Origin of the sequence: Rhodophyticola sp. CCM32 (assembly GCF_004751985.1) — a bacterium.
Taxonomy (GTDB): domain Bacteria; phylum Pseudomonadota; class Alphaproteobacteria; order Rhodobacterales; family Rhodobacteraceae; genus Rhodophyticola.
This window is the reverse complement of sequence record NZ_CP038492.1, coordinates 571,477-802,162: the sequence shown is the minus strand read 5'-3', so window position 1 is coordinate 802,162 and position 230,686 is coordinate 571,477. Positions and strand designations below refer to the sequence as shown.

At 61.7% G+C, this 230,686-nt stretch carries 202 protein-coding genes and 9 pseudogenes (2 of these 211 running past the window's edge); 104 read left to right on the top strand and 107 right to left on the bottom strand.

The features are described from left to right. A protein-coding gene (locus E2K80_RS03870) for a leucyl aminopeptidase (RefSeq protein ID WP_135372952.1) crosses the window boundary here: on the bottom strand, positions 1-351 show its 5' end (the start). The gene continues 1,116 nt to the left of window position 1, outside the view; the window shows 351 of its 1,467 coding nt (coding positions 1-351); the start codon lies at positions 349-351; its stop codon lies off the left edge, out of view. 140 nt (positions 352-491) lie between these two features. On the opposite strand from E2K80_RS03870, the gene lptF reads away from it, so the two are divergent. The 6 genes from lptF to rsmA are packed head-to-tail and all read left to right on the top strand — an operon-like array spanning position 492 to position 7,944. Continuing rightward, positions 492-1,610, top strand: coding sequence for an LPS export ABC transporter permease LptF (gene lptF, locus E2K80_RS03865; RefSeq protein ID WP_135372950.1), 1,119 nt, complete (start codon positions 492-494; stop codon positions 1,608-1,610). Continuing rightward, positions 1,607-2,704 carry an LPS export ABC transporter permease LptG gene (gene lptG, locus E2K80_RS03860; RefSeq protein WP_135372948.1) on the top strand — a complete coding sequence of 366 codons (1,098 nt, stop codon included), beginning with the start codon at positions 1,607-1,609 and terminating at the stop codon, positions 2,702-2,704. Before lptF ends, lptG begins: the two co-directional genes overlap by 4 nt. Continuing rightward, positions 2,701-4,848, top strand: coding sequence for an LPS-assembly protein LptD (locus tag E2K80_RS03855; protein WP_135372946.1), 2,148 nt, complete (start codon positions 2,701-2,703; stop codon positions 4,846-4,848). Before lptG ends, E2K80_RS03855 begins: the two co-directional genes overlap by 4 nt. Before the next feature lie 32 nt (positions 4,849-4,880). After that, positions 4,881-6,128 carry a peptidylprolyl isomerase gene (locus E2K80_RS03850; protein ID WP_238475649.1) on the top strand — a complete coding sequence of 416 codons (1,248 nt, stop codon included), beginning with the start codon at positions 4,881-4,883 and terminating at the stop codon, positions 6,126-6,128. Beyond that, positions 6,125-7,105 (top strand): 4-hydroxythreonine-4-phosphate dehydrogenase PdxA, encoded by a 981-nt coding sequence (pdxA, locus tag E2K80_RS03845; protein ID WP_135372944.1) that lies wholly within the window; start codon positions 6,125-6,127, stop codon positions 7,103-7,105. The genes E2K80_RS03850 and pdxA overlap by 4 nt, the downstream gene beginning before the upstream one ends. Further along, complete coding sequence (gene rsmA, locus E2K80_RS03840; RefSeq protein ID WP_135372942.1) at positions 7,102-7,944, top strand: 16S rRNA (adenine(1518)-N(6)/adenine(1519)-N(6))-dimethyltransferase RsmA; 843 nt, start codon at positions 7,102-7,104, stop codon at positions 7,942-7,944. Before pdxA ends, rsmA begins: the two co-directional genes overlap by 4 nt. A gap of 119 nt (positions 7,945-8,063) precedes the next feature. Here rsmA and E2K80_RS03835 read toward each other — a convergent pair whose 3' ends face one another. The 8 genes from E2K80_RS03835 to E2K80_RS03805 all read right to left on the bottom strand — a co-directional run bounded on the left by E2K80_RS03835 (position 8,064) and on the right by E2K80_RS03805 (position 17,064). Continuing rightward, on the bottom strand, positions 8,064-8,711 hold the full coding sequence (locus tag E2K80_RS03835) for a DUF4167 domain-containing protein (protein ID WP_135372940.1): 648 nt from the start codon (positions 8,709-8,711) through the stop codon (positions 8,064-8,066). A gap of 251 nt (positions 8,712-8,962) precedes the next feature. Next, positions 8,963-9,796 carry a peptide chain release factor N(5)-glutamine methyltransferase gene (prmC, locus tag E2K80_RS03830; protein ID WP_135372938.1) on the bottom strand — a complete coding sequence of 278 codons (834 nt, stop codon included), beginning with the start codon at positions 9,794-9,796 and terminating at the stop codon, positions 8,963-8,965. Further along, positions 9,793-10,848, bottom strand: a complete 1,056-nt coding sequence (gene prfA, locus E2K80_RS03825) for a peptide chain release factor 1 (RefSeq protein WP_135376464.1) — start codon at positions 10,846-10,848, stop codon at positions 9,793-9,795. Before prfA ends, prmC begins: the two co-directional genes overlap by 4 nt. 31 nt (positions 10,849-10,879) lie before the next feature. Then, entirely contained in the window at positions 10,880-11,326 is a 447-nt protein-coding gene (locus E2K80_RS03820) for a DUF1499 domain-containing protein (protein ID WP_135372936.1), read from the bottom strand. Positions 11,327-11,607: 281 nt separating this feature from the next. Then, complete coding sequence (locus E2K80_RS03815; RefSeq protein WP_135372934.1) at positions 11,608-13,377, bottom strand: IlvD/Edd family dehydratase; 1,770 nt, start codon at positions 13,375-13,377, stop codon at positions 11,608-11,610. Between the two features lie 190 nt (positions 13,378-13,567). Then, positions 13,568-13,690: a hypothetical protein gene (locus E2K80_RS19750; protein ID WP_274379247.1), complete on the bottom strand. Its 123-nt coding sequence runs from the start codon at positions 13,688-13,690 to the stop codon at positions 13,568-13,570. An 8-nt stretch (positions 13,691-13,698) separates the two neighbouring features. Then, complete coding sequence (locus tag E2K80_RS03810) at positions 13,699-15,882, bottom strand: PIG-L family deacetylase (protein WP_238475648.1); 2,184 nt, start codon at positions 15,880-15,882, stop codon at positions 13,699-13,701. 9 nt (positions 15,883-15,891) lie between these two features. Next, positions 15,892-17,064: an ROK family transcriptional regulator gene (locus tag E2K80_RS03805; protein WP_135372932.1), complete on the bottom strand. Its 1,173-nt coding sequence runs from the start codon at positions 17,062-17,064 to the stop codon at positions 15,892-15,894. Between the two features lie 141 nt (positions 17,065-17,205). Here E2K80_RS03805 and E2K80_RS03800 point away from each other — a divergent pair, with 141 nt between their 5' ends. The 6 genes from E2K80_RS03800 (at position 17,206) to E2K80_RS03775 (ending at position 23,967) form a co-directional block, all read left to right on the top strand. Then, complete coding sequence (locus E2K80_RS03800; protein ID WP_210405423.1) at positions 17,206-18,468, top strand: extracellular solute-binding protein; 1,263 nt, start codon at positions 17,206-17,208, stop codon at positions 18,466-18,468. Between the two features lie 77 nt (positions 18,469-18,545). Next, positions 18,546-19,493, top strand: a complete 948-nt coding sequence (locus E2K80_RS03795; RefSeq protein WP_135372930.1) for a carbohydrate ABC transporter permease — start codon at positions 18,546-18,548, stop codon at positions 19,491-19,493. Next, positions 19,493-20,377: a carbohydrate ABC transporter permease gene (locus E2K80_RS03790; protein ID WP_135372928.1), complete on the top strand. Its 885-nt coding sequence runs from the start codon at positions 19,493-19,495 to the stop codon at positions 20,375-20,377. Before E2K80_RS03795 ends, E2K80_RS03790 begins: the two co-directional genes overlap by 1 nt. A 153-nt stretch (positions 20,378-20,530) precedes the next feature. Next, entirely contained in the window at positions 20,531-22,021 is a 1,491-nt protein-coding gene (gene argH / locus E2K80_RS03785) for an argininosuccinate lyase (protein WP_135372925.1), read from the top strand. Next, a complete protein-coding gene (locus E2K80_RS03780; RefSeq protein WP_135372923.1) occupies positions 22,022-23,080 on the top strand; it encodes an ABC transporter ATP-binding protein in 1,059 nt (352 codons plus the stop codon). Continuing rightward, positions 23,077-23,967 (top strand): carbohydrate kinase family protein, encoded by an 891-nt coding sequence (locus E2K80_RS03775; RefSeq protein WP_135372921.1) that lies wholly within the window; start codon positions 23,077-23,079, stop codon positions 23,965-23,967. Before E2K80_RS03780 ends, E2K80_RS03775 begins: the two co-directional genes overlap by 4 nt. A gap of 71 nt (positions 23,968-24,038) precedes the next feature. On the opposite strand, the gene E2K80_RS03770 is transcribed toward E2K80_RS03775, so the two are convergent. From E2K80_RS03770 to E2K80_RS03715, 12 genes are all read right to left on the bottom strand, one after another. Continuing rightward, a complete protein-coding gene (locus E2K80_RS03770; RefSeq protein WP_135372919.1) occupies positions 24,039-25,712 on the bottom strand; it encodes a M14 family metallopeptidase in 1,674 nt (557 codons plus the stop codon). Positions 25,713-25,786: 74 nt separating this feature from the next. Then, entirely contained in the window at positions 25,787-26,500 is a 714-nt protein-coding gene (locus E2K80_RS03765) for an SDR family NAD(P)-dependent oxidoreductase (protein ID WP_135372917.1), read from the bottom strand. Continuing rightward, positions 26,500-27,582 (bottom strand): Gfo/Idh/MocA family protein, encoded by a 1,083-nt coding sequence (locus E2K80_RS03760; protein ID WP_135372915.1) that lies wholly within the window; start codon positions 27,580-27,582, stop codon positions 26,500-26,502. Before E2K80_RS03760 ends, E2K80_RS03765 begins: the two co-directional genes overlap by 1 nt. A gap of 54 nt (positions 27,583-27,636) precedes the next feature. Further along, positions 27,637-28,665 (bottom strand): Gfo/Idh/MocA family protein, encoded by a 1,029-nt coding sequence (locus tag E2K80_RS03755; RefSeq protein ID WP_135372913.1) that lies wholly within the window; start codon positions 28,663-28,665, stop codon positions 27,637-27,639. Next, positions 28,662-29,600 (bottom strand): NAD-dependent epimerase/dehydratase family protein, encoded by a 939-nt coding sequence (locus E2K80_RS03750; protein ID WP_135372911.1) that lies wholly within the window; start codon positions 29,598-29,600, stop codon positions 28,662-28,664. Before E2K80_RS03750 ends, E2K80_RS03755 begins: the two co-directional genes overlap by 4 nt. Next, positions 29,597-30,499 carry a dihydrodipicolinate synthase family protein gene (locus E2K80_RS03745; RefSeq protein WP_135372909.1) on the bottom strand — a complete coding sequence of 301 codons (903 nt, stop codon included), beginning with the start codon at positions 30,497-30,499 and terminating at the stop codon, positions 29,597-29,599. Before E2K80_RS03745 ends, E2K80_RS03750 begins: the two co-directional genes overlap by 4 nt. Before the next feature lie 44 nt (positions 30,500-30,543). Further along, entirely contained in the window at positions 30,544-31,029 is a 486-nt protein-coding gene (locus tag E2K80_RS03740) for an ureidoglycolate lyase (RefSeq protein WP_135372907.1), read from the bottom strand. Next, positions 31,026-31,976 carry a polysaccharide deacetylase family protein gene (locus tag E2K80_RS03735; protein WP_238475647.1) on the bottom strand — a complete coding sequence of 317 codons (951 nt, stop codon included), beginning with the start codon at positions 31,974-31,976 and terminating at the stop codon, positions 31,026-31,028. Before E2K80_RS03735 ends, E2K80_RS03740 begins: the two co-directional genes overlap by 4 nt. Beyond that, positions 31,969-32,967 carry a succinylglutamate desuccinylase/aspartoacylase family protein gene (locus tag E2K80_RS03730; RefSeq protein WP_135372905.1) on the bottom strand — a complete coding sequence of 333 codons (999 nt, stop codon included), beginning with the start codon at positions 32,965-32,967 and terminating at the stop codon, positions 31,969-31,971. The genes E2K80_RS03735 and E2K80_RS03730 overlap by 8 nt, the downstream gene beginning before the upstream one ends. After that, entirely contained in the window at positions 32,964-33,455 is a 492-nt protein-coding gene (locus tag E2K80_RS03725) for a VOC family protein (protein WP_135372903.1), read from the bottom strand. The genes E2K80_RS03730 and E2K80_RS03725 overlap by 4 nt, the downstream gene beginning before the upstream one ends. A gap of 23 nt (positions 33,456-33,478) precedes the next feature. After that, on the bottom strand, positions 33,479-34,681 hold the full coding sequence (locus E2K80_RS03720; protein WP_135372901.1) for a pyridoxal phosphate-dependent aminotransferase: 1,203 nt from the start codon (positions 34,679-34,681) through the stop codon (positions 33,479-33,481). Positions 34,682-34,704: 23 nt separating this feature from the next. Beyond that, the gene (locus E2K80_RS03715) at positions 34,705-36,231 is read right to left on the bottom strand and encodes a carboxypeptidase M32 (RefSeq protein ID WP_135372899.1); all 1,527 of its coding nucleotides are present in this window, start codon (positions 36,229-36,231) and stop codon (positions 34,705-34,707) included. A gap of 215 nt (positions 36,232-36,446) precedes the next feature. On the opposite strand from E2K80_RS03715, the gene E2K80_RS03710 reads away from it, so the two are divergent. Genes E2K80_RS03710 through E2K80_RS03665 form a run of 10 tightly spaced genes read left to right on the top strand, consistent with a single transcriptional unit; the run spans position 36,447 to position 49,489 of the window. Continuing rightward, on the top strand, positions 36,447-37,313 hold the full coding sequence (locus E2K80_RS03710; RefSeq protein ID WP_135372897.1) for a DUF4438 domain-containing protein: 867 nt from the start codon (positions 36,447-36,449) through the stop codon (positions 37,311-37,313). A 1-nt stretch (position 37,314) separates the two neighbouring features. Continuing rightward, positions 37,315-38,193, top strand: a complete 879-nt coding sequence (locus E2K80_RS03705; RefSeq protein ID WP_135372895.1) for a DUF4438 domain-containing protein — start codon at positions 37,315-37,317, stop codon at positions 38,191-38,193. Then, positions 38,193-39,281, top strand: coding sequence for an Ldh family oxidoreductase (locus E2K80_RS03700; RefSeq protein ID WP_135372893.1), 1,089 nt, complete (start codon positions 38,193-38,195; stop codon positions 39,279-39,281). Before E2K80_RS03705 ends, E2K80_RS03700 begins: the two co-directional genes overlap by 1 nt. Continuing rightward, on the top strand, positions 39,278-40,444 hold the full coding sequence (locus tag E2K80_RS03695; RefSeq protein WP_238475646.1) for a M24 family metallopeptidase: 1,167 nt from the start codon (positions 39,278-39,280) through the stop codon (positions 40,442-40,444). Before E2K80_RS03700 ends, E2K80_RS03695 begins: the two co-directional genes overlap by 4 nt. 12 nt (positions 40,445-40,456) lie before the next feature. Further along, a complete protein-coding gene (locus E2K80_RS03690) occupies positions 40,457-41,692 on the top strand; it encodes a metal-dependent hydrolase family protein (protein WP_135372891.1) in 1,236 nt (411 codons plus the stop codon). A gap of 3 nt (positions 41,693-41,695) precedes the next feature. Then, complete coding sequence (locus E2K80_RS03685) at positions 41,696-42,883, top strand: pyridoxal phosphate-dependent aminotransferase (RefSeq protein WP_135372889.1); 1,188 nt, start codon at positions 41,696-41,698, stop codon at positions 42,881-42,883. Then, the gene (locus tag E2K80_RS03680) at positions 42,880-44,313 is read left to right on the top strand and encodes a hypothetical protein (protein ID WP_135372887.1); all 1,434 of its coding nucleotides are present in this window, start codon (positions 42,880-42,882) and stop codon (positions 44,311-44,313) included. Before E2K80_RS03685 ends, E2K80_RS03680 begins: the two co-directional genes overlap by 4 nt. Further along, a complete protein-coding gene (locus E2K80_RS03675; protein ID WP_135372885.1) occupies positions 44,310-45,725 on the top strand; it encodes a dihydroorotase in 1,416 nt (471 codons plus the stop codon). The genes E2K80_RS03680 and E2K80_RS03675 overlap by 4 nt, the downstream gene beginning before the upstream one ends. A gap of 45 nt (positions 45,726-45,770) precedes the next feature. Continuing rightward, positions 45,771-47,597 (top strand): ABC transporter ATP-binding protein, encoded by a 1,827-nt coding sequence (locus E2K80_RS03670; RefSeq protein ID WP_135372883.1) that lies wholly within the window; start codon positions 45,771-45,773, stop codon positions 47,595-47,597. Further along, the gene (locus E2K80_RS03665) at positions 47,594-49,489 is read left to right on the top strand and encodes an ABC transporter ATP-binding protein (RefSeq protein ID WP_135372881.1); all 1,896 of its coding nucleotides are present in this window, start codon (positions 47,594-47,596) and stop codon (positions 49,487-49,489) included. The genes E2K80_RS03670 and E2K80_RS03665 overlap by 4 nt, the downstream gene beginning before the upstream one ends. Positions 49,490-49,643: 154 nt before the next feature. On the opposite strand, the gene E2K80_RS03660 is transcribed toward E2K80_RS03665, so the two are convergent. Next, a complete protein-coding gene (locus E2K80_RS03660; protein WP_238475645.1) occupies positions 49,644-50,585 on the bottom strand; it encodes an ABC transporter permease in 942 nt (313 codons plus the stop codon). Between the two features lie 12 nt (positions 50,586-50,597). Then, the gene (locus E2K80_RS03655; protein ID WP_135372879.1) at positions 50,598-51,572 is read right to left on the bottom strand and encodes an ABC transporter permease; all 975 of its coding nucleotides are present in this window, start codon (positions 51,570-51,572) and stop codon (positions 50,598-50,600) included. A gap of 329 nt (positions 51,573-51,901) precedes the next feature. Between E2K80_RS03655 and E2K80_RS03650 the strand changes: the two genes are divergently transcribed. Both E2K80_RS03650 and E2K80_RS03645 read left to right on the top strand, forming a co-directional pair. Next, on the top strand, positions 51,902-52,936 hold the full coding sequence (locus tag E2K80_RS03650; protein WP_135372877.1) for an ABC transporter ATP-binding protein: 1,035 nt from the start codon (positions 51,902-51,904) through the stop codon (positions 52,934-52,936). Beyond that, entirely contained in the window at positions 52,933-53,904 is a 972-nt protein-coding gene (locus E2K80_RS03645; RefSeq protein ID WP_135372875.1) for an ABC transporter ATP-binding protein, read from the top strand. The genes E2K80_RS03650 and E2K80_RS03645 overlap by 4 nt, the downstream gene beginning before the upstream one ends. Positions 53,905-54,141: 237 nt before the next feature. Here E2K80_RS03645 and E2K80_RS03640 read toward each other — a convergent pair whose 3' ends face one another. The 5 genes from E2K80_RS03640 to E2K80_RS03620 are packed head-to-tail and all read right to left on the bottom strand — an operon-like array spanning position 54,142 to position 58,908. Then, complete coding sequence (locus E2K80_RS03640) at positions 54,142-55,695, bottom strand: FGGY family pentulose kinase (RefSeq protein ID WP_135372873.1); 1,554 nt, start codon at positions 55,693-55,695, stop codon at positions 54,142-54,144. A gap of 33 nt (positions 55,696-55,728) precedes the next feature. Next, positions 55,729-56,457 carry an SDR family oxidoreductase gene (locus tag E2K80_RS03635; RefSeq protein WP_135372871.1) on the bottom strand — a complete coding sequence of 243 codons (729 nt, stop codon included), beginning with the start codon at positions 56,455-56,457 and terminating at the stop codon, positions 55,729-55,731. A gap of 38 nt (positions 56,458-56,495) precedes the next feature. Continuing rightward, the gene (locus E2K80_RS03630) at positions 56,496-57,266 is read right to left on the bottom strand and encodes an SDR family NAD(P)-dependent oxidoreductase (protein WP_135372869.1); all 771 of its coding nucleotides are present in this window, start codon (positions 57,264-57,266) and stop codon (positions 56,496-56,498) included. 4 nt (positions 57,267-57,270) lie between these two features. Beyond that, on the bottom strand, positions 57,271-57,828 hold the full coding sequence (locus tag E2K80_RS03625; RefSeq protein ID WP_135372867.1) for an SIS domain-containing protein: 558 nt from the start codon (positions 57,826-57,828) through the stop codon (positions 57,271-57,273). A 30-nt stretch (positions 57,829-57,858) separates the two neighbouring features. After that, a complete protein-coding gene (locus E2K80_RS03620; protein WP_135372865.1) occupies positions 57,859-58,908 on the bottom strand; it encodes an NAD(P)-dependent alcohol dehydrogenase in 1,050 nt (349 codons plus the stop codon). A 153-nt stretch (positions 58,909-59,061) separates the two neighbouring features. On the opposite strand from E2K80_RS03620, the gene xylB reads away from it, so the two are divergent. Beyond that, the gene (xylB, locus tag E2K80_RS03615; protein ID WP_238475644.1) at positions 59,062-60,531 is read left to right on the top strand and encodes a xylulokinase; all 1,470 of its coding nucleotides are present in this window, start codon (positions 59,062-59,064) and stop codon (positions 60,529-60,531) included. Between the two features lie 189 nt (positions 60,532-60,720). Here xylB and E2K80_RS03610 read toward each other — a convergent pair whose 3' ends face one another. The 4 genes from E2K80_RS03610 to E2K80_RS03595 form a co-directional block, all read right to left on the bottom strand. Continuing rightward, entirely contained in the window at positions 60,721-61,683 is a 963-nt protein-coding gene (locus E2K80_RS03610) for a sugar-binding transcriptional regulator (RefSeq protein WP_135372861.1), read from the bottom strand. 152 nt (positions 61,684-61,835) lie between these two features. Continuing rightward, positions 61,836-62,669, bottom strand: a complete 834-nt coding sequence (locus tag E2K80_RS03605; protein ID WP_135372859.1) for a carbohydrate ABC transporter permease — start codon at positions 62,667-62,669, stop codon at positions 61,836-61,838. Further along, positions 62,669-63,544, bottom strand: coding sequence for a carbohydrate ABC transporter permease (locus E2K80_RS03600; protein ID WP_135372857.1), 876 nt, complete (start codon positions 63,542-63,544; stop codon positions 62,669-62,671). Before E2K80_RS03600 ends, E2K80_RS03605 begins: the two co-directional genes overlap by 1 nt. Before the next feature lie 150 nt (positions 63,545-63,694). Then, positions 63,695-65,038, bottom strand: a complete 1,344-nt coding sequence (locus tag E2K80_RS03595; protein WP_135372855.1) for an ABC transporter substrate-binding protein — start codon at positions 65,036-65,038, stop codon at positions 63,695-63,697. A gap of 155 nt (positions 65,039-65,193) precedes the next feature. On the opposite strand from E2K80_RS03595, the gene E2K80_RS03590 reads away from it, so the two are divergent. Continuing rightward, positions 65,194-66,222, top strand: coding sequence for an ABC transporter ATP-binding protein (locus tag E2K80_RS03590; protein ID WP_135372853.1), 1,029 nt, complete (start codon positions 65,194-65,196; stop codon positions 66,220-66,222). A 47-nt stretch (positions 66,223-66,269) separates the two neighbouring features. Further along, complete coding sequence (locus E2K80_RS03585; RefSeq protein WP_135372851.1) at positions 66,270-66,992, top strand: HAD family hydrolase; 723 nt, start codon at positions 66,270-66,272, stop codon at positions 66,990-66,992. A gap of 95 nt (positions 66,993-67,087) precedes the next feature. On the opposite strand, the gene E2K80_RS03580 is transcribed toward E2K80_RS03585, so the two are convergent. From E2K80_RS03580 to E2K80_RS03560, 5 genes are all read right to left on the bottom strand, one after another. After that, positions 67,088-69,400 carry an arylsulfatase gene (locus tag E2K80_RS03580; protein WP_135372849.1) on the bottom strand — a complete coding sequence of 771 codons (2,313 nt, stop codon included), beginning with the start codon at positions 69,398-69,400 and terminating at the stop codon, positions 67,088-67,090. Between the two features lie 91 nt (positions 69,401-69,491). After that, positions 69,492-70,376: an ABC transporter permease gene (locus E2K80_RS03575; RefSeq protein WP_168193089.1), complete on the bottom strand. Its 885-nt coding sequence runs from the start codon at positions 70,374-70,376 to the stop codon at positions 69,492-69,494. Then, positions 70,376-71,287, bottom strand: coding sequence for an ABC transporter permease (locus tag E2K80_RS03570; protein ID WP_210405422.1), 912 nt, complete (start codon positions 71,285-71,287; stop codon positions 70,376-70,378). The genes E2K80_RS03575 and E2K80_RS03570 overlap by 1 nt, the downstream gene beginning before the upstream one ends. Then, positions 71,284-72,105: an ABC transporter ATP-binding protein gene (locus E2K80_RS03565; protein WP_238475643.1), complete on the bottom strand. Its 822-nt coding sequence runs from the start codon at positions 72,103-72,105 to the stop codon at positions 71,284-71,286. Before E2K80_RS03565 ends, E2K80_RS03570 begins: the two co-directional genes overlap by 4 nt. 113 nt (positions 72,106-72,218) lie before the next feature. Next, the gene (locus E2K80_RS03560) at positions 72,219-73,217 is read right to left on the bottom strand and encodes an ABC transporter substrate-binding protein (RefSeq protein WP_135372847.1); all 999 of its coding nucleotides are present in this window, start codon (positions 73,215-73,217) and stop codon (positions 72,219-72,221) included. Positions 73,218-73,379: 162 nt separating this feature from the next. Between E2K80_RS03560 and E2K80_RS03555 the strand changes: the two genes are divergently transcribed. The 7 genes and pseudogenes from E2K80_RS03555 to E2K80_RS03525 all read left to right on the top strand — a co-directional run bounded on the left by E2K80_RS03555 (position 73,380) and on the right by E2K80_RS03525 (position 80,922). Next, entirely contained in the window at positions 73,380-73,853 is a 474-nt protein-coding gene (locus E2K80_RS03555) for an Lrp/AsnC family transcriptional regulator (RefSeq protein WP_135372845.1), read from the top strand. Positions 73,854-74,116: 263 nt separating this feature from the next. Beyond that, positions 74,117-74,911 (top strand): IclR family transcriptional regulator, encoded by a 795-nt coding sequence (locus E2K80_RS03550; RefSeq protein WP_135372843.1) that lies wholly within the window; start codon positions 74,117-74,119, stop codon positions 74,909-74,911. 32 nt (positions 74,912-74,943) lie between these two features. Further along, on the top strand, positions 74,944-76,116 hold the full coding sequence (locus E2K80_RS03545; RefSeq protein ID WP_135372841.1) for an acetyl-CoA acetyltransferase: 1,173 nt from the start codon (positions 74,944-74,946) through the stop codon (positions 76,114-76,116). Next, positions 76,116-77,693, top strand: coding sequence for an acyl-CoA synthetase (locus E2K80_RS03540; RefSeq protein ID WP_135372840.1), 1,578 nt, complete (start codon positions 76,116-76,118; stop codon positions 77,691-77,693). Before E2K80_RS03545 ends, E2K80_RS03540 begins: the two co-directional genes overlap by 1 nt. Continuing rightward, on the top strand, positions 77,690-78,571 hold the full coding sequence (locus tag E2K80_RS03535) for a hypothetical protein (RefSeq protein WP_135372838.1): 882 nt from the start codon (positions 77,690-77,692) through the stop codon (positions 78,569-78,571). The genes E2K80_RS03540 and E2K80_RS03535 overlap by 4 nt, the downstream gene beginning before the upstream one ends. 813 nt (positions 78,572-79,384) lie before the next feature. After that, entirely contained in the window at positions 79,385-80,074 is a 690-nt protein-coding gene (locus E2K80_RS03530) for a UTRA domain-containing protein (RefSeq protein ID WP_238475642.1), read from the top strand. 39 nt (positions 80,075-80,113) lie between these two features. Then, a pseudogene (locus E2K80_RS03525) lies at positions 80,114-80,922 on the top strand (IS5 family transposase). 125 nt (positions 80,923-81,047) lie between these two features. Here E2K80_RS03525 and E2K80_RS03520 read toward each other — a convergent pair. Then, positions 81,048-81,710: a GntR family transcriptional regulator gene (locus E2K80_RS03520; RefSeq protein ID WP_135372834.1), complete on the bottom strand. Its 663-nt coding sequence runs from the start codon at positions 81,708-81,710 to the stop codon at positions 81,048-81,050. Positions 81,711-81,847: 137 nt separating this feature from the next. Between E2K80_RS03520 and dctP the strand changes: the two genes are divergently transcribed. The 8 genes from dctP to E2K80_RS03480 all read left to right on the top strand — a co-directional run bounded on the left by dctP (position 81,848) and on the right by E2K80_RS03480 (position 91,366). After that, a complete protein-coding gene (gene dctP, locus E2K80_RS03515) occupies positions 81,848-82,831 on the top strand; it encodes a TRAP transporter substrate-binding protein DctP (protein WP_135372832.1) in 984 nt (327 codons plus the stop codon). 60 nt (positions 82,832-82,891) lie between these two features. Further along, complete coding sequence (locus E2K80_RS03510) at positions 82,892-83,437, top strand: TRAP transporter small permease (protein ID WP_135372830.1); 546 nt, start codon at positions 82,892-82,894, stop codon at positions 83,435-83,437. 3 nt (positions 83,438-83,440) lie between these two features. Further along, positions 83,441-84,757, top strand: a complete 1,317-nt coding sequence (locus tag E2K80_RS03505) for a TRAP transporter large permease (protein ID WP_135372828.1) — start codon at positions 83,441-83,443, stop codon at positions 84,755-84,757. Continuing rightward, on the top strand, positions 84,754-85,998 hold the full coding sequence (locus tag E2K80_RS03500) for a malonyl-CoA decarboxylase (protein ID WP_135372826.1): 1,245 nt from the start codon (positions 84,754-84,756) through the stop codon (positions 85,996-85,998). The genes E2K80_RS03505 and E2K80_RS03500 overlap by 4 nt, the downstream gene beginning before the upstream one ends. A gap of 2 nt (positions 85,999-86,000) precedes the next feature. Then, the gene (locus E2K80_RS03495; protein ID WP_135372824.1) at positions 86,001-87,515 is read left to right on the top strand and encodes a malonate--CoA ligase; all 1,515 of its coding nucleotides are present in this window, start codon (positions 86,001-86,003) and stop codon (positions 87,513-87,515) included. A gap of 95 nt (positions 87,516-87,610) precedes the next feature. After that, positions 87,611-88,312, top strand: coding sequence for an adenylate kinase (locus tag E2K80_RS03490; RefSeq protein ID WP_135372822.1), 702 nt, complete (start codon positions 87,611-87,613; stop codon positions 88,310-88,312). 219 nt (positions 88,313-88,531) lie between these two features. Next, a complete protein-coding gene (gene xsc, locus E2K80_RS03485) occupies positions 88,532-90,310 on the top strand; it encodes a sulfoacetaldehyde acetyltransferase (protein WP_135372819.1) in 1,779 nt (592 codons plus the stop codon). Between the two features lie 3 nt (positions 90,311-90,313). Continuing rightward, positions 90,314-91,366 carry an acetate/propionate family kinase gene (locus E2K80_RS03480; RefSeq protein WP_135372817.1) on the top strand — a complete coding sequence of 351 codons (1,053 nt, stop codon included), beginning with the start codon at positions 90,314-90,316 and terminating at the stop codon, positions 91,364-91,366. Positions 91,367-91,535: 169 nt separating this feature from the next. Here E2K80_RS03480 and E2K80_RS03475 read toward each other — a convergent pair whose 3' ends face one another. After that, on the bottom strand, positions 91,536-92,177 hold the full coding sequence (locus tag E2K80_RS03475; protein ID WP_135372815.1) for an isochorismatase family cysteine hydrolase: 642 nt from the start codon (positions 92,175-92,177) through the stop codon (positions 91,536-91,538). Positions 92,178-92,325: 148 nt separating this feature from the next. Here E2K80_RS03475 and E2K80_RS03470 point away from each other — a divergent pair, with 148 nt between their 5' ends. The 8 genes from E2K80_RS03470 to E2K80_RS03435 are packed head-to-tail and all read left to right on the top strand — an operon-like array spanning position 92,326 to position 100,957. Then, the gene (locus E2K80_RS03470) at positions 92,326-93,177 is read left to right on the top strand and encodes a MurR/RpiR family transcriptional regulator (RefSeq protein WP_135372813.1); all 852 of its coding nucleotides are present in this window, start codon (positions 92,326-92,328) and stop codon (positions 93,175-93,177) included. Then, complete coding sequence (locus E2K80_RS03465; protein ID WP_135372811.1) at positions 93,174-94,478, top strand: glutamine synthetase family protein; 1,305 nt, start codon at positions 93,174-93,176, stop codon at positions 94,476-94,478. The genes E2K80_RS03470 and E2K80_RS03465 overlap by 4 nt, the downstream gene beginning before the upstream one ends. After that, positions 94,478-95,542 carry an ornithine cyclodeaminase gene (locus E2K80_RS03460; RefSeq protein ID WP_135372809.1) on the top strand — a complete coding sequence of 355 codons (1,065 nt, stop codon included), beginning with the start codon at positions 94,478-94,480 and terminating at the stop codon, positions 95,540-95,542. The genes E2K80_RS03465 and E2K80_RS03460 overlap by 1 nt, the downstream gene beginning before the upstream one ends. Continuing rightward, the gene (locus tag E2K80_RS03455; RefSeq protein ID WP_135372807.1) at positions 95,539-96,309 is read left to right on the top strand and encodes an N-formylglutamate amidohydrolase; all 771 of its coding nucleotides are present in this window, start codon (positions 95,539-95,541) and stop codon (positions 96,307-96,309) included. Before E2K80_RS03460 ends, E2K80_RS03455 begins: the two co-directional genes overlap by 4 nt. Further along, positions 96,306-98,192 carry a branched-chain amino acid ABC transporter ATP-binding protein/permease gene (locus tag E2K80_RS03450; protein WP_135372805.1) on the top strand — a complete coding sequence of 629 codons (1,887 nt, stop codon included), beginning with the start codon at positions 96,306-96,308 and terminating at the stop codon, positions 98,190-98,192. Before E2K80_RS03455 ends, E2K80_RS03450 begins: the two co-directional genes overlap by 4 nt. Continuing rightward, positions 98,189-99,340 (top strand): ABC transporter substrate-binding protein, encoded by a 1,152-nt coding sequence (locus E2K80_RS03445; protein WP_135372803.1) that lies wholly within the window; start codon positions 98,189-98,191, stop codon positions 99,338-99,340. Before E2K80_RS03450 ends, E2K80_RS03445 begins: the two co-directional genes overlap by 4 nt. Positions 99,341-99,352: 12 nt before the next feature. Further along, on the top strand, positions 99,353-100,066 hold the full coding sequence (locus E2K80_RS03440) for an ABC transporter ATP-binding protein (protein ID WP_135372801.1): 714 nt from the start codon (positions 99,353-99,355) through the stop codon (positions 100,064-100,066). A 3-nt stretch (positions 100,067-100,069) separates the two neighbouring features. Next, on the top strand, positions 100,070-100,957 hold the full coding sequence (locus tag E2K80_RS03435; protein WP_135372799.1) for a branched-chain amino acid ABC transporter permease: 888 nt from the start codon (positions 100,070-100,072) through the stop codon (positions 100,955-100,957). A gap of 22 nt (positions 100,958-100,979) precedes the next feature. Here the strand turns inward: E2K80_RS03435 and E2K80_RS03430 are convergent. The 3 genes and pseudogenes from E2K80_RS03430 to E2K80_RS03420 all read right to left on the bottom strand — a co-directional run. Then, positions 100,980-101,705: pseudogene (locus tag E2K80_RS03430) on the bottom strand (ABC transporter permease); the annotation flags it as partial. A gap of 227 nt (positions 101,706-101,932) precedes the next feature. Continuing rightward, complete coding sequence (locus E2K80_RS03425; protein ID WP_135372795.1) at positions 101,933-102,733, bottom strand: taurine ABC transporter ATP-binding protein; 801 nt, start codon at positions 102,731-102,733, stop codon at positions 101,933-101,935. A gap of 63 nt (positions 102,734-102,796) precedes the next feature. After that, positions 102,797-103,768, bottom strand: a complete 972-nt coding sequence (locus E2K80_RS03420) for a taurine ABC transporter substrate-binding protein (RefSeq protein WP_135372793.1) — start codon at positions 103,766-103,768, stop codon at positions 102,797-102,799. A gap of 239 nt (positions 103,769-104,007) precedes the next feature. Here E2K80_RS03420 and E2K80_RS03415 point away from each other — a divergent pair, with 239 nt between their 5' ends. From E2K80_RS03415 to E2K80_RS03405, 3 genes are read left to right on the top strand one after another with little or no spacing between them, the layout of a single operon-like run. Beyond that, positions 104,008-105,333 (top strand): aminotransferase class III-fold pyridoxal phosphate-dependent enzyme, encoded by a 1,326-nt coding sequence (locus E2K80_RS03415; protein WP_135372791.1) that lies wholly within the window; start codon positions 104,008-104,010, stop codon positions 105,331-105,333. A gap of 5 nt (positions 105,334-105,338) precedes the next feature. Further along, positions 105,339-107,711: a GcvT family protein gene (locus tag E2K80_RS03410; RefSeq protein WP_135372789.1), complete on the top strand. Its 2,373-nt coding sequence runs from the start codon at positions 105,339-105,341 to the stop codon at positions 107,709-107,711. Continuing rightward, positions 107,708-110,152, top strand: a complete 2,445-nt coding sequence (locus tag E2K80_RS03405) for a GcvT family protein (RefSeq protein WP_135372787.1) — start codon at positions 107,708-107,710, stop codon at positions 110,150-110,152. The genes E2K80_RS03410 and E2K80_RS03405 overlap by 4 nt, the downstream gene beginning before the upstream one ends. Before the next feature lie 234 nt (positions 110,153-110,386). On the opposite strand, the gene pdxR is transcribed toward E2K80_RS03405, so the two are convergent. The 6 genes from pdxR to chvE form a co-directional block, all read right to left on the bottom strand. Next, on the bottom strand, positions 110,387-111,874 hold the full coding sequence (gene pdxR / locus E2K80_RS03400) for a MocR-like pyridoxine biosynthesis transcription factor PdxR (RefSeq protein WP_238475639.1): 1,488 nt from the start codon (positions 111,872-111,874) through the stop codon (positions 110,387-110,389). A gap of 171 nt (positions 111,875-112,045) precedes the next feature. Then, the gene (araD, locus tag E2K80_RS03395; RefSeq protein ID WP_135372785.1) at positions 112,046-113,788 is read right to left on the bottom strand and encodes an L-arabinonate dehydratase; all 1,743 of its coding nucleotides are present in this window, start codon (positions 113,786-113,788) and stop codon (positions 112,046-112,048) included. Between the two features lie 9 nt (positions 113,789-113,797). Beyond that, complete coding sequence (gene araD1 / locus E2K80_RS03390; protein ID WP_135372783.1) at positions 113,798-114,799, bottom strand: AraD1 family protein; 1,002 nt, start codon at positions 114,797-114,799, stop codon at positions 113,798-113,800. Between the two features lie 10 nt (positions 114,800-114,809). After that, positions 114,810-115,991 carry a multiple monosaccharide ABC transporter permease gene (mmsB, locus tag E2K80_RS03385; protein ID WP_135372781.1) on the bottom strand — a complete coding sequence of 394 codons (1,182 nt, stop codon included), beginning with the start codon at positions 115,989-115,991 and terminating at the stop codon, positions 114,810-114,812. Positions 115,992-115,995: 4 nt separating this feature from the next. After that, positions 115,996-117,522, bottom strand: a complete 1,527-nt coding sequence (gene mmsA / locus E2K80_RS03380; RefSeq protein ID WP_135372779.1) for a multiple monosaccharide ABC transporter ATP-binding protein — start codon at positions 117,520-117,522, stop codon at positions 115,996-115,998. Between the two features lie 143 nt (positions 117,523-117,665). Beyond that, positions 117,666-118,733 carry a multiple monosaccharide ABC transporter substrate-binding protein gene (gene chvE, locus E2K80_RS03375; protein ID WP_135372777.1) on the bottom strand — a complete coding sequence of 356 codons (1,068 nt, stop codon included), beginning with the start codon at positions 118,731-118,733 and terminating at the stop codon, positions 117,666-117,668. A gap of 237 nt (positions 118,734-118,970) precedes the next feature. Here chvE and E2K80_RS03370 point away from each other — a divergent pair, with 237 nt between their 5' ends. Then, positions 118,971-119,990 carry a LysR family transcriptional regulator gene (locus tag E2K80_RS03370; RefSeq protein ID WP_210405421.1) on the top strand — a complete coding sequence of 340 codons (1,020 nt, stop codon included), beginning with the start codon at positions 118,971-118,973 and terminating at the stop codon, positions 119,988-119,990. Positions 119,991-120,000: 10 nt separating this feature from the next. Here E2K80_RS03370 and E2K80_RS03365 read toward each other — a convergent pair whose 3' ends face one another. Then, positions 120,001-121,656, bottom strand: coding sequence for an SMP-30/gluconolactonase/LRE family protein (locus tag E2K80_RS03365; protein ID WP_135372773.1), 1,656 nt, complete (start codon positions 121,654-121,656; stop codon positions 120,001-120,003). 101 nt (positions 121,657-121,757) lie between these two features. On the opposite strand from E2K80_RS03365, the gene E2K80_RS03360 reads away from it, so the two are divergent. The 6 genes from E2K80_RS03360 to E2K80_RS03335 all read left to right on the top strand — a co-directional run bounded on the left by E2K80_RS03360 (position 121,758) and on the right by E2K80_RS03335 (position 127,319). Continuing rightward, positions 121,758-122,489, top strand: coding sequence for an SDR family NAD(P)-dependent oxidoreductase (locus E2K80_RS03360; RefSeq protein WP_135372771.1), 732 nt, complete (start codon positions 121,758-121,760; stop codon positions 122,487-122,489). A 2-nt stretch (positions 122,490-122,491) separates the two neighbouring features. Next, positions 122,492-123,658 carry a mandelate racemase/muconate lactonizing enzyme family protein gene (locus tag E2K80_RS03355; protein ID WP_210405420.1) on the top strand — a complete coding sequence of 389 codons (1,167 nt, stop codon included), beginning with the start codon at positions 122,492-122,494 and terminating at the stop codon, positions 123,656-123,658. Then, entirely contained in the window at positions 123,658-124,419 is a 762-nt protein-coding gene (locus E2K80_RS03350) for an SDR family NAD(P)-dependent oxidoreductase (protein ID WP_135372767.1), read from the top strand. The genes E2K80_RS03355 and E2K80_RS03350 overlap by 1 nt, the downstream gene beginning before the upstream one ends. Positions 124,420-124,446: 27 nt before the next feature. Beyond that, positions 124,447-125,418 carry a TRAP transporter substrate-binding protein gene (locus E2K80_RS03345; RefSeq protein WP_168193088.1) on the top strand — a complete coding sequence of 324 codons (972 nt, stop codon included), beginning with the start codon at positions 124,447-124,449 and terminating at the stop codon, positions 125,416-125,418. Positions 125,419-125,487: 69 nt separating this feature from the next. Further along, complete coding sequence (locus E2K80_RS03340) at positions 125,488-126,030, top strand: TRAP transporter small permease (RefSeq protein ID WP_135372763.1); 543 nt, start codon at positions 125,488-125,490, stop codon at positions 126,028-126,030. Positions 126,031-126,035: 5 nt separating this feature from the next. Then, entirely contained in the window at positions 126,036-127,319 is a 1,284-nt protein-coding gene (locus E2K80_RS03335; protein ID WP_238475638.1) for a TRAP transporter large permease, read from the top strand. Positions 127,320-128,202: 883 nt separating this feature from the next. Here E2K80_RS03335 and E2K80_RS03330 read toward each other — a convergent pair. The 7 genes from E2K80_RS03330 to E2K80_RS03300 form a co-directional block, all read right to left on the bottom strand. After that, entirely contained in the window at positions 128,203-128,427 is a 225-nt protein-coding gene (locus tag E2K80_RS03330; protein ID WP_135372759.1) for a hypothetical protein, read from the bottom strand. Positions 128,428-128,612: 185 nt separating this feature from the next. Then, positions 128,613-129,296: an SMC-Scp complex subunit ScpB gene (scpB, locus tag E2K80_RS03325; RefSeq protein ID WP_135372757.1), complete on the bottom strand. Its 684-nt coding sequence runs from the start codon at positions 129,294-129,296 to the stop codon at positions 128,613-128,615. Further along, entirely contained in the window at positions 129,293-130,105 is an 813-nt protein-coding gene (locus tag E2K80_RS03320) for a segregation and condensation protein A (protein ID WP_135372755.1), read from the bottom strand. The genes scpB and E2K80_RS03320 overlap by 4 nt, the downstream gene beginning before the upstream one ends. Then, positions 130,098-131,111, bottom strand: a complete 1,014-nt coding sequence (locus E2K80_RS03315; RefSeq protein ID WP_135372753.1) for a glycoside hydrolase family 3 N-terminal domain-containing protein — start codon at positions 131,109-131,111, stop codon at positions 130,098-130,100. Before E2K80_RS03315 ends, E2K80_RS03320 begins: the two co-directional genes overlap by 8 nt. Before the next feature lie 5 nt (positions 131,112-131,116). Continuing rightward, positions 131,117-132,079 (bottom strand): SPOR domain-containing protein, encoded by a 963-nt coding sequence (locus E2K80_RS03310; protein ID WP_135372751.1) that lies wholly within the window; start codon positions 132,077-132,079, stop codon positions 131,117-131,119. Between the two features lie 87 nt (positions 132,080-132,166). Then, the gene (gene argS, locus E2K80_RS03305; protein ID WP_135372749.1) at positions 132,167-133,912 is read right to left on the bottom strand and encodes an arginine--tRNA ligase; all 1,746 of its coding nucleotides are present in this window, start codon (positions 133,910-133,912) and stop codon (positions 132,167-132,169) included. Between the two features lie 182 nt (positions 133,913-134,094). Further along, positions 134,095-135,249 carry a deoxyguanosinetriphosphate triphosphohydrolase gene (locus E2K80_RS03300; protein ID WP_135372747.1) on the bottom strand — a complete coding sequence of 385 codons (1,155 nt, stop codon included), beginning with the start codon at positions 135,247-135,249 and terminating at the stop codon, positions 134,095-134,097. A gap of 78 nt (positions 135,250-135,327) precedes the next feature. Here E2K80_RS03300 and E2K80_RS03295 point away from each other — a divergent pair, with 78 nt between their 5' ends. After that, complete coding sequence (locus E2K80_RS03295) at positions 135,328-135,666, top strand: HesB/IscA family protein (protein ID WP_210405419.1); 339 nt, start codon at positions 135,328-135,330, stop codon at positions 135,664-135,666. Positions 135,667-136,135: 469 nt separating this feature from the next. Further along, positions 136,136-136,918: an exodeoxyribonuclease III gene (gene xth, locus E2K80_RS03290; protein WP_135372745.1), complete on the top strand. Its 783-nt coding sequence runs from the start codon at positions 136,136-136,138 to the stop codon at positions 136,916-136,918. 231 nt (positions 136,919-137,149) lie between these two features. Here xth and E2K80_RS03285 read toward each other — a convergent pair whose 3' ends face one another. Beyond that, positions 137,150-138,187: an AbrB family transcriptional regulator gene (locus E2K80_RS03285; protein ID WP_135372743.1), complete on the bottom strand. Its 1,038-nt coding sequence runs from the start codon at positions 138,185-138,187 to the stop codon at positions 137,150-137,152. Between the two features lie 314 nt (positions 138,188-138,501). On the opposite strand from E2K80_RS03285, the gene ugpB reads away from it, so the two are divergent. From ugpB to ugpC, 4 genes are all read left to right on the top strand, one after another. Then, a complete protein-coding gene (gene ugpB, locus E2K80_RS03280; protein ID WP_135372741.1) occupies positions 138,502-139,818 on the top strand; it encodes a sn-glycerol-3-phosphate ABC transporter substrate-binding protein UgpB in 1,317 nt (438 codons plus the stop codon). A gap of 71 nt (positions 139,819-139,889) precedes the next feature. After that, the gene (ugpA, locus tag E2K80_RS03275; RefSeq protein WP_135372739.1) at positions 139,890-140,774 is read left to right on the top strand and encodes a sn-glycerol-3-phosphate ABC transporter permease UgpA; all 885 of its coding nucleotides are present in this window, start codon (positions 139,890-139,892) and stop codon (positions 140,772-140,774) included. After that, on the top strand, positions 140,774-141,622 hold the full coding sequence (gene ugpE, locus E2K80_RS03270) for a sn-glycerol-3-phosphate ABC transporter permease UgpE (protein ID WP_135372737.1): 849 nt from the start codon (positions 140,774-140,776) through the stop codon (positions 141,620-141,622). Before ugpA ends, ugpE begins: the two co-directional genes overlap by 1 nt. 3 nt (positions 141,623-141,625) lie before the next feature. Beyond that, the gene (ugpC, locus tag E2K80_RS03265) at positions 141,626-142,687 is read left to right on the top strand and encodes a sn-glycerol-3-phosphate ABC transporter ATP-binding protein UgpC (RefSeq protein WP_135372735.1); all 1,062 of its coding nucleotides are present in this window, start codon (positions 141,626-141,628) and stop codon (positions 142,685-142,687) included. Between the two features lie 480 nt (positions 142,688-143,167). Here the strand turns inward: ugpC and E2K80_RS19420 are convergent, their stop codons facing one another. Together E2K80_RS19420 and E2K80_RS20005 are read right to left on the bottom strand one after the other, a co-directional pair. Next, on the bottom strand, positions 143,168-143,683 hold the full coding sequence (locus E2K80_RS19420) for a LysR substrate-binding domain-containing protein (RefSeq protein WP_135372733.1): 516 nt from the start codon (positions 143,681-143,683) through the stop codon (positions 143,168-143,170). After that, a pseudogene (locus E2K80_RS20005) lies at positions 143,620-144,093 on the bottom strand (LysR family transcriptional regulator); the annotation flags it as partial. The gene E2K80_RS19420 and the pseudogene E2K80_RS20005, both read right to left, overlap by 64 nt. A 132-nt stretch (positions 144,094-144,225) precedes the next feature. Between E2K80_RS20005 and E2K80_RS03250 the strand changes: the two are divergent. Next, positions 144,226-145,098 carry a DMT family transporter gene (locus tag E2K80_RS03250; protein WP_168193086.1) on the top strand — a complete coding sequence of 291 codons (873 nt, stop codon included), beginning with the start codon at positions 144,226-144,228 and terminating at the stop codon, positions 145,096-145,098. On the opposite strand, the gene E2K80_RS20000 is transcribed toward E2K80_RS03250, so the two are convergent. Beyond that, positions 145,055-145,534 (bottom strand): GNAT family N-acetyltransferase, encoded by a 480-nt coding sequence (locus E2K80_RS20000; RefSeq protein WP_135372727.1) that lies wholly within the window; start codon positions 145,532-145,534, stop codon positions 145,055-145,057. The genes E2K80_RS03250 and E2K80_RS20000 overlap by 44 nt on opposite strands. Positions 145,535-145,884: 350 nt before the next feature. Here E2K80_RS20000 and E2K80_RS03240 point away from each other — a divergent pair, with 350 nt between their 5' ends. The 3 genes from E2K80_RS03240 to E2K80_RS03230 all read left to right on the top strand — a co-directional run bounded on the left by E2K80_RS03240 (position 145,885) and on the right by E2K80_RS03230 (position 148,799). Beyond that, complete coding sequence (locus tag E2K80_RS03240; protein WP_135372725.1) at positions 145,885-146,757, top strand: methylated-DNA--[protein]-cysteine S-methyltransferase; 873 nt, start codon at positions 145,885-145,887, stop codon at positions 146,755-146,757. A gap of 134 nt (positions 146,758-146,891) precedes the next feature. Beyond that, positions 146,892-147,542, top strand: coding sequence for an OmpA family protein (locus E2K80_RS03235; RefSeq protein WP_135372723.1), 651 nt, complete (start codon positions 146,892-146,894; stop codon positions 147,540-147,542). A gap of 489 nt (positions 147,543-148,031) precedes the next feature. Further along, the gene (locus E2K80_RS03230; protein ID WP_135372721.1) at positions 148,032-148,799 is read left to right on the top strand and encodes an FCD domain-containing protein; all 768 of its coding nucleotides are present in this window, start codon (positions 148,032-148,034) and stop codon (positions 148,797-148,799) included. 91 nt (positions 148,800-148,890) lie between these two features. Here E2K80_RS03230 and E2K80_RS19035 read toward each other — a convergent pair. Beyond that, positions 148,891-149,076 (bottom strand): annotated as a pseudogene (locus E2K80_RS19035) (IS110 family transposase); the annotation flags it as partial. Positions 149,077-149,335: 259 nt separating this feature from the next. Between E2K80_RS19035 and E2K80_RS03225 the strand changes: the two are divergent. Next, a complete protein-coding gene (locus tag E2K80_RS03225; protein WP_135372719.1) occupies positions 149,336-150,478 on the top strand; it encodes a type I secretion C-terminal target domain-containing protein in 1,143 nt (380 codons plus the stop codon). Between the two features lie 646 nt (positions 150,479-151,124). Here E2K80_RS03225 and E2K80_RS03220 read toward each other — a convergent pair. Together E2K80_RS03220 and E2K80_RS03215 are read right to left on the bottom strand one after the other, a co-directional pair. Next, positions 151,125-152,348, bottom strand: coding sequence for a mandelate racemase/muconate lactonizing enzyme family protein (locus E2K80_RS03220; protein ID WP_135372717.1), 1,224 nt, complete (start codon positions 152,346-152,348; stop codon positions 151,125-151,127). 108 nt (positions 152,349-152,456) lie between these two features. Then, positions 152,457-153,535: pseudogene (locus tag E2K80_RS03215) on the bottom strand (zinc-binding dehydrogenase). 304 nt (positions 153,536-153,839) lie between these two features. Here E2K80_RS03215 and E2K80_RS03210 point away from each other — a divergent pair. The 4 genes and pseudogenes from E2K80_RS03210 to E2K80_RS03200 form a co-directional block, all read left to right on the top strand. Beyond that, positions 153,840-154,367, top strand: a pseudogene (locus tag E2K80_RS03210) (alpha/beta fold hydrolase); the annotation flags it as partial. Further along, positions 154,346-154,528 (top strand): annotated as a pseudogene (locus E2K80_RS19410) (3-oxoadipate enol-lactonase); the annotation flags it as partial. The pseudogenes E2K80_RS03210 and E2K80_RS19410, both read left to right, overlap by 22 nt. 107 nt (positions 154,529-154,635) lie before the next feature. Beyond that, entirely contained in the window at positions 154,636-155,970 is a 1,335-nt protein-coding gene (locus tag E2K80_RS03205) for a lyase family protein (RefSeq protein WP_135372715.1), read from the top strand. Between the two features lie 117 nt (positions 155,971-156,087). Continuing rightward, the gene (locus E2K80_RS03200) at positions 156,088-157,338 is read left to right on the top strand and encodes a TCR/Tet family MFS transporter (RefSeq protein ID WP_135372713.1); all 1,251 of its coding nucleotides are present in this window, start codon (positions 156,088-156,090) and stop codon (positions 157,336-157,338) included. On the opposite strand, the gene E2K80_RS03195 is transcribed toward E2K80_RS03200, so the two are convergent. From E2K80_RS03195 to fabA, 6 genes and pseudogenes are all read right to left on the bottom strand, one after another. After that, on the bottom strand, positions 157,305-158,285 hold the full coding sequence (locus E2K80_RS03195) for a threonine ammonia-lyase (RefSeq protein ID WP_135372711.1): 981 nt from the start codon (positions 158,283-158,285) through the stop codon (positions 157,305-157,307). The genes E2K80_RS03200 and E2K80_RS03195 overlap by 34 nt on opposite strands. Beyond that, positions 158,282-159,121 carry an alpha/beta fold hydrolase gene (locus E2K80_RS03190; protein ID WP_135372709.1) on the bottom strand — a complete coding sequence of 280 codons (840 nt, stop codon included), beginning with the start codon at positions 159,119-159,121 and terminating at the stop codon, positions 158,282-158,284. The genes E2K80_RS03195 and E2K80_RS03190 overlap by 4 nt, the downstream gene beginning before the upstream one ends. After that, positions 159,118-159,809, bottom strand: a pseudogene (locus tag E2K80_RS03185) (haloacid dehalogenase type II). Before E2K80_RS03185 ends, E2K80_RS03190 begins: the two are co-directional and overlap by 4 nt. Positions 159,810-160,032: 223 nt before the next feature. Next, the gene (locus E2K80_RS03180) at positions 160,033-160,821 is read right to left on the bottom strand and encodes an enoyl-ACP reductase FabI (RefSeq protein WP_135372707.1); all 789 of its coding nucleotides are present in this window, start codon (positions 160,819-160,821) and stop codon (positions 160,033-160,035) included. An 8-nt stretch (positions 160,822-160,829) separates the two neighbouring features. Next, a complete protein-coding gene (locus E2K80_RS03175) occupies positions 160,830-162,059 on the bottom strand; it encodes a beta-ketoacyl synthase N-terminal-like domain-containing protein (RefSeq protein WP_135372705.1) in 1,230 nt (409 codons plus the stop codon). Positions 162,060-162,079: 20 nt separating this feature from the next. Continuing rightward, positions 162,080-162,589 (bottom strand): bifunctional 3-hydroxydecanoyl-ACP dehydratase/trans-2-decenoyl-ACP isomerase, encoded by a 510-nt coding sequence (gene fabA, locus E2K80_RS03170; RefSeq protein WP_135372703.1) that lies wholly within the window; start codon positions 162,587-162,589, stop codon positions 162,080-162,082. A gap of 188 nt (positions 162,590-162,777) precedes the next feature. Between fabA and irr the strand changes: the two genes are divergently transcribed. Beyond that, positions 162,778-163,197, top strand: a complete 420-nt coding sequence (gene irr, locus E2K80_RS03165) for a Fur family transcriptional regulator Irr (RefSeq protein ID WP_135372701.1) — start codon at positions 162,778-162,780, stop codon at positions 163,195-163,197. 109 nt (positions 163,198-163,306) lie between these two features. Here the strand turns inward: irr and E2K80_RS19030 are convergent, their stop codons facing one another. Further along, complete coding sequence (locus E2K80_RS19030; RefSeq protein ID WP_168193084.1) at positions 163,307-163,462, bottom strand: hypothetical protein; 156 nt, start codon at positions 163,460-163,462, stop codon at positions 163,307-163,309. Between E2K80_RS19030 and typA the strand changes: the two genes are divergently transcribed. Both typA and E2K80_RS03155 read left to right on the top strand, forming a co-directional pair. Beyond that, positions 163,463-165,283 (top strand): translational GTPase TypA, encoded by a 1,821-nt coding sequence (typA, locus tag E2K80_RS03160; protein ID WP_135372699.1) that lies wholly within the window; start codon positions 163,463-163,465, stop codon positions 165,281-165,283. It begins immediately after the preceding gene. A 16-nt stretch (positions 165,284-165,299) separates the two neighbouring features. After that, positions 165,300-166,217, top strand: coding sequence for a hypothetical protein (locus tag E2K80_RS03155; protein ID WP_135372697.1), 918 nt, complete (start codon positions 165,300-165,302; stop codon positions 166,215-166,217). A 7-nt stretch (positions 166,218-166,224) separates the two neighbouring features. On the opposite strand, the gene cysE is transcribed toward E2K80_RS03155, so the two are convergent. From cysE to fabD, 24 genes and pseudogenes are all read right to left on the bottom strand, one after another. Beyond that, positions 166,225-167,046 carry a serine O-acetyltransferase gene (gene cysE, locus E2K80_RS03150; RefSeq protein ID WP_135372695.1) on the bottom strand — a complete coding sequence of 274 codons (822 nt, stop codon included), beginning with the start codon at positions 167,044-167,046 and terminating at the stop codon, positions 166,225-166,227. Between the two features lie 208 nt (positions 167,047-167,254). Beyond that, positions 167,255-167,971, bottom strand: a complete 717-nt coding sequence (locus E2K80_RS03145) for a DUF2793 domain-containing protein (RefSeq protein ID WP_135372693.1) — start codon at positions 167,969-167,971, stop codon at positions 167,255-167,257. Further along, positions 167,964-172,433, bottom strand: coding sequence for a baseplate multidomain protein megatron (locus E2K80_RS19405; protein WP_238475637.1), 4,470 nt, complete (start codon positions 172,431-172,433; stop codon positions 167,964-167,966). The genes E2K80_RS03145 and E2K80_RS19405 overlap by 8 nt, the downstream gene beginning before the upstream one ends. A gap of 5 nt (positions 172,434-172,438) precedes the next feature. Next, positions 172,439-172,873, bottom strand: a complete 435-nt coding sequence (locus tag E2K80_RS03135; protein WP_135372691.1) for an NlpC/P60 family protein — start codon at positions 172,871-172,873, stop codon at positions 172,439-172,441. Next, on the bottom strand, positions 172,870-173,754 hold the full coding sequence (locus E2K80_RS03130) for a DUF2163 domain-containing protein (protein ID WP_135372689.1): 885 nt from the start codon (positions 173,752-173,754) through the stop codon (positions 172,870-172,872). The genes E2K80_RS03135 and E2K80_RS03130 overlap by 4 nt, the downstream gene beginning before the upstream one ends. After that, positions 173,751-174,382, bottom strand: a pseudogene (locus E2K80_RS03125) (phage distal tail protein, Rcc01695 family). Before E2K80_RS03125 ends, E2K80_RS03130 begins: the two are co-directional and overlap by 4 nt. 16 nt (positions 174,383-174,398) lie before the next feature. Next, the gene (locus E2K80_RS03120) at positions 174,399-175,061 is read right to left on the bottom strand and encodes a phage tail tape measure protein (RefSeq protein WP_135372687.1); all 663 of its coding nucleotides are present in this window, start codon (positions 175,059-175,061) and stop codon (positions 174,399-174,401) included. Between the two features lie 3 nt (positions 175,062-175,064). Further along, positions 175,065-175,283: a rcc01693 family protein gene (locus tag E2K80_RS03115; RefSeq protein WP_135372685.1), complete on the bottom strand. Its 219-nt coding sequence runs from the start codon at positions 175,281-175,283 to the stop codon at positions 175,065-175,067. Next, on the bottom strand, positions 175,280-175,594 hold the full coding sequence (locus E2K80_RS03110) for a gene transfer agent family protein (RefSeq protein WP_135372683.1): 315 nt from the start codon (positions 175,592-175,594) through the stop codon (positions 175,280-175,282). The genes E2K80_RS03115 and E2K80_RS03110 overlap by 4 nt, the downstream gene beginning before the upstream one ends. 4 nt (positions 175,595-175,598) lie before the next feature. Then, positions 175,599-176,012 carry a phage major tail protein, TP901-1 family gene (locus E2K80_RS03105; protein WP_135372681.1) on the bottom strand — a complete coding sequence of 138 codons (414 nt, stop codon included), beginning with the start codon at positions 176,010-176,012 and terminating at the stop codon, positions 175,599-175,601. A gap of 39 nt (positions 176,013-176,051) precedes the next feature. Beyond that, positions 176,052-176,465, bottom strand: a complete 414-nt coding sequence (locus E2K80_RS03100) for a DUF3168 domain-containing protein (RefSeq protein ID WP_135372679.1) — start codon at positions 176,463-176,465, stop codon at positions 176,052-176,054. Then, a complete protein-coding gene (locus E2K80_RS03095) occupies positions 176,462-176,791 on the bottom strand; it encodes a head-tail adaptor protein (protein WP_135372677.1) in 330 nt (109 codons plus the stop codon). The genes E2K80_RS03100 and E2K80_RS03095 overlap by 4 nt, the downstream gene beginning before the upstream one ends. After that, the gene (locus E2K80_RS03090; RefSeq protein ID WP_135372675.1) at positions 176,788-177,375 is read right to left on the bottom strand and encodes a head-tail connector protein; all 588 of its coding nucleotides are present in this window, start codon (positions 177,373-177,375) and stop codon (positions 176,788-176,790) included. The genes E2K80_RS03095 and E2K80_RS03090 overlap by 4 nt, the downstream gene beginning before the upstream one ends. Positions 177,376-177,548: 173 nt before the next feature. Next, positions 177,549-178,751, bottom strand: a complete 1,203-nt coding sequence (locus E2K80_RS03085; RefSeq protein WP_135372673.1) for a phage major capsid protein — start codon at positions 178,749-178,751, stop codon at positions 177,549-177,551. Between the two features lie 148 nt (positions 178,752-178,899). Next, a complete protein-coding gene (locus E2K80_RS03080; RefSeq protein ID WP_135372671.1) occupies positions 178,900-179,463 on the bottom strand; it encodes an HK97 family phage prohead protease in 564 nt (187 codons plus the stop codon). A gap of 9 nt (positions 179,464-179,472) precedes the next feature. Beyond that, positions 179,473-179,718 carry a GTA head formation protein, RCAP_rcc01685 family gene (locus E2K80_RS03075; RefSeq protein WP_135372669.1) on the bottom strand — a complete coding sequence of 82 codons (246 nt, stop codon included), beginning with the start codon at positions 179,716-179,718 and terminating at the stop codon, positions 179,473-179,475. After that, a complete protein-coding gene (locus E2K80_RS03070; RefSeq protein WP_135372667.1) occupies positions 179,715-180,878 on the bottom strand; it encodes a phage portal protein in 1,164 nt (387 codons plus the stop codon). Before E2K80_RS03070 ends, E2K80_RS03075 begins: the two co-directional genes overlap by 4 nt. Before the next feature lie 107 nt (positions 180,879-180,985). Further along, on the bottom strand, positions 180,986-182,284 hold the full coding sequence (locus E2K80_RS03065) for a DNA-packaging protein (RefSeq protein ID WP_135376453.1): 1,299 nt from the start codon (positions 182,282-182,284) through the stop codon (positions 180,986-180,988). Between the two features lie 153 nt (positions 182,285-182,437). Then, positions 182,438-182,629 (bottom strand): hypothetical protein, encoded by a 192-nt coding sequence (locus E2K80_RS03055; RefSeq protein WP_135372663.1) that lies wholly within the window; start codon positions 182,627-182,629, stop codon positions 182,438-182,440. A gap of 262 nt (positions 182,630-182,891) precedes the next feature. Continuing rightward, positions 182,892-184,058, bottom strand: a complete 1,167-nt coding sequence (mltG, locus tag E2K80_RS03050) for an endolytic transglycosylase MltG (RefSeq protein ID WP_135372661.1) — start codon at positions 184,056-184,058, stop codon at positions 182,892-182,894. A gap of 4 nt (positions 184,059-184,062) precedes the next feature. Beyond that, a complete protein-coding gene (fabF, locus tag E2K80_RS03045) occupies positions 184,063-185,319 on the bottom strand; it encodes a beta-ketoacyl-ACP synthase II (RefSeq protein ID WP_135372659.1) in 1,257 nt (418 codons plus the stop codon). A 226-nt stretch (positions 185,320-185,545) separates the two neighbouring features. Then, on the bottom strand, positions 185,546-185,779 hold the full coding sequence (locus tag E2K80_RS03040; RefSeq protein ID WP_135372657.1) for an acyl carrier protein: 234 nt from the start codon (positions 185,777-185,779) through the stop codon (positions 185,546-185,548). A 497-nt stretch (positions 185,780-186,276) separates the two neighbouring features. Then, positions 186,277-187,014 (bottom strand): 3-oxoacyl-[acyl-carrier-protein] reductase, encoded by a 738-nt coding sequence (gene fabG / locus E2K80_RS03035; protein WP_135372655.1) that lies wholly within the window; start codon positions 187,012-187,014, stop codon positions 186,277-186,279. Positions 187,015-187,106: 92 nt separating this feature from the next. Then, positions 187,107-188,048 carry an ACP S-malonyltransferase gene (gene fabD, locus E2K80_RS03030; protein ID WP_135372653.1) on the bottom strand — a complete coding sequence of 314 codons (942 nt, stop codon included), beginning with the start codon at positions 188,046-188,048 and terminating at the stop codon, positions 187,107-187,109. 295 nt (positions 188,049-188,343) lie between these two features. Here fabD and rpsF point away from each other — a divergent pair, with 295 nt between their 5' ends. The 4 genes from rpsF (at position 188,344) to E2K80_RS03010 (ending at position 190,196) form a co-directional block, all read left to right on the top strand. After that, complete coding sequence (gene rpsF, locus E2K80_RS03025) at positions 188,344-188,697, top strand: 30S ribosomal protein S6 (RefSeq protein ID WP_135372651.1); 354 nt, start codon at positions 188,344-188,346, stop codon at positions 188,695-188,697. Between the two features lie 18 nt (positions 188,698-188,715). Next, positions 188,716-188,943 (top strand): 30S ribosomal protein S18, encoded by a 228-nt coding sequence (rpsR, locus tag E2K80_RS03020; protein WP_135372649.1) that lies wholly within the window; start codon positions 188,716-188,718, stop codon positions 188,941-188,943. A gap of 11 nt (positions 188,944-188,954) precedes the next feature. Further along, on the top strand, positions 188,955-189,611 hold the full coding sequence (rplI, locus tag E2K80_RS03015) for a 50S ribosomal protein L9 (protein ID WP_135372647.1): 657 nt from the start codon (positions 188,955-188,957) through the stop codon (positions 189,609-189,611). Between the two features lie 171 nt (positions 189,612-189,782). Beyond that, positions 189,783-190,196 carry a hypothetical protein gene (locus tag E2K80_RS03010; protein ID WP_135372645.1) on the top strand — a complete coding sequence of 138 codons (414 nt, stop codon included), beginning with the start codon at positions 189,783-189,785 and terminating at the stop codon, positions 190,194-190,196. Positions 190,197-190,325: 129 nt separating this feature from the next. Here the strand turns inward: E2K80_RS03010 and E2K80_RS03005 are convergent, their stop codons facing one another. Then, positions 190,326-190,733, bottom strand: a complete 408-nt coding sequence (locus tag E2K80_RS03005; protein WP_238475636.1) for a DUF6314 family protein — start codon at positions 190,731-190,733, stop codon at positions 190,326-190,328. Then, positions 190,730-191,542, bottom strand: a complete 813-nt coding sequence (locus tag E2K80_RS03000; RefSeq protein WP_135372643.1) for a hypothetical protein — start codon at positions 191,540-191,542, stop codon at positions 190,730-190,732. The genes E2K80_RS03005 and E2K80_RS03000 overlap by 4 nt, the downstream gene beginning before the upstream one ends. 183 nt (positions 191,543-191,725) lie before the next feature. Between E2K80_RS03000 and purB the strand changes: the two genes are divergently transcribed. From purB to E2K80_RS02975, 5 genes are all read left to right on the top strand, one after another. After that, entirely contained in the window at positions 191,726-193,030 is a 1,305-nt protein-coding gene (purB, locus tag E2K80_RS02995) for an adenylosuccinate lyase (protein WP_135372641.1), read from the top strand. A 302-nt stretch (positions 193,031-193,332) separates the two neighbouring features. Beyond that, positions 193,333-194,400, top strand: a complete 1,068-nt coding sequence (locus E2K80_RS02990) for a flagellar motor switch protein FliG (protein WP_168193083.1) — start codon at positions 193,333-193,335, stop codon at positions 194,398-194,400. A 147-nt stretch (positions 194,401-194,547) separates the two neighbouring features. Then, positions 194,548-195,561: a ligase-associated DNA damage response exonuclease gene (locus E2K80_RS02985; protein ID WP_135372637.1), complete on the top strand. Its 1,014-nt coding sequence runs from the start codon at positions 194,548-194,550 to the stop codon at positions 195,559-195,561. 173 nt (positions 195,562-195,734) lie between these two features. Next, positions 195,735-196,187: an NUDIX hydrolase gene (locus E2K80_RS02980; RefSeq protein ID WP_135372635.1), complete on the top strand. Its 453-nt coding sequence runs from the start codon at positions 195,735-195,737 to the stop codon at positions 196,185-196,187. A gap of 310 nt (positions 196,188-196,497) precedes the next feature. Continuing rightward, positions 196,498-198,090 carry an ATP-dependent DNA ligase gene (locus E2K80_RS02975; RefSeq protein ID WP_135372633.1) on the top strand — a complete coding sequence of 531 codons (1,593 nt, stop codon included), beginning with the start codon at positions 196,498-196,500 and terminating at the stop codon, positions 198,088-198,090. A 275-nt stretch (positions 198,091-198,365) separates the two neighbouring features. On the opposite strand, the gene E2K80_RS02970 is transcribed toward E2K80_RS02975, so the two are convergent. The 5 genes from E2K80_RS02970 to E2K80_RS02950 form a co-directional block, all read right to left on the bottom strand. Further along, positions 198,366-198,788, bottom strand: coding sequence for an HIT family protein (locus tag E2K80_RS02970; protein WP_135372631.1), 423 nt, complete (start codon positions 198,786-198,788; stop codon positions 198,366-198,368). A gap of 53 nt (positions 198,789-198,841) precedes the next feature. Next, complete coding sequence (locus tag E2K80_RS02965; protein ID WP_135372629.1) at positions 198,842-199,621, bottom strand: gamma-glutamyl-gamma-aminobutyrate hydrolase family protein; 780 nt, start codon at positions 199,619-199,621, stop codon at positions 198,842-198,844. 112 nt (positions 199,622-199,733) lie between these two features. Next, on the bottom strand, positions 199,734-200,114 hold the full coding sequence (locus E2K80_RS02960) for a RidA family protein (protein ID WP_135372627.1): 381 nt from the start codon (positions 200,112-200,114) through the stop codon (positions 199,734-199,736). Then, positions 200,111-200,536 (bottom strand): GlcG/HbpS family heme-binding protein, encoded by a 426-nt coding sequence (locus E2K80_RS02955; protein WP_135372625.1) that lies wholly within the window; start codon positions 200,534-200,536, stop codon positions 200,111-200,113. Before E2K80_RS02955 ends, E2K80_RS02960 begins: the two co-directional genes overlap by 4 nt. Before the next feature lie 156 nt (positions 200,537-200,692). Continuing rightward, complete coding sequence (locus E2K80_RS02950; protein ID WP_135372623.1) at positions 200,693-202,840, bottom strand: malate synthase G; 2,148 nt, start codon at positions 202,838-202,840, stop codon at positions 200,693-200,695. A gap of 160 nt (positions 202,841-203,000) precedes the next feature. Here E2K80_RS02950 and pepN point away from each other — a divergent pair, with 160 nt between their 5' ends. Continuing rightward, a complete protein-coding gene (gene pepN / locus E2K80_RS02945) occupies positions 203,001-205,604 on the top strand; it encodes an aminopeptidase N (RefSeq protein WP_135372621.1) in 2,604 nt (867 codons plus the stop codon). A gap of 154 nt (positions 205,605-205,758) precedes the next feature. On the opposite strand, the gene E2K80_RS02940 is transcribed toward pepN, so the two are convergent. Continuing rightward, on the bottom strand, positions 205,759-206,361 hold the full coding sequence (locus tag E2K80_RS02940; RefSeq protein WP_135372619.1) for a biotin transporter BioY: 603 nt from the start codon (positions 206,359-206,361) through the stop codon (positions 205,759-205,761). A 129-nt stretch (positions 206,362-206,490) separates the two neighbouring features. On the opposite strand from E2K80_RS02940, the gene E2K80_RS02935 reads away from it, so the two are divergent. Then, complete coding sequence (locus E2K80_RS02935; RefSeq protein WP_135372617.1) at positions 206,491-207,156, top strand: SDR family NAD(P)-dependent oxidoreductase; 666 nt, start codon at positions 206,491-206,493, stop codon at positions 207,154-207,156. Between the two features lie 444 nt (positions 207,157-207,600). Here E2K80_RS02935 and E2K80_RS02930 read toward each other — a convergent pair whose 3' ends face one another. The 3 genes from E2K80_RS02930 to E2K80_RS02920 form a co-directional block, all read right to left on the bottom strand. Beyond that, positions 207,601-208,017 carry a VOC family protein gene (locus E2K80_RS02930; protein WP_135372615.1) on the bottom strand — a complete coding sequence of 139 codons (417 nt, stop codon included), beginning with the start codon at positions 208,015-208,017 and terminating at the stop codon, positions 207,601-207,603. 343 nt (positions 208,018-208,360) lie between these two features. Then, positions 208,361-208,783 (bottom strand): cell division protein ZapA, encoded by a 423-nt coding sequence (locus E2K80_RS02925; protein ID WP_135372608.1) that lies wholly within the window; start codon positions 208,781-208,783, stop codon positions 208,361-208,363. Further along, positions 208,776-209,633, bottom strand: coding sequence for a hypothetical protein (locus E2K80_RS02920; RefSeq protein WP_135372597.1), 858 nt, complete (start codon positions 209,631-209,633; stop codon positions 208,776-208,778). Before E2K80_RS02920 ends, E2K80_RS02925 begins: the two co-directional genes overlap by 8 nt. Positions 209,634-209,892: 259 nt before the next feature. Here E2K80_RS02920 and tkt point away from each other — a divergent pair, with 259 nt between their 5' ends. Further along, positions 209,893-211,920 carry a transketolase gene (gene tkt, locus E2K80_RS02915; protein ID WP_443216546.1) on the top strand — a complete coding sequence of 676 codons (2,028 nt, stop codon included), beginning with the start codon at positions 209,893-209,895 and terminating at the stop codon, positions 211,918-211,920. Positions 211,921-212,061: 141 nt separating this feature from the next. On the opposite strand, the gene E2K80_RS02910 is transcribed toward tkt, so the two are convergent. After that, positions 212,062-213,036, bottom strand: a complete 975-nt coding sequence (locus tag E2K80_RS02910; protein ID WP_135372595.1) for a DUF808 domain-containing protein — start codon at positions 213,034-213,036, stop codon at positions 212,062-212,064. A gap of 222 nt (positions 213,037-213,258) precedes the next feature. Here E2K80_RS02910 and gap (E2K80_RS02905) point away from each other — a divergent pair, with 222 nt between their 5' ends. The 14 genes from gap (E2K80_RS02905) (at position 213,259) to E2K80_RS02850 (ending at position 230,019) form a co-directional block, all read left to right on the top strand. Beyond that, positions 213,259-214,263: a type I glyceraldehyde-3-phosphate dehydrogenase gene (gap, locus tag E2K80_RS02905; protein WP_135372593.1), complete on the top strand. Its 1,005-nt coding sequence runs from the start codon at positions 213,259-213,261 to the stop codon at positions 214,261-214,263. Positions 214,264-214,330: 67 nt separating this feature from the next. Then, entirely contained in the window at positions 214,331-214,474 is a 144-nt protein-coding gene (locus E2K80_RS19025; RefSeq protein ID WP_168193082.1) for a hypothetical protein, read from the top strand. A gap of 191 nt (positions 214,475-214,665) precedes the next feature. Next, positions 214,666-215,670 carry a type I glyceraldehyde-3-phosphate dehydrogenase gene (gene gap / locus E2K80_RS02900; RefSeq protein WP_135372592.1) on the top strand — a complete coding sequence of 335 codons (1,005 nt, stop codon included), beginning with the start codon at positions 214,666-214,668 and terminating at the stop codon, positions 215,668-215,670. A gap of 81 nt (positions 215,671-215,751) precedes the next feature. Next, positions 215,752-216,930 (top strand): phosphoglycerate kinase, encoded by a 1,179-nt coding sequence (locus tag E2K80_RS02895; protein ID WP_135372591.1) that lies wholly within the window; start codon positions 215,752-215,754, stop codon positions 216,928-216,930. 225 nt (positions 216,931-217,155) lie between these two features. Continuing rightward, positions 217,156-218,046, top strand: coding sequence for a fructose bisphosphate aldolase (locus E2K80_RS02890; protein WP_135372590.1), 891 nt, complete (start codon positions 217,156-217,158; stop codon positions 218,044-218,046). Between the two features lie 159 nt (positions 218,047-218,205). Beyond that, positions 218,206-218,499 (top strand): FtsB family cell division protein, encoded by a 294-nt coding sequence (locus E2K80_RS02885; protein WP_135372589.1) that lies wholly within the window; start codon positions 218,206-218,208, stop codon positions 218,497-218,499. Positions 218,500-218,956: 457 nt separating this feature from the next. Next, on the top strand, positions 218,957-219,964 hold the full coding sequence (gene pdhA, locus E2K80_RS02880) for a pyruvate dehydrogenase (acetyl-transferring) E1 component subunit alpha (protein ID WP_135372588.1): 1,008 nt from the start codon (positions 218,957-218,959) through the stop codon (positions 219,962-219,964). 14 nt (positions 219,965-219,978) lie between these two features. Next, on the top strand, positions 219,979-221,358 hold the full coding sequence (locus E2K80_RS02875; protein WP_135372587.1) for a pyruvate dehydrogenase complex E1 component subunit beta: 1,380 nt from the start codon (positions 219,979-219,981) through the stop codon (positions 221,356-221,358). 242 nt (positions 221,359-221,600) lie between these two features. Further along, a complete protein-coding gene (locus E2K80_RS19020; RefSeq protein ID WP_168193081.1) occupies positions 221,601-221,747 on the top strand; it encodes a hypothetical protein in 147 nt (48 codons plus the stop codon). Continuing rightward, positions 221,737-223,050: a pyruvate dehydrogenase complex dihydrolipoamide acetyltransferase gene (locus tag E2K80_RS02870; RefSeq protein WP_135372585.1), complete on the top strand. Its 1,314-nt coding sequence runs from the start codon at positions 221,737-221,739 to the stop codon at positions 223,048-223,050. Before E2K80_RS19020 ends, E2K80_RS02870 begins: the two co-directional genes overlap by 11 nt. A gap of 70 nt (positions 223,051-223,120) precedes the next feature. After that, positions 223,121-224,902: a sensor histidine kinase gene (locus tag E2K80_RS02865; RefSeq protein WP_238475635.1), complete on the top strand. Its 1,782-nt coding sequence runs from the start codon at positions 223,121-223,123 to the stop codon at positions 224,900-224,902. Continuing rightward, positions 224,899-226,236: a sigma-54-dependent transcriptional regulator gene (locus tag E2K80_RS02860; RefSeq protein ID WP_135372583.1), complete on the top strand. Its 1,338-nt coding sequence runs from the start codon at positions 224,899-224,901 to the stop codon at positions 226,234-226,236. The genes E2K80_RS02865 and E2K80_RS02860 overlap by 4 nt, the downstream gene beginning before the upstream one ends. Positions 226,237-226,663: 427 nt before the next feature. Continuing rightward, positions 226,664-227,647 carry a TAXI family TRAP transporter solute-binding subunit gene (locus E2K80_RS02855; protein WP_135372581.1) on the top strand — a complete coding sequence of 328 codons (984 nt, stop codon included), beginning with the start codon at positions 226,664-226,666 and terminating at the stop codon, positions 227,645-227,647. A 125-nt stretch (positions 227,648-227,772) separates the two neighbouring features. Next, positions 227,773-230,019 carry a TRAP transporter permease gene (locus tag E2K80_RS02850; RefSeq protein ID WP_135372579.1) on the top strand — a complete coding sequence of 749 codons (2,247 nt, stop codon included), beginning with the start codon at positions 227,773-227,775 and terminating at the stop codon, positions 230,017-230,019. 106 nt (positions 230,020-230,125) lie between these two features. Here the strand turns inward: E2K80_RS02850 and E2K80_RS02845 are convergent, their stop codons facing one another. Next, positions 230,126-230,686, bottom strand: partial view of a hypothetical protein gene (locus E2K80_RS02845; protein ID WP_135372577.1) — the 3' portion only. It continues 531 nt past the right edge of the window; 561 of the gene's 1,092 nt are visible here — the last part of the coding sequence; its start codon lies beyond the right edge, outside the window; its stop codon occupies positions 230,126-230,128.

Sequence of the window (230,686 nt, the reverse complement as noted above, 5' to 3'; positions counted from 1 at the left end):
GATGTTGCCCGCCGTGACCAGAAGCGGATCATCGCCTTTGAATTTCGCAAGGCTTGCGCCGGCTTTCCGGGCCATCTCGACCGAGGGGCGACGCGGCAGTTTCACAACCAGAAGCGCATTGGCCAGAAGCCCGGCGGGAAAGCCCATGGTAAAGCCTTCGCCCTCTTTCACCTTGCCCCATCTGTCTGACTCCAACAGCCGCGCCACCGCGCCTTTGGTCAACCGGTTGACCCGACGGGTGCCGATGTCAATCTTGCCGTCCCCGGTGGCGAAGACGGCGATCTTGCCTTCGAAATCGCGCGGGGCATCAAGGGCGGTTTCAACAAAGGAAATGGCAATTGGAGTGGTCATGGGCATCCTCATAAAAATCGTGATCTGACCCAGCTTAGGCGCGGGCGCGGGGGATGACCAGATGATGCTGTTATCGCGGCGGTGATTGCAGTAAAACATCATCAAAGAGCATGTAAGAAAGACCAAAAAGGGGACAGGCAGTGGGGCGGTATGACCGGTATATCCTGTCACAGCTTCTGGTGTTGTTCGGGTTTTTCAGCCTGGTTCTGATCTCTGTCGACTGGATCAACCGCGCGGTGGATCTGTTCGACTCACTGATCGCGGATGGCCAGAATCTGGCTGTATTTCTTGAGTTTACCGCGCTCAGCCTGCCTTCAATCATGTTGAGCGTGCTGCCGATCTCGGCTTTTGTGGCCACATTATACATCTTCAACCGGATGATTTCGGAAAGCGAGCTGGTGGTTCTGCAAACCTCTGGAATGGGGGCCATCCGCCTGCTGCGGCCGGTTCTGGCCTTCGGGTTGGTTCTGACGATTCTGATCAGTATCCTGGCCCATGTTCTGGCCCCCGCCGCGCGCAACGAGTTCAATGAGCGCAGCATTGATGTCAGCCAGGACCTGACCGGTCGGTTGCTGCGCGAGGGCGAATTCATTCACCCCACCGCAGGTCTGGTCGTCTATATCCGCGAGATCACCGAACTGGGCGAATTCCGCGATGTCTTCATGCAGGACCGATCCGCCCCCGAAGCCGAAACAACCTATGTGGCCCGCCAGGCGCTTCTGGTGCGGGGCGAGAACGGGCCCCGCCTGGTGATGTTTGACGGGATGGCCCAGACCCTGGCCCTTGCCGATCAACGTCTGTCGATCGTGGAATTCGATGATTTCACCTATGATATTGCGGCTTTGACCGCCGCCCCGGAGGTCCGGCATTTCGCCGCCGCGGAACTGTCGACACCGGTTCTGCTGCGCGCAGAGCCCGGTTTTGCCGCGGAACAGGGGCTGACACGACGTGTCATGCAGGTGGAGGGGCATTCCCGGATCGCACGGGCGCTGTTTGTGCTGCTGGTGCCGGTGATCGCGGCCGCAACACTGATGCTGGGCACATTCTCGCGCTTTGGGGTCTGGCCGCAAATTCTGTTGGCGATCGGCCTGATCATTCCGCTGCAGGTGACATGGAATGCCGCCGAAGCCGCAGCCCTCAGCAGTGACGGGCTGATCCCGCTGATCTATGCACAGCCGGCACTGGCGGTTCTGATCACCGCAGGGCTGGTCTATTGCGACATGCGGGCCCGGCGGCCCCGTCGGCAGGTGGCCGCATGATCCTGCATATCTATATCGCCCGGCGCTTCCTGCGATCCTTTGCCATCGTGATCGGGGTTTTCATTTCGATCCTCCTGCCGATTGATCTGGCCGAGCAACTCAGCAAGATCGGCCGTCCCGAGGCGGGTCTGAGTGCGGCGTTCGAACTGGCGCTGCTGAACCTTCCGGGCACGCTTTACGAGATGCTGCCGCTGTTCATCATGCTGGCCACATTGTTTCTGTTTCTGGGCCTCGCGCGCACCTCGGAACTGGTTGTCGTGCGCGCCGCCGGACGCTCGGCCCTGCGCAGCACCATGTCGCCGGTTCTGGTGGCGGTGTTGCTGGGGATACTGGGGGTTCTGGTGGTCAACCCGATTGTGGCCGCGACCGAACGGCAATATCTGCAAAGCATTTCCCGGTTCCAGACGGGTGAGGCCCGCACCCTGTCGGTCAGCGCCGAAGGCCTGTGGCTGCGTCAGGGCACCGAGGCGCAGCAAACGGTGATCCGTGCGGATCACTCGAACGCCGATGGCACGGCCCTCAGACATGCCAGCTTTTTTGTCTTTGACGATCAGGGCAGCCTGCAACAGCGCATTGATGCAGGCGCAGCCCGGCTGGAACTGGGGGCCTGGGCGCTGGAGGATGTGAAAATCTGGCCATTGGCAGGCAGTCCCAACCCCGAGGCCGAGGCCGAAACCATGGCCAGCCACAGCCTGCCCTCAACCCTGACCCGGGAACAGATTCGCGACAGTTTCGGCAGCCCGACCACGGTGCCGATCTACGAGTTGCCGCAGTTTATCCAACAGTTGAACAGGGCCGGTTTCACAGCGCTGCCGCATCGGGTCTGGATGCAGATGGAGTTGAGCAACCCGCTGATGATGGCGGCAATGGTGCTGATTGCTGCCGGGTTCACCATGCGCCATATACGGTTCGGGAAAACCGGCATTATGGTGCTGTCGGCGATTCTGCTTGGCTTCGGCGTGTTTTTCATTCGCAGTTTTGCGCAGGTTCTGGGCGAAACCGGGCAATTGCCCATTGTGGTCGTCGCCTGGACCCCGCCCCTGGCGGCCATCTTTCTGGCCCTCGGGCTTTTGCTGCATACGGAGGATGGATGACACTGTTTCGCTTCCTTCTCTGCTGCGCATGGGCATTTGTGGCCAGCCTGGGCTGGGGGCCTGCAGGCGCGCAACAGATCGACCCGGCACCGGCCACCCTGATCGCCGATCGTATTGATTTCGAGGGCGGCAGCCAGGTGGTCGAGGCCACAGGCAGCGTCGAAGTCTTCTATCAGAGCCATCGGTTGCGGGCGCAATCCGTGCGCTATGACGGGGTCAGTGACACACTGGTTGTGCAAGGTCCGCTCAGCCTGACAGAGGCCAATGGGCGCACCGTATTTTTCGCTGAGTTCGGAGAACTGTCTGCTGATTTGCAAACCGGGGTCCTGCAATCCGCACGGCTGGTGCTTGACCGGGAATTGCAGATCGCGGCGACCGAAATCAACCGGTCCGGCGGGCGGTATACGCAACTCTACCAGACGGTTGCATCATCCTGTGAGATCTGCGCCGAGAACCCGACCCCGATATGGGAAATCCGCGCCCGGCGTATCGTGCATGACCAGTTGGAACGCCAACTGTATTTCGAGCATGCACAGTTTCGCGCCCTGGGTGTGCCGATTGCCTATCTTCCGCGCCTGCGCATGCCCGACCCGACAGTGGAACGCGCCACCGGGTTTCTGACCCCCACGATCACCAGCAGCAACCTGATCGGCACCGGCATCCGTATGCCCTATTTCATTGTTCTCGGCGATCACGCTGACCTGACCCTGACCCCCTTTCTGACTCTGAATGAAACTCAGACCCTCGGCGCCCGGTATCGGCAGGCTTTCCGCAACGGGTTTATCGAGGTCAATGGCGCCCTAAGCTGGGATGACCTGACCGATGACACGCAACGCGGCTATCTTTTCGCCAACGGCTCGTTTGATCTGCCCCGCGACTTCCAGCTTAGTTTCGCTTTGCAAAGCGTGTCGGACCGGGATTATCTGCTGACCTACGGGTTTCCCGGGGGGGACCGGCTGAAAAGCAACCTGATCTTCAGCCGGGCGCGGCGGGACGAATATATCGAGGGGGGGCTGACATATTTCTCCTCCCTACGGGACGCTGATGACAACCGCACCCTGCCCAATCGCGCTCTGGATGCGGAATATACCCGACGCTACACGCCCCGGGGTATTGGCGGCATCGCCTCGCTCAGCTTTTCCACCCACACCCATTACCGGCTCGACAGCAGCGATATGACCGGACGCGATGTCAGCCGTATCACAGCCAATGCCGACTGGCGCCGTGACTGGGTGTTGCCAGCCGGGGTTCTGCTGGCGGTCGAAACCGAAGTTTATGCCGATTATTACAATATCCAACAGGATAGCAGCTTTCCCGGCACCGAAACCCGCTTTGCGCCTTTTGCAGCCGTGGAACTGCGCTGGCCCTGGGCCATGACAAGCGCACGCGGGGTCACCCATCTGGTTGAACCCACCGTGCAACTGGCCTGGAGCGATGATGGCAATGCCCTGATCCCCAATGAAGACAGCGCCGTGGTCGAATTTGATGAAGCCAACCTGTTTTCGCTCAACCGGTTCCCGGGCAATGATGCACGCGAAAACGGTCGGCGCCTGAATATCGGGGTGACCTATACGCGGACCGATCCGCTTGGCTGGTCACTGGGGGTGACAGTCGGCCGGATCTATCGCTACGATGGTTTTGTGCCATTTACCCAAGGTTCAGGTCTTGATGGCCGCCAGTCAGACTGGTTGCTGGCCACCTATCTGGGCCTAGGCCAGAATCTCAGCGTCATGAACCGGACGCTGTTCGACGATGATCTGGAATTTACCTCGAATGAACTGGCCCTGGCCTGGGCGGGTGAGGCGCATAACGTGAGTTCCAGCTTTATCTGGCTGCGGGCCGACCCGGCCGAAGGACGCCCCCGGGACATGGCGGAATTGACCATGGATGTCAGCTATGATTTTGACAATGCCTGGGCCGCGCAGGCTGACTGGCGTTATGATTTTGTGGCCAATGAATCCACCCGGGCCAATCTGGCGCTGACCTATGCAACGGAATGTGTGGATGTGGAGTTTTCCCTCTCGCGCCGCTTTACCTCCTCGGCTACGTTGGAACCGGCGACCGAATTTGGTCTGTCGGTCGCATTGAACGGATTTGGCGCAACGCGGAACGGGCGCCGCTATGATCGCAGTTGCCGCAGATAGGCCGCGCGCAAAAGGATAACGGATAAGACACGATGAGCATGCGAACAAAACAGATTTCCCGCCATCGCCGGATCGCAAAAGCCGTAACCGGTGCCGTTATGTTGACACTTGGGGTCGGCTTTCTGCCCGCAGCGGCGCAGCAAACCCCGTTCGCCGCCGCGATTACCGTCAACAATCAGGCTGTGACCTATTACGAGATCGAACAGCGCCGCCGGTTTATGGAATTGCTGAACGCACCCGGCAATCTGGATGAGCTGGCCCGCGACGTTCTGGTTGATGAGCGGTTGCAGCTGGAGGCCGGCAGACGGGCGGGCCTTGACGCGTCGCCCGAAGAGATTGAAGCCGGAATGGTGGAATTTGCCGCGCGCGCCAACCTGGAACCTGAACAGTTCATTCAGGCGATCACCAATGAAGGTGTTGATGTCGAAACCTTCCGTGATTTTGTATCTGCCGGTGTGATCTGGCGCGATGTGCTGCGGTCCCGGTTTGGCGCACGCGCGCAGGTCACCGAGGAAGAAATCGACCGCGCGCTGACGCTCAGCGCCAGCGAAGGCGGTGCCCGGATTCTGCTGGCCGAGCTGATCATTCCAGTGACGCCGGAAAACAATGACGAGGTGCGCCAGCGCATTCAGGGGCTTTCGGACTCTCTGGATGGCGATATCGGGGCGTTTTCTGCGGCGGCGCGGCGCCTGTCAGCGGCACAGACCGCCCGCACCGGCGGCTCGCTTGGCTGGCGCCCGCTTTCTGCGCTGCCGCCGCAACTGCGCAGTATCCTGCTGACACTGAACCCCGGGGATGTGACGGAACCTGTGCCGCTTGGCCCCGCCATTGCGATCTTCCAGCTCAGAGGGTTCGAAGAGACCGGGTTTGTCACCCCGGTTGTCACGGCAGTGGAATATGCCACCATAGTGATCCCCGGCGTCCAGAGCGGGACCGCCCGGGCCCGGGCCAGGGCGTTGAGCGACGAACTTGACACATGTGATGATCTTTATGGTGTCCGTCCCGACGGGTTCACCCGGGATACGCTGCTGATCGAGGATGTCCCGGCGGATATCTCGGTAGAGCTGGCACGGCTGGATGAAAACGAAATCTCAATCGGCCTGACCCGCCAGAACGGCGATGTGCTGATGATGCTGATGCTTTGCGGGCGATCCACGGAATTGCCCGAAGGCGGTCGTGAAGAAGTACGGCAGGCGCTGTTTGCACAACGGCTGGAAAGCTATGCCAGCGGCTATCTGGCGGAACTCCGGGCGGATGCGATCATCACGGAAACCGAATGAACACGGCCCCCATCGCGCTGAGCTGTGGGGAACCTGCGGGAATAGGGCCCGAGATTGCGGCCAAGGCCCGGGCCGCGCTTGGCCCCCGCCTGCCCTTCTTCGTGATCGGGGACCCGGCGCATATGGCCGGATATGGCCTGCCCGTTGAACCGATCCAAAGCCCCGGTGACGCGCTTGATATCCCGGGCGATGCGCTGCCGGTTCTGGCCCATGACTTCCCCGCCCCCGCCACACCCGGCAGGCCGGAGCCCGCCAATGCGCAGGCGGTGATCGACGTGATCGCCCGGGGCGTCGATCTGGTGAGGCGGAGCGAAGCATCAGCGCTGTGCACCGGCCCGATCCATAAGAAGGCTCTGAAAGACGGGGCCGGGTTTGCCCATCCGGGCCATACGGAATATCTGGCCCATCTGGCGGGCGTGCCCCGGGTGGTGATGATGCTGGCCTGCGATGCATTGCGGGTTGTGCCCGCCACCATCCATATCCCCCTGGCCGGGGTGCCGGCGGCGCTGGATCAAGCGCTGTTGATGGAGACATTGCGGATCACCGAGGCCGCCCTGCGCCGGGATTTCGGGGTTGCAGCGCCGCGCCTTGCGGTGGCCGGGCTGAACCCCCATGCGGGCGAAGGCGGCGCCATGGGTCACGAAGAGATTGCGCTGATCACACCGGTGATCGCGGCGCTGAAGGCCGAAGGCATGGCCCTCACCGGGCCCCATTCCGCCGATACCATGTTCCATGACGCAGCCCGCGCGCGCTATGACGCCGCGATCTGCATGTATCATGATCAGGCGCTGATCCCGATCAAGACGCTGGATTTCTCGGGCGGGGTGAATGTGACCCTTGGCCTGCCCTTCATCCGCACCTCGCCCGATCATGGCACCGCGTTTGACATCGCGGGCAGTGGCAAGGCCGATCCCACCAGTCTGATAGCGGCCCTGAAAATGGCCGGGCAGATGGTGCGCGCCCGGGGCGCGTCTTGAGCGGGATTGATCCCCTGCCGCCCCTGCGTGAGGTGATTGCCAGCCATGGGTTGAGCGCGCGGAAATCTCTGGGTCAGAACTTTCTGCTGGATCTGAACCTGACCGCCAAGATCGCACGGTCAGCCGGCGCGCTGGACGGCTGCGATGTGCTGGAGGTCGGCCCCGGCCCCGGCGGGCTGACACGCGGATTGCTGGCCCAGGGCGCCAGGCGCGTGGTGGCGGTGGAAAAAGACGCCCGCTGCCTGCCCGCGCTTGCAGAGATCGCAGCGGCCTATCCCGGCAGGCTGGACGTGTTGAATGCAGATGCCCTGACGCTTGACTGGGCCACGCATCTGACACCGCCGGTCAGGATTATCGCCAATCTGCCCTATAATGTGGGCACCGAATTGCTGGTCCGATGGCTGACACCGCCGGTCTGGCCACCGCTTTGGCAAAGCCTGACATTGATGTTCCAGCGCGAGGTGGCCGAGCGGATCGTGGCCCGCCCCGGCGGCAAGGCCTATGGTCGGCTTGCGGTTCTGGCCCAGTGGCGGACCGAGGCGCGGATTGTGATGACCCTGCCACCCGGCGCCTTTACCCCGCCGCCCAAGGTCAGCTCTGCCGTGGTGCATCTGGCCGCCCTGCCCCGACCCCGCTTTGCCGCAGACCCCGATATCCTGCAACGGGTGGTGGCCAAGGCCTTCAACCAGCGCCGCAAAATGCTGCGCGCCGCGTTGAAAGGGTTGATGCCTGATATCGAGGACCGGCTTGTGGCGGCGGGCCTGACCCCCACCGACCGGGCCGAGCAGGTTCCGGTTGAGGGGTTTTGCGCCCTGGCCCGGGAAATCGCAAAGGGCTGAGGCCGCCGGGCAGCGTCTGATCCGCCCCAACGGGGCGCGCGCACTTCTCCCCTCCCCTCGGTTCGGGCAATGCCCCCCGAAGAATGCGTATTTTTGCAGAATTCTGGTCTGGCGCCTTGTTACTCCGCCGCTTCCTGCGGGTTATCCGGCTTGGGATCGTCGGATGATGCCTCAGGCGCGGGGCTTTGCACCTCTTCCTTACGCGGGCGCCGGTTGCGGCTGCGTTTGGGTTTCGGCGCGGTTTCCGGTGTTTCAACCAATCCGCTATCGGCTTCGGGGGCCGGGTCGATCACATCGCCAAAGCTGGTCACGGGCTGCGCGCCATCGCGAGGCGTCCGGTCTTCGGACTGGGGCTGCCGGGCCTCGGCCTGGGGCGCGCGGGCCTCGCCATGCGGCGCGGCGGCATTCTCATCCTGACGCGGCTGGTTCTGCTGTCGCTGATCGCGCTGCTGGTTGTTGTTCTGATTGTTCTGGTTCTGTTGCGCTTGCTGGGCCTCCTGCGCCTCGCGCTTGGCCTCCATCTCGCGCTGCGCTTCGCTGAGCATGCGGGTGTAATGTTCTGCGTGCTGCTGGAAATTTTCCAACGCCACCCGATCATTGCCAAGCTGGGCATCGCGGGCAAGCTGATTGTATTTGTCGATAATCTGCTGCGGCGTGCCGCGCACCTTACCTTCGGGCCCCGAGCTGTCAAATACCCGGTTGACGATATTGCCAACGGAACGATTTCTGTTCCCCTTGGACCGCGAGCGGTTCTTCGATGATCTCATTGGTTGTCTGTTCCAGTGTTCCTGGTGGAGTTTCTGCGGCTCGGCCCCATGCCGATGCCATAAACTGCCTTGGTCGAATAAAGTGACCTGTTTCTGTGGCAAAACCACGGGCGATTGAGAAAGCCAATCTGCGTCCGCTGGGTAGGGAGTAACCATGCAATCGACGCTAAAACAAGGCTAAAATGACGCGAATGTGTAGTTTTTTGCCGGATCGGGGCGATTTTACACGTTTACGCGGGCTGACATCGCCCTCAGCCACGCCGCCCCGACACAACCCGGGGCTTGTCATTGATATCGGCATGAATGGTGATCCCGTCAAGCCCGGCAGCCTGAAAGAGATCCCGAACCGCCGCGCCCTGGGTCCAGCCAATCTCAACCATCAGCCGCCCGCCTTTGGCCAGATAATCCGGTGCGGCGGCCGCAATCGCCCGATAGGCAGACAGACCGTCGCCCTGATCGGTCAGGGCCATCTGCGGCTCATACCGGCGCAGTTCGGGGGCCAGTGCCGCCATCTCGGACGCCGCGATATAAGGCGGGTTGGACACGATCAGGTCAAACCGCCCGTCCACCGCCGCAAGCCAGTCGGACCGGATCAGCGTGACCCGGTCCGTCAGACCAAATGCACCGGCATTCCCTGCCGCCACATCCAGCGCCCTGGCGGACAGATCAGTGCCTGTTCCGGTCACATCAGGGCGTTCGGCCAGCAAGCTCAACACAATGCAGCCCGTTCCGGTGCCCAGGTCCAGCACGTTTGCAAAAGGCCCGGACAGGGCCAGGTCGACCAGGGTTTCGGTTTCCGGCCGCGGGTCCAGCACATCACCTGTGACCTGAAACCAGCGCCCGTAAAACCAGCGCCCGCCAAGGATATGGCTGACCGGTTCCCGGGCCATGCGCCGGGACAGGGCCCTGTCATATCTGGCCCCGGCATCCGCATCCAACGGGTCACGCAGATGCAGGATCACCCGATCGGCCGACACCTTCAAGGCCGCCGCCATCAGCCAGCGGGCATCCTGCGCGGCGCCGTCAATCCCGGCGGCGGCAAGCTGATCGCGGCCTGCGGTCAACGCCTCCTGAACCGTCGTCACCCGTCCATCTCCGCAAGCATGCGGGCCTGATCATCCTCAACCAGCGCGTCGATCACCTCATCCAGATCGCCCTGCATCACCTGATCAAGCTTATAGAGCGTCAGGTTGATCCGGTGATCGGTCATCCGCCCCTGCGGAAAATTATAGGTGCGGATACGTTCGCTGCGATCGCCCGAGCCGACCTGCGCCCTGCGGTCAGCGGCGCGTTCATCCGCGACCCGCTGGCGCTCCTGATCGTAAAGCCGGGCGCGTAGGACCGACATGGCGATCTCGCGGTTGCGATGCTGGGATTTCTCGGAACTCGTCACCACGATGCCCGAAGGAATATGGGTGATCCGCACGGCGGAATCGGTGGTGTTCACATGCTGCCCGCCCGCCCCGCTGGCACGCATCGTATCAATGCGGATGTCGCCTGCGGGAATGTCGATATCGACCTCTTCCGCCTCGGGCAGCACCGCCACGGTTGCCGCAGATGTATGGATACGACCGCCGGATTCGGTACTCGGCACGCGCTGCACCCGATGGACCCCGGATTCGTATTTCAGCCGGGCAAAGACGCCTTCGCCCGAGACATGGCCGATCACCTCCCTGATCCCGCCCAACTCGGTCAGGGATTGTTCGATGATCTCCAGTTTCCAGCCATGGATCTCGGCATAACGTTCATACATGCGCAACAGATCGGCGGCAAAAAGCGCGGCCTCATCCCCGCCGGTGCCCGGGCGGATTTCGATCATCGCAGGCCGGGCATCGGCGGCATCCCGCGGCAAGAGTGCAATCCGCAGGGCCTGTTCCGCATCGGGTAAAGAGGCACGCAATCCCGGCAGTTCCTCCTCGGCCAGCGCCTTCATCTCAGGGTCCGACAGCATCGCTTCGGCCTCGGCCAGCTCAGTTTGCAATTTCTGATAGGCGGCAATCTGTTCCGCCACCGGTTTCAGCTCTGCATATTCACGGCTGATCGCGGCGATCTCACCGGCCTCGGGCCCGGCATTCAGGCGCGCTTCGAGAAACTCGAACCGGTCTTTGATCTGGTGCAGGCGGTCGGTGGGCAGCATCCGCGCGGTGTCGCTTGGACGTGGCGAAACGTCAAGGGGTGAGTGCCGCCAGCCAGCGATTGACGCGTCGCTCATTCACGCCCATATCCGAATACCCAAAGCGCGACCGGCAGAAGATATCCACCGCCACCCGCCCGCCGCCCATATCGCGGACACGGATCGAAATCGCATCAGGATACCCCATCAGCCGGGTCCGCTGCACATAGGTCATATGCCCCTCGGCCACACTGCCGGCGATCAGGCGGGCGCCGTCCCCGCGCGCGATCACATCCAGCATTGCGGCAAGACCATCAACAGTGCCGTCGAATATCGGGGCTTCGTCTCCGCGCATGAGCACGAAATTCGGTGTCTCCGGCGATGTGACCTCTGCCGGGTCCAGATGCCAGATTTCAGGCGGCATCGGCGCCAGACGCATGAAAACTGTCGTCACGACCGCAAGGGTAACAAGAATCGTGAAGCTGATCAGGATATAGCGCATGGAAACTCCGGGAAGCTGGCGGGCAAATGTGATGAAAACCCCGGCCACGTCAAGAGCTTAACCACGCGGGACGGCAGGTATCTAAAGATGGAAACGCCTTACCCTCCCTCCCGAAACCCGGCGCCCGCCGCACTCCAAGGATGCCTCCGGCGGGCGTATTTAAGACAAGAAGAAGCCCATGGGAGCAGACCCTTTCTTCTTGTCTCAAATACGCCGGGGTTTGGGGCCGTGCCCCAATGCCCGAAGGGCCGGATAATCCCCTTGCGCCGCAGGCGCGCCGTTTAATGGTTGTCGCGGGGCAGCACCCGGGCGATCCGCTGATAGGCGGTTGCAAGCTCCAGACAGCCGCCTTGCGCAAGTTGTCCCACATGGGCGCGATACAGCTCCTGCCAGGGGGTCTGGTGTTCCAAATCCGGCGGGGTCCAGGCGTCACGACGGGCCTGCCAGTCCGCCTCCGGGATCGTGCAGTTGAGCGTGCCCGCCTGCAGATCCAGGCGCACCGGATCGCCGGTCTGCAGCAGCGCCAGACCGCCGCCCACCACCGCCTCGGGCGAGGCATTGAGGATCGAGGGGGATTCAGACGTGCCCGACTGGCGGCCATCGCCAACCGTGGGCAGATGGCGGATACCGGCCTGTATCAACGTATCAGGGGGCTGCATATTCACCACCTCCGCCGAGCCGGGATAGCCGACACAGCCCACATTGCGGATGAAGAGCATACAGGTCTCATCAATCTCCAGCGCGCTGTCATTCAGCCGGTCATGGTAATCTTCCGGCCCTTCAAACACCACGGCGCGGGCCTCGAACACCCCGTCTTTCAGGAACCGCGCCTGAAAATCCTCCGAGATGACGGATGTCTTCATCAGGGCGCTGTCGAACAGATTGCCCGAAAGCACAAGAAACCCGGCCTTTTCCCGCAGCGGGTCACCGACCGGGCGGATCACATCGCGGTCAAGACTGCGCGCACCGGCCAGCGCGTCCCCCACCGGCTTGCCACTGGCGGTCATGGCATCGCCATGCAGATGCCCCTCGGCCAGAAGCTCCCCCATCACGGCGGGCACACCGCCCGCGCGATAGAAACTTTCGCCCAGATAGATGCCCGAAGGCTGCATATTGACCAGCAAGGGCAAGGCGTGGCCGATCGCCTCCCAATCCGTCACATCAAGGGGCACACCCGCATGGCGGGCGATGGCCTGCAAATGCGGCGGCGCATTGGTCGACCCGCCAATCGCCGTATTCACCCGGATCGCGTTTTCAAACGCGGCACGGGTCAGAATATCGGATGGTTTCAGGTCTTCCCTGACCATCTCAACCGCCCGGCGCCCGGTGGCAAAGGCCATCTCCATCCGCTCCCGGAACGGGGCCGGAATGGCGGAAGACCCGGGCAGGGTCATTCCAAGCGCCTCGGCCAGCGCGTTCATGGTTGAAGCCGTGCCCATGGTGTTGCAATGGCCAAGCGAGGGCGCCGAGGCACAGGCCCGGTCCATGAATTCATCATAATCTATCCTGCCCTCGGCCAGCAGGCGCCGGGATTCCCAGATGATCGTGCCGGACCCGGCCCGTTCGCCCTGCCACCAGCCATCCAGCATCGGGCCGCCATTCAGCACAATCGCCGGCAGATCAACCGTGGCCGCCCCCATCAGTTGCGCCGGTGTGGTCTTGTCGCAGCCTGTGGTCAGCACCACACCGTCAATCGGATAGCCATGCAGAACCTCCACCAGGCTCAGATAGGCGAGATTCCGGTCCAGCGCAGCGGTGGGGCGTTTGCCGGTTTCCTGTATCGGATGGACGGGAAATTCCATCGGGATGCCGCCGCCGTCGCGAATGCCCGCCTTGATCCGGTCCATCAGGAACACATGGATCTTGTTGCAGGGGGCGAGGTCAGACCCGGTATTCGCGATCCCGATGATCGGCCGGCCCGATTGCAACTCCTCCCGCGTGAAGGCCTGGTTCTGATAGCGTTCAAGATAAAGCGCCGTCATTCCCGGATTGTTGGGATTGTCGAACCACTCCTGGCTGCGATAGCGGCGGTTTGCGCGGGTGTCAGACATCAGTATGTTCCATATATTGAAACCAAGGACCGTATTTTGAGACTCTTGGTTCTATCCTCCCGATCCGGCCAGCAACAGCGGTTTTTCATCTATGGCTCTGCGGCTTTGCTCTGATGGGTATTTTGCCTGTCTCAGGCCCCCATCGCCTTGACGATGCTGAGCGCCCGGATATTCAGCGGCATATCCGGGATCAGCCGGGATGCAGGATATTGGCCATCAGCCGGAAGGCGCCGGGCACCAGATGGGCCATCTGATGGTGCAGGATCAGCGCCACATGGGCATGGCGGCCCTGCCCGATCTCTGCCGACAGCAACCCGCCTTTCAGGGGGGGTCGCCCGGGTCGGACATGGCCAGAAGCGGGGTATAGGCCGGGTCCCAGGATTTGGCGAAATACAGCCCGCGCTCTTTATGCCAGCCCTGCCAATCCCCGGGGCCGATCGGGTTCGGCCCGGTCAGGATCGGGTGGTCGGGGGCCAGATGGGTCACCTCTGCCGTCTCATCGGTCACCCGCCAGCGCAGCGAGGGCTGGCCGATCTCAAGCCGCGCGGGCGGTGTGGTCTCCGGGCTCCAGTTGTCCCATGGCCGGTGATAAAGCGTGACCAGATTGCCCCCTGCCCTGACCCAGCCCTGCAGCGCTGGTATCAGCGGCAACAGCGCCGGGCGGAACCGCATCGCAAAGACACCGATCAGAACCGTATCGAAACCGGCAAACGGATCGACCGAGGACAGAGCTGCATCATCCAGCACGGTCACGTCACATCCGATTGCGGCCAGCCATGTCGCCGCCTGATCATTGCCCGCCCCGATATAGGCGATCCTGGCCTGTGGCAGGGCAATTGTGGTGACCCGCAAGGTCAGCATGGCAGGGGTGCTGCGCAATCTTGGCGCGATATGATCCCTGGTGAAGACCCGCAGGTTTTGCGCCGCTGTCCCATCCAGCAGAAGCGGCAGATGGTACAGCCCTTCGGCCACATCGCCCGGCGGGGTCAAGGTGACATGGGCGCCGGACCAGTCCTGTTGCCAGCCCCCGGGCAGGTCGAAACCGGCTGTGCCGCCCGATATGTCCGAGACCGTCAGCGCGATCTCGCGGCCCGGCCCGGCCAGATTGAGGATGGCATCGCTTTGCGACAGGCGCGCACGGGTGGCAGGCGCAATCAAGGGCGGTGTTTCAAACGGGATATGAGAGGTCGCGGCCACCCCTTCGGCGGTGATGGTCACCGCCAGCGCGGGCGCACGCGGGGCAAGCGGGTCATACATGTCGGGATAAGGGTCCGAGGCCGGGGCGGTTTCGGCCACGCGCAGGGTTCCGGCGGAAACCGCCATCTCATCTGGCAGCGTGAACCCGATCCGGGCAGTGCCGAAATCGGGTATGCGCTGCTCGACCGTCAGCGCGGTTTCCTCCCCCGGGATCAGCAGGGTCTTTGCTGCCCGGGCGCGGGCATCGGGATGGGCACAAAACCGGATCACCCGGGCCAGTTGCGCCTGTTTCCGCGTGATCCGGTGGGCATGATCCGGGTCGACATGCACCGCTGGCAGGGCGGCGAAGGCCCGTGTTGCGGCATTCAGCATTCCGGCCCGATCCGGGAAAGCCGCGATCGCCTCTGCAATCGCCGCCTGCGCCGGGCCAAGCGCCGGGTCGATATCCTGCAGATCACCGGGCAGATTGTCGGTGACAGCCCCCCTGTCCGCCCCCACACGGGACCGCGCCAGATGCAGCGGCCAGTCGGTTTCGGTGCCGGATTGCACCCAATGGCCCATGCCCTGCGTGCGGTGAAAGGCGCGCGATTGCTGCCCGATCCGCGCATGGCTGACCCCGAGAACCGGGTCGCTGCCCCGGCCCGCCACCACAACCGTTGCGGGGGGTGGCGGTACTTCGTCATCATAGGCGCCGCCCGCCCCGGACCAGGCCGGAAGATACAGTTTCGCCACCTGCCAGACCGGCAGATCACAGCCGTCAAACCCGGGATCGGCGGCCAGCTCCATCACCTCATGGGCCGCCGCGGTCATCGCCCGGTGATGGCCGTGCTGCCCCGGAATATCCAGAAATGTGGGGCACAGGATATCGGGCCGTTCCATCCGCACGATCCCGACAAAGCGCTGTAGGGTCCGGTCACGGCCCCAGTGGCCCATGGTCTCCTCACCGGATTTCGAGAACCCGAAATCGGTGATCGTATCCTCGGGGCTTTGGCCCAGCCAGTAAAGCCGCATGTCCAGCATATCGGCGGCACGCTCCATCTCGGCGGTGCGGATTGTGCCGAGGTCAAACCCGGCCTCTGTGCCGATGTCATTCTGCCCGCCCTCGCCCCGGTTGGCGCAGGCATAGGACAGGTTCACCCCGTCGCGCAGGCCAAGCGTGGCCAGCATCCCCGATATCTCATCATCGGGATGGGCGCCGGTATTCATGAACCCCACGACCGAGCGCAAAGGCTGCAACGCGCGCCAGATGCGGGCGATCAGGGGGGTTGCGGCCTCGGCCGTGATGCGGATTTGGTCTGATGTCGGCATGAGTGGCCTTTACGAGGTCAGCGCGAGACTGGGGGTGAGGGTCTGGTTGATCACAAGGGCGGCGGCGCCAAGCGTGGCGGTCATCCGGCCTGCCGTCCCTGCCAGCAGGCGCGGGCGCAGGCGGTCCGCCCGGTTCGCAACCGAGGCGGCGGGCAGATCAATCGTATCGGTCAGATGTTCCAGCAATGCTGCGGGAAGGGCCCCGCCCAGGATCACCGCTTCGGGATCGCAAAGGTTTTCCACAATCTGCACCGCATGGGCCAGGGCCGGGCGCGCCTCTTCGACCCAGGCCATCAGGGCGGGGTGACGCGCGGCAAACAGCCGGTCCAGATCGGCCACGGTTTCGGCGGCCTCGCCCGATCCGCGCAGGGCAGCGGTCAGGGCCATACGGCTGGCGATTTCTTCCAGCGGTTTCAGGCCATCCTTGCAAGGCGCCGGGATATGGCCGATCTCGCCCGCATTTCCGAAGGCGCCGCGAAACAGGGTGCCTCCCGAAACAAGGCCAAGGCCGATCCCGGTGCCGAAATAAAAGAACGCGTAAGACGACAGACCGGCGGCCACGCCTGACACCCGTTCGGCCATCGCCGCCGCATTGGCATCATTTTCGACGGTCACCGGCAAATCCAGCATCTCGGCAAACAGCGCCTGTGCGTTGATCCCGTCCCAGCCCGGCAATTCGGTCAGATATCCCGACAATCCGGTTGCACCGAATGGCCCCGGCATCACAACCCCGGCCCCCAACACCCGCGCCCGGGCGGTGCCGCTTTCGCTTAAGGCTTTGCCCAGCAACCGGGCCACAAGCGGTTTCACATGGGCCGGATCGGTCCGCGACATCGCCACGCGATCCGTATAAAGCGCACGCCCGTCCAGGTCGATCAGGGCGCACAGCACCGCATCGGGCCGCAATTCGATGCCGAAAGCGGCGGCCGCAGTCCCCTCAATCGCATAGGTCACCGCCGGAAGCCCGCGCCCGCCTGAGCGGTGCCCCGCCTTATAGAGCCAACCCTCGGCCACCAGTTCGGCGATGATATTGCTGACCGCCTGGGTGCTGAGACCCGAAGCGCGCGCAATCTCGGCCCGGCCCGAAGCCCCGGCACGGCGCACATGGCCCAGAACCAGCCCGCGATTATAGGCGCGGCTGCGTTCGGCATTGGACCCGGGAGGCAGAAGAGAGAGACTCATAGCACAGGGGATTAACTCAACTTGCTTGATAGCTCAATTGGTTTGACTTAATTCTGATTTCACCCCGCATCCGAATCGCGGGTTCGGTGCAGGCCCGGTTCAGGCCCTGTGCACGCCGACAACAACAGGGAGTTTCCAGAGATGTTTTCCGACCTTCGGACCACACTTGCAGCAACCGCCATATCCGGTGCCACACTATGCGCCACGGTCCCCGCCATGGCAGATGTCGAAATTGAATACTGGCAGTATTTCTTCGACGCGCGGGTCACCGCGATGGAGCAGCTGATCGAGAATTTCGAAGCCGCCCATCCCGATATCACCGTCACCATGACCCATTTCCCCTATGCCAATTACCGCACCCAGGTCGCCGCCGCGATCCCGGCGGGCGAAGGCCCGGATGTGGTGCAGCTGTTTTACGGCTGGCTGAATGATTACGTCGAGGCCGAGCTGATCCAGCCGCTGCCGACAGATGTGTTCCCCGCCGCAGAGATTGAGGCAGAATTTTTCCCGATGGTTTCGGCGATGGAGCAGGATGGCCAGTATTGGGCCCTGCCCACCGCCGTCCGCTCGCTTGCGCTGTTTTACAACCAGCGCCTGTTTGATGCCGCCGGGATCGAGGCGCCGCCCGAAACCCTTGACGAGCTGGTCGAGATTGCCGCCACCCTCACCGAACGGGACGGGGCGGGCAATATCACCCAGGAAGGTCTGACCAGCGGGATGACCGCGCAGGATCATCACTGGTTCCGCGAGGTTCTGGTGCGTCAGTTCGGTGGTGCGCCCTATAGCGATGACAACCGGACGGTGACCTATGATGACGATGCGGGCCGTGCCGCCCTGGCGTTCTATACCGGGCTTGAGCAGGAGCATGGGGTCACCCAGACCGGGTTCATGGATGAGCCGCAGGCCGCGTTCCGCGCCGGACGTGCGGGCATGCATATCGACGGGTCGTTCCGCATTGGTGCGCTGAACGATACGCGCGGGCTGAACTGGGGCGTGGCCGAACTGCCCGCCGGGCCTGATGGCACACGGTCGAACTATTCCTCCTACTGGGTGAACGCGATCACCAGCCATTCGGAGGGAGAGAAATACGACGCGGCGGTTCTGTTCATGGATTACATCACCTCGCCCGAGGCGATGCAGATCTGGCTGGAAGTTGTGGGCGAGCTGCCCGCACGTCAGGCCGTGGGCATGACCGATGAAAATGCCAATGACCCGATCTATGGCCCGTTCATCCGTGGCCTTGCCTATGCCCATACGACACAATTCGCCGATGAAAGTGCGCAACGGCAATTGATGGTGGAAATGGTCGAAAGGGTTCAGCTGGAAGGCGCATCTGTCGCCGACAGCCTGGCCACGGCAACCCAAGCCGAACAGACGCTGCTTGACGATTATTACGGCGACTGAGCACATTTTCGGGCAGGCCGGTCCGGTTCCGGCCTGCCCTTTGCCTTTTCTTCTGATGATGCGGAGGCCGCAAACCCGTGGCAGATCTTTCCCGATCCGATGACACCCCCCCGGAACGCGGCTGGTTTTCCGCCCGATGGCACCGGCTGAGCATCCGCCAGAAACAGGTGGTCTGGGCCTGGGCGTTTCTGGCGATCCCCATCGTGTTTTACGTGGTCGTCCGGTTTTACCCCACGGCCAATGCCTTTGTGCTGAGCTTTCAGGAATGGAATTTGCTGGGCGCCCGCACCTGGGTCGGGTTCGAGAATTATATCGACCTGTGGAATGATCCGGTGTTCTGGACCGTCTTTGCCAACACCTTTGAGTATCTGATTATCGGCACGCCGATCAGCCTGGTGATCTCGTTCATCATTGCCTATCATCTGGACAAGGTCCGGTTCATGCATGGCACGATCCGGGCGCTGTATTTCCTGCCTTTCATGACATCCGCCGTTGCCATGGCCTGGGTCTGGCGCTGGTTCTATCAGCCGGTTCCGATCGGGGTTTTCAACAATATGCTGGCGCAGATAGGCATCCCGCAGATTGCCTTTCTGCAATCCACGGCCATCGCCCTGCCTGCGGTTCTGGCCCCGGCGGTCTGGGCCGGGCTTGGCTTTCAGATCATCATCTTCATGGCCGGGCTGCGTGCGATCCCGCCCACTTATTACGAGGCCGCCCGGGTCGATGGCGTGTCCAACTGGACGATGCTTTGGGAAATCACCCTGCCGCTTCTGAAACCCACCATCGTGTTTCTGGTGGTGTTTTCCTCGATCGGGTTTCTGCGGATTTTCGACCATGTGTTCAACATGACCACAAACAATCCCGGCGGGCCGCTGAACTCCACCAAACCGCTGGTGCTGATGATCTATGAAACAGCCTTCGGCGGGCGCAGCCAGATGGGGGCGGCGGCGGCGCAGACGGTTGTGCTTTTCGTCATCCTGCTGATCGTCAGTCTGGTGCAGCTTCGTATTCTGAGGGATCGCTGATGGCCGTCGCAGAAGATATTCAGGTCAAACCCTCGTCAGAGACGCTGCTGCGCACGGGCCAGCCGAAGCCGCCCCGTGATTTCGGCCAGATCATCCGCTGGACACTGTTGTTCCTTGGCGGTCTGCTGATGGTGATGCCGCTGGCCTATATGATCTCGACCTCGCTGAAATATTCCTTCGAGATCTATGATCTGAACCTGATCCCGCAGGAACCGACGATCGAGAACTACACCTATGTTCTGGAAGACGGGCGGTTCTATAACTGGTTTTTCAACTCGCTGATCATCGCCACGCTGACCACGATTTCGACGCTGATCTTTGACAGTCTGGTGGGCTATGTCCTGTGCAAGTTCAAATTCCGCGGGCGCTATCTGGTGTTTATCGCGATCCTGTCGACCCTGATGATCCCCACCGAAATGCTGGTGATCCCCTGGTATCTGATGAGCCAGAGCCTCGGCTGGCTTGACACCTATTGGGGCATCATGTTCCCCGGGCTGATGACCGCCTTTGGCGTGTTCCTGATGAAGCAGTTCTTTGAAACCGTGCCCGATGATTTTCTGGAGGCCGCCCGGATCGACGGGCTGAACGAGCTGCAAATCTGGTGGTCGGTGGCGATGCCGCTGGTCAAACCGGCACTGGCGGCCTTGGCAATTTTCGTGTTCCTGGGCAACTGGACGGCCTTTATCTGGCCGCTGATCGTCACCACGGACACAGCGCTTTATACCCTGCCCGTCGGCCTGTCCTCGTTCGGGGATGAGGTGGATGTGGCCTGGGAGCTGATCATGACCGGGGCGGCGATTTCCACCCTGCCGACACTGGTGGTGTTCCTGATCTTCCAGCGTTTCATCATTCGCGGCGTGGTCATGGCAGGGCTGAAGGGGTGAGCGGCGGTTCGGCAAAGCCGATGAAAGGTCCAGCGGACCTTTCAAGCCGCGAACGGGCGGAGCCCCGGGGATGGCATCTCTCGGGCCGCGAACGGGGATGGCACCCCGCGCCTTTGGCCTGTTCCCTAAAGCTGCAAAACCAAGGGGCCGGGGATGACTGACACCTCCACCTTCCCCGATCCGGTCTATCGCGACACGGTTCTGGCGCCGCTTTTCGAGGGGGTCAAAACCCATTACGCGGCGTATATGGCGGTGATCAACCGGGCGCATCTGGTGATGCTGGTGGAAACCGGCATTCTGGAACAGGAGACCGGCACCGAAATCGCCGCTGCGCTAAGCGCCATCGCGGCGGAAACGGATCTGGAGGGTCTCACCTATACCGGCGCGCATGAGGATTATTTCTTCTATGTCGAGGATCAACTGAAACAGCGCCTTGGCCCTGATCTGGCGGGCGGGTTGCACACGGCCCGGTCGCGCAACGACATGGATCATACGGTGTTCAAGATGGCCCTGCGCGGCCGGACCGACGCGATGCTGCGCGCGCTTCTGACCCTGGCCGAGGCGCTGATCGCAAAGGCCCGGGCCGAACGGGACACCCCGATTGTCGCCTATACCCATGGGCAACCGGCGCAGCCCTCGACCTTCGGCCATTACCTTGGCGCGGTGATCGAGGTGCTTTTATCTGACATCAGCCGTCTGGCCCAGGCCCGCGCGGCGCTGGATCTCTGCCCGATGGGGGCTGCGGCCATCACCACCTCGGGCTTTCCGATTGACCGGTCCCGCGTCGCGGACCTGCTTGGCTTTACAGCGCCGAAGCAGAATTCCTATGGCTGTATCGCCAGTGTCGATTACATCACCGGGCTCTATTCGGCGCTGAAACTGCCGTTTCTGCATCTGGGCCGGGTGGTGCAGGATATGGGGTTCTGGTCGGCTTTCGAGGTCGGGCAGCTTTATGTGCCCAATGCGCTGGTCCAGATCAGCTCGATCATGCCGCAAAAACGCAACCCGGTGCCGATTGAACATCTGCGCCACCTGTCCAGTGTCACGGTCGGACGCTGCGATACAATGCTGGCCACGATGCATAACACCCCCTTCACCGATATGAATGACAGCGAAGGCGAGGTGCAATCAGCCGGCTATGGCGCGTTTGAAACCGGCGGCCGGGTTGTGGCGCTGATGACCGCCCTGCTTCCGGCCTGTTCGATCCGCGCCGACCGGGTGCGCGCCAATGCGGATGCGGCCTGCGTCACCATCACCGAACTGGCCGATACGCTGGTGCGCAGGGAAAACCTGTCCTTCCGTCAGGCCCATGAGATCGCGGCGGCCACCGCACAGGCCGTGATCGCCCGCACCGCACCGCTGGCCCGTGGCTATGACGCCTTTGTCACCGCGTTTAAGGCACAGACATCGCGCCCGCCCGCGTTGACCCCCGAGGCCTTTGCCCAGGCTGTTTCAATTGAGACCTTCATCCGGCGACGCACGGTCTTTGGCGGCCCCGCCCCCGATGCCCTGGACGCCGCCCTTGACGGGTATGCCGCCACCGCAGGCGATCTGCGCCGCGCGCAGGACATATCCGACACCCGCCTGGCCCGGGCCGGCGCCACCCTGACCGATGCTTTCCAGACCCTGACGGAGCTTTCATAAATGGCCAATCTCGCCCTGCGCGATCTCGTGAAATCCTATGATCAGACCGAGGTGCTGCATTCGATCAATCTGGACGTGGCCGATGGCGAATTTGTCGTCTTTGTCGGCCCTTCCGGCTGTGGCAAATCCACGACCCTGCGGATGATCGCCGGGCTGGAAGAGGTCACATCGGGCACGGTGGAAATCGGTGGCCGGGTGGTCAACACGCTGGAACCCAAGGACCGGGACATCGCGATGGTGTTCCAGAATTACGCGATTTATCCGCATATGACCGTGCGCAGGAATATCGCCTTCGGACTGCGCACTGCCAAGATGACACGGGCCCGGAAAGACGCCCGGATCGAAGAGGTCGCAGACCTGCTTGGCATGACGGAATATCTGGACCGGAAACCCAACCAGCTGTCCGGCGGTCAGCGGCAGCGCGTGGCCATCGGCCGGGCCATGGTGCGCGACCCGGCGGTGTTCCTGTTTGACGAACCGCTCAGCAATCTTGATGCGCAACTGCGCACCCAGATGCGGCTGGAAATCAAGAAACTGCATCGCCGGGTGCGCAGCACGATTGTGTTTGTCACCCATGATCAGGTCGAGGCGATGACCATGGCCGACCGGATCGTGATCATGAAAGACGGGTATATTCAACAGATCGGCAGCCCGGCCGAGGTGTATCACAGCCCCGCCAACACCTTCGTTGCGCAATTCATCGGCGCGCCGTCGATGAACCTGATGGATGGGCAGGGCAGCGCATCGGGCGTCACCTTATGGAACGGGGTTGATCTGAAAACCGGCAAAGGTGCCGGGGCCGAGGGCAAGGCGGTCAGCGTCGGCATCAGACCGGAAGACCTGCATGTGACCGAAACCGGCGGGATGCTGAGCGGTACGGTCTCGGTTGCCGAACCGCTTGGCGCGGAAACCCTTGTCTATGTGGATGTGGACGGGCAGGAAATGATCGCCTCGGCCTCGGGGCGGACACCGCCCAAAGCGGGCGACCGGATCTCGCTGAACCTTGAGGCGGAAAACCTGCATCTGTTCGATGCCGCCAGTGGCCAGGCCCTTGCATGACCCTGTCTGACCGGATTCTGACCGCAGGCCGGATTTATTGCGATCTGGTCTTCACAGAGCTTGACGCGCGCCCCGCCCCGGGGCGGGAGGTCTTTGCCGAGGGGCTGGCGCTGCGGGCCGGGGGCGGTGCCTATATCACCGCCGCCTATCTGTCTGCGCTTGGGCATCAGGCCGCGCTGATCGGCACCCTGCCCGTTGCACCGTTTGATGCCGTCATTCGCGCCGAAATGGCCGAAACCGGGGTTGACCCGATCTGCACCCCCGCGCCGCCGGGCAGCGACCCGCAGATCACGGCGGCCTTCATGCATGGCAATGACCGCGCCTTTGTCACCCGCAGACCGGGACCCGCACTGACCGTGACCGGCCCCCTGCCCGCCGCGCGGCATCTGCATCTGGGGGAGATCACCACCGCGCGCGATCACCCGGAACTGATCCCCATGGCGCGGGCTGCGGGCATGAGCCTGTCGCTGGATTGTTCCTGGGACGGGCAGGCGCTGGCAGGCTGTGATCTCTCCGGGATCATTGCGGCGGTCGATCTGTTCTTTCCCAATGAGGCAGAGGCCGCGGAACTGCACCGCCACGGGGTTGATGCCAGCCCGAAGGTTGCAACAATCATCAAACTGGGTGCCCAGGGGGCCGAGATCCGCCCGGCGCGGGGGCCGGTGCAGCACTGCGCCGCGAAACAGGTGAGGCTGAAAGACACAACCGGCGCGGGCGATGCGTTCAATGCCGGGTTTCTGAGCGCCTGGCTGAAAGGGCAGACCGCTGCGGAGTGCCTTGATCTGGGCACCTATTGCGGCGCGATTGCCGTGGGCCGGGTGGGCGGTGCCGGCGCCCTGCCGCCTCTGGACAGCCTTGCCATGCCGCTGCACGAGGCCGGGCAATAAGCGTGTTACTACAGGCCTGCAGCGCGCTGCCGCCACCCATGAACAGATAGCGGCAGATTTCTCAACAGACCCTACAGCCCCGCAGTTTCGCGATGCGTCCCGCCCTTTTCCGAGGCTGCTGTCACCGTCACCGCCGCCCCCGGTCGGGTCGCCCTGACCAGCCATTCGACCTTTTTCGTCACCGGCGACCATTGCTGGCCCCAGTTCGAATAGGCATAGCGCCGTTCGTTGCGCCCGGCCAGATTGCCAAGCGCGACCGTATCGGGGGTCATCAGCAGATCGGCCCCGTCACAGTCAAGCGTGACCGAGACCGGCTTTGCCACCCCGTTCTGCACCGCCACATCCGACAGGTTTGTCGGCAGATAGCCATGGTTTGACACCACCGCCGTGACCTTGTGCAGATCTGCCCCCAGGGCCTCCACATCAAGACTGTCCACCGCGATGCGCGGCGCGGCGGCGGCATGGCGCAGGTTGAACAGCACATTGTTATGGCAGATCTCTTCCAGAAGTGTGCCGGGCGGGTTTCGATAGCTCCAGATATAGACCATGCCGCCAATCTCGACCGGGCCAAGCTGCGGATGGTCGAACGGCTCCCAGTCGCGAAAGCCATGCGCGCCCAGATGTTCGACCACCCAGTCGAAAACCTGCCGCGTCGTGGCCGCGTCGCGGGGCCCCAGATTGTAATAGCCCTCTTTCGGCACGCCTGCCGTGCGCTCCAGATCCCAAAGCTCGGTCGAGAAACAGATGATCCCCATCTCTTCATAGACCCAGTCTTTCAGGCTGCCATGGCGGGCCTTGGATTTGTCCGGCGTGAACTCCTCATAGGTGGATATCGTCGGATAACCGGTCAGTCGTTCGCCCACCGCGCCCAGATCCTTGTAAAGCGCCAGATCGGGCGGGCTCATCTCGGCATCGAATTTCATCATCGAGGGGCGCAGGATGATGCCGCCATGGGTGTGATAGGCGCACATGCCCGCGATATTGGGATGGTTCAGGATCACCTGGCCCATCCCCATCGCCTCGGGTTCGGAAAACGGATAGGCCCCCGCGCCATATTCCTGCGGCGACCAGTTGATCGGGAAATTGCGGTTCATATTGCCGTCTTCCTGCGGGTCGATCTGCACATGAACACCGTCGTAATTCTCGATCAGCCCTTCGGGGTAAAGCCGATAGTATTCCCCGCCCTCCTCGCCCGGTTCGCGCTGCACCAGAATGCGCGGTTCATCCGGGTCTTTCTTCCATTCGCCCCTGGGGTCGGGCACACGCATCTGCACGATATAGCCATCGCCGTTGATATCCTGCGGGATCAACCCGTCAATCCGATCTTCGCCGGGCAGGAACCTGCCATTGCCGCACCAGGGATGATAGGGCGCGGTCAGGGCGTATTCGGCCCCGTCCGGGTTGATGCGCGGGATGATGTAGAACACCTGCTGATCCACCAGCCGCGTCACTTCGGCATCGTGTCCATAGCGGGTCAGCAGATACCAGCAGGCATAAAGCGCGGTGGCGCTGGTTGCATGTTCTTCCGCATGGATCTGCGCGTCGATATAAAACCCCGGCTTTTCCAGCGCCGGGCCGGTTTCGGGGTTGGTGATGGTCATGAACCACACCTCGCGCCCGCGAAAGCTTTTGGCGATGGATGTCAGCGTGCAAAGCCCGGGATATTTCGCCGCCAGCGCCTTGAGATGGGCGGTCATCGCGTCATAGTCGTGATAGGTGTCAAAGGCGATATCGACCTTGGGCATCGGTTTGTCCTTTCAGAGTGGCGCGCTTGAGGCGCGGCCGAACGGGTGTGTGATATTGGCGGTCTTCCGGGGCATCAGCGCGCCTTTGCCTGTGACAGGTCCCAGGCGTTCAGACGCTGCCCCGACAGGGCGGCATCGCGGCTGCTGGCGATATGGGCAAAGGCGGGCGCCAGACCCTCGGGCGCGATCCAGTCTGCTTTCAGCTCGGGCGGGTAGTTCCGCTCCGACATCGGTGTGTGCATCGCCTTGCCCGGGGTGATGGTGCAGGACAGGATGCCATGCGCCGCGCCCTCCATCGCCAGACATTTCGAGAAACCTTCCAGCGCGTGTTTGGCCGCGCAATAGGCGGTTTCATCCACGAAGCCCTTGATACCGGATTGCGAGGACACAAAGATCAGCGCCCCGCCGCCGCCCGCCTTCATCCCGGGCCAGACGGCCTGCGTCAGTTGGAAGGCGGCCTGAATGCCCACATCCATCGTGGCCCGGAATGTGGCCAGGCTGACCTGCTCCACCGGTTCGGGATGCAGGATCGCCGCATTATGGATCAATGTGTCCACCGGGCCGGGCAGCTCGGCGATGGCCTGTGCCGTGGCCTCTGCATCCGCCAGATCGACGGGGATGCCCTGCGCCTGACGGCCGATCCCGGCACATACCGCTGCCAGCCCGCCCGCATCCACATCCATCAGCACCAGATCGGTCCCATGGCCCGCAAAGACCCGGGCAAGCGCCGCCCCAAGCCCGGCCCCCGCGCCTGTGATCAGAACCCGCTGATCTGACAGGGCGGGCATCAGGCCGCGCCTGACATATCAAGCGCTTCCCATCTGCGGCTGGCGGTCGAGGCGATGACCGCATCCAGCACCATCTGATTGCGCAACCCGTCCACGAAACTGGCGCCGCGCTGCAGCTCCCGGTCTTCCTTGATCGCCGCGACCAGTTCCTGAAGGGCGGCGAGAACCGAGACATTCCAGATGCCCTTGTTCAGCCCCTCCAGCCCGGCATTCGGATCATCAACGCTGATATCGGCAAAGCTGTCACCGGCGCGCGCGAAATAGAGTTTTTCATCGCTGTTCGACAGGGTCAGCGTGCCCTTCGCGCCGAAGACCTGCGTTTCATTGCCCATATTGGCGGCGGCCACCCCGCTCATGAACACCTGGGCCAGCGCGCCGGACTGCATCTCAAGCGTAAAATATGACAGGTCATCGGCGGTTGCTGTCCAGGCCTCCCCGGTTTTGGCATCCACCCGGTCCGGCACAATTGTCAGGGCCTGCCCGATCACCGCCGCAGGCTCCCCCAGCCACCAGCGCAGCATATCCACCTGATGCGATCCGTTCGCCCCCAGCCGACCGCCGCCCATGGATGCATCCGACCACCAGTCGCCCCGGGGACGCGAGGCCGGATCAGCCCAAGAAGCGCCGATATTGCTGATATTCACATGGCGGATTTCGCCCAGATCGCCGCCCCGGATCATCTCGGCCATGCGCGCGCGGGTCGGGTTGAAGCGCAATTCATGGTCGATCATATGCAGCCGTTTCGCGGCCCGCGCGGCGTCCAGCATATGGCGCGCCTCGCCCGCATTCATCGCGGTGGGTTTCTCGCACAATACATGGGCGCCACCGGCCAGCGCCGCGCAGGTCATCGGCGCATGCATCACCGTGGGCGTGGCGATGCAGACCAGATCAAGCGCGTGACCCTCCAGCATCTTCTGCCAGTCGTCATAGACATGGGCGATGCCATAAGGTGCCGCCGCCGCTTTGGCGCTGTCGATCCGGCCAGAGGCAAGCGCCACCACCGTCGCGCCCTCAATATGTTCGAAGGCCGGCAGATAGGCGTTGCGGGCGAAACTGGCCCCGATGATCCCGACATTTAACATGATCGCTCCTCCAATATTCCTGCGCGATCCCGGGCCGGGCGCGCATCTGTTCGCTCAGGCGGCCAGACCCGCCCTGATCTCTTCCATATCAACGCTCTCCCGGCGGGCAGAGGCACGAATGCATCCCTCCAGCATCATCAGCGATTGCAGATGATCCCGACCGGTGCAGTCCGGCGCCGCGCCCCGGCAGGTGGCGACAAACCCGTTGAGCAACGCACGCGCATCGCTGATCCAGGGCGTGTGATCCGGCAGCGGCACAGGCGTCATCTCAGGGTCCATCCGCCGCGCAAAAGCCAGATCGCCGAACATGTCGCGCTGCATCACGATCCCGCCATCGCAATCCGTGCGCCAGTTGAAATTCATCGGTTCATGCCCGGCCTGCCAGGTGCCCTGATAATTGACTGTCAGCCCGCTGTCGAAATGGATCAGGGCAGACACGTTGGTATCGCCTGCATACATCGTCCAATCCGGGTTGAACGTGTGGGCCTGGATCGACACAGGCTCCACCCCGTAGACATAGCGCATCAGATCAAAATGATGGATCGACTGTTCCCAGAGCATCGGGTGATCCATGGTCAGGGGGTAGGAGTTCAGCCAGGACTGGGTGCCATCGCGCCAGCGTTCATAGGTGAAGCGGCCAAATCCAGGGCTGCCGACAGGGCCATCGGTCAGCAGGTGGCGCATCGCCTGGGTGACGGCCAGATAGCGGAAATTCAGACCGACGATCAAAGGCACGCCCGCCGCCTCGGCCATGGCCACGAAGCGCGCGGCGGTCGCGACATCATCCGATAGCGGTTTTTCCGCAAGAATGGCCAGCCCATGGTCGCAACAGACGGTGATCTGCGCCAGACGCCCGGCAGGCGGTGTGCAGAGCAGCACCGCCTCGACCCCGACAGTGCCGATGATATCCTCCAGCGCCGCCGCAACGGGACGGCCCGGATATGCCTCGCGCGCCCGGTCGCGGGCCGCCGGGTCGGGGTCACACAGGCCCACAATTTCCACATCCGGGCTGTCAGAGGCCACCTGCAACCAGGTCCGCGCCCGGGCGCCAAGGCCAGTGATGATCAGGCGCAGCGGGGTCATGGCATGGCCACCTGCGGGATCAGACTGTCCAGCGCGGCCGCCATCGGGGTCCAATGGGCGCGGTTGAACAGGGTTGGATGATTGCTGCCCATGGGCTGGCGCAAGGCGGGATGCGGTGGCGGCGCCAGACGGATCAGCGTGCCCGGCACCCGCGCGGCAATCGCCCGCGCCGTCTCAAGATCGCTTTGGACGGGCGGCGTGCCCGCATGCAGAACCGGGGGGCCATCTTTTGGGAAATCCCCCATCAGACCGGCAATCGCCTCGGCCAGATCGGGCAGCCAGGACCATTCGCGCAGGGCCTCGGGTGTCTGTGTGGTGATCACCCGGCTGCCGCGCGCCTCGGCCAGCATGCGCGCCACAAGGCAAAGCGTCTGACGGGTTTCGCGCACCACCTCATGAGGTCCGAATATATTGCCAAGCCGCAGGCTGAGCGTGGCAAACCCCGTTTCGGCGGCGGCCGCGGTGAGGTCTTCACCGGCGCGTTTGGCCGTCGCATAGGCGCATGAGGCGCTTGGGCATGTTACTTCTGTGAACCGACCGTCCGGCACCGGCCTGTCACCGGGGCCGAAGACCCCCATGGAACTGAGGAACAGGAAATCTGTGGCCCCGGCCCCGCGCGCGAAATCCAGCGCCCCGGTCAGCAATTCCACATTCTGCCGGATATGGGCCGCCCTGCTGATCAACAGGCGCGCAGGCGGCGCGGTGATCGCCGCGCCATGGATGACCGCAGAAAACGCCGCGCCTTTCAGACCGGCCAGCACCTCTGGCAGCGGTGCTTCGATCCGGCGCAGGGGCCCCAGACGCGCCCGGGTGGGGGCATCGAACCATTGATCCACCGCCAGCACATTCCGGCCCGCATGATGCAGGGCCAGAGCAATTTCGGAACAGACAAACCCGCCAGCGCCGGTGACAAGAACAGGTTTATCCCTCATCATGGCGGGGTCTGGTCGCCGGCGATGCGCACGGCCTTGGCAATGGCATCCGCATGGTCCGGCCCGGAGGCCGTGAAGGGCGGGCGCACACGGGCCAGGCCGGGATCGCCCGCCTGAAGCGCCACCGCCGCCTTGATCGACGGGATCAGCGGCAGGCCTTCGAATATCCCGCGAACCTGACTGACCTGATCATGGCAGGCGGCTTGATCCGGGCCGTCCAGCGCGTCGATCAACGCGCGGATGCCCCTTGGGTTCACATTCGAGCTGGCACTGATGCAGCCCGCACCGCCCGCGGCCACGTTTTCCGGGATCAGGGATTCCGAGGCGGAATAGGTGTCAATCTGCGGGAAGGCCGCGATCACCGACGCCGTATTGTCCCAATCGCCCGAACTGTCTTTCAGACCGGCAATGGCACCCGGATAGGCGGCGATCAACCGCTCGATCAGTGGCAGGGTGATCGGCACGCCGGACATTTGCGGGATATGGTACAGATAGATGCGCAGATCGGGGCCGACCGCCTCGATCACCTGCGCATAGGCGTCAAACACGCCCGCATCGCCGACACCCTTATAGAAGAATGGCGGCAACATCAGAACCCCCCGGCACCCCAGCCTGGTCGCATGGGCCGAGAGGGTGATTGTATCGCCCGCCGCGCAGCATCCGGTTCCGGGGATCAGTTGAGACGGAGAGATCCCGCCCGCGATCAGCGCCTCAAGCGCGGCTGTCCGTTCCGCCACAGACAGGGAATTCGCCTCGCTGGTGGTGCCGAATGGCGCCAGCCCATGGGCTCCGCCTGCGATCAGGGCGCGGGCATGGGCCACGAACCGCTTCGTATCGACAGACAGATCAGCGGCGAACGGTGTGATGGTGGGAACAAACAGCTCAGTCTTGCGGGGGGTCATGACAGGTCTTTCAGGCGCGGCGCGGGCAAGGCGCCTTGGGGTTATTAGGTGGGCGCGATCAGGGTCAGTGGCGCAATGGTGCGGAACTCATCATCCTGCACCGGACCGCCACGCCACATCAGCACGGTGAAATGGCCCGGGCGATCCAGAACCGTGGCCCCAAGATGCCAGACACCGGGGTTGAAGATCACCCCCATTGTGCCGGGCATCAGAAAGGCCAGAGCCTTGTCGGCGCAGGGCCCGCCCTTTGCATCCGATGGCATCACCATCACCGCATACCGCGAGACATCAAGCGGGAAAAAGCATTGGGACGCATAAGGGTGACGTTCGATCCGCGACACAACAAGCGGCAGGCTCTGCGGGGGCACATTATTGACATGCAGCACAGGGGCGCTTGTGTCATGTCGTGAATGCAGCGTGTCGCTGTAAAACCGGCGCGTGCCCGGCGCATCCGGCGGCATGACCAGTTCCCCGAACGGCGCGAAGGCCGCGGCATCCGGCGGTCTGAGCGGCAGGATCGGCCCGCTCATCCGCCCTGCCCCGGCGGCACGGCCTGACGCCAGAAATCCGCGATCTGATCGCGCCCGCAGACCCAGACATCCGCCCGCCCGGCGATATGATCCATGAACCGGATCAGCCCCGCCAGCCGCCCCGGATGGCCGATGATCCGCGGATGCAACCCCACTGACATCATTCGCGGCATGTTTTCCGCCTCGGCCAGCAGAATGTCGAAACTGTCGATCAGAAACCGGGCATAGGCATCGGCGGAAAACACATCGCCCGACAGAAACCTGGTGTCATTGGTGACCATGGAATAGGGCACCACCAGATGCGGGGCACCTGCGACATCGGTCCAATAGGGCAGATCATCATTATAGGCGTCGCTGTCATACTCATACCCGCCATGGGCCACCACCAGACCGCGCGTGGCGGTGGAGGCGGAATAGCGGCAATACCAGCCCCGTGGCGAACGGCCCAGGGTCCGGGTCAGGCTGGCATGGGCCTTTGCGATATGTTCAGCCTCGGTGTCGGGATCCAGATGGTAATGTTCGATCCAGCGCCAGCCATGGGCGCAGATATCCCAGTCGGTGGCGGCAATCGCGGCGGCGATCCCGGGCGCGCGTTCAAGCGCCAATGCGCAGGCAAACACCGTCAGCGGAAGGCCCCGCGACCGGAACAGGCGATAAAGCCGCCAGAACCCCACGCGGGAGCCGTATTCATACATGCTTTCCGCCGCCAGATCCCGATCCCCCACCGGCACCCGGCTGGCGCGCACCTCGCTGAGCGCGGTTTCAGACCGGCCATCGCCGTCGCCGATGGAATATTCCGATCCTTCCTCGACATTCAGCACGAAGTTCACTGCAAGCCCGGCCCCGTTCGGCCAGCGGATATCGGGCGGGTTGGCCCCGTACCCGGTCAGATCGCGCGACCGGATCACCGGCGCGTCTCGCAGCGTTCCCTTGGCGGGCTCAGTCACGCGGCCCCTCCACCTTGTTGAAGAAACAGCACCAGTCACCCCGGTTCACATTGGGCAGCGCGCGCAGGCCAAAGAACATCCCATCGGCGGGGGCATGCAATTCCCCCACCGGATCACCGAAGATATTGACGATCGTGGCAATCCTGTCGCCCTTCTTCATCATGGTCAGGAAATCCACGCCCTCTTCGGGCAGGAAGATGCCCGAGGCAGGCGCCAGAAGCGCCTCCTGGCTGCCCTTGGTGCAGGGGTCGGGATAACTCGCCTGCCCATCCAGCATGTCGTAATGGTAACAGATGTTCAGAATGGATTTGGCCAGTTCCGTCCCCACATAACGAAACCGCTCGGGCGAGGTATGGGACCGCCCGCCAAGTTCCACGGTGATCCCCACCTTGCCGGCGGTGTTCATCGCCGCCATCGGGCTGCCGGTTTTGGTGAAATTCGACATGATGCAGCCCCAGCCCGCGCCCATGGCTTTCGCCAGTTCGACACTTTCGGGCCGTTCATCCACAAAGATCGCCTTGTCGAGGAAGGAATGCGCCCCGCCGGAATGGATCGAGATTTCCAGATCCGCCACGTCTTTCATTGCCTGCCAATGGGCATCGGCCACCCGGTCCGAGAAATAGCCGTCGGGCTTGCCGGGATAAATCCGGTTCATGTCATAGGTGAACGTATCAAGCGGGTTGCCCCGTTCCGCCGCCGAAAAGGCCAGCGGGTTGACGCAAGGCACCATCACAACCGCCCCGCGCAGCCTGGCCGGGTCGATCTGCCTGCTGGCCATCATGCAGGCCAGCGGCCCTTCGGGTTCATCCCCATGGATCGCCGCATTGACCCAGAAGGTCGGGCCCGCGCCCGCGCCATTGATCACCAGAACCGGGATCTCGACCTTCACCCCCCCGGCCAGATCCCCCGCCGGGATTGCGCCGCGGACCATTTCCCCCGGGCGCGCCGTGGCGGTGCCGACGCTCAGGCTTTCCTCTGCATATGTGCTCATACCGCCTCGGCCCCCGATTTCTCATAGGCCGCAAGCTGTTCGGGCGTGTAGACCTGCATGAATTCAATCTCGATCCCGCCCGCGTCATTGTCCAGAAACGCCACCCAGCCTTCGGGATGGGCATGGCTGCCATAGACGCCGCAAGCCTGACAGATGCGCAATTCGGCGCCCTGGCTTTTGGCATGGGCCAGGGCATCGTCGATATTATCGACCTCGTAGCAGATATGATGCAGGCCCTCGGCGCCGCGCTCCCTGATCCAGGTCGCAAACCGCCCGTCGGGATCAGTGGACTGGCAAAGCTGATATTCGATCCCGCCCAGATAGAACAACGCGACCTTGTTGCCGGATTTCGGAAAATGGGTGATCCCGGTCTCGGCGGGCACATGCAGGAACTGCGCATAGGCCTTGAGCGCTTTTTCCGCATCGCTGACCGCAAAGGCCATATGCTTGATGCTTCTGATATTGGGGTTGTCGGATTTGACGGTCATCCTGCTGGTCCTGTCCTGCTGTTTCAACTGGCCACGGCGCGGGCATCTTCACGAAACCGCGCCACCACATCTGCCATCCGTTTCATCGCGGTTCTGATCCGGTCCACGGGCTGGGTCATCGACATGCGCACGAAATCATCGGTGTGATCACCGTAAATCCTGCCCGGATACATCATCACCCGGCCCTCGGCCAAAAGCCGTTCGCAAAACGCGCCTGCGGTGATGCCCAGGCCCAGACTGGCGACATTGGCATAGACATAGAACGCACCCTGCGGTTCGGCATAGCCCATGCCCATCGCATCCAGCCCCTCGCAGATCGCACGGCGGCGGCCATCATAGGTCTTGCGCATCTCTTCCACGCAGTCCTGCGAGCCGGTCATCGCCGCAAGGGCCGCGTGCTGGCTGACCGCCGCGGTGGAGATGGCAAAGGCATGATTGACCTCGGACATCGGCATGATCAGATCGCGCGGACCGGCCAGATAGCCGATCCGCCAGCCGGTCATCGCATAGGCCTTGGAAAACCCGGAAAGCGTGATCGTCCGCTCCTTCATCCCCGGCAGGGAAGCCACCGGCAGCACCGTGTTGTTGCCATAGGTCAGGCGGGCATAGATCTCGTCGGAAATCACGATCAGGTCGTGTTTGACTGCAAGCTCGGCAATCCGGCGCACCTCGTCAGGCGGTGTGACGGACCCGGTCGGATTGTTGGGATTGATCAGAACAAGGATCTTCGACCGGTCGGTGATATGCGGCGCGATCATCTCGGCGGTCAGGGTGAAATTCGTCTCCATCGTCATCGGGATCGGCACAGTCACCGCATCCGACATCTCGGCCGCCTGACCATAGGGGTTATAGCCCGGGCATGGCACGATGATCTCATCCCCCGGGTCCAGAAGCGACAGGGCGATGATGAACATGCCCTGCTGCCCGCCGGGGGTGATCATGATTTCATCGGCGGCATACTCCGCCCCGCCATAGGCGCGGATATTCCCGGCAATCGCCTCCCGCAGGGGCAGGATGCCAAGCGGATGGGTGTAATGGGTGGCGCCATTGGCCAGCGCCGCCTGCCCCGCCCTGATGATATGGTCGGGCGTGTCCAGATCCGGGTCGCCCCGGCCCAGCTTGATTACATCCTCCAGCCCCTCGGAGATATCGAGCATCCGCGTGATCAGCCCCCCGTCAGACAGTTTGACCCGTTTGGCCAGACGCGCGGCGTTTGGTGATGTCATGATCGTCTCCTCCGGGGCCGGGCTCAGACCAAAGCGTAGATATCCGAGAATTTGCGGGTCAGATGGGCGATATAGGGCTCCGGGTCGAGGGCGCGCCCGGTGGCCTTTTCCAGCAATTCATCCCGGCTGTAGCGGCGGCCATGCCGGGCCACCTTATCGGTCAGCCAGTTGCGCAGCGGGGCGTAATCGGCCCCGTCCAGCGCGGTCTGGATACCGGGGTTTTCGCCGGTGGCGGTATCAAACAGTTGCGCCGCCATGATATTGCCGATGGTGTAGTTGCAGAACGTGCCGATCTGACCGGATGACCAGTGGACATCCTGCAACACGCCTTGCCCATCATCGGGCACGTCGACCCCAAGGTATTCCTTCATCGCCGCATTCCAGGCCTCGGGCAGATCGGCCACATCAAGGGAGCCGTCAACCAGCCGGCTTTCCAGATCGGTCCGCAGCATGATGTGGAAATCATAGGTCAGCTCATCGGCCTCGACCCGGATGAAACTGGGCTCTGACCGGTTGACGGCGCGATAGAATTCCTCCTCCGTCACATCGTCCAGAGTGCCGGGATAGGCGGCGCGGATATCGCCCATATGGTTGGCCCAGAACGCCCGGCTGCGCCCGACATGGTTTTCCCACAGGCGCGACTGGCTTTCATGGGCGCCGAAACTGACACCGCCCACGGCGTACAGGCTGATCAGATCGGTGGCCAAAGGCGTGCGCGTATAGGCCGGATCGACACCCTGTTCATACATCGCATGCCCCGCCTCATGCAGGGCACCGAAGAGAGACATCGGCATATAGGTCTTGTTGACCCGCGTGGTGATCCGCACATCATCGCGGGTGAAGGACACCTCGAACGGATGCACGGTGGTGTCCAGTCGCCCGCGATCGGTGTCATAGCCGATCCGCCGGGCCATGTGCAGCGCGAACTGCATCTGCGCCTGTTCCGGATAGGCGCGAAACAGGAAATCCGACCGGGGCTGGTCTGCCTCTGCGATTGCCCGGACCAGCGGCAGCATGCCCTCCCGCAGGCGGGCGAACAACGCCTTCAGCCCCGCCGTGGTGGTGCCCGGTTCAAACCGGTACATCAGCGCGTCATAGGGATGGTCGTCATAGCCGATGGCCTGGGCCATTTCGCGGTTGATATCGACCATCGTGGTCAGGACCCCGGAAAAGATCGAGAAATCCGCCTTTTCCCGCGCCTCTGCCCAGATCTCATGGGCGGCAGAGCCAAGCTCGGTCTTGCGGCGCAAGAGTTCTGTCGGGATCCGTTCGTGATAGGCGATGGCCTCGCGCACCTGCGCCACAATCCGCGCCTCGGGGCTGTCTTCGGGCTTGCCAGCAATCTCGGCCCCGGCCCCGTCCAGCGCGCGTTTGGCCTCGTCGGAACACAGCAGGTTGCGGGCCGCCACCGCCAGGGTCGCCAATTGCCTGGACCGGCTGTCGGCCCCGGCCTTCGGCATCATCGTGCGTGCATCCCAGGACAGAACAGACCCTGCATTCAGAAAATCATTCACCCGGCCCATGACGTCGGTCAATCCTGCATAGCTCATCCTGGCCGCTTTCCCTTTCACATATCTGCACACCGGGCGGTTTTCGGGGAAACCATCCTGCCGGGCGCAGGGTGCTTGACACTCCATTCTGCTCGTGTATCCCAGATGGACAAGAGCAATGTCGACAATATACTGATGGCAAGGAAGCCAGCGGAAGTCAAACCAAAACATTGCTGTCTGCCCGCCGCCAAACCCAGCAAAGGAGCCACGCCCCGATGCCAAGCCTGACCACCAATGAAACCAGCCTGGTCGAGATGGCCGTTGCCGGCGTGATCACCACACCGGCGGTGCGGCCGGGCCAGTATATTCCCCATCCCGACGGGCGCGCGACGGTTCTGCCGGGCATGTATGGCATCACCTATAATGTGCGCTGCGGCGACCGCGCCTTTGGCTGGGCGGGCGACCATGTGGAACCGGGCGTGTCGATTGATGATGATGCCAATTCCGGCCGGCATCACGCGCTGCATTACCTCAACTGCATCGGCAATGAGGCGCTGGTCACAAGCGGGATGGCCGCAGGCGCACGCGGCATCGTGGTGGGGGAACATGCCCGCATTCTGGTGCAGTTCGCGCCCGAGGCCCATGCGGTGATGGCCCCGGGCGACCGCATTCAGGTGACGGCTCTGGGCCAGGGTCTGGCGCTGACCGATTACCCCGGTATCGCCCTGAAAAAGATGAGCCCACGCCTGTTTCACGCCATGGGTATCGCCGAGGTCGCGCCGGGCCGGCTGCATGTGAATGTCGCGATGGAACTGCCGATCCGCATCATGGGATCGGGTGCGGAACTGAACTCGGAATATGTGGATCAGGACCTGATGTCGGGCGACCGGACGCTGATGGCAGAGCTGGGCATCGACAAGATGCGCCTTGGCGATCTGATCGCCATCCGCCACGCGGATCATCACTGGGGCCGGTCCTACCGAAAGGGGGCCGTTTCGATCTGTCTGTGCATCCATGGCGACAGCGTGATGACCGGCCATGGCCCGGGGATACTGACGCTGATGACAGCGCGGGCGGGGGAAATCGACTTCACAATCGACCCCGCCGCAAACCTTGCCACCCTGCTTGACCTTGGAGACTGACATGCCCATCCAAACCAACGCCGCCGATATCGTCACCGTCTCGGTCATGGGCCAGGTCGCGAACCCGGCCCTGTCCGGTCTGCCCGCCGAACCCTATCGTCTGACAGCAGATGGCACGCCCTTTCTGTGGCCCACATTCGGCGGCATCGTCTATAATGTCACCGTCGGCGACAGCGCCTTTGGCTGGTCGGGCGATTGCATCCACCCCTCGGTCAGCATCGCCCATCCCGATGCCAACAAGAACCGGGGGCTGAATGTCTTTGCCTGTGTCGGCAATGAGGCCATGATCACCAGCGGGGCCGCAAAAGGCGCGCGCGGGGTGGTGACCGGCAAATCGGGCCGGTTTTCCGATCAGGTGATCATCCATTTCGATCAGGAGACCCGGCGCAGGATCGCCGTCGATGACCAGATTCTGGTGAAAAGCGAAGGCGTCGGTCTGGCCCTGCCCGACATGCCGGATGTGGCGTTCAAATCGCTCTCCCCTGCCCTGTTCGATCTGTTGCCCAAACGGGTTGAGGACGGGGTGCTGAAGATCGGCATCTGTGCAATTGTCCCGCCGCATTTTGTCGGCGCCGGGGCCGGCCTGACATCCGAAGGCGGGTCACTCCATATCCAGTCCAGTGACCGGGCGGAACTTGCAAAACACGGGCTCGACACGTTGCGGCTTGGCGATCTGGTGGCGATCCAGGATGCCGACAGCCGCTATAATCACGGCTATCTCAGGGGTGCGATGAGCATCGGGATTGTCGGGCAGACCGACGGCCCGCGCGCGGGCTATGGCCCCGGCATGACCGTGGTGATGACGGCCCCCGCGGGCCAGCTTGGCTGTTTTGACGCGCCGGGCACGAATATCGCCGATCTGCTGGAGATCTCCGCCTGATGTCTCAGCCCATTGCGATGACCAATATCGACCGCAGCGCGTTGCGCCAATTCGTCGCCGAAGGGTTCGAGGCGCTTGGCCTGACCGCCGGGGATGCAGGCATTTTCGCCGATGCGCTGATCTTTTCCGAACTCAGGTTCCATCCCGGTCAGGGCCAGGGCGTCGCCCGGTTGCGGCGCTATCATGACCGGATCAGCAAGGGCGAGGTGAACCCGCGCGCGGGCTGGTCGATTATAAAGGAAGGCCCGGCTCTGGCCCTTGTCGATGCCCATAACGGGATCGGAACCGTGGCCGCCGCCAAAGCCATGGCGCTGGCGATCAAAAAGGCCAAGGACGGCGGGATCGGCACGGTGATTATGCGTAATTCCACCCATTACGGGTCAAGTGCAGTTCACGCCTGTCAGGCGCTGGATCAGGGCTGCATCGGCATCGCCTATACCAATGCAGGCCCCGAAATGGCGCCCTGGGGCGGGCGTGAAGGGGTGACCGGCACCAACCCCTGGTCCATCGCCGCGCCTTCGGATCAGGGGTTTCCCACGGTGCTGGACATCGCGCTGACCACCGCCGGGAAGGGGATGATGAACTGGTATATCCGCGAGGGGAAAAAGATGCCGCTGGACTGGGCGATCACGCCAGAGGGCGCGGAAACGGATGATCCGGCCGCCGCGCTCAACGGTCCGCTTCTGGGGATCGGCGGGCATAAGGGCTATGGGCTGGCCTTCATGACCGAGGCGCTGACCGGGGTGTTGTCGGGTGGCGGTTTCGGGCTGACACCCTATGCCGACCCGATGAAACTGGATGTGTCGCACAGCTTCACCGCCATCGACATCTCATGGTTCATGGACCCCGATGATTATGCCGCGCGGATGGGCCAATTCGTGCAGATGGCCAAAAGCCGCGCGCCGCGCCCGGGCTTTGACGAAATCCTCGTCCCCGGCGAGCAGGAGGCCCGCCGCACCGCCGCCAAATCGGAAAACGGCGTGCCGATTGATGATCTGGTGCTGGCCGATATGCAGGCGCTTGGGCGGGAGCTTGGGCTGAACACCACGCTGGAGGGCCTCGGCCCCTATCGCGGCGCAACCCTGTGACCGGGACGGCCCCAAAGCCGCTGACCCCGGGGTTTTTCGCCGCAGCCCGCGACCGGCTGCGCGCACGGGCCGCCGCCGCCGGGCTGGACGGTCTGCTTTTGTTGCGCGCGCCCAATCTGGCCTATGCGACCGGCTTGTTCCTGTCGGCCAATGAACGCCCCATGGGTCTCTGGCTGCCTATCTCGGGTGACCCGATCCTGATGCTGCCCGGGCTGGAACGCGAGAATGCGGAAGGCACCGGGCTGGGTGATCTGCGATTCTATGAGGAATTCCCGGGGGAAACACCGGCGGTTCTGTGGATGCTGGCGCAGATCGGCCGCAAGACCATCGCCATCGACCATCTGGATGCGGTGTATCTGGAGGCCGCACGCGGCGCGCTGCACCGGCTTGACCTGACGGATCACGCGATGCGCGAACGCAGCCTCAAGCGCCCCGAAGAGATTGCCCTGACGGTCGAAGCCGCAGGCTTTGCCGATCTGTTCCTGTCCCGTCTGCACACCGTCGCGGGCGACATCATCTCGCAGGGCGGGACCGAGGCCGATCTGATGGCCGCCGCGATGTCTCATGCGCGTGGCGCGCTGATGGACCGCCACAAACACGCTTTTGCCGGGACACCCATGGGCATCACCGCCTCGGTCCATTCCGGGCCGCGCGCCGCCCTGCCCCATGGCGCGGTGCTGGAACGGGTGCCACGCCCCGGCGACACGCTGATTGCCGGGATCGGGGCCAGCCTTGGCGGTTATCACGCGGAAAGCGGCGTGACCCTTGTTGTGGGAGAGATCAGCCCCGAACAGCGCCGGATCATGCAGGCGATGGCCGATTGCAATGACGCCGCCATCGCCGCCTGCGCCGCGCATCAGACCTGCACCGCAGTCAATGATGCCGCGCTTGACCGACTGCGCGCCGCCGGTCTTGGCGATGCGATCCGCCACCGGATCGGCCATGGCATGGGGCTGGAAGGCCATGAAGCCCCCTGGCTTGCCCCCGGCGATCAGACACAGATCTGCCCCGGTATGATCTTTTCCAACGAGCCCGGCATCTACCGCCCGGGCCGTGACGGATACCGCACCATCAACACCATGATCGTGACCGAAACCGGGGTGGATATCCCCTCCCGGTTTCAGACCGACACCCCGATCGACGTCCGCGTTATCGCAATCTGAGGAGCCCCGGAGATGCCCGAACCCGCCGCCTGGAAATACCAGAAGATCACCAAGCCGATGTTCGACGCCCCGCGTGTCAACCGGTTGTTCTATGGCCGCGTGATCACCTGCGTCGGGGATCAGGTGATCGAAGATGGCTATGTGCATCTGAAAGACGGGAAGATTGCCGCCACCGGCGCGCGCGGCGATCTGAAACGCGCACCGCAGGGCGCGCAGGTGACCGACACGGCGGGCCAGACCCTGATGCCCGGCATGATGAACAGCCACGCGCATCTGAGCTGGGACGGCATTCATGAGCTGAGCCAGCAAAGCATGTTCGACCCGCCCGAAATCCGCGCCTACAAGGCGGCGGGCAATATGCTCAAATCCCTGCGCGCGGGCATCACGCTGGTCCGCGATCTGGGGGTGCATGACGCCAATCTGTTCACCAAACAGGCGGTGGCGCAGGGCATCTTTCCCGGGCCGCGCCTGCTGGTATCGGGCGAAAGCATCATCCAGACCGGCGGGCATACCTATTGGGTCTGCCGCGAAGCCTCGGGCGCCGATGAGATGCGCCGCGCGGTGCGTGACCAGGTCAAGGGCGGCGCCGATCTGATCAAGATCATGGCCTGCCATGACACGCTGGAATTCACCGATGAGGAGCTTCACGCCGTCATTGACGAGGCGCATCGCAACGGCCTGCCGATCACCGCCCATGCGACCTATAATGACTGCATCGCGCGGGTGGCCGAATTCGGCGTCGATTGCGTGGAACATGGCGGCTCGATGAGTGATGCGACGATCCAGATCCTGCTGGACCGGAACCTGCCCATCGTCACCACCTTCTCGGCCCTTGTCATTCAGGCCAACCCGGAAATCGCCCGCGCCTTCGGCATTCCCGAATGGAAGATCGAGGAACGCCAGAAAGCCGTGGCTGACAAGACCCGGTTTGACGGGCTGGTGCGCGCCGCAAAGGCCGGTGTGCCGATTGTGTTCGGCACCGATGCAGGCAGCCCGGCGGTGGAACATGACCGGATCGTGCCGGAACTGGGCTTCATGGTCGAGATCGGCGTCTGCCCCGACAATCTGGATGCGCTGCGCGCCATCACCGCCCGCGCCGCAACGCTGAACGGCTATGGCGACAGGCTGGGCACGCTGGAGGCCGGAAAGCTGGCCGATATGATCGTGGTCGATGGCAAGCCCGATCAGGATCTGGCCGCGCTGGAAAGGATCACGATGACTTTCATCGACGGAAAAAGGATGCATTGAGCCATGGCAAATTCTCTTCTGCTGGACCGCCTTGCGCCCCGCATCGTCGAGGAAGACGGCGCCTTTCGCACCCGGATGCTGAACATCGCCGCGGGCCGGGACGATGTGATCGCTCTGGGCCGGGGCGACCCGGATTTTCACACACCGGCCCATATTGTCGAGGCGGCGAAATCCGCGCTGGATGACAATCAGCACCATTATACCGGCCCCACGGGGATGGCGCCCCTGCGACAGGCGATTTCCGACAGGCTGCGGGCGGATTACGGGCTGTCCTATACCGCCGATGAGATCATCGTCACCGCCGGGGTGCAGGAAAGCATCATGCTGTGCATGCTGGGGCTGGTCCGGCCGGGCGACGAGGTGCTGGTGACCTCGCCCCGCTTCACCACCTATGACACGGCGGTGCATCTATGTGGCGGCATCCCGATCCCGGTGCCCACCTATCAGAAAGACGATTTTGCCCTGGATGTGGGTGAGATCGAGGCCCGGATCAGCGACAGGACCCGGATGTTCGTTCTGGTCTCTCCCAACAACCCCACCGGGGCGGTGACACCGCCTGAGGTGATCCGCAAAATCGCGGATCTGGCCGTCAAACATGACATTCTGCTGATCGCCGATGAAATCTATGCCAGGCTGATCTATCCGCCCCATGAACATCTGTCGATCGCCACCTTGCCCGGCCTGAAAGACCGGACCATCACATTGAACGGGTTTTCCAAAACCTATGCGATGACCGGCTGGCGGGTCGGTTATATGGCGGCCCCTGCGGATTTTGTGGAGGCACTGACCGAACCGCGCCACACCCTGTCGATCAACACCTGCACGATCTCGCAACATGCCGCCTTGGCCGCCCTGACCGGCCCGCAGGACGAGATCGAGACCATGTTCACAGCCTATGGGGACCGCCGCGCCTATCTGATGGCGGCGCTGACCGAGGCGGGGCTGAGCTATGGCGCGCCGGGCGGGGCGTTTTACATCTACACCAATATCTCGGCCACGGGCATGACGGCCAAACCGTTCTGCGAGGCCCTGCTGCGCGACACCGGGGTGATGGTCTTTCCCGGCGATATGTTCGGCGAACCCGACAGCGATTTCATCCGCATCTCCTACCTGCAGCCACTGCCGCTGATTGAAGAGGCGATGGGGCGGATCAAGGGGTTCATCGACGCGCATAAAGGGGCGGCAGCATGAGCAATATGGCCCCCGACCCGAAGGATAAATTCGTCGGCATTCAGGTCAGCCCGATCAGCTTTATCGACGAAGGGGTCGATACGGTTCTGGACACGCTGCAAACCCGTGTCGGCGTCAATGTGCTGATGCTGGGCACTGTCAGCTGGCTTGGCCTGAAAACCGGGCGCAGCATTGCCCATGCGCTGGATGGCTGGCCCGATCACGGGGTGCCCGAACCCTTCACCATGAAGGGCGGCGCCTATTTCAACCCCGATCCGCGCTTCTATTCCAAGACGATCATCAAGGATTTCCGCGCCAGGGATGCCGAGATGGAGGGGATCGACATCCTCGGTCTGGTCCTGCCCGAAGCCCATAGGCGCGGCATGAAACTCTATGTCGAACTGATGGAGCCGTTCTTCAAATATGCGGGCCATGGCTCGGTCAACACTATCGACATCCCCAATCTCGCCACCTGTATGGAGGTGGATGTATTCGGCCGCCGCAAGGATGAGCCCAGCACTTCGAACCCAGATTACCGCAACTGGATACATGCGATCATCGAGGATCAGGTGCGCAATTACGACATTGACGGGATCATGTGGTGCAATGAGCGCAACAGCCCGCTGGACCAGATGATGCAGGGCCAGGCCCCGGGCGATTTTTCCGATGCCGCCCGGGCCGAGGCGCTGGCGCGCGGCATTGATGTGGAGGCCTGCCGGCGCGGTTGCATCGCGATGTATGACTTCATGCAGGCCGCGATTGCCGGTCAGGAATTTGACGATGGCGCGTTCATCACCTTCATCCGCACCTTGATGGACCACCCCGAAATCCTGATCTGGGAACGGTTCTGGCTGGAACGGAACAAGGATCTGGATCGGGAACTTTACGGGCTGGTCAAATGGTGCAAACCCGATCTGCCCTTCGGTCTCAATGTCTGGAACCGCAATCATTTCAATCTGTTCCGCCGCGCCCAATGGCCGTGGGAGGAACAGACGCTTTATGCAGACTGGGTCAAGCCGATCACCTATCAGCACCAGTCGGGCGAAATCTGGCACAAGGAATTCGGGGTCTTCCACCAGACCATCCTGCGCGATTTCGACCCGGTCACCGCCGCCGCCGTCCTGCAGGCGATACTGGGTCTGACGGAGGCCCCTCTGGATCAGGTGATCCAGCAGGGCATGGACCCGGATACCTATGTCTATGGCCAATGCGCCGATGCGCTGCGCGGGGTGCATGGCAAGGCCAGGGTGTTCATGGGGCTGGGCATCGATGCGCCCCGGGTGCGCGCGGATCAGGCGAAATGCACCCCCGATATCGCCTATCGTTCGGTCATGGCGACCTATCGCGCGGGTGGGCATGGGGTGGTGTTGTCGCCCAATTACGCCTCGATGCATCTGAGCAATCTTGATGGCGTGGCCAAGGCGCTGGACGAGTTGGGGTTGAAGACGTGACCGCGCTCGACAGGGTGATCACCGGGGGTGAGGTGCTCCTGCCCGATGGGCTGCACCGGGTGGATCTGGGCATCGCAGATGGCCGGGTTGCGGGGCTTTACAGCCCGGGCAGCGCCCCCGGGGCCACAGACCGGGTTGATGCCACGGGCAAAACCGTTCTGCCCGGCATCGTCGATATCCATTTCCATGTCCGCGCGCCCGCCTATCCCGAACGCGGCACGGTTCTGTCGGAAACCCGGGCGGCCGCAGCAGGCGGCGTGACCACGCTGTTCGAGATGCCGATCTCGAAACCCTGCTGTTCAACGCCCGGGGAATTCGCCCGCCGCCGCGATCATTTCCGCGACAACGCGGTGATCGACTTCGCGCTTTATGCCGCCCCGGGCGATCTGACCGAGGCTTCGCGCGACCGGATGCTGGATCTGGGCGCCATCGCCTTCAAGATCTTCACCACGCCCGCGCCCGCCAACCGCGCCGATGAATTCGACGGTCTGGCCTTCCCCGATGAGGCCGATCAGCTGCGCGCCCTCACCCTGCTTGCGGGCACGGGCCGCCCCGTGGTTGTCCATGCGGAAAGCGCCGGGCTGCTGGCGCATTTCGAGGCACAGGCCAAGGCGCTGGACCCGGGCGATGCCGCCACCCATGGTCTCTCGCGCCCGGCGATCTGCGAGGCGGTGGCCGTGGCCAAACTGCTGGCGATGAACATCACCGCACAGGCGAAACTGCATATCGCCCATGTCACCTCTGCCGAGACAGTGCAGGTGCTGCGCGGTTTCGCCGGAACCTCGGATTTCACGGCCGAGACCTGCCCGCAATATCTGTTTGCCACCGAACAGGATGTCCGCCGCGCGGGCGTCTATGCCAAGGTCAACCCGCCGATCCGCCATCAGGCCGATCAGGATGCGCTGTGGCAGGCAATCGCGGATGGGGTGATCAATTATGTCACCACCGACCATGCCCCGTTTTCGCGCGCCGAAAAACAGGCCGCCGAGGGCGATTTTCCGGCCGCGCCCCCGGGCGTGCCCGGGATCGAGTTCATTCTGCCCGCGATGCTGGATGCGGTCGCCCAAGGCCGCCTGAACCTGAAACGCGCCCATGATCTGATCTGTGCAAATGGCGCAAAGCGCTATGGACTCTACCCGTTCAAGGGGGCACTAATGCCGGGAAGCGCCGCGGATGTGACCCTTGTCGATCTGGCCTCTGAAACGGTGCTTTCGTCTGACATGCTCCACACACATGCCCGCGAGGTGGCCCATTTGTTTGCAGGGCGCAGCCTGCGCGGCAGGGTCTGCCAGACGATCCTGAAAGGCCGTACCGTATTCCTTGACGGGGATGTCACGGGGCCACAAGGCGCGGGTGAATTTGTCACGCCACCGCCGGAACATGACGCGCAAATTGCGGTAGCGGCGGGCTGACACGCCCGGCCTGACCCTCCTTTGCGCTTGCGAGGGAGGATATGTATGGCACGGGCTGACGAAATCATGCGCCCGACCGATACAGTCGGCTGGAAAAGCGGGCTGCAGACGATCAGGCGGGTGACCGGGCTGGCGCTTCAGACGCCCTGGATGGTGGCCATCGCCCTGACCTCCACCCTGGCGGCTGCAAGCCTGCAATTGCTGGTGCCGGTTCTTCTGGGCCGCGCGGTGGATCAGACCCAGGCGCTGGTGTCTGACCCGGCGGGGGCCGAGGCTGCCAGTGCCGCGCTCTGGACAACGGCCTGGCTGGTGCTGGCCGTCTGGGTGACGCGCGGGGTTTTCACCATCTTTCAGAACTATTTCAGCGAAAGCGTGGGCCATAATGTAGGCTATATGCTGCGGCTGGCCTATTACGAGAAAATCCAGCGGCTGAGTTTCGGCTTTCATGACCGGATGCATTCGGGCGATCTGATCACCCTTGGCATGCTGGATCTTGAAGGCGTGCGGATGTTCTTTTCCACCGGTCTGGTGCGCATCGTTCTGCTTGGCATTCTGATCGGGATCGGCGGCTATCTGCTGCTGTCGACCGATCTGGCATTGGGCCTTCTGGCGCTCAGCTTTGTGCCCTTTGTCGCCTGGCGGTCCTCGGTCACGCAACTGAAACTGCGCGGCACCTGGCTGGAGTTGCAAAACCGGCTCTCGGTGCTCAGCCGGGTGATGGAGGAAAATCTGGGCGGCATTCGCGTGGTCCGGGCCTTTGCGGCGAAATCCCACGAGATGGCGAAATACGGGGAGGCCTCGGAAAGCGCGCTGGAACTGGCCCATGAGCGGGTGGATATCCGGGTGCGCAACACCAGCATGATGACGTTTTCGTTTCTGGCGGCGATGGGGCTGGTCCTCTGGGTCGGCAGCGGTAAGGTCATCGCCGGCGAGATCACCGTTGGCACGCTCACCTCCTTTCTGACCTTCATGACGATCCTGCAAATGCCGGTCCGGCAATTGGGCATGCTGGTCAATTCCTTCGCCCGCACCGCCACCTGTGGCGAACGGGTGTTTGCCCTGCTGGATCTGGATCTGGCAATCGCCGATGCGCCGGAGGCCACGGATCTGACAATCACCGAGGGCAGCCTGCGGGTCGAGAATCTGGGCTTCACCTATCCCGCCGCCGCTACGCCGACCCTTGAAGGGCTCAGCTTTTCGGCAAAACGTGGTGAGACCATCGGGCTGATCGGCCCGCCCGGCAGCGGCAAATCCACCATCGCCCATCTGATCCCGCGCTTCTATGACGTGACCCGGGGGCGGATCACCATCGACGGGCAGGACATTCGCGATGTCACCCTGCACTCGCTGCGTCAGGCGGTGGTGGTGGTGCAGCAGGATGCGTTTTTGTTCACCACCAGCCTTGAAAACAACATCGCCTATGGCGACCCCTGGGCCCCGCCCGCGCGGATCGCCGATGCCAGCGCCTCGGCACAGCTGGATCAGTTCATCGCCACCCTGCCTGCCGGCTACAGGACCGTGGTCGGCGAACGCGGCGCGTCGCTGTCGGGCGGGCAGCGCCAGCGGATGACCATCGCGCGCACCCTGATGCTGCGCCCGGCGGTGCTGATCTTCGATGATTCCACCGCCGCCGTGGATGCGGGCACCGAAGAGCGGATCAGAACCACGATTCAGGCCCAGGCCAGCGAACGGGTCACCATCATCGTGGCCCATCGGCTGAATTCGCTGATGCATGCGGACCGGATTCTGTTCATTGAGAACGGGCAGATCGTCGAGGAAGGCAGCCATGCGGATCTGCTGGCCAAGGGCGGGCGGTATCGGGCGCTGCATGACCTGCAAATCCGTCCCGAAACCGGAGGGCAGAGCCAATGACCGAAGAGCTGGAAGTCGAACGCGGCGATATTCGCGACAATGGCCGCCGTCCGCCCCGCGCCGTCGTGGGATCGCACCGGATCGAGGAGGAGATGTTCGGCCGGGTCTTTGACCGCAATATCCTGATGCGGATCTGGGATTTTGTGCGCCCCTACAAACGGCAATTGCTGATCTCGGTTCTGGCTGTGCTGGTCTTTACCGGGACACAACTGGCCATTCCGCTGATCATTCGTCAGGCCATCGACGATGGCTTGACCGGCGATGCGGCGGGCCAGGGGGCCCTGACCGGTGCGATGATCGCCTTTGCGCTCGCCATCGGGCTGAATTACGGCGCGGCCTGGTTGCAGGAAAGCGTGGTGGGCAAAACCGCCGAGGATGTTCTGTTCGATATCCGCACGGCGATGTTCGGCCATTTGCAGGATGTCTCGCTCAGCTTCATGGACAAGACCGAGGTGGGCCGCCTGATGTCGCGCCTGCAGGGCGATGTGAATGCGATGCAGGAATTTCTGGAAACCTCGGTCCTGTCGGTGGGCGATATCGTGCTGCTGTTCGGGATCGTGATCTCGATGCTGTGGCTGAATGTGCAACTGGGGCTGCTGACCTTATGTGTGCTGCCGGTTCTGTTTCTGGTCCGGGTGATCTGGCTGCCGCGTGCGCGGGTTGCGTTCATGGCCGCGCATGAGGCGAATTCTGTCACCAATGGTGCGCTGGCCGAGGCGATCCACGGGGTGCGCACGGTGCAAAGCATGGATCGCCAGCCGGTGAATTTCGACCTGTATACCGACAAGGCCATGGCCACCCTGCGGGCCCATCGGACAGCCTCGAAATACGCGCAGGTGATGATCCCCATCGTGGACAGCCTGACCGGCATTGCCATGGCGGTGGTGGTGGTTGTCGGCGGCTCGATGGTGCTGGATCAGCGGCTGGAGGTCGGCGTGATGGTCGCTTTCCTGTTCTATATCCAGCGGTTCTTTGACCCGATCCGGTCGCTGACCATGCAGTATTCGGTGATGCAGCGCGCCATGGCCTCGGGCCAGCGGCTGATCGACGTGCTGGATGTGCGGGTGGATATCAAGGATGCGCCCGGCGCTGTCGATCTGCCCCATGACATGGATGGCGCGGTGGAGTTTCGCAATGTCACCTTCGGCTATGCCCCCGATACGCCGGTTCTGAAAAATGTCAGCTTCACGGTGAACCCGGGCGAAACCGTCGCGCTGGTGGGGCCTACCGGGTCGGGCAAATCAAGCGCGATGTCCCTGCTCAACCGGTTTTATGATGTGCAGGAGGGGCAGGTTCTGGTCGGCGGGCAGGATGTGCGCGATGTCACCCAGGCCTCGATCGGGCGTGAGATCGCGATGGTGTTGCAGGAACCCTATCTGTTCAGCGGCACGCTGATGGAAAACATCCGCTACAACAAGACCGACGCAACCGAAAAGGATGTGATCGCCGCCGCCAAAGCCGTGGGGGCGCATGAGTTCATCATCGCCCTGCCCTTTGGTTATGAGACCGTGATGGGCGAACGCGGCGGCACCCTCTCGCTTGGGCAGCGGCAATTGATCAGCTTTGCCCGTGCGCTGGTGGCGGATGCCCGCATTCTGGTGCTCGATGAGGCCACAGCCAGCATCGACAGCTATACCGAAATGCTGATCCAGAAGGCTCTGGTCACGCTGCTGACGGGCCGGACCGGGCTGGTCATCGCCCACCGTCTGGCCACGATCCGCGATGCCGACAAGATCATCGTGCTTCAGGCAGGTGAGGTTCTGGAACAGGGCAATCATGATCAACTGATGGCTGAGAACGGGCTGTATGCCCGGCTCTACAGCGTCAATTACGCCTCTTTCGATGATCTGCCCGAAACTGGCATCGACGCCGGCGAAACCGGGGCGACGTGACCCTTGAACTGTCCCGCTTTTCACTTGGGCCATGACCTGTTGAAGGCCTTGCAAGATGCGGGGGAGGCAAGGCGGAATTCTCCAGAATTCCGTGTGGAAAACTCGAGTTTTCCACACCCGCGAGGGTGTTATTCAATCTGCCTCAAAACCCGCTTCAGCCATTCTCTTTCAGCCGCGGGTCCAGAAAATCGCGCAACCAGTCGCCGATGATGTTGAAGGCCAGCACCGTGAACACGATGGCCAGCCCCGGGAACACCGCCAGCCACCATTTGTTCGACAACAGATGATCGCGGCTTTCCGACAGCATGCTGCCCCAGGTCGGCACCGAGGGCGGCACGCCCAGACCCAGGAATGACAGCGCCGCCTCGGACAGAATCACACCGGCCACATTGAACGAGGCGATGACGGTCAGCGGCGCGATGATATTGGGCAGGATCGTGCGAAACAGGATCGACACCGTGCTGTCGCCCATGGCGCGCGCGGCCTCGACATATTCCTTTTCGCGTAGGCTGAGGGTCTGGGCGCGGACAATCCTTGCATAGGTGATCCACTGGCCGATCCCCAGAACCAGAATGATATTCATCAATCCCGGCCCAAGCACGACCAGAAACATGATCGCCAGCAGAATGAAGGGAAAGGCCAGCTGGATATCGCCAAGCCGCATGATGATATCATCGGTCCAGCCGCCGAAATACCCCGACACAAGCCCGGCAATCGTGCCCAAAGTGCCCCCCACGGCAATCGCGGCCACCCCCACCAGCAGGGACACCCGCGCGCCATATAGCAGCCGCGACAGCACATCCCGGCCCAACTGGTCCGAGCCCAGCCAATAGGTCAGATCCCCCGCCCCCGGCTGCCCCGGTTCCAGCAGGCGCATCATGATATTCTGCCGGTTCGGATCGAACGGCGCCAGCCAGGGGCCGAAGATCGCCACGAATGTCACCACAAGCAGGATCAGCATACCGATCAGCGCCCAACGGCTGGTGACCATGCTTTCAAAGGCCCGGCGCAGTTCCTTCTGCCGGTAAGACAGACCCTGGCGTTCGGCACCCATGGCCATGTCATCCTTCCCCGGAACCGGTGCTGTATCCGTCATAAACCGCGCCCCTTACAGCTTCACGCGCGGATCAAGCCGCGCATAGATCAGATCGACAAACAGGTTCAGCAGGATGAATATCACCGCCAGCAGAATGACCGAGGCCTGCACCACGGGAATATCGCGCTGATTGATCGCGTTGAACACCAGACGGCCGATGCCGGGATAGGAAAAGACCGTTTCCACCACCACAACACCGCCAAGCAGAAAGCCGAATTCCAGCCCGATCATCGTGACCACCGGCAACCAGGCGTTGCGCATTGCATGATGGATCACCACCCGCCGTTCCGAGATGCCTTTCGAGCGGGCGGTGCGCACATAATCCTGCTGCAACACCTCAAGCATCGACGACCGGATCAGCCGCGCATTGCGGGCCAGCGTGTAGGTGCCCACCGCAAAGGCCGGCATGACCATGTAATACATCGACCGTGGCAGGTTACGGATCGCCGTACCGATATCGCCTTCGAAAAGCGGTTCAAGAAACGGCACATGGCCCGAGATCGGGAACCATCGCAGGTAGAGACCAAAGAACAGGATCATCATGATCCCCATCCAGAAATTCGGGATCGACTGGCCCAGCATCGCAAATGTCATGATCCCGCCATCAGCCGGTTTGCCACGTTTGAGCGCGGCATAAATGCCAAGCGGGATCGACAGGCCAATCGCCAGCACCAGCGAGAAAAACGTCAGCTCGATCGTGGCGGGCATCGCCTGCATCACCACGTCCATCGCCGGTTGGCGATAGCTGAGAGAATTGCCGAAATCGCCATGCAGCGCGTTCCAGACATAGCTGAGATACTGGATATAGAGCGGCTTGTCGAAACCCAGCGCCTCGCGCGCGCGCTGAATCTCCTCGGCGCTCGCATTCTCGGACACGAACAGATAGGTCGGATCGCCGCCGATCTGAAGCGAGATGAAGCTGATCAGTGTCACGCCGATCAGAACAACAATGCTCTGCAACAGGCGCCGTATCAGAAATGTCCACATATGGCGGTCGCCCCTACCCGATCCCTGATGTCATAGAAGGTTCATGCCCCCCGGGCCTGCAGGATGCGCATGTCTCTCAAACAGGTCATCGCGCGATCCGCGCCTGTATTTCAACCTTGCCCGATCTTTTCCGCGACCCTCGTCTTTGGGATGCTTGACAATCAATTCGATGTCCTCTCAAGGTAGGTTTAAGATTGTCGACAGTAGAACAACAAAACCATGTGAGCCCGGGTGCCGTCAAGCATGCAAATCGAAAATCAAACCCCGCCCGGTGATCCGGTAATGGATGCAGCACAACCGGGCATGCGGGATGAAAAAGGCCGCAAACGGTGAAGCAGCATAAAGCCCCTGCCCCCACAGCCGCACCCTTGCTGGAACTGCGCGATCTGCAAACCACGTTTGATCTGAACAAGCGGCAATCGGTCCGGGCTGTGGATGGTGTCAGCTTTGAGGTCCATGAAGGCGAAACACTGGCCATCGTGGGCGAAAGCGGATCGGGCAAATCGGTGACCAGCCTGTCCATTCTGGGCCTGCTGCCCAAGGATGTGGGCCGGATCAGCGGCGGCAGCATCAAACTGCAGGGCCGTGAAATCACCGGTCTGGGCGACAAGGAGATGCGCGCCATTCGCGGCAAGGAGATCGGGATCATCTTTCAGGAGCCGATGACCAGCCTGAACCCGGTCCACACAATTGGCCAGCAGATCGCCGAAATGGTGATCTGCCATGACAGGTTGTCGAAACCGCAGGCCCGCGCGCGGGCCATCGAGATGCTGGAGCTTGTGGGCATACCCGAGCCGAAAACCCGGGTTGACAACTATCCCCATGAGATGTCGGGCGGCATGCGGCAACGGGCGATGATTGCCATGGCCCTGGCCTGCGAACCCCGGCTTCTGATCGCCGATGAACCGACAACCGCCCTTGATGTGACAATTCAGGCGCAGATGCTGGAACTGATGCAGGACCTGCAACAGAAGCTTGGCATGGCGATCATCTTCATCACCCATGATCTGGGTGTGGTGGCCGAAGTCGCGGATCGGGTGGTGGTCATGTATGCCTCCCAGATTGTCGAGACCGGCACGGTGGATGACATCTTCCGCAGCCCCCGGATGCCCTACACTGCCGGGCTGATGAACTCGATCCCGCGCCTTGGGGCCTCGATCCACAAGACGCGGCTTGAGGCGATCCCGGGAACGGTGCCCGCGCTGGCCGATCTGTCACAAGGCTGCCGCTTTGGCCCGCGATGCGGTTTTGCAACCGATATATGTACAACCGGGGATATCCCGCTGGACCGCGCCGCAGAGGATCATCTGGTGCGCTGCGCCCGCTGGCGCGACCTGATGCTCAACCGGAAGGACGCGTCATGACCGCCCCGCTGCTTCAGGTTGACCGGCTGCGCAAGCATTTCCCGATCCATGGCGGCGTGTTGCAGCGCGTGGTCAATAACGTGAAGGCGGTGGATGACATCTCGTTCCATATCAATGCGGGCGAGGTGGTGGGGCTGGTCGGCGAAAGCGGGTCGGGCAAGACCACCGTGGGCCGCACGATCCTGCGGCTGGAACGGGCCACGGGCGGCAGGGTGCGCTTTGGCGGGGCCGATGTGATGGCGCTGAACGCCGCCGATATGCGCCGCTATCGCAAACGCATGCAGATCATCTTTCAGGACCCCTATGCCAGCCTGAACCCCCGCGAAAAGGTGCGCGAGGTTCTGACCCATCCCCTGAAACTGCACCGGATCGGCACGCCCTCGGATCATGAGGACCGCGCGGTTGCCATCTTGGAAAAGGTCGGCCTGTCCCGCGACCATCTGGACCGGTTCCCGCATGAATTTTCCGGCGGTCAGCGACAGCGGATCGGCATTGCGCGGGCCCTGGCGGTGGAACCGCAATTCATCGTCGCGGACGAGCCGGTTTCAGCCCTTGACGTGTCGATCCAGGCGCAGGTGATCAACCTTCTGGAAAATCTCAAAACCGATCTGGACCTGACAATGCTGTTCATCGCCCATGATCTGGGCGTGGTGGAACATATCTGTGACCGGGTGATTGTGATGTATCTGGGCCGGGTCATGGAAATCGCCCCTGCGGCTGATCTCTATGCCCGCCCGAACCACCCCTATACCCGGGCCCTACTGTCTGCGGTGCCGATCCCCGAACCGGGCAAACGCCGCAAACGCGTGGTGCTGAAAGGCGATATTCCCAGCCCGATCAACCCGCCCTCGGGCTGCGTTTTCCGCACCCGCTGCCCGATGGCGACCGAAGACTGCGCAAGGATCGTGCCCGAGCTGAAACCCGTGGGCAATGACGGCCATGTCAGCGCCTGTATCCACACGACCTGAACAGGTGGCCGCTGAACCATGTGCGGGACGGGCAGAGACCCCATCTTCGCATGGAGACGGGGAAAGTCATAAGACAAGCCGCGCAAAGCATGGCCGGGGACAGGCGATCGGAACGATTATGCGGGTTCGTTTATGGCAGCCATGTATATCTTCACCCGGATGTCAGTGCGCCACTGTCAAAAAGCCTGGCCGCGGGACAGCCATGCTTTGCGCGCCGCACCCTATGTCACGATAGGGTCAGGGCTGCCCCGGCTTTGCAGAAGCATAATGCTGGCAGAACGCCTTGTATCTGCGGGCATGCATGGTCTGCACCGCCGGGTCGGGCTGCACCGCCACGGTCTCGCGCAATGCCTTTGCCTGTCCAAGGGGAAACGCCGCGCCCAGGGGGGTCGCCGCCGCCAGTGCTGCCCCCAACAGAACCGGCTCTGCCGTTCCGGGCAGCAGCACATCACAGCCGGTTGCATCCGCGTATAACCGCACCAGAAGGTCTGATCTGGCATGCCCGCCGCTCAGATGGATTGTACGGATCGGCAGGCCGGCGCCGCGCATCGCCCCGATGATCTGGCGGGTGCCATAGGCAATCGACAGGCAGGCCGCCCAATAGATTTTGCAAAAGCTCTCTGCCGGGTCTTCCAGCGTCAGGCCCGAAATGCTGCCCCGCAGACCCGGATCCGCAAAGGGGGAGCGGTTGCCCAGAAAATCCGGGGTCACCACGATATCGCCCGCGATATCGGGTTGTGTTTTCATCCGCTCCAGAAGCTCGCGCGCCAGCGCATCATGAGGGGTTTCGCCATAGGCCTGACTGGCGGCAAACAGGTCCAATATCTGGTCCAGCATCGCGCCGCTGGCACTTTGCCCGCCCTCCAGCGCCCAGGCCCCGTCAAGCACGGCACCATGATACGGCCCCCAGACGCCCGGCACCTCCACCCGCTGATCGGTCAGGGCGATATGACAGTTCGAGGTGCCGGCGATCAGCGCCAGCCGGGTGTTCAGGGCATCATCAGCGTAAAGCCCCGCCGTGCCCAATGCGCCCGCATGGGCATCAATCAGGCCAACCGCCACCTGACAGGCCGGGGTCAGCCCCATCTCTGCCGCCGCCGCCGGGTCAAGCGACCCGGCCAGCCCCCCGATGGGGGCGGCCTGTGCCGGGAGGGCGGCACGCTCCCTCAGGTCAGACAGGCCCACCTGTTCCAGAAATCCGGGGGTCCACTGACCGGCATCCGCATCATAGGTCCATTTGCAGCCAAGGGTGCAGATCGACCGGGCCAGGCTGCCCGTGGATTTGAACACAAGAAAATCCGCCAGATCCCCCGCATAACCCAGACGCGCCCAAAGATCGGGGCGGTTCCGGTTCAGCCACATCAGTTTGGGGATCTGCATCTCAACCGACATCGCACCGCCCAGATTGCGCAGCACGGGGGATGCGGTCCGGTTGCAGATATCGGTTTCCGCCGTCGCGCGGTGGTCCATCCACATGATGATATCCCAGGGCGGATCGCCCGCGTTCAGCGCCAGCGGCTCATGGTCCCGGTCCAGCAGGACAAGGGAACATGTGGCGCTGTAGGACAGGCTGAGGATCGCCTCGGGCGGCACATCCGCCGCACGGGTCGCCGCGCGGGTGGCACGGCACACCGCCTGCCAGATATCGGCAGAGCTTTGTTCGACAAAACCCGGCGCGGGCCGGTGGATCAGAATATCGGCTTTGGCGGTGCCGCAAAGCCGCCCGGTGACATCAAAAACCCCGCAACGCGCGCTGCCCGAGCCGACATCAATCCCCAGAACATATGACATGATCCCCCCCTGCCCTTCTGCCCCAACCCGCGATCAGAGATCGACACTGTTGGGCAGCAGCACCAGATCACGCACCACAACATTGCGCGGCCGGGACAGCATGAAAAGCACCGCATCGGCCACCTCTTCGGGCTGCATCAGACTGCCTTCGGCCAGGGCCTGATCCATCTTCTCCTGCGGCCAGTCATCCAGCAGGGCGGTCACCACCGGCCCGGGCAGGATGGCGCCCACCCGGATACCAAGCCCCGAGACCTGACGCCTGAGCGTATGGGCAAAGGCCTGGATCGCGTGTTTCGAGGCGGTATAGATCGGCTCCCACATCACCGGCACAACCCCGGCGACAGAGCTTGTGAGCAGGATATCCCCAGCCCCCTGATCGCGCATATGGGGCAGAACCGCATGCACACTGCGAAACACCGCATTGATGTTCAGGCTCAGCATCCGGTCCCAGTCATCCGGGTTGCCGTCAATCACCGCGCCACCCACATAGGCGCCCGCATTGGCGTGGAACACATCCAGCCGCCCGGTCGCGGCAAGGATTTGCGGCAGCATCTCTGCCACGCTGTCCGCATCGGTCAGATCGGTCACGATGGGAATGGCATCAGGCCCCAGATCGCGGCATTTCTCTGCCAGCTGATCCCCGGCGCAATCGACCATTGCCACGCGGGCGCCCGCAGCCAGACAGGCGCGCGCACAGGCCAGACCGATGCCGGATGCAGCGCCGGTGATGGCCACGGTTTTCCCGTCAAGCGTCTCTGTCATGGCCCTTCGGCTCCTGCTTATGGGGTCTGCGGCGGTGCTCAGATACTGGAATAGCCCCCTTCGATCATCATGATCGCGCCATTGACCAGATTTGACGCGGGCGATGCGAGGTAAAGCGCCAGATCCGCAATCTCCACCGGTTCCCCGAACCGGCCAAGGGGCGTGCGGGCCAGAAACGGATCCTGCCGCTCGGGCGCGCTCCACAATTCGCGGCCCATCTGCGTCATCACCACCGTCGGGCAGATGGCATTGACCTGGATGTTATGCGGCGCAAGCTCTACCATCAGGGCCTTGGTCATCGCGTTCAGCCCGCCTTTGGAGGCGGTATAGGCCGCGTGATCCTGCAATGCGACCACCCCGGTCTGGGACGAGATGTTGATGATCTTGCCATGCCCCCTGTCGATCATGCCGGGGGCCAGCGCCTGCGCAATCCAGAACGGCGCGTTCAGGTTCACGGCCATCGTGGTATCCCAGTCCGACGCGGTGATATCCGGCAGCGGGCCGGTCAGGGCCACACCGGCGCTGTTGACCAGAATGTCGATCTGCGGTGCGGCCTTCAGGGCCTGATCAGCCGCAGATCTGGCCCCTTCCGCCGTGGTCAGATCGGCGGTGAAAACCGCGCAATCCCCGCCCTGTTCCACGATCCGGGTCTGTAACGCTGTCAGGGCCTCTATCGACCGGCCGGTGGCCACAATCGCCGCGCCCGCATCGGCAAACACCTCGCAGATGCACATGCCGATGCCCGAAGACGCGCCGGTGACAAAGGCGGTTTTCCCGGTCAGGCCAAATCTGTTGATCCAATCGGCCATCTGCCTACTCAAGATTTGTGTGGTTACGGGCCATATCCGCAGCACTCAGCCCAAGTCTCTGGCCAAGCGTATAAACCAGAATCTCGCCGAGGAGGAGGAGAACAATCTCATATTGCGAGCCCATGGGAAGGACCGACCCGGTCGCGGATTCCGCATCGGCCATGGTCTGCACCGGCACCGTCACCACACGGGTCACCCGTTGCGGCACCGGCCCGTCCGGTTGCGCGGTAAAGCAGATGCTGGATGCACCCGCTTCGCGGGCCACGGTCACAAGCGCATCCACCGTTGCGAAATGCCCCGGCCCGGCGCTGACAATCAACAGATCCCCACCCCCAAGCGCGGGCGTGGTCATATCGCCGACAACAGAGGCTTTTAGCTCCAGATGCATCAGCCGCATGGCCAGCGCCTTCATCATCAGCCCTTCGCGGCCGACCCCGTAAAGCGCAATCTGATCCGCTGCCAGAATATCGGCAACCAGCCCGTCCAGTTGGCCCGGATCGCAGGACAGCAACCCAGACCGGATATCGGTGCAGACCTGCTCTGCCAGCTGATCCGTGGTCATCCTGTCCCCCTGCTCATGCCGGCCCCCTGCTCATGCGGGATCTTCAGCCATGGATATCTGAATCTTTATATCCGTCGGGCGCGCCGACACCGCCCGGTCAAACGCCTCGATACTTTGATCAAACGGGTATGTGGCCGAAATCAGCGGTGCCAGATCAATCTTGCCCGAGGCCAGAAGCTCGATCGCGCGTTCATAGATATTGGCATAGCGGAACACCGTCTCAAGCCGAAGCTCTTTCGCCTGTGCCGAGGTGATGTCGATGGGAACCGGTGCCACCGGCATGCCGACAAACACAACGCAGCCCCCCGGGCGCACCGCGTCCAGCGCCACCGGATAGGCGGGCGCGACGCCTGCGCATTCAAACACGATATCGACGCCCCAGCCCTCTGTGGCGGATTTGATCACCCCGGTCACATCATCGCGGCCCGCATCTATCGCATGCAGGCCCGGCACGGCCCCGGCCACTGACAGTTTGTCGGCCACAATGTCCGAGATATACACCCTGCTGCACCCGCCCGCGAGCGCCGACAGCGCGGTGACCACCCCGATCGGGCCGGCCCCGATGACAAGGGCGGTATCACCGGGTTTGATCGCGGCGCGGGTTGCGGCCTGCATGCCGATGGCCAGCGGTTCGACCATGGCGCCTTCGGCGAAGCTGACATTGTCGGGCAGTTTATAGGTGAAGGCCGCCGGGTGGATCACCTCGGGCGTCAGGCAGCCATGAACCGGCGGCGTTGCCCAGAAGGAAACATCCGGGTCCACATTGTAAATTCCCAGTTTCGAGGCCCGCGACGCCAGATTGGGCACGCCCGGTTCCATGCAGACCCGATCCCCGACTGCCAGATGCGTCACCTCGGCCCCGATTTCCCGCACGATGCCCGAGGCTTCATGCCCCAGAACCATAGGCGCCTCGACCACAAACGGGCCGATACGGCCATGGGTGTAATAATGCACATCGCTGCCGCAGATGCCGACCGTCACGATCTGGATACGCACATCATTTGGCCGCAGGGACTGATCCAGATCAATGTCCCGGATCGACAGAAGATTTTTCTCTTCCAGGACCAGAGCTCTTGCCATGCGGTCGATCTCCAAACTTAATACGGGTCGGATGGCTCACAATCGCCAAAACCCGATTGCCAAAACCCGACAGGGCCTCAAAAGATCATACAAACGGATTGGCCATTGTACAAATGTATTTTATAAGGGCGCCGGACGCGCGTCACTGGGAAGATGGATAACAGCATGTTTTTGGGGATCGACCTGGGCACATCAGCGGTCAAGGTTCTGCTGATTGACGATGACGAACAGGTGCGGGCCGAAGCCTCCTGCCCGGTTGCCGAGGGGGTATTGGAACCGCCCCATTCCGAACAGCAACCGGCCCAATGGATCAGGTCAATCGAAACCGCCCTGGATGAGATTGCAGCCACCCGCCCCGGCGCCTTCGGGGCGGTACAGGCTATCGGGTTATCGGGGCATATGCATGGCGCGGTTCTGGTCGACAAGCAGGGCGAGGTTCTGCGCCCCTGCATCATGTGGGATGACGGGCGATCTGTCGCGCAATGCAAAACCCTGACCCGGAAGGCGGATTTCACCGGCATCGGGGGCAATCTGGTCATGGCCGGGTTCACCGCCCCCAAACTGCTATGGGTGGCCGAGAATGAGCCGGAGATTTTCGGGAAGATTCACAAGGTTCTGCTGCCCAAGGATTATGTCCGCTATTGGCTGACCGGTGAATACTGGGCGGAAATGTCCGATGCATCGGGCACGCTTTGGCTGGATGTGGCCGCGCGCCGCTGGTCGGAGCGCTTGCTGGGTGCCTGCGGGCTGACCACCGATCACATGGCCAGGCTGGTGGAAGGGACCGAGGCGACCGGAACGCTCCTCCCCCATCTTGCAAATCGTTGGGGCTTTCCGAAAACCACAATCGTGGCGGGCGGCGCCGGGGACAATGCCGCCTCGGCCTGCGGTATGGGGGTGGTGGCCGATGGTGCGTCGATCAGCCTGGGCACATCGGGTGTGGTGTTCGCGCCGACAAAAACCTTCGCCCCCCAGACCGGTCAGGCGGTGCATGCCTTTTGTCACGCCGCCCCCGGCACCTGGCATCAGATGGGCGTGATCCTGTCGGCGGCAAGCTGTCTGGAATGGCTGGCGGACCTGTTCGGGCACTCTGTGGCCGATCTTTTGTCGGCGCTGCCACACACCGTCACCCGCCCCGCGACAGTGCAGTTCCAGCCGCATCTGACCGGGGTCAGAACGCCGTATAACAATCCGCTTGCCACCGCCTCTTTCCTGTTCCTCAATTCCGACACCACAAAATCCGATCTTGTGCAGGCCACGCTGGAAGGGGTGGCCTTTGCCCTGCGGGATTGCACCGCCGCCCTGGCCAGCGCCGGAACCCGGATTGAAACCGCCTATACCGTGGGTGGCGGCGCGCGGTCCGAGGCCTGGCTTCAGATCATCTCGAACGTGACCGGCATTGAACTGGCCCTGCCGGAAAACAGCCATAATGGCGCGGCCATCGGGGCGGCCCGACTGGCCATGGCCGCCGCGCATGGCGGTGATATCTCCTATATCACCAGAAAAGTGAAAACCCTCAGATCCGTGGCCCCCGAGGCCGGTATGCATGCGGCCTATGAAGATGCCTATCACAGCTATCGGGCCCAGTATAAAGGCCAGACGGAGATCGCGACCCCGTCTTGAGCGCCGGACCAGGATGCTGCACCACATATACATTGCGCAGAGGGTGGCGCCCGAACCGAGGGGCAGGAAGCGAAGCGCCCGCCCCGTGGGGGCGGTTCGGGCGCTGCCCGGCGGTGCCGCCGGGCGGGAGGGTGATGCGGGGTGGTGCAGAATTTCAGGCCGATACCATAAGCGCCACCACCAAAAGGGTTATTTGGCAATCAGCGCCCGCGCGGTGTCTTCATCGGTGACAAGCGTGTTGATGATACCCCGGCGCAGGATCGCGCGGATGATCTTGACCTTGAACAGTCCTCCGGCGGCCAGGATCACATTGGAAATCTTCTCCAGATCGCTGATCGTCATGCCGATGATCCGGCTGTTGATCGGGTGGTCGATCTCCTGCCCGTTGGCATCCAGAACATAGCCCATCAGATCGCCAACCCCGCCCTTTGCAATCAGCGCATCGGCATCCACATCCTTGGGCAGCGCGTCTTTCACCAGAAGCGAACTGCGCAGATCGCCCGCGGCCATGGCCACCGCATCGCAGGACCTGATCTTGTCCAGCATTTCCTGAATGACATCCTGCTGAAAGAACATCTCCCGGCTTTCCGGGCTGCCTGCATAAAGCGGCGCCGTGAAATAACTGTGATCCGCATTGCACAGATCGGCCAGCCGGGTTGTGATCTCGTAGATATTGACATCGGATCCCTGCGCAAGCCCGCCCATGATCGACGCGATTTCCAGATCCGGGCGGTTCAGCGGCTCCATATACCGGGTCGCCATGTTCAGCGTGTTGCCCCAGGACATGCCGAAGACGCGGATTTCCGGGTCTTGCAGCACACTGTGCAACACGGTGCCAAGCCCGTTGCCGACAAGGGTCTGGATGGCGCGTTTATCCTCGGGCGTGGGCACCACAACCGCACGTTCCAGACCGTATTTTCGCGCCAGATCCCATTCAAGCTCGGCGCAGGCGGCATAGACCGAGTCAACGCTGATCCGCACAATGCCCCGCTCCCGCGCCTCGGACAGCGCCTTGTTCACGCGCAACCGGGTGATCCCGAACCGGTCGGCAGCGGCGGCCTGGGTCAGCCCCTCGATATCGCAGGCCCAGACAAGCCGGACGAGAAGCTGTTCCTCCGGGTCGATCTGGTCAATTTTGATCTTGCGCGACATCTTGGCCTCCCGGTTCCGTATACCGCTATGGGATTTCAGATGTACAGGCCCTGAAGCGGCGCACCGAAATCCTGCAACGCGCCGTCATAATTGCGGTTGGCCGCGCCCGGCCCGGGATTGGGCAAGACCCGCCCTGCCCCACAGCTCACAGACTATTTGACCGCGCCCATGGTCAGGCCCCGCACCAGTTGTCGCGAGGCCAGCAGGGCGAAGATCAGAACCGGAATGACAATCAGGGTCGAGGTCGCCATGATCTTCCCGTAAGGCAGGTTATAGCCCTCCATGAAGCTGACCGCCATGGCCGGCGCCGTGCGGGCCGCATTGCGGGTCAGCACAAGCGCAAACATCAGCTCGTTCCACGAGAAGATGAACGAGAAAATCGACGAAACCGCCACCCCCGGCATCGCCAGCGGCAGGCAGATTTGCGAGAAGATCCGGAACTGTGACGCCCCTTCCAGCTTTGCCGCCTCGTCCAGATCCTTGGGGATCGAGCGGAACTGATCGGTGCAGATCCAGATGACAATCGGCAGGTTGAAGGTGAGATAGATCAGGATCAGCGTGATATGCTTGTCCAGCATCCCCAGATTTCGCGCAATCAGGAAGAAAGGCAGCGCCAGCACAATGGGGGAGACCATGCGGTTGGTGATGAACCAGAACCACAGGTCTTTCTTGCCGCGAAATTCGAACCGCGCCAGAGCATAAGCCGCCGGCAGCCCCAGAACCACGGCCAATATGGTGGTGGAGACCGCGATGATGATCGAGTTGAGCAGGGTTTGCAGCACCCCGTCTTCAAACAGCGCCTCGCGGTAATTGTCGAGCGTGGGTGAAAACACCCAGACCGGCGGGCTTTCCAGCGCCACAAGCTGCGTCTTCAGCGAGGTTGTCACCATCCAGTAGAACGGAAACACGCAGAACAGCAGGATCACCAGCATGATGATCACCTGCGCGGTCAGGGACCGTTCGGAACCGGGGGCACGGTTGGACATCAGACTTCCTTGTAGAAGAAGCGGATATAAAGCTGCGACAACACAATCGTGATGATCAGCAGAATGATCGCCTGCGCCGAGGCCAGCCCCTGATCAAAGCCGCGAAACCCGACCCGCTGGATCATCAGGGCGATGAACTCGGTCGCCGATCCCGGCCCGCCGCGGGTCAGGGTGAACACCATATCGAACAGTTTCAGGGTATCGGCCGTTCTGAGGATCAGGACCGCCACAAGGCCCGGCATCAGAAACGGCAGCTGCACATAACGCAGAACCGTCCACCAGTTTTTGGTTTCCAGCTTGGCGGCCTCTTCCACCTCACCGGGCACGGTGGTCAGCCCCGCCAGCAGCACAAGGGTGACAAAGGGCGTCCACTGCCAGATATCCCAGAAAACAATCATGATAAACGCATTGGTCGAATCGCCGATCCAGTTCACCGGATCAATGCCGACAAACCCGATCAACTGGTTCACCACCCCGAAGCTCTGGTTGAACATCACCTGCCCCAGCAGACCCACCACCGCATAAGTCGTGGCCATCGGCAGAACCAGCCCCAGACGTGTCAGCGTTTTCAGCAGAGTCAGCCCCGGCTGGTGCAGCACCAGCGCAATCCCCAGACCCAGGGCAATCTGGATCGGCAGGGCGGTCATCAGCAGCACAAAAGTCCGCCCGATCGCGGTCCAGAACACGCTGTCTGTCAGGACATCCTGATAATTCTCCAGCCCGATGAACCTGAGCGCGCGGAGATTTGTGAGGTTGAAATAATGGAGACTGGTGTAAAGCGCATATAGCAGCGGCGCGATGCCGATCAGCGCCAGGCTGATCACGGCAGGGGCCAGAAAACCCGCAATCGTTGATTTCTTTTCTTTTCCGATCACGTCACATATCCCTCATATCACGTCACACTGATATCGGCCCGAAAGCCGCTGGCTTTCGATATGCCCTGTTTCGGATCAAACGCAAAATGCTTTGCAAGGTGGTCAGGGGCACCCGTCCGGATGCCCCCGACCGGGGAGAGACTCGGTTGATTACTGTGCCAGCGGACGGTCACCGGAATAGTAACCGGCTTCTTCCAGCACCTCTTCCATCCGCTCGCCGATGGTACGCGCGCCTTCTTCAACAGACACCTCGCCCAGCATCATGCGCGTGCCCCATTCCTGGACAATCTCGGTGATGACCGGCCATTCGGCAAAGCGCGGGCGATATTCCGGCACGCCATCCTGCCAGCTTTCCACCAGGGCGGGCACGAACGAGAATTCCTCGGCCACACCGGGCTCTGCATAGACCGATTGCCGGGCTGGCACGCCACCCATCTCAAGATACTGGCGCGCATTGGCCTGTGACGTGGCCCACTGGATGAACAGATAGGCCGCTGCCTGCTCTGCCTCATCAGCCTGTGACGCAACCGCCATCGAGAACCCGCCAAGCGCCGGGCGACGGCCCGCAGACCCCATCGGTTCCGGTGCGATGCCCACGCAATCGGCAACCCGCGAGGTTTCGGGGTTGACCACACTGGAATAGAAGGCCGACCATTCGGTGATCATCGCCACATCGCCTTGTGAAAAGGCGTTCACGGTTTCCGCATGGTCGAAGGCAACGATCCCCTCGGGCATGTACTGCATCAGCTCCTGACGGAAATTCAGACCCGCCTGACTGCCTTCCGACAGCAGGTTCGAGCGGAAGTTTTCGTCCAGGAATGAGCCGCCGAAGGGCCACAACATCCGCGCGAAACTGTCAGCCGACTGGGTTTCATTCCGTTTGGATTGCAGCGCAAAGGCATATTGACCGTCATGGGTCAACGCCGGGCCGTATTCGTTGAGAACCTGATCCCAGGTTTCGGGCGGGCCGTCAAACCCGGCCTCTTCCAGCATGCAGCGGTTGTAGAACAGCAGACCGGAATAATTGTCGACCGGCAGGCCGTAAATCTCTCCATCCCAGCCGCCAAACGCGTTCAGAACCAGCGGAAAGAAATCATCCATGTTCAGATCCGGGTCGGCCAGATCCGGGTTCGAGGTGAAATTGCTGATCGGCACGATCCACTCATTCTCGGCAAAGTTGCCGATCCAGACCAGATCAATCAGGGCGATATCAAGATCGCCGCCGGCCACGAAATCGCGCACCTGCTCTCCCAGGGCGTTTTCATAGGGGTGGCGGATGATGTTGACGTTGATGCCGGTTGCCTCCTCGAAGGCGGGCAGCATTTCTTCAATCGCATCATAACCGGGGCGCAGCAGGAACACGACATCCACCGTCGTCCCCGCATAGGGCGCTGCGGCTTCCTCCAATGACCAGTCCGCAGATGCAGTTGTGGCGGCACCTGCCGCAATCACTGCGGACGCGGCCACCGTTCCCAAGGTTCTTTTCAGATTCATCTCGTTTCCTCCCTTACGAAACCGGAAAACCCATTGACATTCATTTGTCACAATGTGATTACAAATGTATTTAGCGGAGTGTCAATATAAAACTTGCCTGCCATATACAAATGAAGGCGGCATCATGACCGCCGGGACAGCAGAGGGAGGTCGCCTTGGCCACCGTAAAACTAAACAACGTCAATAAGTTCTACGGAGCGGTTCAGGCGCTTTTCAATGTCTCGCTTGATATCGACGAAGGATCCTTCGTTGTCTTCGTCGGCCCCTCGGGTTGCGGAAAGTCGACCCTGCTGCGGGCCATTGCCGGGCTTGAGGGTATCGAGAGCGGTGAGATTTTCATCGGCGATACGGATGTTTCAAACGCGCTGCCCGCGGACCGGGACGTGTCGATGGTGTTCCAGTCCTACGCGCTTTACCCGCATATGTCGGTGCGCGCGAATATGGAATTCGGCATGAAGGTCAATGGGGTGCCCCCGGCCGAGCGGAAAGAGCGGATCGAACAGGCCGCGCGCGTTCTGCAACTGGGCGATTATCTTGACCGGAAACCCGCACAGCTTTCCGGCGGGCAGAGACAACGGGTGGCAATCGGACGCTCGATCGTGAAGAACCCCAAAGTGTTCCTGTTTGATGAACCCCTGTCCAATCTGGACGCCAAGCTGCGCATTCAGATGCGGGTGGAACTGGAGGCGCTGCATCGCAAGCTGGACGCCACCATGATCTATGTCACCCATGACCAGGTCGAGGCAATGACCATGGCCGATACCATCGTTGTGCTGAATGGCGGACATGTGGAGCAGGTCGGCTCCCCGCTTGATCTGTACCACAACCCGGTCTCGCGTTTCGTGGCGGAATTCATCGGCTCCCCATCAATGAATGTGTTTGCGAAAGACGCGATTGGCGATGCGCTGCCCATGGATATCGGTGACACGGTGACCCATCTGGGCATCCGGCCGGAACATGTTGAACTGACAGATGCAGCAACCGGCGGCCTGCCCGTCACGATTGTCGGGAAAGAGGAACTTGGCGGCGAAAGCTTTTTGTACCTGAAAGGCCCCGCTGACATTTCCCTTGTCGCGAAAACCGATGGTGAAAACCAGTCGGCCATCGGCGACACACCGACCATAGGCCTGCCTGAAAACAGGGTTCATCATTTCGATGCGTCCGGCAAAACCATCAAGACCTAACCAGCCGGACCAAGCGTCTTTCCGCCCCCCAACCGCCGGTCGAGCCCATGTCGTCAAATCACGCCCTCCCTCAAACTCATGCGCCCTCAGATGCGTTTGCCAATATTGATCTTGTTATTTTCGATTTCGACGGGGTGATCGTCGACAGCGAAGTGATTTCGCTTGGGGAAATCAGAACCACGCTGAATGAATTCGGCATGGATGCCCCGCTGTCGCAGATACGGCGCGCGTTTCTGGGGGCCCCGGTCGACCGGATATGCAGAACCGTGGAGGAATGGGTGGGCGCGCCGGTCGGGGATCAGTTCAAAGAGCTGTGGTATGCGCGGATTTTTGACCGGTTTCGCAAGGAGTTGAAACTGGTCCATGGGGTTTGCGAGTTGCTGGATATCCTGGATGCGCGCGCGGTGTCCTATTGCATCGCGTCAAGCGGGTCTGTCCGGCGCCTGCAAACCGCCCTTGACGCGGTGGCCTGTGGCCCCCGCTTTCAGGACCGTGTGTTCAGCGCGGATATGGTGGCCCGGGGAAAACCCTGGCCGGATATCTTTTTGCACGCTCTGGATCAGATGAACGGCGCAAAGGAGCGCACGCTGATCATCGAGGATTCCCCCTCGGGCATCAAAGCCGCCACTGCCGCCGGTATTCCCGCAATCGGGTTCACCGGGGGCGCGCATCTGGCCAGCTGCCGCGCGGAACATGGCAGCCTTCTGATGGCGGAAGGCGCCAGCTTTTGCATAGATCGCCTGTCCGAGGTGACAGAGCATCTGTCTTAAAACTTTTTGCGTTTTCATTGAAACAGACTGCGCCGCAGGGTGGAAAACTCCAGTTTTCCACCCGGAATTCTCCAGAATTCCGCTGTAGACGCCGCTCACTGGCGCGCGAGATAGGTCTCCATCGCCAGATCGTCCGGGATCGGGCCGGGCGTATTGATATCCACAGTGACCCGGTGCAGCACCCCGCCAAAGGTGAATGGCGGGTCATACTCCCCGAACGGTTCAGCCAGATGGTAGCCGCAGGTCTGCATGCCCGAAAAGGACAGCATGACCGGCACCGTGCGATCCAACCGGCCCTGCCCCACCTTCTGCCCGTCAATCCGCAGCACCCCCTGACCGGGCGCGCCGAACCCGCGGGCGAAATCCGGGGCGCCGGTTTTGGTGAACTCGAATTCCACTTTGTGCCGGCCGGGGGCAAGGCGTGTCTCTGACACGATCTCAACCTGCTCAATACCCAGATAATTGTAAACAAAACGCGGCAACCCGTCCCGCACCATAAACCCATAGCCGCCGAACTCGCCGCCATGGGCCAGAAGCATGCCATCGGGATGATCCCCGACAGTCAGATCGGCGGTCATCCGATAATCGACATTGATGATATTCGCCGCCGTTTCGATGAAGACCGGGGCCGTTGCCGGAAAATAGACATGGCTGCGGGGTTTGGCGATCATCTCGTCAGCATCGGCCGGACGTTGGGAGCGTCCCAGAACCGGCAGCACCCCGTATTTCCCGGCCTCATGCCACCAGAGCGCTTTGAGCTGCGCCAGCATCGCGGGTTCGGTTTGCGCAAGATCCTGTGTTTCCGCCGGGTCTGTCACGACATTGTACAACTCCCAGCCTTCGGCCTCGATCCGGTCCATATCGGTGCCGGTGATCTCCGCAGGCCACATCCTGCCCGCTTCCTTGTGGGACGGCCCGGGCCAGGGCGCGACCGCGCGCCAGCCATCATGATAGATCGACCGATGCCCCATGATCTCGAAATACTGGGTGATGTGATCCGACGGGCGATCCGGCTCGGCCAGATGCGCGGCGAAACTGACACCATCCATTGCCGCCTGGGTCACACCGTTCAACTGTTTTGGCTGTTCCAGCTTGAGCAGATCCAAAAGCGTCGGCACCACATCGACGACATGGACAAACTGATCACGAATACTGCCGTGATCGCCAATGCCGTCAGGCCAGCTCAACACAAACGGCACCGCACAGCCGCCGCGATAGGTTTCGCGTTTCCAGCGCCGGAACGGCGTGTTCCCGGCCCAGGCCCAGCCCCAGGGATAATGGTTATAGGAACGCGGCCCGCCGATCTGATCAATCATCTCATCGGTGCCGCTGTCCTGCGGAATACCCCCCTGGAATTGCTGGTTGTTGAAGGCCCCGGTTGCCCCCCCTTCGGAACTGGCGCCATTATCGGCCAGAACCAGGATCACCGTATTGTCCAGCTCCCCGATATCTTCAAGGTAATCCATCAACCGCCCGACCTGATGATCCATATGCGAGGCCATGCCCGCAAACGCCTCCATATAGCGGGCGGAAACGCGGCGCTGTTCGGCGCTCAGACTGTCCCATGCGGGCACATCGGGGTCGCGCAGGGACAAGGGCGAGCCATCGACCACCAGACCTTTGGCCTTTTGCTGCGCATGGACGGTTTCGCGATAGGCATCCCACCCGTCATCAAACTTGCCCTTGTAGCGGTCAATCCATTCCCGGGGCGCATGATGCGGCGCATGTGTCGCCCCGAAAGGCAGGTACAGGAAGAACGGTTTTTCCGCGTCACCGCCGCGCAAATCCCCGATATACTCAATCGAGCGGTCCACCATATCCTCGGACAGATGATACTCCTCGGGAAACGCCTGATCCCGGCGCAGGGAATGGTTGTCGAGCACCAGATGCGGCGCAAACTGGCTGGTCTGACCGGCCATGAAGCCGTAAAACCGTTCAAACCCGCGCCCCAATGGCCAGTTCTTCCGCGACGCGGCCATGGACATATCATCGATCCCCGTCAGATGCCATTTGCCGACGCAAAGCGTGGCATAGCCTTCCTCCAGCAGCATCTCGGACACAAACCCGTGTTCCCGCGGGATCTGGCTGTCATGGGCCGGGAACCCCTGGGAAAACCGTGGAACCGCAGACATATGGTTGGCGTGATGGTTCTTGCCGGTCATCAGGCTGGACCGTGTGGGCGTACATAGCGGCGTCACATGGGCGTTGGAAAACGTCACCCCGCGATCCGCAAGACGCTGCATGACGGGCATATCGACCAGCCCGCCATAGGGGCTGAAATTGCCGAACCCCGCATCGTCGATCAGCCAGAACACGATATTGGGCGCCCGCGCCCCTGATTTTTTCTGCGGTTTCGGGAACGGAACAGATTCATCCCCGGTGCGGCCGATGCGCGGGATCTGGGTCATGCAGTCACCTTTTCTTCAGTCTTGTTGGGGGACCCCACCAACATCGACAATCCGCCATCCACAGGCAGGCAATGGCCGGTGATCTGCCCGGTCATGACTGGGTGCCCCAGCGTCTGACCGTGCGCTTTTCGATATTCACAAAGATCAGGTTTTCGATGACAAGCCCGACCATGATGATCACCACCATCGTGGCAAAAACCCGGTCTGTGCGCAGCCAGTCGCTGTTTTCAAACACCATGGCGCCAAGCCCGCCCGCGCCCGAGACCGCGCCAAAGATCAGCTCCGCCCCGATCAGGGTGCGCCAGGCAAAGGCCCAGCCAATCCGCAACCCGGTCAGGATCGACGGCAGGGCGGCGGGCACCAGCACCAGACGCATCAGGCCCAGACCCGACACGCCGTAATTCTCACCCACCATCACCAGCGTCCGGCCCACGGCGCCAAACCCCGCCAATGTGCTGAGCGAGACCGCCCAGACGATGGAATGGATGGTCACAAACACCAGGCTCGGCTCCCCGAAGCCGAACCAGAGCGTGGCCAGAGGCAACAGCGCAATCGCCGGCAAAGGCTGAAAGATGGATGTGATCAGCGACAGGAAATCGCGGCCCAGACGGCTGGCCGAGGCCAGGATCACCAGGATCGCCGCCAGCGCAATGCCAAGGGGATATCCGAAAAACAGAATACGGAAGGAAAACCAGGCTTTCACAAAAATCTCACCGGACAGGGTGACGTCTATCAGCGCAGCAAACGTGCTGGTGAAAGACGGGAACAAAAGCGGGTTGACCGACCCTATGGTGGTATAGATCTCCCACGCGGCAATCAGGATCACGATGACCAGCGCCTTGCGCACGGCCTCGCGTTCCATAATCCGCCGAAACAGGCCCAATTCGACATCCAGATCAACGCCCTCGGGCGCGCGCAGATCCTCGACAACGAAATCGGGACGGTCCGGGATTTGGGTGCTGTGTGATTGCATCATCAGGCCCTCGTCATGCCCCAGCGTTCAATGGTCGCTTTCTCAACGCCCCGGAAAAGGACGTTTTCAACCAGCACGCCGATAAAGATGATGGCCAGCAACCCGGCAAAAACGCCCGCAGTCTGGCTTTCCATCTGGGAGCGGAAAATGAACCAGCCCAGGCCGCCGGCATCGGTGGTTGCAGAGCCCGAAAACCCGCCCCCGCTGACCTGCCCGCCAAAGACAAGCTCGGCCGCCATAAGCGTGCGCCATGAAAAGGCCCAGCCGATCCGAAGGCCCGACAGAATGGTGGGAAAGGCCGCCGGAACAAGGATCAGCGCAATATAGCGCGGGCCTTTCAACCCATAATTGCGCCCCATCATACGCACTGTCGGGCTGATCCCGCGAAACCCGGTCATGGTGTAAAGCGACACCGGCCAGACAATGGAATGCAGCAGGGTGAAGATGATCGCCCCATCCCCCAGCCCGAACCAGATCATCGCCAGAGGCAGCAGGGCAATCGCCGGCAACGGATTCAGCATCGCCGCCATGGTGGTCAGAAAATCCGAACTGAACCGATAGGCGACCGCAAAGCCCACCAGAACGGCGGAAATCATCAGCCCGATCGCATAGCCCAGCAACAATGTCTGGATCGAGTTCCAGACCGCGCGCGGAATGATGCCCGACACAACCCCGTCCACAAAGGCCGCAAGCGTTTCCGAGGCGCTTGGGATAATGATATCGGGCACGCTGAACAAGACGACAACCGCCTCCCAGAACAGGCCCAGCAGCAAAAGCAGGGTCAGCTTGCGGGTATTGTCCATCTCCCACAGGGTGACCAGAAAACTGCGCCGGATCGAGATATCCAGAGACCCGATCGACGGAAGCTCCGTGATCTCGCGATCCGGGCGGGACATCTGCGGTCTATCGCTCACGACACATCCTCTTCCTCATCCAGACCTGCGGTCACAAGCGCATGAATCCGCGCCTTGAAGGCACCGAATTCAGGGCTGGAGGCGTTCAGATGTGAAAACCGGCTGGCATCAAGTTCGGCGCGCACCTGCCCGGGATGCGCCGACAGAATAAGAATGCGGCTGCCCAGGATAATCGCCTCGTCAATGGAATGGGTGACAAATAGCAATGTGAACTGATTGGCCTCCCAAAGCTCCAGCAGTTCCTCCTGCATCTGCAGACGTGTCAGCGCGTCAAGCGAGGCAAAAGGTTCATCCATCAGCAGGATGTCGGGCTGCATCGCCATTCCGCGGGCAATCGCCACACGTTGTTTCATGCCCCCCGACAGGGTGTGCGGGAAGGAATCGGCGAACCGGTCAAGCTTGACCTTGGAAATGAAACTTTCGGCGATGTCGCGCGCCTCGGATTTCGATGACACCCGACCGCCCTGCAACAGCGCAAACATGATATTGCCGCGCACCGTATGCCAGGGCAGCAACTGGTCAAATTCCTGAAACACCATCACCCGGTCCGGGCCGGGCCGATCCACTTTATGGCCTTTCAGCAGGATATCCCCGGCAACCGGGTGCAGGAACCCGCCAACACCTTTCAGAAGGGTCGATTTCCCGCAGCCCGAGGGCCCGAGGATGATATAGCGTTCGCCTTCGTAAACCTGAAAATCGACCTGATAGGTGGCAGTGACGATCCGCTCGGTCGTCTTGTACTGGATCGTCAGCCCCTTGACGTCGAGCAGCGGTGACATGACACCCGGATCAGAGGTCTGGGAAAGTGCAGCCGACATAGTTGTCTCTCCATCGCATTGGCATGCTGGGCCTGTAAGGTCCAATCGACGCGGTAAACCGAAGGCAAAGGGCCCCGCCCCGAAAGGCGGGACCCTCCGTCGGGAGGAAGCAATTAATTTCCGTCGAGCGCGTGATTGCTTGGCGTGAACAGATCCTGCCAGGATGGCAGCGGCCGCAGATCCCCGAATTCAGACAGGAAATCACCATAGGCCTGAATGCCAACCGGCACGGTTGAGAATGTCACATCCCCGTTCGTGATCAGACCGGTGGCCTCGTCGGCAGGCTGGCTTGAGCCGGTAAAGCGCACAAACAACTCGCCCGCTTCGGCGGGGTTCGCATTGATCCAGTCAATGGCATCGCTGACCCCGTCAACAAAGGCCTGGGCCACAATCGGGTTTTCTTCCCGGAAGGTTTCGGACCCCATCATCACAACACCGGTATGGGGCGCGCCGAAAATCTCATAGGAGTTGATGATTTCGCGTGCGCCCGCCTCCATCTCCCGCAGGGTGAAAGGGGGCGTTGCAAAGTGAGTCTGGACCGGCTGATTGCCGGCAATCATTGCCTGGGCCGCCGCCGGATGCGCCATGGAAACCATCAGATCGTCAAACCGCGTATGATCGTCATACAACTGCTGCGACAACATCTGCATAATGATGTACTGGTTCGAGGTTCCGATCGACGGCACCGCGATCTGGTGATCCCTGTGGGTCTGATAATCCTCCACTTCCTGAATATCCGGGTCAATGGTCAGCAGGCGCATGGGCGCGCCACCGGTGGCCAAAGCCGCGCGGAATTCGCCATCGGTCCGCGACCACAGGGTCAGCGCGGGCGGGATGCCCATACCGGCGAAATCCGCCTCCCCCGCGATCAGCGTTCTCAGGGTGTTGCTGCCCCCGCCGATCTGAAACAGCTCGACATTCAGGTCTTCAATGCCGTTTTCAGCGGCATGCGCCTCGATCAATCCATGATCAATGGCGACATGGATCGGCAAAAACACAAGCCCGAACTGCTGAACAATCTTAAGTGTATCGACCTCGGCCTTGGCGACGGTGGTGACAGACAGGGCGGCGGCAAGCGCAGTGCCCGCCGCAATAATTATCTTGCGAAGCATCAGGTATCCTCCCTTATTTTGTGCCGCCACGTCCCGGAGTTTTTATCGGGTTACGTCGACCGCATCCTATGTATCAAAGATAGCGCAACACTCAGAAAAGAGTTTTCGTTTCGCGATTGATCAGCATATGATTTTGGATTATTTTTGCTTAGTTAACCAATCATGAGAAAAATTATGATCAACATTGATGAAATTGACAAAAGAATACTCAGGTTAATGCAGTCAGACGCAACATTGCCGATTCGTGAAGTTGCCGAGCGGGCCGGCATCTCTCAGGCCCCCTGCTGGCGCAGGATCAATGCGCTGAAGGAAAGCGGGGTCATCATGCGGCAAGTGGCCGTACTGGACCGTCATCTTCTGGGCTTTGACCTGACCGCCTTTGTCAGGGTGAAACTGTCTGAGCTGACCCAGGCCAAACTGGAAGAGTTTGAAGTCAGCGCAATCAACCTGCCGGAGGTGCAGGAGCTACAGCTTATCTCAACCGAAAACGCATATCGGTTGCGCGTGGTCGTGCCCTCGATCGCGGCCTATGAGAATTTCTTTCGCAACAAGCTTGGGCGCCTGCCCTATGTCGAGGATGTGGCGGCGGCATTTGTTGTGTCAGAGCCGAAATATGCGATGGAACTGCCCATATAACCAACCGCCCGACAATCGATCGCCCGACAATCGACCGTCCGGCCAGGCTCCTGCCTGCAGGCGGTGTAAGCGTGATGCCCATGGTTCTGGAAACGATGCGCCGTCGCAATGATCGAATGGCGTCCCCGGCATATGCAGGAAACCTGATGTCCATAATATGGACACTCCTTCCGTGACATTAGACGCTTGAACGCTTTTGCACTTTATTGCTATGGATATATAAAGACAGCGCGATCATCCCGGCCCCGGAAGGTGACCACAATATGGACACTCTCGACGCAACCTTGCCAGCACCCACAGGCGCGCAGAGCGTTGACAGGGCCTTTCAGGTGCTGCGGCTGATTGCGGCGATGCCCGAAGGGGCCTCGATCAAATCCGTTGTGGCGCAAAGCGGGTTGAGCCGTCCGACCGTCTACCGGCTGATCGCCACATTGCTGCGCAACGGGTTTGCAGTGCAGGACCCGGGCAGGAAAACCTACACCATCGGTCCCGCCGCCCTGACATTGGCCCGGACCTCCACAAACGGGTTCAGCCCGCTGGATGCGGCATTGGGCAGCCTGATGCATCTTTCGGACCTGTCGGGCGATACCAGCTTTTTCTCAATCCGCGAGGGCGCGTTTTGCGCCTGTCTGCACCGTGAAGAGGGCAGTTTTCCGGTCCGCACCCAGGCGTTGCATGTCGGGGAACGCCATCCTCTGGGGGTTGGCGCCGGTGCCATGGCCATTCTTGCGGCGCTGGATCAGGATCAGGTCGACACGGTCATGGCGCTGAACCGGGATCTGCTGGCGCGCCGGTACAAGACATTCACCCCGGCATATTTCGACACCGAGATTGCCGCCGCCCGACACAGGGGCTGGTCCCTGAACCCGGGCCTGCATTTCGCAAATTCATGGGGCATTGGCGTGGCTGTGAAAGACCGGGAGGGCGCGGTGATCGGCGCCTTGTCGATCGCGGCCATAGATTCACGCCTGTCAGACGCGCGGCAGGCGGAACTGGCCAGGGCCCTGCAGATCGAAGCCGACACTGTGACGAAGCGGCTGGATATCATCCGGCCATAGAGCCAATACCATACATTTAAGGGAGAACAGACATGACCCAGGATCCAGTCATCGCAGGATGGGCGCATACGAAATTCGGAAAATCCGAGGCACCGGATGTCTATGACCTGATTGCCGAGGTCACACCCCAGGCGCTGGACCATGCCGGGATACCCGCAAGCGAGATCGACGGGGTGTTTGTCGGCTGTTACAGCAACGGCTTTTCGGTGCAGGCGTTCGAGGCCGCCCTGCCCGCCATGGCCATCGACGATCTGCGATACGCCCCCGCCGCAAGGCTGGAAAATGCCTGCGCCACCGGCTCTGCCGCGCTTTATGCCGCGGCCGATTTCATTGCCGCGGGCCGGGGCCGCACCGCGCTGGTGGTCGGGGCCGAAAAGATGACCCATGTGTCGCCGATCGAGGCCGGACAGTCGATGCTGTCAGGATCATGGCGGGCAGAGGAAGCGGTGGATGCCAACAGTTTCGCCGATATTTTCGGACGTGTCGCCGGAACCTATTTTCAGGCCAATGGCGATCATTCCGAAGAACTGGCGATGATCGCGTCCAAGAACCACCACAACGCGATGAACAACCCGTTTGCACATATGCAAAAGCCGTTTGATATCGGGTTCTGCAACACGCCGTCAGATAAGAACCCGGTTGTTGCGGGCCCGTTGCGGCGCACGGATTGTTCGCTGATCTCTGATGGGGCTGCGGCGATTGTTCTGGCCTCCCCCGATCTGATCGACGATCTGCCGCGCGCCATCAGCTTCCGGGCACGGGCGCAATCCAATGACATTCTGGCCCTGTCCCGCCGCGATGCCACGGCCTTTGAGGGCGCACGCCGGGCCTGGCGCAACGCCCTCGGGGCGGCCGAGATGACCCTGGACGATCTTGATCTGGTCGAAACCCATGATTGTTTCACCATTGCCGAGCTTATCGAATATGAAGCGATGGGTCTGGCCGAACGGGGACAGGGCGGCCGGGTGATCCGTGATGGCGTCACCCAGATGACGGGCCGCCTGCCGGTCAATCCCTCGGGCGGGTTGAAGGCGCGCGGGCATCCCCTGGGGGCCACGGGCGTGTCACAGCATGTGATGGCCGCGATGCAACTGACCGGCGATGCCGGCGACATGCAGGTTCCACAGGCCAGCACTGCGGCTGTGTTCAATATGGGTGGCGTGGCCGTTGCGAATTACGTGTCGATCATGGAGCGCCGGAAATAATGCAGCCCAGTTCCTCGGCGGTCTCGAATATTGCCCATTTCCTGACCAAGAATGCCGCCCGCCTGCCCGACCATCCCGCCATTATCTGGGGCGATCAAAGCTGGACCTGGTCTGAACTGGACGCCCGCGTTTCCGCCCTGGCGGCGGGAATGCGCGCGGAACTGGGCATTGGCAAGGGGGCGCGTATCCTTTTGCAACTGCCCAATGGCAATGAGATCACCGAGGTGATGCTGGCCGCATACCGGCTTGGCGCCATCTGGGTGCCAACCAATTTCCGTCAGGCCCCGGGTGAGATTGCCTATGCCGCCGAAAAATCCCGCGCCGATGTGATGATCTGCGACCCGGCCTATGGCGCCCATGCAAGGGCCGCGCGTGAGGCCGCACCCAGCCTGAGCAATGTGATCTGCACCGGAGACAGCGATTTCGGTCTGCCATATGAAAAGCTGATTGCCCGCCATATGGGCACCCATGTGAAAAACACCGCCGTTGACTATCACGATCCCTGCTGGCTGTTCTTCACCTCCGGCTCGACCGGCAAACCCAAGGCGGTGGTGCTGACCCATGGCCAGATCGGGTTTACGATTGTCAATCATTCCGCCGATCTGATGCCGGGCACCACGGAACAGGATGCAAGCCTTGTCATTGCGCCTCTGTCCCATGGCGCGGGCATGCATCAGATGGTGCAACTGGCCACCGGAACCGCCAGCGTTCTGATGCCCTCGGGCGCGTTTGACCCGGCGGTTGCCTGGCAGTTGATCGAACAGCACCAGGTTTCAAACCTGTTTTCCGTTCCCACGATCCTGAAAATGATGGTCGAACACCCTGCCATCGACCAGTTTGACCATACCAGCCTGCGCCATGTGATCTATGCCGGGGCGCCGATGTATCGCGAAGATCAGAGTCTCGCCCTGCAAAAAATCGGCCTGGTGCTGGTGCAATATTACGGTCTGGGCGAGGTCACCGGCGCGATCACGGTCCTGCGGCCGCAGGACCATGTGATCGGTGACGATGCGCCAGAGCGGGCCGGCACCTGCGGGGTGGAACGGATGGGTGTCGAAGTGTCGATCCAGGACGAGGATGGAACCGACCTGCCCCCGGGCACCGCCGGGGAGATTTGCGTGAAAGGCCTGTCGGTCTGCTGCGGCTATCTTGAGGATGATGCGGCCAATGCCAAATCGTTCCGCAATGGCTGGTTCCTGACCGGCGATATCGGCTATCTTGATGAAAACCGGTATCTTTATATCAGCGGTCGGGTGTCGGACATGTATATTTCCGGCGGCTCAAACGTCTATCCCCGTGAGGTGGAAGAGGTGCTGCTGACCCATCCGGCCCTCTCGGAGGTGGCGATTTTCGGCATCCCTGACGAGAAATGGGGCGAGGTCGGGCTGGCGGTTCTGGTGACATCCTCCGGGCAGGATGTGTCTGAAGAAACCCTGCGCGCCTATCTGCAACCGCAACTGTCCCGCTACAAGCAACCTGCGCGATACCTGTTCCTCGATGAGATGCCAAAGACGGCCTATGGCAAGGTCACCAAGAAATTCCTGCGCGATGTTCTGACCGAAAGGGGCGTTCTATGAGCCGCCCGCCCCCGAAACCCGGGGCGCCCGTGCAACATCCCGGCCCCATCGCCACAGACCGCACCCCGCATGCGTATTGTCATGCGTTTCCAATGACGGTTGAAATCCCCGCAGGGCAGCCTTTGACTCAGGTTCTGGGCAAGGCGGCAGAGGCCCATGGCGCGGAAACCGGGTTTTTCTATATTGACGGGCTGGACCTGGCCCCGTTCACCTATGTATCCCCTGCGGTCTCACCCGATGACCGTCACGCCGCCTGGTACAGCGATGAACGCCACAGGCAGGCCACACGGATCACGGATGGGATCGTCGTTCTGGGCCATAAGGAGGGGGACTGGTTTCTGCATATTCACGCCGAACTGCCGGAAGACCCGGAAACCGGTCAGCCCTGTGATCTGGGGCATTTGCTTCCCCATACGGTGATGGCATCCAAACCCTGTCGGCTGCATGGGGTGGGTGTCAAAGGTGCCGCTTTCGTGGCCGCGTTCGAACCCGAAACCGAGTTCACCCTGTTTCGCCTTTACAAGACCCGCGACAGCGCGCCGTCCGACGCCAATGCGATCCTGACCACGATCGCACCGAACGAGGATGTCTGCCATGCGCTGTCCCGTCTGTCATCAGGGCTTGACCAGGGCGAGGCGAAGGTGATCGGCCTTGGCAGTCTGATCACGGCCGCGTTCCATGACGCCCCGCCGATGACCTCGCCCATTTCCGAGATATTCTTTGGGAAGCAGGCGCAGATCAACGCGGATGGCACCGCGCATTTGCCGGTGAAATGTGCAAATGCAGCGCGGGACCTGCATTTCGGATGCCTGAAACCGGGGGCGGCCCCGTCGCTGATTACGGTCGAAACCCTGATATGGACCCCGGGGCTGACGTGATCCTTCGGGGCAGAGCTTGCGGAACATGCCCCGAACCGCAAAGACATGCGCCTTCATGTCCCGGCTGCAGGATACCCGGCTGACCGGTCCGCTCAGGGCTCCCGGAATACCGGGCAGGCACAGGCCATGTTCCCGGTCAGAAAATGGGACGCAACCGGAAGAGGAGCCGGCCCCTCTATCCGTGACTGTGGCACATATTGCGTGCGAAAACCCGTTCTGCCGGGGATATCGTTTCTGCCATTCGCGAAGCTTTATGATTTTTGGCACAGTGCTCCGTTGATTTTGTCTACGCATATCAAGAACTTCAAATGATCATTGATGCAAGGACCGCCCCGTTAAATGACTGTCGGATACGGGATGAGCGGATTTCCCTGAGCGAGGAACAGCCCAGCCTGGAATATTCCCAACACCTGCGGGACATGCAGCGCAATTTTCCAGTGGTCGGCGAAAGCTCTGTCCGGCACAGGCTTGATACCGGGGCAGAACCGCGGACCGGGGCGCGCGCAACAGGGGGGATCGCCGTTGGAAACCTGGCCTGCCGAGTACCATATATGCACACCGGGCGCCATATCGCCCGGACCGGATCGTGGCAGCCTATCGCATATCCATTGCCGGGTTGCGCGCTGCCGGATGATCAGCCCCGGAAGCCCATGACAAAATTAACCGCACGTCACCATTTGAAATGATTGCCTTTCCGTTCAATTTGATGCTTTTCTATTGAACTTCGGGATATTTCAGAATGGCAGATTTATAAGTCTAGTCATAATAAGAGAGTGTAGCGCCATTTGCCAACGCCACATGGAGAGCTTTTCTTTGACCACGACATTTCGCGACATTAAAGCCGATGTTCTTGACCGGATCGCCAATGGAGACTGGGGGCCAGGTGTGGCCCTTCCCAGCGAGATGGAACTGGCAAAGACATATGGATGCGCCCGTGCCACCGTGAACCGCGCCTTACGCGAACTGGCCGAGGAAGGCCTGCTGGACAGAAAGCGCAAATCAGGAACGCGCGTGCGCATGACCCCGACCCGACGCGCCCGTTTCGACATTCCGATCACCAGGCGTGAGGTTGAAAACCGTGGCGAGATTTACCGCTATGCCCTTGTCTGGAATGAAGAAAAAACAGCTCCCGGCTGGCTTGCCGCCCGGATGGGGCTGAACACCGGCACCCCGGTGCAGCATATCATCTGCATGCATTATGCCGATGGCAACCCGTTTCAATATGAAGATCGCTGGATCAACCTGCTGGCCCTGCCACAGGTCCGCGACACCAATTTCAGCACTGTCAGCCCGAATGAATGGCTGGTCGCGACGATTCCGTTTTCCGATGCTGAAATCGGATTTTCATCGGTGTCCGCAGATGAAAACCTGTCGCGGCATCTGGGCTGTGCGGAACAGGATGCGCTGTTCCAGATGGATCGCTCCACATGGTTTGAAGGTAAGCCGGTAACCTTTGTCAAACTGTACTTTCAGCGCGGCTATCGCATGGCCACAAAATATTAGGCAGCGTACTTACAAAGAGCTTCACGTTTCCAGCCTGTTATGATTCATTTCCCGCAAGACAATATGCGGAGCAGTGGAATGGCGCGGTCAGATTTGAGCGATTTGGAGTGGGAGTTCATCAAAGCAGTGCTCCCAAATAACAGCCGAGGGGTTAAGCGTGTCGATGATCGGCGTGTGATCAATGGCATCTTCTATGTCTTGCGCACAGGCATCCCGTGGCGCGATTTGCCCGATCAATACGGCCCCTACACAACGATCTACAACCGTTTCAACCGATGGACTTATGCGGGCATTTGGGATCGGGTAATGGAGGCGGTCGCCGATGCGCACAATATCGACACCGTGATGGTGGATGGCACATCGGTTCGGGTTCACCATTCTGCAGCGACGCTCAAAAAAACGACCCGCGTCGTTGCATGGGCCGGTCGCGGGGTGGGTTAACCACGAAAATACATGCACTTACCAATCAGGACGGGTTGCCGATCCGCTATGAACTGACGCCGGGCCAAGCCCACGATGCACCCCCATGCGAACAGCTTTTGGACGGGCTGCAACCTGGCCAATACGTTCTGGCTGACAAGGCATATGACGCGGATTGGATCCGCAAGATGATCTGGGAACAGGGCGCCATCGACGTCATCCCGTCCAAATCCAACCGCAAACTGCCCGCCGAGTTCGACGTCGATATCTATCGCGAGCGCAACAAGATCGAGCGGTTCTTTGGCCGCCTCAAAGCTTCCTTCCGCCGTATAGCCACCCGATACGAAAAGACATCTGCCAACTTCTTGGCGATGATCAAACTCGCATCCGTCAGGCTATGGTGCCAGTTTTATGAGTCCGCTGCCTAAAGCGAAATCGTTTAATATGAATTAAAATCCTCTGCCTCTCGATCAGCAAACTGCTGATCTCGAATGCGAATTTCGATGAGCGATGGCGCAGATTAAAACGATTTCGCTCTAGCCTCTGAAGACCGTCAGGACGGGTCCTCGGACGATCGGATTTCGGCCATCAGATGGTGGAATTTCTCTCCCTGGATGGCAACATGATCCCGCAGCAGGTTTGCGGCCTCTTCGCTTGCACCCTCTTTCAGGGCGCGCACAATCATCTTGTGCTCTTTCATGGATTGCTCAAGGCGACCGCGAAACTGCAACTGCATTCTGCGGTAGGGTTTCAGCCTTTTCTGAAGCCGCAATGCCTCTTCCTGCAGGGGGCGATTGCCGGATTGCACATAGATGATCTGGTGAAAGCTGGCGTTATGTCCGTAATAGGCACTCACATCCGCAGCCTTGATCGCAGACTGGCATTTCAGATTGGCCTGTTCCAGGTCGGCAATCGCATCGTCAGAAATGCGCTTGGCGGCCAGTCTGCCGCACGCGGCCTCTATCTCGGCCATGTATTCAAAGCTTTCCAGAAGCTCCATCGGCCCCGGCTGGCGGACGAAAACACCCCGCCGGGGAATTTGTTCAACCAGCCCTGATACGGATAATCTTTGGAACGCTTCCCTGAGAGGGGTTCTGGACACGCCGAACTTCTGGGCAAGTCTGATTTCGTCCAGACGTTCGCCATCTCCGAACGCTCCGGTAAGGATCATCTGTTCCAGATCCCGAAAGATCACTTCGGCACGTCGAATTTCCATACAGATAGCATAGTGAGATTCAGGGCCGTGTTCAAGATTGTCATTATTGTATACAAGATTATTGACCTAGGATACATATTCACCCTATGCTTTCCCATCTGGACCAGAATCAACTGTGGCCAGAAAGGGAGGAAATGATGAAGACCCATCTCAAAATGGCTGCTTTGGCAGCGGCAATGACTGTTGGTACAGCCCTGGCTGCCGAGGAATTGCGCCTTTCACATCAATGGTCGAACCAGGATGTGCGTCATCAGGTTGCGCAAATGGTTGCTGACCAGGTTGCCGCGGCCGATGTCGATCTGGACATCACGATTTTCGGGTCCCGGTCACTGTTTGCACCCCGCGAGCAGTACAATCCGCTTAGCCGCGGCCGTCTGGACATGACGATTCTGCCGCTGTCCTACGCAGGCGGTCAACGGCCCGCCTATAACCTGACCCTGATGCCCGGCCTTATTCGCAACCACGAACATGCCGCCCGTCTGATTGAATCGCCCTTTATGGCGGCCCTGGAAGAGATCATGGCCGAAGATGATGTCATGGTTCTGGTGCATGGGTATCTTGCCGGTGGCTTTGTCGGTGTCGATGGCTGCATCACCAGCCCGGAAGATGTGGCCGGCTTGCAGACCCGCGCCGCCGGGCGTGCCTTTGAGGAGATGCTGGCAGGCGCCGGCGCATCCATCGCCTCGATGGCATCATCGGAACTCTACAGCGCCCTGCAGACCGGTGTGCTTGACGCGGCCAACACCTCATCCTCGTCTTTCGTGTCCTATCGCATCTATGAGCAGGTGGAATGCTACACGCCCGCCGCGGATGTCGCCTTGTGGTTCATGTATCAGCCGCTGCTGATGAACAAGAGCGTGTTCGAGGGTCTGAACGAGGAACAGCAGGCGGCCCTGCTGGAGGCAGCCGCAAATGCACAGGCGTTCTATTTCGAAGAGGCCGTTTTGCAGGATGCCCAGTCCGAAGAGGTGTTCCGTGAGGCAGGGGTCGAGATTGCCCGGATGACCGATGAAGACTTCGCCGCATGGCAGGCTCTGGCGCAGGAGACCTCTTACGCCAACTTTGTCGAAAACACGCCGAACGGCCAGGACCTGCTCGACATGGCCCTGTCTGTCGAGTGATCCGACAACCGGGATGACCCTTTGCCGGGGTCATCCCATTTCATAAAAGGGGAGGACTCCATGGCTGGTCAAAGCTCAGCAAAGGAATTTGAGACGGGTGGAAACCCATTTCTCAAATTCATCGGCACCTTATCTATGATTTCTGGCTGGCTCTCTGCCGCGATGATCGTCATTGCCGTCGCGATCACATGCCAGATGATCTTTATACGCTTCATCCTGAACCAATCGACGATCTGGCAGACGGAAGCGGTGATTTATCTGGTCATCGGCGCAACGCTGATCGGGCTGCCTTATGTCCAGAAAGTGCGCGGGCATGTGAATGTCGATCTGATCCCCCTGTCCCTGCCAAAATCAATCCGGTTTGGTCTGGCGGTTGTCACGCTGACGGTGTCCATGGCGATTGTCGCGGTGATGTTCTGGCATGGGTATGAATACTGGCACTTCGCCTTTGAACGCGGCTGGCGGTCCGACACGGTCTGGGGCCCGCCGCTCTGGATTCCCTATATGGCGCTTCCCCTGGGGTTCGGCCTGTTCTTCTTGCAGCTTCTTGCTGATCTCATCGCAATTCTACTGAAGGTCGACAAACCTTTCGGACTGGAGGACTGACCCATGGACCCCCTGCTTCTTGGCGCCCTTGTCGCCTTCTTCACCATATTTGTTCTGTTTTCCGGGGTTTCGGTCGCGGTCGGGCTTCTGATCGTATCGGGCGGGTTTCTGATCGTGTTTGACGGGGTCCAATCGCTGGAACTGATGCCGGAAATCTTCTTCGGAAAACTGGACAACTTCGCCCTTCTGTCGATCCCGATGTTCATCATCATGGGCGCATCCATTGCCTCGACACGGGCCGGGGCGGACCTTTACGAGGCTCTGGAACGCTGGCTGACCCGGGTTCCCGGTGGTCTGGTCATCTCCAACCTTGGCGCCTGTGCCCTGTTTGCGGCAATGTCCGGTTCCAGCCCGGCAACCTGTGCCGCGATCGGCAAGATGGGCATCCCGGAAATGCGCAAACGCGGGTATCCCGATGGCGTGGCGGCCGGTTCGATTGCTGCGGGCGGCACCCTTGGCATTCTGATCCCCCCTTCTGTGACGATGATCGTTTACGGCATCGCCACGGAAAGCTCGATCGGCCGTCTGTTTCTGGCAGGTGTTCTTCCCGGTCTGATGCTGGTCGGCCTGTTCATGATCTGGTCGCTCTATTCCACGGCCAAATCCGGCAACACCAAACAGTTGAGCGCCCGGTCCTATTCCTGGCGGGAACGCTTTGAGATCCTGCCGCGTGTGCTCCCCTTTCTGGTGATCATCGTCGGCGTGCTCTACGCCATGTATGGCGGGATCGCGACACCATCGGAAACCGCGGCGGTTGGCGCCCTGATGTGCCTGATGATCGCTGTTGTTCTCTACAAGCTGTGGAACCCCCGCGATCTTTGGGCCGTGCTGCGTGACAGCACCAAAGAAAGCGTCATGATCCTGTTCATCATCGCGGCGGCGGGTGTGTTTTCCTACATGCTGTCAAGCCTGACGATCACCCAGTCCATCGCCGAATGGATCGGGACGCTGGATGTGAACCGCTGGGTTCTGATGGGGGTCATCAACGTGTTCCTGCTGATCGCCGGGTTCTTCCTGCCCCCGGTGGCGGTGATCCTGATGGCGGCCCCGATCCTGCTGCCGATCATCACCGTTGCGGGGTTTGATCCGATCTGGTTCGCGGTTGTTCTGACCATCAATATGGAAATCGGCCTGATTTCACCGCCGGTGGGTCTGAACCTCTATGTGATCAACGGAATCGCACCTGATATCCCGCTGAAAACAATCCTGAAAGGCTCCCTGCCCTTTGTGGCCTGTATGGTGATTGCAATCATCCTGCTGTGCCTGTTCCCCGGCATCGCAACCTGGTTGCCCAATGTCGTCATGGGAGTTGCGGTATGAGCGCCCTGGCCGACATGCTGTCGACCATTTTCGAACGCCGTTATCGCGGCGTTCGGGAAGCCGACCGCGACAACCGCAGCATGGAAGAACTGGCCCATGATCTGCTGGGCAATTCCGGTGAAATCTCCGGCGGGCTGGTCGCACGGCAGATACTCGATCGCTACGCGGCCTTGAGCCAGGATGAGAAACGGGCCTTTTTCGAATTCGTGACCCATGGGCTGGAGATCAGCCCGCAAACGGTCAGAGATACGCTGGAAGCCTATGAAAAAAAGCCCTCGAAGGCCAGCTACCGGGCCTTTGCGGCGGCCTGTGAACCGGGGCGGCAGGAATTTGCGCGGCGCCTGAACCGGGTGCCGGGGGCGACCGGCAAGCTGGTCGATATGCGCCATGACCTGCTGCGGCTGTTGAAAGAGCACAAGAACCTCGAACCTCTGGATGTGGATTTCCACCATCTCTTCGGCTCCTGGTTCAACCGTGGCTTTCTGGTTCTCAGACCGATCAACTGGGACAGTTCAGCCAGTATTCTGGAAAAGATCATCGAATATGAGGCCGTCCACGCGATTGACAGCTGGGATGATCTGCGCCGGAGGCTGAAACCCTCGGACAGGCGATGCTTTGGCTTCTTCCACCCCTCGATGTCCGACGACCCGCTGATCTTTGTGGAGGTGGCCCTGACACGGGGCGTTCCCAATTCGGTGCAGGGGCTTCTGGCCGATGAACGCGAGGCGATACTGGAAGAGGATGCCGATACCGCCGTTTTCTATTCAATCTCCAACTGTCAGGCGGGTCTGGCCGGGATCTCTTTCGGAAACTCGCTGATCAAGCAGGTGGTTTCCGATCTGTCCCGCGACCTGCCCAATCTGAAAACCTTTGTCACCCTGTCACCGATCCCCGGTCTCAACAAATGGCTGGGCGGAAGCCAGATTTCCCTTCTGCCACGGGACGACCACAAGGCGCTTGCGGCCCATTACCTGCTGGAGGCGAAACGCCCCGACGGCTTTCCCGTTGACCCGGTGGCCCGGTTCCATCTGGGCAATGGCGCGCAGATCCATGCAGTCCATGCCGATGCGGATACCTCCGATAACGGCATGCGGCAATCCAACGGGGTGATGGTCAATTATCTCTATGATCTCAACCAGATATCGCAGAACCACGAAAAATTTGCAGCCGAAAAAGAGATAACCGCATCGCATGACGTGCGGACGCTGAGTGCAACTGTAAAAACCAGTCAGGGAGACTGAACATGGCCAACCCGCTTTTCGACACACTTTTCGGTCAGCACATTGGAAAAGACACGGCTTTCCTGCAACTGGCCGATGAAACCGTCATCACACATGACAGCTTTCTCAAAATGACCGCGCGATTTGCCCATACATTCACGCAGATCGGCGCGAAACCCGGCGACAGGGTCGCGGTACAGATCGCCAAATCTCCCGACGCGCTTGCGGTATATGCGGCCTGTGTGCAGGCGGGGCTTGTGTTTTTGCCGCTGAACACCGCCTATACCAGCGACGAGGTGTCTTACTTCGTGGAAAACAGCGAAGCCCGCATTCTGCTATGCGATGGCAAAAACGCCGAGGCCTATGCCACGATTGCGAATGCCACCGGTGTCATTCTGGAAACCATGAATGCCGATGGCACCGGGTCCTTTGCGACCCGGGCCAAAGACATGCCCGAGACATTTGCCACCGTGGGCCGGGATCTCGATGATCTGGCCGCGTTTTTGTACACTTCGGGGACAACCGGGCGCTCCAAGGGGGCGATGCTGACCCAGGGCAATCTTCTGTCCAACGCGCAGGCATTGGCGGCGGAATGGCAGTTCACTGCAGATGATGTGCTGCTGCATGCCCTGCCGATCTTCCACACCCATGGCCTGTTTGTCGCAACCAATATCTCGCTGCTGGCCGGTGGAAAGATCATCTTCCTGACCAGGTTCGACCTGGATGTCATGCTTGATCTGATGCCGCAGGCAACAACCATGATGGGGGTGCCGACCTTCTATACCCGTCTGCTTGGGGATGAGCGTTTCACCCGCGCGCTTGCGGTGCATATGCGGCTGTTCATCTCTGGCAGCGCCCCGCTTCTGGCGGAAACCCATGTGCAGTTCGAAGAGCGGACAGGCCACCGGATTCTCGAACGCTACGGGATGACCGAGACCAATATGAACACCTCAAACCCCTATGCGGGGGAACGGCGGGCAGGCACCGTGGGCTTCCCCCTGCCCGGGATCGAGGTGAAGATCACCGACAGCAACACCGGCGAGGCCCTGCCCGTCGGTGAGATCGGCGAGATCGAGGTGCGCGGGCCGAACGTGTTCAAGGGCTATTGGAAGATGCCCGAGAAGACCGCCGAGGAGCTGCGCGAAAACGGGTTCTTCATCACCGGCGATCTGGGCCGGATCGACGAGGATGGATATGTGCATATCGTCGGGCGCAACAAGGACCTGATCATCTCGGGCGGGTATAACATCTACCCCAAAGAGATCGAACTGGTGCTGGATGATCAGCCCGGAGTGCTGGAAAGCGCCACCATCGGCGTGCCGCATCCCGATTTCGGGGAAACCGTGGTCGGGGTTCTTGTGGCCGAAGACGGCGCCGAGCCGGATCTGGAGGCGATCAAGGCCAGCATCGGCAAATCCCTTGCCCGTTTCAAACATCCCCAACGGTTGATGGTGGTGCCGGAACTGCCGCGCAACACCATGGGCAAAGTCCAGAAAAATGTCCTGCGGGATCAGTTTTCGGGGCTTTTCGCGAAATAAACCAGGTTCCGCGTGTCCTGACCTCTCCCCTGGCTGCGCGTGACAGTCGGGGCCTCACGGCCCCGACTCCTTTCCTTCGATGCAGGATCAAGACCATTTCCAGCTCTCACACATCTTCTCACACACCGCGCCAGAGTTTTGTCTTTGTTATCCTGGGCCCGCCCGGGTCCGGCAAGGGCACACAGGCACGACGCATGGCCGATACATTCGGCCTGACCCAGCTTTCAACCGGCGATCTTCTGCGCAAGGCCGTTGCAAATGGCACACCCGCCGGTCTTGCCGCCAGGGCCGAGATGGAGGCCGGCGCCCTGGTCAGCGACGATATCGTCATCGCGGTTCTGAAAGACGCCCTCGCCCGCCCGGATGGCAAGGACGGGGTGCTTCTGGACGGGTTCCCGCGCACAATCACTCAGGCAAAGGCCCTGGATGCGCTGTTGACAGGGGACGGAAATGCCATTGCCGCAACGATCAATCTGGTTGTCGATGATGACGCGATGGTTGCGCGTATTTCAGGCCGGCATAGCTGTGCCAGATGCGGCGAAGGCTACCACATCACGTTCAAACGCCCGGCGGTGGAAGGTGTCTGCGACATCTGCGGATCGACCGGCTTCAAACGCAGGGCCGATGACACCGCCGAAACCGTGCGGGTCCGGCTGGTGGAATATCATGCGCAGACAGCCCCGCTGATCGAATATTACGATATGTCGGATGTCCTGTTCTCGATCCCCGCAATGGGTGAGATCGCCGATATCTCAGACCGGATCAAAGCCGTGATCGCGGCAAAGATGCAGGTTTGAAACAGCGCCGACCGATCCTTGTTTCCTTCGCTGAATTGCGCGCTTTGCAAAAGCGCAATCAAAGCATGCTTTCCGTCTGTGATTTCCATCCATGACCTGCCGCCATTGGCCACTGGCCATATCCATGAAACCGGTTGGCCCTACCGGCCTGTGCGCAGTTCTGTTTGACCGGAGAAACCCCCGGAAAGACCGGCCCGTCCGATCCATGGAGACAGACACATGAAAATGACCACCGAAGAAGCTTTTGTGAAAGTCCTGCAACGCCACGGGATCGAACATGCCTTTGGCATTATCGGGTCGGCGATGATGCCGATCTCTGATCTTTTTCCCCGGGCGGGCATCATGTTCTGGGACTGCGCCCATGAAGGCAGTGCCGGGATGATGGCCGATGGCTACACCCGGGCCACGGGCAGAATGTCGATGATGATCGCCCAGAACGGCCCTGGCATCACCAATTTCGTCACCGCCGTGAAAACCGCCTATTGGAACCATACGCCCCTGCTTCTGGTCACACCCCAGGCGGCCAACAAGACCATCGGGCAAGGCGGGTTTCAGGAAGTCGAACAGATGAAACTGTTCGAGGATATGGCCGCCTATCAGGAAGAACTGCGCGACCCGTCCCGCGTAGCCGAGGTGCTGACCCGGGTGATCGCCCAGGCCAAACGGCTTTGCGGCCCCGCCCAGATCAACATCCCCCGCGATTTCTGGACCCGGCTGGTCGATATCGACATCCCCGACCCGATCACGTTCGAGGCCAGCCCGGGTGGCGAAAACTCGGTCCGGGAGGCCGCCGCCCTGCTCTCTGCCGCTGAAAACCCGGTGATCCTGAATGGCGCGGGCGTGATTCTGGCCGACGCAATCGCCGTCTCTGCCACCCTGGCAGAACGCCTGACCGCGCCGGTCTGCGTCGGCTACCAGCATAATGATGCCTTCCCCGGCGCACATCCGCTTTTCGCCGGGCCGCTTGGCTATAACGGCTCCAAAGCCGCGATGGACCTGATCAGGGATGCCGATGTGGTGTTGTGTCTGGGCACAAGGCTCAACCCGTTCTCCACCCTGCCCGGCTATGGGATGGAATACTGGCCGGCTGAGGCCAAGATCATCCAGGTCGACATCAACCCCAACCGGATCGGTCTGACCAAGAAAGTCACCGTGGGCATCGTCGGCGATGCCGGGAAAGTGGCCCGGGGCATTCTGGAAAACCTCTCGGACAGCGCAGGCGATGCCGGGCGGCAGGACCGCAAGGACAGGATCGCCAAAACCAAATCCGCCTGGGCGCAACAATTGTCGTCGATGGATCATGAAGATGATGACCCCGGCACAAGCTGGAATGACCGCGCCCGCCGCGCCAAGCCGGACTGGATGAGCCCGCGCATGGCCTGGCGCGCGATCCAGTCCGCCCTGCCGCGCACGGCGATCATCTCATCGGATATCGGCAATAATTGTGCCATCGGCAACGCCTATCCCTCCTTTGAAGAGGGGCGCAAATACCTTGCCCCCGGCCTGTTTGGCCCCTGCGGTTATGGCCTGCCCGCGATTGTGGGCGCCAAGATCGGGCAAGCGGATGTGCCGGTGGTGGGCTTTGCCGGTGACGGGGCGTTCGGCATCGCGGTCAATGAGCTGACGGCGATCGGGCGCGGGGAATGGCCGGCGATCACCCAGATCGTTTTCCGCAATTATCAATGGGGGGCCGAGAAACGGAACTCCACCCTGTGGTTCGAGGATAATTTCGTCGGCACCGAACTGGATGAAGCGGTGTCCTATGCCGGGATTGCCACAGCCTGCGGGCTGAACGGCGTGGTGGCCCGCACGATGGAGGAGCTGACAGCCGCCCTGAGCCAGGCGATTGAGGATCAGATGACACATGGCAAGACCACGCTGATCGAGGCGATGATCAATCAGGAACTGGGGGAGCCGTTCCGCCGCGATGCGATGAAGAAACCGGTGACAGTGGCAGGGATTGATCCGGCAGATATGCGCCCGCAGACCGGGGCGTGACCGATGGCTGAGGGCTGGATCCTGACACTGAATGCAGGGTCATCCTCCCTCAGACTGGCCGCATTCGGGCCCGATGCGACCCCGCGCGCAACCCGGACCCTGCGCGAGATCGCGGTGGCCGGGATCCCGCAATCGCAGCTGGCCGCCGAGATTGACGATCTGGGGCAGGACGGCCCGCCCGCCCTGATCGGCCACCGGATTGTGCATGGGCTGGACATGACCGCGCCTGCGGAACTGACCCCGGAGGTTTTGGCCCTTATCGACCGGGCATCGGCCTTTGCCCCCCTTCACAACCCGCCCGCGCTTGCCATGGCGGCCCTTTGCGCCCGGCTTTATCCTGCGGCCCGGCATGGCGGCTGTTTCGACACGGCCTTTCACGCGCAGAACCCCGATGTCGCGACCACGATCCCGCTTCCAAAGGCGCTGCGCGATCAGGGCATGCGGCGTTATGGCTTTCACGGGCTGTCCTATGCCTCTGTTCTGCGCCGGTTTGCCGCCGTGACGGGCCAGCCCCTGCCCCGCCGCGTGCTTATGGCCCATCTGGGCGCAGGCGCGTCTCTGGCGGCTGTTGTTGACGGGATTGGCGTGGCGACCACAATGGGGTTTTCGCCCATGGACGGGCTGGTGATGGCCACACGCGCGGGCGCAATGGACCCGGGCGTTCTCTTTCACCTGCTGCGGCAGGGGTACAGCGCAGACGCGGTGGAACAGATGCTGAACCGCGAAAGCGGGCTTCTGGCGATGGCGGGCTCCTCCTCGATGAAGACGCTGCTGGACAGCAATACGCCAGAGGCCAAGGCGGCGGTGGATCATTACTGCTATTGGATCACCCGGCATGCGGGCGCGATGATCGCCGCGATGGGCGGGATCGACGGGCTGGTTTTCACCGGTGGCGTCGGAGAAAACGCCGCCCCGGTCCGCCAATACGTGGCAGATGCCCTTGGCTGGACCGGATTGGACCCGGGCAATATCTGGGTGACTGAAGCGGATGAAGAGGGCGAGATCGCAAGCTCAATGCGCGCGCTTTTCGGACAGGCCGGGTTTCGGTCGCCCTGAAACATCCCCGCCTGACCTTCCACCCACGACCCTTGGTTCGCGCTGGATTCGGTTCGCTGTTCAGTCCCTGTCCGAACTGAAACGGTGGGTTCCCCCATGGCATGCGGGCGACGTCTCGGGTCAGGGCCTCACATGGCCAGGGCGCGACCCGTTGACATCGACGACCCGCCTATCCATGGCCGATCTCCATGAGCAATTGCGCCGTCTTCACCTGCCTGCAATAGCCTTTGATTGTCTCAAGCGAATTGTCATGGCGGGCCTGGGTGTATGTCATGCAGGCGTCGGTCACCTGGGTCACCAGATAGCCCAGATCACAGGCATCCCGGATCGCGCTTTCGACGCATTGATCGGTGACAAGCCCCGAGATCACCAATTGCTTCACGCCCAGATTGCGCAGCACATAATCAATATGGGTCGAGACAAAAACCGAAGACGAGGATTTGGGGAAGACGATTTCATCCTCGCCCGGGGCCAGTTCGTCAATCACCTTGCCGTCCCAAGACCCCTTGGGCACGTTGAAGCCGGTAATCTTGTAGTCCAGCGACCGGTCGCGCCCGTCCTTGGTCAGGCTTTCAATGGTGGTGTAAAGCACCTCGATCCCTGCTGCGCGCGCGCCCTTCTGAAGGGCCTGCATATTGGGCACGACACGCGTTTTCAGTTGATCGAAGAACCACCCGTATTTCGCGTCGAACTCTGCATCTGACAGCCCGCCAAACTCTGCCCCATCCCGGTGTGCGGCAAAGTTCTGAACGTCAATGAACAGCAGCGCCGATTGATCGGGTTGAAGAGGAATATCGCGGGTCATCTGCATCATTATCTGGGCTTTCCGGTGGTGTTTTCGGTCATTGCGGGCGCCCAGAGAGGCACCCAGACCAGCACCGCCCATTCAGAGAAAATAAAATTTCAATGTCAACATCTTTGTCGTTGACTAGAAATTTTTTTTCATCAATCCTCACCCCATGCTGATCAAAGACCGCATAGAGAACACTGCCGAAACCCTGACCAGCGGGGAACGCAAACTGGCCGCGGCGATACTGTCGGATTATCCGTTCGCAGGCCTGTCCTCGATTCAGGAGCTGGCAAAACACGCCGAAGTCTCTGCGCCTTCGATTTCGCGCTTTGTCACCAAGATCGGGCTTGACGGCTATCAGGATTTCCAGCGCGATCTGATTGCCGAGTTGAAAGAGGGTCACCGCTCACCCGTCCAGCTTCACCAGGCGGGACGCTCTGTTGAAGAAGGTGGCTACCTGAAGGATTTCATCGCCAAGGCCGCCAGCCAGATGGCCATGGCTGCGGATGCGATCACGGAAGACCAGTTCAATCAGATATGCACCCTTCTGACGGACCAGAAGCGCTGTGTTTACGTCTTGGGCGGCCGGATCAGTGACACGATTGCCAAACATCTTTCCTTTCACCTGCGCCAGATCCGCAAGGATGTGTTTCATCTGCCGGACAACCCGGAAAGCTGGCCGGAATACCTTCTCAGGATGCGTGCAGGCGACATCCTCTACATGGTTGATTTCCGGCGCTATCAGCCTGCATTGGAAGCGCTTGGCAAAACCGCCAATGCCGAACGCAATGTCCGCGTGATCCTGATGACGGACAAATGGATATCGCCCGTCGCCAAACATGCCCATGAGGTGATGCCCGTGCCCATAGACAGTGGCACATTGTGGGACACCTATTCCGCTGCCCTGTCGGTGACAGAGGCCATCGTCACACATATTGCCGAAGACAACTGGGTTCAAACCCGCGATCGCATCAAGGCCTGGGATGCCCTGCGTTTAACCCCGAAGGAAGGTGAGAAATGACACTGCCGCTGATTTTTGCCGCCACGTCTGACATCTCGGGCAAGGTCCGTGGCAAGGCCTTTCCAGCCGACCAGTTGGACAAGCGCTTGCAACGTGGCGTCGGCTGGACGCCCACCAATGTGCAAATGACCTGCTTTGACGGCATTGCCGACAGCCCGTTTGGCGCTCTTGGCGATTTGTTGCTGATCCCTGATCCCACCACCGAGGCCAGGGCCACATTCGCAGGGGTAACCGAGCATTTCATGCTGGGCGATATCGTCACGCTTGATGGCGAGCCCTGGGCTTTTTGCACGCGCGCGATTCTCAGGAAGGCGTTGAAACGGCTGCATGAGGTCGCGGGCGTTCATCTTATTTCGGCGTTTGAGCATGAATTCCAGCTGAAGGATGCGCCGCTTCTCGAAAACCAGGGCTACGGACGCGAAGGGTTCGAGTTGCAGCGCCGGCTTTGTGAAACCCTGATGGCCACGCTTGCCAAAAATGACATCGCGCCTGACAGCATCATGAAGGAATTCGGCGCCAACCAGTACGAGGTTGTTGTTGGTCCGGCAAAGGGCGTGCGGTCTGCGGATGAGGCTGTGATCCTGCGCGAATTCACCCGGTCTACGGCCCGGTCACTGGGCGAGGCCGCGACCTTTACACCGATCCGAGACGTGGCCAGCGTTGGCAATGGCGTCCACATCCATATGAGCTTTGTCGATGATGACGGCAGCCCTGTAACCTACGACGCAGACGGCCCTTGCGGCATGTCCAAGATCACCGGTTCTTTTGCCGCCGGTGTCTTGAAATATCTGCCGAATATCCTGGCAATCACGGCTCCCTCCGTCATCTCCTACGAACGGCTGACCCCGCATCGCTGGTCTGCCGCCTACAACAATCTTGGCTTTCGCGACCGCGAGGCCTCCTTGCGCGTCTGCCCTGTGACCGGGAAAGACCCAGCCTCCATCGCCAGACAATTCAACATCGAATTCCGTGCATCAGACGCTGCCGCCTCGCCCTATATGGCGCTGGCGGCTGTCGTTCACGCCGGAACCCAGGGTATCGAGGACGGGCTGAAAGCCCCGGTTCCAACAGAAGAGGACCTGTCGCTTCTGCCGCCCGGTGATCTCGCGCAGAAAGGCTTGGTCCGTCTCCCCGAAACGCTTGACGCGGCACTTGAGGCTTTCCGGTCTGACACAATTGTCACCGGCTGGTTCGGTCCGGAATTCGAAGCTGTCTATTCCGCGCATAAAGCGGATGAGATTGACACCGTCAAAGACATGGACACCCCCGAGAAATGCACGGCCTATGAAGGGACCTATTGATGGATACCCCTTCCGACAAGGCACTGGTTCCCTTCGTCAGCGTTGAAAACATGCTGGCGCTGATTTACGAACATGGCATCGGCACCTGTCTGGCCGAACTGGCCGACATGATCGAGGCCGATTTCAAACGCTGGCCAGATTTCGACAAAACCCCGCGCGTGGCGTCGCACTCAAAGCTTGGCGTGATCGAGTTGATGCCAACCTCTGACGGGGCGGATTACGCCTTCAAGTTCGTCAACGGGCACCCCTCCAACACAAAGGCCGGCCTGCAAACCGTCACCGCCTTCGGTGTGTTGGCGTCTGTCGAGACCGGCTATCCTGAGCTGTTCTCGGAAATGACCCTGCTCACGGCTCTGCGCACCGCCGCCACCTCGGCCATGGTGACCCGTGCTCTTGCCCCGAAATCCGCAAAAACCGCCGCGATCATCGGGAATGGCGCGCAATCTGAATTCCAGATTTTGGGGCTTGCCGCGGTCTGCGGCATCACCGATTTCCGGCTGTTCGACATTGAACCAAGCGCGACCGGCCGATGCATTGCAAACCTTGAAGGGCAAAACGTCAACCTGACCGCTTGCACCTCCACCGAAGAGGCCATGGAGGGCGCCGAGGTCGTGACGACCTGCACCGCCGACAAGAGCTATCAGACCATTTTGACCGACAATCTTGTGGGCGCGGGCCTTCACATCAACGCCATCGGCGGCGATTGCCCGGGAAAGACCGAACTGCACCGCGATATCCTGATGCGCAGCGATATTTTCGTGGAATATCCCGAACAGACCCGCATCGAGGGCGACATTCAGCAACTGGATCCGGACCATCCTGTCACGGAGCTTTGGCAGGTTCTGAACGGCACACGGTCAGGCCGGACATCGGCAGATCAGGTCACTGTCTTCGACGGGGTCGGCTTCGCGATCGAAGATTTCTCGGCCATGCGCTGGCTGCGCGAGAAAGTTGCAGATGGCGCGCTGACCGAATTGCTGGACCTGATTGCCGATCCCGACGACCCCAGGGATTTGTTCGGGATGACAAAGCGGTACGCGATACGGGCTGGGAAGGCCGCATGAAGACAGCCGTTCAAACCTTGCTCGGCCCTGCCGACCCCGCGCCGGTGGAGGTGACAAACGGGGAAAGCGGCGCGGACATCATCCTGCTGTGCGAACATGCCGGGCGCGCGATCCCCCGGGCGCTTGGCAGCCTTGGTGTTTCCAAAGACATTATCCTCAGCCACCGTGGCTGGGACATTGGCGCGGAACAGGTGGCGCGCAAGGTGGCGGACCGTCTGCAGGTGCCGCTGGTCATCCAGAAATATTCGCGTCTGGTCATCGACTGCAACCGTCCACCGGACAGTCCAATGGCGGTCCCCGGGGTCAGTGACCATGCAGAGGTGCCGGGAAACCGCGCACTCACACCCGCAGAGCGCGCGATGCGCATTGAGGAGGTGTTCCGGCCCATGGATGCAGAATTGACGCGCCTGTTTGAGAGCCACCCGCGCCGGGCGGCTTTTTCGATCCACTCGTTCACACCCCGTTTGAACGGGTTTGAGCGGCCCTGGCACGCAGGGTTTCTAAGCCGCAGACAGACAGGCACGGCGCAGGCCCTGATGGATCATATCGCAAAGGCCCGTCCCGATCTGACCCTCGCGATCAACGAACCCTATCAGATTGAGTCAGACAGCGACTGGTTCATTCCCGCCCATGCCGAACCGCGTGGGCTGACACACAGCCTGATCGAAATCCGAAACGACCAGATCCGCGAACCGGGTGATGTGGCGGTTTGGGCTGACCTTCTGGCAGGGGCCATTACAGCCGCAACCGGGGGAGATACGCAATGAGTACGAGTACCGCGCCACTATTATCCCACCCGGGGCGATTGCGGGCGGCCAATCTGCTGCGCACCGCGACCGCAATCGCTGTGCTTGTTCTGGTTGTTGTCGGGCTCAACGTGATCTTTGGGCGCACCGGCGAAAGGATCGCGGTACAGATGTGCGTCAATGTCGTCGCCGTCGTGGCGCTGGCTATCTATTGCGGCAACACGGGCATTGTCTCGTTCGGGCATGGCGCGTTTCTTGCACTCGGGGCCTATCTGTCGGGCATTCTGACGATGCCTGCCGGTTTGCAACGCAGCGCGCTGCCCGATCTTCCGGCGTTTCTATCGGGGTATGAAACAACCCTCTGGGTGTCCTTGCCTGTTGTCGCAATTGTTGGCCTGGCCTTTGCCGCGTTGACCGGAAGCGCCATCTCGCGCCTCGTCGGAGCCTCCGCGACCATTGCGACCCTTGGGCTATTGATCATTGCCCATGGTGTGGCGATCGGAGCACGGGAAATCACGCGTGGCAGCCAGACCTTCTATGGCGTGCCGCGCGCAACGGATCTGGGTCTGGCCTTCAGCGCAGCCGTTGTGGCCATTCTGATCGCACGCTGGTTCCGGGAAAGCCGCTGGGGGCTTTTTGCCCGCGCCGCGCGCGATGACCAGGATGCCGCCACAGCCCTTGGGATCAACGCAAGACGCAGCCGGTTCTTCGCCTGGTGTGTGTCGGGCGCGATGGCAACGGTCGCAGGGGCGCTTTACGGCCATATGCTGGGGGCATTTTCGCCCGCGTCCTTCTATCTCGGGCTTGTCTTCACGCAGGTGGTCATGATGATCGTGGGCGGCATGGCCTCGGTCGGTGGTGCCGTGGTGGGCGTGGTGGCGGTGACGCTTTTGCAGGACACGGTCCGGCAGTTCGAAGGCGGCGCGACTGTGCTGGGCGTGACCTTGCCCGAAGTCTTTGGCCTGACGACAATTGTCCTCGGTCTCGCCATCCTGCTGGTGATCTGGGCGCGGCCACAAGGCCTGGTCGGCGGCTTCGAACCCGGACCCGGAGCCGATGCCAATCTGCTCAAGCGGATCAAATCGCAGGTCACACCTGCAAACCCTCCCGAACCCGTCCCTGCGGCACAGCTCAAGGCATCCGGCCTTTCGAAAAGTTTTGCCGGTGTGAAAGCGGTGAGAGATGTCAGCTTCGAGGCCCCGACGGGGCGTATTACCGGCCTCATCGGCCCCAACGGCGCGGGCAAATCGACGCTTGTCAACCTTCTGACACGTGCCTATCAGGCCGATACGGGTGCCGCCCATATGGGCGAGGTCGATCTGACCCGTGTGCCTCACCACAAGGTGCCGGGTTATGGTGTGTCGCGCAGTTTTCAGAACCTGCGGCTGTTCCGTGGCCTGACGGCGTATGAAAATGTCCTGACCGCAGCACTTGTCGCGGGCCATGACCGAACAACCGCCGCCGCTGTCACCTTGCGGGAACTGGCGGCGTTTGATCTTGGCAATGTCGCCGGATACCGCGCCGACAGCCTGCCTTACGGGGCGCGCAAACGGTTAGAGATTGCGCGCGCCCTTGCACAGGATCCAAAGGTGCTTTTGCTTGACGAACCGGCGGCGGGCATGAATCCGGCGGAAACCGATGACCTGGCGGATCGCCTGACAGAGGTCGGCGCGATACGCGGGATTGGCATTCTTCTGATCGACCATGATTTGCAATTCGTGAACCGCCTGTCCGACTGGATCGTGGTGATGCACCAGGGCGTCGTCATTGCCCAGGGCACGCCGGAAGACGTGCGCGCAAACCCAAGTGTTATCGAGGCTTATATCGGCAGAGGACGCACAGCAAAAAAAGCAGAAATCATCAACTCCACCCCCGAAAAACCAACAGAGGAAATTCCAACATGATACGCAATTCCCTTCTTTTTTCGACCGCGATGGCAACCGGTATGGCCGGCATGGCGATGGCTGATGGCTACACGATCGGCGTGATGTCAGCACAATCGGGCTATCTGGCGCCTTATGACGGACCGGCTTATGCCGGGTTTCAGTTCTGCATTGATGAAATGAACGCCAATGGCGGTCTGAATGGCACAACGCCGGTTGAACTGATCGTGCGCGACACCCGCTCGGACATCGCCGAGGGCGTCAAGGTCGTGCAGGAAATGATCGACGAAGGCGCACAATTCATTGTGGCCTCGGCAGATGCGGACCCGACAATCGCGGCCGCCCAGATCACGGCGGCAGACAGCATTCCGACCATGACCTTTGCCGGAACAGCACCCGTTCTGACCCAGGTCGGCGAACATGTGTTTGGCAGCTACCCCGCCGACAACCAGCAAGCCACCGTGCTTGCCGGCTACGCCCTCGATCAGGGCCTTGAACGGGTCTGGCTCGTGAAATCCCCCGACAGTGCCTACACACTTGGCGGTCCGGAATACTTTGGCGAGGTGTTCTCCGCTCTCGGCGGTTCGGTCGTGGGCGAAAGCAGCTACTCGCTGAACCAGCCTGACTTTTCGGCCATCGTAACCACAATTGCGAATGCCGATCCGGCCCCCGACGTGATCGTCACCTGGGCCTGGGAGCCGGATTTTCCTGCGTTCATTCGTGCCCTGCGCGGGGCCGGGCTCGACACACAAGTCATGGGCGGTGATGTGCTGGATACGCCAACCGTTCGCGGCCTTGGTGATGTTGTCGCCGGTGTCACCCATACCTCCGGCGGTTTCCCGGACGAAGGCTCGGCCTATGCTGATTTCATCGAACGGTTCACTGCCGCGACGGGCACCACGCCTGACAACAACTACTACGTCAACGGCTGTGACATCGCGCATATGATCGAGGATGCAGTGGCCGCGGCGGGCACAACCGATCCTGCTGCCGTAACCGCTGCGATGGCGGCCATCGAGGACGGCGAAGGCATCATGTCGAACTTCACCTTCGCGGGCACCGACCGGATGCCTCTGCGCGACGTTGTTGTCGCTCGGATCTCCGAAACCGGCGAAAAAGAGTTCATCCTGCGCAGCACCGCCGATCCGGCGCTCCTGCCCCAACCGTAAGGTCTGACCAGAATGGAAACAGCACTCGACATCCAGGGCCTGCATGTGCGTTACGGCCCGATCCGCGCGGTTCAGGGCGTTGACCTGAGCGTGCCCAACGGGGGCATCACCGCCCTTCTGGGCGCCAACGGCGCGGGAAAGACGACCACCGTGATGGCCGTTGCCGGCACGTTGCCAGTGGCGTCGGGCACTGTTTCCATCTTCGGCACCGATATGACAGAGGCCACGCCCGACGCCATTGTGCGCGCGGGCGTGGCCATTTCACCGGAAGGGCGCCGTGTGTTCGCGCAACTGAGCGTGGAAGAAAACCTTGTGCTTGCCGGTTCGGTCCTGCGCGACGACGCCCTCAGCGCCAGGCGCGTGGCCGATATGAAAGAGCGGTTCCCGATCCTGGGTGAGCGCAGCCGGCAGATGGCCGGTCTTCTCTCTGGCGGGGAACAACAAATGCTGGCAGTTGCGCGCGCATTGATGAGTGGCCCGCGCCTCCTGTTGCTGGATGAACCATCTCTTGGTCTGGCCCCGCAGGTCGTCGACCAGATTTTTGACATCGTCGAAGAACTGAAAGCTGATGGCATTTCCGTTCTGCTGGTCGAACAGAACGCCGCACTGGCGCTTGATATTGCCGATCACGCAGTGGTGCTTGCCAATGGCACGGTTGCCGCGGCAGGCGCGCCATCCGATCTTGCAAATGACGCCGTCCTGCGCTCTGCATATCTGGCGGCCTGAGGGATGGATGTCATTTTTCAACAATTGATCAACGCGCTCAGCCTCGGCGGTATCTATGCGATGCTGGCCCTTGGTCTTGCCATTGTCTTCTCGATTGTGAGGCTGATCAACTTTGCCCATGGCGAGATCATGACCTTCGGCGGCTATGGCATTTTTCTCGCCATGAGCTTTGGACTGCCATCGGTTGCCGCACTGACCGTCGGGCTTGGCGCATCGGTCTTTATGGCCATGGCGATGGAACGCACGGCGTTCCGGGTCATGCGCGGGGCAGATGTCGTGGCCCTTCTGATTACATCCTTCGCCGTATCGGAGATCCTCAAAGTCCTGTTCCAAAACGGCATTTCCGCGCGACCCGTGCCTATTTCATTTCCGGCCTCATGGTCGGGAACATACCAGATCGGTCAGGCGACATTCGGTGTCGCCCCGACAGTGTCGATCATCGTCACGCTGTCTGCACTTGCCGGTCTGACCTTCATCCTGCGCCGCACCACGATTGGCATGGCCATGCGCGCAGCGGCAGAAGATATCGAGATGCTTAAGCTGCTGGGCATCAAAGCCAACCGCGTCGTGGCCGTGGCCTTCGCCCTCTCGGGGCTTCTGGCAGGCATCGCCGCGGTCATCTGGACCGCACAGCGCGGCTCGGTTGACCCGTTGATGGGGTTCTTCCCGGTGCTGAAAGCGTTCATCGCAACCGTTTTGGGCGGCCTGGGCAGTCTGGGCGGCGCCGTCCTTGGCGGCTTTATAGTCGGCGCTTTGGAGGTCCTGCTGCAGGCCTTCCTGCCGAATCATCTTGCCCCGTACCGAGACGCCATGGTCCTGGCCTCCGTCATCCTCTTGTTGCTTCTTCGCCCGGATGGCCTGCTGCCGACCGCGAATGCGAACAGGTCGTGAATGTCGAAAAAGCAGAAATCGTTTAGCCCTTGCCTCTCCACGGGATCAGAATCCGTTCCAGCCAGCGCATCATCATCTCAATGGCAAAGCCGATCACCCCGATGATGATGATGCCCAGCACCACAACCTCGGTCTGAAGAAAGTTCTTCGCAATCAGGATCATCGAGCCAAGGCCTTTATCCGCCGCCACCAGTTCCGCCGCCACAAGCGTGCCCCAGCACACGCCCATGGCGGTGCGCAGGCCGGTGAAAATCTCTGGCAGGGCATTTGGCAGGATCACATGCCGCAGCACCTGAACCTTGGACGCGCCTAGCGAATAGGCCGCGTGCACCTTGGATATCCGCACTGATCCGACACCAGAGCGGGCGGCGATAATCATGATGAACAGCGCCGCCAGAAACAACAGCGTCACTTTCGCGGTTTCGTCAATGCCAAGCCACAGGATCACCAGCGGGATCAGCGCCAGAGGCGGGATCGGGCGCATGAATTCCACCACCGGGTCCAGCATGCCGCGCCAGAACGAGGAAAGACCCATGGCAAAGCCAAGCGGGATACCCACCAGCGCACCGAAGAACACACCCAGCATCACCCGGTAAACCGAGGTCCAGACATGATCCCAAAGCGCCACATTCCGATACCCGTCCGACAGCAGGGAAAAGAACCGGTCTATCACCCCGGGCCGCGCCCGCGCCGGGTCGGGCCAGGGGTACAGATCCCCCTCGATCGGGGGCCAGAAAATCGGGTCGATCAGGCCTGTGATGGTGGCCAGAAGCCAGCCGCCGAACAGCACCACCAGCGTGACAATTGACCAGAACCGCCCGGAATTGACCGCCGAGGCATCGCCGAATTTGACGGTTTTCTGCCGGGTAAAGCTGTTATCCGCCAGGCCCAGCCAGATCATCATCCGGCCGGGGCGCGCGGCGGGGGCCTGATCAGGGGGCGGGGTCTGGCGATGTTCAGATCTTTGATCGGTCATCACGCATGCCCCCCGGCCATAATGTCTTCTTCCATACTCCAGATCATGTTCAGAATTTCCTCGCGATGTTCCACAAATGCGGGGCTTGCCTTGATCTCCCGGGCGTCGCCCTGCACCCCCTGTTCCGCGAATGGCAGATCATAGACCCGGTGAATGCGCCCCGGGCGCGGCGCCAGAACCACCAGACGCTCGCCCAGAAACAGCGCTTCCTCGACCGAATGGGTGATCAGGATGATCGTCTTGCCGGTCTCTTTCCACAGTTTCAGAACCAGACCTTGCATCTTTTCACGGGTCAGCGCGTCAAGCGCGCCAAGCGGTTCATCCATCAGGATCACATCGGGATCATTGACCAGACAACGCGCCAGCGCGACCCGCTGCTGCATCCCGCCCGACAATTGGTAAACCGGTTTTGGCCCGAAATCCTTCAGCCCCACAACATCCAGCATATGCTGCACATTCTCTTTCGCCTCAGCGGTATAGACCCCGCGCATTTTCGGCCCGAAAGAAACGTTTTCCTCCACCGTCATCCATTCGAAAAGCGCGCCCTGCTGAAACACCATTCCGCGTTCCGCATCAGGGCCAACCACCCGGTGATCATTCAGCAGAACCTGACCGTTGGTTGGCGCCAGAAACCCCGCCACGATGTTCAGAAGCGTGGTTTTCCCACAGCCCGAGGGGCCAAGAATGCTCATCAACTCGCCGGAATTCAGATCAAGCGAGACATCCTTCAGCGCCTGGATATACCCGCCATCGGGCAGATCGAAACGCATGGATATATTCTCAATGGAAAGCTGGGACATGGCCGTTCCTTTACCCGAAAGCGGGCGGCCGGATATCTCCGGCCACCCGGCAGTCCTGTCAGATCAGTTTACGAAAGCCGCGTTCACCGTCGCGCCATAATCTTCCAGCGACACATCCAGCTGTCCCTGCTCCACAAAGAAATCCGCAACCTCTTTCATGAAGGTCTGAACCGTGCCGCCCAGCCATGCCTCAGACGCCTGATCGGCACTGGAGGGGAAGGAAAACATGCCCAGCATATTCTCGGTCGCGGCCAGGTCCATCCCGGCAGCGCCGGCGATGGTTTCCACATAGGCGCCAGGATCCGCCGAATAGGCCATATTGGCCTCATCGGTCACATCCATAAAGGTTTGCAGCAGTTCCGGATGTTCCGCAGCAAAATCCGAAGTGACCGAGATCACGTCAAAAACGCGAATGCCGATGGCCTCCTGCTCGGCCGCGGTCATCAGCGGCGCCCCGAATTCCAGCATCCGCTGAAGCGCACCGCCAAAGGCACATCCGATGGCCACATCCCCGCGCGCCAGCGCCACAGCCGCGTCAGCACCGTTCATCTGCACGAAATTCACATCATCGGTGTTCACACCCAGATGGTCGAGCATACGAAGCAGTTTGTAATGGGTCACATTGCCGATCGGTGTGGCAATGGTCTGTCCCACCAGCGCCTCTGCGGCATTGTCCTGGGTGATCCCCGCATCCTGATGGACAACACAATTGTCCGCCTCGGCATAGCTGACGGCAACCCCCACCAGTTCCAGCGGCAGACCGTTGGAAACCGCAACCACAAACGGCACCAGCCCCTGGCTGAACGCGATATCCACAGCGCCCGACGCCATCGCCTGGGTCATTTCATTTCCGTTGCCAAAAGCACGCCATTCCACATCGACGCCCATACGGTCCTGATAGGTCTCATTCACCTGGGCCACCTGGTTGGCGGTGGGCCATTCCAGAAAATAGGCAACCGTAACCGTCTCTGCCGCAACCGCGCCTGCGGTCAGGGCAAGGGCTGTTGCACCCGCAATCATTTTAAAACCAAACATAATCCACTCTCCCGTGTTGGTAGGCCGCGCATTTTGAGGTTCGGCGGCAATTCAGCGACAGGCTGGTTTTCGCAAGCCGCACCTGACAGGCTCATACGGAACACGCCCCCGCTATATACCCAGATCATACCGCTTATAGGGCCAGAGCTGCGGAACACTGGCCTTATTCTTTTTCACATCTGGAGGTGTACGCAACCAGAGCACGGCGCGACGGTCGCCGGGACATGCAGGAGGATACTATGGCCTACGACTCGAGCACAAACTCGCTTGAAGCCCATTGGATGCCGTTCACCGACAACCGTGGTTTCAAGGAAGACCCGCGCCTGATCGTGCGCGCCGAGGGGGTCCATCTGTATGACCATCATGGCGGCCGGCTGATCGACGGATCAAGCGGTCTGTTCTGTTCTCCTGCGGGCCATTGCCATCCAAAGATCATCGAGGCCGTGCATGCCCAGATGAAAGACTACACCTATGCGATGCCGTTTCAGGCCGGTCACCCCGCCGCCTTCACCCTGGCCGAAAAGATCACCCGCCTGACGCCTGAACCGATGAACCATGTTTTCTTTGTGAATTCCGGGTCCGAGGCCGTGGATACCGCGATGAAGATCATCATGGCCCATCACCGCGCGCGCGGTGAGATGCGCACCCATTTCGTCAGCCGGGACCGCGCCTATCACGGGGTGAATATCGGCGGTGTGTCCTTATCCGGGCTGGTCAAGAACCGCGATATTTTCCATGCGACCGTTCCCGGTGTGGTGATGATGCGCCATACATGGGACCCGGACGAGCTGTTTATCCCCGGCGGCCGGTCCCGGCATCGCGGTGTCGAACTGGCCAATGATCTGGAGCGGATCTGCGCCACCTACGGGCCGGGGAATATCGCGGCGGTGTTTGTGGAACCCGTCGCCGGGTCTACCGGCACCTTGCCGCCCCCGATCGGCTATCTGGAACGTCTGCGCGAAATTTGCGACCAGAATGGTATTTTGCTGGTCTTCGATGAGGTCATCACCGGGTTTGGCCGTCTTGGCACCAATTTCGCGGCGCAGAAATACGGTGTTGAACCCGATATCATCACCATGGCCAAGGCATTGACCAACGGGTCGATTCCCATGGGCGCCGTCGCGGTGAAGGATGAGATCTATAGCACAATTGTCGACAGCGCGCCGCGTGGCCTGACCGAATTCTTCCATGGCTACACCTATTCCGGCCACCCCGCCGCCTGTGCGGCCGGCATCGCGATGATGGATATTCTGGAAGAGGAAAACCTGATCCAGCGCGCCGCTGATCTGGCACCCTATTTTGAAGAGGTGCTGTTCACCCTGAAAGATCACCCCATGGTCAAGGATATCCGCGTTGCAGGCCTGATGGCCAGTGTCGAGGTCTTTGCCAACGGAGCCCCGGGCATGCGCGGCACAGCACTGCAGAAAGAGATGTTCTGGCAGGGTCTCAGCGTCAAATTCACCGGCGATAACGCGGTTCTTGCCCCGCAATTCATCGCAGAGCGGCATCATATCGACGAGATTATCGACAAGTTCCGCAACTCACTTGATAAAACCACGGCGTAACACGGATGGCCGATCTTCCCTCTTCAGCCCGCGTCGTGGTCATTGGCGGCGGTGCCGTTGGCTGCTCTATCCTGTATCACCTGACCAGGGCGGGCTGGTCCGATGTGGTTCTGCTGGAAAAATCCGAACTGACCGCAGGCTCCACCTGGCATGCGGCTGGCAACTGCCCGACCTTCGCGGGCAATTGGCTGATCATGCAGATGCAGGCCTATTCCATCGACCTGTTCAGCACATTGGGGGATGAGGTCGGGTATCCGATCAACTATCACCAGACAGGCGCCGTGCGGATCGCCCATACAGATGACCGGATGCGCGAATTTGCCCATGTGGCCGATATGGCCCGAAGCCAGGGCCGGGTGATGGAGATGATGGGTCTGGATGACCTCAAATCCCGTGTCCCGCAGATGGAGCTACATGACCTCAAAGGCGGGCTCTGGGACCCGCTGGATGGCGATATTGACCCCTCGCAACTGACCCAGGCCTATGCCACCGGCGCCCGCAAAGGCGGCGCCAGAATCATACGCGGCTGCCCGGTGACCGGCATTGACCGCAACGGGGAAGACTGGGTGATCAGATCCGGCCTGGGCGACATAGGCTGCCGGATCGTGATCAACGCGACCGGGTATTACGCCCCCGATGTGGCCGCGATGTTCCTGCCCCATGGCGGCCGGATGCCGCCGCAGATCGTCATGGCGCATCAGTATCTGGTGACCGAGGAAATCCCCGATCTGCAGGATGCGCCCGGCCTGCCGATGATCCGCGACCCCGACAGTTCCTATTACCTGCGGCAGGAAAAACACGGTCTTTTGCTTGGTCCCTATGAAAACGGCGGGCGTATCCATTGGCAGGGGGGCGATGACATCCGCCCCGATGACTTTTCGTTTCAGCTTTTCCCCGATGATCTGGGGCGGATCGAAAGCTATATCGAAGATGCCTGCGAACGGGTTCCGCTTCTGGGCAGTGTCGGCCTGCAACGGGTGATCAACGGCCCGATCCCCTATGCGCCCGACGGTTTGCCGCTGGTCGGCCCGATGCCCGGCGTCCCGAATGCGTTCGAGGCGATGGCCTTCACCTTCGGCATCGTGCAATCCGGCGGGGCCGGCAAAATCATCGCCGATTACATCACCGAAGGAGAACCGGAATGGGATGCCTGGTCGGTCGATCCGCGCCGGTTTACAGGCTTTGCCGATGCGCCCTACGCCGCCGCCAAGGGCAAGGAAATCTATGACCATGAATATGCCATGGGCTTTCCCCATCTGCAATGGCCCGAAGGGCGCAACAAGCGTCTGTCGGCGATCCAGCCGCGGCTGGCAGAACAGGGCGCGGTATTCGGGCCTTTCGCGGGCTGGGAACGCCCGGTCTGGTTTTCGGAACCCGGCGACAATACCGACCCGCAGGCCTGCGCCACATGGGACCGGGAAGGCCCCTGGTTCAACGCGGTTGCCCGGGAATGCACCAATACACGCGATGCGGCAGGGCTTCTCGATCTGACGGGTCTGACCCATTACCATCTCTCTGGCGAAGGGGCCGCGACCTGGCTGGAAAGCCGGATCGCAGGGGGCCTGCCGAAACCCGGGCGCATACGGCTGGGGTATTTCAGCAGCCCGAAAGGCCGGTTCGCCGCCGAGATGACCATCACCCGCCGGGCCGAGGATGATTTCATCCTGATGACCGCGGCGATTGCGGAATGGAAAGATCTGGCGCTGCTTCGCAACACCCTGCCCGCCGGTCTGTCCCTGGAAAACACGACCCGGGACATGGGTGTGATGCTGGTTACCGGCCCGAAAGCGCGCCAGGTTCTGGAAGGCGTGATCGAGGCTGATCTGACCAAAGGCTGGCTGACCCATCAGACCGCCCGTGTAAACGGCCAGCCCTTTGATCTGTTGCGACTGTCCTTCGTGGGCGAGTTGGGCTGGGAATTGCACATGCCCGCCGCCATCGCCGCCGATGCCTTCGACAGACTCATGCATGCAGGCGCGCCCCATGGGCTGAAACCCTTTGGCATGTATGCGATGGAATCGATGCGGATCGAAAAGGGCTATCTGCACTGGGGCAATGATCTGAATGCGGATTACACGCTGGCAGAACTTGGCGTACCCAATACCGGCCCGGCCAGCAGACGCATGGTGTCGATGATCGTGGAACCGGGCAGACGCGACGCCCCCGGCCTGTCTTCGATCTGGCAAGACGGGGCGCGGGTCGGGCTGGTCAGCAGCGCTGCCTTCGGCCACCGGACGGGTCAGGCGATTGCGCTTGGCATGGTTGAGAATGGCGTCGAAGGCGCGGTTGAAATCGACGTCTTCGGCGACCGTCTGAAAGCCGTGATCCAACCCTCGATGACCCTTTATGACCCGGCAAATGACCGGATCAAAGCATGAGCCGCCTGCCCGCCCATGCCCGTGTGGTAATCGTCGGGGGCGGTGTCGCGGGATGCTCTGTCGCCTATCACCTGACCAGACTGGGCTGGACCGATGTGGTTCTGCTGGATCGCAAACGCCTGACATCGGGCACCACATGGCATGCGGCTGGCCTGATCGCACAGCTGCGCGCCTCGAAAAACATGACCCGGCTGGCGAAATATTCGCAGGAGCTATACGCGGAGCTTGAAGCCGAAACCGGCATCGCCACGGGGTTTCGTCGCTGCGGGTCCATCACCATGGCCCTGACCGAGGCGCGGCGCGAGGAAGTGCTGCGGCAGGCCTCGATGGCCCGGTCCTTCGGGGTGGATGTCGAACAGATCGATGCGGCCGAAGTCTCCAGGCTTTACCCCCATGTGAACACCGACGGCATGACCGCCGCCGTCTGGCTGCCACTGGACGGGCAGGGCGACCCGGCGAATATCGCCTTATCCATGGCCAAAGGCGCGCGCCAGCGCGGGGCCGCGATTTTCGAGAATGTGAAAGTCACCGGGGTTGATCAGGCCGATGGCCGTGTCACCGGCATCAAATGGCAGGATGGCGGGGAAACCGGCACGGTCCTGACCGAGCATGTGGTCAATTGCGCCGGCATGTGGGCCCGCGATTTTGGTGCGATGGCGGGGGTGAATGTGCCGCTTCAGGCCTGCGAGCATTTCTATATCGTCACCGAAACCATCCCCGATCTGACACAGCTTCCGGTTCTGCGCGTCCCCGATGAATGCGCTTATTACAAGGAGGATGCGGGCAAAATCCTGCTGGGTGCGTTTGAACCCGTGGCCAAACCCTGGGCGGTTGACGGTATCCCCGAGGATTTCGAATTTGACCAACTGCCCGAGGATTTCGACCATTTCGAGCCGATCCTGGAACAGGCCATAGACCGTCTGCCGATGCTGGGCGAGGCCGGGATTCACACCTTCTTCAACGGGCCGGAAAGCTTTACCCCCGATGATGCCTATCATCTGGGAAGGGCCCCCGATCTTGATGGTTACTGGATTGCCGCGGGATTCAACTCCATCGGCATCCAGTCGGCCGGTGGCGCGGGCATGGCGCTGGCCCATTGGATGGAAACCGGCCTGCCGCCCTTTGATCTGGGCGATGTGGATATCCAGCGGATGCAGCCCTTTCAGCGCAACAAACGCTATCTCAGGGCCCGCGTGTCTGAAACGCTTGGTCTGCTTTATGCCGATCATTACCCCTATCGCCAGAAAACCACGGCAAGGGGTATCCGCCGCTCCCCGCTGCATGAACATCTGAAAGCCAATGGCGCCGTGTTCGGCGAATTCGCGGGCTGGGAACGGGCCAACTGGTTCGCCGATCCCGATCAGAAGGCCGAATACAGCTATGCCTGGGGGCGCCAGAACTGGTTTGACAACCAGCGTGCCGAACATATGGCTGTGCGCGAGGGCGTTGGCCTGTATGATATGTCGTCTTTCGGCAAGATCCGGGTTGAAGGGCGCGGGGCCGAGGCTTTTCTGAACCATGTGGCAGGCGGTGACATGTCGGTGCCTGCGGGCCGGATTGTCTATACCCAGCTTTTGAACGAGATGGCCGGGATCGAGGCGGATGTCACCATCACCCGCCTGTCCGAGACCAGCTATCTGATGGTCACCCCCGCCGCGACCCTGATCCGTGATCTGGCCTGGCTGACGCGTCACAAGGGCGATCACGCCGTTACCCTGACCGATATGACCGCCGCCGAGGCCGTGATCTGCGTCATGGGCCCAAAATCGCGGGATCTGATGCGCGCGGTCAGCCCCAATGACTGGTCGGGCAATGCCTTTCCCTTTGGCTGGGCGCGCGAGATCGAGATCGGCATGGGTCTGGCCCGTGCCCATCGGGTAACCTATGTGGGCGAGTTGGGCTGGGAGCTTTATGTCAGCACCGATCAGGCCGCCCATGTTTTCGAGGTCCTGCTGGAGGCCGGCGCCGCCCATGGGCTGAAACTGTGCGGCCTGCATATGATGGACAGTTGCCGCATCGAAAAAGGCTTCCGTCATTTCGGCCATGACATCACCGGAGAGGATCATGTGCTGGAGGCGGGGCTTGGCTTTGCGGTCAAAACCGCCAAACCCGCATTCATCGGTCGGGAGGCCGTGCTGCGCCGCAAGGATATGGGGTTGCAAAGCCGTCTGCTTCAGTTCCGTCTGGCAGACCCGCAGCCGCTGTTGTTCCATGCGGAGCCGATCCTCAGGAATGGGGAGATCGTGGGCTATATCACCTCGGGCAATTACGGCCACAGATTGGGGGCCGCCATCGGCATGGGCTATGTCCCCTGCCCCGGCGAAAGCCCGGCGGAGGTGCTGGCCTCAAGCTATGAGATCGAGGTGGCGGGCGACCGCATAGCGGCGACCCCAAGCCTGAAACCTCTCTACGATCCGAAAAGCGAGCGGGTGAAGGCGTAGGATCAACTTTCCATAACGTAGCGATATAGTTTGCGCAGAGGGCATCGCCCGAACCGAGGGGCAGGAAGCGAAGCGCCCGCGCCCCTTGGGGGCGGTTCGGGCGCTGCCCGGCGGTGCCGCCGGGCGGAAGGATGATGCGTATGAGGCAAAAACTATAGGTCAGTCTTTTCGCGTCTTACGCAAACCTCCCCCGCTTCCTTTCATTCAGGATTGAGACAAGCCAGATATCCCGGCCTACATGCCCGCCAGTTGCGCCCGGATCGCGGCGGCCAGAATTGTGATGCCCTCGGGAATACGGGCGGTCGGGATCGTCGAAAACCCGATACGAATGTAATTCTTCGGCGGATCCTGCGCCGCATAAAACGCCGATCCCGGTTCGATCAGCATGTTCCTGTCGCGCAGGTCCACTGCCAACTGGTCCGCATCCAGCCCCTCGGGCCCTTTCAGCCAGAGAGAGGCCCCGCCAAAAGCTGCCCTGATCGCGGGGTGCAACCCTTCCGCCTCCAACGCGGTGCGCAGCACCGAATGGCGCCGCCCCATCCGGGCGCGCATCCGCCTTGCATGGGCGTTGTAATGCCCTGCCGAAAGGAAATAGGCGGCGGTGCGTTGGGTCAGACCGGGCGGATGGCGCACCATCATCGTGCGTAGCGCGCGGGCATGCTGCACAAACGGTTCAGGCGCGGTCATGTATCCAAGCCGCAACCCCGGAAACACAGATTTCGAGAAACTGCCGATATAGATCACGCGCCCCCGCTGATCGAGCGATTTCAACGCAGGCAGACCGGGGCTTTGATAGCTCATCTCATAATCGTAATCGTCTTCGACCACGATGAAATCCTCTGCCTCTGCCCGGGCCAGCAGCGCCTCGCGCCGGGCCATCGACATCGTTGCCCCGGTCGGCGCCTGATGGCTGGGCGTCACGAAAACCACCCGGGTGCCCGGCGGAATCCGGTCGACGATCAGCCCCTCCCGATCCACCGGCACGGGCAGAACCGGCGCGCCGAGTGCCTTCAGAAGATTGCGCAGTTCGGGATAGCCCGGTTCCTCCATCACGATGGCCCCGGCCCGGTCCGGGGCCAGCAGCACCCGGGCCGCCAGCCACAGGGCATTCTGCGCCCCGGTGGTGACCAGCACCTCTTCCACATGCGCGGCCACCCCGCGGCCCGAAATGCTGCGCTTGATGATCTGTTCCAGAAGCATCGGGTCATCGCGGTCGGCAGCATCATCTGCCACCCGTTCAAAATACCGTTTGCCAAGGGCCTGCCGCGCGCAATCGCGCCAGTCATCCACCGGGAAATGCCTCAGATCCGGTTCTCCGAAGATGAACGGGTATTGAAACCGCCGCCAGTCAGCGGTTTTCGCCTGTGACCCAAGGGCGGCAGGGGGCGGGCCAAGGCGCGCGGACCAGTCCAGCTGATCATCCGGCACCGCAGTCGCAGACCCCACCGTATCGCGCCGGTTGGGCGCATCATCGGCCACGAAAAACCCGCTGCGGGCATGGGGCACCACATAACCGCTGGCCACCAGACTATCATAGGCAAGGCTGACAGTGATCCGTGAAATGCCCAGATGACGCGCCAGGGCCCGGGTGGCGGGCAGCCGGTCACCCGGCGAAAACCGCCCGTCCCAGATCGCGCGCGTGATCGTCTCTTTCAGCCGGGTCTGCAGCCCGACCGACGGGTCCTCGGATAAAAAGATATGATGCTCGGATATAACGGCCACGCGGCCTCCACTGGCGGCTGGATGCCGGGAAAACCATGCGCGGGCGCAGAAAAAACCGCAAGAGAGGAGAAAAGCTGCGGATCAGGACAGCCGGAGAGGGCCCGTACCAGCCCGCCTTTGGCGGTCCGGAGCATATTGGCGTTGCGTCAAGTGGGATCGCACTCTGCCATCTCAATGACTGTCGCGACCAACCTCATTGCCCCGGCAGCCTTTCAGGAAATCGAAATCAGCGCCGGTATCGGCCCCTTCCACATGGGTCTGAAACAGCTGCGCATAACCGCCATTGACCGGGTCCACAGCGGATTGCCACGCCGCCAGCCGCCGGGCAATCTCGGCCTCGGGCAGGTCCAGATGCAGGCGGCGGTTTTCAACATCAATCTCGATCATGTCGCCGGTGCGCACAATCGCCAGCGGGCCGCCCACTGCCGCCTCGGGCGCCGTGTGCAGGATCACCGTGCCATAGGCGGTGCCCGACATGCGCGCATCCGAGATACGGACCATATCGGTGATCCCCTTGCGCAGCACTTTCGGCGGCAGGCCCATATTGCCCACCTCCGCCATGCCGGGATAGCCCTTTGGGCCGCAATATTTCATCACCATGACGCAGGTTTCATCAATCTCCAACGCCTCGTCATTGATGCGCGCCTTGTAATCGTCGATATCCTCGAACACCACGGCACGGCCCCGGTGCTGCATCAGATGCGGACTGGCCGCCGAGGGTTTCAGAACCGCCCCTTTGGGCGCCAGATTGCCGGTCAGCACCGCAATCCCGCCCGCTTGGGTCAGCGCCTTTTCGACCGGCAGGATGACCTCCTCATTCCAGTTTCTGGCGTCTTTCACCTGATCCCAGGCGGTGCCCCCCGAAACGGTCAGCGCCTCGCGATGCAGCATCCCCGCCTCCCCCAGATGTTTCAGCACCACGGGCAGGCCACCGGCATAGAAAAACTCTTCCATCAGATATTTGCCCGAGGGCATCAGATTGACGATGGTCGGCACATCGCGGCCAAGCCTGTCCCAATCCGCAAGCGTCAGATCCACGCCAACCCGGCCCGCCAGCGCCAGAAGATGGATCACCGCATTGGTCGACCCGCCGATGGCCCCGTTGGTGCGAATGGCATTCTCAAACGCCTCCCGCGTCAGAATATCGGACGGTTTCAGATCATCCTTCACCATCTGCACGATCCGCCGGCCGGTCAGTTGCGCCATGACCCTGCGGCGGCTGTCGACCGCCGGAATCGCCGCATTGCCCGACAGCGCCATGCCAAGCGCTTCGGCCATGCTGGCCATGGTCGAGGCCGTACCCATCGTGTTGCAGGTGCCGGTGGACCGGCTCATCGCCTGTTCGGCGTCCAGAAAATCCTCCTGGGTGATCTTCCCGGCCTTGATGTCTTCGGACATCTGCCAAAGCGCTGTGCCCGACCCGACACGTTCGCCGCGAAACCAGCCATTCAGCATCGGGCCGCCGGTCACAACAATCGACGGAATATCGGTGGAGGCCGCGCCCATCATCAGGCTTGGCGTGGTCTTGTCGCAGCCCACCAGCAACACCGCCCCGTCAATCGGCTGTGCGCGCATGGTTTCTTCCACCGCCAGCGCCGCCAGATTGCGATACATCATCGCCGTCGGGCGATAGGTGTTTTCCGAGGCCGAGAAAACGGGCACTTCCAGCGGGAAGCCGCCCGCCTCCCACACGCCTGCCTTCACCTTTTCGGCCAGGTCCCGCAGATGCCCGTTGCAGGGCGTCAGATCCGACCAGGTGTTGAGAATGCCGATCACGGGCCGCCCGTCGAACAGGTCATGGGGGTGGCCCTGATTTTTCAGCCAGCCCCGGTGATAGATCGCATCCCGACCGGTGCCGCCATACCATTCCTGGGAGCGGAGTTTGCGGGGCCAGTCGGCGGGTTTGAAAGGCATTCTATGTACTCACAGGGGATGAACGCGCAGCATCTGCGACGGCGCGGGAGCCGGTGCAGCACTGGTCAGTGTATTGCGAAGCGGCAGGCCAAACCCGGGCGCCTCGATCTCGAAGATATCCCCCGGCTCCGTCCGGACGCCTTCGGCGAAAGACAGGGTCGCGGTGCCGAACATATGCACATGCACATCGCCGGGCTGACGGAAGATGCCGTATTTGAAATGGTGATGTTCCAGATTGGCGATCGAATGGGACATATTGGCCGCCCCGGACAGGAACGCGCCTTCGAAAATGGTCTTGTCGCCCCGGCGGATGCGGGACGTGCCGCGAATATCCTCGGGCAGGTCACCCACCAGAATTTCGGGGCCAAAGCTGGCCGGGCGCAGTTTCGAATGGGCCAGATAAAGATAATTCACCTGCTCCATCACATGATCCGAAAACTCGTTGGAAAGCGCGAAACCAACCCGGAACGGGGTGCCCTCCGCGCCGATGACATAAATGCCCGCAATCTCGGGTTCCTCGCCGCCATCATCGGCGAAATCAGGCGAGATCAGCGCCCCTTCGGGCGGCACAACCGCCATGCCGGTGCCTTTGTAGAACCATTCAGGCTGGGCACCGGCCGCGCCATTGGCGGGTTTGCCGCCCTCCAGCCCCATGTTGAACATCTTCATGGAATCAGTCAGCGCGGTGTCTTCCGCCGGGCTCTGGTGCATCGCATCGCGGGTGGAGGCGGATCCCAGATGGGTCAGCCCGGTGCCGGTGAGGTGCAGATGCGCCGGATCGGGATGGGTGATGGGCGGCAGAACACGCCCCTCCTGCAGGGCACCCGCCAGATCGACCGAGCGGCCAAAGCCAAGCTCTTCGATACAGGCGACAAGAGACGTGCCCGCATCCGCGCAGCGCAGGGCCAGATCATAGACATTCTCCACCCCGTTGACGGTGAAGGCTTCGGTTCCCTCGCGGGCCACCACATGCCGGGCACCCTTGGGGGTGATGATCTGGGACAATAGCACGGTGTTCTCCTCAGCCCTTGTTCTTGTTCAGCACGTCGAAGATGACGGCGGCCAGCAGCACCAGACCCTTGATGACCTGTTGCCAGTCGATGCCGATGCCCAGGATCGACATGCCATTGTTCATCACCCCCATGATGAACGCGCCCGCAACAGCGCCCACAATCGTGCCCACCCCGCCCGACATCGAGGCCCCGCCGATAAAGACGGCGGCGATCACATCAAGCTCGAACGCGGCACCGGCCCGTGGGGTTGCGGTGTTCAGACGGGCCACAAAGACCAGCCCGGCAAGTGCGGCCAGAAAGCCCATATTGGCGAAGGTCAGAAAGGTCAGCCGTTCCGATTTGATACCCGACAGTTTGGCGGCCTTTTCATTGCCGCCAATGGCATAGATCCGGCGCCCAAGCGTGGTTTGACCGGCAATGAAACTATAGGCCGCGATCAAAAGCGCCATGATGATGAACACATTCGGCATGCCGCGGAAATCCGACAGCAGATAGCTGAGATAGATCAGCGCAATGAAGATCACCCCGTGCTTGCCGGCAAAGAACACGAAAGGTTCGTCGACAATGCCGGTTTCCTGATGCCGCATCCGTTCGCGCACAGCCAGAAACAGGATGGCCGAGGCCAGAAGGAACCCCACCACAAGGGTCAGCATATGCAGGTTTTCACCGCCCAGAAGATCGGGCACGAACCCCGATGAGATCAGCTGGAATTCCGGCGGGAACGGGCCCACGGACTGCCCTTCAAGCAGGGCCAGCGTCAGGCCACGGAAAACCAGCATCCCGGCCAGCGTGACGATAAAGGACGGGATCTTGTAATAGGCCACCCAGAACCCCTGAATGGCGCCGATCATCGTGCCGACCGCCAGACAGACAATGGCGGTCAGCACGTAATCTATTTCAAGATTCACGATCATCACCGCCGCCAGCGCCCCGATGAACCCCAGAACCGAGCCGACGGACAGGTCAATATTGCCCGAGACGATCACCAGCAGCATGCCGATCGCCATGATCACGATATAGCTGTTCTGCAGGATCAGATTGGTGATGTTGAGCGGGCGCAGAAGAATGCCGCCCGTCATCACCTGAAAGAAGGCCATGATCACCACCAGGGCGATCAGGATACCATATTCCCTGATGTGTTTCTTGATGAACCCGGTGGCAGAGATGCCGGTGGCTGATGCCTGTTCCATTCGCTTATTTCCCTGATTTCAGGATCATGGACATGATCTTTTCCTGAGTCGCGTCGGCGGTTTCCAGATCGCCGACAAAACGGCCTTCATTCATCACATAGATACGGTCGGTGATGCCCAGCAGTTCGGGCATCTCTGAAGAGATCACAACAACCGAACGCCCGGCGGCCGCCAGATCGCGGATGATGGTGTAAATCTCGAATTTCGCGCCCACATCAATGCCGCGGGTCGGTTCATCCAGGATCAGGATATCAGGGTCGGCAAACAGCCATTTCGACAAGACGACCTTTTGCTGATTGCCCCCTGACAGATTCACCGTGTGCTGTTCGATCGAGGAACATTTGATATCAATCCTGTCGCGGAAATCGCTGGCGACACTGCGCTCGCGTTCCCGGTTGACAACACCATAGGCGGCGATGGCCTCCAGATTGGCAAGCGGGATATTGTTGCGGATCGTGTCATCCAGCACCAGACCCAGATTTTTGCGGTCTTCGGTCACATAGGCCAGACCGGCATTGATGGCGCGCGGGATGGTTGACACATCCGCAGGCGCACCATTGATCACGACCTCGCCCGTAATGTTGCGCCCGAAAGACCTGCCGAACAGGCTCATCGCCAGTTCGGTCCGCCCTGCCCCCATCAGCCCGGCAATGCCGATCACCTCGCCCTTGCGCACGGAAAAACTGACATCATCGACCGACAGCCAATCCTCATGTACCGGGTGGTGAACGGTCCAGTTCCTGACCTCCATCACCGTTTCGCCGATCTGCGGCGCACGTTCGGGATAGCGGTCCTGCAGATTGCGGCCCACCATATCGCGGATGATATCGTTTTCACTGACCTCGCCATGGCTGCAATCCATCGTGCTGACGGTTTCGCCATCGCGGATAACGGTCACGCTGTCGGCCACTTTCGCGATCTCGTTCAGCTTGTGGGAGATCATGATGGCCGTGATGCCCTGATCACGGAAGGTCATCAGCAGGTCCAGAAGCGCATCGCTGTCGCTTTCATTCAGCGATGAGGTGGGCTCATCCAGGATCAGAAGCTTGACCTCCTTTGACAGCGCCTTGGCGATTTCCACCAGTTGCTGTTTTCCCAGCCCCAGATCATTCACCTTGGTTTCCGGGTTCTCTTCCAGCCCGACCAGTTTCAGCAATTCTCCGGTGCGCCGGATTGTACCGCGCCAGTCGATGATGCCCCTTGCGGCCTGCTCATTGCCCAGAAAGATATTCTCGGCAATCGACAACAGCGGCACCAATGCCAGTTCCTGATGGATGATGATGATCCCATCCGCCTCGGTCTGGGAAATGTCGCGATAGGCTTTGACCTGCCCTTCATACACGATCTCCCCGTCATAGGTCCCATGGGGGTAAATCGCGCTGAGCACTTTCATCAAGGTGGATTTTCCGGCGCCGTTTTCGCCGCAAACCGCGTGAATTTCGCCCCTGCGCACCTTGAGATTGACATTGTCCAGCGCTTTCACGCCGGGGAATTCCTTGGTGATCCCGCGCATTTCAAGAATGTAGTCCATAATACGGGTCCTAACGGCGGATACGATCTGCCCGGATATCCTGCAAATACTGGCTGGTGCGGGCGCTGGTGGTGCCTGGTTGAGGCCGCCGAAATGGCGACCCCAACTCAAACAGAGAGGGAGAGAGAGATTATATGATCAGATCACTCGATCTGATCTGCGGTGTAATAGCCCGATGTGATCAACACATCTTCCCAGTTCGCAGCCGTCACCGGGACCGGACGCAGCAGGTAGGAGGGCACGACAACGACACCGTTATCATAGGTCTCGGTATCGTTGATCTCCGGCTCGCCCCCGTCCAGAAGCGCATCCACCATACCCACGGTCACCCGGGCAAGCTCCCGCGTGTCCTTGAAAATCGTGGAATACTGGTCGCCGCGCAGAATAGCCCGGATCGAGGGAACTTCGGCATCCTGACCCGAGATGATCGGCATCGCCACGCCGCCCGAGCCATAGCCGATGCCCCGCAGGGACGAGATGATACCGATCGACAGGCCATCATAGGGCGACAGAACGCCATGCACGTCCTGATCAGTGTAATTCGCGGATAACAGGTTATCCATCCGCGCCTGGGCCACGGACCCATCCCAGCGCAGGGTGCCAACCGTGTCCATGCCCATCTGGCCCGATCCGATCACGATATCGCCAGAGGCGATCAGCGGATCGAGAACCGACATCGCGCCGTTATAGAAGAAATAGGCGTTATTGTCGTCCGGGGAGCCGCCGAAAAGCTCCACATTCCACGGGTGCACATCGCCAAAACGGTCGTTCAGCCCGTTGACCAGATTGGTCGCCTGCAACACGCCCACCTCGAAATTGTCGAAGGTTGCGTAGTAATCCACATGGGCGCTGTTCCGGATCAGCCGGTCATAGGCGATCACCTCGATCCCAGCGGCATCCGCATTGGCCAGCGCGTTGGACAGGGTGGTGCCGTCAATCGCCGCGATCACCAGCGCATCCACGCCAAGGGTGATCATGTTCTCGATCTGGGCCAGCTGGTTGGGAATATCGTCCTCGGCATATTGCAGGATGGTTTCATAGCCCGCAGCCTCGAACTGTTCGACCATCGAATTGCCATCGGAAATCCACCGGGCAGAGGATTGCGTGGGCATCGAGATGCCAATCGTGCCATCCGCAAGAAGGATCGACGGCGCAGCCAGCAGGCTTGCGGTCAACGCAGCGCTGGCAAGGGTTTTTGTGAATGATGTCATATGGTCCTCCCCGGACATGCAGGCAATCTGCGCAAGCCCGTGGATCGGGCCGGTCAGACATGCATCTGCATTCAATTTAGGTTTCCTGTTAACGACCTGAGGGGCAAATGCTCCCTTATCCCCTATCGGGTCGCCGCGCCTTTTGTGACGCAGGATCATGGGTAGGCGGGCATAATATAAGTATCAAATCAAATTATTGGTCATTGATATACCTATTTTTGTATATCACTATGGCAGATGATGACGAAAACCCCACCGCCCCCGCTTGATGACAGTTTGCAGGACAGGCTGGCCCGTCGTGGTCTGAAACTGACCCATCTGCGGCTGATCGCAGCCCTGGGCCATGCCGGTCAGGTCAGCGCCGCCGCCGCCCGTCTGAACATGGCGCAACCGGCGGCCTCGCGCCTGTTGACCCAGCTTGAACAGATATTCGGCGCGGCCCTTTATACCCGCCATTCCCGGGGGATCGAACTGACCGGCTTTGGCAAGCGCCTGGCCCGCCGCGCAGATCAGATCCTGCGCGATCTGGATGATATCGACCGCGAAATCTCGGAAATGGGTCAGGGGGTCAGGGGCCGGGTCCATATCGGGGCTGTGACCGGCCCGGCGCTGGAAATCGTCCTGCCGGTGATCCGGCAGATGCGCGTCACCCATCCGATGATCGAGGTCACCATCACCGTCGACACATCCCCCAAACTGGTGGATGGCGTTCTTGACGGAACGATAGATTTTTTCCTCGGCCGCATTCTGGGCGGTGTCGATGCCACACATTTCCGGGAGATTGTGATCGACGTCGAACCGGTGACGCTGATCGTGCGCACCGGCCACCCCCTGACCCGGGAGCGGAAGATCAGCCTGGAACACTGCATGGAATATGACTGGATACTGCAGACCAAAGAGGGGCTGCTGGCGCAAACCGTCGAACGGTATTTCGCGCGCACCGGCATGTCGGTGCCCAAACGCATTCTGCGCACATCCTCGTTGCTGATGACGCTGGCCCTGATCAGCCAGTCCAACGCGATTGCGCCGGTTGCGGCCTCGGTTGCCGATTTCTATGCCAGGGGCGACGGGATGCGTCATGCGATCACCAGATTGCCTGTGGCGCGCGATCTGGCAGTCTCGGAATATTCCCTGATCCACCCAAGGGCGCGCGAGATGTCGCCGGCCTCTCAGGCATTTTATACCGCAATCGAACGCCAGATCCGCTCAAGAACACCCGGAACACGCAAACCCGCCGGGGCGGGCGCAGCTTCCTGAACCGGGCGGGTCAGCCCATGGGTATCTCGACCACCGAGCCCGCATGCGGGCAATGTTCCAGCAGATCGGTGGCAATGCGGATGCGGGCGGATGTGACCAGCAGCCGGGGCTGCGGCGCGGGCAGAAACACGCAGGAGGTGGGCCGGGGAAACGGCACCGGGATCGCCTCAAGAAACCCGCCATCGGGGCTGTATTTTCGAATGCACCACCCATCCCACATCGCAACCAGCAGATTGCCGTCAGGGTCCACCTCCAACCCGTCGGGGTTGCCCGGGACATCCCTAGCAAACCGGATCAGATCGCGGCGATTGGCAATCCGGCCCGTGGCGGCGTCAAAATCATAGGCAAACAGGACCCGGTCGCTTGTATCAATCAGATACATGGTCCTGGTATCGGGCGCCCAGCCCAGACCGTTCGGCAGGGTCAGGCCGGTTTCCATCCTGCAATGCGTGCCATCCGGGTCGACCCGATACAGCGCCCCTGCCCCGGCGGACAGGTTGAAGGCCAGCGAGCCGATCCAGAACCGGCCATGGCTGTCCAGCTTGCCGTCATTGAACCGGTTGGTGGGGATATCCGCCTCGGGATGGCCCAGATCCTTCAGGGTCTGGCCGGTCTCGATATCCATCACCCGGATGCCCGACAGGCTGGCCAGCAGAAGCCCCTCGCCTGTATCCGCAATCGCGGTCACCATATCCTTCTGGCGGAATTTTGAGGTCTGCCCGCTGGTCAGATCATGGCGGAACACGCAAGGCCGGCAGATATCGACCCAGTAGAGATATCGCCGGTCGCGGCTGATCACCGGCCCCTCCCCGATCAGATTATCCGCCTGCGAGATCAGGTTGAAAACCCGCGTCGGAAGATCCGCCGGGCGCCGGGCGGTGGAAACCGGGCGCGGCACGCCGCCCGCCTGCAAAGAGGCCAGCCGCGTCGCCTCGATCACGCTTGGCCCAAGCCGGTGCAACGCATCACGGTCCAGCCGGCTGGTCGCCCCGCTCAACCCGATTGCGGCAACCGTGATCCCCCGGTGATCGACAATCGGCGCGGCGACGCCGGAAATGCCCGGCATGTCCTCCTCGATCTCGATCGCATAGCCCCGGGCATTCACCAGATCCAGTTGCCAGGTCAGCTCGCGGACATCGCGATAGACCGGGCTTTGGCGAATGGCCGCTGCATCATCGTTCAGCAGGCGGGTGCGTTCGGAATATCCCAGCCCCGAAATCAGCGCCTTGCCAATCGCAGAGCGCCACAACGGCACCCGCTGCCCGACGCGCGGCTGTTCCCGCAGATGGTGGCGGCTTTGCAGCTCATCAATATAGACGCCGCCATCGGGGGTCAGGATCGCCAGCAGAATGGTTTCGCCGGTTTCGGTATGAAGCTTCTGCATCTCCCCCATGGCCGCGCTGCGCAGATCAAGATCGCGCCAGACCTGCCGCGACAATTCGAATATCCGCATGCCGAGGCAATAGGTATTTGCGCCAGAATCGAACCGGACCATCCCATGATCAACCAGAGTCGCCAGCAGACGATGGGCGGTCGGCTTGGTCATTCCCAGCCCGGCCATCACGGTCCGCAACGAAACCGGATCTCCCTGGGACCCCAGAAAACTGAGTATTTCCAGCCCTTTGGACAGGGTTGCTGAACGCGCCTTCGGCGGCAGATCGGTCATTTTTCAAAAGTCCCATCCTATTGACAGAGAGAAAGCGCAACTGTATCGGTAGCTCAAGTATCTCAATTGTCAAGATAGCATCTCATTTATCGAGACGATCAATGGAGCTAAACCTTACTTCCCGCCTGACGGTCATCACCGGTGCCGCCAGAGGCATCGGCGCCGCCGCGGCCGAGGCGTTCGCGGCGGAAGCTGCGCATCTGCTGCTGGTGGATCGTGACCCGGATGTTGAGGATATGGCGGCCACCCTTGGCGGCAACGCGTATGTGGGGGATCTGGCAGAGCCCGGCACGGCGGCAGAGATCGCATCGGCGGCGGAACCGCTTGGCGGCGCGGCGATCCTGGTGAACAACGCGGGCATTTCACGCCCCGGCGCCCTTGCAGAGATCACCGATCAGGACTGGGCCGCGGTCATGGACATCAATGTCAGCGCCGCCTTCCGCCTGACCCGGGCGCTTTGGGGCCAGCTTCAACACCATGATGGCGCGGTGATCAATCTGGCCTCTTTCGCCTCGAAACGGTCCACCCTGTTTGGCAACAACGCCTCTTATGTCGCCTCGAAACATGCGATTGCCGGGCTGACACGGGCCGCCGCATTTGAAGGCGCGCAAACCGGTGTGCGGGTGAATGCCGTGGCCCCGGGCGTGGTCGAAACCGATCTGGTCAAGCTGCATGACGCAGAAACCCGCGAGAAAATCCGCGGTTTCATTCCGCAGAACCGCTATGCCGACCCATCCGAAATTGCCGATCTGATCCTGTTCCTCGCCTCGGCGCGCGCGCGCCATATCTGCGGCGAGGTCATCAGCATCAATGGCGGGCTTTACATGGATTGATGATGGACCATGCTTTCGACATAACCGCCATCCGGCACTGGATTGTGCATGTGCCGCTCAGCTCTGCCATTTCCTGGTCTTCGGGCAAGCGCACAGGCTCCACCCGGCTGATCTGCGAGGTGACCACACGGGGCGGCATCAAAGGCTATGGCGAGACGATCTGCCTGCTGGATTTCGTGCCGGTGGTGTTTGAAAAGCTGGTTGTTCCGACCGGGCTGGGCCGCAAGGTCACCGATGTGGAACAGCTGACCCGCGCAGCCGAGGGTGCGGGGTATTACCATCACAAACGGGCGCTGGTCTTTGCCCTGTCAGCCCTTGAAATGGCGATGTGGGATGCGCGCGGGAAATATGCCGATATGCCCCTGCATGAGATGTGGGGCGGCGCCTATCGCTCTGAAATCGAGATCTGCGCCTATGTCTATATTTCCGACCCGGAAAAGGTGGCCGAAGAACTGATCGGCTATCGCGATCAGGGGTTTCGGTCCTTCAAGCTGAAAGTCGGGCTGGACCCGGAGCAGGATATCGCGCTGGTCCGCAAGGCGCGTGAGGTTCTGGGGCCCTCGGCCAATCTGCGGGTGGACCCCAATGGCGCCTGGACACCGGCCATGGCCAAGCGGATGATGGCGCGGCTGGCGCCCTATGATCTGCAATATCTGGAACAGCCCCTGCCGGTGGAGGATATCGCCGGGGCGGCCCTGCTGCGCGCGGCCTCTCCGGTGCCGATCTGCATCGACGAAGGCGCCTATACGCTGCAGGAGACGATGACCGCGATCCGCATGGGGGCGGCAGATGTAATTCTGGTCGATCCCCATGAAACCGGCGGGCTTTGGTCCTGCCTCAAGGCCGGGGCGGTCTGTGAGGCGGCGGGCATTCATGTGGGCATGCATTCGGGCGGCGAACTGGGGTTGACACAGGCCGCCTATCTGCATCTGGCAGCCTCGATGCCGAATGCGAAAATCGCGCTGGATACGATTTATCAGCATCACGCCGATGACATCCTGAAAGACCGGATCGTGTTCGAGAATGGCCATGCCGCCGTGCCCACCGGCCCCGGTCTGGGGGTCGAGGTCGATCTGGACAAGATCGCGGCCTATGAAACCGACACCATCACCTCGGCCTATCTCAACCCCGACAAACCGGACTGGTTTGCCGAGAAACCGGCCTTCTGATGGCAATGCAGGCCCATATGCCCTGCGCGCTGGTCACCGGCGGCACCAGGGGGCTTGGCGCGGCAACGGCCCTTTGTCTGGCCAAGGCGGGCTGGTCCGTCATCGCGGTCGGGCGGGACCTGCCTGCCGATCCGCCGCCGCATGAGGCGATCCGCCATGCCCGGCTTGATATCGCCCGCGAGGCGGATGTCGCCACGTTCATGGCCGATCTGAAAGCCGAGGGCACCCGGCTGACCGGTCTGGTCAACAATGCGGCCCGACAGGGCGGCGGGCCGATCACCGGGCAAAGCCGCGAGGACTGGCAGGGCTTTCTGGATGTGAATATCACCGGCGCCTGGCAGATGATCAAATACGCCCTGCCCCTGATGACGGATGGCGGGTCGATTGTGAATACCGGCTCGGTGGCCTCGGTCGCGGGGTTTGCCGAACGGGCCGCCTATTGCGCCTCGAAACACGCGCTTCTGGGGCTGACCCGGGCGCTGGCCGTCGAACTGGCGCCCCGGAAGATCAGGGTCAACCACCTTGTTCTGGGCAGTTTCGACACGCCCGGATTGCAGGCCCTTGCAGCGGCCAATGGTAAATCCGTCGACGCGTATTCTGACCGGCAATTGCTGGGGCGTCTGGGCACGCCCGAGGAAGCGGCACAGGCCTGTCTGTTTCTGATGTCGGAACAGGCCGGGTTTGTCACCGGCACATCCCTGACCGTGGATGGAGGATTTCTGGTCAAGGTCGCCCATGAAGACACCAAATCGCAAACTTAAGTTCAATCACTGATGGGAGGAAAAACCATGAAACGAACGATACTTGGCGCGGTGACCGCGCTGTCCACCATTCTTGCCCTGCCCGCAAGCGCCGAGACCGGCCTTGTGGTCGCGGGCTCGGAAGCGGTGGATTCCCTGCTGGACCGCATGGCGATCCGGTTTGAGGAAATCCTGTCGGAAACCGGCGGCGATGCCTTTGATGTCAACCTGATCCGCGGCCAGTCCCTGGGCAGCGCCCAGCAGGTCATGGAACAGCATCAGGCGGGCTCTGTTGACGTGATGTATTCACGCCCGGACTGGTTCACCTCCAACGTGGCCGATTTCCAGGTGATGAGCTGGGGCTTCACCTTCCGCGACCGCGACCATATGCAAAACTTCCTGAACAGCGACATCTTTGCCGGGATGAACCAGCAGGTTGTGGACCAGATGGGCGTGCGCGTTCTGGCCGCAGGCGTTGACCAGCCGCGTATCCTGTACACCCGGATGCCGGTCAACAGCATTGATGACATTCAGGACATGCGCATGCGTGTGCCCGGCATCCGTGCCTATCTGCAAATGTGGGAAACGGTTGGCGCCGTGCCCACCCAGATTGCCTGGGCCGAGGCGTTTCTGGCGCTTCAGTCCGGCGTGGTCGATGGCGCCGAAGCAGATGCCTCGGGCGCCTATAGTCAGCGGTTCCATGTCGCGGCACCCAATATCACCCTGACAAATCACGTGATGTCAGCGGCGCATATTTCGGTGAATGAAGCCACCTGGGAAAGCCTGTCGGCGGAAGATCAGGCAATCTTGCAGGATGCCGCGGCACAGGCCGTGGCCTGGATGTCGACCCAGGCCCAGTCGGAAAGCCAGGGCGTTCTGGACACCATGGTCGCAGAGGGCGCAACCGTGTCCGATATCGACAATGAACCCTTCGCGGAACGCGCCGGTGAGGCGGTTCCGGCGATGGAGGCCGAAGGCTTGTGGAGCGAAGGGCTCTGGCAGCGCATCCGCGACCTGTAACAGCCATTTTATCCGGGGCCGGCCCATCATCGGCCGGCCCCGGGCACGTCTTGGGGAGGGACAACAGCCATGACATCCATCACCGGTTTCCTGCGCCGCAGCCTGCGCCTGATCGGGCAGGTCGAGATGGCGCTTGCCGCGATCATCCTGTGCGCGATTGTTCTGATGATCCTGATGCAGGTTCTGTTGAATGCGGGCCTGGGCAATCCGATCACCTGGGAACAGGAGGCCGGGGCCTATGCGCTTGTCTGGCTGACCTTCCTTGGCGCGTCAATCGGGCTGAAACAGATGCGCCATGTCACGATCAGCTCTTTCATCGGGCGCCTGCCCCTGCGGCTGCGCTATCTTGTGCGGGCCTTTGTCTTTGTGGCGATCATCTGGACGCTTCTGGTCATCCTGCGGGAATTGCCGCCGATCATGCGGATCGAGGGGCGCTCCGACACTGTGGCGCTGCCGATCAGCCTGCCCCGCTCCTACTTCTTCTCGCTGCCGCTGATGCTGGCCAGCGGGTTGATGGTTCTGACCTCGGTTCTGTATCTGCTTGAGGCGCTGATCGGTGCCCTGCGCGGCGGTGATGAGACACCGGCCAGTATTCGCCCGGTGATGGAGTAAGCCTGATGATCTGGATTCTGCTGCTTATTCTTGTGGTCCTTGTTCTGCTGGAAATGCCGATTGCGCTGGCCCTGCCCGCCTCGGCGCTGGCCTATCTGTTCATCGCCGATACGGTGCCGCCGATGCTGGTGGTGCAGCGGGTTGCCTCGGGGCTGGAAAGCTATGTTCTGCTGGCCATTCCACTGTTCATTCTTGCAGGAAACCTGTTCAACTCCGCCGGGATCGCCGCGCGTATATTCGACTTTGCGGTGACGCTGGTCGGCCATATCCGGGGATCCCTTGGGCATGTGAACATTGTTGCCAGCGTGATCTTCTCGGGCATGTCGGGGGTGGCGCAGGCCGATGCTGCCGGGCTTGGCGCGGTCGAGGTGCGCGAGATGAAGCGCCACGGGTTCAGCGCCGAATTCAGCGCCGCGATCACCGCCGTTTCCTCGATCATCGGGCCGATCATTCCACCATCGGGCATCATGATCATCTATGCGGTTCTGGCCGATGTCTCGGTCCCCGATCTGTTTCTGGCCGGGATCGTGCCCGGTGTCGTGATGTCGATTGTTCTGATGGGGGTCGTCTACTGGCTGGCCAAAACCGGGCGGATCGACGCCCCGGTCCTGCCGCGCCAGAAACCTAAGGATATCGGCGTGGCGTTCTGGCGCGCCCTGCCTGCGCTTTTGGCCCCGGTCTTGCTGATCGGGGGTATCCTGACCGGCTATACCACCCCCACCCAGCTTGGCGCGTTGACGGCGATCTATGCGATCATCCTGGGTTTCGCCACCAAAGACCTGACCATGGCAGGGCTGTGGCAGGCGATCCGGGAAACCATATCGACCTGCGGGGTGCTGGTGTTCATCATTGCCGCCGCCACCCCGTTCAGCGCCATTCTGGCCATCGAGGGCGTGCCCGGCGATCTGGCGCGCATTCTGCTGTCGATCAGTGATAACCCGCTTGTGTTGCTTCTGATCGTCAATATTGCGCTGCTGATCTTTGGCTGTGTGATGGATACAACCGCCATCCTTCTGGTCGCGGTGCCGGTGCTGGTGCCGGTTCTGACCTCTATGGGGATTGATCCTGTGCATTTCGGGCTGGTGATGGTGATCAATCTGCTGATCGGCACCTTGACGCCGCCTTTCGGCATTCTGCTTTTCGTGATGACCGAGGTGGCAAAGGTCGAATACCGGGCTTTGTTGCGACAGGTCGCCCCGTTCTACATTCCGCTCTTCGGGTTCCTGATCCTGATCACCTATTGGCCGTCATTGTCCCTGACGCTTCCCGATCTGGTGTTTGGTCGGTAACCGAAGCCCCCTTTACGGGGAAGCGCCGGGCGAAGCTGCGGTTTTCGCCCGGCGTTTTGCCATCAGGCGGCGTGGAAAACGCGCGTTTTCCACCCGGATTTCTGCAGAAATCCGATGCGCGCATCTTCCGTATGCCGATTTGCTCGGATTCGGTATTCCCGTTTGGATTGAGCCGTGATTCCTTGTTTGAAGAATTCAGCAAGGGCGCTCGCTATGGGCAAACCTCATCCATTTGAGCTTCGGCAGCGCGTTGTGGCGCATGTTGAGGCTGGCAACACGCATCGTTCAGCGGCGGCGCGTTTCGATGTCTTGGCCAAATTCGTCAATGACATGGTCAGGCTGAAACGTCAGACAGGGTCGCTTGAGCCTAAGCGTCAGGGCAATCCGGGCATTGGCAAGCTGACACCTCATTCAGACCGGGTAGCGTGTGCAGGGTGAGACCAAGGGCGAAATCACGTTTGAGGAAATGGCTGCGCGACTGTTGGCTGAGCGTGGTGTATCTGTCGAGAGGCAGCTCAGTCTGGCGGCTCTTTCAGCGGCTCGGCCTGACGCATAAAAAAAGATTTGCAAGCGCTTGAGCAAAAGCGTGCCAAGGTTGCGCGTCAGCGGCGCATCTGGACCGCACATCGCCAGAGCCCTTCATGGCCCATATTCTGGAACGTATTGGTTTTCTTGACGAGACCCGGTTGAAAACCAACACGGCCAAATCAACCGGCTGGCGATGCGCGGCAAACGACTGGTCGATCACCCTCCTGCCCGGCGACCCCGCCGGGCGGAAAGCTGGTTCGGGGTTTTGTAGACTAAAACGATTTCGCTATAGCGCGCCAATCGGCTGGACGGGTTGCCCGATACAGGGCTGCCGGGAGCCAGCAAAAAAGCCCGGTCAGAACCGGGTGAAACGCGAGGCCCGGCGTATGCTGCGCATGCCGCGGCGCACGGATTGTTGCTGGTCGCGTTCGGCCGCCCTTTGTTCGGGCGTTGCCGCATCGTCCCGGTTCTGACGATCCTGGCCGCGACCACGAGTGGCACGGTTGATCCCCGCATTGATCCCCCGGCTGACCACCTGGCGGATGAAGATATTGATGACCATCCGAATGATACGATCCATCTGTCGGGCCTCCTGTTCGATCCTCTGCCCTTTATAGCGAAATCGTTTTGTTTGCACCATTGCTCATCGAAATTCGCGTTCGAGATCAGCAGCTTGCTGACCCGGAGGCAGAGAATTTTGATTCAGATCAAACGATTTCTGCTCTAATATAGGGTAAAACGCGGCAGAAATCAGGCGTGTTGCGTTTATTCCCCGAAAAGCTCGTCCTGGCCGTCATCTTCGGGCCCGTCATCCAGTTCGGCGAAATCATCTTCGCCACCCGGCCCCGGCATCAGGGCCGGCGGCGGGCGGCTGTCCAGCAGACCGGCAGAGCGGAGCTCTTTCAGCCCGGGCAGGTCGCGGGTGTTTTCCAGCCCGAAATGATCCAGAAACCCTTGCGTCACCACATAGGTCACCGGTCGGCCCGGTGTCATCTTGCGGCGCCCGAAACGCACCCATTCCATCTCGATCAGCTGGTCCACCGTGCCCCGGCTGACACTGACACCGCGAATTTCCTCGATCTCGGCGCGGGTCACCGGCTGGTGGTAGGCGATGATCGACAGGGTCTCGATCGCCGCACGGCTGAGCTTGCGGGTCTCCACCGTCTCCCGGCTCATCAGAAAACCCAGATCGGCGGCGGTGCGGATCGCCCAGGCATCGCCCGCCTTCACCAGGGTCACGCCCCGGCCCTCATAACGCCGCCGCAACAGCACCAGCGCCTCGGCGGCATCGCAGCCATGGGGCATGCGGTCGGTCATCTGTCGCGCGGTCATCGGCTCTGCCGAGGCAAACAGCAACGCCTCGACCATACGCTCCTGCTCGGCCAGGGGCGGGGCCTGAAACAGGCTTTCCTCGCGGGCATCTTCCGACGTGTCGTCTGGCTCACTCATTCCGGGTCGTCTTTGCGTTTCAACTGGATCGGTTCAAATATGTCGGACTGGCGCAGGGTCACCTTTCCCGCCTTGGCCAGTTCCAGCGCCGCCGCAAAGGTGGAGGCGGTGGCCGAGCGGCGGCGTTTCGGGTCCATCTCCCAGCCTTCGGGGATATAAGAGGCGATATCGGTCCAGTCACCTGCAAACCCGATCAGCCCGCGCATCCGGTCCAGCGCCTCCTCCATCGTGAAAACACTGTCCCGGTCCATCACGAAGGGGCGGAAGTCATCGCGGGTGCGGATCCGCGCATAGCCCTGCATCAGGTCGATCAGGCTGGCGGTATAGGTGATTTTCCGCGCCGTGGTGACATCTTCGGGCACGCCGCGCACAAAGCGGTCCCGCCCCAGACGGTCCCGCGCCATCAGCTTGGCCGCGCATTCGCGCATCGCCGCCAGCCGTTCCAGCTGAAACGCCAGATGGGCGGCCATTTCCTCGCCCGACGGGCCTTCTTCGGACGGGTCCGGCGGCAGCAGCAGGCGGGATTTCAGAAACGCGAGCCAGGCCGCCATCACCAGATAATCGGCGGCCAGTTCGATCCTGAGTGACCGGGCCTGTTCCACAAAGACCAGATATTGTTCGGCCAGTTGCAGGACCGAAACGCGGCGCAGATCGACCTTCTGGGTCCGCGACAGCATCAGCAACAGGTCCAGCGGCCCCTCGAACCCGTCCACATCGACGATCAGCGCTTCGGCAGCCCGGCGTTCACCGAGCGCGTCCCAATCCGCGTCATTGTCATTTGCCGGTGTGGGTGTGGGGGTGTCAGCCATAAACCTGCCCGTTGAGAAGCGTCGCAAGGTCGGCCTCGATGGCATCAATGTCAAGCACATCCGGGGCCCGGCGCTGGTTGAGCGCCTGCTCTGCACGGTCCTGCGCGATCCCGTCAAGCGGGCCGCTGGCGGCCACAACCTCCGCCATCTCGGCCCGGTCGCCATTGCAGTGCAGGATGATGTCACAGCCCGCCCTGCGTGACAGGGTCGCGCGCTCGGCCAGCGTGCCCGACAGCGCCCCCATGGACAGATCATCGGTCATCAGCAGGCCCTGAAACCCGATCTCGTCCCGGATCATGGCAATCAGAGCGGGCGACATGGTGGCGGGCAACCCGTCTTCAATCGCCTCATAGACCATATGGGCACTCATCCCCATGGGCAGGTCAGCCAGCGGTCTGAACGCCGCGAAATCGACGGCGCGCAGGTGATCCAGCGGTGCCGTGACACGGGGCAATGTCTTATGGCTGTCCACCGCGCCCAGACCATAGCCGGGCAGATGTTTCAGAACCGGCAGGACACCCCCGGCCAGCAGCCCCTCGGCCACCGCACGGGCCACGGCAACAATATCGGGCACTTTCGTGCCATATAACCGGTTCAGCAGGACCGGATGGGTGGTGTCGCGGGCCACATCGGCCAGGGGCGCGCAATTCGCATCAATCCCCACATCGCGCAATTCATCGGCAATCAGCCTTGCGCGCAGCCCCATGGAGCGCGCCGCCCGATCCGGCCCGGCGGCCCGAACCTGATCCAGTGCCGGGCGCCATTGCCGCCAATGGGGCGGGCCCATGCGCTGCACCCGACCGCCTTCCTGATCAATCAGCACAGGCGCGTCGCGGCCCACGGCCTTGCGCAGATCACCGGTCAGACGGCGCAATTGATCGGGCGTCTCGATATTTCGGGCAAACAGGATAAACCCCCAGGGCCGGGTCTCGGCAAAGAATGCCGCCTCATCCGGGGTCAGCACGGGGCCGGCACAGCCAAGAATGGTGGCTGAGGCCCCGGTCATTATGGTCAGCGCACCGTGACCGGGATACAGGCGGCGCCCTGTGCCAGAAGCGTGGTGCAGAACCGGCGCGCATCGCTCAGATCCACGAACCCATGGGCGCGCAGGCGGTAAAACTCCCGCCCGCCCGATATTGCGGGCTGCACAATCCGCGAGCGACCGACAAAGAAATCCGGGAAACCCTGGCTCAACCGGTCCCATTCGGCACGCGCGGTCTGTTCATCGTCAAAGGCCCCAAGCTGCACCAGACGGGTGCCGGGGGTCAGGCTGTCGGGGTCAATCTCGGCCCCCGCGCTGACCTGAATGACAGGGGTCGCATCTGTTGTGCCGGTGGTCAGCATTGCCACCTGAACACCCTCGGGACGGCTGGTGGGGCGGGGCGAATTGCGCACACCGGGGACAGAGATCGGAATCGTCACAAAAGCATTGCGGCCGGGGGTTGCACCGGCCTCAGTGGCCGTGCCTGCGCTGGCATCTGCCTGCCCGGTTTCGGCCTCGGGGGCGGTATCCTCCCCCCCCTCCATCAGCCGGTCGATCAATGCCAGCGTCGCCTCGCTGGCCGCCTCGGGGGTCGGCGCCTCGGGTGCAACCTCGGTTGTCACTTCCGGCAGGCTGGCCGAACTCAGGTCAATCTCGGCCAGTTCCACCGGTGGCGGGGCCAGAACGATCCGCTCGGCGGCGGGTTCGGCCTCCTGCCCCTCGGCAATCCGGTTCACCGCAAGACCCTGATGATCGGCCTGGCTGCCCCCGGGGGTTTCGGGGGCCACCCGCATCGCCCCTTCCAATGCGCGGATCACCGGCACACCGGTGACATCCCGCATGGTCAGTTGCCAGGCCCAGACAATCATGCCCAGGATCAGCCCAAGTGAAATCAACGCGCCCATCCAATTGGCCAATATGCCAAAGCGCGACGGCCCCGGCTGTGGCGCGGATGCATATGCCTCTTCCTCGAAATAGTCGATATCTGCCATGCCTGCCCTCTTTCGCACCCGGCAATGGCTGCCGCCGGGTTCTGCCTGCTCGGCCCCGCATCGGCGCTTTGTTATCGAGGTCCAGCCTCAGCGCATTTCATCCAGCGGGGTCACCCCTAAAATACCAAGACCTGCTGAAATAACAACGGCTACGGCACGAATCAGTGCAAGTTTCGCCAGTGTTGCGGTTTCGTCATCCTCCTGCAGGAAGCGCAGGGCGGGGTCGACATTGCCCTTGTTCCACAACCCATGGAACTCTGACGCCAGATCATAGAGGTAAAATGCCACCCGGTGCGGCTCATGTGTCTGGGCCGCAATCTCCACCAGACGCGGCCATTCCGCCAGCTTTGCCGCCAGTGCAAGTTCCGCCGGATCGGCAATCGCAGACAGGTCCGCCACGGCCAATGCGGTGTCATCGGTGGCGCATCCCGCCTCCGCCGCCTTGCGCAGGACCGAACAGATCCGCGCATGGGCGTATTGCACATACCAGACCGGGTTTTCCTTCGACTGTTCGGTCACCTTGTCCACATCGAAATCAAGCGGCGCGTCATTCTTGCGTGTCAGCATGACAAAGCGGGTCACATCCGGGCCCACCAGATCGACCACATCGCGCAATGTCACAAACGTGCCCGCGCGTTTCGACATTTTCAGCTCTTCCGCGCCGCGCCGCAATTTCACCAACTGGGTAAGTTTGATATCCAGCGGCACGCGCCCGTCAGACAGGGCCGACACAGCGGCCTTCATCCGTTTGACATAGCCCCCGTGATCGGCGCCGAATACATCAATAAGCTCATCAAACCCTCTGGAAACCTTATCAAAATGATAGGCGATATCGGGGGCGAAATAGGTCCAGCTACCATCTGATTTCATCACCGGGCGGTCCACGTCATCGCCATGTTCGGTGGATCTGAACAGGGTCTGGATGCGCGGCTCCCAATCTTCGGGCGTCTTGCCCTTGGGCGGCTCCAGCGTGCCCTCATAGATCAGGCCCTTGCCGCGCAGATCGTCAATCGCCGCCTCGATCCGGCCGGTGCCGTAAAGCGATTTTTCGGAATAGAACACATCCATACGGACACCAAGCTGCGCCAGATCCGCCCGGATCATCGCCATCATCGCCTCGGTGGCGAATGCCCGTAGTTCGGCCAGCCAGAACTGCTCGCCCTTGTCCACAAAGGCATCGCCAACCTTGTCTTTCAGCGCCTGCCCCACCTCGATCAGGTAATCCCCGGGATAGGTGCCGTCCTCGAAGGCGACCTCCTGCCCATGGGCCTCCAGATAGCGCAGATAGACCGACCGGGCGAGCACATCGACCTGCCCGCCACCATCATTGATGTAATATTCGCGCGTCACCTCATGGCCGCTGAAATCCAGCAGGCTGGCCAGGGCATCGCCGAAAACCGCGCCCCGCGTATGGCCCACATGCAGCGGCCCGGTCGGATTGGCCGACACATATTCGACATTGACCTTCCGGCCCCGGCCCATATCGGACCGGCCGAATGCCACGCCCGCCGTCAGGATACCGCGGATCACCCCGCGCCAGGTCTCCCCCGACAGGCGCAGATTGATGAAACCGGGGCCCGCCACATCGGCGCTGTCGATCCGCGCATCCTCTGCCAGCCTGACCACCAGAGCCTCGGCGATATCACGCGGTTTCATCCCCGCAGGCTTGGCCAGAACCATTGCGGCATTGGTCGCCATATCCCCATGGGCCGCATCGCGCGGCGGCTCCACCGTCACATTGCGCATCTGTAATCCGCGCGGCAGCACATCCTCGGCAACCAGCCCGTCAAGGCTTTGCAGAACAAGGGCGCGGATATCGGCAAACAAGGTCATGGGACGATCCTAAGGTGCATGTGCGCGCGGTGTATCACGGGCACCGCAGAGGTCAAACGGATTGGCTCCCCCCCCCCCACCAGCCGATGCAAAAACCAACGCCCGTCTTCTTCTTGTTCCAAATACGCCTGTCCCCTGCCCGCCCGCCGGGCATAAACCTAACCGGGCTTCAGGCCGGGTTTTTACGCAGGCGCGCCACGCCCTCCGACCAGACGCTCATGTTCCTGCAGGGCAAAGCGATCGGTCATACCGGCGATGTAATCGGCCACGATCCGCGCCAGGGCGGTCTCACCCGCCGCCGCCTCCACATCCTTGCGCCATTGTTTCGGCAGGCTCCCGGGATCGGCCATGAAATAGGGGAAAAGTTCATTGACAACCTGCGTCACCTCGGCCCGCATCTCCACCACGCCGGGGGCGCGGTACATGCGGGTAAACAAAAATGCCCGGATCACATTCAGATCAGCCCAAAGCCGGTCTGAAAAGCGGATCACACCGCGCCCCGCCTGACGAACCTCCGCCACGCTTTGCGGCGCAATCTCGGCCAGATTGGCCTGCGCAACCGAAATCACATCCTCGACCAGCACCCCGAAAAACCGGCGCAGGGCCTCATGTCGGCGGCGATAATAATTCAGCCCCGGATAGTGCTGATCCACCTCTGCAAAGCACCCATCGAGTATTGGCAGTTCCGCCAGTTCATCACTCGAAAACAGTTCCGCCCGCAACCCGTCATGCAGATCGTGATGGTTATAGGCCACATCATCGGCAATCGCGGCCACCTGCGCCTCTGCACTCGCATGGCTGGACAGATCCAGATCATGACGCGCCTGATATTCCGCCAGCGCCCAGGGCAGCGTGCCGGTGACAGGCCCATTATGTTTCGCCAGCCCTTCCAGCGTCTCCCAGGTCAGGTTCAGCCCGTCAAACGCCGCATAATGCCGTTCCAGCGAGGTCACGATGCGGATCGCCTGGGCATTATGATCAAACCCGCCATAGGGCGCCATCAGCGCCGACAATGCCTCCTCCCCGGTATGGCCGAAGGGTGTGTGACCCAGATCATGGGCCAGGGCGAGAGCCTCGGTCAGCTCACCATTCAGGCCCAACACACCTGCAATCGTGCGCGCCACCTGCGCCACCTCGATCGAATGGGTCAGCCGGGTGCGGTAATAATCGCCCTCATGCTCCACAAAAACCTGGGTTTTGTGTTTCAGGCGCCGAAAGGCCGAGGCATGAATGATCCGGTCGCGGTCACGCTGAAAGCAGGAGCGGAAGGTGCTTTCCTCCTCCGCCACAAGCCGCCCGCGGCTTTTCGCCGGATCACATGCATAGATTGCCAGCATCCCCACCTCCTTGTGGCCGCCCCTCACGCCCCATATATTCATTTCAACACCGATGCGACACCGCCCGGAGCCCTGAACATGTCCCTGACCCTGACCATCCCGCCCAAAGTCACCCCCCGCGCCTTTGAACGGCTGGCCGAAATCAACGAGGATACGGATGCGCCCAAAGCCCTGCGCGTGGCCGTGGAAGGCGGCGGATGTTCCGGGTTTCAGTATGACATCAAGCTGGACGACCCCACAGAGGATGACCTGATCCTTGAAGGCAGCGGCCAGAAAGTTGTGGTCGACAGCATCTCCCTGCCATTTCTGGCCGATGCGGTGATTGATTTCTCGGAAGAACTGATCGGCGCCCGGTTCATCATCGAGAACCCGAACGCCTCCTCTTCCTGTGGCTGCGGGACGTCGTTTTCAATGTAACCACCTGTACCGCAACACTGACTCCAAGCGGCGCCAGACCAAAATTCTGCAACACATATACATTACGCGGAGGGCATCGCCCGAACCGAGGGGCAGGAAGCGAAGCGCCCGCCCCGTGGGGGCGGTTCGGGCGCTGCCCGGCGGTACCGCCGGGCGGGAGGATGATGCGGGGTGGTGCAGAATCTCAGTCCAAATCTATACGTTAGCATGGTTAATCAATTCTGAAGGGCCCTTCTCTGCTTGGAAAAATATCCCGGGGGGAGTCGCGGCACGCGACGGGGGCTGGCCCCCGCCCTTTCCAAAGCACCCTGCCTTGAACCTGCATCACCTATACCCTGCCACGCTCCGCGTTCCCGGGACATTTGTGATGAACGATATCTCAGGGTTAAGGCAGCATGCTGTAACAGACAGGCTTGGATTATAGGGCGAAACCGGGCAAAGCTGACGGGCGCATGCGAAAGGACCCGCCATGAAGATCGCCACGTTCAACATCAACGGCATCAAGGCCCGCGCCCAGGCCCTGCCCGACTGGCTGGACGCGGCAGAGCCGGATGTGGCGCTTTTGCAGGAAATCAAATCGGTTGATGAAGGGTTCCCCCGCGCCCTGTTTGAAGAACGTGGATATAATGTCGAAACCCATGGCCAGAAAGGTTTCAACGGTGTGGCAATCCTGTCGAAATACCCGCTGGAGGATGTGACCCGCGGCCTGCCCGGCGATGACACGGATGATCAGGCCCGCTGGATCGAGGCGAGTGTGATCGGTGATCAGGCGGCGGTGCGGGTCTGCGGGTTGTATCTGCCCAATGGCAACCCGGTGCCGGGGCCGAAATACGAGTATAAACTGGCCTGGATGGCGCGGATGGAGGCCCATGCGCACAGCCTTCTGGCCAGCGAGATGCCGGTTGTTCTGGCCGGGGATTACAATGTGATCCCGCAGGATGAAGATGCGGCCCGCCCGGAGGTCTGGCAGGAGGATGCGCTGGCCCGTCCGGAAAGCCGGGCCGCATTCCGGCGCCTGCTGCATCTGGGCTATACCGAGGCATTTCGGGCACGGGTCTTCGGGCAAGGGCATTATTCGTTCTGGGATTATCAGGCCGGGGCCTGGAACCGCAATGACGGGATCAGGATTGATCATCTGCTTCTCAGCCCGCAGGCGGCGGATCTGATGACCGATGTGCAGATTGATCAGGAGGTGCGCGGCCGCGAAAAACCCTCGGATCATGTGCCGGTCTGGGTCGATCTGGCGGCCTGACCCGGGGATGCCTAACGCGTTTCGGGTAAACCTTGCATCGAAAAAAGCTGCCTCTCGCCTTCGGCCTGAAATTCCACACCACCCCATACCACCCTTCCGCCCGGCGGCACCGCCGGGCAGCGCCCGAAGAACCGCCCCCATGGGGCGGACGCTTCTCGCCCACCCCTCGGCTCGGGCGGTGCTCTCCACGCAATGTATACGTGTTGCAGGTTAAACCCGAAACGCCATAGGTCAGCCTCTCCCGGGCCTGCGGCGCCGTTTCACCCGTGCCGGGATGAAAACCGGGACAAGCACGGTCAGGAACACCAGCCGGTAGATATGATGCAGCGCGGTGAAGGCCGGGTCCGCGCCCAGCATGATCGACAGCGCCGCCATGGTTTCCAGACCTCCGGGCGCAAAAGCGATCATCAGATCGGTCAGCGGCAGGTCTGACAGGTGATGCACGATCAGCGCCGCCACCAGGGTGGCGATCAGCGCAAGCACGGTCAGAAACACAGAGGCGGCAGCCGCCCGGATCACAAGCGCCAGGGTGACACCGGAAAACCGGGTGCCGATCAGCGTGCCCATGATCACGAATGTCGGGATCGCGATCCAAAGCGGCATGCCACCTGGCACCAGCCCCGCCCCATGGGCCGCAGTGGAAACGGCCATCCCCGCCAGAAGCAGGGCGGCGGGGATATTCCAGCGTTTGAGCAGCAGCCCCAGCCCGATAGCCAGCACCACGATCAGCGCCAGCGCAGGCAGGGCCATCGGTGTGGCGGGCGCTGTGCTCATCGACAGATCGGCATCGGTGATCAGCGCCACAACCGCAGGCACCAGCAGGGTCAGGATCAACACCCGCAGGGATTGCACGACTGCCACGATGGGGATGTCGGCCTTCACCTCGGTCGAGAGCGACAGAACAAAGCTGAGATGCCCGGGGGTTGCCGCCAGCCGCGCGGTGTTCCGATCATAGCCGAACACCCGCCCCAGGGCCCAGGACCCGCCAAAGAAAATCACCAGCAAAAGCAGGCTGAGCGCCACCAGCGGGATCGGCCATTGCCGTGCCGCCACCAGCACTTCGGGCGTCACACCGGCCCCCATTCCCACCCCGATCAGCACAAAACACACATCGCGCAACTGTACCGGAACATCTGTTGTCACACCCATCAGTGCTGCGAGGGAAACCAAGGCCGCAGGCCCGGTCAGAAAGGGCGCGGGGATGCCAAGCGCCCAGGCAATCGCAGCACCGATGGCCCCGATACCAAGGGTCGTGCCTGTTTTATACATTACGTTTCGTAAGAGATGGGTTTCGCATATGCCCTGTCTTTGACGCGCCGCAGCCAAAGGGTCAAGCCGGGCGCGCCGGACAGACGCCAGTGATCCAAGGGGGGTCAGAGCCGGCACGCGCCACGCGAAAGCGACACCCCGTCAGGGGTGATCCCGGACCGTCCCTGCTTCATAAAACTGTTTCAAAACTGTAACAGAACCGATACTCAGTCAGTCTATCGCCGCTCGGTGGGGCATCTGCACCCACATATATCTGGCTATAACACGTTCCTGATGCGGCATTACCGTATCACTCGGACAGGAGGAATTCGATCATGACACCCAAGCTGCTTTTTGCCACCACCGCGATCAGTATCATCGCTGTTACAGCCGCGCAGGCCCAGGACCGTATCGAGGTTAATTTCTGGCACGCCATGGGCGGGCAACTGGGCGAGCGTGTCGATCAGTTCGCCTCTGATTTCAATGCCATGCAGGACAATTACCAGATCAATACCGTCTATCAGGGCAACTATACCGACACGATGACCACCGCGATTGCAGCCTTCCGCGCGGGCGAACAGCCCCATATCGTGCAGGTCTTCGAAGTGGGCACCGCGACAATGATGTCAGCGGCGGATAATGGTGCGATTTACCCGGTTCACCAGCTGATGGATGATGCGGGCATCGATTTTGATGAAGCCGCCTATATCCCCGGTGTGATCTCGTATTACAGCGATACCGATGGCAACCTGCTGTCCCTGCCTTTCAATTCCTCCACCCCGGTTGTGTGGTACAATGTCGATATGTTCGAGGCCGCCGATATCGAGGTGCCCACCACATGGGATGAGGTGATCGAGGCCTCCCGCGCGCTGGCCGCGAATGGCGTTGAAAGCCCGTTCGGCTTTGGCTGGCAATCCTGGACGATGATCGAGAATTACTCGGCCTGGCATAACATCCCGCTGGGAACGATGGAAAACGGGTTTGCCGGCATCGGGACCGAGTTCACCTTCAACAATGAGGCGGTCGTCAACCATATCCAGCGGCTCGCCGAGATGGGGGAAGAGGGTCTGTTCACCTATGGCGGACGCCGCGGTGACAGCCGGGGCATGTTCGTGAATGGCGAAGTTGCGATGTGGGTCAATTCCTCGGCCTATTATGGCGGGTTCGTCAATGACATCACCGATTTTGAGTTTAGCCAGACCATGATGCCGCTGGATACCGATGTGGCGGATGCGCCGCAAAACTCGATCATCGGGGGCGCCACGCTCTGGGTCCTTCAGGGCCATGAGGCCGAGGAATATCAGGGTGCGGCCGAGTTTCTTGCCTTTCTGTCCACCGCAGAGCAACAGGCTGATTGGGCAGGTTCAACCGGATATGTGCCGATCACCACGGCGGCAGCTGATCTGATGGCCGAACAGGGGTTCTTTGACGAAAACCCGGGCACCGATGTGGCCATTGAAGAGCTGAGCCTGAATGCGCCCACCCCGGCCTCGCGCGGTTTGCGCTTCGGCAATTTCGTGCAGATCCGCGACGTGATCAACGAAGAGCTGGAAGCCGTCTGGTCCGGTGACAAGACCGCACAGGACGCGATGGATGCCGCGGTCGAGCGGGGCAATGCCCTGCTGCGCCGGTTCGAAGCCGCCAATAGCTGACCCCAGATACCGCACCCCGGCCGGGCATCTTTCGCTCGGCCGGATCGCCTTTCAGACCCGGCTCCGAACATATGCAAAAACGCGTTTTCTTCCGATCGCTCTGGCTGCCCTATCTGCTGGTTCTGCCGCAGATTGCCGTCACTCTGATTTTCTTCATCTGGCCAGCCTATCAGGCGCTTGAGACCTCGTTCTATATCGAGGATGCCTTTGGCTTCTCGCGCAATTTCGTCGGGCTGGAAAACTTCCGCGCGCTGTTTGCAGACCCGGCCTATCTGCGCAGTTTCTGGACCACGCTGATCTTCGGCATCTCGGTCACCTTTCTGTCGATGTCCATTGCCCTGGCCCTTGCGGTTTGCGGCAATCGGGTGATCCGCAGTGCAAGCGCCTATCGCACCTTTCTGATCTGGCCCTATGCGGTTGCCCCCGCCCTGGCCGGGGTGATCTGGTTTTTCATGATGAACCCGTCGCTTGGGATCATCGCCTACTGGCTGGAAAGCATCTTCGGCTATGACTGGAACCATTACGTCAATGGCAATCAGGCGCTGCTGATGGTTGTCATCGCCGCCGCCTGGAAGCAGATCAGCTATAATTTCCTGTTTTTTCTTGCCGGCCTGCAATCCATTCCGAAATCCCTGATCGAGGCCGCCGCGATTGATGGTGCCTCCCCCACGCGGCGGTTCTGGACCATTGTCTTCCCGCTTCTGTCGCCAACCACATTCTTTCTGCTGGTGGTGAATCTTGTCTATGCCTTCTTTGACACATTCGCGATCATCCACGCGACCACATCGGGTGGCCCGGCAGATGCCACGTCAATCCTGGTTTACCGGGTCTATGCCACCGGGTTTGTCGGCCAGGATTACGGCTCAAGCGCCGCGCAATCCGTGGTTCTGATGGGGATCGTCATCGTGATGACGGTGATCCAGTTCCGTTACGTTGAACGCAGGGTGACATACTGATGGTTGAAAACCGCCCCCTTCTGAAAATCCTCACCCATGCGGTGCTGATCCTTGGTGTGCTGTTCCTGTGCTTTCCGGTCTGGATGGCCCTTGTGGCCTCCACCCATCCGGGGGAGGCGCTGCTGCGGTCCCCCATTCCCATGTGGTTTGGCGATCAGGGGGTGGAAAACTACACCCAGCTTCTGACCGGCGGCCTGCCCGAGGCGGGGGGTGTGCCGGTCTTGCGGATGATGTGGAACAGCCTGCTGATGGCCCTTGGCATCACCTTTGGCAAAATCGCGGTCAGCCTGCTGGCGGCCTATGCGATTGTGTATTTCCGCTTTCCCTTCCGCATGGTGTTTTTCTGGATGATCTTCATCACCCTGATGCTGCCGATCGAGGTGCGCATCCTGCCGACCTATGACATCGTCACCAATCTGGGCATGCTGAACAGCTATTGGGGGCTGACCATTCCGCTGATCGCCTCGGCCACCGCCACCTTCCTGTTCCGGCAATTCTTCCTGACCATCCCCGATGAGCTGGTCGAAGCCGCGCGGATTGACCGGGCCGGGCCGATCCGGTTCTTCATTGATATCCTTCTGCCGCTCAGCCGTACCAATATCGCGGCGCTGTTCATCATTCTCTTCATCTTCGGATGGAACCAGTATCTCTGGCCGTTCATCATCACCACCGATGTGGATCTCTACACCGTGGTGATGGGCATTCAGCGGATGGTGAATGTGGGCGAAGGCCTGCCGATCTGGCACCTGACCATGGGCACCGCCATTCTGGCGCTGATCCCGCCGGTTGTGGTGGTGCTGGCAATGCAACGGCTCTTTGTCAAAGGGCTTGTGGAAAGTGAGAAGTAAGACATGGCCGAATTGACGCTGACACAAGTGGGCAAGACCTATCCCGGTGGCGTGACCGCCGTGGGCGGGGCAGAGTTCGAGATCAGCGATGGGGAATTCATCGTTCTGGTCGGCCCCTCCGGCTGCGGCAAATCCACGATCCTGCGGATGATCGCGGGGCTGGAACAGATCACCACCGGGCAGATCACCATTGGCGGCCGGGTGGTCAATGATCTGGAACCGGGCGAACGCGACATCGCCATGGTGTTCCAGAATTACGCGCTTTACCCGCATATGTCGGTGCGCGCCAACATGTCCTACGGGTTGAAAAACCAGGGCATGGCGAAAGATGAGATCGCCAAACGGATCGAGGCGGCGGCGGCGACCCTGCAACTGGGAGAATATCTTGACCGCAAGCCCCGGCAGCTTTCCGGCGGGCAGCGCCAGCGGGTGGCCATGGGCCGCGCCATCGTGCGGGAACCTGCGGTGTTCCTGTTTGATGAACCGCTGTCAAATCTGGATGCGAAACTGCGCACCCAATTGCGGGCAGAGCTGAAAGACCTCCACACCCGCCTTGGCGCGACCTTTGTATTCGTGACCCATGATCAGGTCGAGGCGATGAGCCTGGCCGACCGGATCGTGATCATGAGCGCAGGCCAGATCGAACAGATCGGCACCCCGATGGAGCTGTACACCACCCCCGCCAGCCGGTTCGTGGCCGAATTCATCGGCGCCCCGCCAATGAATATCTACCCCCTGTCCTCCCCCGCCGGTCAGGCGCTTGGCACGATGGCAGGCCCCGTTCCGGCAGGCGCCACGCTGGCCGGTATCCGGCCCGAGGCGCTTCAGACCGGCACATCCGGGCCGCAGGCGCAGGTTGTGCTGGTCGAGGCGCTTGGCGCCGAGATGCTGGTGCATGCGAAACTGGGCGAGGACCGTCTGATCCTGCGCGCGCCCCTGGAGGCCGGCATGCGGGAAGGCCAGAACCTTCACCTGACCGCCCCGCCCGAGGCAATCAGGTTTTTCGATGCAAGCGAACGCGCGATGGCACATGACGCAGAGCCGGCGCTCAGCATCGTGGAATAGCCTGTGGGCCGGGGATTGTGGGATGGGGTGAGGCGGGCTTTCGCTACGGTCACGCCAATGACTGATTTAGGAAATCGCACAGGTTGAAAACGGTTGATTTCGTCGGGACCACATACCCTTGGCAAAACCTAGCACTGGATCGGTCATGCGCAGAAGAGGTGGGCTGACTTTTGGAGTTTCAAGCGTCGTTGCGACAGATTTTCTGAATATAAAGCACCCTGCCTGAAACTTGAATCACAAATACCCTGCCACACTTCGCGTTCTCGGGACATTTGTGATGCGCGATGTCTCAGGTTTAAGGCAGGGTGCTTTAGTGAAACATAACGTAAGCAAGGCTTGTAAGCCCGAAGACCTCATAAATCGAAGGGCTGAAAAGCCTTGCGTCGGCCGGGTAGACACAGAGTGTCCGATCTGAGCCCATTTTGCAGGATACTGCGTCGCGTACCGACGTCCAGTTTGCACATTGCTACCTGTTATCGGCTAGACCATTGTGGACTCGTAAGCCTCACCTTCTTTCGTCTCAGATATCAACCATTCGCGAAAATTTGCGATCTTAGGCTCATTCAGCCGGTCAGGCGGCAATAGCAGAAAGTATGCGAACACAAGCTGCGTGCTCAAATCCGCTGAGAAGGGGCATACAAGTCGCCCGGAAGCGATATGGTCGGCAGCCATACGGTCACCAATAAGTGCTATTCCTTCGCCGTTGAGCGCCGCGCGCACAGCCATTTCCTCTTTGGTAAAGCGTGGCCCGCTGAACGGATCGACGTCTTTCGCGCCAGCCGCCAGTAACCACGTGCGCCAGCTTCCCTCTGTTTCCTTCCAGTCGACGTGCAGCAGAGTGTGGTGAGCCAAGTCTGCAGGCGACGTCAGGCTGGGTTCGCGTGAAAGGAGCTCAGGACTGCAAACAGGCTTGGCCCCATCGCAAAAAGCCGATGTTGTTGCACGTTCGAATAGCCACCAGGACCGTAGCGAATGGCGACATCTGCTTCTCCCGATGTGATATCAATCAGTCGGTCCGTCCCATCTATGCAGACTTCAGTGCCGGGGTGCGCCCTTCGAAATCTATCAAGACGGGGTACCAGCCAAAGTGACCCGAAGCCAGGGCTCACGCTGATAGTAAGCAGGTGGTCGTCTCGTCGCGTTTCCATTTTCGTTGTGCCAGTCGCGAGCCGATCAAAGCCTTGCGTTAGGTCGGGAAGGGCGGCATCGCCCGCTGCGGTCAGGCGCAGGGACCGGGTGAGGCGGTGAAAAAGCGGTGCGCCAAGCCAGTCTTCCAGCGACTTGATCTGATGGCTAATAGCGCCGGGAGTCACGCCAAGTTCGTCAGCGGCATCTGCAAAGCTCAGATGCCGGGCTGCTGCCTCAAACGCTTGAAGGGCACGGAGGGATGGTAGTGAACGTCTCATTTCATGGATGAGAAAATCTCATGCCGAAATTGAAATCAATTCCTTTGTGAAAAACACCAATCCTCAGTATTCCTTATGCTATCGAGCAAGGGGCAAGATTTTCACCCTGCGTTGTGTGAGGGTGGCATCACAATGACAGGTGTTAAGGAAGCGCAAACGACAAAACGATCAGACTATGCGGTTGGTGTCATCTTCTTGATCGTTTCTGCTCTTGCTTTCAGCTCCACTGGTGTTTTTTCAAAAGGTGTCGAGGCCACGGCCTGGGAGGTTATCTTTTGGCGTGCTGTATTTGCATCGTTGTCCACGACAGCTTTCGTTGCGTCCCGCTCGGCACTTAGATCTGAGTTCCTTGAGATGGGGCGGGCTGGTTTGGTAGTAGGCGTCATCGGCGCCGCTGGAACCGCGGCATTGATCCCTGCGTTTAAGCTCACCGACATCGCCAATGTTGCGCTCATTTACGCAGCCGCACCGTTCATTGCAGCATTGCTCGCGTGGCGGGTGATTGGAGAAAAAGTCTCGAAACGAACAGCACTTGGTGCAGCCGCGGCTCTCGCCGGTGTGCTGATTATCGTCGCCGGATCAATCGGCAGCGTACATTTGCTGGGGGACGGACTCGCGCTGATCATGACAACGGTCATGGCATCGATCATGGTTCTGTACCGTGCAAATCCTCACACGCCAAGTTCGGGACCATCCGTCCTACAGTCGCTTTTCCTTATCCCGCTGGCCTTGCTCTTTGGTCATCCACTTCAAACAGCACCGATCGAGATCGCAATTCTTGCAGCGTTTGGTGTGTTTCACGCGATAGCGTCTGTGACTTTGGCAGAGGGCGCAAAGCGTGTACCGGCAGGACAGACCGCTTTGTTGGGTGCACTGGAAACTCCACTTGCTCCTATCCTTGCGTTTCTGATCCTCGCGGAAATACCAGCATTTGCGACCATTTTTGGTGGCGCTATTGTGCTTATTGCAGTGCTGGCATCACTGAAACCAACAGAGAGCGGTTGAACGATGGGAATGTTGATCGGTGGGGATTGGACCTGTCACGGATTTGTGCCGCTCCTTTGAACACGTAATGTGGTGCAAAGGAGATGACGAATGGCACGACGACACGAGCCGTTGCCTCACACGCAAGACCTTTTCCCCAAAACTTTGGGCGAAACTGATACGATATCTCGTAATCCTCACCATCTTTGTGGGGGCTCAGGACAACAAGCCCTACTGCATCTTCTCGGCCACTCGTTCTGGCAACCCAAATCCCGATTTTTGGGTGACCCTGGCGATATGTTCTGAATTGTCGCAACCTCTGAAGCCAGGGCACGGGGCCGCCTAAAAACTGACGAACGCGGGCGTCACCAACCAGACGAACAAAGAATATGAGGTCCCGCGATGCGACGGGACTGAGCGCCAACCTCTCCGTCTGCAGGCTCTTCGAAAAATCCATGGCGATACTGTAACATATCCCTCAAAAGACGATACCTGGCGCACCAAATCTGCACATTGCCTCGTATCAGAAAGCGTCGCGTTTTTCACCAGCATCAACCGTTTTTGCCTGCCGTCTGAAAGCCCACATTGGCGCAACCGCAGCGAATTCACACTTCGTCCGCACTGCCGAGCTTTGCGCGAACCGCATTGAAGATCAGTATTGCGCAACCCGGCCCCTTGATAGGCCTCCGAAACCAAGCCCCTTCCTGTCAAAACTGCACAACACCCCGTGAGCCGCGTCTTCCCGCAAGAACCGGGTCGCGGGTTGCGCCTCTGCCCCCTAGCCTCACCCCAAGCAGGAGGTTTATGATGACCAGAATGACCCGGATACCCGAGCCCAAACCCGATACGGCCTATCATTTCAACGTGGTGCGTCGCGCCATCGACATTATCGACGCGGCCCCCCGCCCCGGCCCTTCGCTGGAAGAGCTTGCCCGGGCGCTGCATATGAGCCCCGCGCATCTGCAACGGGTGTTCAGCCGGTGGGTCGGTGTCTCCCCCAAGCGTTATCAGCAGTATCTGACGCTGGATCATGCCAAACGCCTGCTGGCAGAGCGGTTCACGGTGTTGGATACGGTGGCGGAAACCGGTCTGTCCGGGGGCGGGCGTCTGCATGATCTGTTTCTGAGATGGGAGGCGATGAGCCCCGGCGATTACGCCCGCGGCGGCGACGGACTGATCATCCGCTATGGCTGGTTTGACAGCCCGTTCGGAGAGGCTCTGGCCATGGGCACGGAGCGCGGGCTCTGCGGCATGGGGTTCGCCTCGGAAACCGGGCGCGAGGCGGTCTTTGCCGATATGTCTGCCCGCTGGCCGAAAGCGCAATATATCAATGACCCCGCCCCGCTGGCCCAATGGGTCAGCGCCGCCTTTGGCCGCAGCGGCGAGGCCCGGCTGCATCTGATCGGCGCGCCTTTTCAGATCAAGGTCTGGGAGGCGCTGCTTTCCATCCCTTCGGGTCAGGTCACCACCTATTCCGAGATTGCCGGGGCCATCGGCAACCCCAAGGCCGTGCGCGCCGTGGGCTCAGCCATCGGCAGAAACCCGGTCAGCTGGCTGATCCCCTGCCACCGGGCGCTCAGAAAATCGGGGGCTCTGGCGGGCTATCACTGGGGTCTGCCGGTGAAACGGGCCATGCTGGCCTGGGAAAGCGCCGAACATGATAGCCGCCAAAGCGCCTGATCCGGCAGGGCGAAAACCGGCAAGTTTCCGCTACAGGCATTTTTCCCCGTTCTTCCCCCTCCAGGCCCTGATATACCTCTGTCAGAGAGGGCCGGGTGCAACCGGGCCGATACGTTTTGAAAAGAGGTCGCAGTATGACAGGTCGCAAATCCGGCATTGCCGCAATCTTCATCGCCACATTGGGCCTCAGCGCCTGTGTTCCGCAAGGCGAACCCATCGGCCAGCGCACGCAAACCGGGCTTGTCACCGGCGCGCTTGCCGGGGCCGCCCTTGGCGCCGCCGTGGACGACAATGATCGCGGGCGCGGCGCGCTGCTTGGCGCGGCAGCCGGGGCGCTTGCCGGTGGCACAATCGGCCAGATGCTGGACCGTCAGGCCCGTGATCTGCGGTCCTCCATGGCCAATGACCAGATCCGCATCGACAATACCGGTGAAGAACTGGTGGTGACCATGCCCGAGGGCATCCTGTTCGCCGTCGACAGCGCCGCGATCCGCGCCAGCCTGCAAAGCGACATCCGGGCATTGGCGCGCAACCTGCAGCAATATCCCGACACCACGGTGGATGTGGTGGGCCATACGGATGACACCGGGTCGGCCTCCTATAACCAGGATCTTTCGACCCGCCGCGCCGGCGCCGTCGCAGGTGTGATCCTTGAACAGGGCGTCGCCCCCTACCGGGTCCGCAGCTATGGACGGGGGGAAACCGCGCCGGTCGCCTCGAACAGCACACCGGAGGGTCGGCAGTTGAACCGCCGGGTCGAGATTATCATCCGCCCGGTGTCCTGATCCTGCAAAGCGGCACGAAATCCTGACCTCATCTGACCCGGCTCCCTGCGGCGCCGGGTTTTGATGGCAAGCACTTTGGCGGGGCCTGCCCGAGGCTCTTCCCTCCAGCAATTTCACACTGTCCTTCAGATTTGCGCCAGATGTGGATCGCAGTGTCCTGAAAGAATATTTCGACCTCATATTCGGGCACATCCCTGCTCCGCCCGGCGGCGCCGCCGGGCAGCGTCTGAGCCGCCCCCACGGGGCGGGCGCTTCGCTTCCTGCCCCTCGGTTCGGGCGCGGCCCTCTGCTCTGGTACAGATACCTTGCCGAATACCCGCCCGAGACGGCATCTCTGCCTCTCAATCAAGACGTCCTTTGACCAATTGCAAATTCCTCTCACCTGTCCTGACACATCCCGGCAAATCATCGCTTTAAAATTAAAGGCATCTGGCCCTAGACAACCCGCCCAACCCGGTCATATGTTTTGACCAATCGGGAGGGGTCAGGATGCCGTTTCAACGTATCGAGGCGGAAAAGCTGTCTCAATCTGTCGTGCGGCAGATTGAACAACTGATCCTGCGCGGCATCCTGCGGCCCGGCGAACGTCTGCCCTCGGAACGGGAACTCAGCGAACGGCTTGGCGTCTCGCGCCCCTCACTCCGCGAAGCCATTGCCGAATTGCAGGCCCGTGGATTGCTGGCCACCCGCGCCAGCGCCGGGATTTACGTGGCCGATGTTCTGGGCAGCGCGTTTTCCGAGGCGCTGATCCGCCTGTTTGCCGCCCATGACGAGGCGGTGTTCGATTACGTCTCGTTCCGCCGCGATCTGGAAGGGCTGGCCGCCGCCCGCGCCGCGACCCATGGCTCTGACACGGATCTGAAGGTGATCGACACGCTGTTCCACAAGATGGAAGCCGCCCATTCCAAGCGGAACCCTTCGGACGAGGCCAATCTGGACGCGGAATTTCACCTCGCCATTATCGAGGCCAGCCATAATGTCATCATGCTGCATATGATGCGGTCGATGTTCGATCTGCTGCGCGAGGGCGTGTTCTATAACCGTCAGGTGATGTTCAAACAGCGCACCACCCGCGATCTGCTGCTGGACCATCACCGCGCCATCAACGACGCGATCCAGGCCCGGGACCCCAAAGCCGCCCGCGATGCGATTATCACCCATCTGGATTATGTGGAGGATGACCTGAAAAACCAGCAGCGGGCCGAGCGCAATGAAGACATCGCCCGCCTGCGCTATCAGCATGAGCGGGCCCGCTGAGCGCATCTATAGCGTTTCGACTTTACATTGAAGCAGTAGAACGGCTTTCGCGTTTGAGCCAAAGGCGAAAGTATCCGTCTTCGGTCAAGTGTCAGTTTGGTGTCCATTCCCGGTTTTCTTTGACCAATGTGTTCGCCAGAATGATGAGTTTTCGCATGATTGTCGTCAGAGCGACTTTGGCCGGTTTGCATGCTGCGATCATGTGTTTGTAAAGGGCGCGCATGTCGGGATTGTGTCGGTTGGCGACGAGCGCCGACATGTAGAGGGCGTTTCGCAGGGGCTTCCCTGGTGGTCATAGAGGCGCATTTCACTCATATGTAACACTATACCCTGAAGAGTGTTACATTGTGAATCCTCGGTTCGAAGATCATCCCCAGGAAAAGCGAGCATTGGCTGTAGGCCCCTCCCCCGCCCCACGGGTTATCATGTAACACTATTACCCATAGTGTTACATGATGCACTTGAAACCAATGAGTATCTACAAAGATGGTCAAGGCTGTTAAGAATGTCGAACACTGTTAGAATTGGGCCTGGCCATGCGGATAACCGATTTGCACGTCAAATTTCATTCCCGGATCAAGAAAGTTCTCGGTGCCTTTGGCTTGGGAGGAATGCTACTGGCTTCCTGTGTTGGATATCCAGTTGGGCAGGCCCTTTCATACGGGCATGATCACTTTAGGCGTGCATGGCATGAACAACTATATTTCCTGGAGAATGTGTTCACTAATGTCGGCCCAGACGAGGTCATTCTATATTCCTGCGATTGGGTGACCGTCGGAAACATCGTTACCTTACAGAACCAAGAGAATTCAGGAGATACGACCGCGCGCAGCGTCGCTAATCTCCGCGTTCATTCTGTTACCTTTGAAGGGCAAAACACCTTAATACCAGAGGGTGTGGGATCGATTTCGATCCCAACGAGCTACGGTTCATTCATCATATTTAGAAGTGGCTTTTATACGTACATTTCATCCCAAACATTGATTGAACCGTTCCAGAGCGAGAACATATCAATTCATCTAAGAAACGAGCAGGGCTTAGAGCAAGAGGTATCCTTGTTCGTTCGAGCCTACCGCGTTAGCGAAACCGCTAACCAAATGGCTGACTATGGCAACCAAGTGAATGGGCCAAACGCTGAATTTCTAGGTAACGATGCTTACCAGACAGCTATGCCTGATGGGGCAATGGTCTTTGGATGGGAAGACGCGGACATTCTGATGGGTAGCGCGGCGAGTGATGCCATCTTTGGTTGGCACGGCATTGATAACATATTTGGATTTGACGGTAACGATGTTCTTGCTGGCGAGCATGACGGCGACCAACTTCATGGCGGTCGTGGCGCAGATGTTTTTTTGATCTACAGTTCGGACGCAATTCGCGGCGATGTTGACGTAGTGCATGATTTCAGCCTCCAAGAAGGTGATGTGATAAATCTTAGGCCTGTAATTTCTGCCGACGAGTGGAACGATTTGGCGGAACAAGATGATGCGGAAATCCTATATAGCAGTTTTGTCCGTGTTTCGTTCGAGGCCGATTACGTTGATATTTTGGTCGACCCGCATGGCACAGGAGAGGCGTTTCAGTCAGTTGTTAGGTTAATGTACCACGATGGTCTAACTATGAGTGACGTGAGTATTGCAGACTGGATACAAAGAGGCGTGTTGTTGGTCGGACATTGAATGGTTGCAACCGACCTTTGAATGTCACTTCACCGAATATTTCTTTCTAAAGCATGCTACTTGCATAGCCTAAAACACCCTGCCTTAAACTTGAATCACAAATGCCCTGCCACGCTTCGCGTTCCCGGGACATTTGTGATGCGCGATGTCTCAGGTTTAAGGCAGCATGCTATAGAACACATACAGCGTAACACTATTAGTAATAGTGTTACTTTTCGTATTGAAATACTCACTGCTAAAGCGTTTTCAGTTTACGTAGAAGCGTATCTGTCGCTCCCAGCTCGGTCTGGCGGCTCTTCCGGCGGCTTGGGCTGACGCATAAAAAAGACATTCAGGCCCTTGAGCAGAAGCGGGCAAAGGTTGCCCGGCAAAGGCATGTCTGGATCACGCACCGCCAGCCCTTGATGGCGCATATGCTGGAACGCATCGGCTTTCTTCCCTCTCGTGCATCGCTTGCGCGATACCCTGCCGGGCGACGGATGAGACCTGGCTCAAGACCAATATGGCCAAAACCATGGGCCGGGCACCGCGTGGCCGGCGGCTGGTTGATCATGCTCCGTTCGGGCACTGGCGCACGCAGACCTTTGTTGCGACGTCGCGCCACGACAGGCTGGATGCGCCTTCCCGGTCGGTCACGCCACCGGTTTCACTCTGCCGCGCCACCCGCGAAAGCATTGCCGTTCTGCCAGTCGCAGGGGGCGTCGCGCATCTCCAGATGCAAGCGGTCGCCGGTATAGGGATGGGCGGCGGCCACATCCTCATTCAGCTCGATCCCCAGACCGGGGGCGGCGGGGGCCTCGACAAACCCGTTTTCGACCTTCGGGCGGCCTGTGACCAGCGCATCATGGAACGGGGTTTCGATCGCCTCGACCATCAGCAGGTTCGGGCAACTGACCCCGAAATGCACATTGGCGGCCCATTCCACCGGACCGGCATAGAGATGCGGGGCCATATGCGCGTTATAGACCTCGGCCATGGCGGCGATCTTCTTGGCCTCCCATATGCCGCCGACACGGCCAAGCGCGGGTTGCAGGATCCGCGCGGCACCCTGGCGCAGCACCGGCGCGAATTCCGCCTTGGTACACAGCCGCTCCCCCGTTGCCACGGGGATCGCGGTGGCGCGCGCCACCTCGGCCATGGCGGCGCAATTGTCGGGCGGCACCGGTTCCTCGTACCAAAGCGGGTCAAACCGCTCCAACGCCTTGGCCAGACGGATTGCGCCTGCGGTCGAAAACTGCCCATGGGTGCCGAAAAGCAGATCGGCCCGGTCCCCCACCGCCGCGCGGATCCGGGTGCAATGGGCCACGGATTGCGCGATATCCGACAGCGCCGGCATATGCCCGCCGCGCATGGTGTAGGGGCCTGCGGGGTCGAATTTCACTGCGGTCCAGCCCTCTGCAACCAGGGCGGCGGCAGCCTCGGCCGCCTGATCCGGGCGGGTCCAGAACGCCGTGCCGTCATGATGCTCCATCGGGTAGAGATAGGAATAGGCGCGCAGCCGGTCATTCATCCGCCCGCCAAGCAGCGCCCAGACCGGCCGCTCCCGCGCCTTGCCCAGAATATCCCAACAGGCGATTTCAAGGCCGGAAAACGCACCGATCACTGTCGGGTCGGGCCGTTGCGTGAACCCGCTGGAATAGACCCGGCGGAACATTTTTTCGATGTCCTCGGGGCTTTCGCCCTCCATATGGCGTTCAAACACATCCGTGATGACCGCGCGCATCGCCTCTGGCCCGACAGCCGCGGCATAAACCTCGCCCAGCCCGGTGATCCCGCAGGCGGTGGTCACCCGCAGGGTCAGCCAGTACCGCCCGCCCCATCCGGGCGCTGGCGGTGCGGTGACAAAGACCTCAAGATCGGCAAGTTTCATGGCAGGGTCCTTTCCCGGCGGCTCAGACGAAAAACAGATCATGTTTCCCCGGACGGGTCCAGAGACGCGCCCGGCGACCGGTGGGGTACGGGCGTCTGCAACAGGCTTTCAGAACACAATCACATTGCGGCGCGCCTTGCCCGCCCTGGTATCGGCAATCGCCTCATTGATCTGGTCCAGTGACCAGCGGCCCGAGATCAGCTCATCCAGTTTCAGCCGCCCCTGGCCGTACAGCTCCACCATCCAGGGAATATCCCGTTTCAGCACCACCTCCCCCATCAGCGCGCCGCGCATCCCCTGCCCGGTCGCGGCGATGATCACCGGCTCATAGCTGGAACTTTGCCCCGAATGCGGCATCCCCACCGCATAGACCGTGCCCCCGGGGCCAGCAGGTGCAGCGCCACATCATAGGCCGGGATGGCGCCGACCGAGACCAGCACATGATCGGCCCCGCGCCCAGCCGTCAGTGCGCGCACCGCCTTCCAGGGTTTCGGATCGCTTGCCAGCACGCCATCGGTGGCGCCGAAAGTCTTGGCATCCTCCAGTTTCGAAGGCTCCAGATCCATCACGATGATCTTCGCCGCACCGGCGATATAGGCCCCTTGTATCGCGTTCAGCCCCACGCCGCCCGCGCCGATCACCACCACATTATCCCCCGGGCGAATGCCCGCCGTATTCACCGCCGCACCCACACCCGTGGGCACGCCACAGGCCAGCAGACAGGCCGCATCGGGCGACAGGCCCCCCACCGGCGCGATCTGGCTTTGGTCGACCACCACCTTTTCGGCGAAACCCGCGCATTTCAGGCCCTTGGTCAGCGCTGTGCCATCCCCGGCGGTCAGGGTCGGTGTGACCGGCTCGGATGAACTGCAATAGACCGGCGCGCCCGAGGCACAATCCACGCATGTGCCGCAGGCCCGGATCAGGGTCACGATGACCCTTGCGCCGGTCTCAAGACCGCTGACCCCGGGGCCGATGCCGGTGACGATCCCGGCGGCCTCATGGCCGTAGACCGCAGGCAGATCCCCGCCCCAACCACCGTCGATGAACGAGATGTCGGAATGGCAGATCGCCACCGCCTCCAGCGTCACCTCGACCTCGCCAAATGCGGGCGCCCGCAGGGTTACCTCTTCGATGGACAGCGGGTCGCCAAAGGCATGGCAGATGGCGGCTTTGATCTTGGTCACGGATATGTCTCCCTGGACTTTCGCGTGACATTGGAAGCGGTTTGCCCCACCCGCAAGCCCAATCGCGGCGTAAACCGCCCGTTTCCGTCATCGGGATGTGGGTGGGATATTCGGGCATAGGCTGTACCACCTCGCCCGGCGGCACCGCCGGGCAGCGTCTGAGCCGCCCCCACGGGGCGCGGGCGCTTCTCGCCCACCCCTCGGTTCGGGCGATGCCCTCTGCCTGTGTCTGTACGGCCCACCCGCCGGGCGAAGCTTGCAGCAGGCCCCGAAACATCGGACAAGGGCCGGAACGGAGGGTTCCATGAACAGTATCGCACTTGGCGACACCCATCTGCATTTCCGCGAAGACGGCGACCCGGGCGGCCCGCCGGTCGTGTTCGCCAATGCGCTTGGCACCGATCTGCGGCTCTGGGACGATATCATCGCCCGCCTGCCCGGCTCTCTGCGCCTGATCCGCTATGACAAGCGCGGCCATGGCCTGTCGGGCTGCCCGCCCGGCCCGTACACGATGGGCGCGCTGGTCCGCGATGCCGAACACCTGCTGGACGCGCTGAATATCCGCGACTGCGTCTTTGTCGGCCTCTCCATCGGCGGGATGATCGCCCAGGGGCTTGCGGCCAAACGGCTTGATCTGGTGCGCGCCCTTGTCCTGTCGAACACCGCCCCCAAAATCGGCACCCGCGCCCTGTGGGAGGATCGGATCGCCATGGTCGAAGATCAGGGGCTCAAGGCGATGTCGGGCGCGATCATGGACCGCTGGTTCAGCAAATCCTTCCGCAACAGCCCCGCGACCCCCCCTGGCAGCGCATGCTGGAGACCACGGATGCGGCGGGTTATGCGGGATGCTGCGCCGCGGTTGCGGGCAGTGATTTCTACACCCCCACCGCCACCCTGCGCCTGCCGACCCTGGTCATCGCCGGGTCCGAGGATGCCTCCACCCCGCCGGATCTGATCCGCGAACTGGCCGCCCTGATCCCCGGCGCCCGGTATGAGATGATCCGCGGTGCGGGCCATCTGCCCTGTATCGAGGCACCGGAAACCTATGCCGCCCTTCTGAGTGATTTCCTGACCGGTCAGGGTGTGATCGGGGCCGCGTCATGAGCGTCTCTGCCTTTGACAGCCCGCTTTACCGCGACCTGTTCACCGACCGGGAGACCGCCCGGCTGTTCACCGACAGCGCCGAGATACGCGCCATGCTGCTGGTCGAAGGCGCGCTGGCCAGGGCCCAGGGCGCGCTTGGCCTGATCCCGGCCGAGGCGGGCGCGGCCATCCATCGCGCCAGCCTTGAGGTGCAGATCGACCCCGCCGCACTGGCCGGTGCGACCGGCGAAAACGGGGTGCCGATCCCCGGCCTTCTGACCGCCTTTCGCGCCGAAATCGGCGATCCGCAAACCGCCCGATACCTCCATTGGGGGGCCACATCACAAGACATCATCGACACCGCGCTTGCCCTGCGCCTGCGACAGGCCCTGAGCAGGATCAACGGGGAGGCATCCCGTCTGGCCCGGGCGCTGGCCGATCTGGCCGAAACCCATGCGGAAACCCCGATGGCGGGCCGCACCTATGGCCAGCATGCCACGCCCACCAGTTTCGGGGCGGTGGCGGCCAGTTGGGGCCGCCCGATCCTGTCCCATCAGACGCGGCTGGAAGCGCTGCGGCCCGGGCTTTTGTCGGTCTCCCTGTCCGGGGCGGCGGGCACCGGCGCGGCCTTCGGGCCAGACCTTCCCGCCCTGCGACAGGCGCTGGCCGATGCGCTTGACCTCACCTGCCCGCCCGGCTCCTGGCACAGCCAGCGCGACAATATCGCCGCCCTGGCCGGATGGCTGACCGGGCTCACCGGATCCTGCGGCAAGATCGGCGAGGATCTGATCCTGCTGACCCAGACCGATATTGCCGAGGTCACATTGGGCCGCACCGGCACCTCCTCCACCATGCCGCAGAAACAGAATCCTGTCGGCGCTTCGGTTCTGGTGGCTCTGGCGCGTCACAACATTGCGCTGAACGGGGCGATGCAATCGGCTCTGCTGCACCGGCAGGACCGGGATGGCGCCGCCTGGTTCACCGAATGGCTTTCCCTGCCGCCGATGATCATGGGCGCGGCGAAGGCGGTTGCCCTGGCCGCCGATCTTGCAGAAACCCTGCAACCGAATCTGGCCCGCATGGCGGCGAATATGGCCGGCAATCTTGATCTGATCCATGCAGAGATGCTCAGCCAGGCCCTGTCCACTGTCATGACAATCCCGGAGTCAAAAAACAAAATCAAAGTATTATGCGAGGAAGCTAAGGTCACGCAAACAGCGCTGACCACGCTTGTCGCCCGTGATTTTCCGGGGCTTGATCTCGCCGAAACGCTCAACCCCGGCACCTTGTTGGGCCACGCTCCGGCAGAGGCCCGCGCCTTTGCCGATACTGTCCGCAAGCGCCAAGGCTGACCGGCGACACAAGATGATTGCCGGGTCCCGCCCGCCCCGTTATAGCTTTTCGGATTTTACCCGAAACGCTTCAGGGTGATTTTCTGTCCCCCCCGGGCACCCTATCGGACCTAATCCATGCGCAACCGGCTGCCCCTTGTCTTCATCCTGATCACTGTGGCCTTTGACGCCATGGGCATCGGCCTGATCTTCCCGGTGATGCCCGATCTGATCCGCTCGGTCCGCAGCGCCGATCTGGCCAATGCGGCGCTTTGGGGCGGTATCCTGTCGGCCGCCTATGCGGTGATGCAATTCGCCTTCTCCCCCACACTTGGCAATCTCAGCGACAGGTTCGGGCGCCGCCCGGTCCTGCTGGTCTCGATGGCGGTGATGGCACTGGATTATGCGGTAATGGCGGTTGCGGGCACCATCTGGCTGCTGCTGGCAGGCCGGATTGTTGCCGGGGTCGCGGCAGCCACCCAATCCACCGCGATGGCCTATATGGCCGACATCACCAAACCTGACAAACGCGCCCAGAATTTCGGCCTGATCTCGGCCGGGTTCGGGGTCGGGTTTATCCTTGGCCCGGTCATCGGCGGGTTGTTGGGCGGGCTTGATCCGCGCGCGCCCTTTGTCGTGGCCGCCTTTCTGGCCGTGATCAATTTTGCCTTTGGCTATATCGTGCTGCCGGAATCCCTGAGCCCGGAAAAGCGCCGGTCCTTTCAGTGGCGTCGCGCCAACCCTCTTGGAGGATTGCAATATATCGGAAAACTTCCAGGCGTTAAAATCCTGCTGATTGTCATGTTTTCCTATCAGATTTCCAACTTTGTCTATCCTGTGATCTGGGCCTATTACACACAGGCCGCCTTTGGCTGGAGCACGGGTCAAATCGGCCTGTCCCTTGCCGGTTATGGCCTGTCGGTTGCCCTGGTTCAGGGGCTGCTGATCCGGGTGATCCTGCCGGTTCTGGGGGAAAGCCGGGCGGTTTTCTGGGGGTTGCTTCTCAACATGGCCTGTCTGGTCGGGTATGGTCTGGCCAGCGCGGGCTGGATGATCTGGGTGCTGTTGCCGATCTCGGCCCTTGGCGCGATTGTGGCCCCGGCGATGCAGGCGCTTATGTCGCGCAGGGCCGGGCCGGATCAGCAGGGCGAATTGCAGGGCGTGCTGGCCTCGCTTGGGGCGCTGTCGATGATCATCTCGCCCCTAGTGATGACACAGGCGTTTTTCTGGTTCACCCGCGCGGGCGCCGACCCGGCCCTGCCCGGCGCGCCCTTCCTGCTGTCGGCGGTTCTGATGCTGGCCGGTTTCACGATATTCGCGTTTGGGTCCCGCCGGGCCGGGGCGGATGGCGATGTTCAGTCCGGCCCGTCCGACAAGACCTCTGCATAAAGCGCGGCATCCACATTGCCGCCCGATGCGGTGACAATCACCGTATCACCCGCCAGCGCCGCCCCGTGATAGAGCGCCGCCGCAAGCGCCACCGCGCCACCGGGTTCCAGCACCAGTTTCAGCCGCAGGAACGCCGCCCGCATCGCCGCGCGCACCTCGGCATCGCTGACGACCAGCCCCGGGCCGCAGCGCGCCGCCATGACCGGAAAGGTGATCTGCCCCGGAGACGGGGTGAGGATCGCATCGCAAAACCCTGATTCTGTACCGGTATTCGCAACGATCCGACCCGCCGCCAGGGACCGGGCCGTATCATCGAACCCCTCGGGTTCCACCGGTCTGACCCGCATGGCCGGCGCATGGGCCTGCAACGCCAGGGCAATGCCCGAGGTCAGCCCGCCACCGCCGCAACAGGTCAGAACCTCGGCCCCGGTCACGCCGATCCCGGCGGCCTGTTCGGCAATTTCCAGCCCGCAGGTGCCCTGCCCGGCAATCACCAGCGGCTCATCAAACGGTTTGATCAGGGTCAGCCCCCGTTCACCCTGCATCCGCGCGCCGATCTCATTGCGATCCTCGCCACCGGCGCGGTCATACAGCACCACCTCGGCGCCAAGCCCGCGGGTGTTGTCGATCTTCAGCGCCGGGGCATCTGCGGGCATGATGATGGTGGCGGGCACCCCGTGCAGCCGGGCGGCAAGGGCCACCCCCTGGGCATGATTGCCCGAGGAAAACGCCAGCACGCCCTTTGCCCGCACCGATGGCTCCAGCCCCGACAAAGCCGACCAGCCGCCGCGAAACTTGAAACTGCCCGTATGTTGCAGGCATTCCGCCTTCACCAGCACCTGCCGCCCGGCCATCTCGTCCAGAAACGGCGAGGACAAAAGCGGCGTGCGCCGCACATGGCCCCGGGCCCGTTCGGCGGCGGCCTCGATCATCGCAATATCGCTCATGAGACCTGATCCAGAAACTCGAAGATCAGCACCACGGCGCCCGGTTCATCCAGAAACGGCACATGCCCCCGGTCGGGGATCTCTGCAAACAGCATATCGGGGCGGCGGCGGCGCATCTCGGCAGTGCTATCCCCCGACAGAAGGTTGGAATTGGCCGCCCGGATCAACCCAAGCGGCAGCCCTTCCAGCGCATCGAACAGGGGCCAGAGATCCGGCGCCGGCTTGCTGGTGTCGAATGCGGGCGCCACCGCCTCGCGCAGGCGCGGGTCATAGCGCAGATGCAACCTGCCCCCCTCTTCGCGCCACAGGCGACGGGCCATGGCGGCCCAGGTTTCCGCCGGCACATTCCGGAAATCCGGCGCGTTGGCCCCGGGCAGGGCCGCGGCGGCCTCTGCCAGGCTGCCATAGGCGGGCGGGCGCCCGATATACTCCATGATCAGGTCCAGCCCTGCGGTGTCGATCACCGGGCCCACATCGTTCAGAATGACCCCTGACAGCCGGTCCTTCGCCGTCGCGGCCAGCATCATCGCCACCAGCCCACCACGGGAGGTGCCCAGAATGGACACCTTATCGAGCCCCAGATGATCCAGCAGGCTCAGCACATCCTGCGCCTCCTGCGGGACGGTGTAACTGCCCGGGTCCGGCGCATAATCCGAGGCCCCCCGGCCCCGGAAATCCATCGTGATGATCCGCGCCCGATCTGAAAACGCCTCCAGAACCGGTTCAAAATCCTCCATATTCCGGGTCAGGCCGGGCAGGCATAGCAGCGGCACACCGGTCCCCTGATCCGCATAGGCAAGCTGCAAGCCGTCCCTGGCCGTCACATGGCGGATCATTGCGCAAACCTTGCGGCGATATCGGGCACATCGGTCAGATCACCGGAAATCTGGCTTGGCGAACCCGGAAGCCGGTCCTGCGGTTCCCCCATGCGGTTCACCCAAAGCACATGAAACCCGTATGACCCGGCCGAGGCCGCATCCCATCCGTTTGAAGAGACGAACAATACCTCGTCCTTCGCCACATCCATATGTTTTTCCACCAGCCCGTAAACCCGGGCATCGGGCTTGAAGATACCTTCCTCTTCCACGCTCAGAACCGCATCCAGCATCCCGCCGATCCCGGCACTGTCCACGGCGGCCTCCAGCATCCGGGGGAGCCATTGGACAGGATCGCATTCCGCATCCCGCCCTGTTTCAGCTTTTGCAGCATTTCGGGCACTTCCGGATAGGCCGGAAGCGTCCAGTAGAGACCCAACAGACGTTCCCGCAGGGCCGGATCGGCCTGATCCGTGACATCCAGCGCCCAATCCAGCGCATCCTGCGTCACCTGCCAGAAATCCACATGTTCGCGGGTGATCGCCCTGAGCCAGGAATACTGAAGCTGCTTGTTCCGCCAATGGCTGGACACTTGCTGCCAGACGGCGGCAAACCCTTCCAGCCCGTCTTCCTCGGCCAGTTTGCGGGCCGCTGCATTTACATCGAACAACGTTCCATAAGCATCGAAAATACAAGTCGAAATTGGCATCTGTACGGCCTCTTCTTCAGAGCATTCTGCGGTCTCATCAACACGGTTCAGCACGTGATCAGCGGGTGCGCCTGCGCCCGGCTGATTGAGACGCCACGCGCGCCGAGTCAATGTTAACACAAAATGCGATCGTTAAGTGTATGGTGACATAAGCATTTCATGCGGACAATTCGCAATCTCATATTTATGTCTGCGCATACCCGCGCGGGCGGTCAGGCCCGGATCACAGGTTCTCGGGCTGCATCATGCCCAGCACGTGATATCCGCCATCCACGGTGATGATCTCTCCGGTGGTGCAGGCCCCGTAATCCGAGATCAGATAGACCGCCGTGCCGCCAATCGCCTCCAGCGTTGCATTGGCGCGCAGCGGCGCATTCGCCTCGGTCGCCTTGAACGTCCTGCGGGCGCCGCCGATGGCTGCCCCGGCCAGGGTTTTCATCGGCCCCGGGCTGATCGCGTTCACCCGAATACCTTCCGGTCCCAGATCATTGGCCAGATAGCGCATCGCCGATTCCAGTGCCGCCTTGGCCACCCCCATCACATTGTAGAACGGCGTCACCCGGTTCGATCCCTGATAGGTCAGGGTCAGAATGGTTCCGCCCTCAGGCATCAGGTCAGAGGCCCGTTTCGCCACGTCGATCAGCGAATAGCACGAGATCGCCAGCGAGGTTTTGAAATTCTCCCGCGTGGTGTTGATAAACCGGCCCGTCAGCTCGGTTTTATCTGAAAACGCAATGGCATGGATGACAAAGTCAATCTGCCCCCATTCGGCTTTCAGCCGCGCGAAACACGCATCCAGAGAGGCATCATCGGTCACATCCACATCCAGCAGGATATCCGACCCGACCGAGGCCGCCAGCGGGGCCAGCCGCTTGCCGAATGCCTCCCCCTGATAGGAAAAGGCCAGTTCCGCCCCTTCCGCATGCAAGGCGCGCGCAATGCCCCAGGCGATGGACCGGTCATTGGCGACCCCCATGATCAACCCGCGCTTGCCTGTCATCAAATCGGCCATAATCTTGATTACCTGTTATATTTTGACAAAAGCATCGACCCGTTGGTGCCCCCGAACCCGAAGGAATTGGTCATCACCGTATCCAGCCCCGCGGCCGCCACGGGTGTGGTGGCGATTTCCTCGGGGCTCAGGGCCGGATCAAGGGTTTCCACATTGATCGAGGGGGCGATGAAATCCCCCTCCAGCATCAGCAGGCAGAAACTCGCCTCCAGCGCGCCGGCGGCCCCCTGGGCATGGCCGGTCATGGATTTGGTGGAGGAGATCGGCGGCGTGCGGCCCTGGCCGAACACCCGGCGCACGGCCTCCACCTCGCCCACATCGCCGACCGGGGTCGAGGTGCCATGCGCATTGATATAGCTGACCTTGCGACCCTCCGGCAGGGTTTGCAGCGCCAGCCGCATCGCCCGTTCGCCGCCTTCACCGGACGGGGCCACCATGTCATGCCCGTCCGAGGTTGCGGCAAAGCCGGTGACCTCCGCATAGATCTTCGCGCCCCGGGCCTGCGCCCGGTCCAGTTCTTCCAGAACCAGAATCGCGCCGCCGCCGCCAATCACGAACCCGTCGCGATCCGCATCAAAGGCGCGGCTTGCGCGGTCCGGCGTATCGTTGAATTTCGACGACATTGCCCCCATCGCATCGAACAGGCAGGACAGGGTCCAGTCCAGTTCCTCCGCCCCGCCGGCAAACATCACATCCTGCTTTCCCATCATGATCTGTTCTGCCGCCACACCGATACAATGCAGGCTGGTCGAACAGGCCGAGGTGATGGAATAGTTGATCCCCTTGATCTTGAACGCGGTGGACAGGTTGGCCGAGATCGTGGAGGACATGCATTTGGGCACCGCGAAGGGCCCGATCCGCTTGGTGGCGCCGGTGGACAGAACAGTCTGATGGGCGGTGAACATCGCCGAGGTCGAGGGCCCGCCGGACCCTGCGATCAGTCCCGTATGCGGGTTTGAGATATCGCTGTCTTCCAGCCCCGCATCCGTAATCGCCTGGCTCATCGCGATATGGGCATAGGCCGCGCCCGGCCCCATGAAGCGGAGCGTCCGCTTGTCCACATGTTCGGCCACATCAATTTTCAGAGAACCCGCGATCCGGCTGCGAAACCCATGCTCCGCCATGGCCTCATTGGCCTCGATCCCCGAGCGCCCGGCCTTCAGCGACGCCGTGACCTCAGCAGCCGAGTTCCCGATGGGGGACACAATACCCAGCCCTGTAACAACAACCCGGCGCATCTGCACCTCCCTGGAAAATCTCAGCTATCCGACAGCGCGACTCTCATGTCTTTTACCTGATAGATCACTTCGCCATCCGCCTCCACCCTGCCATCGGCCACGCCCATGGTCAGGCGGCGGGTCTGGATCGCTTTTGTGAATTCCACGAAATAGGTCAGCATCCTGCGATCGGGCCGCACCATGCCGGTCAGCTTCACCTCGCCCACGCCAAGGGCATATCCGCGCCCCTGCCAGCCACGCCAGCCCAGGTTGAACCCGGTCAACTGCCAAAGCCCGTCAAGGCCCAGACACCCGGGCATGATCGGATTGCCGGGGAAATGGCAGTCGAAAAACCACAGATCCGGGGTGATATCGAACTCGGCACGCACATGGCCTTTGCCATGGTCGCCGCCATCGCCCGAGATATCGGTGATCCGGTCCATCATCAGCATCGGCGGTTCAGGCAGTTGCGCATTGCCCGGCCCGAACAACTCTCCGCGCGCGCATTTCAGCAGGGCAGCCTTGTCAAAGCTTGTTGGATAATCCGCCATGCGTCCCTGCTCCCCAATATGTCTTGCATTCTAAGATGCGTTTGCGTCCATGTCCCTAACATTTAGGCAACAAAGCTGGCAAGAGCACCCCAAAGCAGTCCAGATGCGAGTCGCTCGCAAAAACTATTTGAAAAACCGGATCAAAGCATCATATAATGCGATAAGGACCAGCAGGAAAGACGCCAGAGATGACCCCCGAAGCCCTTGAACGCGGCACAAAATGGTTGGCACAGGCCGATCTGAGACCCACGCGACAGCGTCTGTCTCTGGCCACTCTTCTGGTCGGCGACGGGCAGGACCGCCATGTCACCGCCGAAAGCCTGCATGACGCCGTGTTGAACACCGGTGACAAGGTTTCGCTGGCCACTGTGTATAATACGCTGAAAGCGTTCTGCGATGTGGGCCTGATGCAGGAGGTCACGGTGGATGGCTCCCGGTCGTATTTCGATACACGCATGGATGATCACCCCCATTACTATTGGGAAGATAACGCAAGGCTGACCGATGCGCCCGCATCCGAGTTGAAAATCACCGCCCTGCCGACCCCGCCACAGGGCTATGAGATCGCCAAGGTCGATGTGGTGATCCGCCTGCGCCCCACCTCCTGAACCGGGGCGGAATTCCCCGGAATTCCGTCTGGAAAACGCCCGTTTTCCATGTGTTGCCCTCCCGGAAAACACCTGCACGCCCCATCTGCCAGGCTTTGCGCCCACAGGGTCAAACACCTGCCCCCACCCGCGCCTCTGCCCGGAAAACCCCGGTTTTCCACATGTTTTCCTCCCGGAAAACACCTGCACGCAGTTTCTGCTGGCCTTTGCGCCCGCAGCATTGTAACGCCCTGCCAACCCCATTCTGACCCAAGGCCGTTCCCATATGGACCTCCGCAATATCGCGATCATCGCCCATGTCGATCATGGCAAAACCACCCTTGTGGATGAGCTGCTGAAACAATCCGGCGCCTTCCGGGACAATCAGGCCGTCGCCGAACGCGCGATGGACAGCAATGATCTGGAGCGTGAACGCGGCATCACCATTCTGGCCAAGGCGACATCGCTGGAATGGAACGGCATGCGGATCAATATCGTCGACACCCCCGGCCACGCGGATTTCGGCGGCGAGGTGGAGCGGATTCTCTCGATGGTGGACGGGGTTGTGCTGCTGGTGGATGCGGCCGAAGGGCCGATGCCGCAAACCAAATTCGTCACCTCCAAGGCCCTGGCCCTTGGCCTCAGGCCGATCGTGGTGCTGAACAAGGTCGACAAACCCGATGCGGAACCCGACCGGGCGCTGGATGAATGCTTTGATCTCTTCGCCAATCTGGGCGCCGATGACGATCAGCTTGATTTCCCGCATCTCTATGCCTCGGGCCGGGCCGGTTGGGCCGATGAAACCCTGGACGGCCCGCGCAGGGATCTCTCCGCCCTGTTTGATCTGGTGGTCGCCCATGTGCCCGCCCCGAAACAGATCGCCCAGGCCGGGGCACCGTTCCGGATGCTGGCAACCACCCTTGGCTCTGATCCGTTTATCGGCCGCATCCTGACCGGTCGCGTTGAAAGCGGCACGCTGAAAACCGGCGAAACCGTCAAGGCGCTCAGCCGCGATGGCGACAAGGTGGAACAGTTCCGCGTCACCAAGATTCTCGCCTTCCGGGGTCTCAGCCAGCAACCGATCGAGCTTGCCGAAGCCGGCGATATCGTCAGCCTGGCGGGCATGTCAAAAGCCACCGTCGCCGATACGATCTGCGATGTGTCACTCACCGATCCGATCCCGGCACAGCCCATCGACCCGCCCACGATCACCGTCACCTTCGGCATCAATGACAGCCCGCTTGCGGGCAAGGACGGCAAAAAGGTCCAGTCCCGGGTGATCCGCGAGCGGCTGATGAAAGAGGCGGAAAGCAATGTCGCGATCCGCATCAGCGACACACCGGGCGGTGAGGCGTTCGAGGTCGCGGGCCGGGGCGAATTGCAGATGGGTGTGCTGATCGAAAACATGCGCCGCGAGGGGTTTGAGCTGTCGATCTCCCGGCCCCAGGTTCTGTTTCTGGAAGAAAACGGCGCCCGGCTGGAACCGGTCGAGGAAGTCACCATCGACGTCGATGACGAGTATACCGGCGCGGTGATCGAAAAACTCACCGGCCCCCGCAAGGGCGAATTGTCGGAAATGAAACCGGCAGGCGCGGGCAAGACCCGCATCGTCGCGCAGGTCCCCTCCCGCGGGCTGATCGGCTATCACGGGGAGTTTCTGACCGATACGCGCGGCACCGGTGTTCTCAACCGCGTGTTTCACGCCTGGGAACCCTATAAGGGCCAGATCCCGGGCCGCCGCGCCGGGGTTCTGATTTCCATGGAAAACGGCAGTTCGGTTGCCTATGCGCTGTGGAATCTCGAAGAACGGGGCCGCATGTTCATCGGCGCGCAGGAAGCGATCTATACCGGCATGATCATCGGCGAACACAGCCGCGACAATGATCTGGAAGTGAACCCGCTGAAAGGCAAGAAACTGACCAATGTGCGCGCCTCCGGCACTGATGATGCGGTGCGTCTGACCACACCGGTCACCATGTCGCTGGAACAAGCCATCGCCTATATCGACGATGACGAACTGGTCGAGGTCACGCCAAACGCGATCCGCCTGCGCAAACGGTTCCTTGACCCCCATGAACGCAAACGCCAGGCCCGCGCGGCCTCCTGACCCGCAGCAGCCTGCAATGCGTGACCCCCGTATCGTCCGTTTCTATCTCAACAAAGACCTTAAAAAACGGGCCGCGCGGGGTGAGCATAATTTCCTCAACCGGTTCTGCGCCGTGCTGGAACGCGCCGGTTTCCGCACCGCGTTCCATGTTCTCACCGAATCTGAGAGGCTGAAATCCGCCAGCAGGCCGGGCTATGCGGTCTATCTGATGCAGCCGCCGATGACGGCCCGCGGGCTGACCATCCGCAAGAACTATATCTATCCGTTCTGGAAAATCGAAAGTGATGCCGAACGGTGGGACTGGCCCGTGGCCCGGGCCATCTTCGACCCGCACACCGCCCCGCAGCCCGAGGCGAAACGCTTCACAAACCGTTGGCGGAAAAAGCTTTTTGGGGAAAGCGCTGAACAGACGCGCCGCGACGGGTTTGTCTATGTCCCCTTGCAGGGGCATCTGCTGGATCACAGGTCTTTCCAGTCCTGCAGCCCGATCGAAATGCTGGAACAGATCGCAACCCTCGACAGGGACCGCGCGGTTGTCGCCACCCTGCATCCCGGCGAAGACTACACACCGGCGGAGCGTGACGCGCTGACAGCCCTGATGGAACGCACGCCCCGGCTCAAACTCACGGACCAATCCATGATCCCGCTTTTGCAGGGCTGCGATTATGTCGCCACGCAGAATTCATCGGTGGCGCTGTCAGGGTATTTCTTCCACAAGCCTGCGGCGCTTTTCGCGCGGATCGATTTCCATCACATCGCCGCAAATGTGCATGATCTGGGCGTTGAGAAGGCCCTGCGCCAGGCCCCGCATATGACGCCGGATTACGACGCCTATCTCTGGTGGTTCCTGCAGGATCAGTCGATCAATGCCGGGCATCCCGACGGAGAGGCCAAAATTGAGGCCGCCCTCAGACGCGCGGGCTGGATCACCTGAGCCGGGCTTATCCGCCGCTGCTTTCTCCGCCGCCAAACAGATGATCCATGCTCATCGACGGCTGGTCACAGCCCGCCTCGCCCACGATCCTTGCCGGCACGCCCGCCACGGTCTTGCAGGCCGGCACATCGGCCAGCACCACCGAGCCTGCGGCCACGCGCGAACAATTGCCGACCCGGATATTGCCCAGCACTTTCGCCCCGGCTCCGATCAGAACCCCGTCGCCGATCTTCGGATGCCGGTCCTCTTCTTCCTTGCCGGTGCCGCCCAGGGTCACCGAATGCAGCATCGACACATTGTCGCCCACCACAGCCGTTTCCCCGATGACGATGGAATGGGCGTGGTCAATCATGATACCCTGCCCGATCCGGGCCGCCGGGTGAATGTCGATCCCGAAAACCTCGCTCACCCGCATCTGGATGAAATAGGCAAAATCCCTGCGCCCCTCGCGCCACAGCCAATGACCGATGCGATAGGCCTGGATCGCCTGAAACCCCTTGAAATAAAGCAGGGGCTGCATGAACCGGTGGCAGGCCGGGTCGCGTTCGGCCACCGCAACGATATCGGCCCGCGCCGCAGCGCCGATCCCGGCTTTTGCGGCAAAGGCCTCATCCGCAATCTCGCGCAATATCTGCTCCGACATATCGCCCGAGGTCAGCTTTTGCGCCACGCGGTAAGCCAGCGCCCGCTCCAATGTCTCGTGATGCAGCACCGATCCGTGGATCAGCCCGCCCAGCAAAGGCTCCGCCTGTACGGCATCGCGCGCCTCGGCGGTGATGCGGGACCAGACCGGGTCAATCTCGGCGATATGTGTGCGGCGCTCTGCCATGGCGGTCTCCTTCTGGGTCTGCAAATCCTTTATACCAGATAGGCAGGCCACCCCAAGAAAGAAACCGTGATCTGTGTCATCACATAGAGCATCGTCCATTTAATCTGTAACGCATATACATTACGCAGAGGGCATCGCCCGAACCGAGGGGTGGGCGCTGCCCGGCGGTACCGCCGGGCGGAAGGGTGGTGTGGGGTGGTGTGGAATTTCAGGCCGAAGCTATAGTGTCGGGCAGGGCCAGCATCGCATAATGGGCGACAATCCGCACAACCCCTTCGGTGAAATCCGCCCCTTCGGACGAGATCAGCAGCGGGGTCGCGGACCAATAGACCAGCGGCGTGGACGGTCCCGAAACCCAGGAATTCAAACTCACGCCCAGCCCCGAGCCATAGCGCAGATCATCCCCATCCACCCCCAGACGCCAGGTCGTGGCCCCGCCGATGGCCGTGGTGACCAACCCGGTCACCCCGAAGGCCAGCGCGCGTTCGGGGAAAATCACCGGCGTTTCCACGCTGGCCCCGGCGGTGATCGTCACATCCGTCTCGACCGAGCGCAGCGCCATCCCCGCACCGTTCTGGGTCAGGGTCACCGCACCTGCGCGCCAATCCTCCCCGTCATGCATCGCCAGCACGCCCTGATCGAGGATCACCGCCCGGAACCCCCGGCGCGGCGGCACAAAATCCCAGCCACCATTGACAAAAATGGCGATATTGCCGCCTTGCCCGGCCCATGCGTTGACGCCGTTTGACGGCACCCCATAGCAGATGCCGTCCTCCGCCACCCCCGGCGGATCATTCTGCGTCACCGATTGCAGGCGCAGTTGCACCATCCCGTCCAACCGGCTCAACCCGGCGTTCACGGTCACATGTTTCTGCGCCTGTGACGGGCTTAAAAGCGGCAGGTTCAAGTGTGGAGTATCAGTCATCAATCATGATCCTTGTAAAGGGCCCCGGGCCAAACCGCCCGGAAATCTGAGCAACATCAATGCTGTAGGGTGTGGTTGTGCCATCGCTGGCAAGGGCCGCATCGCTATAGCTCCAGGCGGGCGCACTGACCGTGACCTCCCGTTTCAGCCCACTGGCATCGCGGATCTGCACCAGATAGGCCTCGCTCTCCTCGCCCAGCGGCACCTCCGTGCCCTGCCAGCTGTCGCCGTCAATCCGCGTCCGCCGGACCCAGCTGAGATCCAAGGCCGCCGCCCCGGCCCGCGCCCTCAGATGTGCAGGCGCGTAAGGCCGCAACCCCACGCCGTCAAAGGCCAGATGCCGTTCCTCATAGCTGGCATCATCCAGCGGTCGCCTTGCCGGACCGATCCGGTAATATCGCGCCAGCCCCCGGGCCGAGAGCGCCAGATCAATCTGCTCAGGGCCCCCGTCCAGCAGCACGAACAGGCTGCCGGGCGGCCAGATATCCGGCATGATGCCATCGCTGCCCGCCTGCCCGCGCAACCGCATGGAAATCTCCCACAGGCCCGGTCCGACCAGCACCGCATTGGCGAATTGCATCACCTCCCACGGGCCTGCATCGCCCGCCCCGATCGCTGCCACATTGGCCCCGTTCAGCACATCGGCCCTCTCTGCCGAGGACAATCCGCCGCCAGCCGCGATCCGCACCCGGAAAGGCGCGCCGCGATCCCATACCCCGGGGCTGGCCGCAGCCAGCGGCGTCTCCAGCGTGCCGACAAGCGACCCCGCCTCGATCACCCGGTTCAGCGTATATCCGCTGTCGCTGACCGAGGAATAGACCGCCACCGATCCCGGCCAGGGCACGGCGGCAATCGCCAGATGCGGCGCATGTTCCACCTCATCACCGGTCAAAAGCGGCAGATCCATGAACACCGGGCTGACCGGCAAAGGCGGGGTAAAGGCCTGCTGCGTCACCGCCTCATCCACCGAATCCGACGGCTCGGCCACGCTTGTCTCGACCCGCACCGCCTCGATCCGGCGGGCGCCCATATCCTCCACCCGGTCGATCCGCCAGGTGGACCCATCCTCCAGCGCCATCATCGCCCCGGCCCCCAGGGCCCGGCGTGAAGGCGGCAGATCGAACCGGACCGTATCACGCGCCACCCGTGCCTCGGCCAGCCAGCGTTCCGCAATGCCCCGCGCCTCGGCCCGGGTCAGCGACAGGGGCAGATCGCTCTGGCTGATCCCGATATCCGCGTCATCGGGAAAGATCGCCTCGGCCACGCGGGTCTCATACACGCCGTCGGATTCGGTATATTCCACGCGCACCCGGCCCATGGTCTCGGCCTCGGGCGCACGGGTCAGGCGCAGCCCGGCCTCCCCCTCCTCATCGACGGCAGTCAGCGCCTCCAGAACCTCCCCATCGGGCGTGGCAGGCAGATGCAGGAAGACCAGCTTGCCCTCACGCTCCACCGCGCCGAACTGATAGGCCATCATCAGCGGCTGTATCCGCGCCCGCCCGGTCTCGATATCCGAGGACACATGGCCGCGCACGAACCCGTACAGCGCCGAGACGTCATATTCCGTCACACCCGCCTTTTCGCAGATTTCCGCCACCACCATCGACAGGGGCTGGCCCGAGATCCGCCCCGAGATCCAATGACCCCGCCCATAATTCACACCATCGCTCCACAGCGCCCGGTCATTGGGGAAGGCCGGCCAGGGCCGCGCATCCCAGGCCCAGACATGGGCCTTCGAGACATCCACCATCGGCCCGTCATAGATCATGGATACCGGGTTGTTGGCCGGATCGCTCCAATACCCGATCAGCGCACGCAGATATTGCGTCTGGATCAGATCATCCCGCCGCCCGTTCGAGAAATAGGGCAGCGCATTTTCCGAGCTTTTGGCATCCAGAAACTTGTTCGGCTGGTTGGTGCCCTTATCCACCGCAGGGCAGCCGATTTCCGTGAACCAGATCGGTTTCGACTGCGGCACCCAGGGGCTGGCTGTCGCCAGTTGATAGCCGCCGCGCCGGTCATGATGCATCTCGGACCACCAGTCGCGGAGCGCCTTATACCGAAACACCCAGGGCGCATTTGTGGGGCCTTCGGTGACATGGCCATGAAAGCTCAGATCGCCGGCCTCTGTTTCAGGCCAATCCGCGTCGGGTTCGCCAAGCGGCATATTGCCCGGCGCCATCGGGCCGATCCAGCGCATGTCCGAGACATCCGCCCAGGCGCCACCCGACATATCCGATGCATCGGACACCGCACCGGTGCCCATCAGGCGCCCATCGACCCACAGCTTCACATGGCCCGGGGCCGCCGGTCTCACCTCCCAGACAAGCTCATGCAGATGCCCGTCAAAGGGCAACAGCGCCACATCCAGATCCAGAACCGCCGTCCCGGCATCCGACCCCGCAGCAGCCGCACCGGACCCGGCCCGCAACCGAAAGACAGCCCCGCCATCACGCACCCCCATCCAGGCCCCCGCAGCGGCACCGCCCGCTTCCCATAATACCGCATCCGCAGGTGTCTCGGGAAACCGCACAGAGCCTGAAAAGACCGCGGTTTCCTGCCGCCCGTCCAGCGCCAGAGACGCCGATATGCCCGGCGGCATCGCATCCAGAACCGGCCCCACCGATACCCCGCTTGCCCCATCGGTGATCGGCAGCCGCCGCTGCGCATCGCGCCCCTCGGCCGAACCGTAATACCAGTCATACCCCTCGCCGCCTTCGACATTGGCCATCAGGTAATCAAGATTGTAGACAGAGCCCCACTCCGCATCCGCATGCCCGGTCCCGTCGCGCCAGTCGGACAGGGGCATATAGGTGTCGATGGCAATGAAATTGATCGCCTCATCGGCCCAAAGCGGGTCCAGATGGAAATACACATCGCCTGACCCATCCTGCGGCTGATAGCCGAAATATTCCGACCAGTCCGCCGCATAGCTCAGCTTTGCATCGGGCAGAAAATGGCGCACATCCCTGGCCAGCGCCTGAAACGCCGCCACCGCCGGAAAGCCGATATCATCGCGCATCCGGGTCAGCCCGCGCATTTCGGTGCCGATGCAAAACGCCGAAACCCCGCCCGCTGCCGCACACAGCGCCGCATAATGCAGGATGAACCGGCGATAGCCCCAATCCTCGGGGCCGCTATAGGTAACCTGACCATCCGATATGGTGAAATCGCTGACCTCAGCCGCCCCGAAAAACGCCGCAACCGCCGCCCGGTTGGCCGCTGTCCGGTCCGCACTTCCGGGCTGCCCCGGGGCCTTGTCGCTTGTGATCCGGCCCCGCCAGGGGAAACTTGGCTGATCTTCCGCCGCTGACCACGGGTCGGGCAACCCGTTGCCCTCCAGAATTTCCATCAGCAGGAAAGGGTAGAACATCACCTCTTGCCCGCCTGCATGGATCGCCGTGATCGCCTCGATCACCGAGGCATCCGCAGGCGTGCCGCCATAAACCGGACGGTCGTCAATCTGCGCCACCACCTCTGCCCCCGCCCGGGTCACCGAGGACACATGCCAGGGCATCTCCACCCCGTCCCGCGCGACCTGTTCCACCTTGGGTTTGACCAGACAATGCCCGGCGCGCAGATCGTCCCCGAACCAGCTCACCACCAGCGAAACCGAACCGATCCCGGGCAATTCCCCCCGCAGATCATCCAATGCGGTCAGCATATCGCTTTCGCGGCCCGACATATTGCTGTTGGCGGCACTGACCTCTGCAATCGACTGGCGATAGGTCACGCGCGTGCTTGCCAGCGCGTATTCGCCCGTGCCCGGCATCAGCGCCACCGCCTGCACCGCCTCGGACGGGGCCGGCAGGAAGGCCTGTGTCCCGGGCTGCGCCGGGCGGATCACCTCGAAACTCAGCTGCGGCACCCGATTGCCGAATTGCCCCAGTTGCAAATCCTCGATCACCACATAGGCGATGCCGCGATAGGCAGGCACGGTGCCCACCCCTTCGATGGCTTCCATCTTCGGGTCCGGCATCTGGTCTTCGGTGCCGCGATAGACACGCAGGGTGATCTCGTCCCGCGACACTTGCACCCCATCGGCCCAGATCCGCCCGACCCGCAGAATCCGGCCCTCACACAGCGCCATCGCCAGGCTGACCGAATAGGAATAGCTGGTGGTCTCAGGCTGCGCCGGGGCGCCCTTGCCACCGCCACCGCCGCCCGACCGGGTCACCGTTTCCAGAAACCGGGTGGACCAGATAACCTGCCCGCCCAGACGCATCCGCCCGAAAATCTGCGCCACCGGGCTGCCCTCGCTGGCGCCGGTCAGGCGGAACCGCTCCATCCGCCCCACCTCAACCGGGTCTGACCCGGCCCCCAGCAGCCGCTGGTCAATCACCCGGCCCAGCGTGGCCCCCACGGCCCGGCCCACAACAGCCCCGGTCAGACCCAGAAACGTGCTGGGGCCAGCGACACCGCCAATCGCCGCGCCAACGGCTGACAGAACAATCGTTGCCATGTCTTTTACGTCCTTTCGGGAAGGGCAAACCGTGCGACAACGCGCCGGGCCCAGGGCGCGGTCAGCGCGCTTTCCACCACACCATGCCCGGAATAGGCATGGATGAATGTCGGTGCAGGCCCGGTTTCCGCCTGCAATCCCAGATGTTTGGCCACATTTCCCTGACGCATGCGAAACAAGATCACATCCCCCCGCATGGGCCGCGCCAGGGGTCGCGGCGTCAGATGGCGCCGGGCCGCCGCCCAAAGCCGTTCCTCGCCCCGGGGTTCCGCCCAGTCCCGCGTATAGGGCGGCACCATCTCCGGCTCCGCCCCATAGATCTCACGCCAGACACCGCGCAAAAGCCCCAGACAATCACACCCGGCCCCTTTGCAACTGGCCTGATGCAGATAGGGCGTGCCCAGCCAGCCCCGCGCCGCGCCGACCACCATGTCGGTCATCGGCGGCTCTGCCCGTTGCGGGTCGTGGTCCGCGCGGGCACACTTATCAGCCAATCCTCGCCGGGAATGTCCGGAAAGCCGCGAAAATTCAGCAGGTTGTCGAATTTCAACCGGCAGGTTTCCATCCGCTTGTCACACCCTGCCTCCAGCCGCACCATATCGCCCGCAACAATTGCCGCGCGCAACGGCTCCCACAGCTCGACCCGGCGCACGCCCTCGGAAAACCGGTCATTCTTGACCATACCCACCAGCCCTTCAGCCGCACCGCTCAACACCCGCACCCGGCCCTTTTCAAACCAGCGTGGCTCGAACGTATCGAGACCCTCGAACAGGAATACCCGGGCCTCTTCGATCACCTCGACCGGGCGCTCCGTGCTGTACCCGGCTGTATCCAGATCAAACCCGCAAACCCCGTCCCCCAGAATCGCGGTGCAGGATTTCTGGTAAACCCGCCCCTGCGGCTGGTTCATCGCCTCTGCCAGACCGCGCAGCTCTGCCGAAAACGCCCCGTTCTGGCGCACCAGCTCCCCGATGGAGCCGCGAAACTGCAAAACCCGCGCCTCGGGCGCATCCCATTTCACCAGCCAGGCTTCCACCCAGGCCCCGTCAAACCGTCCGGCCTCGATATCCGCCTCGGTGATCGCGGCATCGCTTAACGCACCCACAGCCTCGGTATTGTCCACCGACAGACCCGTGGTCTGGCTCAGCGCCGCGGCGGTCAGCCCGCTTTCGGCCTTGAAGGTCACACCGTCAAATGCCAGCGCCTCATCATGATCGGTGAACCCGAAACAGACCCCGTCGCGGCGGATCAGTTTCCAGCAGCGCGCAACCCCGGTCGCACCCTCTGCCAGATGCGCATCCAGCGCCTCCGCACCGCTCATAACCGGATCTCCACCACCGGCACGCTTGGCGCATCCCCGGCCTGAAACGTCGCCACCGAGGTCTGGATGCTGGCGGTGTCAAACCGCACCGGCACGTCATATTCGAACCCCGCCGTAATCCGCTCCCCCGCTTCGGGAATATCCACAAACGTGACCAGCCCTGTGGCCAGATCGACGCTGTAATGGATCGTATCCACCAGCGCGTCGGTGGAAATCCCCATCAGCACCGTGCCCGCAACCGGTTTGGTGATCGGGCGGGTATAGCTGTTCTCGCCGGATTTATAGGTCTTGTTCAGTTGAAAAACCCGGCTGACCCCATCGCCGATGGCAATCTGCTGATCGCGGTAGTCCGACTCTTTCGAGGGGCACAGCTTTTGTAATCCGCCCAATCCTTCCAGCGGAACCCGAAAAGCTGCCCGCGCCGCGCCTCGAAAAACGCGATCAGCGTTTCAAGATCATCCAGGCTGCGCATCGCCACGCCCGCGTCATAGCGCCGGCGCGAATGTGCCCAGGGGGTGTTGCGTTCCTCAAACCCGTTGGCCAGCGTCACCACATCGGTGCGCCGTTCGGGCCCGCCGACCGAGCCGAGGCTCAGATTGGCGGGAAACCGGACTTCGTGAAATGACATGTTCTGGTGTCCTTGTTCAGCGGTTGCGCTGTCCGCGCGCCATGGCCCGGCTCAGCTGCGCGGCAATCTGCGTCTGGCTGCGGCGGAACCCCTGCGCATCCGGCGTGGTGATGTTCATGGTGATGTTCACCGGGCTGCCCCCGGCCGATGCAACGCCCAGACGGCCATCGGCCCCGCGGCGAAGCGGCATAATCGCCTCTGGCCCCGCCTCGCCCATCAGGCCGATACCGCCGCGCATCGGAAACTGCATCGGCCCGTTGACCACCCCGCCCCGGGCAAAGGGCATCACCCGGCCATTGCCGAACGCGCCGCCTTTCTGGAACGGCAGAAGACCGCTGACCAGGGAATTGACCCCGTTGGTCAGCGCGCTGCCAACCGCGTTCTGCACCGGGCGTATCGCGGTGTTATAGGCTGCATCCACCATGCTTTGCGCCACATCGCGCAGCGCATCGGACAGCCGCAGCCCATCAAAGATCACCCCGTCAAAGGCCCGCCGCAACCCGCCGCCGATCGACCGTGACATACCTTCGGCCTCGCGCCGCGAATACAGCAACGCCTGCTGCATCTCGTCTACCTCCATGCGGAACGCGCCCACCATCGTACCGGCCCCTGACAGGCTGTCCTCCAGCTGGTCGATCCGGGCCTGGAACCCGTCAATGCCATCCTCCAGTTCGGTCATGTCTCAGCCCTCCATGGCCCGTATATTGTCAGGGAATTTTGCGGCCAAAGCCTCCAGCCCCGCCCGCCCCAAAGGCGTGGGGCCCTGCCCCTCACCCAGCATCATCAGCAATTCCGACGGCGTCAGCGCCCAGAACTGGTCAGGCGTCAGCCCCAGACCCTGCAGGCCTGCACGCATCAGCCCGGGCCAGTCGAAACCGTCCTTGCCCTTCGGATTGTTCATTGGGGCGGCCGGAAGGCCAGCGCCAGCATCCGCGCGGCCACCCGCGCGGCTTCCAGCGGCCCGCCCTCGATCTCGGCTTGCAGCAGATCGGACAGGTCGCCGCTCCAGCCGCCCCCGCGCAACCCCGCCGAGATCAGCAGCAAAACATCACGGGCACGTAATGAACCGCTTTCGAAACGGTCCACCAGCACCGCCAGACTGTCTGCCTGCAAATGGTCTTCCAGCTCGGCCAGCGCGCCAAGGGTCAGTTTGCAGACCCGGCGCTCGCCATCCAGAACCAGCGCCACCTCGCCTCTCAGGGGGTTTGCCATCGGGTTACAGCGGCGTGAAGGTCAACGCACCGGCCGAGGCCATCGACATCTCATAGGTCGCCTCCCCGTCATAATTGCCCGCATATTCAATCGCGGTAATCTGGAACGGCCCCTCCACCGTGCCGAAATCCGGCAGGATCACCTGAAACTCCGGCACCTCGCCGTCAAAGAAGATCTGCCGCGCCCGTTCATCCGTATCCGCATCCCGAAACACGCCCGACCCGCTCAACGCGGCCGATTTCACGCCCGACCCGCCCAGCAATTCACGCCAGCCACCGGTGGACTCCAGGCTGGTCACATCGACTGTTTCCGTATTGAAACTCAGCCGCGTCGCGCGCAGCCCCGCCAGGGTTTCAAACACACCCTGACCATCCAGATCGACCTTCAGCAGAAGGTCCTTACCATTTTGCGAACCCATATTTCTCTCCAATAATATCAAAGACCTGTGCGACGTTCCTCAGACAGGTGCGGCATCATCCACAAAAGCGCGGAACCAGATTTCGATCTCCCGCCCCGCGCGGGTCCGCCGGGCGCGCGCCCGGGTGAACAGCAGGCTGGTCAGCCGGCCCCGCGACAGGGCCAGATCGGCCCCGTCCAGCACATCCGAAATCCGCGCCGCAACCTCTTTGGCGGTCTGAAACCCGGCCTGATCGCTGGTCACCGTCAGGCTCAGATCATGCTGCGCGCCACCGGCCAGCTTGTCAGACCGGTCACGCACCCGTTCCGGCCCCAGGCTGACATAGATCGACGGCACCGGCCCCGGCGGCAGCGCATCGAAAACGGCCCCGTCAACCAGTGTCGTCAGCGCCGCATCCCCGGTCAGGGCGGTATAGATCGCCGCCTGCAACGCGGCTGTGATCCCATAGCTCATGCGCCCGCCTCCTCACTGGCATAGCAGGTCAGATACCGGCCCTCCGGGTCGGTCTCGGTCACCGCTTCAATCCGGTAAATCCGCGTGCCATCCACGAACCGCTGTTGCGGCGTGGGCCGCGAGGGCGCCCCCTGCGGCGCGGCCCGCACTGTGATCCGCAGGCCCAGACGCGAGATTGTCGCGTCATCACGGCCCGTGCGCGGTGCCACTTCGGCCCAGATGATCCCCAGATGCTCCCAGACCTCAACGAACCCGCCTGCGCCATCGGGCGCGCGTGCAGGCCCCTCCAGACGCAGGCGGCGCGACAGATGAGGGCCCGCGCTCATGTCGTGCCCCCCCGCAGGCGGATCGCGCGATAAGGCTCGATCAGCACTGTCACGGCAAAGGGCAACCCGGTGTCATGATCGGCCCGGCCGCCATAAAACTCGGCTGCCTGTATCATCACCGCCTGACGCAGATCCGCCGGCACGCCGGACCAGTCCGCGCTGTAACCGGCGGTGAATTCAATCTCGATCGTCCCGCCCTGGGACGGCGAGGGCAACGCCCCGCCAAGGCCCAGAATATCGGGCCGGTGGGTGTCGCTGCGCAGCACATATCTGTCACTGTCCAGCACCGTCTCCACCCCGGAACGCGAGATCACCTTGATGCTCTCGATGCTCTCCACCGGTGCCAGTGGCAGCGCCTGCACCTCGTCTGACTGCCATTTGCTCAACTGCCAGGCGAAACGACGCTGATAAAGCGCCTTGCCGATCCGCGCCTCAATCGACGACAGGGCCGCGCGCAGGCAGCTTTCCAACTGCCCGTCCTGGCTGCCATCATCGGCGAACCCGGTGGCCAGTCGCAAATGATCGGTCAGTTCCGCCACTGGCAGGGCCGCACTGGATACCGAGGTCAATTCGACCATCATCATGTTGTTTTCTCCGGGAAAAACCTACCTCAAAAAGATGGGGTGACCGACCCTCCGCGCCACTCGTGCGAAAGAAAGAATACGCAGCTGGAAAACGCAAAATCAGCGCCGGTCACACCCGCCCTTCCGAATGTCAATCATCCGAAAGGGATCTTTGGCCTGAACTCAGACCGCAGTCAGAGCGATCCGAATTTCAGCAATTTGATTGCCGCAAAATCGCTGACATCCCCGCCCACACGCTTGGTGGCATAGAACAACACATGGGGTTTGGCGCTGAACGGATCACGCAACACCCGCAGGTCCGGACGTTCGGCAATCGTGTAGCCTGCGTTGAAATCACCAAAGGCGATGGCCATCGCATCGGCGGCAATATCGGGCATATCCTCGGCGATCAGCACCGGATACCCCATCAGCCGTGCAGGTTCCCCCACCGCCAGACCGTCGGACCACAGGAACCGGCCATCGGCATCTTTCATCTTGCGCACGGCGCCTGCGGTTTTCGAGTTCATCACAAAGGACGCATTCGCACGATATCGGGCGCCAAGCGCATAAACCAGATCAACCACCGCATCTGCCGGGTTCGTGGCATCGAAATCACCGTCAGTGCCGGTCAGCACATAGCCAAGCTTGCCCCAGTTCCAGCCTTCATTGTCGATATTCGGATGGCTCAGAAACCCGGTCGGTTTATCCGTACCGTCGCCCGAGATGAACGCCATCGCCTCGGCCCGGCTGAACTTGTCGGCGATCCGGTCGGCCAGCCAGCTTTCAATGTCAAACGCGCTGTCATCCAGCAACCGTTGTGACGCTTTCGGCAGGGCCGACAATTCATGCAGCGGGATCGCGATGCGCTCGATCTGCGGCGTATCGGTCTCGGCCTGGGCATCATCCTCTGTCGCCCAGCCCGCCCCGATATCGGTATGGTCCACCAGCACATCAAACGATGTGGCCTCCACATTCACCACATTGGCCACCGACCGCAGGGAAGAGGAGGCGCGCAACACGCCCTGAATCTGCTCGGCGGTCTGCGGGTCCACCAGAAACCCGCCTTCCGCATTGACCGCCACGTTCAGTGCCTTGCCCTCCAGTTCAAGGCCGCGCAACGCGTCGTCATCGCCGCAGCGCAGATAGGTGGACATCGCCTTTTTATGTGGCGCGCCCTCGTCAACAGCCGCCGACAAGGCCGGGCGGGAATGGGTCATGGTCTTGCTGTTCAGCATCGAAATACGCTCTTCCTGTTTATGAAATTTTGCAGTCATGTCGTCCTGGAACTGGCTGAATTCGCTCAGAAACCCGTCAAGGGCCATCTTCACATCAGCCGCCGGACCCTGGCTGGCAGACACACCACCCCCGGCCCCGGACTTGGTCTCGGTCTCGGTCATCACATCATCCTGATTGTTGGAATGAGACAGCGGGCCTATAGCGAAATCGTTTTAGTCTGCAACATCGCTCATCAAAATTCGCGTTCGAGATCAGCAGTTTGCTGATGAAGAGGCAGCGAATTTCGAGTCAGATGAAACGATTTCTGCTTTAGCGCGCCGCCAGTTTACGGCGGGCGTCCTGAAACACCGTCGCCAGGTCTTGCAGGATGTCGCCCTTGGCCTCTGTGGCCATTTGGGCATCCACCCGTGCCTGTGGCAGCATCGGGAAGGTCACAAGCGACACTTCCCAAAGCTCCACCTCCGACAGAAGCCTGCGCCCCTGCCCGTCCTTCGTTGCCCGCACCGTGCGATAGCCGATGCTCAGCCCGTCAATCGCGCCCGCCTCGATCAATGCAGCGGCCTCGCGGCCCTTCTGGGTACTGTCCAGCAGCCGGCCCTTGACCCACAGGCCGGTGCCATCCTCGCGCACCTCATCCCAGATCCCGATGGGTTGTGCCGGGTCATGCTGCCAGAGCATTTTCACCGAACGCCCGGCGCTCTTCAGGGCATTCAGGCTGCGCCCATAGGCCCCCGCCTGCACCACATCACCGCCCTGATCACAGGCCCCGAACAGGCTTGCATAGCCCTCGATCCTGTGGCCCTCGGTGACGACAAGCGCCTCGTCGAACTGGCAGAACTTGGTCTCAAGCCCTGCCTCACTTAATGCTGTCATTCCAGTCTCCTATCCGCCAGAACTCATCTGGATCAGCTCGGCCACACCCTGGGCCAGGATCACGCTGACCACGCCAAAAACCGCCAGCCACAGCCGCTTTTCCAGCCGCTCCAGGGCAGTCTCGATCGCTTTCAACCGAAAGGTCAGCGCCAGCCAGCGCTCTTCCAGCACCCGCTCATTGGCCTCGATCCGGGCATTGGCCACATCAAACGGGTCATACAGAAACCGGGAGCCCCCGGCCTCACGCTCTTTCATGCATCCTCCGCCAGTTTCGGCAGACCCAGCATTGATCGCTTCTCGGCCTGGGTCAGAAACGCGGCCTCGGCCACGCGGCGCCATTGCGCATCCCGCTCCGATGACAGCGCCGGCACCTGATCCAGATCCGGCCTCAGATCAACCACCTCACCGGCAAATCCCGACAGCCAATGGGCCAGTTGCGCCAGCACCTTGGCCGCCAGCGGCAGCACCGTCAGCCGGTAAAACGCCCGGTTGGCTTCCGCATAATTCGCATAGGTCGCGTCACCCGGAATGCCCAGCAACATCGGCGGCACACCAAAGGCGAGCGCAATCTCCCGCGCGGCCGCCTCCTTGGTCTTCTGAAACTCCATATCCGAGGGCGAAAACCCCATCGGTTTCCAGTCCAGCCCGCCTTCCAGCAGCATCGGGCGGCCCGCATTGCGCGCGCCCTGATGATGCGCCTCCATCTCCTCCTGCAACCGGTCGAACTGCTCCTGGCTCATCCCGCCCGCCCCATCGACACCACGATAGACAATCGCGCCCGAAGGCCGCGCCGCATTGTCCAGCAGGGATTTCGACCAGCGAGAGGCCGCATTATGCACATCAATCGCCGTTGCCGCCGCCTGCAACGGCGCCAGCCCGTAATGGTCATCCTGCGGGTGGAAATTGCGGATATGGCAAATCAGCTCCGGCGCAAACCGGTGGGTCTTTGCCCCTACCGTATATTCATAGGCCACGGGCCAGCCATCCACACCGGGGATCAGGCGCATCCGGTCGGACCGCAACACATGCAACTCCGCAGGCATGCCCGGCTCCGGCGCCACCGCCTCCACATAGCCATTGCCCGACAGCATCAGCTGCGCATAGAGCGCCTCCATCAGCGCGCTGCGCCCCTGCCCTGCATTGGGCCGCGCCAGCAACCCCAGAACCGGATGCATGTCATAGCGTCGCTCCGCATCCTGGCAGATCACCGGCAAAGCCGCCGCCGCCTCGGCAATCAGCGTTACAGACCGATAGCCGACCGGGTTCCCCTGAAACCCCGTACGGGTCAGCGATACCGTGTCGCGCGGGCTCCAGGCCACGCGCCCGGTGCCCGCCCAGGCCATCACCCGCCCCGTGGCCGAGGCTTTGGCCTCCGGCATCCCAGACACCCCCCGTTTCAAGAACTCCAACACCATCCGCATCTCTCCTCAATCCATGAAAAAGGGCGCCGTCGCGATTGCGAGGCCCCCCAACAAGGGCAGATGAGCGCCCCGTCCCGGTCCGATATCCTGCTGCCAGGTTCCTAAAGCACCCGCAGCTTCGGGTTGCGATAGGCGCGCGCGGGCACCAGCATCCCGTCGGTCAGCGCCCAGACCAGCGCATCCACCCGGTCCGGGCTGCCGCGGCCCTCAAACCCGGTCAGGGCCATCCGGCACATCTCGTCTTCCAACGCGCTCAAGACCCCCAGATGCGCCACCCGCCCCTGTTCATAGAGCGCCGCCACCGGCTCGGCCCGCGCAACCTTGCCCCGCGACGCCCGGACCGCCCGGTAATTGATCAGCGGATCGGTCTGCCGCATGATCGTCTCGACCAGATCACCGCCCTGATTGACCTCCGCCACCATGCGCTCGGCCCGGTGCCGGTGATATGCGGCGCTGGCCACTTCCGCCCAACCCTGCGGCGTTGCCGCCCGGACCGAACAATCCTCAAGAACCACCGCGCGCCATGTCTCCGGCGGCCCGTCCCGCATCACGGCCACCACCACGATCCCGCAGGCATCAGACCCGTCATGCCCGGTCACCGGCGGGTCCACCGCCACAATCACGCCCGCACCCTCCGGCACCTGATCCACACGCCCGGCATCCAGATCGGCCCGGCGCCACAGGGCGCCCTCCACATCTTCCAGCAATTCGCCATCCAGCTCCTGCCGCCCCAGCCGCGTTTGCCCATACCGCTCCCGCACATCCTCCAGAAAAGACGGCGCCAGATAGGCCCGGTTCGCCTCTGTCGGCGCATGGGTCATCACCGTGCTGTCACGCGCAAGCAAATCCTTCAGAACCCCCAGATTGCGGGGGGTCGTCGTCACAACCTGCTGCGGATGACGGCCCAGCCGCAGCCCGAATTGCAACATGTCCCAGGTCTCTTCCGCCCGTTTCCACTTCGCCAGCTCATCCACCCAGGCCGCATCGAATTGCGGCCCGCGCAACGCCTCCGGGTCATGGGCGGAATACAGCCGCGCCTCCGCCCCGTTCGGCCAGATCAGCAACCGCTCACCCGCCACCCAGCGCGGGCAACGGTCGGGGGGAGAACAGGCAAGTATCCCGCTCTCCCCCTTCACCATCACCGCCAATGCCTGATCATAGGTCTCCCCCACCAGCGCCACCCGTCGCGCCCGTCCCGGCGCCTCGGGCGTGCCGCCTTCCACCATGGCCCGCACCCATTCCGCCCCGGCGCGGGTTTTCCCCGCGCCGCGACCGCCCAGAATGACCCAGCTCCGCCAATCCCCCTCCGGCGGCAATTGATGCGGCAGCGCCCAGACGTCAAACACATAAGGCAAAGCCGCAAGGGCCGCGTCACTCAACCCCGCCAGAAATCTCTCCACCACTTCCGGCGGTTCTGAGGCAAGCCAGGCGGAGGCCGATCTCAGCGCGGGCCGCGTCGAGGTCAAACCGGCCTCCCGCCCCGCCCCCGACATGTTTTCCTGCTGCAACACGTGCCTTCTCCTCCATAGCCAAAGCGAACAGAAAGGCGCCATTCATCGCCCTGAGGTCTTTCGAGACCTCCTGCCCCCCGCCATTGCCCCGGCCCTCAGGGTCTCAACCGCATCGTCCAGAACTTCCAGCGTCACTTCGAACGCCTTCATCGCCTGCGTCACAACCCGGTCCGCCCGCGCCATATCTTCCCGGTCCGTTCCCGGGCCGGATCTGTCTTCTGTAATCACTGTCATGTTTGAAATTTCCCGTGCCTGAAAATCCGCACGAGCGAGAAACGAAAAAGCGACCACGGGGATCAACTCCCGGGCCGCTTACCCACTTCTTCCAGCATGCCACAAGAGATGCCAGAGACCGTTCGCATAGTCAATAAGTTTTTTATTTCCAAATACTTAACACAGACCGCACGCTGTTACGATCTGTTAACCCTGCCTTCTCTGCTTTACCAATATCCCGGGGAGCACGAGGGGCTGGCCCCTCGGTCCATCGCCTCTGCCCTCACTCGGTCTCGGCCGCCCCCTGCTCGGCCTCGATCTGCCGCCAACGGGCAACATTTTCATTATGTTCCTCAAGGGTTTCGGCAAAGGCATGCCCGCCGCTCCCATCGGCCACGAAGAACACGAAATCCGTCTCATCCGGGTTCACCGCCGCCGCGATTGCCGCCCGCCCCGGGTTCGCGATCGGCGTCGCGGGCAGCCCGTCAATCACATAGGTGTTCCAGGGGTTGTCATCGCGCAATTCGCTTTGCCGGATGCCGCGCCCCAACACACCGCGCCCGTTTGTGACCCCGTAAATCACCGTCGGATCGGTCTGCAACCGCATCCCCCGGTTCAGCCGATTCTCGAACACACTGGCCACAGCGCCCCGTTCTCCGGGCACCGACGTCTCTTTCTCGATGATCGAGGCCAGTATCAGCGCCTCTTCCGGCGTATCCAGCGGCACATCATCGGCCCGCTCCGCCCAGGCCAGGGCCAGAATATCCTCCTGCGCCGCCTGCATCCGGTCCAGCAAACCCTGCCGGTCGGCGCCCCGGGCCACCTCATAGGTATCGGGCGCCAGCATCCCTTCGGCCGGTTGCTCAGACACCTCTCCGCTCAGAAATTCCGCCTGGGTCAGACCCTCGACAATCTGCCAGTTGGTCAGGCCCTCGGGCACCGAAATGCGATACACCACGCCCGCATCCCCGGCTGTCAGCTCCCGGTAAATCTCCGGCACCTCCTCCTCATAGGCGAACCGCGCCAGGTCGATAATCTCGCCGGTCCCCGGCACACGCTCCCGCAGGCGGATCTCCCCCGATCCCTGATTTTCCAGTACGAATGTGGCCGTGTAACGGAAGGTCGAGGCCCCGCCCGAGGTCAGGATATCCAGAATATCCACCATCGAGGCCCCCGCCGGAATTTCGTAATTCCCAAACCGCAAGGCGCCCGCCTGATCGGTGTAATCCGCTCCAAGGCGAAAGATCATCGCGCTCGAAATCGCCCCCTCTTCCGACAGGTTTTCCGAAACCGTCCGCAGGCTCGCCCCCCGCGCCACTTCAAAGAAAATCGCCTGATCCAGCGGGCCTTCGCTTGTAAATGTCCGCTGGCCCCAGCCGATGACCCCGGCAAAGGCGATAAACCCGACAATCAGAAAGCTCAGCCCGTTGGCCGCGATGTGTTTCCACATAAGGTCAGACTTTCCCCATGATCAGACAGGCATTGGTCCCGCCGAACCCGAAAGAGTTCGACTGAACCACATTGATCTCCCCCTCGACCTTGGCATTGGCACACAGGTTGATCTGCGTTTCAGCCGCCACATTATCCAGATTGATGGTCGGCGGCACCACCTGATCACGCAGCGCCAGGATCGAAAAGATCGCCTCGATCGCCCCGGCCGCGCCCAGCAGATGCCCGGTGGCCGATTTGGTGGAGGACATCAGCAGATCCGCCGCATGATCCCCCATCAGCCGCTCAACCGCCGCCAGTTCAATCGTATCGGCCATGGTCGAGGTGCCATGGGCATTCACGTAATCCACATCCGATGGCTGTAGCCCGGCCCGTTTCAGCGCCGCGCGCATCGCCCGCTCGGCACCTTCATGATCCGGCGGTGGCGCGGTGATGTGATGGGCATCCCCCGACAGGCCATAACCCAGTATCTCGGCATAGATCTTCGCACCCCGGGCCATGGCATGCTCATATTCCTCCAGCACGACCACACCGGCGCCCTCGCCCATGACAAACCCGTCGCTATCCGCGTCCCAGGGCCGGCTCGCCGCCTCCGGCGTATCGCCGCGCTTGGTGCTCAACGCCTTGCAGGCATTGAACCCGGCCACACCGATCGCCCCGATCGGGCTTTCGGCGCCCCCGGCAATCATCACATCCGCATCATCCAGCATGATCAGCCGCGCCGCGTCACCAATCGCATGGGCGCCGGTGGAACAGGCGGTCACCACCGCATGGTTCGGCCCCTTGAACCCGTAGCGGATGCTCACCTGCCCCGAGACCAGATTGATCAGCGCGCCGGGCACAAAGAACGGCGATACCCGCCGTGGCCCGCGCTCGTTCAGCACAATCGAGGTATCGGCAATCGAATTCAGCCCGCCGATGCCGGAACCGATCATCACCCCGGTGCGGATCTGATCCTCGCGCCCCTCGGGGGTCCAGCCCGCATCTTCCACCGCCTGTTGCGCCGCCGCCATGCCATAGAGGATGAACTCATCCACCTTGCGCTGCTCTTTCGGCTCCATCCAGTCATCGGGGTTGAATGTTCCGTCCGACCCATCGCCGCGCGGCACCTCACAGGCATAGGTCGTGGCAAAACCGGTCGTGTCAAATTTGGTGATGGTCCCGGCGCCCGATTGCCCGGCCAGCAAACGTGACCAGCTTTCCTCGACCCCGCATGCCAATGGCGTAACCAGGCCCAGCCCGGTAACAACAACACGACGCATGATCTGCCCCTCTTTATTCTCAGCCCAATCCGATACGTGATACCGCCAATGGGCAATCACTGCAATCGGCCCCGCCCTGCTTCTCTATCTCAGAAATACTTCCGCCGGAGGCACCCGCGGCCTGCACCCCGCCTGAAGATCACCCTCATGTCACCACCGGCCCCAAACGCAAAAACGGCACCTGTCAAAGGTGCCGCCTGCAAATCGTAACCCAGCAAGCTGTCGCTTACGAGGCGTCCTTGATGAACTTCACCGCGTCGCCAAAAGTCTGGATCGTCTCAGCCGCATCATCGGGAATTTCGATGCCGAATTCTTCTTCAAACGCCATCACCAGTTCAACAGTGTCGAGCGAATCTGCGCCCAGGTCGTCAATGAACGAGGCATTCTCGGTCACTTTGTCCTCTTCCACACTCAGGTGCTCAACGACGATTTTCTTAACGCGATCTGCGATGTCGCTCATGGTCTTTTTCCTCATACGTTATGGGCTGGCATGCTTCGCGCCACCCTTCGTTTCGCCCATATGGCGGTTTCTGACCCGGTTGCCCGCGCCATATCCGTCTGACGTCACCGTCCCCCGGAAAATCTGCGCCGCCTATAGCATACTCCGACGCGAAGGCAACTACGGTGATAGCGGTTTTTCCGGCACCATAACCGAACCCCGAAAGCCGTATGACAGAGCGTCCCGGGAAGACAGGGGCACTGTCCCGCTCCGATCCGCTTTGCGCACAACGCCATCAATCTGCTGCCACACATGAGGCACCGGGCGCCAAAAATCCAGCCCTTCGCCGCGCGGAACGCCCGCAGATGACCCGCAATATGCCAGTTTTCCCGTGGATTTTCTGCCGTTTTCACTATCCGAAATAAAAGTTACGCCTTCAAAAAGGATACCGTTATCTGCACCGGAATGAATGTACCGCACAGCGCAATAGCGGCCCCGACCGCGCCAGACAGCGCGGATCACAACATCGCCATTCCGCCATTCACATGCAGCACGGTTCCGGTGACATATCCGGCCTCGGCACTTGCCAGATACAACACCGCTGCCGCAATCTCCGCCGGTGTCCCCATCCGTCCCGTCGGGATCTGCGTCAGAATCTTGCCTTTCTGATCTTCTGTCAGTTTCCCGGTCATCGCCGTTTCGATGAAACCCGGTGCCACCGCATTCACCGTGATCCCGCGCGAGGCCACCTCATAGGCAAGCGATTTCGACATGCCCACCATTCCGGCCTTCGAGGCGGCATAATTGCCCTGCCCCGGGTTGCCCGTGGCCCCCACAACCGAACTGATATTCACAATCCGCCCCCAGCGGGCTTTCATCATTCCGCGCAACACCCCCCGGCACAGTCGCATGGTCGAGGTCAGGTTCACCTCCAGCACGCTGGCCCAGTCCTCGTCAGACATGCGCATGAACAGGTTATCCCGCGTTATCCCTGCGTTATTCACAAGGATATCCACTGACCCCATCTCGGCAATGGCTTGTTTTGGAAGGGCCTCCACCGCATCCGCATCGCTGAGGTTGCAGGGCAGCACATGCGCCCGCTCTGCCAGTTCAGCGGCCAGCTCCTCCAGGGGCGCCACCTGGGTTCCGCTGAGGCCGACCGTGGCACCCGCCCCATGCAGATGACGCGCGATATCGGCCCCGATCCCACCGGACGCCCCGGTCACCAGCGCGGTTTTTCCTGTCAAATCGAACATTGTGGATTTCCTTTTCCATTGGCCCATATCCGGCGCCCGGTCCGCCCCGCGAAAGGGGGTACAAAAATGTCTTACCGCAAACCCGCCCGTCGCTACGCCCCCAGGCTCGCCGCAGCCGCCTTTACATCATCGGCTGTGCCCACGGCACAGGTTGCAATCTCCCGGTTGATCCGCCGCACCATACCCGTCAGGGCCTTGCCCGCGCCAATTTCCCAGGTCTCGGTCACACCGTTTTCGCCCATCCACAACACGCTTTCACGCCAGCGCACCGATCCGGTAACCTGATCCACCAGATTGTTCCTGATCAGCATTTTAGAGCGTTCCGACCGCGCCGTGACATTGCCCACCAGCGGCACCACCGGTTCTTCCACATCCACATGGCTCAACGCGTCGGCCATGACTTTGGCCGCCGGTTCCATCAACGCGCAATGGAACGGGGCGCTGACCGGCAGCAGTATCGCCCGCTTCGCGCCCGCAACCTTGGCAATCTCCACCGCGCGCATCACCGCCGCCCGGTGGCCGGACACCACAACCTGCGCCGGATCATTGTCATTTGCCGCCTGACAAACCTGGCCGTCCGCCGCCTCTTCCGCCACGGCCACCGCCGCCTCGAAATCCAGCCCCAGCAGGGCCGCCATCGCCCCCTCTCCCATGGGCACGGCCTCCTGCATCGCCTCGCCCCGGCGGCGCAGCAACCGGGCGGTATCGGCCAGCGATATCGACCCCGCCGCGCAAAGCGCCGAATATTCGCCAAGCGAATGGCCCGCGACAAACGCGGCCTCGGTCACCGCGACCCCTTCGGATTTCAGCGCCGCCATCGCCGCCATCGAGGTTGCCATCAGCGCAGGCTGCGCATTGCGGGTCAGGGTCAGCGTGTCGATCTCTCCCTCCCAGATCAGCGTGCTCAGGCGTTCACCCAAAGCGTCATCGACCTCGTCAAACACCGCTTTGGCCGCCGGATAGGCCTGGGCCAGGTCATGGCCCATGCCAATGGTCTGCGCGCCCTGACCGGGGAAAATAAAGGCTCGGGTCATGGGATGCTCCTCCACATCGCTTGCTTTCAGGCTCGGGGCTAGAGCATGCGGGTCTTTTTCGCAATTGTGAACCGGTTTCAGACATATCGCAGCATCTGCAATTCGCAGGAATTCCAGATGGAAAACGCGCGGTTTCCACAGCCCTGCATCAGGGGTCTTGCGCCATGGCCCCGGCCCTCTTATAAGCCGCCAATCCTTCGTCGTTGTTTTGCACCGGCGTGGTCTCTCGTGACCGGGGGGCGGAGGATCACAGCCCCGGTCTTTGAAACACGCTTTGACATGAACTGGAGATGACATGCCGCTTTATGAGCATGTGATGATTGCGCGTCAGGATCTGTCCAACACGCAAGCCGAAGGCCTGATCGAACATTTTGGCACCGTGCTGACCGATAATGGCGGCAACCTCGTGGATCACGAGTATTGGGGCATCAAGACCATGGCCTACAAGATCAACAAGAACCGCAAGGGCCATTACGCCTATATGCGCAGCGACGCCCCCGCGCCCGCCGTGCAGGAAATGGAACGCCTGATGCGTCTGCATGATGACGTAATGCGGGTTCTGACCATCAAGGTCGATGAACATGCCGAGCTGCCCTCGGTCCAGATGCAGAAACGTGACGACCGTGGCGACCGCCGCGAACGTCGCTGACAGGAAAGGATCAGACCCATGGCTGCCAAACCATTTTTCCGTCGTCGCAAATCTGACCCGTTTGAGGGCGATAACGCGCCGAAGATCGACTATAAAGACACCCGCCTTCTGCAACGCTACATCTCTGAGCGTGGCAAGATCGTGCCGTCGCGCATCACCGCTGTCGGTGCCAAGAACCAGCGCAAACTGGCCCAGGCCATCAAGCGCGCCCGGTTTCTGGCATTGCTGCCCTACGCCGTGAAATAAGGAGAACAACCATGGATGTTATTCTTCTGCAACGCGTGGCCAAACTGGGCCAGATGGGCGATGTGGTCTCGGTCAAACAGGGCTATGCGCGCAACTATCTTCTGCCGCAGAAAAAGGCGCTGCGCGCCAATGATGCGAATCTGAAGGCGTTTGAAAACCAGAAAGCGCAGCTTGAAACGCAGAACCTGGAGACCAAGGCCGAAGCCGACAAGATGGGCGAAAAGCTGGCTGGTCAGCAGTTCATCGTGATCCGGTCCGCCTCGGATGCCGGTGCGCTTTATGGCTCTGTCACCACCCGTGACGCAGCGGAGGCCGCGACGGCGGATGGCTTTACCGTTGATCGCAAACAGGTCGCCCTGTCACGCCCGATCAAGGATCTGGGCCTGCATACGGTGCATGTGATCCTGCACCCCGAGGTCGAGGTGGATATTCTGCTGAATGTGGCCCGGTCCCCCGAAGAGGCCGAGCTTCAGGCCTCGGGCAAATCTATACAGGATCTGGCCGCCGAGGAAGAAGCCGCGGCGGAGTTCGAAATCGCCGAACTGTTCGACGATATCGGCGCCGCGCAGCTTGATGATCTGGAAGAGGGCACCGCCGGTGCCGAAGAGGCCGAAGCCTCCTCTGACGCAGACGGCAGCACGGAAGACGGTGACGACGAAACCGCCTGATCGCGCCTGATCACGTATCCTGTTGAAACCGCGCCTTTTCGGGCGCGGTTTTTTTCTGTCGCCCACCCCTCTGCCGGCAGATCGAAGACCGGCCTGATCCACCGGCCGGTTTTTCGATTCAAATCAAACGCAAACCGCTTTAGGCTGGGCCAAACGGGGCAAGGGCAGGCAATGTCAGATCTACCAGAATTCTATTTCCGCATCCGCGAGAATGGCGCGGCCGTGTTTCGGATTGATACCGAAAACCGCCAGCGCCGGATCGAGATGCAGGAAATCGCCGTGGTCAACATCCGCAACGGCAATGTGAAACCCCATGGGGACCATGTGCTGAGCGCCGAGGAAAATGCGGTGATCGCCGAATGGATGGACGAACGGCAGGCCGTTCTGGCGGATCGCGATATCGACGATATCCACCGGGCCGTGGATTACATGAACCTGACCACCCATTGGGCGCAATCCCGCGCCAGCGATGAGGATCTGGAAGATGTCACCGACCGGCTTTTGCTGGCGATGCATGACCTGCGCAGCGTGCTGGTGCGCAAAAAATCCGACCGTCTGATGAAGGCCGATGACGCGGATGATTGAGCGGAGATGCAGGTTTCAGGTAAAATGCGGAAAGCCGGATGCGCGCAAAGCGCAGGCACCGGAATTCTGCAGAATTCCGTATGGAAAACTGGAGTTTTCCACCCCTGCGGCACAGCCAGCCTATCGCAATCAAGGTATCCGCCGATACCGGCTGATGATCACCGCATCCTTGCGCGGCCCCGACACCTGCCAACGGCTTTGCCAAAGCGGCCAATCCGTCACCTCATACCGCACCTCATAGACATCCGGCGGGCAGTCATGATGGGCCGCGCCTGTTCCGGTCACCTGATGAAACGGGCGGCCATCGGCAAAGAACACCTCCGGGCCGCCATGTCCCTCCCGCCATATATAGCGTCGCGTGGCCTGCATCGGCGGGGCCGTGCCATAGCGCAACAGCCCGGTTTCGGTCTGGGTCAGCCCGGCGCCGTCGGGCGCCCAGATCGCCTCTCCCACGAAGCGGCCTGTCAGCCCCGCGCGGCGGTCGTCGATCTCACGATCCAGACACCAGACCCCTTCCAGCGCCGCCAGAGTGATCACTCTGCAAACCTCCCGACCGAGATATGGCCCCAATCGTCAATGAAGCGCAGGGATGCGGCCCCGTCATGCTCCAGATCATAGCAGTCCCAGCCCTCTCCCGGGGGCCATTGGCTGCAATACCGGCCCGCCTCCACCCGCCAATAGCCCCAGCTTGCCTCCCCCGCGCGATAAAACGTCCGGCCCGAGGGCAGGAATTGCTGGAATGCGCCAGTGTCATAGATCAGATCATGACCGGTGAGCAGAGTGGTGATTTCACTTTCCTCCAGCCGGACCCAGCCTGTGCCGCCCCCGGCCTCTGTCAGTTCCCCGATCATCGCACACTCATCGCGAAACTGCATGGCCATCCTGCCGATCCCGTCCAGCGAGACGGTTTCCAGAGTTTCCCCGGAATACCCGTATTCCAACCGCCTGGAGATGGATAAAGCCAGCCAGATCGGCGATTCCAGGTCCAGCCTGAAAGCCAGACGCACAAGGCCGTCCTTATGGCCCGGTGCAAGCACTGTCGCTGCGCCTGTCAGGTTGGCTGCGCCCGCGCTTATCTCATAAGACACGATGGTACCGATACTGGCCTCGTCCAGATCCGTTGTCAGTTGCACACCCGTGTAGGGCCCGCCCGCCCCGATCCCGCACCGGGCGATGATCTGTGCCGCATCCGGGTCTGTCCCCCCATAGATGAGGGTCAGGCGCGTTTCAGAAGGGTCGGGATCGACAGACCTTGTATAGGCCCAGCCAAAATCTTCCTCTGCCGGTGCGGGCAGCGCCCCAAGGCAGAGGCCAACCACAAAAGGGGCCACACGGCAAAAAGACATGAAAAGACCCTCCGCAGGTGAGACCGTTCCGATCAAGGCTTGGGCCATTCTGCATCAGAGGGCAATGAAATTCACCCCACGGCCCTGCGTCCGGCGTCTTGCGCCACCTCTGCGCTTGTCCTTGGCCCTCAGGCTCCGTAAACCACGCGGGCGTGCTTGAAGGCTGCTACGAAGGACTGCCCCATGATCCCCCGCTATTCCCGCCCACAAATGGTCGCCCTTTGGGAGCCCGCCAGCAAATTCCGCATCTGGTATGAGATCGAGGCCCATGCTTGCGATGCCCAGGCCGCCCTCGGGGTGATCCCGAAAGAGAATGCGCAGGCAGTGTGGAAGGCCAAAGACGTGGCTTTCGATGTCGCCCGGATTGATGAGATCGAGGCCGTCACCAAACATGATGTCATCGCCTTTCTGACCCATCTGGCCGAGATCATCGGCAATGACGAGGCCCGGTTCGTGCATCAGGGCATGACCTCGTCGGATGTACTCGACACCACGCTGAACGTACAACTGGTGCGTGCCGCCGATATCCTTCTGGCGGATATGGAGGCGCTCTTGGCGGCCCTGAAACGCCGGGCCCATGAACACAGGATGGATGTGCGCATCGGCCGGTCCCATGGCATCCATGCCGAGCCGGTGACCATGGGCCTGACCTTCGCACGCTTCTATGCCGAGATGGACCGGAACCGCACCCGTCTGCGCACCGCGCGGGCCGAGATTGCCACCGGCGCCATCTCGGGCGCGGTGGGGACTTTTGCCAATATCGACCCCGCGGTCGAGGCTCATGTCTGCGCGCAACTGGGGCTGGAGCCGGAGCCGATCTCGACCCAGGTTATCCCCCGCGACCGCCATGCGATGTTCTTTGCCACCCTGGGCGTCATCGCCAGCAGTATCGAGAATATCGCCATCGAGATCCGCCATATGCAGCGCACCGAGGTTCTGGAGGCCGAGGAGTTCTTTTCCAAAGGCCAGAAAGGCTCTTCGGCGATGCCCCATAAGCGCAACCCGGTGCTGACCGAGAACCTGACCGGGCTGGCGCGGCTGGTGCGCATGTCGGTGATCCCGGCGATGGAAAATGTGGCGCTTTGGCATGAACGCGATATCAGCCATTCCTCGGTCGAACGGATGATCGGCCCTGATGCCACGATCACCCTTGATTTTGCCCTTGCCCGGCTGACCGGCGTGATCGAAAAACTGGTGATCTACCCTGACAACATGCTGGCAAACATGCATAAATTCCGCGGTCTCGTGCATTCCCAACGGGTGCTTCTGGCCCTGACACAGGCAGGCATCAGCCGCGAGGATGCCTATCGGCTGGTGCAGCGCAATGCGATGAAGGTCTGGGAAGAGGGCAAGGATTTTCAACAGGAGCTTCTGGGTGATGCCGAGGTGACCGCCGCGCTCAGCCCGACCGAGATTGCCGAGAAATTCGACCTCGGCTATCACACCAAACACGTGGACACGATCTTTGCCCGGGTGTTTGGCGATTAAAGCGGTTTTCGATGCAGATCAAACGCAAACCGCTATAGAGCAGAAACCGACCACATAACCACATGAATGCCGAGGGCATCGCCCGAACCGAGGGCTGGGTGAGAAGCGCCCGCGCCCCGTGGGCGCGGTACGGGCGCTGCCCGGCGGTGCCGCCGGGCGCAAGGATGGTGTGGCCTCTCGTCCCGAAACCAGAGAAATTCACTGAAAATCCATCGGATTTCCCGCAGCGTTGGAAACCCGGGCTTAACCCTGCCCCCCAATGCTGGCCCCTGTGGTGGGCAGACAATGAACGGGGCAAGGCAATGGCGCAGGGTGGCGAGGTTTTGGATCATGCGGGCCCCGCCCCATCCGGTGGGCCGGGGGCGGTTCAACGGCTGACACCGGGGCAGAAGGCGGCGGTGATCGTCCGACTGCTACTGTCCGAAGATGTGCCCCTGGCGCTGGACCGGCTGACCCCGGTGCAGCAGGAACGTCTGGCCCGGTATATGGCAACGCTCAGCCATGTGAACCGCGCCACACTTGCCGGCGTGGTGCAGGAGTTCACAACCGCGCTCGACAATCTGGCCCTGATCTTTCCCGAAGGTCTGCCAGATGCGCTGACCCTGCTGGAGCCGCATCTGTCCGCCCCGGCACGCGAGGGGCTTCTGGCCGAAACCCAGGCCCAGACCCCCGCCGATCCCTGGGCCCGGCTGGCGGAACTGGAAGATGAGGATCTGGTGGCGCTGATCACCAGCGAAAGCGCCGAGGTGTGCGCGATCCTTCTGTCGAAACTTTCTGTCGCCCGTGCGGCCGAGATTCTGGCCATGCTGCCCGAAGACCGCGCCGAACTGGTCGCACATGCGGTGTCGCTGACCAGCACGGTCTCGCCCGACATGGTTGACCGCATCGGCATGACCCTGACCGGCCAGCTTGGGAACAAACCCAAGATCGCCTTCAATACCAGCGCGGTGGACCGGGTCGGCGCAATCCTGAACGCGGCCTCGGGCTCGATCCGCGATGCCATTCTCGACGGGCTGGACAAACGCAATGCCGAATTTGCCGAACAGGTGCGCCGCGCGATCTTTACCTTCGAACATATCCCCAAACGCCTGAAACCGACCGATGTGCCGAAGGTGATGCGCCTGGTGGACCCCGGCAAGGCGATCATCGCCTGTGCCTCGGGTCTGGCCGAATATCCCATTGCGGTGGAATTCCTGCTGGAAAACATGTCGAAACGCATGGCCGAACAGTTGCGCGAAGACGCCGAAACCCTCGGCACCCCCCGCCTGAATGAAGGAGAGGCCGCAATGGCCGAGATCATCACCGCGATCCGCGATCTGGTCGAAAGCAATGAAATCATGCTGATCCCGCAGGAGGAGGACGAGATATAGGGTTGGGGGGGCGCCATGGCCGCGGCCGGACAGTCCACCACAATGGTCCACATCAATCTCCCGCCCGGCGGCAGCCCCGGGCCGGGCCCGAACCCTAGCCGCCACGGCCCCCACCCCCTATGATCCGGGTGGATCGGAGGCGGTGGAATGGTCCTGCAATTCACAGATCGCGGCATTTATTGCCCCGCAGGCGGGTTCTATATCGACCCGTGGAAACCGGTTGACCGCGCTTTGATCACCCATGGCCATGCGGATCATGCCCGTCCGGGCCATGGCCGCTATCTGACCACCGGTTCTGCCGCGCCGGTCATACGTCACCGGCTTGGGGATATCGCGCTGGACACGCTGGCCTATGGCGAAACCCGGCAGATCGGCGCGGCGCGGGTCAGCTATCACCCCGCAGGCCATGTGCCGGGCTCTGCCCAGATCAGGGTGGAGGTCTCGGGCGAGGTCTGGGTTGCCTCGGGCGATTACAAAACCGTTGATGACGGGCTGTCGGAACCGTTTGAACCGGTGCGTTGCCATGCGTTCATCACCGAATCCACCTTCGGCCTGCCGATCTATAAATGGCCGGATCAGGCGACACTGGCCGCAGATATCAACGGTTGGTGGGCCGCGAATGCCGCCGCGAACCGCGCCTCGGTTCTGGGGGTCTATTCCCTGGGCAAGGCGCAACGGGTGCTGCGCCTGCTGGACCCGGCCATCGGCCCGATCCTGACCCATGGCGCGGTGGAGGCGACCAATCAGGTGATCCGCGCCCAGGGCCTGGCCCTGCCCGAGACCATTCCGGTCACCCCCGATCTTGACCTCAAAACCCTGCCCGGCCCGATGGTTCTGGCCCCGCCCTCGGCGCTTGGCTCTGCCTGGATGCGCCGGTTCGGCCCTGCCTCCACCGGTTTCGCATCAGGCTGGATGCGCCTGCGGGGCATGCGCCGCCGCCGCGCCGCCGACCGGGGCTTTGTGATCTCGGACCACGCGGATTGGGAAGGCTTGAACAGCGCGATCCGGGCCACGGGCGCCGAACGGGTGTTTGTCACCCATGGCTATACGGCCCAGTTCTGTCGCTGGCTGAGAGATCAGGGCTATGACGCAGGCATTGTCGAAACCGATTACAACGGCGAGAGCCTGGATGAACAGGACACCAAGAAGGATCAGGCATGATCTGCCGGGGTGTGGAATGTCAGACGGTTTTGACCTTTACGTCATAAACCGACCCAAAATCGGGAAAGCGGACCTTGGCGCTGGATGCAGAGAAAGAGGGAAAAGAGCCCGTCTTGCAAGAATGCTGCATTGCCGCCAATGTCACCTTCTCGGAAAAATGAATAGGCACTGGAATGAGTATCGATTGGCAAAGGGCAGCAGCCTATGTCGTTGCTGTTGACGCAAACCAACAGATTTTGCTGACGCAATTTAGCAAAGCCGGGCATCCCAAATCCGGCGCTTGGACGTTGCCGGGTGGCGGCATGGAATGGGGCGAGCAGGCACACGAAACAGCACTACGTGAACTGGAGGAAGAGACTGGCCTATGCGCAGATATCGGCCCCTTATTAGGTGCACAGTCGGAGTGGTTTGACGAAAGGACATCCGAGCGAAGACAATGCGGCCTCGCACTCCGCTTGATATTCAAAGCGCGGAACTGTGAAGGCGAACTCAAGACAGACTTCAGGGGCGATGATACAACGGTGGGGGCAGCTTGGTTCTCAATCGACGCAGTCCAACAATTGAACAGGGTAGAGGTTGTAGACTTTGGCCTTTCTCTAACTTCCATAAATGAAGTTGCCGGTTGATCATTTCTAACGGCTAGAAAGCGGACGTTAAATCGACATCGACCGAGGTCCGCTTCGTCCCGCCCTGTCGACCTTGGCGCGGGCTGCATTGAAGGCCAATATTGCGCGACACAGCCCCATTACAAAGCGTTTCGACTTCATTTTGAAACGCCTTTCGCTGCCTCTCGCCTTTGGCTCAAACGCGAAAGGCGTTGTATTGCTTCAAGGTAAAGTCGAAACGCTATAGGATGCAGAAAATCCGTTTCATTCCGTCAAAGACGCGCGATGTTCCACGCCGGGCAGGTCACCCGCATCATCCTGTGATACCGGGATGAAACGTTTCGCCGCCCTGTTCACCGCGCTGGACCAGACCACCAAAACCAGCCTCAAGACCGCCGCGCTGGCGGAGTATTTCCGCGATGCCCCGGCGGATGACAAGCTGTGGACCATCGCCCTGCTCTCCGGTCGCCGCCCGCGCCGCACGGTGACCACCACGCTTCTGCGCGCATGGGCGGCGGAACGGGCCGACATTCCGCTTTGGCTGTTCGAAGACTGTTATCCGGTGGTCGGCGATCTGAGCGAAACCATCGCCCTTGTGCTGCCCCCGGCCACCCGGACCAGCGATCACAGCCTGACACACTGGATCACCGCGTTGCGCACATTGGGCACCGCCGGTGAGGCCGAGAAGAAAACCGCGATCCTCGCGGCCTGGGATCAACTGCCACCGACAGAGCGTTTCGTGTTCAACAAGCTGATCACCGGCGGCTGGCGCATGGGGGTCAGCCAAAAACTCATGACCCGCGCCCTGTCTCAGGCCACGGGCGTGGAGGAACCGGATCTGACCCACCGTCTGATGGGCAACTGGACCCCGGAAACCACCAGTTTTCACGCCCTGATCGAGGCCCCTGACCCGACCGCCGATCTGTCGCGCCCCTACCCGTTTTATCTGGCCTATCAACTCGACGGTCCGCCGGACGCCCTTGGCCCGGTGACCAACTGGCTGGCCGAGCGGAAATGGGACGGGATTCGTGGCCAGTTCATCCTGCGCGAGGGGCAGCATTTCCTGTGGTCGCGGGGTGAAGAGCTGATGACTGACAGGTTTCCGGAACTGGCCCAGCTTAAGGATTTTTTGCCCGACGGCACCGTTCTGGATGCCGAAGTGCTGGCCTTTGCTGCGGAAAAACCGCTGCCTTTCTCGCGGCTGCAACCCCGCATCGGGCGCAAGACGGTGCCGAAGACACTGCTGGCCGAGGCGCCGGTGATCCTGATGGCCTATGACCTGCTGGAATGGGAGGGCGCGGATATCCGCGACCGGCCCATTTCCGCCCGCCGCGCTTTGCTTGAAACACATATCGCGCATCTGCCCCCTGCCCTCCCGCTCCGCCTTTCCGCCGCGGTTCCGGCCCAAAGCTGGGATGATCTTGTCGCCGCCCGCCAGATCAGCCGCGAGATCGGTGCCGAGGGTCTGATGCTGAAACGCCTGTCCGCCCCCTATCTGGCAGGCCGCAAAAAAGGCGACTGGTGGAAATGGAAGGTCGATCCGCTGACCATTGATGCGGTGATGATCTATGCCCAGGCCGGATCGGGGCGCCGGGCAACACTGTATACCGATTTCACCTTCGCGGTCTGGAAGGGCACCGATCTGGTGCCCTTCGCCAAGGCCTATTCCGGCCTGACCGATGCGGAGTTTCGCGAGATCACCGCCTGGGTCCGCAAGAACACAACCGACACATTCGGCCCGGTCCGCGCCGTGACCCCGCAACATGTGTTCGAGATCGCCTTTGAAGGCATTCAGGCCTCACCCCGGCACAAATCCGGTGTCGCCCTGCGCTTCCCCCGGATGCTGCGCTGGCGGCGCGACAAACCGGTTGAGGAGGCCAATACATTCGAGGATCTGCAACAGATGCTGGCGCAATATGGCTGACTGGGCCTGGATCGGAACAACCTGTTGAGGTGCGACTGCTAACGCGTTTCGACTTTATGTTGAAACGCTATAACGACAGTCTTGATGCGCGGCAAAGCGCGATTGCCGGAATTCTGCAGAATTCCGAACGGGAAAACTGGAGTTTTCCCTGTCGTTTTCCTTGAGGAAAACGCCTGATGCGTTTCGGATAGGCCTTGTCTCGAAAAAAGCGGCCTCTCGCCTTCGGCTCAAACGCGAATTTCGATGAACGATGGCACAGAATAAACGATTTCGTTCTACCCCGCCAACACAGCCCTGATCTTCGCGGCATGGGCTGCCAGAGCCTCGGGATCGGCCATTATGCCCGGGGGGCGTATCGGCTGGCCCTCATGGCGCGGCAGGACATGGAAATGCAGGTGGAACACCTCCTGCCCGCCTGCCGCCTCGTTGAATTGCTGAAGGGTCACGCCATCGGCCTCAAACGCGGTCATCACCGCATGGCCCAGTGTCTGCACCGTCTGGATACAGGCAGTCAGTTGCGCCGGTGTGGCATCCAGCAGATTGCGCGCGCCGCTGCGCGGGATCACCAGGCAATGGCCATCGGCGCGCGGCATGATATCCATGATCGCAACCGTCTCGTCATCCTCATAGACCCGCTCGGCCGGAAGATCGCCACGCAGGATTTTCGCAAAAATATTCTCAGGGTCATATCTGGTCACAGGCGCCACCATCCTTCTTGCTGTCCGGTCAGGATATAGCGCTGAAACCCGTCTCAGGCCACATCCGCAACCGAGACCGGGCGCTGCCCCGCCGCCCATTCCCGTGCCGCCACCCCGAAGGCCGCGAAAAGCGGGCGCGATACCGGGTCTTCGGCGGCCCGGTATTCCGGGTGCCACTGCACCGACAGGGTAAGGCCCGGGGCATCGGCGATATAGATGGCCTCGGGCGTGCCATCCTCTGCATGGCCATCAATCACCACGCGGGATCCGGCCCGTTTGATCCCCTGCCCGTGCAATGTGTTCGTCATCACCTGGCGGGCCCCCATCAACCGGTGAAACGGCCCGTTTTCGGAAAAGCTCACCTTGTGGCGCAGGGCGAATTTCTCATCAAGGGAGCCATCAGGCGGCATCCTATGGTTCATGCGCCCGGGCAGATCGCGGATTTCCGGGTAAAGCGTGCCGCCCATGGCCACATTCACCTCCTGAAAGCCGCGGCACACCCCCAGAAACGGCTGCCCCCGGTCGACACAGGCGCGGATCAATGGCAGCGCAACCGCATCGCGGGCGCGGTCAAAGGCGCCATGGGCCTCGGTTTCGGCCTCGCCATATTCCTCCGGGTGGACATTCGGGCGCCCGCCGGTGAACAGAAACCCGGCACAGGTCTCCATCAGTTCCTCGGTCGAGACAAAACGCGGGTCCGCCGGGATCAGCAGAGGCATCCCTTCCGAGACCTCCGCCACAGCCTCGGAATTCATCGTGCCCCCCGCATGGGTGGCATATTCATCATTGATCAGATGATGATTGCCGATGATACCAATGACAGGTCGCCCCATGATCCCTCCGTCATGCAAGATGGTCTTTCTATACGCGCCTGTGGAAACCCTGCAAACCCGCGCCCAAGCGAAACCCTCTGTGCATCAGCGCACCTGCCCGGATTTTGGGCAGTCACGGCAGATGCGCGGTCACTTCAATCTCGATCTTCATGCGCGGGTCCTGCAGGGCGGCGATGATCATCGTCGCCGCCGGGCGCGCCGTGCCCAGCCAGGCGCGGGTCACCGGCCAGCAGGGTTCCCAATCCGCACCATCGGGCAGGATGTAACGCACGCGGACCACATCGCCCATCGACGCGCCTGCCTCTGTCAGCGCCGCGTCGATATTGCGAAAGGCCTGTTCGGCCTGCACCGCAACATCCGCGCTGATCTCCATACTGGCATACTCAAACCCGGTGGTCCCGGCGACAAAGACCCAGCCATCGCAGACCACCGCCCGCGCATAGCCAATCTGCGCCTCAAACTCCGAGCCGGAACTGATCAGCCGCCGTGTCACGCCACCCCCTCCAGCCCCGCCGCCGCGATCCCGGCCAGCGCGGCCTCTGCGTCATTTTCCGAGGTGTCGCCGGTTACGCCCACGGCGCCGATCACCGCGCCCGCAGAACCTTTTACAAGAACCCCACCCGGCACCGGGATCACCTTGCCACCATAGGCGCCATTCACGGCGGCCATGAAATAGGCCTGGCTTTCCGCGCGCGCCATCTGCGCCGATCCGGGCATGCCCAGCATCACCGCGCCATAGGCCTTGCCCTGCGCGATCTCGAACCGGCCCGGGGCTGCGCCGTCTTCCCGCTCGAAGGCCAGCACATGACCGCCCGCATCCAGCACCACCACCGAAAGCGGTTTCAGACCCAACTCCCGGCCTTTGGCGCGGGCCTCCGCCACGATCACCCGCGCCTGTTCCAATGAAATCGCCATTCTTCACCTCTCCCCATACAGGCAAAACACCGCCCCGCTGCCGGATACTCCGATCCCGGGCAGGCCCGCATCAGCCCCTTCTTTGTTTCCCAAATATGGCCGCCGGAGGCATCTGCCCCCGCCAACATCCCGATGCTCACAGATAAAACCCCGGCTTCACTCCGCCTTCCACTCCAGACGCCGCGCATGGAGCACCGGCTCGGTATAGCCCGAGGGCTGATCCCGCCCCTTGAACACCAGATCGCAGGCCGCAGCGAAAGCGAGGCCGTTGAAACCCGGCGCCATCGGCGTATAGGCGGGATCGCCCGCATTCTGGCCGTCCACCACTTCGGCCATGCGGCGCATCACCTCCATCACCTGTGCCTCATCCGCCACCCCGTGATGCAGCCAGTTTGCCATATGCTGGGCCGAGATCCGGCAGGTCGCCCGATCCTCCATCAGCCCCACATCATGGATATCCGGCACTTTGGAACACCCCACACCCTGATCAATCCAGCGCACCACATAGCCCAGAATACCCTGGGCATTGTTCTCCAGCTCGCGCAAAATCTGCGCCTCGCTCCAGCGTCGGCGGGCCGCCAGCGGGATATCCAGCAAGGCCGAGACCGGGGCCCGCAACCCGCCTTTCGCCAGCCGTGCCTGCACGTCCGCCACATCCACCTGATGATAATGCAGGCTGTGCAGCACCGCCGCTGTGGGCGATGGCACCCAGGCGCAATTTGCCCCCGCGCGCGGATGACCGATCTTCGCCTCCAGCATCGCGGCCATCTTGTCGGGCATCGCCCACATGCCCTTGCCGATCTGCGCCCGCCCGCGCAGCCCGCATTCCAGCCCGATATCCACATTCCGGCTTTCATAGGCCTCGATCCAGGGTTTCTGCTTTATGAAATCCTTGCGGCTGAACGGCCCCGCCTCCATCGAGGTATGAATCTCATCCCCGGTCCGGTCCAGAAACCCGGTATTGATGAAGGCGACGCGGTGTTTGGCGGCGCGGATGCATTCCTTGAGATTGACCGAGGTGCGGCGCTCCTCATCCATGATCCCCAGCTTCACGGTGTAGCGCTCAAGCCCCAGCACCGCCTCAACCCGGCTGAAACAGGCATCGGCAAAACCCACCTCGTCAGGCCCGTGCATCTTCGGCTTGACCACATAGACCGATCCGGCGGCCGAGTTACGCGCCTCGTCACCGGTTTTCCGCAGATCATGGCAGGCGATCAGCGTGGTGATCATCCCGTCCATCAGCCCTTCAAACGCCTCTGACCCATCGCGCAGCAGGATCGCCTTGTTGGTCATCAGATGCCCCACATTCCTGACCAGCATCAGGGCCCGGGCGTTCACCTGCATCGGGCGGCCATCGGGGGCAGTGTATTCAAGATCGCCCGCCAGCCGCCGGGTCATCATCCGGCCGCCTTTCTCGAAGCGTTCCTCCAGATCGCCTTTCATCAGGCCCAGCCAGTTGCCATAGGCCTGCACCTTGTCCGCCGCATCGACGCAGGCCACGGAATCCTCGCAATCCATGATCGCGGAAACCGCCGCCTCCATCCGAATATCCGCCAGCCCGGCCCGGTCCCGGCTGCCGATCGGATGGGCGCTGTCAAAGACCAGCTCCACATGCAGCCCGTGATTGACCAGAAGCACCCGCTCCGGCGCCTCTGGGTCGCCCATATATCCGGCGAATTTCCCCGGGCTGACCAAAGGCGCCCCGTCGATCCGCAGCGCGCCCTTTTCCACATGGTAGCGCCCGGCCTCCGCATGGCTTGCCCCCGCAATCGGAAAGGCCTGATCCAGAAACACCCTTGCGCGTGCCACCACCCGCGCGCCCCGCCCCTGGTCAAACCCCCCGTCCGGCGGCAAAGACCCGATCGCATCGGTGCCGTAAAAGGCATCATACAGGCTGCCCCAGCGGGCATTCGCCGCGTTCAGCGCAAAGCGTGCATTGGTCACCGGCACCACCAGTTGCGGGCCCGCCACCTCGGCAATCTCGCGGTCGATATACGAGGTTTCAACCGCGACATTGCCGCCGTCCGGCACGATATAACCGATCTCTTCCAGAAACGCCTGATAGGCATCCGGGTCATGGGGCTGACCGCGCCGGGCAATATGCCAGGCATCAATCCGGCCCTGTATCTCTTCGCGCCGGTCCAGAAGCGCCCGGTTTTCCGGAGCCGCCTCGTGCAGCAAGGCCGAAAACCCGGCCCAGAACCTGGCCTTGTCCACCCCGGTTCCGGGCAGGGCCCGCTGTTCCAGAAACTCCGCAAGTTCAGGGGCCACCTGCAACCCGTCCCGCTCGACCCGTCCTGTCATCTCGACACCTCGCCCTGTTCCATGACGGCCTTTATCCGGCCCCGTTCTCCAGTAGAAACAAACCGTCCCGGACGCAAGAAAGCCGGACGTCTTGCCCCCTGCGACAGGCTGGCCTACCGTCCCCGCAGATTGCATATTGCCCTCGCCGGAGCTTCCCGCCGTGAAAGACGCCGCCCCGCAGACCATAAACCTGGCCGATTACCAGCCCCCCGCCTATCTGATCGACGCGGTCCATCTGAGCTTCCGGCTGGACCCGAAAGCCACCCGCGTCCGCAGCCGGATCACCTTTCGCGCCAATCCCGATGGTGGTGACCGGGGTGATCTGGTGCTGGACGGCGAGAACCTGAAGCTGATTTCGGCCCGTATCGACGACAGCCCCCTGAACACAGATGAATATCTGCTGACCGAGATCGGGCTGACCGTGCCCGCCGCGCGGCTTCCCGGCGACAGTTTCACCTGGGAGGCCGAGGTGGAGATCGCGCCGGAAGACAACACCGCGCTGGAAGGGCTGTATATGTCGAACGGCATGTATTGCACCCAATGCGAGGCCGAGGGCTTTCGCAAGATCACCTATTACCCGGACCGCCCCGATGTGATGGCGCCTTTCACCGTCACGGTTGAAAGCGCCCTTCCGGTGATGCTGTCCAACGGCAACCCGCAGGACCCGGATTTCGCAAGAAATCCCGACGGAAATCTGCCGGTTTCCGCCACCACCTGGCATGACCCATGGCCGAAACCGGCCTATCTGTTCGCGCTGGTGGCCGGTGATCTCAGGGCGGTGTCCGACAGGTTCACCACGATGGAGGCCAAGGATATCGCGCTCAACATCTGGGTCCGCCTCGGGGATGAGGACCGATGCGCCTATGCGATGGATGCGCTGAAGCGCTCCATGACCTGGGATGAACAGGTCTATCGGCGGGCCTATGATCTGGAGATGTTCAACATCGTCGCCGTGGATGATTTCAACATGGGCGCGATGGAGAACAAGGGCCTGAATGTTTTCAACTCGAAATTCGTTCTGGCCAGCCCCGAAACCGCCACCGACCGCGATTTCGATTTCATCGAACGGATCATCGCCCATGAATATTTCCATAACTGGACCGGCAACCGCATCACCTGCCGCGACTGGTTCCAGCTGTGCCTGAAAGAGGGCCTGACCGTCTTTCGGGACCAGCAGTTCAGCGCCGATATGCGATCCGCCCCGGTGAAACGTATCGAGGATGTGGTGCAGTTGCGCGCGCGTCAGTTCCGCGAGGATGCCGGCCCCCTGGCCCATAATGTGCGCCCGGAACATTATGTGGAAATCAACAATTTCTACACCGCCACGGTCTATGAAAAAGGCGCCGAGGTGATCCGCATGCTGCGCCTGATTGTCGGGCCGGACGGGTATGACCAGGCGCTTCAGCTCTATTTCGACCGTCATGACGGGCAGGCCTGCACGATCGAGGATTGGCTGGCCGTGTTCGAGGATGCGACCGGCCGCGATCTGTCACAGTTCAAACGCTGGTACAGTCAGGCGGGCACCCCGCGCGTGACACTTGAGGAACAGTTCCGGAATGGCACCTACAGCCTGACCCTTCGCCAGACCATCCCGCCAACCCCGGATCAGCCGCGGAAAGAGCCCGCTTTGATCCCCATCGCTTTTGGTCTTCTGTCCCCCCGGGGGGTGGAAACCCACCCCACCCGCGTCATTGAACTGGCGGATGCGGAAACCACGGTCATCGTCGGCGGGCTGGCCGAAAAGCCGGTACCCTCGCTTCTGCGCGGGTTTTCGGCCCCGGTCATCCTTGACCACACACCCGATTTCACAGATCGCGCGCTGCTTCTGGCCCATGACACGGACCCGTTCAACCGGTGGGAAGCCGGGCGCAGCCTGGCCCGCGAAACCCTGCTTGGCATGCTGTCCGACACCAATACCGCCCCCGCCCCGGCTTTCCTTGATGGGCTTATGCACCTGGCAGATGATGACAGTCTTGACCCGGATTTCCGGGCCCTGGCCCTGGCGCTGCCGTCAGAGGATGACATCGCACAGGGCGCGCTGGAACATGGGCTGGTGCCGGACCCAAGCGCCATTCACGCCACAAGGAAAGCGCTGAAAGAGATCATCGGCACCCATCTGCGCCCGGTGCTTGACCGGCTTTATGACGCCCTGGACCCGGGCCCGGATTACAGCCCTGATGCCATCCAGGCGGGCAAACGCGCCTTGCGCAACACCGCCCTTGGCCTGACCGCCCATCTGGATCAGGGCGCCCGCGCCCGGACCCATTACGACGGGGCCGGGAACATGACCGACCAGCTGGCCGGGTTCGCCTGCCTGCTGGATCAGGGCGATCCGGATATCGCCGGGCAGTTCCATGACCAATGGCAGGGCGACCGGCTGGTGATGGACAAATGGTTCACCCTGCAAGTCAGCCATGCGGCGCCGGATGTCGCCGTTGCAACCGCCGAAGCGCTGACCGGGCATCCGCTCTTCGACTGGAAAAACCCCAACCGGTTCCGCGCCGTGATCGGCGGGCTGACCGCGGGCAACCCGGCCGGGTTCCACGACCCGAGCGGGGCGGGTTATGGGTTTCTGGCTGACTGGCTGATCAGGCTTGACCGGACAAACCCGCAAACCGCCGCCCGCATGTCCACCGCGTTCGAGACATGGAAACGGTACGATACGGACCGGCAGGCCCTGATGACCGGGGCGTTGAACCGGATCGCGCAGACCAGGGGGCTGAGCCCGGATCTGACCGAGATGACGGCACGGATGCTTGCCTGAAGCATTGGAAATTTCAACCTCCCGGCCTCGGATTCACACATATGCTTTATCCGAGACAATAGCCACCGGGGGCTTTCATCGCGCCAATCCAGATACCCATACAAAAACGCCGCCCGAACCCGGACGGCGTTTTTCGCATCTTTGGCAAACGGCGTTAACGGCGCGCCAGCGCCTTCCAGGCCCCAGTGACGATCAGCGCGGCAAGCACCGCCTTGATCGCATCGCCAATCAGGAACGGGGCCACAAACCCGGCCCAGACCGACGCGGCGGGCAGGCCGACCCAGCCGGCCTCAACCCCAAGGGCGCCGGCCACAGCCATCGGCCAGGCCAGGCCGGGCAGATACAGCAGCGCCGAGATCACCAGAGCCGACAGCCCCGTGGTCACCACACCCCGCGCCAGGCCACGCTCAGCCGCGAAACCCGCCAGCCAGGCCATGCCGACAAACCCGATCAGAAACCCCGCCGTCGGACCGGCAAAGGCCGCCGGGCCAATCGCGGTTGTTGGCGTGAACACCGGCAGGCCCGCCCATCCCTGGGCCAGATAGGCCAGCAATGTCACCGCGCCCATGCGCGAGCCAAAGGCAAAACCGACACTCAGAATGGCCAGCGTCTGCAAGCTCATCGGCGAGGGCCAGAGCGGCACACTGACCTTCGCGGCCATGGCAATCAGCAAAGTACCAGCCAGCACCATCAGGGTCTTGCGCAGCAAGCCATCGGTCCCGAATGTGGCCTGGCTCAGGGTCATGTTGCGGCTCATCGGCCTCTCCTCACTTCATCTGTAAAATCCTGTTGCGAAACCTTGTCCCGTGCAGGCCGGTCAAAGTCAAGCGATCCGCCGCAGGCAGGCGGTCTTGTCAAGCCACCCCGAAACCGCCATGAGGCAGCCATGGAAAACCGACTTGATGGACAGATCGCGCTGGTCACCGGCGCGTCACGGGGGATCGGCGCGGCCAGTGCCGAATGGCTGGCGGGTCGCGGCGCCCATGTGGTTGCGGTGGCGCGCACAATCGGCGGGCTGGAAGAGCTGGATGACCGCATTCAGACCGCAGGCGGCAGCGCCACCCTGGCCCCGATGGATGTGACGGATGAGAATGCGATGGCCCATTTCTGCCGGTCCATACATGACCGGTGGGGCAAGGCGGATATCTGGGTGCATACAGCGTTTCATGCCAGCGCCCTGACCCCCACCCCGCATCTGACCGCACATGATCTCGATACGGTGATCGCCACCAATATCCGCGCCCTGGCCCGGCTGATCGCCCTGATCGATCCGCTGATCACCCCCAGCCCGGCCCCGAAAGCGGTGTTTTTCGACAGCGACTGGGACGCGAAATTCGCCAGCGCCTATGGACTGTCCAAAGCCGCCGGGCGGGCGCTGGTGGAAAGCTGGCAGGCCGAAACCCTGCGCGACAGCCTGGCGGTGCACCTGCTGCGCCCGGCCCCGATGCCCACCGCCATCCGCGCCCGGTTCTACCCCGGTGAGCCCCGCGACAGACTGGCCAGCCCGAAGGAGGAAGCCGCACGGCTTCTGCCAGCCGTATTCGACACGTAACCCGGTTCGGCGAAGGGCCAAATGCTGAAAAGGATCAGCCGTCAGACGGCTTTGACCGTCACACCCTGACATTACAGCATGCTGCCTTAAACCTGAGACATCGCGCATCACAAATGTCCCGGGAACGCGAAGCGTGGCAGGGTATTTGTGATTCAAGTTTAAGGCAGGGTGCTTTAAACCAAACATGCGAAACCTGGAGACGCTGTGGATCGGGCGGTTTGCAGCGGAAATGTCAGACGAGCCCGCTTTGCCGGTTTTCTGTAGTGCGGCGAAGCGCTTTTATCGCCCGCGAAACTATAGCGAAATCGTTTTATTCTGCACCACCGCTCATCAAAATTCGCGTTCTATAGCGTTTCGACTTACTGTTGAAACGCATTGGATCAGTAGCTTTCTGACCCGGAGGCAGAGAATTTTGATTCAGATGAAACGATTTCTGCTCTAGCATTATCCGTCGCGTCCGGGTTCGTCCGGGTCGCTGGAGAACAGGGCGATCTTGTTGCCTTGGGGGTCGCGCAGGTAGCCAACATAGAAATGGGGTCCATAGGAGGCACGGAAACCCGGCTGGCCCTCATCCGAACCGCCTGCGGCAAGCGCGGCGGAGTGAAGGTCGCGAACCTGCTTTTGATTGTGCGCCTCGAATGCGATCATAGTGCCGTTCCCGGCCGAGGCCGGACGTCCATCGAAAGTTGGTTTAACGTAGAAATCCGGCAAAACGGCAGACTGACCCGGCCCGGCGGGCAGTGCGTAGCTCAGGCCCTCAGAACTTTCCTTCAGGTCGTAATCAAGCGCTGGCAGGAATGCAGAGTAAAACCGCTTCGCGCGAGCGATGTCATCGGCACCGACCGTGACATAGGCAATCATGCTGCGCGTCCTTTCCGGAAGTTTGGTTGTTGCAATGCGTTTACAGCATTGTGGTAGGCCAACACATAATCCGGTTCAATAACCGCGACATGATCGATCATTTAGGCATCCTGCGGCTGAAGACCCAAAGTAATCCTTCATGCGCAGGCAATATCACACCGAAAAAGACTATATGTTGAATGTTGAATTCATCCCCGAAAGCGGTCATCGGAGCAGTTGCAGCGAAATCTCACTTTATTCCGTACACCCGCCCCTGACCTCTGGGCCATAAATAACTGACATGCCTATATGATTTGGTCCGGGAAGTCTGCCACATCATGTCAAAGCTGCGCGACGGTTCATATCAGCCCGCTTCGGCATCCATCTCATTGGCCAATGCCTCGGCCCGGGCGGCCAGTTCGGCCAGGGCATCGGTCACCTGCGCCGGGATCACCGTGATCTCGGCGGGCGGTGCGGCCTCTTCCAGTTCCGTGATCCGGCGGGCCCGGTCGTCAAGCTTGCCCTGCGCCGCAGTCAGGGCTGCCTGCATCTCTTCGGCCTCGCCCTGCATGCAGCGCAGATCCTCTTCCAGACCGGCGGTCTTGTCGGCCAGCATCAGGCCCGCCATCAGCAGCATGCGTTCCGGCGGCATCCGCCCGACCTGGCCCAGAATGACGGCGGCCTCCCTGTCCAGCATGCGGCCCGCCGCTTCCAGAAACACCTCTTCGCCCTCCTGGCAGGCCACGGCGAAACTGCGGCCGCCGATTTCGATATCCAGTTCAGGCATTGGCGTTGTCTCCACTTACCAAAGGGGTCAGTTCGTCAAGAATATCCTGCATCTCCGCCGCATCTGCCGCCCGTTCGGCCTTCAGGGTGACCAGTTCAGCGGCCATCGCCGCGTTCAGCAGATCCGGGTCCACCGCATCGCCCCTGGCCGCGATCTGACGCATTTCCTGACTGGCATCGCGCAGCGCCGCATTGGCAAGGCGCAACTGGCGCAATTCGCCGCGCAAGGTTGTTTCGGCCCCCCCATCCCCTTCGCGCGCGCGCAACTCATCCAGCGCATCCTGTGCTTCATCCCGTGCCTGCTGTGCGGCCTGGCTTTCAGTCCGCAGGCGCTTGGCCCGGCGGCGCAGAACCACAACCTCCCCTTCCAGCCGGGTGATTGTCTCTATATCCGCCGGGTCGCTGGTCACGCTGCCTGCCGCTGCGTCCAGTTCCGCCATTTTCCCGCGCAACTCTTCATTGGCGGTGCGGGCCTCTTCCAATTCGCCCTTGAGCTCCGCCAATTGGTCCTCATGGGCCGCGGCGACACGGGCCAGTTCATCCTGGCTGGCCTGACGCGACGCCTCCAGCGCGCGAAGCTGTTCCGTCAGATCGGCCTGGGCCGCCTGTTCGGCAGCCAGCGCAACCTGGGTTTCAGCCAAAGCCGCGCCATCGGCACCTTCCGTTTCAGACAACCTTGCGGCCAGTTCGGCGGCGCGGGCCTCAGCGGCCTCCAGCGCGGCGGTTGCGGCCTCAACCTCGCCCCTGCCCTGGCTTCGCAAACTGCCCATGCCCGCGGCAATCCTGTCCAGTGCGGCGGCCAGCCGCCCCTCCAGCGCGGAGATTTTCTCCATATCTGCGGTATCGCTCATGCTCTGTCGATGTCCCCGGTCTCTCTTTGGCGCCCCTTTGAAAGGGGCCGTTTTTCGCCCTGCCCGGCGGGCGTGGTGCCACATGCCGAACCCTCTGCCACAGCGAATCGCATCCAGCCCCATTTTGCAACCATTTCCCGCTGTTTTGGCCCCTGACAGGCGTATTTCGGGGCAAAATCACCGTCCCCCATACCCGGTCTGCTTGCACTTCGCCTTGCCTCTGCTATCACCGCCGCACGCAACCGCCATTTGAGACAGGATGCCCACATTGGACCTTTCCGCCCTTGCCGCAAAGAACCCCGCCCATTGGGCCCGCGCCACCTGCATTCGCACACTGACGCTGGATGCGGTCCATGCGGCCAATTCCGGCCATTCCGGCATGCCCATGGGCATGGCCGATGTGGCGACGGTTCTGTTCGAAAAGCATCTGAGCTTTGATGCCGCAGCGCCTGACTGGCCGAACCGCGACCGGTTCATTCTCTCTGCGGGCCATGGCTCGATGCTGATCTATGCGCTGCTGCATCTGACCGGCTATGCAGATATGACCCTCGACCAGATCAGGAATTTCCGCCAATTGGGCGCCATCACCGCCGGTCACCCGGAATATGGCCATGCCACCGGCATTGAAACCACCACCGGCCCCCTGGGTCAGGGGATCGCCAATGCGGTGGGTTTTGCCATGGCCGAGGAATCGCTCCGCGCCCGCTGGGGCCGCAAGCTGATCAACCATCACACCTATTGCATCGCCGGCGATGGCTGCCTGATGGAAGGGATCAGCCAGGAGGCCATCGCCCTTGCCGGACGTCAGGAGCTGAGCCGGCTGATCGTGATGTGGGACAATAACGGCATCACCATCGACGGAGATGTGGCCCTGTCGGACCGGACCGAGCAGAAAGCCCGGTTCGCGGCCTCGGGCTGGGATGTGGTCGAATGCGACGGCCATGACCCGGTAGATATCGACCGCGCGCTGACCGAGGCAAAGGCCTCGCCCCGCCCGGCCATGATTGCCTGCAAGACCCATATCGCCCTCGGCTCCGCCGCACAGGATACTGCCAAAGGCCATGGCGCGCTGACCGATCCGAAATTGATCGCAGATACCAAAGCCGCCTATGGCTGGTCCTACGGGCCGTTCGAAATCCCCTCCGATCTGAAAGCGGAATGGGAAGCCATCGGCGCCCGGGGGCGTGCAACCCGCGAGGCATGGGAGACCGAGTTTGGCCTGACATCCGCCAACCGCCAGGCCAATTTCACCCGGGCTTTCGCAGGCGATCTGCCCAAAAAGCTTTCGGCCACGATCAAAGCCCTGAAAAAGCAGATATCTGAAACCGCCCCCAAACTGGCCACCCGCAAGGCCAGCGAAATGGCGTTGGAGGTGATCAACCCGATTGTGCCGGAAACCCTGGGCGGCTCTGCCGATCTGACCGGGTCGAACAACACCAGAACTGCGGGGCTCGGCATGTTCGGCCCCGAAGACCGCAAGGGCCGCCATATCCATTACGGCATCCGCGAACATGGCATGGCGGCGGCGATGAACGGCATGGCGCTTCATGGGGGGGTGCGGCCCTATGGCGGCACCTTCATGTGCTTCACCGATTACGCGCGCGGCGCGATCCGGCTCAGCGCGCTGATGGGGGTGCCGGTGCAATATGTGATGACCCATGACAGCATCGGCCTGGGCGAAGATGGCCCCACCCATCAGCCGGTGGAACATCTGGCCATGCTGCGCGCCACACCCAACTGCCTGCTGTTCCGCCCGGCAGATGCGGTTGAAACCGCCGAGGCCTGGGAACTGGCACTTGAACAAAAGACAACACCATCAGTGCTGGCGCTCAGCCGTCAGGGCCTGCCTACGGTGCGGCTTGATCATAAGACCAGAAACATGGTCGCCCAGGGTGGCTATGTGCTGGCCGATGCCGAGGGCAAACGCCAGGTGATCCTCATGGCCACCGGATCGGAAGTGTCCATCGCCATGGAGGCGCGCGATCTGCTTCAGGCCCGGGGCATCGGCACCCGCGTGGTTTCCATGCCCTGCTGGGAGCTGTTCGAGGCCCAGCCCGAAACCTATCGCAAACGGGTTCTGCCGGGCGGCCCGGTGCGGGTGGCGGTTGAGGCCGCCATGCGCTTTGGCTGGGATCGCTGGCTTTTTGGTGAACGCGGCAAACCGGCAAAGGCGGGGTTCATCGGCATGGACGGCTTTGGCGGCTCCGCCCCGGCGGGTGATCTTTATACCCATTTCGGCATCACCGCCGAAGCGGTGGCCGACAAGGCCAAATCCCTGCTGGCATAACACAGACGGCACATCCGGCAGGCGCGGCGCTCACCGCCCTGCCCGCCCCTTCTCTATCTCAAAAATACTTCCGCCGGAGGCTGCGCAAACCGGCCCGCCCGCACCCGGCCCCGGCTTTGCGCCCACAATTGCCGCCCGCGATCAATGCCCCTTCGCCGCCCGCCCCGTCACCGCGCGGATCGCGGGGCTGATCACCTTTGTGGCCAGCGGGATCAGCACAAAACCCAGCATCAGGCCCAAAGCACCGTCGATCACCGCCTTCACGGCCCAGCCCACCGCGCCTCTCAGATCAGCGGGCGCCAGATGCGCCACCGCCTCGGCCGCATGATGGATCATCTCTTCGGGCGCGTGCCAGCCCAGTTCCGCCAGCCCGTGGAGGATGATCGACCCGCCAACCCACAGCATTGCCGCCGTGCCCACCCAGGTCAGACCGGTCATGAAGCCCGGCATGCCGCGCACAATGGCCCGGCCCAGCGCGCGCGTGGCCCGCAGACGCCCGGCTGCCGCCATATGCAGCCCCACATCATCGGCCTTCACAATCAACGCGACGCTGCCATACACCAGCACCGTGATCCCCAGGCCCACAAGCCCCAGGGCCGCCGCCTTGAACCACAACCCGCTTTCGGGAAGGGCGGCCAGCGCAATGGTCATGATCTCGGCTGACAGGATGAAATCGGTCTTGATCGCGCCCTGTACCTTCTCCTCCTCCAGATGCGCCGCATCTTCCGGGATCACATCCCCCCCGCCATGGCCCTGCCCGCCCGGGCTCAGCTTGTGCCAGATCTTTTCGGCCCCTTCGAAACACAGATAGCCCCCGCCCAGCATCAGAAGCGGCGGGATCATCCATGGGGCGAAGACCGATAACAGCATCGCCACAGGCAGCAGGATCACCAGTTTGTTGAAGATCGAGCCGCGGGCGATGCGCCAGACAATCGGCAATTCGCGCCGGGCCTCAAACCCATGCACATATTTCGGCGTCACGGCGGCATCGTCGATCACCGCACCTGCCGCCTTGGCCCCGGCCTTGGCCGCCTGCCCGACCACATCATCAACCGACGCGGCTGCCATCTTGGCAATTCCCGCCACATCATCCAACAGCGCCAGAAGACCGCTCATAATTCTCTGCCCTATCCGCGTTTCGCAAACCAGACGTGGCCCATTCCCTGCCGGAAGGCAATCATTGCCTGCACTGACACGCCCTGCCCACCCGTTAGCGCCAACATCGGAAGTTTGCGCTAACATACAGAAAACACGTGATTTTTACCTTTTCCCGAAAAGAATACCATTGTATGCCGCGCCATGTGGGGGTCATCGGAAACACGCCCTGAAGGAGTGGACATGACTGTGACAATCGGGATCAACGGGTTTGGCCGCATCGGGCGCTGTACGCTGGCCCATATCGCCGAAAGCGGGCGCAATGACGTGCAGGTTGTCAAGATCAATGCAACCGGCCCGATCGACACAAATGCCCATCTCCTGAAATATGACTCGATCCATGGCCGGTTTGGCGGCGAGGTCCGAGTCTCGGGCGATACGCTTGATCTGGGGCGCGGGCCGATGAAGGTGTTTTCAACCTATGAGCCCCGGGCGCTGGACTGGTCCGGCTGCGATGTGGTTCTGGAATGCACCGGCAAATTCAACAGCCGCGATCAGGCGGCGGTGCATCTGGATCAGGGGGCGAAACGGGTTCTGGTCTCGGCCCCGGCCCGCGATGTGGATAAAACCGTGGTCTATGGCGTGAACCACCGGGAGCTGACCCGCGACCATCACGTGGTCTCCAACGGATCCTGCACCACCAATTGCCTGGCGCCGCTGGCAAAGGTGCTGAATGATGCCATCGGCATCGAGCGTGGGATCATGACCACGATCCACAGCTATACGGGCGATCAGCCCACGCTGGACCGTCGGCACGGCGATCTCTATCGCGCGCGGGCGGCGGCCCTGGCAATGATCCCGACCTCGACCGGTGCGGCAAAGGCCCTGAAAGAGGTGCTGCCGGAACTGGAGGGCAAGCTTGACGGCTCCGCGCTTCGGGTGCCCACGCCGAATGTCTCTGCCGTCGATCTGACCTTCGAGGCCGGGCGCGAGACCTCGGTGGAGGAGGTCAACGCCGTGGTGGCCGAGGCCGCGCAAGGCCATATGGGCGCGGTTCTGGCCTATGACCCCGAGGCCAAGGTTTCCATTGATTTCAACCATACCAGCCATTCCTCGATCTTTGCGCCGGACCAGACCAAGGTTGTGGGCGGGCGCACGGTGCGGGTGCTGGCCTGGTATGACAATGAATGGGGGTTCTCGGTGCGGATGGCCGATGTGGCAGGCGCCATGGGCCGTTTGCTGCACTGAGGGGTTGCGCCCGCGCCCGCCCCGCCCCAGTCTGCCCCCTTGAGCAATCGCCCGGGGATCATCGGGAATGACCAACACCGTCGCCGCCTGGCTGGCCGCCGTGATCATCGCGATCTTTGCGGCGGATCATTTTGTCTTTGACTGGGGCTTGCCGCTGATCCTGGGCCGGCTGATGCTGGGCGTACTGGACTGGGTCGCCTTCTGGCGCTGATCCGCGCCAAGCCGGATCGGCAAGACCGCCTGCAATCAGACCCCGGGGCGACATCGTGGCCGCCCGGTCAGGGCCCCCTTTCCAACCGGTCATCAGGGCGTTACAAGGCCCATGTTACCGCTAACAGATGCCACGCCCCGGAAAAATCTGCATAGTGGTGTCAGGATCACATCAGGATTGAGGAGGCTCAGATGGCCGTCAAAGTTGCAATCAACGGGTTCGGGAGGATCGGCCGAAACGTCCTGCGCGCGATCATAGAATCGGGACGCACGGATATCGAGGTGATTGCGATCAACGATCTGGGCCCGGTTGAAACCAATGCCCATCTGCTGCGCTTTGACAGTGTCCATGGCCGGTTCCCCGCCACCGTCACCACCACCGAGACCAGCATGGATGTGGGCCGGGGGCCGATGGCGGTGACCGCCATCCGCAACCCCGCCGATCTGCCCTGGGCGGATGTGGATATCGTTCTGGAATGCACCGGCATCTTCACGTCGAAAGAGGCCTGCGCGGCGCATCTGGAAAACGGCGCCTCCCGGGTGCTGATCTCGGCCCCGGGCGCGAATGCGGATGCGACCATTGTCTACGGGGTGAACCATGAGGTGCTGGACGCGGATAAAGTCATTGTCTCGAATGCCTCCTGCACCACCAATTGCCTGTCGCCCGTGGCCAAGGTTCTGAATGACGCCGTGGGCCTGAAACGCGGTTTCATGACCACGATCCATTCCTATACCGGCGACCAGCCAACGCTGGACACGATGCACAAGGATCTCTACCGCGCGCGCGCCGCCGCGCTCAGCATGATCCCGACCTCGACCGGGGCGGCCAAGGCCGTGGGTCTGGTGCTGCCCGAGCTGAACGGCAAGCTGGATGGCGTGGCGATCCGGGTGCCCACACCCAATGTGTCGGTTGTCGATCTGACGTTTGAGGCCAGCCGCGACACATCTGCGGAAGAGATCAATGCCGCGATCCATGCCGCTGCCGCGAACGGCCCGCTGAAAGGCATTCTGGGCGTCACCGATGACAAGCTTGTCTCGATGGATTTCAACCATGATTCCCACAGTTCGATCTTTGCCACCGATCAGACCAAGGTGATGGATGGCAATATGTGCCGGGTGCTGAGCTGGTATGACAATGAATGGGGATTTTCCTGCCGGATGTCGGATACAGCGGTTGAAATGGGCAAATATCTTTGACACGGGGTCGGTTTCCTTGAGGAAACCAGCAGGAGTTCTTAAGAACTCCTGCGCCCTGCCTTTCGGTTCACGGAGATATGCATGACCTGGAAAACCCTCGACGACATGGAGCTTGCGGGCAAGATCGTGCTCACCCGTGTCGATATCAATGTGCCGGTCGAAAACGGCCAGGTCACCGACACCACCCGGATTGACCGGATCATACCGACCATCAGGGATATTCAGGCCAAAGGCGGGAAACCTGTTCTGCTCGCCCATTTCGGTCGCCCCAAGGGCAAACCGGTGCCTGAGATGTCGCTGCGTGTCACCCTGCCCGCGCTTGAAACAGCCCTCGGTCAGCCCGTCACCTTCATTGAGAGACCAGGCCGCGAGGCTCTTGAGGCGGAACCGGCGGATGCGGTGATCCTTGTCGAAAACACCCGTTTCACGCCGATGGAAGAGGCCAATGACCCGCAAATGGCCGGGTTTCTGGCCTCCCTTGGTGATGTGTTCTGCAATGATGCGTTTTCCGCCGCGCATCGGGCCCATGCCTCGACCGAAGGCATTGCGCGGCTTCTGCCCGCCTGTGCCGGTCGTCTGATGCAGGCGGAACTCAGCGCGCTGGAGGCCGCACTTGGCACCCCGCAGCCTCCGGTGATGGCGATTGTGGGGGGGGCCAAAGTCTCCACCAAACTGGCGCTTCTGGGCAATCTTGTCTCAAAGACCGACATGCTGGTGATCGGCGGCGGCATGGCCAACACATTCCTGGCCGCGCAGGGCGTCAATGTGGGCAAATCGCTCGCGGAACATGACATGGCCGACACCGCGCGGGACATTCTGGCCAGGGCCCGTGCCGCGGGATGCGAGATCGTGCTGCCAAGTGATATCGTCGTGGCAACCGAATTCAGGGAACACGCCGCGCACCAGACCGTCCCGGTCAGCGCCTGCCCCGCCGATGCCATGATCCTTGATGCGGGGCCCGAGACCTCCGCACATATCGCCGCGCGTCTCGCCGATACCCGCACCGTGGTGATGAACGGCCCGCTGGGCGTGTTCGAGATGGCACCGTTTCACCGCGCCACCTTTGCCCTGGTCGAGGAGATCGCCCGCCTGACCGGGACCGGCAAACTGGTCTCGATCGCCGGTGGCGGGGATACCGTCGCGGCAATCAACGCCGCCGGACATGGGGACGGGTTCACCTATATCTCCACCGCAGGCGGCGCGTTTCTGGAATGGATGGAGGGCAAAACCCTGCCCGGCGTCGCCGCCTTGGAAGGGTGAGGCAGAGAGAAAAAGCAGACGGGGTCCGCCTTTCTGACGGGGTCAGGGTTTTTGTCTGAACCCGTTCTGCCACGCGGCACGGGCATGTCATGCACGGGGCCGCACACCCTGAAAACAGTATGTTCCGGCAAAACCGCGCCGGCGTTAGCGCCACCAATCTTGCCCGCCATGGCCGCACCGCATAGGACAGGGCCATATGTTATTTCAAACCAAAGGCCTTATCCCATGACCGATGCCCAAGCCGCCCAAATGACCTCGGCCCCCGGTTTCATCGCCGCCCTGGACCAGAGCGGTGGCTCGACGCCGAAGGCGCTTGGCCTCTATGGGATCGGGGCAGACGCCTATGCCTCTGACGCAGAGATGTTCGACCTGATCCACGGCATGCGGTCGCGCATCGCCATGGCGCCCGCCTTTACCGGGGCGAAGGTGATCGGCGCGATCCTGTTCGAGATGACGATGGACCGGGAAATCGGCGGCAAACCCTCGGCGCAATATCTGTGGGAAGAGCGTGGCGTTGTCCCGTTTCTGAAAATCGACAAGGGGCTTGAGGCGGAAGAGGACAGTGTTCAGCTGATGAAACCGATGCCCGGGCTGGATACGCTGCTGGACCGCGCCGGTGCCGCCGGTGTTTTTGGCACCAAGATGCGGTCGGTCATCAACGGCGCCTCAGCCAGCGGCATTGCCGCCAATGTGGCCCAGCAATTCGAAGTCGCCGCCCAGGTATCCGCCAAGGGGCTGATGCCGATCATCGAACCTGAAATCTCCATCTCCATCGCCGATAAGGCCGAGGCCGAAACCCTGCTTCTGACAGCGATCACCAAACAGCTTGATGCTCTGCCCGCAGGCCAGCAGGTGATGTTGAAACTGACCCTGCCGGATCAGCCCAATCTTTATAAACCGCTGGTGGATCATCCGGGTGTGATGCGGGTTGTGGCCCTGTCCGGCGGCTATGCGCGCACAGAGGCGAATGCGAAGCTGGCCGGGAATGCGGGGATGATCGCCAGTTTCTCCCGCGCCCTGACCGAGGGGCTTTCAGCCCGGCAGACTGAGGCGGAGTTCAACACCGCCATCGCGTCCTCCATCGACTCGATTTGTGCAGCCTCCGTCGCCGGTTAAGACGCAAAGCATATATGTCGCGATACGGGTTTTCCGGCGCCTCTGCCTGTCTGCTGCAACATTTTGATTTCAGGGGATTCCCTTTTGCGTTGAGCTGTGCGAATCTCTGCCATGCAGTCGCCCGTCAGAGGCGGCGCGTTCATGAGGCGGCACATACAGATGACCAAAAAACGCTCCGTTTCCGGGCTGTTGATACCCATGGCACTTCTGTTCGTGGGCGCCTATTTCACCTTTTCCGCCGTTCAGGGCAATTACGGGTTGTTCCACCGCATTCAGGTGGAGGCGGAAGTGGAAAGCCTGACTGACGCGCTGGCCGCGTTGCAGGAAGAAACCACGGAAATGGAAATCCTGACCTGGCGGATGTCAGATGAATATCTGGATCTGGACCTGCTGGATGAACAGGCCCGCAATGTTCTGGGCTATGTCAGGGCGGATGATATCGTGCTGCCGTAACGCTTTTATGGCGACCCGACGGGGCGGAAAACGCCAACCCCTCCCTGTGCAACACCTGACTCACAAAACCCTGCCAGGCGATTGCTTTCCCTACAGCGAAAAACACCTGTTTTTCGTCTGGAATTCGCGAGAATTCCAGGTGCATCCGAATCCCCGGAAAACTCCAGTTTTCCAAACGGAATTCTCGAGAATTCCGGCATCTACGGTTCCGCCCTCTGCACATCGGCTGAATATGCAGGGGAAATGGGAATTTCACAGAAATGCGACCCGGTGCGAATCCACTGGTGCAATTCGCGACAGGCTTTGTTAAAGGTAGTTCAACATTAAACTATAGTGTTTCGCCCTGCCTCGCCCGACCATGACGGGCCCGCCTGTTCAAGTCCTCGCAAGGGGTGGGAATGACGGTTAACGGATCGCCAAACACTGTACGAGACCCAAGGCTGGAGGTGCCCCTGGCATGGCTGCACGCAAAACAACGGCGAAATCGGCTGCGAAACCGAATATGTCCGCCGAAGACCTGCTGAAATATTACCGCGAAATGCTGCTGATCCGCAGATTTGAGGAAAAGGCAGGCCAGCTTTACGGCATGGGGCTGATCGGCGGGTTCTGCCATCTCTATATCGGTCAGGAAGCGGTTGTTGTCGGGCTGGAAGCCGCGGCCGAAGAGGGCGACAAACGTGTCACCTCCTATCGCGACCATGGCCATATGCTGGCCTGCGGCATGGATCCCAAAGGCGTGATGGCCGAATTGACCGGTCGCGAGGGCGGTTATTCCAAGGGCAAGGGCGGCTCGATGCACATGTTCTCGAAAGAGAAGCATTTTTATGGCGGGCATGGCATCGTTGGCGCCCAGGTGCCGATTGGTGCAGGCCTCGCCTTCGCGGATAAATATCTGGAGAACGGGCGCGTCACCTTCACCTATTTCGGCGATGGCGCGGCCAATCAGGGCCAGGTTTACGAGGCCTATAACATGGCCGAGCTTTGGGACCTGCCGGTTGTGTTCGTGATTGAAAACAACCAGTACGCCATGGGCACCTCGACCCAACGCTCCACCAAATCGCCGTCATACTGGCAGCGCGGCGCCGCCTATGGCATCCCCGGAGAAGAGGTTGACGGCATGGATGTGCTGGCGGTGAAAGCCGCAGGCGAGAAAGCCGTCGCCCACTGCCGCGCGGGCAAGGGCCCCTATATTCTGGAAATCAAGACCTATCGCTATCGCGGGCATTCCATGTCGGACCCGGCCAAATACCGCACCCGGGAAGAGGTGCAGAAAATGCGCGAGGAACGCGACGCGATCGAACATGTGCGCGATCTGCTGCTACAGGGCAAACACGCGACCGAAGAGGATCTGAAAGCCATCGACAAGGACATCAAGGCGGTTGTGAACGAGGCCGCCGAATTCGCCAAAACCAGCCCGGAACCGGCGCTCGAAGAGCTCTGGACCGATATCTACGCCGACGCCTGAGGGAGACGCGCATTATGGCAACCGAAATTCTCATGCCCGCCCTCTCCCCCACGATGGAGGAAGGCACCTTGGCAAAATGGCTGGTCAAGGAGGGCGATACCATCTCCTCGGGCGACATCATGGCCGAGATCGAAACCGACAAGGCAACAATGGAATTCGAAGCGGTCGATGAAGGCATCATGGGCCGGATTCTGGTGGCGGAAGGCACCGAAGGCGTGAAGGTGAACAGCCCGATCGCCGTGTTGCTGGAAGAAGGCGAAGATGCCTCGGCCATCCCCTCAGGCGCGCCTGCCCCCCCTGCAGACACCCCCGCAGCTGCCGAGGAAGCCCCCGCCGCGCCTGTTGCCGCCGCTGCCCCCGCCGCCCCGGTCCAGTCGAAAGCGGTGGAACCGGATTACCCCGCCGGCACCGAGGTGAAACAGACCACGGTGCGCGAAGCCCTGCGCGATGCGATGGCCGAAGAGATGCGCCGCGACGATACGGTCTATCTGATGGGTGAAGAGGTGGCCGAATATCAGGGCGCCTACAAGATTTCACAAGGCTTGCTGGATGAGTTTGGTGCCAAACGGGTGATCGACACGCCGATCACCGAACACGGGTTTGCCGGTATCGCCGTCGGGGCGGCCTTTGGCGGGCTTAAGCCCATTGTCGAGTTCATGACCTTCAACTTCGCCATGCAGGCGATGGACCAGATCATCAACTCGGCGGCCAAAACGCTCTATATGTCCGGTGGACAGATGGGCGCGCCCATGGTGTTCCGGGGCCCCAACGGTGCGGCGGCCCGCGTCGGCGCGCAGCACAGCCAGGATTACGCCGCCTGGTATGCCCATGTGCCCGGATTGAAAGTGGTGATGCCCTATTGCGCCTCTGACGCCAAGGGCCTGCTGAAAACCGCGATCCGTGATCCGAATCCGGTGATCTTTCTGGAAAACGAAATCCTCTACGGGCGCAGTTTCGACGTGCCGGTGATCGAGGATTATACCGTGCCCTTCGGAAAGGCCCGCATCTGGCGGGAGGGCAGCGATGTCACCATCGTCAGCTTCGGCATCGGCATGCAATATGCGCTGGAAGCCGCTGACAGGCTGGCCGAAGACGGGATCAGCGCCGAGGTGATCGACCTGCGCACGCTGCGCCCGCTGGATTATGACAGCCTGATTGCAAGCGTACAGAAAACCAACCGCTGCGTGACCGTCGAGGAAGGTTTCCCCGTCGGCGCCATCGGCAATCATCTGTCGGCCTATATCATGGAAAACGCGTTTGATTATCTGGACGCACCGGTGATCAACTGCACCGGCAAGGACGTGCCCATGCCCTATGCCGCCAATCTGGAAAAACACGCGCTTCTGACCACTGATGAGGTGATCGCGGCGGTGAAACAAGTGACCTATCGGTGACCGTGGTGAACAAGTCGTATCGGATTATACAATATGACGGATTGGCAGAAGTCGATCGGGTAGATGTTCCTCTGCATCGCCTGTCTGACAAACACGCCAAGGCACTGGAGCGTCGCCCTAAAATTCTGCAACACATACACATTGCGCAGAGGGCAGTGCCCGGACCGAGGGGTGGGCGAGAAGCGCCCGCCCCGTGGGGGCGGTACGGGCGCTGCCCGGCGGTGCCGCCGGGCGGGAAGGTGATGTGGGGTGATGTGGAATTTCAGGCCGAATCTATAAACGTTCGCCGTTCCGGCGACAGGTATCAATTGAGTGCCGGTGAAAATCCGCACTACACGCTCTTTGTAGTTGAAACCAGCGCGGAAGATGGAGACAAAAATGCCCACTGAAATCCTGATGCCCGCGCTTTCGCCCACGATGGAGGAAGGCACCCTGGCCAAATGGCTGGTCAAGGAAGGCGATGAGGTTGCCTCCGGCGATCTTCTGGCCGAGATCGAGACCGACAAGGCGACGATGGAATTCGAAGCCGTCGATGAAGGGGTGATCGGCAAGATTCTGGTGGCGGAAGGCGCCGAGAATGTGAAGGTGAACTCCCCCATCGCAGTGCTGCTGACCGATGGCGAAAGCGCTGCGGATATCGGAGAGACACCCGCAGCAAACGCACCGGCCGATGACGGTCAAATCGCCCGCCCACCGCTCCCTGTTGATGGCCCAGGAACACCCGAACCTGAACCAAAACCTACACCGGAGCCCACACCTAAACCCGATGAGACAAGACGCCTTTTTGCATCGCCTTTGGCGCGCAGGATTGCGATTGAAAGAAACCTTGATCTGGCGGCGATCAAAGGCTCCGGCCCTCATGGCCGCATCGTGAAGGCCGATGTGGAAACCGCCAGTGCCGCGCCCAAAGCCGCCGCACCGGCAAGTGCGACCCCTGCCCCATCAGGCGCCATGCCCACCGGCCCGGCGACCGAGACGGTCCTCAAAATGTATGAGGGCCGCGAGTATGAAGAGATTGCCCTGGACGGGATGCGCAAAACCGTCGCCGCCCGCCTGACCGAGGCCAAACAGACCATCCCGCATTTCTACCTGCGCCGGGATGTGCAGCTGGATGCGCTTCTGGCCTTCCGCGCACAGCTCAACACACAGCTTGAGGCGCGCGGGGTGAAACTCTCGGTCAATGATTTCATCATCAAGGCCTGCGCTCTGGCCCTGCAATCGGTGCCCGAGGCCAATGCGGTCTGGGCCAATGACCGGATGCTGCGCCTGAAACCCTCGGATGTGGCCGTTGCCGTCGCCATTGAGGGCGGGTTGTTCACCCCGGTTCTGAAAGATGCCGAGATGAAATCCCTCTCGGCGCTTTCTGCCGAGATGAAAGACCTGGCCACCCGCGCCCGGGACAGGAAACTTGCGCCTCATGAATATATGGGCGGCAGCTTTGCCATCTCGAACCTCGGCATGTTCGGCATCGACAATTTCGACGCGGTCATCAACCCCCCCCATGGCGCGATCCTGGCTGTCGGGGCGGGCGTGAAGAAACCGGTTGTCGGCAAGGATGGCGAACTGACCGTGGCAACGGTGATGTCCGTCACGCTCAGCGTCGATCACCGGGTCATCGACGGCGCGCTTGGTGCCAATCTGCTGAAAGCCATCATCGACAATCTGGAAAACCCGATGGTCATGCTGGCCTGACCCGGCTTGCAGGCGCGCCGCATCAACGCCTTCGCAATTTTGCTTTGGCGCAGCAATGCCGTATATTGAGATGATGCTTTCAGCGCGCGCCCGCATTTTTGTTGTATTCGCAGCCGTGTTTGTCGGCATGTGCATTCTGGGCGGTCTTATCTTTCCGTCCCTTGAACGCCATTACATGCGTCAGCAGGCGGAACAGAACGCCGTGCCATTGCGGCTGGCGGCGGAAAGCCTGCGGGCGGCTTTGAACCGCTATGCCCCCTTGCCTGCCCTGATCGCGGACCGGCCACGCCTTGCCGCAGCGTTGAGACAGCCCGACAACACCAGCCTTATTGCGACACTGAATGATGATCTGCGCCAGATCGCAGCGACGGTCAGGGCCTCGGATGTCTTTTTGATGGATATCTCGGGCACCACACTTGCCGCCGCCTCATATCGCGAGCCGGGCAGCTATCTGGGCCGGAATTTCAACTATCAGACCTATTTCGATCAGGCGATGAATGGTGATCTGTCCAGCTTTCAGGTCTATGGCACGACAACGGGAGAGCGTGGATATTTCTATGCCGCCCCGGTGGAGGATGGCACCCGGATCGTGGGCGTGTTGGCAGTGAAGTTCAATATCTCTGCCTTTGAAAGTGTCTGGCGCGGTTCGGATAGTGAATTCATGGTCTATGACCGCAATGATTTCGTGCTGATGTCCTCCCGGCCGGACTGGCATTTTCGGGCGCTTCGTCCGCTCAGCGATGCAACCCGTCAGGTGATCGCCCAGAACCTGCAATACCCGATCGACCGGATTGATCTGCTTCCCATCACAGCGCGTGACCTGAATGAGACGGTAAAACACATCTATATTGAGGGTCCGGCGCGGGAAAGTTTCGTTCTGACATCTCTTCACCTGAATGAGCGGGACTGGACCATCGCCTCGCTGACGCCAACCCGTCCGGCCACGCTGAATACCCTGCAGACACTCCTGATTGCCGGGCTGACCCTGATGCTGCTTATGGCCGGTCTCTGGGCCTATTTCCTGAAACAGGCCCGCCAGTCCGAGGCATTGGCCGCAGAGCAACAGGCGAAACAGGCGCTGGAGGCTGCCGTCGCCGAAGGCACCGCCGAGTTGCGCGCCGCGCTGACCGCTCTCAAACAGACGCAGACCGATCTGATCCAGGCAGGCAAACTGTCAGCCCTGGGGCAGATGTCGGCGGCCCTGTCGCATGAGTTCAATCAGCCGCTTACGGCGGTGAAATCCTATGCCGATAACGCCCATGCCTTTCTTGACCGGGGCCGCGTGCCGGAAGCGCAGGACAATATCACCCGCATTTCCAGAATGGTGGACCGGATGGCGTCGATCTCGACCCATCTGCGCAATTTTGCCCGCCGCCCGCAGCAGGTGACGGGCCCATTGGTGTTGAACACCGTCATTCAGGATGCGCTTGCGGTCGTCGAGATGCGGCTGGCCAGCGAGGGGGGCCGGGTCGAGTACACCCCCCCGGAGACGGAAATCTGGGTGACCGGCGGGCATGTCAGATTGCAGCAGGTCATCGTGAACCTTATCAACAACGCGCTTGATGCAATGTCGGGGCAGCGCGATCCGGTGGTAAGCTTGACGATACACAATACCACGGTGCAGGTGCGTGACACGGGCGACGGCATTGACCCTGATACCCTGGATCAGATCTTTGATCCGTTTTTCACCACCAAACCCACCGGAAAAGGGCTGGGGCTGGGGCTGTCGATTTCATTCAATATCGTCTCGGATTTCGGCGGCACGCTGACTGCGGCCAATCATCCCGAGGGCGGGGCTGTTTTCAGCGTCGTGTTGCAGGCGGCCAGCCCGGCCCGGCTGGCGGCGCAATGAAGCAGAGTGTCATTCTTGTCGATGATGAGGAAGAGCTGCGCAATGCCGCTGGCCAGACCCTGCTGCTGGCCGATTTGCCCGCCGATATCTTTGCCCGCGCCGAAGATGCCCTGGCCAGGATCAGTCGTGGCTTTGCCGGTGTGCTTGTGACCGATATCCGGATGCCTGACCGGGATGGTCTCTGGCTGATGCAGCGGGTGCTTGAAATCGACCCGGAATTCCCGGTGATCCTTGTCACCGGCCATGGGGATGTGGATCTGGCGGTCACCTCGATGCGCGACGGGGCCTATGATTTCATCGAAAAACCCTTTGCCCCTGCCCGGCTGGTCAGCACCATCCGGCGCGGTCTTGAAAAGCGTCGTCTGACCCTTGAGAACCGATCCCTCAAGCGCGAGGTCGGCGGGCGTGACAAGCTTGAGGCGCGACTGGTCGGACGGTCCGACGCCATCGTCACCCTGCGCAAGACAATCCGTACGATTGCGGCCACTGATGCGGATGTGCTGATCACCGGACCCACGGGCGCGGGGAAGGATATGACCGCGCGGGCGCTGCATGATCTGTCGCCGCGCGCGCGTCATCCGTTTGTGCATATCAACTGCGCCGCCCTGCCGGTTGAACTTGTCGAGACCGAACTGTTCGGCCATGAGGCCGGAGCCTTTGCCGGGGCCGTGCGCGCCCGGTTCGGCAAGTTTGAATATGCCCGTCAGGGCACCGTCTTTCTGGATGAAATCGACAGCCTGTCGGTTCCGGTGCAGGCCAAGCTGCTGCATGCGATACAGGAACGTCAGATCACACGGCTTGGGTCAAACGACCCGGTGACGCTGGACATAAGGGTGATTGCCGCCGCGAAGAGCGATCTGCCCGCCGCCGTCGAGACCGGCGCTTTCCGGGCCGATCTGCTGTACCGGCTGAATGTGGTCACCATAGATGTGCCGTCGCTGAAGGCCCGCCGCGACGATGTGCCGTCCCTGTTTCTGAACCTCGCCGCCCAGGCTGCCGCGCGCTATTCGAAACCAATGCCGGATGTCCCCGCATCGGTTCTGTTACAACTGGCCACGCGGGACTGGCCCGGCAATGTGCGCGAGTTGCGCAACACCGCAGATCGCTTTGTGCTTGGTTTCGACCAGATCGCAGAGGTCACGCCAGAGACCGAAGCCCCCCAGACATCTCTGGCGCAACAGATGGCGGCACATGAAAGATCCCTGATCCTCGCTGCGCTTGTCGCCAATGACGGACAACTGAAACCAACCTATGAGGCGCTGAATTTGTCCCGCAAGGCGCTTTATGAGAAGATGCAGAAACACGGGCTGTCAAAAGCGGATGCAGACCGGTGATCCATCCATAACGGGTTTCGTTCAGATCAAACGCGAACTGCTTTATAGGACCGGATTGAAATTCTGAAACGCATATACATTACGCAGAGGGCCGCGCCCGAACCGAGGGGTGGGCGAGAAGCGCCCGCCCCGTGGGGGCGGTTCGGGCGCTGCCCGGCGGTTCCGCCGGGCGGAAGGATGATGCAGGGTGGTACAGAATTTCAGGCCGGCGCTGTAATGTCCCGTTTTCGACCCATGTAATCGGCGGTTTGTTCCGATGCTGACCCATCGGCGATTATTTTTTGCAGGTATTTGCAAAATTGGCATGACCGCAACCTTGTTTTACACAGGCAATGGGTGGGAATGCGAGGCGTCAATCTAAGCGCGCTGATGTGTTTGGGCTAGGACGTGGTCCGGGAGGGACCAGACAGAAAATGGAGGAGGATCTATGAAACTCGCAGCATTTGTCGCGACCACTGCACTGACGGCAACGTCAGCTTTTGCCGATGGTCATCAGGATCGCACGGGCTGGCCGGAAAGCTTTACCGTGGGCACCGCATCCCAGGGCGGCACCTATTTCGCCTATGGCTCGGGCTGGGCCAATCTTGTGGCCGAAGAGCTGGGCCTGTCCGGCGGTGGTGAAGTCACCGGCGGCCCGATGCAGAACATGGCGCTGGTGCATACCGGCGAGGCCCAGTTCGGCATGACCACCATGGGCCCGGCGGCGGAATCCCTGGCCGGCACCAACCCCATCGCGCCGGGTCTGCAAATGACCGATGCCTGTGCGATGTTCCCGATGTATCAGACCCCGTTCAGCGTGACCGCGCTCAGCAGTTCGGGCATCGAAAGCGTCTCTGACATTCCGGAAGGCGCGCGGATCGGCTTTGGCCCCGCAGGCTCCACCTCGGACACGTATTTTCCACGGATGATGGAAGAGCTCGGTGTGGCGTTTGAACGGCGCAATGGCGGCTGGACCGATCTGGGCGGCCAGTTGCAGGACGGCCTGCTGGATGTGATCGCCTTTGCCGCCGGTGTGCCGGTGCCCGCGGTCAGCCAGCTTGAGGTGCAGACCGATGTGAACATCATCGAGTTCACCGAGGAAGAACAGGCCGCGATCATGGCCGCCTTCCCGGTCTCGGCCTTCTCGATCAGTGCCGACACCTATACCACGCTTGAGGCCGATGCGCGCTCTGTCTCGATGTGGAACTTCGCGATTGCCAATTGCGAGCTGCCCGCCAGCTTCGTCTACGCGGTTGTCGATGTGGTGATGAGCGATAATGAGCGGATGGTGAACATCCACCGCGCCGCCCGGTCAACCCTGCCCGGGAACTGGGACAAGAACACCGTGATGATGTGGCATCCCGGTGCGGCCCAGTGGTTCACGGAAAACGCTGACGCCAGTATCCCCGCCGATATGATCCACGGCGACTAGGCGGTCGATGACACAAGGGGGCCATGCCATGGGTGTGGCCTCCGAACCCATCTACGGATATATTTATACTTTCAGCCTCAACCCCGCGCCAGACGCGGGCCTGTTGAGGTAGCCAGGGGCAGCACATGGCAACCGATACCCAACCTGATCACCTGACCGACGGCCCTGTTATTGCAGAAGGGATTGACGAGGAACCGGTTGAAAGCAACCGGCGTCTGTTTACCGGGCGCGCCTATCTGGCCATTGCGGTCTTTTCCGGGTGTTACGCCCTGTTTCACATGGCGGCCCTGAATGGCTGGTCCATCAACGGCTGGACCGGCCTTGACCTGCCCTTCCTGCCCACCTTCCCGATGGAAACCTGGAATTTCCGCATCGTCCATATTGCAGGCGCGCTGGCGCTTGGCTTTCTGCTATATTCCGCGACCAGTTTTCGGGGGTCCGAGGAGCGGCCCGAAACCCCGGTTTTCGGCTATATCGCCTATGTCCTGATGCTTCCGGCACTCTACGCCATCTATACCGCCCTTGGCTTTGCCAATGACATTGCAGGCGGTGTGATGTGGAACGGAATTGATGACACGATCCGCATGCGGGAGATATATCACTTTGGTGTGCCATTGCTGGCGGCGACCGCGGGCGGCATTATCCTGGGCTGGGTGCATCGCCGCGACCGGGGCGGGTTTGCCGCCCCCGATGTGGTGCTGGCACTGTGCGGTATCGGCGTTGCGATCTATCTGATCACCATTCTGGGGACCGCCATGCGGACCTCGACGGGCACGCCCTTTGCACCGATCGGCCTCAGCCTGGCTGCCGTGGCGGGCACCGCCCTGATCATGGAACTGACCCGCCGCGTTGCGGGGCTTGCCCTGATCATCATCGCAGGTGTCTTTCTGACCTATGTCTTCACCGGCGACCTGCTGCCCGGCTTTCTGAATGCCCCTGACATCGCCTGGACCCGCTTTTTCAGCCAGGTCTATACCGATGCGGGCATTCTGGGCCCGACCACGGCGGTGTCTTCGACCTATATCATCCTCTTCATCATCTTCGCGGCCTTCCTTCAGGCCTCGAAAGTCGGTGATTATTTCGTGAATTTCGCCTTCGCCACCGCCGGGCGCGCCCGGGGCGGCCCGGCCAAGGTGGCAATCTTCGCCTCGGGGCTTATGGGGATGATCAACGGCACCAGCGCGGGCAATGTGGTGGCCACAGGTTCCCTGACGATCCCGCTGATGAAAAAGGTCGGCTATCACCGAAAGACCGCTGGCGCGGTTGAGGCGGCGGCATCGACAGGCGGGCAGATCATGCCACCGATCATGGGCGCCGGGGCCTTCATCATGGCCGAGATCACCGGCATCCCCTACACGGATATCGCGATTGCCGCGATCATCCCGGCAATCCTCTACTTCGTTTCAATCTATTTCATGGTCGATTTCGAGGCTGCGAAACTTGGCATGCGCGGCATGCGTGAGGATGAATTGCCGAAATTCCGTGACATGGTGCGCCGCGTCTTCCTGTTTCTGCCGATCCTGATCCTGATCGTGGCGCTTTTCATGGGCTATTCCGTCATCCGCGCGGGCACATTGGCCACGGCCGCTGCGGCTGTGGTCAGCTGGTTCACACCCTATCGCATGGGGGTGAAATCCGTCTCCAAGGCTTTCGAGATTGCGGGTTATATGTCGATCCAGATCATCGCGGTCTGCGCCTGCGCGGGGATCATTGTCGGCGTGATCAGCCTGACCGGTGTCGGCGCGCGGTTTTCTTCTGTGCTGCTGAGCATCGCGGATGCCAATCAACTGCTTGCCCTGATCTTCGCCATGTGCATTGCCATCCTTCTGGGGATGGGCATGCCCACCACAGCCGCCTATGCGGTCGCCGCCTCGGTTGTGGCACCGGGCCTGGTGCAGCTTGGCATCCCGATGCTGACCGCGCATTTCTTCGTCTTCTATTTCGCCGTGGTCTCGGCCATCACGCCACCCGTGGCGCTGGCCAGCTATGCCGCCGCAGGCATATCCGGGGCCAACCCGATGGAAACCTCGGTCGCCAGTTTCAAGATCGGCATCGCCGCCTTCATCGTGCCGTTCATGTTCTTCTATAACTCCGCCATCCTGATGGAGGGCAGCTGGTTCGAAATCACCCGCGCCGGCATAACCGCAACCTTCGGCGTCTTCCTGCTTTCATCGGGGGTGCAGGGATGGTTCATGGGGGGCCGCGCTGCATGGTTCCTGCGCGTCGCATTGATCCTCGCCGCCCTGTTCATGATCGAAGGCGGGTGGATTTCTGACCTTATCGGGGTCGCCGCAGCCACGGCAATCTTCTTCATCCAGAAAATTTTCAAACCTTCCGCAGATGCAGTGTTGCCGGTGCGCGGCGCCGACTGATTTTCGTCTTGATATCCCCGATACGCCCGCCAAGGGTGGGGGTCTCTTTCACAAAGGGAGAGACCCCCGGCGGCCCCGAACCCATGCCGCGACCCCGTCGCCAAGGTTATTCGTTATTGCGTGCAATCGCCGCCTCTACGGCGCCGCGAACGGCATCATCCTGGAACACCCCGCGCAAGACATTCATACGGTCCAGCACGGCATCGGTCCCGACGGCCGTGGGCCTGGGCACTCCGGCAGTATCCAGTTGGGCCAGATAATCCGGATCAGAATAGGCGGCAAGAACCGCCTCTTCCCAAACCGGAATATATGCCTCGGGCGTATTGGGCGGCAGAACGAACACATTCTGGATCGACATGGCGATATGGATCGCCTCCCATGCCTGATACGCGGGGGTGTCGAGCGTATCTGGGGAATAGTCCCGCCACATCTGGTCGAAAATGGCGATATCCTCCAGCCCGGTCTGGGCCACGATTTCACCATCCACATATTCCCCCATTTGCCCAAAGGCCTCCAACACGCCATCACCGGTGATTGCCTCGCGGTTGGCGCCGAAAAAGGAATCATTGGTCTGGGCCAGTTCGGTTTCCTGCGCGCGGGCGGCGGCCACCATGTTCCCCTGCCCCCGGTAACCGGTGATCAGCTCAAATTCATCCGCACCCATCGC

Excerpts from the sequence above, each read along its gene's own strand:
- E2K80_RS03420 (WP_135372793.1), bottom strand. The coding sequence starts at position 103,768 with ATGTTTGGTTTTAAAATGATTGCGGGTGCAACAGCCCTTGCCCTGACC.
- rpsF (WP_135372651.1), top strand. The coding sequence starts at position 188,344 with ATGCCGCTTTATGAGCATGTGATGATTGCGCGTCAGGATCTGTCCAAC.
- prfA (WP_135376464.1), bottom strand. The coding sequence starts at position 10,848 with ATGCTGCCCACCGACCGCCTGCACCAGATCAAAGACCGGTTCGAGTTT.
- E2K80_RS03690 (WP_135372891.1), top strand. The coding sequence starts at position 40,457 with ATGCCCGAACCCGCCGCCTGGAAATACCAGAAGATCACCAAGCCGATG.
- E2K80_RS03040 (WP_135372657.1), bottom strand. The coding sequence starts at position 185,779 with ATGAGCGACATCGCAGATCGCGTTAAGAAAATCGTCGTTGAGCACCTG.
- E2K80_RS03445 (WP_135372803.1), top strand. The coding sequence starts at position 98,189 with ATGATACGCAATTCCCTTCTTTTTTCGACCGCGATGGCAACCGGTATG.
- E2K80_RS03740 (WP_135372907.1), bottom strand. The coding sequence starts at position 31,029 with ATGAGCGGGCCGATCCTGCCGCTCAGACCGCCGGATGCCGCGGCCTTC.
- ugpE (WP_135372737.1), top strand. The coding sequence starts at position 140,774 with ATGGTTGAAAACCGCCCCCTTCTGAAAATCCTCACCCATGCGGTGCTG.
- E2K80_RS03180 (WP_135372707.1), bottom strand. The coding sequence starts at position 160,821 with ATGGCCGATTTGATGACAGGCAAGCGCGGGTTGATCATGGGGGTCGCC.
- ugpB (WP_135372741.1), top strand. The coding sequence starts at position 138,502 with ATGACACCCAAGCTGCTTTTTGCCACCACCGCGATCAGTATCATCGCT.
- typA (WP_135372699.1), top strand. The coding sequence starts at position 163,463 with ATGGACCTCCGCAATATCGCGATCATCGCCCATGTCGATCATGGCAAA.
- chvE (WP_135372777.1), bottom strand. The coding sequence starts at position 118,733 with ATGACATCATTCACAAAAACCCTTGCCAGCGCTGCGTTGACCGCAAGC.
- E2K80_RS02925 (WP_135372608.1), bottom strand. The coding sequence starts at position 208,783 with ATGCCTGAACTGGATATCGAAATCGGCGGCCGCAGTTTCGCCGTGGCC.
- E2K80_RS03460 (WP_135372809.1), top strand. The coding sequence starts at position 94,478 with ATGGATACCCCTTCCGACAAGGCACTGGTTCCCTTCGTCAGCGTTGAA.
- irr (WP_135372701.1), top strand. The coding sequence starts at position 162,778 with ATGACCCCCGAAGCCCTTGAACGCGGCACAAAATGGTTGGCACAGGCC.
- E2K80_RS03000 (WP_135372643.1), bottom strand. The coding sequence starts at position 191,542 with ATGTCTTTTTGCCGTGTGGCCCCTTTTGTGGTTGGCCTCTGCCTTGGG.
- E2K80_RS03850 (WP_238475649.1), top strand. The coding sequence starts at position 4,881 with ATGAGCATGCGAACAAAACAGATTTCCCGCCATCGCCGGATCGCAAAA.
- E2K80_RS03700 (WP_135372893.1), top strand. The coding sequence starts at position 38,193 with ATGTCTCAGCCCATTGCGATGACCAATATCGACCGCAGCGCGTTGCGC.
- E2K80_RS03435 (WP_135372799.1), top strand. The coding sequence starts at position 100,070 with ATGGATGTCATTTTTCAACAATTGATCAACGCGCTCAGCCTCGGCGGT.
- E2K80_RS03440 (WP_135372801.1), top strand. The coding sequence starts at position 99,353 with ATGGAAACAGCACTCGACATCCAGGGCCTGCATGTGCGTTACGGCCCG.
- E2K80_RS03815 (WP_135372934.1), bottom strand. The coding sequence starts at position 13,377 with ATGTCTGACACCCGCGCAAACCGCCGCTATCGCAGCCAGGAGTGGTTC.
- E2K80_RS03135 (WP_135372691.1), bottom strand. The coding sequence starts at position 172,873 with ATGACCGACATGGTGGTCGGCGCGGCGCGGGGCTGGCTGGGCACGCCC.
- E2K80_RS02875 (WP_135372587.1), top strand. The coding sequence starts at position 219,979 with ATGGCAACCGAAATTCTCATGCCCGCCCTCTCCCCCACGATGGAGGAA.
- mmsB (WP_135372781.1), bottom strand. The coding sequence starts at position 115,991 with ATGGAACAGGCATCAGCCACCGGCATCTCTGCCACCGGGTTCATCAAG.
- E2K80_RS03765 (WP_135372917.1), bottom strand. The coding sequence starts at position 26,500 with ATGCCCGCCCTGTCAGATCAGCGGGTTCTGATCACAGGCGCGGGGGCC.
- E2K80_RS02890 (WP_135372590.1), top strand. The coding sequence starts at position 217,156 with ATGACCGATGCCCAAGCCGCCCAAATGACCTCGGCCCCCGGTTTCATC.
- E2K80_RS02930 (WP_135372615.1), bottom strand. The coding sequence starts at position 208,017 with ATGATTGCCTATGTCACGGTCGGTGCCGATGACATCGCTCGCGCGAAG.
- E2K80_RS03235 (WP_135372723.1), top strand. The coding sequence starts at position 146,892 with ATGACAGGTCGCAAATCCGGCATTGCCGCAATCTTCATCGCCACATTG.
- E2K80_RS03155 (WP_135372697.1), top strand. The coding sequence starts at position 165,300 with ATGCGTGACCCCCGTATCGTCCGTTTCTATCTCAACAAAGACCTTAAA.
- E2K80_RS03115 (WP_135372685.1), bottom strand. The coding sequence starts at position 175,283 with ATGAACAATCCGAAGGGCAAGGACGGTTTCGACTGGCCCGGGCTGATG.
- E2K80_RS03810 (WP_238475648.1), bottom strand. The coding sequence starts at position 15,882 with ATGCCGACATCAGACCAAATCCGCATCACGGCCGAGGCCGCAACCCCC.
- fabD (WP_135372653.1), bottom strand. The coding sequence starts at position 188,048 with ATGACCCGAGCCTTTATTTTCCCCGGTCAGGGCGCGCAGACCATTGGC.
- E2K80_RS03145 (WP_135372693.1), bottom strand. The coding sequence starts at position 167,971 with ATGACTGATACTCCACACTTGAACCTGCCGCTTTTAAGCCCGTCACAG.
- E2K80_RS03555 (WP_135372845.1), top strand. The coding sequence starts at position 73,380 with ATGAGAAAAATTATGATCAACATTGATGAAATTGACAAAAGAATACTC.
- E2K80_RS03450 (WP_135372805.1), top strand. The coding sequence starts at position 96,306 with ATGAGTACGAGTACCGCGCCACTATTATCCCACCCGGGGCGATTGCGG.
- E2K80_RS02860 (WP_135372583.1), top strand. The coding sequence starts at position 224,899 with ATGAAGCAGAGTGTCATTCTTGTCGATGATGAGGAAGAGCTGCGCAAT.
- E2K80_RS03300 (WP_135372747.1), bottom strand. The coding sequence starts at position 135,249 with ATGCTGGCAATCTATGCATGTGATCCGGCGAAAAGCCGCGGGCGGCTT.
- E2K80_RS03580 (WP_135372849.1), bottom strand. The coding sequence starts at position 69,400 with ATGACCCAGATCCCGCGCATCGGCCGCACCGGGGATGAATCTGTTCCG.
- xylB (WP_238475644.1), top strand. The coding sequence starts at position 59,062 with ATGGATAACAGCATGTTTTTGGGGATCGACCTGGGCACATCAGCGGTC.
- E2K80_RS03820 (WP_135372936.1), bottom strand. The coding sequence starts at position 11,326 with ATGCGCTATATCCTGATCAGCTTCACGATTCTTGTTACCCTTGCGGTC.
- E2K80_RS19030 (WP_168193084.1), bottom strand. The coding sequence starts at position 163,462 with ATGGGAACGGCCTTGGGTCAGAATGGGGTTGGCAGGGCGTTACAATGC.
- fabG (WP_135372655.1), bottom strand. The coding sequence starts at position 187,014 with ATGTTCGATTTGACAGGAAAAACCGCGCTGGTGACCGGGGCGTCCGGT.
- E2K80_RS03345 (WP_168193088.1), top strand. The coding sequence starts at position 124,447 with ATGAAACGAACGATACTTGGCGCGGTGACCGCGCTGTCCACCATTCTT.
- xsc (WP_135372819.1), top strand. The coding sequence starts at position 88,532 with ATGAAAATGACCACCGAAGAAGCTTTTGTGAAAGTCCTGCAACGCCAC.
- E2K80_RS03790 (WP_135372928.1), top strand. The coding sequence starts at position 19,493 with ATGGCCGTCGCAGAAGATATTCAGGTCAAACCCTCGTCAGAGACGCTG.
- E2K80_RS03595 (WP_135372855.1), bottom strand. The coding sequence starts at position 65,038 with ATGAATCTGAAAAGAACCTTGGGAACGGTGGCCGCGTCCGCAGTGATT.
- E2K80_RS19405 (WP_238475637.1), bottom strand. The coding sequence starts at position 172,433 with ATGGCAACGATTGTTCTGTCAGCCGTTGGCGCGGCGATTGGCGGTGTC.
- E2K80_RS03330 (WP_135372759.1), bottom strand. The coding sequence starts at position 128,427 with ATGGATCGTATCATTCGGATGGTCATCAATATCTTCATCCGCCAGGTG.
- E2K80_RS03750 (WP_135372911.1), bottom strand. The coding sequence starts at position 29,600 with ATGATGAGGGATAAACCTGTTCTTGTCACCGGCGCTGGCGGGTTTGTC.
- E2K80_RS03805 (WP_135372932.1), bottom strand. The coding sequence starts at position 17,064 with ATGAGTCTCTCTCTTCTGCCTCCCGGGTCCAATGCCGAACGCAGCCGC.
- E2K80_RS03320 (WP_135372755.1), bottom strand. The coding sequence starts at position 130,105 with ATGGCTGACACCCCCACACCCACACCGGCAAATGACAATGACGCGGAT.
- E2K80_RS03505 (WP_135372828.1), top strand. The coding sequence starts at position 83,441 with ATGGACCCCCTGCTTCTTGGCGCCCTTGTCGCCTTCTTCACCATATTT.
- gap (WP_135372593.1), top strand. The coding sequence starts at position 213,259 with ATGACTGTGACAATCGGGATCAACGGGTTTGGCCGCATCGGGCGCTGT.
- E2K80_RS03285 (WP_135372743.1), bottom strand. The coding sequence starts at position 138,187 with ATGTATAAAACAGGCACGACCCTTGGTATCGGGGCCATCGGTGCTGCG.
- E2K80_RS03605 (WP_135372859.1), bottom strand. The coding sequence starts at position 62,669 with ATGTCCAACCGTGCCCCCGGTTCCGAACGGTCCCTGACCGCGCAGGTG.
- E2K80_RS03370 (WP_210405421.1), top strand. The coding sequence starts at position 118,971 with ATGATGACGAAAACCCCACCGCCCCCGCTTGATGACAGTTTGCAGGAC.
- E2K80_RS03630 (WP_135372869.1), bottom strand. The coding sequence starts at position 57,266 with ATGGCCGATTGGATCAACAGATTTGGCCTGACCGGGAAAACCGCCTTT.
- E2K80_RS03105 (WP_135372681.1), bottom strand. The coding sequence starts at position 176,012 with ATGGGTTCGCAAAATGGTAAGGACCTTCTGCTGAAGGTCGATCTGGAT.
- E2K80_RS03495 (WP_135372824.1), top strand. The coding sequence starts at position 86,001 with ATGGCCAACCCGCTTTTCGACACACTTTTCGGTCAGCACATTGGAAAA.
- E2K80_RS02950 (WP_135372623.1), bottom strand. The coding sequence starts at position 202,840 with ATGACAGGACGGGTCGAGCGGGACGGGTTGCAGGTGGCCCCTGAACTT.
- E2K80_RS03755 (WP_135372913.1), bottom strand. The coding sequence starts at position 28,665 with ATGACCCCGCTGCGCCTGATCATCACTGGCCTTGGCGCCCGGGCGCGG.
- E2K80_RS03120 (WP_135372687.1), bottom strand. The coding sequence starts at position 175,061 with ATGACCGAACTGGAGGATGGCATTGACGGGTTCCAGGCCCGGATCGAC.
- argS (WP_135372749.1), bottom strand. The coding sequence starts at position 133,912 with ATGACCTTGTTTGCCGATATCCGCGCCCTTGTTCTGCAAAGCCTTGAC.
- E2K80_RS03685 (WP_135372889.1), top strand. The coding sequence starts at position 41,696 with ATGGCAAATTCTCTTCTGCTGGACCGCCTTGCGCCCCGCATCGTCGAG.
- E2K80_RS02865 (WP_238475635.1), top strand. The coding sequence starts at position 223,121 with ATGATGCTTTCAGCGCGCGCCCGCATTTTTGTTGTATTCGCAGCCGTG.
- pdhA (WP_135372588.1), top strand. The coding sequence starts at position 218,957 with ATGGCTGCACGCAAAACAACGGCGAAATCGGCTGCGAAACCGAATATG.
- E2K80_RS03055 (WP_135372663.1), bottom strand. The coding sequence starts at position 182,629 with ATGACAGTGATTACAGAAGACAGATCCGGCCCGGGAACGGACCGGGAA.
- E2K80_RS03110 (WP_135372683.1), bottom strand. The coding sequence starts at position 175,594 with ATGGCAAACCCCCTGAGAGGCGAGGTGGCGCTGGTTCTGGATGGCGAG.
- cysE (WP_135372695.1), bottom strand. The coding sequence starts at position 167,046 with ATGGCAGAGCGCCGCACACATATCGCCGAGATTGACCCGGTCTGGTCC.
- E2K80_RS03075 (WP_135372669.1), bottom strand. The coding sequence starts at position 179,718 with ATGAAAGAGCGTGAGGCCGGGGGCTCCCGGTTTCTGTATGACCCGTTT.
- E2K80_RS02855 (WP_135372581.1), top strand. The coding sequence starts at position 226,664 with ATGAAACTCGCAGCATTTGTCGCGACCACTGCACTGACGGCAACGTCA.
- E2K80_RS03550 (WP_135372843.1), top strand. The coding sequence starts at position 74,117 with ATGGACACTCTCGACGCAACCTTGCCAGCACCCACAGGCGCGCAGAGC.
- gap (WP_135372592.1), top strand. The coding sequence starts at position 214,666 with ATGGCCGTCAAAGTTGCAATCAACGGGTTCGGGAGGATCGGCCGAAAC.
- E2K80_RS19025 (WP_168193082.1), top strand. The coding sequence starts at position 214,331 with ATGACCAACACCGTCGCCGCCTGGCTGGCCGCCGTGATCATCGCGATC.
- rplI (WP_135372647.1), top strand. The coding sequence starts at position 188,955 with ATGGATGTTATTCTTCTGCAACGCGTGGCCAAACTGGGCCAGATGGGC.
- E2K80_RS03535 (WP_135372838.1), top strand. The coding sequence starts at position 77,690 with ATGAGCCGCCCGCCCCCGAAACCCGGGGCGCCCGTGCAACATCCCGGC.
- mltG (WP_135372661.1), bottom strand. The coding sequence starts at position 184,058 with ATGTGGAAACACATCGCGGCCAACGGGCTGAGCTTTCTGATTGTCGGG.
- E2K80_RS02975 (WP_135372633.1), top strand. The coding sequence starts at position 196,498 with ATGAAACGTTTCGCCGCCCTGTTCACCGCGCTGGACCAGACCACCAAA.
- xth (WP_135372745.1), top strand. The coding sequence starts at position 136,136 with ATGAAGATCGCCACGTTCAACATCAACGGCATCAAGGCCCGCGCCCAG.
- E2K80_RS03470 (WP_135372813.1), top strand. The coding sequence starts at position 92,326 with ATGCTGATCAAAGACCGCATAGAGAACACTGCCGAAACCCTGACCAGC.
- E2K80_RS03070 (WP_135372667.1), bottom strand. The coding sequence starts at position 180,878 with ATGGTGTTGGAGTTCTTGAAACGGGGGGTGTCTGGGATGCCGGAGGCC.
- E2K80_RS03855 (WP_135372946.1), top strand. The coding sequence starts at position 2,701 with ATGACACTGTTTCGCTTCCTTCTCTGCTGCGCATGGGCATTTGTGGCC.
- E2K80_RS03455 (WP_135372807.1), top strand. The coding sequence starts at position 95,539 with ATGAAGACAGCCGTTCAAACCTTGCTCGGCCCTGCCGACCCCGCGCCG.
- mmsA (WP_135372779.1), bottom strand. The coding sequence starts at position 117,522 with ATGGACTACATTCTTGAAATGCGCGGGATCACCAAGGAATTCCCCGGC.
- E2K80_RS03130 (WP_135372689.1), bottom strand. The coding sequence starts at position 173,754 with ATGAGCGGTGCGGAGGCGCTGGATGCGCATCTGGCAGAGGGTGCGACC.
- E2K80_RS03195 (WP_135372711.1), bottom strand. The coding sequence starts at position 158,285 with ATGAGCGATATTGCGATGATCGAGGCCGCCGCCGAACGGGCCCGGGGC.
- E2K80_RS03545 (WP_135372841.1), top strand. The coding sequence starts at position 74,944 with ATGACCCAGGATCCAGTCATCGCAGGATGGGCGCATACGAAATTCGGA.
- E2K80_RS03835 (WP_135372940.1), bottom strand. The coding sequence starts at position 8,711 with ATGAGATCATCGAAGAACCGCTCGCGGTCCAAGGGGAACAGAAATCGT.
- E2K80_RS03575 (WP_168193089.1), bottom strand. The coding sequence starts at position 70,376 with ATGATGCAATCACACAGCACCCAAATCCCGGACCGTCCCGATTTCGTT.
- E2K80_RS03365 (WP_135372773.1), bottom strand. The coding sequence starts at position 121,656 with ATGACCGATCTGCCGCCGAAGGCGCGTTCAGCAACCCTGTCCAAAGGG.
- E2K80_RS03480 (WP_135372817.1), top strand. The coding sequence starts at position 90,314 with ATGGCTGAGGGCTGGATCCTGACACTGAATGCAGGGTCATCCTCCCTC.
- E2K80_RS03565 (WP_238475643.1), bottom strand. The coding sequence starts at position 72,105 with ATGTCGGCTGCACTTTCCCAGACCTCTGATCCGGGTGTCATGTCACCG.
- fabF (WP_135372659.1), bottom strand. The coding sequence starts at position 185,319 with ATGCGTCGTGTTGTTGTTACCGGGCTGGGCCTGGTTACGCCATTGGCA.
- rpsR (WP_135372649.1), top strand. The coding sequence starts at position 188,716 with ATGGCTGCCAAACCATTTTTCCGTCGTCGCAAATCTGACCCGTTTGAG.
- E2K80_RS03625 (WP_135372867.1), bottom strand. The coding sequence starts at position 57,828 with ATGACCACGGATCAGCTGGCAGAGCAGGTCTGCACCGATATCCGGTCT.
- E2K80_RS02850 (WP_135372579.1), top strand. The coding sequence starts at position 227,773 with ATGGCAACCGATACCCAACCTGATCACCTGACCGACGGCCCTGTTATT.
- E2K80_RS03295 (WP_210405419.1), top strand. The coding sequence starts at position 135,328 with ATGTCCCTGACCCTGACCATCCCGCCCAAAGTCACCCCCCGCGCCTTT.
- fabA (WP_135372703.1), bottom strand. The coding sequence starts at position 162,589 with ATGGCGGATTATCCAACAAGCTTTGACAAGGCTGCCCTGCTGAAATGC.
- E2K80_RS20000 (WP_135372727.1), bottom strand. The coding sequence starts at position 145,534 with ATGGATTTTTCGAAGAGCCTGCAGACGGAGAGGTTGGCGCTCAGTCCC.
- E2K80_RS03355 (WP_210405420.1), top strand. The coding sequence starts at position 122,492 with ATGGACCATGCTTTCGACATAACCGCCATCCGGCACTGGATTGTGCAT.
- E2K80_RS03250 (WP_168193086.1), top strand. The coding sequence starts at position 144,226 with ATGACAGGTGTTAAGGAAGCGCAAACGACAAAACGATCAGACTATGCG.
- E2K80_RS02910 (WP_135372595.1), bottom strand. The coding sequence starts at position 213,036 with ATGAGCGGTCTTCTGGCGCTGTTGGATGATGTGGCGGGAATTGCCAAG.
- E2K80_RS03095 (WP_135372677.1), bottom strand. The coding sequence starts at position 176,791 with ATGAGCGCGGGCCCTCATCTGTCGCGCCGCCTGCGTCTGGAGGGGCCT.
- E2K80_RS03085 (WP_135372673.1), bottom strand. The coding sequence starts at position 178,751 with ATGACCGAGACCGAGACCAAGTCCGGGGCCGGGGGTGGTGTGTCTGCC.
- E2K80_RS03780 (WP_135372923.1), top strand. The coding sequence starts at position 22,022 with ATGGCCAATCTCGCCCTGCGCGATCTCGTGAAATCCTATGATCAGACC.
- E2K80_RS03230 (WP_135372721.1), top strand. The coding sequence starts at position 148,032 with ATGCCGTTTCAACGTATCGAGGCGGAAAAGCTGTCTCAATCTGTCGTG.
- tkt (WP_443216546.1), top strand. The coding sequence starts at position 209,893 with ATGCCCACATTGGACCTTTCCGCCCTTGCCGCAAAGAACCCCGCCCAT.
- E2K80_RS03655 (WP_135372879.1), bottom strand. The coding sequence starts at position 51,572 with ATGTGGACATTTCTGATACGGCGCCTGTTGCAGAGCATTGTTGTTCTG.
- E2K80_RS03665 (WP_135372881.1), top strand. The coding sequence starts at position 47,594 with ATGACCGAAGAGCTGGAAGTCGAACGCGGCGATATTCGCGACAATGGC.
- E2K80_RS03760 (WP_135372915.1), bottom strand. The coding sequence starts at position 27,582 with ATGTTAAATGTCGGGATCATCGGGGCCAGTTTCGCCCGCAACGCCTAT.
- araD (WP_135372785.1), bottom strand. The coding sequence starts at position 113,788 with ATGCCTTTCAAACCCGCCGACTGGCCCCGCAAACTCCGCTCCCAGGAA.
- E2K80_RS03240 (WP_135372725.1), top strand. The coding sequence starts at position 145,885 with ATGACCAGAATGACCCGGATACCCGAGCCCAAACCCGATACGGCCTAT.
- ugpA (WP_135372739.1), top strand. The coding sequence starts at position 139,890 with ATGCAAAAACGCGTTTTCTTCCGATCGCTCTGGCTGCCCTATCTGCTG.
- E2K80_RS03175 (WP_135372705.1), bottom strand. The coding sequence starts at position 162,059 with ATGCGCCGGGTTGTTGTTACAGGGCTGGGTATTGTGTCCCCCATCGGG.
- E2K80_RS03610 (WP_135372861.1), bottom strand. The coding sequence starts at position 61,683 with ATGTCGCGCAAGATCAAAATTGACCAGATCGACCCGGAGGAACAGCTT.
- pdxA (WP_135372944.1), top strand. The coding sequence starts at position 6,125 with ATGAACACGGCCCCCATCGCGCTGAGCTGTGGGGAACCTGCGGGAATA.
- E2K80_RS02990 (WP_168193083.1), top strand. The coding sequence starts at position 193,333 with ATGGCGCAGGGTGGCGAGGTTTTGGATCATGCGGGCCCCGCCCCATCC.
- E2K80_RS03770 (WP_135372919.1), bottom strand. The coding sequence starts at position 25,712 with ATGCCCAAGGTCGATATCGCCTTTGACACCTATCACGACTATGACGCG.
- E2K80_RS03710 (WP_135372897.1), top strand. The coding sequence starts at position 36,447 with ATGCCAAGCCTGACCACCAATGAAACCAGCCTGGTCGAGATGGCCGTT.
- E2K80_RS03775 (WP_135372921.1), top strand. The coding sequence starts at position 23,077 with ATGACCCTGTCTGACCGGATTCTGACCGCAGGCCGGATTTATTGCGAT.
- purB (WP_135372641.1), top strand. The coding sequence starts at position 191,726 with ATGATCCCCCGCTATTCCCGCCCACAAATGGTCGCCCTTTGGGAGCCC.
- E2K80_RS02885 (WP_135372589.1), top strand. The coding sequence starts at position 218,206 with ATGACCAAAAAACGCTCCGTTTCCGGGCTGTTGATACCCATGGCACTT.
- E2K80_RS03100 (WP_135372679.1), bottom strand. The coding sequence starts at position 176,465 with ATGAGCTATGGGATCACAGCCGCGTTGCAGGCGGCGATCTATACCGCC.
- E2K80_RS02940 (WP_135372619.1), bottom strand. The coding sequence starts at position 206,361 with ATGAGCCGCAACATGACCCTGAGCCAGGCCACATTCGGGACCGATGGC.
- dctP (WP_135372832.1), top strand. The coding sequence starts at position 81,848 with ATGAAGACCCATCTCAAAATGGCTGCTTTGGCAGCGGCAATGACTGTT.
- E2K80_RS02965 (WP_135372629.1), bottom strand. The coding sequence starts at position 199,621 with ATGGGGCGACCTGTCATTGGTATCATCGGCAATCATCATCTGATCAAT.
- E2K80_RS03540 (WP_135372840.1), top strand. The coding sequence starts at position 76,116 with ATGCAGCCCAGTTCCTCGGCGGTCTCGAATATTGCCCATTTCCTGACC.
- E2K80_RS03425 (WP_135372795.1), bottom strand. The coding sequence starts at position 102,733 with ATGTCCCAGCTTTCCATTGAGAATATATCCATGCGTTTCGATCTGCCC.
- E2K80_RS03310 (WP_135372751.1), bottom strand. The coding sequence starts at position 132,079 with ATGGCAGATATCGACTATTTCGAGGAAGAGGCATATGCATCCGCGCCA.
- E2K80_RS19020 (WP_168193081.1), top strand. The coding sequence starts at position 221,601 with ATGTGGGGTGATGTGGAATTTCAGGCCGAATCTATAAACGTTCGCCGT.
- E2K80_RS03080 (WP_135372671.1), bottom strand. The coding sequence starts at position 179,463 with ATGACAGCATTAAGTGAGGCAGGGCTTGAGACCAAGTTCTGCCAGTTC.
- E2K80_RS02920 (WP_135372597.1), bottom strand. The coding sequence starts at position 209,633 with ATGAGCGATACCGCAGATATGGAGAAAATCTCCGCGCTGGAGGGGCGG.
- E2K80_RS03200 (WP_135372713.1), top strand. The coding sequence starts at position 156,088 with ATGCGCAACCGGCTGCCCCTTGTCTTCATCCTGATCACTGTGGCCTTT.
- E2K80_RS03635 (WP_135372871.1), bottom strand. The coding sequence starts at position 56,457 with ATGACAGAGACGCTTGACGGGAAAACCGTGGCCATCACCGGCGCTGCA.
- E2K80_RS03680 (WP_135372887.1), top strand. The coding sequence starts at position 42,880 with ATGAGCAATATGGCCCCCGACCCGAAGGATAAATTCGTCGGCATTCAG.
- E2K80_RS03340 (WP_135372763.1), top strand. The coding sequence starts at position 125,488 with ATGACATCCATCACCGGTTTCCTGCGCCGCAGCCTGCGCCTGATCGGG.
- E2K80_RS02895 (WP_135372591.1), top strand. The coding sequence starts at position 215,752 with ATGACCTGGAAAACCCTCGACGACATGGAGCTTGCGGGCAAGATCGTG.
- E2K80_RS03800 (WP_210405423.1), top strand. The coding sequence starts at position 17,206 with ATGTTTTCCGACCTTCGGACCACACTTGCAGCAACCGCCATATCCGGT.
- E2K80_RS03465 (WP_135372811.1), top strand. The coding sequence starts at position 93,174 with ATGACACTGCCGCTGATTTTTGCCGCCACGTCTGACATCTCGGGCAAG.
- argH (WP_135372925.1), top strand. The coding sequence starts at position 20,531 with ATGACTGACACCTCCACCTTCCCCGATCCGGTCTATCGCGACACGGTT.
- E2K80_RS03520 (WP_135372834.1), bottom strand. The coding sequence starts at position 81,710 with ATGGAAATTCGACGTGCCGAAGTGATCTTTCGGGATCTGGAACAGATG.
- E2K80_RS03475 (WP_135372815.1), bottom strand. The coding sequence starts at position 92,177 with ATGCAGATGACCCGCGATATTCCTCTTCAACCCGATCAATCGGCGCTG.
- E2K80_RS03090 (WP_135372675.1), bottom strand. The coding sequence starts at position 177,375 with ATGATGATGGTCGAATTGACCTCGGTATCCAGTGCGGCCCTGCCAGTG.
- E2K80_RS03715 (WP_135372899.1), bottom strand. The coding sequence starts at position 36,231 with ATGAGCTATGCAGGATTGACCGACGTCATGGGCCGGGTGAATGATTTT.
- E2K80_RS03645 (WP_135372875.1), top strand. The coding sequence starts at position 52,933 with ATGACCGCCCCGCTGCTTCAGGTTGACCGGCTGCGCAAGCATTTCCCG.
- E2K80_RS03500 (WP_135372826.1), top strand. The coding sequence starts at position 84,754 with ATGAGCGCCCTGGCCGACATGCTGTCGACCATTTTCGAACGCCGTTAT.
- E2K80_RS03725 (WP_135372903.1), bottom strand. The coding sequence starts at position 33,455 with ATGACCGTCAAATCCGACAACCCCAATATCAGAAGCATCAAGCATATG.
- E2K80_RS03660 (WP_238475645.1), bottom strand. The coding sequence starts at position 50,585 with ATGACGGATACAGCACCGGTTCCGGGGAAGGATGACATGGCCATGGGT.
- E2K80_RS02955 (WP_135372625.1), bottom strand. The coding sequence starts at position 200,536 with ATGGCGATTTCATTGGAACAGGCGCGGGTGATCGTGGCGGAGGCCCGC.
- lptG (WP_135372948.1), top strand. The coding sequence starts at position 1,607 with ATGATCCTGCATATCTATATCGCCCGGCGCTTCCTGCGATCCTTTGCC.
- E2K80_RS02980 (WP_135372635.1), top strand. The coding sequence starts at position 195,735 with ATGAGTATCGATTGGCAAAGGGCAGCAGCCTATGTCGTTGCTGTTGAC.
- E2K80_RS03720 (WP_135372901.1), bottom strand. The coding sequence starts at position 34,681 with ATGACATCACCAAACGCCGCGCGTCTGGCCAAACGGGTCAAACTGTCT.
- E2K80_RS03190 (WP_135372709.1), bottom strand. The coding sequence starts at position 159,121 with ATGATCCGCCATGTGACGGCCAGGGACGGCTTGCAGCTTGCCTATGCG.
- E2K80_RS03335 (WP_238475638.1), top strand. The coding sequence starts at position 126,036 with ATGATCTGGATTCTGCTGCTTATTCTTGTGGTCCTTGTTCTGCTGGAA.
- E2K80_RS03730 (WP_135372905.1), bottom strand. The coding sequence starts at position 32,967 with ATGAGCACATATGCAGAGGAAAGCCTGAGCGTCGGCACCGCCACGGCG.
- E2K80_RS03745 (WP_135372909.1), bottom strand. The coding sequence starts at position 30,499 with ATGACCCCCCGCAAGACTGAGCTGTTTGTTCCCACCATCACACCGTTC.
- E2K80_RS02870 (WP_135372585.1), top strand. The coding sequence starts at position 221,737 with ATGCCCACTGAAATCCTGATGCCCGCGCTTTCGCCCACGATGGAGGAA.
- E2K80_RS03620 (WP_135372865.1), bottom strand. The coding sequence starts at position 58,908 with ATGGCAAGAGCTCTGGTCCTGGAAGAGAAAAATCTTCTGTCGATCCGG.
- E2K80_RS03415 (WP_135372791.1), top strand. The coding sequence starts at position 104,008 with ATGGCCTACGACTCGAGCACAAACTCGCTTGAAGCCCATTGGATGCCG.
- E2K80_RS03705 (WP_135372895.1), top strand. The coding sequence starts at position 37,315 with ATGCCCATCCAAACCAACGCCGCCGATATCGTCACCGTCTCGGTCATG.
- E2K80_RS03585 (WP_135372851.1), top strand. The coding sequence starts at position 66,270 with ATGTCGTCAAATCACGCCCTCCCTCAAACTCATGCGCCCTCAGATGCG.
- E2K80_RS02935 (WP_135372617.1), top strand. The coding sequence starts at position 206,491 with ATGGAAAACCGACTTGATGGACAGATCGCGCTGGTCACCGGCGCGTCA.
- E2K80_RS03670 (WP_135372883.1), top strand. The coding sequence starts at position 45,771 with ATGGCACGGGCTGACGAAATCATGCGCCCGACCGATACAGTCGGCTGG.
- ugpC (WP_135372735.1), top strand. The coding sequence starts at position 141,626 with ATGGCCGAATTGACGCTGACACAAGTGGGCAAGACCTATCCCGGTGGC.
- scpB (WP_135372757.1), bottom strand. The coding sequence starts at position 129,296 with ATGAGTGAGCCAGACGACACGTCGGAAGATGCCCGCGAGGAAAGCCTG.
- E2K80_RS03560 (WP_135372847.1), bottom strand. The coding sequence starts at position 73,217 with ATGCTTCGCAAGATAATTATTGCGGCGGGCACTGCGCTTGCCGCCGCC.
- E2K80_RS03360 (WP_135372771.1), top strand. The coding sequence starts at position 121,758 with ATGGAGCTAAACCTTACTTCCCGCCTGACGGTCATCACCGGTGCCGCC.
- E2K80_RS03220 (WP_135372717.1), bottom strand. The coding sequence starts at position 152,348 with ATGAAACTTGCCGATCTTGAGGTCTTTGTCACCGCACCGCCAGCGCCC.
- E2K80_RS03350 (WP_135372767.1), top strand. The coding sequence starts at position 123,658 with ATGGCAATGCAGGCCCATATGCCCTGCGCGCTGGTCACCGGCGGCACC.
- E2K80_RS03405 (WP_135372787.1), top strand. The coding sequence starts at position 107,708 with ATGAGCCGCCTGCCCGCCCATGCCCGTGTGGTAATCGTCGGGGGCGGT.
- E2K80_RS03640 (WP_135372873.1), bottom strand. The coding sequence starts at position 55,695 with ATGTCATATGTTCTGGGGATTGATGTCGGCTCGGGCAGCGCGCGTTGC.
- E2K80_RS03010 (WP_135372645.1), top strand. The coding sequence starts at position 189,783 with ATGTCAGATCTACCAGAATTCTATTTCCGCATCCGCGAGAATGGCGCG.
- E2K80_RS02985 (WP_135372637.1), top strand. The coding sequence starts at position 194,548 with ATGGTCCTGCAATTCACAGATCGCGGCATTTATTGCCCCGCAGGCGGG.
- E2K80_RS03205 (WP_135372715.1), top strand. The coding sequence starts at position 154,636 with ATGAGCGTCTCTGCCTTTGACAGCCCGCTTTACCGCGACCTGTTCACC.
- E2K80_RS03510 (WP_135372830.1), top strand. The coding sequence starts at position 82,892 with ATGGCTGGTCAAAGCTCAGCAAAGGAATTTGAGACGGGTGGAAACCCA.
- E2K80_RS03410 (WP_135372789.1), top strand. The coding sequence starts at position 105,339 with ATGGCCGATCTTCCCTCTTCAGCCCGCGTCGTGGTCATTGGCGGCGGT.
- E2K80_RS03225 (WP_135372719.1), top strand. The coding sequence starts at position 149,336 with ATGCGGATAACCGATTTGCACGTCAAATTTCATTCCCGGATCAAGAAA.
- E2K80_RS03315 (WP_135372753.1), bottom strand. The coding sequence starts at position 131,111 with ATGACCGGGGCCTCAGCCACCATTCTTGGCTGTGCCGGCCCCGTGCTG.